The 230,686-nt window shown below is 38.1% G+C and carries 250 protein-coding genes, 5 pseudogenes, 3 riboswitches and 1 other annotated feature (2 of these 259 running past the window's edge); of the genes and pseudogenes, 48 read left to right on the top strand and 207 right to left on the bottom strand.

Going from position 1 to position 230,686, the window contains the following annotated elements; all coding sequences use genetic code 11:
- From aroC to QF028_RS05570, 14 genes and pseudogenes are all read right to left on the bottom strand, one after another.
- A protein-coding gene (aroC, locus tag QF028_RS05635) for a chorismate synthase (RefSeq protein ID WP_429472192.1) crosses the window boundary here: on the bottom strand, nt 1-985 show its 5' portion. 188 nt of this gene lie to the left of the window's left edge; only the first 985 of its 1,173 coding nucleotides appear in the window; it begins with the start codon at nt 983-985; the stop codon falls past the left edge of the window.
- A 165-nt stretch (nt 986-1,150) separates the two neighbouring features.
- The gene (gene ndk / locus QF028_RS05630; protein WP_214997565.1) at nt 1,151-1,597 is read right to left on the bottom strand and encodes a nucleoside-diphosphate kinase; all 447 of its coding nucleotides are present in this window, start codon (nt 1,595-1,597) and stop codon (nt 1,151-1,153) included.
- 99 nt (nt 1,598-1,696) lie between these two features.
- A pseudogene (hepT, locus tag QF028_RS05625) lies at nt 1,697-2,660 on the bottom strand (heptaprenyl diphosphate synthase component II).
- 42 nt (nt 2,661-2,702) lie between these two features.
- Entirely contained in the window at nt 2,703-3,407 is a 705-nt protein-coding gene (locus QF028_RS05620; RefSeq protein WP_168244923.1) for a demethylmenaquinone methyltransferase, read from the bottom strand.
- 7 nt (nt 3,408-3,414) lie between these two features.
- Nucleotides 3,415-4,236: a heptaprenyl diphosphate synthase component 1 gene (locus QF028_RS05615; protein ID WP_429464465.1), complete on the bottom strand. Its 822-nt coding sequence runs from the start codon at nt 4,234-4,236 to the stop codon at nt 3,415-3,417.
- Between the two features lie 213 nt (nt 4,237-4,449).
- Entirely contained in the window at nt 4,450-4,686 is a 237-nt protein-coding gene (gene mtrB, locus QF028_RS05610) for a trp RNA-binding attenuation protein MtrB (RefSeq protein ID WP_168244924.1), read from the bottom strand.
- Between the two features lie 32 nt (nt 4,687-4,718).
- Nucleotides 4,719-5,285, bottom strand: a complete 567-nt coding sequence (gene folE, locus QF028_RS05605) for a GTP cyclohydrolase I FolE (protein WP_429464464.1) — start codon at nt 5,283-5,285, stop codon at nt 4,719-4,721.
- A gap of 152 nt (nt 5,286-5,437) precedes the next feature.
- The gene (gene hbs / locus QF028_RS05600; RefSeq protein ID WP_024030636.1) at nt 5,438-5,710 is read right to left on the bottom strand and encodes a non-specific DNA-binding protein Hbs; all 273 of its coding nucleotides are present in this window, start codon (nt 5,708-5,710) and stop codon (nt 5,438-5,440) included.
- Between the two features lie 394 nt (nt 5,711-6,104).
- Nucleotides 6,105-7,583 (bottom strand): stage IV sporulation protein A, encoded by a 1,479-nt coding sequence (spoIVA, locus tag QF028_RS05595; protein WP_098931601.1) that lies wholly within the window; start codon nt 7,581-7,583, stop codon nt 6,105-6,107.
- 286 nt (nt 7,584-7,869) lie between these two features.
- On the bottom strand, nt 7,870-8,580 hold the full coding sequence (locus QF028_RS05590) for a hypothetical protein (protein ID WP_214997562.1): 711 nt from the start codon (nt 8,578-8,580) through the stop codon (nt 7,870-7,872).
- A gap of 34 nt (nt 8,581-8,614) precedes the next feature.
- Complete coding sequence (locus QF028_RS05585; RefSeq protein WP_088088805.1) at nt 8,615-8,800, bottom strand: DUF2768 domain-containing protein; 186 nt, start codon at nt 8,798-8,800, stop codon at nt 8,615-8,617.
- A gap of 305 nt (nt 8,801-9,105) precedes the next feature.
- On the bottom strand, nt 9,106-10,161 hold the full coding sequence (locus QF028_RS05580) for an NAD(P)H-dependent glycerol-3-phosphate dehydrogenase (RefSeq protein WP_429464463.1): 1,056 nt from the start codon (nt 10,159-10,161) through the stop codon (nt 9,106-9,108).
- A 24-nt stretch (nt 10,162-10,185) separates the two neighbouring features.
- Nucleotides 10,186-11,496: a ribosome biogenesis GTPase Der gene (gene der, locus QF028_RS05575; RefSeq protein WP_088088807.1), complete on the bottom strand. Its 1,311-nt coding sequence runs from the start codon at nt 11,494-11,496 to the stop codon at nt 10,186-10,188.
- Between the two features lie 222 nt (nt 11,497-11,718).
- Entirely contained in the window at nt 11,719-12,327 is a 609-nt protein-coding gene (locus tag QF028_RS05570) for a YphA family membrane protein (protein WP_429464462.1), read from the bottom strand.
- 108 nt (nt 12,328-12,435) lie between these two features.
- On the opposite strand from QF028_RS05570, the gene QF028_RS05565 reads away from it, so the two are divergent.
- Complete coding sequence (locus QF028_RS05565) at nt 12,436-12,582, top strand: YpzI family protein (RefSeq protein ID WP_214997559.1); 147 nt, start codon at nt 12,436-12,438, stop codon at nt 12,580-12,582.
- A gap of 28 nt (nt 12,583-12,610) precedes the next feature.
- Here the strand turns inward: QF028_RS05565 and fni are convergent, their stop codons facing one another.
- The 14 genes from fni to QF028_RS05495 form a co-directional block, all read right to left on the bottom strand.
- A complete protein-coding gene (gene fni / locus QF028_RS05560; RefSeq protein ID WP_429464461.1) occupies nt 12,611-13,669 on the bottom strand; it encodes a type 2 isopentenyl-diphosphate Delta-isomerase in 1,059 nt (352 codons plus the stop codon).
- Nucleotides 13,670-13,680: 11 nt separating this feature from the next.
- Nucleotides 13,681-14,820 (bottom strand): 30S ribosomal protein S1, encoded by a 1,140-nt coding sequence (rpsA, locus tag QF028_RS05555; RefSeq protein ID WP_429464460.1) that lies wholly within the window; start codon nt 14,818-14,820, stop codon nt 13,681-13,683.
- Nucleotides 14,821-14,983: 163 nt separating this feature from the next.
- The gene (locus tag QF028_RS05550; protein ID WP_214997556.1) at nt 14,984-15,565 is read right to left on the bottom strand and encodes a lysophospholipid acyltransferase family protein; all 582 of its coding nucleotides are present in this window, start codon (nt 15,563-15,565) and stop codon (nt 14,984-14,986) included.
- Between the two features lie 2 nt (nt 15,566-15,567).
- The gene (gene cmk / locus QF028_RS05545; RefSeq protein WP_429464459.1) at nt 15,568-16,242 is read right to left on the bottom strand and encodes a (d)CMP kinase; all 675 of its coding nucleotides are present in this window, start codon (nt 16,240-16,242) and stop codon (nt 15,568-15,570) included.
- 158 nt (nt 16,243-16,400) lie between these two features.
- Complete coding sequence (locus tag QF028_RS05540) at nt 16,401-16,580, bottom strand: YpfB family protein (RefSeq protein WP_429464458.1); 180 nt, start codon at nt 16,578-16,580, stop codon at nt 16,401-16,403.
- A 79-nt stretch (nt 16,581-16,659) separates the two neighbouring features.
- Nucleotides 16,660-18,009, bottom strand: coding sequence for a germination protein YpeB (ypeB, locus tag QF028_RS05535; RefSeq protein WP_429464457.1), 1,350 nt, complete (start codon nt 18,007-18,009; stop codon nt 16,660-16,662).
- 14 nt (nt 18,010-18,023) lie between these two features.
- Nucleotides 18,024-18,863: a spore cortex-lytic enzyme gene (gene sleB, locus QF028_RS05530; protein WP_429472190.1), complete on the bottom strand. Its 840-nt coding sequence runs from the start codon at nt 18,861-18,863 to the stop codon at nt 18,024-18,026.
- A 147-nt stretch (nt 18,864-19,010) separates the two neighbouring features.
- Nucleotides 19,011-19,700, bottom strand: coding sequence for a glutamic-type intramembrane protease PrsW (gene prsW, locus QF028_RS05525; protein WP_098931580.1), 690 nt, complete (start codon nt 19,698-19,700; stop codon nt 19,011-19,013).
- Between the two features lie 114 nt (nt 19,701-19,814).
- Nucleotides 19,815-20,771: an asparaginase gene (locus tag QF028_RS05520; RefSeq protein ID WP_429472188.1), complete on the bottom strand. Its 957-nt coding sequence runs from the start codon at nt 20,769-20,771 to the stop codon at nt 19,815-19,817.
- Entirely contained in the window at nt 20,771-21,751 is a 981-nt protein-coding gene (locus tag QF028_RS05515; protein ID WP_429464456.1) for a YpdA family putative bacillithiol disulfide reductase, read from the bottom strand. The genes QF028_RS05520 and QF028_RS05515 overlap by 1 nt, the downstream gene beginning before the upstream one ends.
- 94 nt (nt 21,752-21,845) lie before the next feature.
- Complete coding sequence (locus tag QF028_RS05510) at nt 21,846-23,123, bottom strand: Glu/Leu/Phe/Val family dehydrogenase (RefSeq protein ID WP_429464455.1); 1,278 nt, start codon at nt 23,121-23,123, stop codon at nt 21,846-21,848.
- A 242-nt stretch (nt 23,124-23,365) separates the two neighbouring features.
- Nucleotides 23,366-23,947: a genetic competence negative regulator gene (locus QF028_RS05505; RefSeq protein WP_214718979.1), complete on the bottom strand. Its 582-nt coding sequence runs from the start codon at nt 23,945-23,947 to the stop codon at nt 23,366-23,368.
- Nucleotides 23,948-24,022: 75 nt separating this feature from the next.
- Nucleotides 24,023-24,805, bottom strand: coding sequence for a metallophosphoesterase (locus tag QF028_RS05500; protein WP_429464454.1), 783 nt, complete (start codon nt 24,803-24,805; stop codon nt 24,023-24,025).
- A gap of 24 nt (nt 24,806-24,829) precedes the next feature.
- Nucleotides 24,830-25,198, bottom strand: a complete 369-nt coding sequence (locus tag QF028_RS05495) for a hypothetical protein (RefSeq protein ID WP_429464453.1) — start codon at nt 25,196-25,198, stop codon at nt 24,830-24,832.
- A gap of 322 nt (nt 25,199-25,520) precedes the next feature.
- Here QF028_RS05495 and QF028_RS05490 point away from each other — a divergent pair, with 322 nt between their 5' ends.
- Genes QF028_RS05490 through QF028_RS05480 form a run of 3 tightly spaced genes read left to right on the top strand, consistent with a single transcriptional unit; the run spans nt 25,521 to nt 26,599 of the window.
- On the top strand, nt 25,521-25,751 hold the full coding sequence (locus QF028_RS05490; protein ID WP_429464452.1) for a spore coat associated protein CotJA: 231 nt from the start codon (nt 25,521-25,523) through the stop codon (nt 25,749-25,751).
- On the top strand, nt 25,748-26,008 hold the full coding sequence (locus tag QF028_RS05485) for a spore coat protein CotJB (protein WP_214718971.1): 261 nt from the start codon (nt 25,748-25,750) through the stop codon (nt 26,006-26,008). The genes QF028_RS05490 and QF028_RS05485 overlap by 4 nt, the downstream gene beginning before the upstream one ends.
- A gap of 21 nt (nt 26,009-26,029) precedes the next feature.
- A complete protein-coding gene (locus QF028_RS05480) occupies nt 26,030-26,599 on the top strand; it encodes a manganese catalase family protein (protein ID WP_214718968.1) in 570 nt (189 codons plus the stop codon).
- A 27-nt stretch (nt 26,600-26,626) separates the two neighbouring features.
- On the opposite strand, the gene QF028_RS05475 is transcribed toward QF028_RS05480, so the two are convergent.
- Nucleotides 26,627-27,082: a YpbF family protein gene (locus tag QF028_RS05475; RefSeq protein ID WP_214997546.1), complete on the bottom strand. Its 456-nt coding sequence runs from the start codon at nt 27,080-27,082 to the stop codon at nt 26,627-26,629.
- A 398-nt stretch (nt 27,083-27,480) separates the two neighbouring features.
- Here QF028_RS05475 and QF028_RS05470 point away from each other — a divergent pair.
- Nucleotides 27,481-28,367, top strand: a pseudogene (locus tag QF028_RS05470) (transposase).
- Nucleotides 28,368-28,607: 240 nt separating this feature from the next.
- On the opposite strand, the gene QF028_RS05465 reads toward QF028_RS05470, so the two are convergent.
- The 4 genes from QF028_RS05465 to QF028_RS05450 are packed head-to-tail and all read right to left on the bottom strand — an operon-like array spanning nt 28,608 to nt 32,471.
- Nucleotides 28,608-29,321, bottom strand: coding sequence for a LysM peptidoglycan-binding domain-containing protein (locus tag QF028_RS05465; protein ID WP_429464451.1), 714 nt, complete (start codon nt 29,319-29,321; stop codon nt 28,608-28,610).
- A complete protein-coding gene (locus QF028_RS05460; protein WP_429464450.1) occupies nt 29,318-29,923 on the bottom strand; it encodes a CPBP family intramembrane glutamic endopeptidase in 606 nt (201 codons plus the stop codon). Before QF028_RS05460 ends, QF028_RS05465 begins: the two co-directional genes overlap by 4 nt.
- Entirely contained in the window at nt 29,920-31,434 is a 1,515-nt protein-coding gene (locus QF028_RS05455) for a RecQ family ATP-dependent DNA helicase (RefSeq protein WP_429464449.1), read from the bottom strand. Before QF028_RS05455 ends, QF028_RS05460 begins: the two co-directional genes overlap by 4 nt.
- Complete coding sequence (locus QF028_RS05450) at nt 31,434-32,471, bottom strand: helix-turn-helix domain-containing protein (RefSeq protein ID WP_429464448.1); 1,038 nt, start codon at nt 32,469-32,471, stop codon at nt 31,434-31,436. Before QF028_RS05450 ends, QF028_RS05455 begins: the two co-directional genes overlap by 1 nt.
- Before the next feature lie 260 nt (nt 32,472-32,731).
- Between QF028_RS05450 and QF028_RS05445 the strand changes: the two genes are divergently transcribed.
- Nucleotides 32,732-32,980, top strand: coding sequence for a ferredoxin (locus QF028_RS05445; RefSeq protein ID WP_024030326.1), 249 nt, complete (start codon nt 32,732-32,734; stop codon nt 32,978-32,980).
- A 114-nt stretch (nt 32,981-33,094) separates the two neighbouring features.
- On the opposite strand, the gene QF028_RS05440 is transcribed toward QF028_RS05445, so the two are convergent.
- The 18 genes from QF028_RS05440 to QF028_RS05355 form a co-directional block, all read right to left on the bottom strand.
- Nucleotides 33,095-33,679: an ECF transporter S component gene (locus QF028_RS05440; protein WP_214718958.1), complete on the bottom strand. Its 585-nt coding sequence runs from the start codon at nt 33,677-33,679 to the stop codon at nt 33,095-33,097.
- Nucleotides 33,680-33,845: 166 nt separating this feature from the next.
- Nucleotides 33,846-33,977: riboswitch (FMN riboswitch) on the bottom strand.
- Between the two features lie 143 nt (nt 33,978-34,120).
- Complete coding sequence (locus tag QF028_RS05435; RefSeq protein ID WP_251033132.1) at nt 34,121-34,876, bottom strand: peptidoglycan DD-metalloendopeptidase family protein; 756 nt, start codon at nt 34,874-34,876, stop codon at nt 34,121-34,123.
- A 168-nt stretch (nt 34,877-35,044) separates the two neighbouring features.
- Nucleotides 35,045-36,220 (bottom strand): negative regulator of sigma-X activity, encoded by a 1,176-nt coding sequence (locus QF028_RS05430; protein WP_429464447.1) that lies wholly within the window; start codon nt 36,218-36,220, stop codon nt 35,045-35,047.
- Nucleotides 36,195-36,746 (bottom strand): RNA polymerase sigma factor SigX, encoded by a 552-nt coding sequence (sigX, locus tag QF028_RS05425; RefSeq protein ID WP_429464446.1) that lies wholly within the window; start codon nt 36,744-36,746, stop codon nt 36,195-36,197. The genes QF028_RS05430 and sigX overlap by 26 nt, the downstream gene beginning before the upstream one ends.
- A gap of 222 nt (nt 36,747-36,968) precedes the next feature.
- Entirely contained in the window at nt 36,969-38,747 is a 1,779-nt protein-coding gene (locus QF028_RS05420) for an ATP-binding protein (protein ID WP_215005025.1), read from the bottom strand.
- The gene (locus QF028_RS05415; RefSeq protein WP_168244951.1) at nt 38,744-39,460 is read right to left on the bottom strand and encodes a response regulator transcription factor; all 717 of its coding nucleotides are present in this window, start codon (nt 39,458-39,460) and stop codon (nt 38,744-38,746) included. Before QF028_RS05415 ends, QF028_RS05420 begins: the two co-directional genes overlap by 4 nt.
- 187 nt (nt 39,461-39,647) lie before the next feature.
- Nucleotides 39,648-40,832, bottom strand: coding sequence for a c-type cytochrome biogenesis protein CcsB (gene ccsB, locus QF028_RS05410; protein ID WP_429464445.1), 1,185 nt, complete (start codon nt 40,830-40,832; stop codon nt 39,648-39,650).
- Nucleotides 40,833-42,467 (bottom strand): cytochrome c biogenesis protein ResB, encoded by a 1,635-nt coding sequence (resB, locus tag QF028_RS05405; protein ID WP_429464444.1) that lies wholly within the window; start codon nt 42,465-42,467, stop codon nt 40,833-40,835.
- Between the two features lie 19 nt (nt 42,468-42,486).
- On the bottom strand, nt 42,487-43,011 hold the full coding sequence (gene resA, locus QF028_RS05400; RefSeq protein WP_214718946.1) for a thiol-disulfide oxidoreductase ResA: 525 nt from the start codon (nt 43,009-43,011) through the stop codon (nt 42,487-42,489).
- A gap of 97 nt (nt 43,012-43,108) precedes the next feature.
- Complete coding sequence (rluB, locus tag QF028_RS05395) at nt 43,109-43,846, bottom strand: 23S rRNA pseudouridine(2605) synthase RluB (RefSeq protein ID WP_088088839.1); 738 nt, start codon at nt 43,844-43,846, stop codon at nt 43,109-43,111.
- A gap of 221 nt (nt 43,847-44,067) precedes the next feature.
- A complete protein-coding gene (locus QF028_RS05390; RefSeq protein WP_429464443.1) occupies nt 44,068-44,604 on the bottom strand; it encodes a spore maturation protein in 537 nt (178 codons plus the stop codon).
- Between the two features lie 6 nt (nt 44,605-44,610).
- Nucleotides 44,611-45,198, bottom strand: coding sequence for a nucleoside recognition domain-containing protein (locus QF028_RS05385; RefSeq protein ID WP_168244956.1), 588 nt, complete (start codon nt 45,196-45,198; stop codon nt 44,611-44,613).
- The gene (locus tag QF028_RS05380) at nt 45,191-46,336 is read right to left on the bottom strand and encodes a D-alanyl-D-alanine carboxypeptidase family protein (RefSeq protein ID WP_429464442.1); all 1,146 of its coding nucleotides are present in this window, start codon (nt 46,334-46,336) and stop codon (nt 45,191-45,193) included. Before QF028_RS05380 ends, QF028_RS05385 begins: the two co-directional genes overlap by 8 nt.
- A 173-nt stretch (nt 46,337-46,509) precedes the next feature.
- Nucleotides 46,510-47,400, bottom strand: coding sequence for a superoxide dismutase (locus tag QF028_RS05375; RefSeq protein ID WP_214718941.1), 891 nt, complete (start codon nt 47,398-47,400; stop codon nt 46,510-46,512).
- 127 nt (nt 47,401-47,527) lie between these two features.
- Nucleotides 47,528-48,016 (bottom strand): YpuI family protein, encoded by a 489-nt coding sequence (locus QF028_RS05370; RefSeq protein ID WP_429464441.1) that lies wholly within the window; start codon nt 48,014-48,016, stop codon nt 47,528-47,530.
- Nucleotides 48,017-48,052: 36 nt separating this feature from the next.
- Entirely contained in the window at nt 48,053-48,472 is a 420-nt protein-coding gene (locus QF028_RS05365) for a hypothetical protein (RefSeq protein WP_215010529.1), read from the bottom strand.
- Nucleotides 48,473-48,593: 121 nt separating this feature from the next.
- Nucleotides 48,594-49,181, bottom strand: coding sequence for an SMC-Scp complex subunit ScpB (scpB, locus tag QF028_RS05360; protein WP_088088847.1), 588 nt, complete (start codon nt 49,179-49,181; stop codon nt 48,594-48,596).
- Entirely contained in the window at nt 49,168-49,938 is a 771-nt protein-coding gene (locus QF028_RS05355; protein WP_088088848.1) for a segregation/condensation protein A, read from the bottom strand. Before QF028_RS05355 ends, scpB begins: the two co-directional genes overlap by 14 nt.
- A gap of 208 nt (nt 49,939-50,146) precedes the next feature.
- Between QF028_RS05355 and QF028_RS05350 the strand changes: the two genes are divergently transcribed.
- Both QF028_RS05350 and QF028_RS05345 read left to right on the top strand, forming a co-directional pair.
- The gene (locus QF028_RS05350; RefSeq protein ID WP_168246239.1) at nt 50,147-50,233 is read left to right on the top strand and encodes a YjcZ family sporulation protein; all 87 of its coding nucleotides are present in this window, start codon (nt 50,147-50,149) and stop codon (nt 50,231-50,233) included.
- Nucleotides 50,234-50,422: 189 nt separating this feature from the next.
- A complete protein-coding gene (locus QF028_RS05345) occupies nt 50,423-50,944 on the top strand; it encodes a DUF309 domain-containing protein (RefSeq protein WP_429464440.1) in 522 nt (173 codons plus the stop codon).
- 31 nt (nt 50,945-50,975) lie between these two features.
- Here QF028_RS05345 and QF028_RS05340 read toward each other — a convergent pair whose 3' ends face one another.
- On the bottom strand, nt 50,976-51,326 hold the full coding sequence (locus tag QF028_RS05340) for a GNAT family N-acetyltransferase (protein WP_168244964.1): 351 nt from the start codon (nt 51,324-51,326) through the stop codon (nt 50,976-50,978).
- Nucleotides 51,327-51,833: 507 nt separating this feature from the next.
- Here QF028_RS05340 and QF028_RS05335 point away from each other — a divergent pair.
- The gene (locus QF028_RS05335) at nt 51,834-52,697 is read left to right on the top strand and encodes a DUF1002 domain-containing protein (RefSeq protein ID WP_429464439.1); all 864 of its coding nucleotides are present in this window, start codon (nt 51,834-51,836) and stop codon (nt 52,695-52,697) included.
- Between the two features lie 45 nt (nt 52,698-52,742).
- Here the strand turns inward: QF028_RS05335 and lysA are convergent, their stop codons facing one another.
- The 18 genes and pseudogenes from lysA to QF028_RS05245 form a co-directional block, all read right to left on the bottom strand.
- Nucleotides 52,743-54,047, bottom strand: coding sequence for a diaminopimelate decarboxylase (lysA, locus tag QF028_RS05330; RefSeq protein WP_410889823.1), 1,305 nt, complete (start codon nt 54,045-54,047; stop codon nt 52,743-52,745).
- A gap of 157 nt (nt 54,048-54,204) precedes the next feature.
- A complete protein-coding gene (locus QF028_RS05325) occupies nt 54,205-55,695 on the bottom strand; it encodes a spore germination protein (RefSeq protein WP_429464438.1) in 1,491 nt (496 codons plus the stop codon).
- A complete protein-coding gene (locus QF028_RS05320) occupies nt 55,682-56,251 on the bottom strand; it encodes a stage V sporulation protein AE (protein WP_308162587.1) in 570 nt (189 codons plus the stop codon). The genes QF028_RS05325 and QF028_RS05320 overlap by 14 nt, the downstream gene beginning before the upstream one ends.
- Nucleotides 56,252-56,328: 77 nt before the next feature.
- On the bottom strand, nt 56,329-56,751 hold the full coding sequence (locus QF028_RS05315) for a stage V sporulation protein AB (RefSeq protein ID WP_215005070.1): 423 nt from the start codon (nt 56,749-56,751) through the stop codon (nt 56,329-56,331).
- Entirely contained in the window at nt 56,741-57,361 is a 621-nt protein-coding gene (locus tag QF028_RS05310) for a stage V sporulation protein AA (RefSeq protein ID WP_429464437.1), read from the bottom strand. Before QF028_RS05310 ends, QF028_RS05315 begins: the two co-directional genes overlap by 11 nt.
- A gap of 113 nt (nt 57,362-57,474) precedes the next feature.
- Nucleotides 57,475-58,233, bottom strand: a complete 759-nt coding sequence (sigF, locus tag QF028_RS05305; protein WP_215005076.1) for an RNA polymerase sporulation sigma factor SigF — start codon at nt 58,231-58,233, stop codon at nt 57,475-57,477.
- A 12-nt stretch (nt 58,234-58,245) separates the two neighbouring features.
- On the bottom strand, nt 58,246-58,686 hold the full coding sequence (gene spoIIAB, locus QF028_RS05300; RefSeq protein WP_088088858.1) for an anti-sigma F factor: 441 nt from the start codon (nt 58,684-58,686) through the stop codon (nt 58,246-58,248).
- Nucleotides 58,687-59,037 carry an anti-sigma F factor antagonist gene (gene spoIIAA / locus QF028_RS05295; protein WP_168244969.1) on the bottom strand — a complete coding sequence of 117 codons (351 nt, stop codon included), beginning with the start codon at nt 59,035-59,037 and terminating at the stop codon, nt 58,687-58,689.
- A gap of 143 nt (nt 59,038-59,180) precedes the next feature.
- A pseudogene (locus QF028_RS05290) lies at nt 59,181-60,372 on the bottom strand (D-alanyl-D-alanine carboxypeptidase family protein).
- Between the two features lie 144 nt (nt 60,373-60,516).
- On the bottom strand, nt 60,517-61,821 hold the full coding sequence (locus tag QF028_RS05285) for a pyrimidine-nucleoside phosphorylase (protein WP_429464436.1): 1,305 nt from the start codon (nt 61,819-61,821) through the stop codon (nt 60,517-60,519).
- A 76-nt stretch (nt 61,822-61,897) separates the two neighbouring features.
- Nucleotides 61,898-62,716 carry a purine-nucleoside phosphorylase gene (locus QF028_RS05280; protein ID WP_429464435.1) on the bottom strand — a complete coding sequence of 273 codons (819 nt, stop codon included), beginning with the start codon at nt 62,714-62,716 and terminating at the stop codon, nt 61,898-61,900.
- A 2-nt stretch (nt 62,717-62,718) separates the two neighbouring features.
- The gene (deoB, locus tag QF028_RS05275; protein ID WP_429464434.1) at nt 62,719-63,915 is read right to left on the bottom strand and encodes a phosphopentomutase; all 1,197 of its coding nucleotides are present in this window, start codon (nt 63,913-63,915) and stop codon (nt 62,719-62,721) included.
- Between the two features lie 223 nt (nt 63,916-64,138).
- Nucleotides 64,139-65,026 carry a site-specific tyrosine recombinase XerD gene (gene xerD, locus QF028_RS05270; RefSeq protein ID WP_429464433.1) on the bottom strand — a complete coding sequence of 296 codons (888 nt, stop codon included), beginning with the start codon at nt 65,024-65,026 and terminating at the stop codon, nt 64,139-64,141.
- Nucleotides 65,027-65,031: 5 nt separating this feature from the next.
- Complete coding sequence (locus QF028_RS05265) at nt 65,032-65,259, bottom strand: YqzK family protein (protein ID WP_088088865.1); 228 nt, start codon at nt 65,257-65,259, stop codon at nt 65,032-65,034.
- Between the two features lie 217 nt (nt 65,260-65,476).
- Complete coding sequence (locus tag QF028_RS05260) at nt 65,477-65,941, bottom strand: Fur family transcriptional regulator (protein WP_429464432.1); 465 nt, start codon at nt 65,939-65,941, stop codon at nt 65,477-65,479.
- Between the two features lie 118 nt (nt 65,942-66,059).
- A complete protein-coding gene (gene spoIIM / locus QF028_RS05255) occupies nt 66,060-66,707 on the bottom strand; it encodes a stage II sporulation protein M (RefSeq protein ID WP_214718897.1) in 648 nt (215 codons plus the stop codon).
- Between the two features lie 128 nt (nt 66,708-66,835).
- Nucleotides 66,836-67,999 (bottom strand): endonuclease Q family protein, encoded by a 1,164-nt coding sequence (locus tag QF028_RS05250; RefSeq protein WP_429464431.1) that lies wholly within the window; start codon nt 67,997-67,999, stop codon nt 66,836-66,838.
- A complete protein-coding gene (locus QF028_RS05245) occupies nt 67,996-68,550 on the bottom strand; it encodes an NUDIX hydrolase (RefSeq protein ID WP_215018677.1) in 555 nt (184 codons plus the stop codon). Before QF028_RS05245 ends, QF028_RS05250 begins: the two co-directional genes overlap by 4 nt.
- 71 nt (nt 68,551-68,621) lie before the next feature.
- Between QF028_RS05245 and mciZ the strand changes: the two genes are divergently transcribed.
- Together mciZ and QF028_RS05235 are read left to right on the top strand one after the other, a co-directional pair.
- Nucleotides 68,622-68,753: a Z-ring formation inhibitor MciZ gene (gene mciZ, locus QF028_RS05240; protein ID WP_088088870.1), complete on the top strand. Its 132-nt coding sequence runs from the start codon at nt 68,622-68,624 to the stop codon at nt 68,751-68,753.
- Nucleotides 68,754-68,818: 65 nt separating this feature from the next.
- Nucleotides 68,819-69,730: an aldo/keto reductase gene (locus tag QF028_RS05235; RefSeq protein WP_429464430.1), complete on the top strand. Its 912-nt coding sequence runs from the start codon at nt 68,819-68,821 to the stop codon at nt 69,728-69,730.
- Between the two features lie 38 nt (nt 69,731-69,768).
- On the opposite strand, the gene QF028_RS05230 is transcribed toward QF028_RS05235, so the two are convergent.
- The 3 genes from QF028_RS05230 to QF028_RS05220 all read right to left on the bottom strand — a co-directional run bounded on the left by QF028_RS05230 (nt 69,769) and on the right by QF028_RS05220 (nt 71,521).
- Nucleotides 69,769-70,023: a YqkE family protein gene (locus QF028_RS05230; RefSeq protein WP_168244981.1), complete on the bottom strand. Its 255-nt coding sequence runs from the start codon at nt 70,021-70,023 to the stop codon at nt 69,769-69,771.
- Nucleotides 70,024-70,138: 115 nt separating this feature from the next.
- Complete coding sequence (locus tag QF028_RS05225) at nt 70,139-70,807, bottom strand: 3-oxoacid CoA-transferase subunit B (protein WP_215005112.1); 669 nt, start codon at nt 70,805-70,807, stop codon at nt 70,139-70,141.
- 24 nt (nt 70,808-70,831) lie between these two features.
- Nucleotides 70,832-71,521: a CoA transferase subunit A gene (locus tag QF028_RS05220; RefSeq protein ID WP_429464429.1), complete on the bottom strand. Its 690-nt coding sequence runs from the start codon at nt 71,519-71,521 to the stop codon at nt 70,832-70,834.
- A gap of 245 nt (nt 71,522-71,766) precedes the next feature.
- Between QF028_RS05220 and QF028_RS05215 the strand changes: the two genes are divergently transcribed.
- Together QF028_RS05215 and QF028_RS05210 are read left to right on the top strand one after the other, a co-directional pair.
- Complete coding sequence (locus QF028_RS05215) at nt 71,767-71,907, top strand: hypothetical protein (protein ID WP_168244984.1); 141 nt, start codon at nt 71,767-71,769, stop codon at nt 71,905-71,907.
- Between the two features lie 133 nt (nt 71,908-72,040).
- A complete protein-coding gene (locus QF028_RS05210) occupies nt 72,041-72,961 on the top strand; it encodes an alpha/beta hydrolase (protein WP_088090535.1) in 921 nt (306 codons plus the stop codon).
- 21 nt (nt 72,962-72,982) lie between these two features.
- Here QF028_RS05210 and QF028_RS05205 read toward each other — a convergent pair whose 3' ends face one another.
- The 3 genes from QF028_RS05205 to QF028_RS05195 all read right to left on the bottom strand — a co-directional run bounded on the left by QF028_RS05205 (nt 72,983) and on the right by QF028_RS05195 (nt 75,072).
- On the bottom strand, nt 72,983-73,315 hold the full coding sequence (locus QF028_RS05205) for an iron-sulfur cluster biosynthesis family protein (protein ID WP_429464428.1): 333 nt from the start codon (nt 73,313-73,315) through the stop codon (nt 72,983-72,985).
- Between the two features lie 77 nt (nt 73,316-73,392).
- Nucleotides 73,393-73,728, bottom strand: coding sequence for a YolD-like family protein (locus QF028_RS05200; protein WP_215005118.1), 336 nt, complete (start codon nt 73,726-73,728; stop codon nt 73,393-73,395).
- A gap of 84 nt (nt 73,729-73,812) precedes the next feature.
- Complete coding sequence (locus QF028_RS05195; protein WP_410888563.1) at nt 73,813-75,072, bottom strand: DNA polymerase thumb domain-containing protein; 1,260 nt, start codon at nt 75,070-75,072, stop codon at nt 73,813-73,815.
- A 158-nt stretch (nt 75,073-75,230) separates the two neighbouring features.
- Between QF028_RS05195 and QF028_RS05190 the strand changes: the two genes are divergently transcribed.
- Nucleotides 75,231-75,422, top strand: coding sequence for a YqzH family protein (locus QF028_RS05190; RefSeq protein ID WP_168244987.1), 192 nt, complete (start codon nt 75,231-75,233; stop codon nt 75,420-75,422).
- A 225-nt stretch (nt 75,423-75,647) separates the two neighbouring features.
- On the opposite strand, the gene QF028_RS05185 is transcribed toward QF028_RS05190, so the two are convergent.
- Nucleotides 75,648-76,445 carry an SDR family NAD(P)-dependent oxidoreductase gene (locus QF028_RS05185; protein ID WP_429464427.1) on the bottom strand — a complete coding sequence of 266 codons (798 nt, stop codon included), beginning with the start codon at nt 76,443-76,445 and terminating at the stop codon, nt 75,648-75,650.
- Between the two features lie 33 nt (nt 76,446-76,478).
- On the bottom strand, nt 76,479-77,438 hold the full coding sequence (locus QF028_RS05180) for an MBL fold metallo-hydrolase (RefSeq protein WP_429464426.1): 960 nt from the start codon (nt 77,436-77,438) through the stop codon (nt 76,479-76,481).
- Nucleotides 77,439-77,921: 483 nt separating this feature from the next.
- Between QF028_RS05180 and proC the strand changes: the two genes are divergently transcribed.
- The 3 genes from proC to namA all read left to right on the top strand — a co-directional run bounded on the left by proC (nt 77,922) and on the right by namA (nt 81,063).
- Nucleotides 77,922-78,767 (top strand): pyrroline-5-carboxylate reductase, encoded by an 846-nt coding sequence (proC, locus tag QF028_RS05175; protein ID WP_429464425.1) that lies wholly within the window; start codon nt 77,922-77,924, stop codon nt 78,765-78,767.
- 59 nt (nt 78,768-78,826) lie between these two features.
- Complete coding sequence (locus tag QF028_RS05170) at nt 78,827-79,966, top strand: glycosyltransferase (RefSeq protein WP_429464424.1); 1,140 nt, start codon at nt 78,827-78,829, stop codon at nt 79,964-79,966.
- Between the two features lie 80 nt (nt 79,967-80,046).
- Nucleotides 80,047-81,063 (top strand): NADPH dehydrogenase NamA, encoded by a 1,017-nt coding sequence (gene namA, locus QF028_RS05165; protein ID WP_429464423.1) that lies wholly within the window; start codon nt 80,047-80,049, stop codon nt 81,061-81,063.
- Between the two features lie 125 nt (nt 81,064-81,188).
- Here namA and rnz read toward each other — a convergent pair whose 3' ends face one another.
- Complete coding sequence (gene rnz, locus QF028_RS05160) at nt 81,189-82,115, bottom strand: ribonuclease Z (RefSeq protein ID WP_429464422.1); 927 nt, start codon at nt 82,113-82,115, stop codon at nt 81,189-81,191.
- A gap of 271 nt (nt 82,116-82,386) precedes the next feature.
- Between rnz and zwf the strand changes: the two genes are divergently transcribed.
- Complete coding sequence (gene zwf / locus QF028_RS05155; RefSeq protein ID WP_429472184.1) at nt 82,387-83,856, top strand: glucose-6-phosphate dehydrogenase; 1,470 nt, start codon at nt 82,387-82,389, stop codon at nt 83,854-83,856.
- Nucleotides 83,857-83,900: 44 nt separating this feature from the next.
- Here zwf and QF028_RS05150 read toward each other — a convergent pair whose 3' ends face one another.
- From QF028_RS05150 to mce, 4 genes are all read right to left on the bottom strand, one after another.
- A complete protein-coding gene (locus tag QF028_RS05150) occupies nt 83,901-85,178 on the bottom strand; it encodes a DNA polymerase IV (RefSeq protein ID WP_215005145.1) in 1,278 nt (425 codons plus the stop codon).
- Nucleotides 85,179-85,258: 80 nt separating this feature from the next.
- Nucleotides 85,259-86,380 (bottom strand): tripeptidase T, encoded by a 1,122-nt coding sequence (locus QF028_RS05145; RefSeq protein WP_215005148.1) that lies wholly within the window; start codon nt 86,378-86,380, stop codon nt 85,259-85,261.
- 97 nt (nt 86,381-86,477) lie between these two features.
- Nucleotides 86,478-88,028, bottom strand: coding sequence for an acyl-CoA carboxylase subunit beta (locus tag QF028_RS05140; RefSeq protein WP_429464421.1), 1,551 nt, complete (start codon nt 88,026-88,028; stop codon nt 86,478-86,480).
- Nucleotides 88,029-88,442: a methylmalonyl-CoA epimerase gene (gene mce, locus QF028_RS05135; RefSeq protein WP_429464420.1), complete on the bottom strand. Its 414-nt coding sequence runs from the start codon at nt 88,440-88,442 to the stop codon at nt 88,029-88,031.
- Between the two features lie 161 nt (nt 88,443-88,603).
- On the opposite strand from mce, the gene prli42 reads away from it, so the two are divergent.
- Nucleotides 88,604-88,702, top strand: a complete 99-nt coding sequence (gene prli42 / locus QF028_RS05130) for a stressosome-associated protein Prli42 (protein WP_179195915.1) — start codon at nt 88,604-88,606, stop codon at nt 88,700-88,702.
- A gap of 44 nt (nt 88,703-88,746) precedes the next feature.
- On the opposite strand, the gene QF028_RS05125 is transcribed toward prli42, so the two are convergent.
- The 18 genes from QF028_RS05125 to QF028_RS05040 all read right to left on the bottom strand — a co-directional run bounded on the left by QF028_RS05125 (nt 88,747) and on the right by QF028_RS05040 (nt 110,369).
- Nucleotides 88,747-89,259: a L,D-transpeptidase gene (locus tag QF028_RS05125; RefSeq protein ID WP_429464419.1), complete on the bottom strand. Its 513-nt coding sequence runs from the start codon at nt 89,257-89,259 to the stop codon at nt 88,747-88,749.
- Between the two features lie 22 nt (nt 89,260-89,281).
- A complete protein-coding gene (locus QF028_RS05120) occupies nt 89,282-90,277 on the bottom strand; it encodes an aromatic acid exporter family protein (protein ID WP_410888573.1) in 996 nt (331 codons plus the stop codon).
- A gap of 112 nt (nt 90,278-90,389) precedes the next feature.
- A complete protein-coding gene (locus QF028_RS05115) occupies nt 90,390-91,112 on the bottom strand; it encodes an amino acid ABC transporter ATP-binding protein (protein WP_215005159.1) in 723 nt (240 codons plus the stop codon).
- On the bottom strand, nt 91,105-91,764 hold the full coding sequence (locus QF028_RS05110; RefSeq protein WP_168245002.1) for an amino acid ABC transporter permease: 660 nt from the start codon (nt 91,762-91,764) through the stop codon (nt 91,105-91,107). Before QF028_RS05110 ends, QF028_RS05115 begins: the two co-directional genes overlap by 8 nt.
- Before the next feature lie 62 nt (nt 91,765-91,826).
- Nucleotides 91,827-92,603 carry an ABC transporter substrate-binding protein gene (locus QF028_RS05105; RefSeq protein ID WP_429464418.1) on the bottom strand — a complete coding sequence of 259 codons (777 nt, stop codon included), beginning with the start codon at nt 92,601-92,603 and terminating at the stop codon, nt 91,827-91,829.
- 214 nt (nt 92,604-92,817) lie between these two features.
- Complete coding sequence (locus tag QF028_RS05100; RefSeq protein WP_429464417.1) at nt 92,818-93,990, bottom strand: M20 family metallopeptidase; 1,173 nt, start codon at nt 93,988-93,990, stop codon at nt 92,818-92,820.
- Between the two features lie 132 nt (nt 93,991-94,122).
- Nucleotides 94,123-94,560 carry a BrxA/BrxB family bacilliredoxin gene (locus tag QF028_RS05095; protein ID WP_410888577.1) on the bottom strand — a complete coding sequence of 146 codons (438 nt, stop codon included), beginning with the start codon at nt 94,558-94,560 and terminating at the stop codon, nt 94,123-94,125.
- Nucleotides 94,561-94,644: 84 nt separating this feature from the next.
- Nucleotides 94,645-95,769 (bottom strand): methylmalonyl Co-A mutase-associated GTPase MeaB, encoded by a 1,125-nt coding sequence (gene meaB / locus QF028_RS05090; protein ID WP_429464416.1) that lies wholly within the window; start codon nt 95,767-95,769, stop codon nt 94,645-94,647.
- Complete coding sequence (gene scpA / locus QF028_RS05085; protein ID WP_429464415.1) at nt 95,769-97,967, bottom strand: methylmalonyl-CoA mutase; 2,199 nt, start codon at nt 97,965-97,967, stop codon at nt 95,769-95,771. Before scpA ends, meaB begins: the two co-directional genes overlap by 1 nt.
- Complete coding sequence (locus tag QF028_RS05080; RefSeq protein ID WP_429464414.1) at nt 97,948-99,846, bottom strand: methylmalonyl-CoA mutase family protein; 1,899 nt, start codon at nt 99,844-99,846, stop codon at nt 97,948-97,950. Before QF028_RS05080 ends, scpA begins: the two co-directional genes overlap by 20 nt.
- 127 nt (nt 99,847-99,973) lie before the next feature.
- Entirely contained in the window at nt 99,974-101,272 is a 1,299-nt protein-coding gene (locus tag QF028_RS05075) for a dihydrolipoamide acetyltransferase family protein (protein ID WP_429464413.1), read from the bottom strand.
- Between the two features lie 138 nt (nt 101,273-101,410).
- Entirely contained in the window at nt 101,411-102,394 is a 984-nt protein-coding gene (locus tag QF028_RS05070; RefSeq protein WP_168245010.1) for an alpha-ketoacid dehydrogenase subunit beta, read from the bottom strand.
- Nucleotides 102,395-102,406: 12 nt separating this feature from the next.
- Complete coding sequence (locus QF028_RS05065; protein WP_410888582.1) at nt 102,407-103,402, bottom strand: thiamine pyrophosphate-dependent dehydrogenase E1 component subunit alpha; 996 nt, start codon at nt 103,400-103,402, stop codon at nt 102,407-102,409.
- Between the two features lie 35 nt (nt 103,403-103,437).
- Nucleotides 103,438-104,859, bottom strand: a complete 1,422-nt coding sequence (gene lpdA / locus QF028_RS05060; protein ID WP_429464412.1) for a dihydrolipoyl dehydrogenase — start codon at nt 104,857-104,859, stop codon at nt 103,438-103,440.
- A gap of 21 nt (nt 104,860-104,880) precedes the next feature.
- Nucleotides 104,881-105,984, bottom strand: coding sequence for a butyrate kinase (gene buk / locus QF028_RS05055; protein WP_429464411.1), 1,104 nt, complete (start codon nt 105,982-105,984; stop codon nt 104,881-104,883).
- A 138-nt stretch (nt 105,985-106,122) separates the two neighbouring features.
- Entirely contained in the window at nt 106,123-107,226 is a 1,104-nt protein-coding gene (bcd, locus tag QF028_RS05050; protein WP_215005185.1) for a Leu/Phe/Val dehydrogenase, read from the bottom strand.
- 24 nt (nt 107,227-107,250) lie between these two features.
- Nucleotides 107,251-108,162 (bottom strand): phosphate butyryltransferase, encoded by a 912-nt coding sequence (yqiS, locus tag QF028_RS05045; RefSeq protein ID WP_429472182.1) that lies wholly within the window; start codon nt 108,160-108,162, stop codon nt 107,251-107,253.
- 131 nt (nt 108,163-108,293) lie between these two features.
- Nucleotides 108,294-110,369, bottom strand: a complete 2,076-nt coding sequence (locus tag QF028_RS05040) for a sigma 54-interacting transcriptional regulator (protein ID WP_429464410.1) — start codon at nt 110,367-110,369, stop codon at nt 108,294-108,296.
- 185 nt (nt 110,370-110,554) lie between these two features.
- On the opposite strand from QF028_RS05040, the gene QF028_RS05035 reads away from it, so the two are divergent.
- The gene (locus tag QF028_RS05035) at nt 110,555-110,794 is read left to right on the top strand and encodes a DUF2627 domain-containing protein (protein ID WP_214717215.1); all 240 of its coding nucleotides are present in this window, start codon (nt 110,555-110,557) and stop codon (nt 110,792-110,794) included.
- 10 nt (nt 110,795-110,804) lie between these two features.
- Here QF028_RS05035 and QF028_RS05030 read toward each other — a convergent pair whose 3' ends face one another.
- Nucleotides 110,805-111,530, bottom strand: a complete 726-nt coding sequence (locus QF028_RS05030; protein WP_410888586.1) for a glycerophosphodiester phosphodiesterase — start codon at nt 111,528-111,530, stop codon at nt 110,805-110,807.
- A gap of 38 nt (nt 111,531-111,568) precedes the next feature.
- Here QF028_RS05030 and QF028_RS05025 point away from each other — a divergent pair, with 38 nt between their 5' ends.
- Nucleotides 111,569-111,709, top strand: coding sequence for a YycC family protein (locus QF028_RS05025; RefSeq protein WP_215005197.1), 141 nt, complete (start codon nt 111,569-111,571; stop codon nt 111,707-111,709).
- A 79-nt stretch (nt 111,710-111,788) separates the two neighbouring features.
- Here the strand turns inward: QF028_RS05025 and spo0A are convergent, their stop codons facing one another.
- The 22 genes from spo0A to spoIIIAA all read right to left on the bottom strand — a co-directional run bounded on the left by spo0A (nt 111,789) and on the right by spoIIIAA (nt 132,008).
- A complete protein-coding gene (spo0A, locus tag QF028_RS05020; protein WP_214713105.1) occupies nt 111,789-112,580 on the bottom strand; it encodes a sporulation transcription factor Spo0A in 792 nt (263 codons plus the stop codon).
- Between the two features lie 283 nt (nt 112,581-112,863).
- Nucleotides 112,864-114,153 (bottom strand): SpoIVB peptidase, encoded by a 1,290-nt coding sequence (gene spoIVB, locus QF028_RS05015; RefSeq protein WP_410888587.1) that lies wholly within the window; start codon nt 114,151-114,153, stop codon nt 112,864-112,866.
- Nucleotides 114,154-114,329: 176 nt separating this feature from the next.
- Entirely contained in the window at nt 114,330-116,039 is a 1,710-nt protein-coding gene (recN, locus tag QF028_RS05010; protein ID WP_429464409.1) for a DNA repair protein RecN, read from the bottom strand.
- A 15-nt stretch (nt 116,040-116,054) separates the two neighbouring features.
- Entirely contained in the window at nt 116,055-116,504 is a 450-nt protein-coding gene (ahrC, locus tag QF028_RS05005) for a transcriptional regulator AhrC/ArgR (protein ID WP_088088912.1), read from the bottom strand.
- Nucleotides 116,505-116,653: 149 nt separating this feature from the next.
- Nucleotides 116,654-117,493: a TlyA family RNA methyltransferase gene (locus QF028_RS05000; protein WP_215005206.1), complete on the bottom strand. Its 840-nt coding sequence runs from the start codon at nt 117,491-117,493 to the stop codon at nt 116,654-116,656.
- A 3-nt stretch (nt 117,494-117,496) separates the two neighbouring features.
- Entirely contained in the window at nt 117,497-119,392 is a 1,896-nt protein-coding gene (gene dxs, locus QF028_RS04995) for a 1-deoxy-D-xylulose-5-phosphate synthase (protein WP_429464408.1), read from the bottom strand.
- Between the two features lie 187 nt (nt 119,393-119,579).
- Nucleotides 119,580-120,473 carry a polyprenyl synthetase family protein gene (locus tag QF028_RS04990; protein ID WP_215005212.1) on the bottom strand — a complete coding sequence of 298 codons (894 nt, stop codon included), beginning with the start codon at nt 120,471-120,473 and terminating at the stop codon, nt 119,580-119,582.
- Between the two features lie 3 nt (nt 120,474-120,476).
- A complete protein-coding gene (locus QF028_RS04985) occupies nt 120,477-120,710 on the bottom strand; it encodes an exodeoxyribonuclease VII small subunit (RefSeq protein WP_308162586.1) in 234 nt (77 codons plus the stop codon).
- Entirely contained in the window at nt 120,700-122,058 is a 1,359-nt protein-coding gene (gene xseA, locus QF028_RS04980) for an exodeoxyribonuclease VII large subunit (RefSeq protein WP_429464407.1), read from the bottom strand. Before xseA ends, QF028_RS04985 begins: the two co-directional genes overlap by 11 nt.
- Before the next feature lie 106 nt (nt 122,059-122,164).
- A complete protein-coding gene (gene folD, locus QF028_RS04975; protein WP_215005221.1) occupies nt 122,165-123,022 on the bottom strand; it encodes a bifunctional methylenetetrahydrofolate dehydrogenase/methenyltetrahydrofolate cyclohydrolase FolD in 858 nt (285 codons plus the stop codon).
- Nucleotides 123,023-123,060: 38 nt separating this feature from the next.
- Entirely contained in the window at nt 123,061-123,459 is a 399-nt protein-coding gene (gene nusB, locus QF028_RS04970) for a transcription antitermination factor NusB (protein WP_088088919.1), read from the bottom strand.
- Nucleotides 123,460-123,681: 222 nt separating this feature from the next.
- Nucleotides 123,682-124,092, bottom strand: coding sequence for an Asp23/Gls24 family envelope stress response protein (locus tag QF028_RS04965; RefSeq protein WP_088088920.1), 411 nt, complete (start codon nt 124,090-124,092; stop codon nt 123,682-123,684).
- Between the two features lie 18 nt (nt 124,093-124,110).
- On the bottom strand, nt 124,111-125,466 hold the full coding sequence (accC, locus tag QF028_RS04960; RefSeq protein ID WP_215005224.1) for an acetyl-CoA carboxylase biotin carboxylase subunit: 1,356 nt from the start codon (nt 125,464-125,466) through the stop codon (nt 124,111-124,113).
- A 14-nt stretch (nt 125,467-125,480) separates the two neighbouring features.
- Nucleotides 125,481-125,993, bottom strand: coding sequence for an acetyl-CoA carboxylase biotin carboxyl carrier protein (accB, locus tag QF028_RS04955; RefSeq protein WP_429464406.1), 513 nt, complete (start codon nt 125,991-125,993; stop codon nt 125,481-125,483).
- A gap of 875 nt (nt 125,994-126,868) precedes the next feature.
- Nucleotides 126,869-127,420, bottom strand: a complete 552-nt coding sequence (locus tag QF028_RS04950; protein WP_168245031.1) for a SpoIIIAH-like family protein — start codon at nt 127,418-127,420, stop codon at nt 126,869-126,871.
- A gap of 15 nt (nt 127,421-127,435) precedes the next feature.
- On the bottom strand, nt 127,436-128,086 hold the full coding sequence (gene spoIIIAG, locus QF028_RS04945; protein WP_214998549.1) for a stage III sporulation protein AG: 651 nt from the start codon (nt 128,084-128,086) through the stop codon (nt 127,436-127,438).
- Nucleotides 128,079-128,708 (bottom strand): stage III sporulation protein AF, encoded by a 630-nt coding sequence (gene spoIIIAF, locus QF028_RS04940; RefSeq protein ID WP_214713119.1) that lies wholly within the window; start codon nt 128,706-128,708, stop codon nt 128,079-128,081. Before spoIIIAF ends, spoIIIAG begins: the two co-directional genes overlap by 8 nt.
- An 11-nt stretch (nt 128,709-128,719) precedes the next feature.
- Nucleotides 128,720-129,916, bottom strand: coding sequence for a stage III sporulation protein AE (spoIIIAE, locus tag QF028_RS04935; RefSeq protein WP_214713120.1), 1,197 nt, complete (start codon nt 129,914-129,916; stop codon nt 128,720-128,722).
- A 31-nt stretch (nt 129,917-129,947) separates the two neighbouring features.
- Nucleotides 129,948-130,397 carry a stage III sporulation protein AD gene (spoIIIAD, locus tag QF028_RS04930; RefSeq protein ID WP_098931474.1) on the bottom strand — a complete coding sequence of 150 codons (450 nt, stop codon included), beginning with the start codon at nt 130,395-130,397 and terminating at the stop codon, nt 129,948-129,950.
- On the bottom strand, nt 130,354-130,557 hold the full coding sequence (gene spoIIIAC / locus QF028_RS04925) for a stage III sporulation protein AC (protein ID WP_066060661.1): 204 nt from the start codon (nt 130,555-130,557) through the stop codon (nt 130,354-130,356). Before spoIIIAC ends, spoIIIAD begins: the two co-directional genes overlap by 44 nt.
- Before the next feature lie 11 nt (nt 130,558-130,568).
- Nucleotides 130,569-131,084: a stage III sporulation protein SpoIIIAB gene (gene spoIIIAB / locus QF028_RS04920; protein WP_429464405.1), complete on the bottom strand. Its 516-nt coding sequence runs from the start codon at nt 131,082-131,084 to the stop codon at nt 130,569-130,571.
- A complete protein-coding gene (gene spoIIIAA / locus QF028_RS04915; RefSeq protein ID WP_429464404.1) occupies nt 131,085-132,008 on the bottom strand; it encodes a stage III sporulation protein AA in 924 nt (307 codons plus the stop codon).
- 215 nt (nt 132,009-132,223) lie between these two features.
- On the opposite strand from spoIIIAA, the gene QF028_RS04910 reads away from it, so the two are divergent.
- Nucleotides 132,224-132,892 carry an SIMPL domain-containing protein gene (locus QF028_RS04910; RefSeq protein ID WP_429464403.1) on the top strand — a complete coding sequence of 223 codons (669 nt, stop codon included), beginning with the start codon at nt 132,224-132,226 and terminating at the stop codon, nt 132,890-132,892.
- A gap of 134 nt (nt 132,893-133,026) precedes the next feature.
- Here the strand turns inward: QF028_RS04910 and QF028_RS04905 are convergent, their stop codons facing one another.
- The 16 genes from QF028_RS04905 to QF028_RS04830 form a co-directional block, all read right to left on the bottom strand.
- On the bottom strand, nt 133,027-133,536 hold the full coding sequence (locus tag QF028_RS04905; RefSeq protein WP_429464402.1) for a TlpA family protein disulfide reductase: 510 nt from the start codon (nt 133,534-133,536) through the stop codon (nt 133,027-133,029).
- Nucleotides 133,537-133,613: 77 nt separating this feature from the next.
- Complete coding sequence (locus QF028_RS04900; protein WP_168245039.1) at nt 133,614-133,745, bottom strand: CcmD family protein; 132 nt, start codon at nt 133,743-133,745, stop codon at nt 133,614-133,616.
- Between the two features lie 12 nt (nt 133,746-133,757).
- Complete coding sequence (locus QF028_RS04895) at nt 133,758-134,519, bottom strand: cytochrome c biogenesis protein (RefSeq protein WP_429464401.1); 762 nt, start codon at nt 134,517-134,519, stop codon at nt 133,758-133,760.
- 3 nt (nt 134,520-134,522) lie between these two features.
- A complete protein-coding gene (locus tag QF028_RS04890) occupies nt 134,523-135,203 on the bottom strand; it encodes a heme exporter protein CcmB (protein WP_410889416.1) in 681 nt (226 codons plus the stop codon).
- Nucleotides 135,200-135,904: an ABC transporter ATP-binding protein gene (locus QF028_RS04885; protein ID WP_429464400.1), complete on the bottom strand. Its 705-nt coding sequence runs from the start codon at nt 135,902-135,904 to the stop codon at nt 135,200-135,202. Before QF028_RS04885 ends, QF028_RS04890 begins: the two co-directional genes overlap by 4 nt.
- 24 nt (nt 135,905-135,928) lie before the next feature.
- On the bottom strand, nt 135,929-136,918 hold the full coding sequence (locus tag QF028_RS04880) for a hypothetical protein (RefSeq protein ID WP_429464399.1): 990 nt from the start codon (nt 136,916-136,918) through the stop codon (nt 135,929-135,931).
- On the bottom strand, nt 136,915-137,289 hold the full coding sequence (locus tag QF028_RS04875) for a hypothetical protein (protein WP_429464398.1): 375 nt from the start codon (nt 137,287-137,289) through the stop codon (nt 136,915-136,917). Before QF028_RS04875 ends, QF028_RS04880 begins: the two co-directional genes overlap by 4 nt.
- A gap of 12 nt (nt 137,290-137,301) precedes the next feature.
- Entirely contained in the window at nt 137,302-137,808 is a 507-nt protein-coding gene (locus tag QF028_RS04870) for a cytochrome c-type biogenesis protein CcmH (protein ID WP_429464397.1), read from the bottom strand.
- 1 nt (nt 137,809) lies between these two features.
- Nucleotides 137,810-139,792 (bottom strand): heme lyase CcmF/NrfE family subunit, encoded by a 1,983-nt coding sequence (locus QF028_RS04865; RefSeq protein ID WP_429464396.1) that lies wholly within the window; start codon nt 139,790-139,792, stop codon nt 137,810-137,812.
- A 25-nt stretch (nt 139,793-139,817) separates the two neighbouring features.
- Nucleotides 139,818-140,270 (bottom strand): cytochrome c maturation protein CcmE, encoded by a 453-nt coding sequence (locus tag QF028_RS04860; protein WP_088088940.1) that lies wholly within the window; start codon nt 140,268-140,270, stop codon nt 139,818-139,820.
- A gap of 13 nt (nt 140,271-140,283) precedes the next feature.
- Entirely contained in the window at nt 140,284-141,336 is a 1,053-nt protein-coding gene (locus QF028_RS04855; RefSeq protein ID WP_429464395.1) for a hypothetical protein, read from the bottom strand.
- A gap of 245 nt (nt 141,337-141,581) precedes the next feature.
- Complete coding sequence (locus QF028_RS04850; protein ID WP_429464394.1) at nt 141,582-142,235, bottom strand: cytochrome c; 654 nt, start codon at nt 142,233-142,235, stop codon at nt 141,582-141,584.
- A gap of 10 nt (nt 142,236-142,245) precedes the next feature.
- The gene (locus QF028_RS04845; protein ID WP_410889405.1) at nt 142,246-142,695 is read right to left on the bottom strand and encodes a PCYCGC motif-containing (lipo)protein; all 450 of its coding nucleotides are present in this window, start codon (nt 142,693-142,695) and stop codon (nt 142,246-142,248) included.
- Between the two features lie 194 nt (nt 142,696-142,889).
- The gene (efp, locus tag QF028_RS04840) at nt 142,890-143,447 is read right to left on the bottom strand and encodes an elongation factor P (protein WP_088088945.1); all 558 of its coding nucleotides are present in this window, start codon (nt 143,445-143,447) and stop codon (nt 142,890-142,892) included.
- Between the two features lie 22 nt (nt 143,448-143,469).
- Nucleotides 143,470-144,531 carry a M24 family metallopeptidase gene (locus QF028_RS04835; protein WP_429464393.1) on the bottom strand — a complete coding sequence of 354 codons (1,062 nt, stop codon included), beginning with the start codon at nt 144,529-144,531 and terminating at the stop codon, nt 143,470-143,472.
- Nucleotides 144,532-144,610: 79 nt separating this feature from the next.
- The gene (locus tag QF028_RS04830; RefSeq protein WP_214998531.1) at nt 144,611-145,108 is read right to left on the bottom strand and encodes a YqhR family membrane protein; all 498 of its coding nucleotides are present in this window, start codon (nt 145,106-145,108) and stop codon (nt 144,611-144,613) included.
- Between the two features lie 285 nt (nt 145,109-145,393).
- On the opposite strand from QF028_RS04830, the gene QF028_RS04825 reads away from it, so the two are divergent.
- Nucleotides 145,394-146,338 (top strand): DUF1385 domain-containing protein, encoded by a 945-nt coding sequence (locus tag QF028_RS04825; protein WP_429464392.1) that lies wholly within the window; start codon nt 145,394-145,396, stop codon nt 146,336-146,338.
- A 57-nt stretch (nt 146,339-146,395) separates the two neighbouring features.
- On the top strand, nt 146,396-146,791 hold the full coding sequence (locus QF028_RS04820) for an SA1362 family protein (protein WP_410889399.1): 396 nt from the start codon (nt 146,396-146,398) through the stop codon (nt 146,789-146,791).
- A gap of 36 nt (nt 146,792-146,827) precedes the next feature.
- On the opposite strand, the gene QF028_RS04815 is transcribed toward QF028_RS04820, so the two are convergent.
- The 4 genes from QF028_RS04815 to QF028_RS04800 form a co-directional block, all read right to left on the bottom strand.
- Complete coding sequence (locus tag QF028_RS04815) at nt 146,828-147,712, bottom strand: patatin-like phospholipase family protein (protein WP_214733183.1); 885 nt, start codon at nt 147,710-147,712, stop codon at nt 146,828-146,830.
- A gap of 161 nt (nt 147,713-147,873) precedes the next feature.
- Nucleotides 147,874-148,323: a C40 family peptidase gene (locus tag QF028_RS04810; protein WP_429464391.1), complete on the bottom strand. Its 450-nt coding sequence runs from the start codon at nt 148,321-148,323 to the stop codon at nt 147,874-147,876.
- Between the two features lie 220 nt (nt 148,324-148,543).
- Nucleotides 148,544-151,102 (bottom strand): vitamin B12-dependent ribonucleotide reductase, encoded by a 2,559-nt coding sequence (locus tag QF028_RS04805; protein ID WP_429464390.1) that lies wholly within the window; start codon nt 151,100-151,102, stop codon nt 148,544-148,546.
- A gap of 342 nt (nt 151,103-151,444) precedes the next feature.
- Complete coding sequence (locus QF028_RS04800) at nt 151,445-152,281, bottom strand: lipoate--protein ligase family protein (RefSeq protein ID WP_429464389.1); 837 nt, start codon at nt 152,279-152,281, stop codon at nt 151,445-151,447.
- Between the two features lie 193 nt (nt 152,282-152,474).
- On the opposite strand from QF028_RS04800, the gene QF028_RS04795 reads away from it, so the two are divergent.
- Nucleotides 152,475-152,858, top strand: a complete 384-nt coding sequence (locus tag QF028_RS04795) for a rhodanese-like domain-containing protein (protein ID WP_214998523.1) — start codon at nt 152,475-152,477, stop codon at nt 152,856-152,858.
- A 101-nt stretch (nt 152,859-152,959) separates the two neighbouring features.
- Here QF028_RS04795 and gcvPB read toward each other — a convergent pair whose 3' ends face one another.
- Genes gcvPB through gcvT form a run of 3 tightly spaced genes read right to left on the bottom strand, consistent with a single transcriptional unit; the run spans nt 152,960 to nt 156,884 of the window.
- Complete coding sequence (gene gcvPB, locus QF028_RS04790) at nt 152,960-154,420, bottom strand: aminomethyl-transferring glycine dehydrogenase subunit GcvPB (protein ID WP_429464388.1); 1,461 nt, start codon at nt 154,418-154,420, stop codon at nt 152,960-152,962.
- Nucleotides 154,413-155,759: an aminomethyl-transferring glycine dehydrogenase subunit GcvPA gene (gcvPA, locus tag QF028_RS04785; protein WP_214998521.1), complete on the bottom strand. Its 1,347-nt coding sequence runs from the start codon at nt 155,757-155,759 to the stop codon at nt 154,413-154,415. The genes gcvPB and gcvPA overlap by 8 nt, the downstream gene beginning before the upstream one ends.
- Nucleotides 155,760-155,777: 18 nt before the next feature.
- A complete protein-coding gene (gene gcvT, locus QF028_RS04780; protein WP_429464387.1) occupies nt 155,778-156,884 on the bottom strand; it encodes a glycine cleavage system aminomethyltransferase GcvT in 1,107 nt (368 codons plus the stop codon).
- A gap of 85 nt (nt 156,885-156,969) precedes the next feature.
- A riboswitch (glycine riboswitch) is annotated at nt 156,970-157,049 on the bottom strand.
- Between the two features lie 3 nt (nt 157,050-157,052).
- Nucleotides 157,053-157,140, bottom strand: a riboswitch (glycine riboswitch).
- A gap of 177 nt (nt 157,141-157,317) precedes the next feature.
- On the opposite strand from gcvT, the gene QF028_RS04775 reads away from it, so the two are divergent.
- From QF028_RS04775 to QF028_RS04720, 12 genes are all read left to right on the top strand, one after another.
- A complete protein-coding gene (locus tag QF028_RS04775) occupies nt 157,318-159,006 on the top strand; it encodes a DEAD/DEAH box helicase (RefSeq protein ID WP_214998519.1) in 1,689 nt (562 codons plus the stop codon).
- Nucleotides 158,984-159,775 carry a YqhG family protein gene (locus tag QF028_RS04770; protein ID WP_429464386.1) on the top strand — a complete coding sequence of 264 codons (792 nt, stop codon included), beginning with the start codon at nt 158,984-158,986 and terminating at the stop codon, nt 159,773-159,775. The genes QF028_RS04775 and QF028_RS04770 overlap by 23 nt, the downstream gene beginning before the upstream one ends.
- 127 nt (nt 159,776-159,902) lie before the next feature.
- Nucleotides 159,903-160,985 (top strand): competence type IV pilus ATPase ComGA, encoded by a 1,083-nt coding sequence (gene comGA, locus QF028_RS04765; protein WP_282599549.1) that lies wholly within the window; start codon nt 159,903-159,905, stop codon nt 160,983-160,985.
- Nucleotides 160,951-162,003, top strand: a complete 1,053-nt coding sequence (comGB, locus tag QF028_RS04760; RefSeq protein WP_429464385.1) for a competence type IV pilus assembly protein ComGB — start codon at nt 160,951-160,953, stop codon at nt 162,001-162,003. Before comGA ends, comGB begins: the two co-directional genes overlap by 35 nt.
- 20 nt (nt 162,004-162,023) lie before the next feature.
- The gene (gene comGC, locus QF028_RS04755) at nt 162,024-162,344 is read left to right on the top strand and encodes a competence type IV pilus major pilin ComGC (RefSeq protein ID WP_282599550.1); all 321 of its coding nucleotides are present in this window, start codon (nt 162,024-162,026) and stop codon (nt 162,342-162,344) included.
- On the top strand, nt 162,344-162,784 hold the full coding sequence (gene comGD / locus QF028_RS04750) for a competence type IV pilus minor pilin ComGD (RefSeq protein WP_214998516.1): 441 nt from the start codon (nt 162,344-162,346) through the stop codon (nt 162,782-162,784). Before comGC ends, comGD begins: the two co-directional genes overlap by 1 nt.
- Before the next feature lie 10 nt (nt 162,785-162,794).
- Nucleotides 162,795-163,106, top strand: a complete 312-nt coding sequence (locus QF028_RS04745; protein WP_410888271.1) for a hypothetical protein — start codon at nt 162,795-162,797, stop codon at nt 163,104-163,106.
- Nucleotides 163,054-163,530: a competence type IV pilus minor pilin ComGF gene (comGF, locus tag QF028_RS04740; RefSeq protein ID WP_410888269.1), complete on the top strand. Its 477-nt coding sequence runs from the start codon at nt 163,054-163,056 to the stop codon at nt 163,528-163,530. Before QF028_RS04745 ends, comGF begins: the two co-directional genes overlap by 53 nt.
- Nucleotides 163,527-163,913: a competence type IV pilus minor pilin ComGG gene (comGG, locus tag QF028_RS04735; RefSeq protein WP_410888267.1), complete on the top strand. Its 387-nt coding sequence runs from the start codon at nt 163,527-163,529 to the stop codon at nt 163,911-163,913. Before comGF ends, comGG begins: the two co-directional genes overlap by 4 nt.
- A 47-nt stretch (nt 163,914-163,960) precedes the next feature.
- Nucleotides 163,961-164,146, top strand: coding sequence for a YqzE family protein (locus QF028_RS04730; RefSeq protein ID WP_088088967.1), 186 nt, complete (start codon nt 163,961-163,963; stop codon nt 164,144-164,146).
- Nucleotides 164,147-164,374: 228 nt separating this feature from the next.
- Nucleotides 164,375-165,073: a helix-turn-helix transcriptional regulator gene (locus QF028_RS04725; RefSeq protein ID WP_429464384.1), complete on the top strand. Its 699-nt coding sequence runs from the start codon at nt 164,375-164,377 to the stop codon at nt 165,071-165,073.
- Between the two features lie 84 nt (nt 165,074-165,157).
- Entirely contained in the window at nt 165,158-165,400 is a 243-nt protein-coding gene (locus QF028_RS04720) for a DUF2626 domain-containing protein (protein ID WP_214998512.1), read from the top strand.
- 43 nt (nt 165,401-165,443) lie between these two features.
- Here the strand turns inward: QF028_RS04720 and QF028_RS04715 are convergent, their stop codons facing one another.
- Both QF028_RS04715 and QF028_RS04710 read right to left on the bottom strand, forming a co-directional pair.
- Nucleotides 165,444-166,532 (bottom strand): class I SAM-dependent methyltransferase, encoded by a 1,089-nt coding sequence (locus QF028_RS04715; RefSeq protein WP_429464383.1) that lies wholly within the window; start codon nt 166,530-166,532, stop codon nt 165,444-165,446.
- Between the two features lie 166 nt (nt 166,533-166,698).
- Nucleotides 166,699-167,334 (bottom strand): MBL fold metallo-hydrolase, encoded by a 636-nt coding sequence (locus QF028_RS04710; protein WP_429464382.1) that lies wholly within the window; start codon nt 167,332-167,334, stop codon nt 166,699-166,701.
- A 214-nt stretch (nt 167,335-167,548) separates the two neighbouring features.
- Here QF028_RS04710 and QF028_RS04705 point away from each other — a divergent pair, with 214 nt between their 5' ends.
- Nucleotides 167,549-167,725 (top strand): DUF2759 domain-containing protein, encoded by a 177-nt coding sequence (locus QF028_RS04705; protein ID WP_088088972.1) that lies wholly within the window; start codon nt 167,549-167,551, stop codon nt 167,723-167,725.
- A gap of 36 nt (nt 167,726-167,761) precedes the next feature.
- Here QF028_RS04705 and QF028_RS04700 read toward each other — a convergent pair whose 3' ends face one another.
- From QF028_RS04700 to QF028_RS04595, 22 genes are all read right to left on the bottom strand, one after another.
- Complete coding sequence (locus QF028_RS04700) at nt 167,762-168,079, bottom strand: MTH1187 family thiamine-binding protein (RefSeq protein WP_088088973.1); 318 nt, start codon at nt 168,077-168,079, stop codon at nt 167,762-167,764.
- A 341-nt stretch (nt 168,080-168,420) separates the two neighbouring features.
- Nucleotides 168,421-169,578, bottom strand: coding sequence for a hypothetical protein (locus QF028_RS04695; protein ID WP_429464381.1), 1,158 nt, complete (start codon nt 169,576-169,578; stop codon nt 168,421-168,423).
- Between the two features lie 109 nt (nt 169,579-169,687).
- Entirely contained in the window at nt 169,688-170,659 is a 972-nt protein-coding gene (locus tag QF028_RS04690; RefSeq protein WP_429464380.1) for an ROK family glucokinase, read from the bottom strand.
- Nucleotides 170,660-170,664: 5 nt separating this feature from the next.
- Nucleotides 170,665-170,877: a YqgQ family protein gene (locus QF028_RS04685; RefSeq protein ID WP_088088976.1), complete on the bottom strand. Its 213-nt coding sequence runs from the start codon at nt 170,875-170,877 to the stop codon at nt 170,665-170,667.
- 78 nt (nt 170,878-170,955) lie between these two features.
- The gene (locus QF028_RS04680) at nt 170,956-172,518 is read right to left on the bottom strand and encodes a rhomboid family intramembrane serine protease (protein WP_429464379.1); all 1,563 of its coding nucleotides are present in this window, start codon (nt 172,516-172,518) and stop codon (nt 170,956-170,958) included.
- Nucleotides 172,519-172,682: 164 nt separating this feature from the next.
- Nucleotides 172,683-172,877, bottom strand: a complete 195-nt coding sequence (locus tag QF028_RS04675) for a hypothetical protein (protein ID WP_088088978.1) — start codon at nt 172,875-172,877, stop codon at nt 172,683-172,685.
- A gap of 94 nt (nt 172,878-172,971) precedes the next feature.
- Nucleotides 172,972-173,925, bottom strand: a complete 954-nt coding sequence (locus QF028_RS04670; protein WP_429464378.1) for an L-lactate dehydrogenase — start codon at nt 173,923-173,925, stop codon at nt 172,972-172,974.
- A gap of 57 nt (nt 173,926-173,982) precedes the next feature.
- Entirely contained in the window at nt 173,983-174,771 is a 789-nt protein-coding gene (locus QF028_RS04665; protein ID WP_429464377.1) for a DUF92 domain-containing protein, read from the bottom strand.
- Complete coding sequence (locus QF028_RS04660; RefSeq protein ID WP_214713388.1) at nt 174,768-175,334, bottom strand: 5-formyltetrahydrofolate cyclo-ligase; 567 nt, start codon at nt 175,332-175,334, stop codon at nt 174,768-174,770. Before QF028_RS04660 ends, QF028_RS04665 begins: the two co-directional genes overlap by 4 nt.
- Nucleotides 175,335-175,390: 56 nt before the next feature.
- A complete protein-coding gene (gene rpmG / locus QF028_RS04655; protein ID WP_066064234.1) occupies nt 175,391-175,540 on the bottom strand; it encodes a 50S ribosomal protein L33 in 150 nt (49 codons plus the stop codon).
- Between the two features lie 110 nt (nt 175,541-175,650).
- Nucleotides 175,651-175,890, bottom strand: coding sequence for a hypothetical protein (locus QF028_RS04650; RefSeq protein ID WP_429464376.1), 240 nt, complete (start codon nt 175,888-175,890; stop codon nt 175,651-175,653).
- Nucleotides 175,891-175,902: 12 nt separating this feature from the next.
- The gene (locus QF028_RS04645; RefSeq protein ID WP_429464375.1) at nt 175,903-177,162 is read right to left on the bottom strand and encodes a glycosyltransferase family 4 protein; all 1,260 of its coding nucleotides are present in this window, start codon (nt 177,160-177,162) and stop codon (nt 175,903-175,905) included.
- On the bottom strand, nt 177,155-177,706 hold the full coding sequence (locus tag QF028_RS04640; RefSeq protein WP_429464374.1) for a DUF4912 domain-containing protein: 552 nt from the start codon (nt 177,704-177,706) through the stop codon (nt 177,155-177,157). The genes QF028_RS04645 and QF028_RS04640 overlap by 8 nt, the downstream gene beginning before the upstream one ends.
- Before the next feature lie 413 nt (nt 177,707-178,119).
- Nucleotides 178,120-178,779 carry a phosphate signaling complex protein PhoU gene (gene phoU, locus QF028_RS04635; RefSeq protein ID WP_429464373.1) on the bottom strand — a complete coding sequence of 220 codons (660 nt, stop codon included), beginning with the start codon at nt 178,777-178,779 and terminating at the stop codon, nt 178,120-178,122.
- A gap of 13 nt (nt 178,780-178,792) precedes the next feature.
- Nucleotides 178,793-179,566: a phosphate ABC transporter ATP-binding protein PstB gene (gene pstB, locus QF028_RS04630; RefSeq protein ID WP_214713383.1), complete on the bottom strand. Its 774-nt coding sequence runs from the start codon at nt 179,564-179,566 to the stop codon at nt 178,793-178,795.
- A gap of 12 nt (nt 179,567-179,578) precedes the next feature.
- On the bottom strand, nt 179,579-180,400 hold the full coding sequence (pstB, locus tag QF028_RS04625) for a phosphate ABC transporter ATP-binding protein PstB (protein ID WP_410888242.1): 822 nt from the start codon (nt 180,398-180,400) through the stop codon (nt 179,579-179,581).
- 16 nt (nt 180,401-180,416) lie between these two features.
- Complete coding sequence (gene pstA, locus QF028_RS04620; protein WP_214713381.1) at nt 180,417-181,304, bottom strand: phosphate ABC transporter permease PstA; 888 nt, start codon at nt 181,302-181,304, stop codon at nt 180,417-180,419.
- Nucleotides 181,304-182,224 carry a phosphate ABC transporter permease subunit PstC gene (gene pstC, locus QF028_RS04615; RefSeq protein ID WP_429464372.1) on the bottom strand — a complete coding sequence of 307 codons (921 nt, stop codon included), beginning with the start codon at nt 182,222-182,224 and terminating at the stop codon, nt 181,304-181,306. The genes pstA and pstC overlap by 1 nt, the downstream gene beginning before the upstream one ends.
- 80 nt (nt 182,225-182,304) lie before the next feature.
- Nucleotides 182,305-183,219 (bottom strand): phosphate ABC transporter substrate-binding protein, encoded by a 915-nt coding sequence (locus QF028_RS04610; protein WP_429464371.1) that lies wholly within the window; start codon nt 183,217-183,219, stop codon nt 182,305-182,307.
- A 281-nt stretch (nt 183,220-183,500) separates the two neighbouring features.
- Entirely contained in the window at nt 183,501-185,561 is a 2,061-nt protein-coding gene (locus tag QF028_RS04605; RefSeq protein ID WP_429472180.1) for a peptidoglycan D,D-transpeptidase FtsI family protein, read from the bottom strand.
- Between the two features lie 206 nt (nt 185,562-185,767).
- Nucleotides 185,768-186,985, bottom strand: coding sequence for an MFS transporter (locus QF028_RS04600; RefSeq protein ID WP_429464370.1), 1,218 nt, complete (start codon nt 186,983-186,985; stop codon nt 185,768-185,770).
- Nucleotides 186,986-187,096: 111 nt separating this feature from the next.
- Entirely contained in the window at nt 187,097-187,705 is a 609-nt protein-coding gene (locus QF028_RS04595; RefSeq protein WP_088088992.1) for a superoxide dismutase, read from the bottom strand.
- Between the two features lie 353 nt (nt 187,706-188,058).
- Between QF028_RS04595 and QF028_RS04590 the strand changes: the two genes are divergently transcribed.
- Nucleotides 188,059-188,754 carry a Crp/Fnr family transcriptional regulator gene (locus QF028_RS04590; RefSeq protein ID WP_429464369.1) on the top strand — a complete coding sequence of 232 codons (696 nt, stop codon included), beginning with the start codon at nt 188,059-188,061 and terminating at the stop codon, nt 188,752-188,754.
- Nucleotides 188,755-188,785: 31 nt separating this feature from the next.
- On the opposite strand, the gene QF028_RS04585 is transcribed toward QF028_RS04590, so the two are convergent.
- On the bottom strand, nt 188,786-189,268 hold the full coding sequence (locus QF028_RS04585) for a DUF456 domain-containing protein (RefSeq protein WP_088088995.1): 483 nt from the start codon (nt 189,266-189,268) through the stop codon (nt 188,786-188,788).
- Nucleotides 189,269-189,456: 188 nt separating this feature from the next.
- Between QF028_RS04585 and QF028_RS04580 the strand changes: the two genes are divergently transcribed.
- The 3 genes from QF028_RS04580 to ispG all read left to right on the top strand — a co-directional run bounded on the left by QF028_RS04580 (nt 189,457) and on the right by ispG (nt 191,882).
- Complete coding sequence (locus tag QF028_RS04580; protein WP_429464368.1) at nt 189,457-190,230, top strand: DUF1189 domain-containing protein; 774 nt, start codon at nt 189,457-189,459, stop codon at nt 190,228-190,230.
- Between the two features lie 96 nt (nt 190,231-190,326).
- Nucleotides 190,327-190,665 carry a hypothetical protein gene (locus QF028_RS04575; RefSeq protein ID WP_214998493.1) on the top strand — a complete coding sequence of 113 codons (339 nt, stop codon included), beginning with the start codon at nt 190,327-190,329 and terminating at the stop codon, nt 190,663-190,665.
- Between the two features lie 116 nt (nt 190,666-190,781).
- A complete protein-coding gene (gene ispG, locus QF028_RS04570) occupies nt 190,782-191,882 on the top strand; it encodes a flavodoxin-dependent (E)-4-hydroxy-3-methylbut-2-enyl-diphosphate synthase (protein WP_214731935.1) in 1,101 nt (366 codons plus the stop codon).
- A gap of 55 nt (nt 191,883-191,937) precedes the next feature.
- On the opposite strand, the gene QF028_RS04565 is transcribed toward ispG, so the two are convergent.
- Nucleotides 191,938-192,420, bottom strand: a complete 483-nt coding sequence (locus QF028_RS04565) for a hypothetical protein (RefSeq protein WP_429464367.1) — start codon at nt 192,418-192,420, stop codon at nt 191,938-191,940.
- A gap of 172 nt (nt 192,421-192,592) precedes the next feature.
- Between QF028_RS04565 and QF028_RS04560 the strand changes: the two genes are divergently transcribed.
- A complete protein-coding gene (locus QF028_RS04560; RefSeq protein WP_429464366.1) occupies nt 192,593-193,195 on the top strand; it encodes a 5' nucleotidase, NT5C type in 603 nt (200 codons plus the stop codon).
- 44 nt (nt 193,196-193,239) lie between these two features.
- Here QF028_RS04560 and QF028_RS04555 read toward each other — a convergent pair whose 3' ends face one another.
- From QF028_RS04555 to QF028_RS04545, 3 genes are read right to left on the bottom strand one after another with little or no spacing between them, the layout of a single operon-like run.
- Complete coding sequence (locus QF028_RS04555; RefSeq protein WP_429464365.1) at nt 193,240-193,650, bottom strand: Fur family transcriptional regulator; 411 nt, start codon at nt 193,648-193,650, stop codon at nt 193,240-193,242.
- The gene (locus tag QF028_RS04550) at nt 193,640-194,497 is read right to left on the bottom strand and encodes a metal ABC transporter permease (RefSeq protein ID WP_088089002.1); all 858 of its coding nucleotides are present in this window, start codon (nt 194,495-194,497) and stop codon (nt 193,640-193,642) included. The genes QF028_RS04555 and QF028_RS04550 overlap by 11 nt, the downstream gene beginning before the upstream one ends.
- Complete coding sequence (locus QF028_RS04545) at nt 194,494-195,267, bottom strand: metal ABC transporter ATP-binding protein (protein WP_214998490.1); 774 nt, start codon at nt 195,265-195,267, stop codon at nt 194,494-194,496. The genes QF028_RS04550 and QF028_RS04545 overlap by 4 nt, the downstream gene beginning before the upstream one ends.
- A gap of 173 nt (nt 195,268-195,440) precedes the next feature.
- Here QF028_RS04545 and QF028_RS04540 point away from each other — a divergent pair, with 173 nt between their 5' ends.
- Both QF028_RS04540 and QF028_RS04535 read left to right on the top strand, forming a co-directional pair.
- Nucleotides 195,441-195,698: a DUF2624 domain-containing protein gene (locus tag QF028_RS04540; RefSeq protein WP_168245097.1), complete on the top strand. Its 258-nt coding sequence runs from the start codon at nt 195,441-195,443 to the stop codon at nt 195,696-195,698.
- 331 nt (nt 195,699-196,029) lie between these two features.
- A pseudogene (locus QF028_RS04535) lies at nt 196,030-196,928 on the top strand (transposase).
- A gap of 245 nt (nt 196,929-197,173) precedes the next feature.
- Here QF028_RS04535 and QF028_RS04530 read toward each other — a convergent pair.
- Both QF028_RS04530 and QF028_RS04525 read right to left on the bottom strand, forming a co-directional pair.
- Nucleotides 197,174-198,067 carry a deoxyribonuclease IV gene (locus QF028_RS04530; protein WP_214731493.1) on the bottom strand — a complete coding sequence of 298 codons (894 nt, stop codon included), beginning with the start codon at nt 198,065-198,067 and terminating at the stop codon, nt 197,174-197,176.
- Nucleotides 198,068-198,088: 21 nt separating this feature from the next.
- Nucleotides 198,089-199,405 (bottom strand): DEAD/DEAH box helicase, encoded by a 1,317-nt coding sequence (locus QF028_RS04525; RefSeq protein ID WP_429464364.1) that lies wholly within the window; start codon nt 199,403-199,405, stop codon nt 198,089-198,091.
- A gap of 259 nt (nt 199,406-199,664) precedes the next feature.
- On the opposite strand from QF028_RS04525, the gene vrrA reads away from it, so the two are divergent.
- Both vrrA and QF028_RS04515 read left to right on the top strand, forming a co-directional pair.
- A complete protein-coding gene (gene vrrA, locus QF028_RS04520) occupies nt 199,665-200,324 on the top strand; it encodes a VrrA/YqfQ family protein (protein ID WP_429464363.1) in 660 nt (219 codons plus the stop codon).
- Between the two features lie 141 nt (nt 200,325-200,465).
- Complete coding sequence (locus tag QF028_RS04515) at nt 200,466-201,413, top strand: 4-hydroxy-3-methylbut-2-enyl diphosphate reductase (protein ID WP_429464362.1); 948 nt, start codon at nt 200,466-200,468, stop codon at nt 201,411-201,413.
- A 40-nt stretch (nt 201,414-201,453) separates the two neighbouring features.
- Here QF028_RS04515 and QF028_RS04510 read toward each other — a convergent pair whose 3' ends face one another.
- From QF028_RS04510 to rpsU, 22 genes and pseudogenes are all read right to left on the bottom strand, one after another.
- Complete coding sequence (locus tag QF028_RS04510) at nt 201,454-202,569, bottom strand: Nif3-like dinuclear metal center hexameric protein (RefSeq protein ID WP_429464361.1); 1,116 nt, start codon at nt 202,567-202,569, stop codon at nt 201,454-201,456.
- Nucleotides 202,556-203,275, bottom strand: coding sequence for a tRNA (adenine(22)-N(1))-methyltransferase (locus QF028_RS04505; protein ID WP_429464360.1), 720 nt, complete (start codon nt 203,273-203,275; stop codon nt 202,556-202,558). Before QF028_RS04505 ends, QF028_RS04510 begins: the two co-directional genes overlap by 14 nt.
- 75 nt (nt 203,276-203,350) lie before the next feature.
- Complete coding sequence (gene cccA, locus QF028_RS04500; protein ID WP_215015318.1) at nt 203,351-203,716, bottom strand: cytochrome c550; 366 nt, start codon at nt 203,714-203,716, stop codon at nt 203,351-203,353.
- A gap of 575 nt (nt 203,717-204,291) precedes the next feature.
- Nucleotides 204,292-205,419, bottom strand: a complete 1,128-nt coding sequence (rpoD, locus tag QF028_RS04495) for an RNA polymerase sigma factor RpoD (RefSeq protein ID WP_168245105.1) — start codon at nt 205,417-205,419, stop codon at nt 204,292-204,294.
- A gap of 41 nt (nt 205,420-205,460) precedes the next feature.
- On the bottom strand, nt 205,461-207,269 hold the full coding sequence (gene dnaG / locus QF028_RS04490; protein ID WP_429464359.1) for a DNA primase: 1,809 nt from the start codon (nt 207,267-207,269) through the stop codon (nt 205,461-205,463).
- 567 nt (nt 207,270-207,836) lie between these two features.
- The gene (locus tag QF028_RS04485) at nt 207,837-208,646 is read right to left on the bottom strand and encodes a pyruvate, water dikinase regulatory protein (RefSeq protein WP_214998481.1); all 810 of its coding nucleotides are present in this window, start codon (nt 208,644-208,646) and stop codon (nt 207,837-207,839) included.
- A 37-nt stretch (nt 208,647-208,683) separates the two neighbouring features.
- Nucleotides 208,684-209,316: a helix-turn-helix transcriptional regulator gene (locus QF028_RS04480; protein ID WP_088089014.1), complete on the bottom strand. Its 633-nt coding sequence runs from the start codon at nt 209,314-209,316 to the stop codon at nt 208,684-208,686.
- Between the two features lie 113 nt (nt 209,317-209,429).
- A complete protein-coding gene (locus QF028_RS04475; RefSeq protein WP_168245108.1) occupies nt 209,430-210,812 on the bottom strand; it encodes a glycine--tRNA ligase in 1,383 nt (460 codons plus the stop codon).
- A gap of 64 nt (nt 210,813-210,876) precedes the next feature.
- Nucleotides 210,877-211,060 (bottom strand) — a binding site (T-box leader).
- A 50-nt stretch (nt 211,061-211,110) separates the two neighbouring features.
- A complete protein-coding gene (recO, locus tag QF028_RS04470; protein ID WP_214731515.1) occupies nt 211,111-211,863 on the bottom strand; it encodes a DNA repair protein RecO in 753 nt (250 codons plus the stop codon).
- Nucleotides 211,864-211,897: 34 nt separating this feature from the next.
- Nucleotides 211,898-212,041 carry a YqzL family protein gene (locus QF028_RS04465; RefSeq protein WP_066257674.1) on the bottom strand — a complete coding sequence of 48 codons (144 nt, stop codon included), beginning with the start codon at nt 212,039-212,041 and terminating at the stop codon, nt 211,898-211,900.
- Nucleotides 212,042-212,232: 191 nt separating this feature from the next.
- Complete coding sequence (gene era / locus QF028_RS04460) at nt 212,233-213,156, bottom strand: GTPase Era (RefSeq protein WP_214731518.1); 924 nt, start codon at nt 213,154-213,156, stop codon at nt 212,233-212,235.
- A 273-nt stretch (nt 213,157-213,429) separates the two neighbouring features.
- Nucleotides 213,430-213,807 carry a diacylglycerol kinase family protein gene (locus QF028_RS04455; RefSeq protein WP_429464358.1) on the bottom strand — a complete coding sequence of 126 codons (378 nt, stop codon included), beginning with the start codon at nt 213,805-213,807 and terminating at the stop codon, nt 213,430-213,432.
- The gene (gene ybeY / locus QF028_RS04450) at nt 213,791-214,261 is read right to left on the bottom strand and encodes an rRNA maturation RNase YbeY (RefSeq protein ID WP_088089019.1); all 471 of its coding nucleotides are present in this window, start codon (nt 214,259-214,261) and stop codon (nt 213,791-213,793) included. The genes QF028_RS04455 and ybeY overlap by 17 nt, the downstream gene beginning before the upstream one ends.
- Entirely contained in the window at nt 214,258-216,429 is a 2,172-nt protein-coding gene (locus QF028_RS04445) for an HD family phosphohydrolase (protein ID WP_429464357.1), read from the bottom strand. The genes ybeY and QF028_RS04445 overlap by 4 nt, the downstream gene beginning before the upstream one ends.
- Nucleotides 216,430-216,623: 194 nt before the next feature.
- On the bottom strand, nt 216,624-217,595 hold the full coding sequence (locus QF028_RS04440; RefSeq protein ID WP_168245114.1) for a PhoH family protein: 972 nt from the start codon (nt 217,593-217,595) through the stop codon (nt 216,624-216,626).
- Nucleotides 217,592-218,785 (bottom strand): sporulation protein YqfD, encoded by a 1,194-nt coding sequence (yqfD, locus tag QF028_RS04435; protein ID WP_429464356.1) that lies wholly within the window; start codon nt 218,783-218,785, stop codon nt 217,592-217,594. The genes QF028_RS04440 and yqfD overlap by 4 nt, the downstream gene beginning before the upstream one ends.
- Nucleotides 218,782-219,084: a sporulation protein YqfC gene (gene yqfC, locus QF028_RS04430; RefSeq protein ID WP_168245116.1), complete on the bottom strand. Its 303-nt coding sequence runs from the start codon at nt 219,082-219,084 to the stop codon at nt 218,782-218,784. Before yqfC ends, yqfD begins: the two co-directional genes overlap by 4 nt.
- Before the next feature lie 87 nt (nt 219,085-219,171).
- Nucleotides 219,172-219,621 carry a hypothetical protein gene (locus tag QF028_RS04425; RefSeq protein WP_429464355.1) on the bottom strand — a complete coding sequence of 150 codons (450 nt, stop codon included), beginning with the start codon at nt 219,619-219,621 and terminating at the stop codon, nt 219,172-219,174.
- A gap of 34 nt (nt 219,622-219,655) precedes the next feature.
- A pseudogene (gene floA / locus QF028_RS04420) lies at nt 219,656-220,649 on the bottom strand (flotillin-like protein FloA).
- Between the two features lie 17 nt (nt 220,650-220,666).
- Nucleotides 220,667-221,302, bottom strand: a complete 636-nt coding sequence (locus tag QF028_RS04415) for an NfeD family protein (RefSeq protein ID WP_088089025.1) — start codon at nt 221,300-221,302, stop codon at nt 220,667-220,669.
- A 121-nt stretch (nt 221,303-221,423) separates the two neighbouring features.
- Nucleotides 221,424-221,870, bottom strand: a complete 447-nt coding sequence (locus QF028_RS04410) for a GatB/YqeY domain-containing protein (RefSeq protein ID WP_088089026.1) — start codon at nt 221,868-221,870, stop codon at nt 221,424-221,426.
- A gap of 15 nt (nt 221,871-221,885) precedes the next feature.
- Entirely contained in the window at nt 221,886-222,059 is a 174-nt protein-coding gene (gene rpsU, locus QF028_RS04405; protein ID WP_007087607.1) for a 30S ribosomal protein S21, read from the bottom strand.
- 216 nt (nt 222,060-222,275) lie between these two features.
- Here rpsU and QF028_RS04400 point away from each other — a divergent pair, with 216 nt between their 5' ends.
- Nucleotides 222,276-223,217, top strand: coding sequence for a Na/Pi symporter (locus QF028_RS04400; protein WP_214998472.1), 942 nt, complete (start codon nt 222,276-222,278; stop codon nt 223,215-223,217).
- 66 nt (nt 223,218-223,283) lie between these two features.
- Here QF028_RS04400 and deoC read toward each other — a convergent pair whose 3' ends face one another.
- The 7 genes from deoC to grpE all read right to left on the bottom strand — a co-directional run.
- Nucleotides 223,284-223,958, bottom strand: a complete 675-nt coding sequence (deoC, locus tag QF028_RS04395) for a deoxyribose-phosphate aldolase (protein ID WP_429464354.1) — start codon at nt 223,956-223,958, stop codon at nt 223,284-223,286.
- A 121-nt stretch (nt 223,959-224,079) separates the two neighbouring features.
- The gene (mtaB, locus tag QF028_RS04390; protein WP_429464353.1) at nt 224,080-225,447 is read right to left on the bottom strand and encodes a tRNA (N(6)-L-threonylcarbamoyladenosine(37)-C(2))-methylthiotransferase MtaB; all 1,368 of its coding nucleotides are present in this window, start codon (nt 225,445-225,447) and stop codon (nt 224,080-224,082) included.
- 5 nt (nt 225,448-225,452) lie between these two features.
- The gene (locus QF028_RS04385; protein WP_429464351.1) at nt 225,453-226,202 is read right to left on the bottom strand and encodes a 16S rRNA (uracil(1498)-N(3))-methyltransferase; all 750 of its coding nucleotides are present in this window, start codon (nt 226,200-226,202) and stop codon (nt 225,453-225,455) included.
- A gap of 108 nt (nt 226,203-226,310) precedes the next feature.
- A complete protein-coding gene (prmA, locus tag QF028_RS04380; RefSeq protein ID WP_168245124.1) occupies nt 226,311-227,252 on the bottom strand; it encodes a 50S ribosomal protein L11 methyltransferase in 942 nt (313 codons plus the stop codon).
- Nucleotides 227,253-227,270: 18 nt separating this feature from the next.
- Nucleotides 227,271-228,401, bottom strand: a complete 1,131-nt coding sequence (dnaJ, locus tag QF028_RS04375; RefSeq protein WP_214998468.1) for a molecular chaperone DnaJ — start codon at nt 228,399-228,401, stop codon at nt 227,271-227,273.
- 122 nt (nt 228,402-228,523) lie between these two features.
- Nucleotides 228,524-230,356, bottom strand: coding sequence for a molecular chaperone DnaK (gene dnaK, locus QF028_RS04370; RefSeq protein ID WP_088089033.1), 1,833 nt, complete (start codon nt 230,354-230,356; stop codon nt 228,524-228,526).
- 30 nt (nt 230,357-230,386) lie between these two features.
- A protein-coding gene (gene grpE, locus QF028_RS04365) for a nucleotide exchange factor GrpE (RefSeq protein ID WP_429464348.1) crosses the window boundary here: on the bottom strand, nt 230,387-230,686 show its final stretch. 300 nt of this gene lie beyond the right edge of the window; 300 of the gene's 600 nt are visible here — the last part of the coding sequence; its start codon lies off the right edge, out of view — the gene reads right to left on this strand; it ends in the stop codon at nt 230,387-230,389.

Below are 230,686 nucleotides of genomic sequence, written 5' to 3'. Positions count from 1 at the left end.
TATCAATATCTACGCTCATCAGTGGTTTATATAATGTGGGGATTGGTTTCATCACTCCTCTGACAACAATTGGCATGCCAGTCGTCATTCCACCTTCAAAGCCACCCAGTCTGTTGGTCTTGCGGTAATACCCTTTTTCTTGATCCCAAGCTATCTCATCATGGACTTCGCTTCCTGGTTTGCTAGCGGCCTCAAAACCAATGCCAATTTCTACACCCTTAAACGCATTTATACTCATAATGGCAGCGGCTAATTTCCCATCCAATTTACGATCATAGTGAACGTAGCTCCCAACTCCAGCTGGCATACCCTTAGCAATCACTTCCACGACTCCGCCGATTGAATCACCATTTTTCTTCGCTTCATCAATAGCAGCCATCATATCCTTTTCCACATTAGAGTCAGCACATCGAACAGGAGAATTTTCTGTCTTGTCCTTTAATGCCTCAAAAGAAAGAGAATTATCAGCATTAGCTTTTATTCCACCTATTTCAACGACATGTGAAACTAGTTCAACTCCTACCAATGATAAAAGTTTCTTGGCAACAGCACCTGCAGCGACTCTAACAGTTGTCTCACGGGCAGAAGAGCGTTCAAGGACATTTCTCATATCCCTATGTCCATATTTAATCGCACCATTTAAATCCGCATGACCAGGACGGGCACGAGTTACTTTACGTTTAACTTCATCCTCCTGGCCTTCATCTAGGGGCTCCGCTCCCATAATCTTCGTCCAATGCTTCCAGTCATTGTTTTGAACTACTAATGCTATTGGAGAGCCAAGAGTGTAGCCGTGACGGACTCCCGAAACGATTTGGGCTGTATCCTTTTCAATTTGCATTCTTCTTCCACGGCCATATCCTTTTTGGCGCCTGGATAATTCCTCATTTATATCTTCTAATAATAATGGCATTCCAGCAGGGAGGCCTTCTAATATTGTTGTTAATTGCGGCCCATGGGATTCTCCTGCTGTTAAGTATCTCAGTCCCATACTCTTTCCCCCTTCAACTCATTAAAGAATTTTTTTATCAATATACCATATAGCGCCCAATAAACATAGTATAACAATTCAGAAAATAAGGATTAAATTAATATAGAGAAATAAAAAGACACTTGTATAATAGCTATACAAGTGTCTCAATTTATTTAATTAGTATATCCATTCGTTAACTAGTTTATTGTATTCTACAACACCAGAATCTTTAAAAAACAAGCCAATTTCACGCTCTGCACTCACAGGTGAATCTGAGCCATGAATAACATTTTTACCAACAGTTAAACCAAAATCACCGCGAATAGTACCTGGTGCAGCATCTTTTGGATTGGTAGCACCCATCATTTGGCGGGCAGTAGCGATGACATTTTCACCTTGCCAGACCATTGCAAAAACAGGACCAGAAGTAATGAAATCTACTAATTCACCGAAGAAAGGACGCTCCTTGTGCTCACCATAATGTTCTTCAGCTAGTTCATTGGGAATGCTCATTAACTTTGCTCCAACCAATTGAAAGCCCTTTCTTTCAAAACGTGCGACGATTTCTCCAATTAAGTTACGCTGTACACCATCGGGCTTTACCATTAAAAATGTTTTTTCCATGAATTCCACTCCTAAAAATTAATTATTATGTATATTGATTGTATTTAAGAAACAATCCATGAAAAATATTATCATTTTTTCGAAAATTTAACAAGTTATTTAGAATTTTCGTTTCCCAATAACCTTTGCAATATCGTTTAGGGTTTTTTTTGCTTTATTCGCAGGTATCCCCTCTAATTCTGCTAAAGCTTTTTGTAAGTAAAGATCGCTTAGTGCGAATGATTTTTCGATTGCTCCTGATTGCTTAATTAACGAAATAATCTTTGTTATTTCATGAGCATCCATTTCCTCATTGACCTTTTCTATTTCATTACGGATTTCGTCATTTTCCATTGCGTAAAGAGCTGGGGCAGTAACATTCCCCTGCACTAGGTCTCCTCCAGCAGGCTTCCCAAGTTCCTTCTCAGTTGAGGTAAAGTCTAAAATATCATCAATTATTTGATAAGACATTCCGACGTAATACCCGAACCGATAAAGTTTTTTATGGATGGTTTCTTCCACCTCTGCAGCTATAGCTCCTAATTGGCAGCTAACTGCAATTAACAGGGCAGTTTTCCTCTTAATTCTGCGGAGATAATCTCGCAGATTTTGATTAAAGCGATATTTATCTTTAATTTGTTGAATTTCACCCTAATGACACTTCAACAATCGTATTGGCTAAAATTTTATGGGCTTCGGGATTTTCGATATTAGTCATCAATTCAATCGCAAGAGCAAAAACAAAGTCACCGGTATACATAGCAATTTTGTTATCCCATTTGGATTTCACCGTAGGCTGGCCACGGCGAAGATCAGCATCGTCTATCACATCATCATGGACAAGTGAAGCCATATGAATTAATTCAAGCGCAACAGCAACATTCTTCATCACATGGATATCATATTTACCAAATTTTCCTGCAAGCAAAACAAAAACAGGACGAATTCTTTTCCCGCCGGCTTGTAATGTATGCATAGAAGCCTGTCTAAGCAGAAGGGAATCTGCCTTTATAGTCTCTTCTAACTTTTTTTCAATCAAGTTAATATCCGAATTCAAAAATGAATACATCATTTTTAATTTCATTTGAATTCACCAGCTTTTCATCCTGTCTTCGAGTTCAATAAATTAATTTTTTTTACCAATATGTACAGCTGCAGCACCGCCGCTATATGGTTTGTATTTCACTTCTTTGAAGCCAGCTTGCTCAAACATTTTAGCTAGCTCCCTCATCCCTGGAAAATTACGTGCTGACTCATGAAGCCAAGCATATTCTCGATAGCTTTTTGCAAGCAATTTACCAAACATCGGCATAATAAAGCGAAAATAAAAATAATAGAGCTGTTTATAGCCAATTAGTGTAGGTTGTGATGTTTCTAGACAGACAGCGATTCCACCTGGCTTTACTACACGGTGCATTTCTTTTAAAACTTGCAGGTAATCAGGGACATTCCTTAAACCAAAGCCAATCGTTACATAATCAAAACTATTATCAGGAAAAGGGAGCTCCATTGCGTTTCCATGTACTAACTCAACCTGTTTTAACCCAAGCTCTTTAACCTTTTCAATACCCACATTAAGCATATTTTGGCTAAAATCCAATCCTGTAACTCCACCTGTTGGACCAACCGCTTCTGCTAAGGCTATTGTCCAATCAGCAGTACCACAGCAAACATCGAGAGCTTTTGAACCAGGCTGTACATTCATTTTTTTCATCGTGTCTTTCCGCCACTTGATGTGCTGTTGAAAACTGATAACAGAATTCATTTTATCGTAGTTATCAGATATCTTTTCAAACACATTGTGAACTCGCTGTTCTTTCGATTCCTGCATGATTTTATTACCCTTCTTCCACAAAAGTTTTTGCATTTGGCTGGTATTGGCTTAAGATTGATACAACCCTTTTCTCAAGTAATTCATTTAAGTATGGCAACTGTTCTAATCCCTTTTCAATAACTTCTTTTGACCTTGCAAGATGATGGTCGCAACACAGAAATAAGTGATTTTGCTGTTCCCTAGACAACTCTTTCGCCTTATTATTATTGATTGGGAAAACAATTGATTTTAAGGCTTCGAACAATACCGAACTTCCTGTTTGTAAAAATTGACGTTTTTCATGAAGTAAACGTTTAAATAAAAGCAGGTTTTTTAGAAAATCATTCCATAAATCCACTTTAAAATACTCGGAAAGATGGGCAAGTAAGGAACTTTCAATCAGCCCAATACTTGTCATTAGCTCTTCTATGTCTAAAATTTCATTTTGATATACAGAAATTTTATTTTCATTGACTTCTTTAATTCCTCTAGAAAGTGCCTTGATCATCATTATATCTTCCGAATCTGCTAGAAGCTTATAATATAAACCACTAAAATAATCGCCTGCTAGAACGGTTAATTGACGATTTTTTTCTTCTACAGATGCATCTGTAATATGTTCATGGGTATCAAGGGCAATTTGAATTAACATTGTTGACAAGGCGTAGTTCTGCATATCACTGTATGACAATTCGAGGCGATCCATTATTGAGACTAGAAGAAGCAGTTTATCTTCGTCAATAATCGGAATTTCAATATAATTAAGCAAGTATGTGTCACAAACTCTTTTTTCGACCTGCTCTCTAATATTTGTGAATTTTTGTCGAATGTCCAGCAATTTAATCACCCTTGCTTCCCCGAAGTAATGTCTTTATGTATTCTTATTTCCTATTTGCATAGTAAAATTCATGCCGTTTAATAAAGAAAAGCCTAACCATTCTCTAAAAACAAGGCAGACACCATTATATCATAAAAGGTTTTCTTTAGGCAGAAATTCACAAAATAATCATTTACGCTCATATGAAATAAGATGAAAACAATGTGATTCGAACTGATTATCTTATTTTTTCAATTCACTTTCTACTTCACCCAGATGAGTAAGAATTTTCGCATTTCCCCTGATTTTTATAGCAGAAGTATGCTCAGTAAATTGAGCTATAAGCACTTCTCCTTTATCCAGCTTCTCAGAATGATGAAATTTTGTATCTGTGCCCCTTGTTAAGCCGATAACACTGACACCATCATCAATCGCTTTAATAACTACATACTCACCATTTTGTGGATAGCGTTTCTCCATTTGATCACCTCAAATACTTTAGGTAAATTAGACTAATATTTTATTAAAGATAGCACTTCAGCCCGAGCAATCGCATCGTCAGCAAGAACACCGCGGACTGCAGTGGTTACTGTTTTAGACCCTGGCTTTTTTACACCGCGCATGGTCATACACATATGTTCCGCTTCGACAACCACCATCACTCCGTGCGGTTCTAATTTTTCCATCATGCTATCAGCAATCGTGGAAGTAATCCGTTCTTGGAGTTGAGGTCTTTTTGCTACGGCTTCTACAGCTCTTGCCAATTTACTCAATCCAGTAACATGACCATTTTTCGGGATGTAGGCTACATGTGCTTTACCAAAGAAAGGAACGAGATGGTGTTCACACATAGAATAAAAAGGGATATCTTTAACCAATACCAATTCTTCGTGATCTTCACTAAAGATGGTTTCAAAATGCTTCTTCGGATCCTCATTTAATCCACTAAAAACTTCTTCATACATTTTTGCTACACGTTTAGGTGTATCAAGCAGTCCTTCGCGGTTTGGGTCTTCACCGATTGCTTCTAATATTAAACGTACCGCTTCTTCAATTTGGGCACGATTCACTTGTGACATATTAAAATTCCCCCTATTGTTCAGTCAAGTATATATGACAAATACATATTAGCACAATCTTTTTAGTTCAAGCAAAAAAGTAGAAAAAAGGCCATGGACTTTACCATGACCTTTTTACTTAAGCATTCGCCTCTTGCAATAAATTTATGTAATTATTTTACTGCGTCTTTAAGCGCTTTACCTGGTTTAAAAGCTGGAACTTTGCTAGCAGCGATTTCGATTTCCTCACCTGTTTGAGGGTTACGACCTTTACGAGCTGCACGCTCACGTACTTCAAAGTTTCCAAAACCGATTAATTGTACTTTATCACCATTTTTTAAAGCATCTAAAATCGCATCAAAAACAGCATCAACTGCTTTAGTAGCGTCCTTTTTTGAAAGCTCGCTTGCTTCAGCAACTGCATTAATAAGTTCTGTCTTGTTCATGCCATTCACCTCCTCCCAAAGAAATTATCAAGATTCGTAAATAAGATTACTTATCTACATTTCTAAACAATTTTTCTGATTTCTATACGTCATAGCTCGGTTTTATTACCAAAGTAACCTTAAATAACTAAATTGGTAACTCAAATCTATTTTTTCAAGGAAAACCCTTATGAAATAAGGGTTCAAACACTATAACGTAATTCAGTTTAAAGATTATCATAATCAATTCAGCATATCAAGAAGATTTCATTAAATAATGGTAATCTTTTCTTTTGTTCAACAAAATTCTACTTATTTTGCCCATTTTGGTAGATTTTTCCAACTATTGTCCGTGAAAACAAAAATACGACACCCTCATTTCCACAAAAAAAAGACCCCGATTAGGAGTCAGAGCCTATAGAATAATGGCAATTAAGCCGCCTGAGCCTTCGTTGATAATTCTCTCTAACGTTTCTTTAAGTTTATATCTTGCATTTTCTGGCATTAAGCTCAGCTTTGCTTGGATACCCTCACGAACAATGGAGCTTAAGCTGCGGCCAAAGATGTCTGAATTCCAAATGGATAACGGGTCATCTTCGAAATCCTGCATTAAGTATCTTACAAGCTCCTCACTTTGTTTTTCCGTACCAATAATTGGGGCGAATTCAGATTCCACATCCACTTTGATCATATGAATCGATGGTGCTACAGCACGAAGCCTTACGCCAAACCGGGCACCTTGACGAATAATTTCCGGCTCTTCAAGACTCATATCAGAAAGTGTTGGTGAGGCAATTCCGTAACCCGTTTGTTTCACCATTTTTAAGGCATCAGCAATGTGATCATACTCTGCTTTAGCATGGGCAAAATCCTGCATTAATTCGAGCAGATGATCTTTCCCGCGGATTTCTACCCCAACGATTTCTTTTAATATATCATCATACAATTCATCTGGGGCAATTAAATCAATTTCAGCAACCCCTGAGCCCATTTCAATTCCTGCTAATCCAGCTCTTTCAATAAATTCAAACTCACTAAAATGTTGGACAACTCGATCAACATCTCTTAATCTCTTGATATCTTTTACAGTTTCCTTGACAGCATCTTGATAGCTTTCACGAAGCCAATGATTTTCTCTTAGAACCATAACCCAGCTTGGCAAATTCACATTGACTTCAAGGACAGGGAACTCGTAAAGTGCTTCACGGAGGACATTCAGAACATCACTGTCGCGCATACTTTCAACACTCATGGCAATTACCGGGATATCATATTTTTCTGCTAAACTCGATCTTAGCGTTTCAGTGCTTGGATGGTAGGGCTGAGCACTGTTAACAACCATGATGAACGGTTTGCCAACTTCCTTCAGTTCGTTAATAACTCTTTCTTCTGCCTCAATATAGTTACTTCTTGGAATCTCACCTATTGTCCCATCCGTTGTAACAACCACACCAATAGTGGAATGCTCCTGAATGACTTTCCTAGTGCCAATTTCAGCAGCTTCATGGAAAGGAATTGGTTCCTCATACCATGGGGTAGTAATCATTCTTGGTCCATTTTCATCCTCATAGCCTTTAGCACCTGGCACTGTATAACCAACACAATCAACTAGCCTAATATTGACATTTAATCCATCATCAACATGAACAGTTGCTGCTTGATTAGGCACGAATTTCGGTTCAGTTGTCATAATTGTTTTTCCTGCAGCGCTTTGAGGCAGTTCATCCAGTGCCCGTGACCTCTCAGCTTCACTGTTTATATTCGGTAACACGACCAGCTCCATAAATTTTTTAATAAATGTAGATTTTCCAGTCCGTACTGCTCCTACTACCCCTAAATAAATATCACCGCCTGTTCTTTCGGCAATATCTTTAAAAATATCAACCTTTTCCAAGTGATCCCCTCCCGATCATAGAGTAAAGTGGGATTAAACATCCATTTTAGGTATTTTTGGACAGTATATGTTTATGACGTTGTCCTATAATGTTATGACACTTTTCGAAAACTTTTTTACCCCCTTATTAAAAATTCACTAAGTTCTCTTGTATCTGTAGTGTCTGAACATTTGATTTAATGGAGGGTTTCAATATATTTTTTTCTTTGGCATTAGCAAAAAAAACCCTTCTCCTACAATATATTTCATAGGAAAAGGGTTATGACTAAATATAAGAATAAGCACATTATTCTTCTAAAAATACTGGTTCTTTCGTCTTAGAATCCCATGTATATGGCAAGGAATAGGCAGGCACAAACATTGAATCATTCACTAAAATTGAGCGAATATCCTCCCCTGATTTTACCTTCTCGTCCGTTTTTTTCATTGCTTGGTATAAATCCGGGCGATAATCTACATATACTTCTGCACTACCAGTTATGACAAAAGATAAATTTTGATTAGTAAACGGACTGACAATGAAAGGATCCTTTTTATATCCTAGCTGTTTAAAATCAAGGGAAAAAACATTTTTAGCAATTTGCTTTTTATATGGTGGATACCCTTTTGTTTTAATTCGTAATTTAATATCTCGTATCACATCTGTTATTCTTAAATCAAATAATTTTACAGTCGGCTTGGTCTCCACATCTACGAGTACATATTGGAAGACCCCCCCATTTTCATAAGCATTTCCTGGCGGCTCCGCGATATATTTTGGAGTGATTTTTTTAAATTCAATTGGATACTTCTGATAAATCGGCGTTTCCGCTTCTTTTGTTTTTATTGGAAGGATTCCGCTATTTTCCTCTCTAAAGGCATCCACAGCGGTTTGAACAGCTTGAATTTGATCTCGATAAGGGATTTGATTCTTCGCTAATTCCTCTTGAGGATACATGCATCCTGCCAGTAAAAAAGCGGTTAAAGCTAGAAAACAACCGAGCACATTCCATTTCATTTGATCACCACTTTATTTATGTATTTAACCCTGATTATGTTAAGAAAACTATAAGAAGCGTTAGGCCAGAAACAATCATTAATAAGTAAGCGATAATTGCAGTAATAATTCGAAATACTCCTTTTAACTTATATCTGCTGAAATAAATTGTCATAATCGCAAGGAACATAAACCCCATTCCAGCAATTGACACCCACATTTTAAACATTGCTGGTGACACACTAAACTCCCCCTTTTTCGAAAATTAATTATATCACAAGCTATAACTTTTCTAGAAAAATTTTAAACTAAAACCTTTCATGTTCTCTTCCTCACCAAAAAAAAACCGAAGTAAAGAGGGGCGAATTCTTTACTTCAGCTTTAAAGACTAAATAACCCATACTCCAGCGTCAAACTACCAGGTTGCTTCGTTGCATTGTATGCAATCTAGACACAAAGCGCCTCTTTAGAACGCCTATTTATTAATAAAAATATTCATGAGCAGTAACACTGCCCGCCCCCATTTAATGACATTTGGGACATTTTTTAGTCTTCAATATTCCTTTCATCTAAAACATTAACCAAATCTTCCATTTCGTGGGTCTTTCCACGTGCCATTAATACATCTACAGCGTCTATTGCGTTCTTCCCGTTAAATAAGACATCATATAGCGCAAAGGTTATTGGCATATTTACATCATACTTTTTCGCTAACTGATAAGCCGCTTTGGTGGTTCTCACACCCTCTACAACCATCCCCATGTTATCCAAAACCTCATTAAGGGTTTTCCCTTTACCTAATAGGTTTCCCGCTCTCCAGTTCCTTGAATGGACGCTTGTACATGTAACAATTAAATCACCTATTCCTGCTAGGCCTGAAAAAGTTAATGGATTGGCTCCCATTTTGGTACCTAGACGAGCAATTTCAGCTAATCCTCGTGTCATTAAGGCTGCTTTTGCATTATCACCATAACCAAGTCCATCTGTAATACCCGCTGCAAGTGCAATAATATTTTTTAATGCACCACCTATTTCAACACCGATGATATCTGAATTCGTGTACACTCGAAAATTGTTGTTGATGAATAAATCCTGTACTTTTTCTGCGGCAGCCATATTTTCTGAAGTAACGGTTACCGTTGTTGGGTGACGAAGGCTTACTTCTTCAGCATGACTAGGACCAGACAGAACAACGACACCTTTTAGCAATTCTTTGGGCATTTCTTCTCTTATTATTTCTGATATACGCATTAATGAATCAGGTTCGATTCCTTTACTTACGTGTGCGATCAAAACCGGACCAGCTTGCACGGTACGGATTTTTCCAATTACCTCACGGATTGCTTTCGTGGGAACAGCTAATATAATTGTATCCACTCCCGCTAATGTATCACTTAATGAAGCATACCCCACAATTAATTCTGAAAGAACGATCTCAGGCAAATATTTCTTATTTGTGTGCTCTTCATTAATTTCTTTCACCTGAACCTCGTTATGGCTCCAAAGACGGACTTCATGTCCATTGTCCGCAAGGACCATTGCCAATGCGGTTCCCCAGCTTCCAGCTCCGATAACAGCTATTGCAGTTTTAGTAGCATTCAATTTAAATCACACCCACCTTATCTTTTATTTTCTTTCTCTTGCAAAAATTTTGATAGGAGTTCCTTCAAATCCAAAAGCATCTCTAATTCTGTTCTCTAGGAAGCGTTCATAGGAAAAGTGCAATAATTCAGGTTCGTTTACAAACACAACAAAGGTCGGCGGTTTAACAGCCACTTGGGTTGTATAATATAATTTTAAGCGTCTGCCATTGTCTGTTGGGGTCGGATTCATTGCTACTGCGTCCATGATGACATCATTAAGGACACTTGTTTCAACCCTCATCGAGTGGTTTTCACTAGCAGTGTTGATCATTGGCAGAAGTGTATGGATTCGTTTTTTTGTTTTTGCGGATAAAAACACAATTGGAGCATAACTAAGAAATAAGAAATGTTCCCTGATCTTGTGTTCAAGTTCCTTCATGGTCTTCTCATCTTTTTCAATAGCGTCCCACTTATTTACAACAATAACGATAGCCCTGCCGGCTTCATGTGCATACCCAGCTATCTTTTTGTCCTGTTCAATGATTCCTTCTTCGGCGTTAATTACAACAAGAACAACGTCAGAACGTTCAATTGCCCTTAGTGCACGGAGGACACTATATTTTTCCGTACTCTCATATACCTTACCTTTTTTCCTAATTCCTGCTGTATCAATTATGACATATTTTCCCCCATTAAATGTATATGGAGAATCGACTGCATCACGAGTTGTACCGGCAATATCACTTACGATTACACGTTCTTCGCCTAATATAGCATTTACCAATGAGGATTTCCCTACATTTGGCCGCCCAATTAAGGAAAATTTGACTACATCTTCACCATATTCAATAGGTTTGTTTTTTGGAAAATGTCTTGCTGCTTCATCCAATAAGTCACCTAACCCTAGTCCATGTGCCCCTGAAATTGGAATAGGCTCACCAAACCCTAATGAATAAAAATCATAGATATCTTCACGCATTTCAGGATTATCTATTTTATTTACAGCTAATACAACCGGTTTTTTAGACTTATATAATATTTTTGCCACTTCTTCATCGGCTGCTGTTACCCCTTCTCGTCCATTTGTTAAGAAGATAATAACATCAGCCTCATCAATCGCAACTTCCGCTTGTTGGCGGATTTGCTCTAAAAAAGGTTCGTCACCAATATCTATACCACCAGTATCAATCACGTTAAAGTCATGTGTTAACCACTCACCTGAACTATAAATACGATCTCTTGTAACTCCTGGAATGTCCTCAACAATGGAAATACGTTCACCGACAATTCGATTAAAAATAGTTGATTTTCCTACGTTGGGCCGTCCTACAATGGCAATAACAGGTTTAACCAATTACAATCGCCATCCTTTCTTTTCTATAATCAAATACAATTTAGTATGTTAGCATAGAGTGAAACTTCCTTCAGTGGGGGTCTTACTTCCCGTTAATGCGGGATAATTCCCTATAGTTCTTATTAAGTAAAGAAACCCTTCTGTCATCTAGAAGGGCCTAACTATATTATATTATCAATGAAACTCCTTTCCCGCAATGGGGAAGCTTGACAAGATTCTAAATTACGAGGATTTTTGCTTTCCTTTTTCAAAGAAATGAAAATGATTTTGCAATATTGTACCAGCGTTTTCCAATGTACTCCATCCTGCAAGCAAAAGTGCCGTTAACGAACAAACATCTAAATAGGCAAATTCCCCAATCAAATAGGGAAATTGGAATTTATTTAATATATATGCATATAAAATCTCTCCCTGCATTCCACCTGCAAAAATTATGATCAATCTCCCTTTTAAAGTTTTTTGCAATAGTATGGCTAAATACCACAATGCTATACCCATCATCCATTCCTTCTTAAAAACGATCCAAATTGGATCAAATATCTCAAATAAATGGAAGGTTACATATGCGATTGTTATTATGAATGAACAAATAAAAAAGTAAATTATTCCTCCTCGTTTTTCCTGGCTAATGAATAAATAACAGATACCTAAAATAAATAATCCACTTGCTTGTATTTCAAATTCACCTACCATAAATTGAATATTTGATAATATTAGTGCAATTAAAACGATAGCAGCAAGTTTAACTCGAAATGGGTTTTGTTTTTCTAAAATAAATGTTAAGTAAATCCAAAAGGCCCAACAGCTCCAATAAAAGAGTAACCCTTCCAACTCATACACCTCCTATTATTTTCATTATTGGTAATCTTTATGTAGTTTCATACTTCCTTGAATAATATTTCCTGTGTGAATCATCTTATTAAGAGGAGGTGTGTAGGAATGGGAAAAGACCGACAAGAACAAAAGTTACGCGAAAGTAGAAGAGTGGAGTCAGATCGTGATCAGGCATTACATTATCCTGGCTCGACAAAATTATCAAGTCCTGAGGAAGCAAGAGATTTAAATGATGGAAAATATGATAAATAAAAAAGAGCTCTCGCGAAAGCGGGAGCTTTTATTTATTGGTGCGCTGGGCAAATTGTTTTGTATCTATGCCTCTTTGATTTAACCAATGATAGGTTTCGCCAGATATTATTAGTGGTGCATTTTTTAAATCTGAAACTGTCTTTGTACCTAAAGCAGTCATAATCATTTTTAATTCCTCATGAAGGATTTCGATTTCTTTCTGTAACGTTTCTATCCCATCTTTAACAAGAATTTTCAAGAAATAACCTGCCATGCCAACCGCATCTGCTCCAATCGCTATTCCTTTTGCAATATCATGCGCTGACATAAATCCCCCCGAGCCAATGATGGATAGATGATTAGAAACTGACGTTGCTTCAAGAATAGATACACCCGTCGGGATTCCCCATTGATTAAAAAAAGACAGAGATTTTTCCCTGCGCTTATTTTCAATTTCAGCAAAATTTGTTCCCCCAGAGCCGCCCACATCAACCACTTTAACACCAATTGACGAAAGTGAATGAACAGTTTCCTTTGCCATACCGAAACCAACTTCTTTCACAATAACAGGGACTGTTAGCTCTTTAACAATGGATTCAATTCTTTTAAGTGCACCAGAAAAATTCCGATCTCCCTCTGGCATAGTTAATTCTTGAATTACATTTAAGTGTATTTGCAGGGCATTTGCTTCAACCATCTCGATAGCAGCTTTTGCGTCGTCTGGTGAGGCTTCACTCCCTAAATTTGCAATAATAACACCTTTGGGATTCTCTTTACGGACAATTTCATAGGTGTATTTTTGAGTTTTATCTTTTAATGCAGCCATTTGTGACCCAACAGCCATTGTTAAACCGGTATTTTTAGCTACTATTGCCAGCTCTTTATTGATACGATAAGTTTTTTCACCACCACCACCGGTCATGGCATTGATAAAAATTGGCGAACTTAAATAAAGTCCGCCAATTTCATGGTCTAATCCAACATCGAACACACCGATATTCGGTAATCCCTGGTGAATAAATTTTATATCATCGAAAGCTGAAGCATGATGTTTCCTATTATCAAGGGCATAACGAATGTGGTCCCATTTTCGTTCAGATCTAGACACTTAAATCACCATTATTTTCCTAGATTCTTTAATTTATCTCCAATAACTTCTCCAAGCTGAAAGCCTTTTGACTCTTCAGGAAGTTCATAGTCATGGTTTTCCTCATACTCTTTTTCAAGAAGTTCTTTAATGCTTAAGGATAAACGTTGATCTGACTCATTTGCCTCAAGAACTTTGACATCTACTTCCTGTCCTTCTTTTAATACTTCATGTGGTGTACCGATGTGTTTATGGGCAATTTGAGAGATATGAACCAGCCCTTCAACACCTGGAAATACTTCGACAAATGCACCATATGAAACCAATCTTTTCACTTTTCCTTTTAAAACGGTACCTTTTGGTGCTTTTTCGGAAATATTTGACCAAGGTCCAGGAAGTGTTTCTTTAATCGATAAAGAAATCCTTTCATTATCACGATCAACACTCAATACCTTAACCTGTACTTGTTGCCCTTCTTGAACTACATCAGATGGCTTATCGATGTGCTCATAAGATAATTGGGAAATATGAACAAGACCATCAATGCCGCCAATGTCTACAAATGCCCCAAAATCAGTGATTCTTTGAACTGTACCATCGATAATTTGGCCAACTTGAACAGCACTTAGGCGATTTTGTTTTTGTTTGCCTTTTTCTTGTTCTACAACAGCTCGATGAGAAAGAATTAATCGATTCTTTTCCTTATCAAGTTCTACAATTTTAAAGGTTAGGATACGGCCTTTATAATCGCTGAAATCTTCTACAAAATGAGCTTCAACGAGGGATGCTGGTACAAAACCACGAACTCCGAGATCAACAACAAGGCCGCCTTTTACGACGTCTTTAACCTCGGCTTCAAAAACTTCTCCACTTTGGAATTGTTTTTCTAAACTCTCCCATGCTTTTTCTGCATCTACTTTCCTTTTGGATAGGATGATCGCTTCTTCCTCTACTTTTAAAACTTCTAATTCTAATTCATCACCATCTGCGACTGCATCTGATGCTTTTTCAATATGCAGGCTTGAAAGTTCACTGATTGGGATGATTCCATCAAGTTTGCTGCCTTGGATATCCACGAGCACCTGCTTTTCTTCTACTTTAGTAACTTGTCCTGTCACTTTATCCCCGATTTCAAAGTTTCTCACTTCTACTTGATTTAATTCTTCCGACATATGTATTCCTCCTTAATCCATTTACTCCTAAAAATTCTATATATGAACTGGTGAATGCCACGCAGCATACAACATATATAAAACAAACCTAAAAGCAGTGAATTTTCAAAAAAAAACTCTTTCCATTAACTTCTTACAAATAGTCTTTTTTGTCAAGCAGAACCTATTGATGTTCTTTTTTAAGTTTTTCAATCTTTGACATAATTAATTCAGTAACTTGTTCTGCTGAAGCTTTCTCTTTTCTCATTTCTTCCAGGTCAATGGGTTGTCCATAGACGACCTTTAATTTTCGGAAACTTCTATACGGTCCAATAATAGCACAAGGTACAACTGCTGCTGTTGATCTTAGAGCAAAAAATCCCGCCCCGGAAAGTCCTTTTCCTAGTTCCCCATTCTTACTCCTTGTTCCCTCTGGAAAAAGACCGAAAACATGACCATCCTTTAAAATCTTTAAACCTGTTCTAAGTGCTTCACGATCGTTAAATCCCCTTTTAACCGGAAATGCATTGCATTTCCTAACAATATTACCTAAAACAGGAACGGAAAAAATCTCTTCTTTTGCCATATAGTGAATAGGGCGTGGTGCCATGATTCCTACAACCATAGGATCGAAATTATGGATATGATTAGAACAAAGAAGAACCCCACCCTCTTTCGGGAAATCTTCACGTCCGATGGCTTCAATCCTGTACCATGGCTTAAAAACTCCATATATAACTGACCTTGCAAACGCATAAAACGTCACACTTATCCAATCCTTTCGTGCACCAACGTCATTATTTTTTCAACAACATCAGGAATTGTCAAAGAGGTTGTATCAATTTCAATTGCATCATCGGCTTTTTTCAGTGGTGCTATTTCTCTCTCTGAGTCGATTTTATCTCTACGAGCAATTTCTTCTTTCAACTTTTCTAAGTCGGATGGAAATCCTTTTTGGACATTTTCAATATGACGCCTCTCAGCTCTTTCCTCGACACTAGCAAGTAAGAATACCTTTACCTCTGCACCTGGCAATACATGTGTCCCGATGTCCCTACCATCCATTACAACTCCGCCTTCAGAGGCAAAAGCTTGTTGTCTTCTGACCATTTCTTCACGGACCTTCTGATGTTTAGCAACATATGAAGTAGAATTAGTTACTTCAGCAAAACGAATCTCATCTGTCACATCCCGATCGTCTAGATATACTAATTGTCCACTCTCAGAAGGCTGCAATTTAATATCCGTAGATAATAATGTCTCTAATAATGAATCTTCATCTTCTATATTTAGCTGATTAACTATTGCCTTATATGTTAATGCCCGGTACATAGCACCAGTATCGATATATATATAAGAAAGTTTTTCTGCTACAATTTTTGCAACTGTACTCTTACCGGCTGCAGCAGGGCCGTCTATTGCGATTGATATTTTTTTTTCCATAAATCCTCCTATTTGCCATCATGATTATCTCAGATGTTGTCTACTATTTATTTTACCACAAGATATGTCAATGCCTCTTTTATTTACGACTATAAAAATGAAATTTAATGACAATTATAATTATGTTCAATCAAAAGAAAGCAGGCAGGCCTGCTTTCTCATTTTCCTTGGAAGGTTTCAAGAATATCAGTATATGTATTTTCATTTACCCCTTCGTATTTTGTCAATTGTTTTACTTGAGGAAAGACATTCAACTGATGAAAAAATAACTGTGCAAAAAATAGAAAAATAAACTGTATGATGACAACTTTAATTAAAACACTTTCTACCTTTTTCATAACATCCACTCCACCAATCAATATATATTTATTATTGGAGTTATTTGAAAAAAATATAAGGAAAAGCAATTGCTCTTCCTTATATCACGTCTTCATATACCGTCTCAGCATTCTTCATTTTTTCAACATCTTCTTCTACACCGCTTTTTGCATTAATAAAAATACGATAGGTATCATCATCGATGGTCCCAAGGAACTCATAACAAAGCACCTCTTTGTTAAGGTCATTTATTATAATTGCCTGCCGGTCTTCCATTACTTTAAAGTTAGGATTCACCTTTGCTCGGGCTTGTTCTAAAGAAATAGCAGGCTTTTCTATTTTCCTTGTCTGAAAAGATTTTAAATACTCCTCAGCGGATACACCAATAATATCGCCATTGTCCAAAGCAACTTTAACTTTAATCGATTCAGGGTAAATTCTAATACCATTTATTTTTGAAACAAAATTGAAAACACCGATATTGTCATATTGTGTGCTTTCAAATATCTCTAAATCTTTAAAACCTGTTTCTTTTAGAAAAGTCGCCGCCTTATTATCAGCATCATTTAAACTGAGAACTTGTTTTTTTACATCTCGATGGTTAATAAACCAAATTGGGTGTCCCGCTTTTTTGGTAATGTCCATACTGCCTTCATCACCGGTTTTCTTATTTTTTATGGAAACACTATAAAAACCATAATCGGAACCTTTTCCATTTTCAGTAACTTTCACTTCGGAATTCCCATCAATTTTCATATACTTTTTAGCGATCTTAATGGCTTCTTGCTTGGAAATCGTTTTTCCTTTTATTTTTTTAAAATTTTCATCCTTTTTTTGCATATTTACAAAAGTTGGGCCCAAGTCCGATCCTTCATAGCCTGTCACTGTCTTTTCTACAGATTTAAAGCCGTCAATTATTGTATTATCCGTAGATTCCTTGCCAGAAGCCAGGGCAAGTTCAACATCCATCCAGCGAAGGTTATTTTTGAGTACCATATGCTGTACTTTTCGAAGGTCATCCTGAATATCACCAGACTGCTTATAAAGTACCTTTAAAGTGTTGTATTCATCCTTTGACAATGGTTCCTTGTCTAAATCTCTAACAGCGGTTCGATAGCTGAAGTTTCCAATTTTGGCCAAGAATTCCTCCGTCTTGTTAAAAGGTAGTAATGTTAACGGCAGTTGCCCTACATCACTATGTGCTTCTGAAGTAATCCTCCATACCTCAATTAACGATGGAGACAAGGATTGCCTTGAATTCATTGCAAGGGTTGTTCCAATCTTATCGTGTAATAAATCCACTTGATAGGAAAGATCATGGAATGCTCGTTGATAAGTATTTTCTGCATTTATTAATATTGCATTTTTTTCCTGATGTTCTTGGTAGCCCCAATAGGCTGTTCCCGCGACACCTACAGCGAGAACACCTATTAATATTCCTCTAATCAATTCTATTCACCTCTCTACTTGCAAAAAATATGTTTCCCGATTTGTTTTATTTGAGGTCGTCCCCATATCCAGCCGCTAGTAGCAGTATCTGGGTTAAAATAGTATAATGCCTCTCCAGTTGGATCCCAACCATTGATTGCATCTATTACGGCTTTCTTAGCATTTTCATTTGGTGTTAGCCAAATTTGCCCATCAGCAACAGCCGTGAAAGCACCAGGCTCAAAAATTACTCCTGCAACTGTATTAGGAAATGTTGAACTATTTACCCTATTGAGAATAACAGCTGCAACAGCAACTTGACCTGTATAAGGTTCGCCCCTTGATTCTCCATAAACGGCATTAGCCATCAATTGGATATCATTTTGTGAATAACCATTTGGTATGTTAGCAGCTGTTGGCTTTTTGGGTGTCCCATTTTTTGGTGCTGTGTTTTTTTGAGCTGTATTTTCTGGTGGAGCTGTTTTTTTGGGTGTTTGTTTTGCTGGTGCTTTGTTTGTTGGATTAGGGGCACTTTGTTTACTTTCATCTACCCCACCGTAATGTGTAAATTTGTTACCTGAGTTTATTTGTTTTTTTACAAACTGTTCATTGTATTTGCTTGCATTGGCTAGTTTTAATTTTGTTGGCCACCCCGCCAATCCATCAATTGGCAGCCCAAATTCATATTGAAAATTTCTTAACGCCCAATACGTACTCCATCCGAATACCCCATCAATCTCCCCATGGTAAAATCCAATATACTGGAGCCTGGATTGCAGTTCAATGACATCATCACCAACTGCACCTTTTTGGATAATCTGATTAGAGAAAGCTCTGACCTCCTTGCTCTCAATAAAAGAAGATGTCCCAAACATAAGAAAGATTAGTATGAAAAATTTTAGCAGGATTTTTTTCTTTATCATGGAATATTAACCCCCATTGTAAATCTTTTATCAGTAACCCTATTTTTTGTTTAAATGGTGTTTTTATTCCATTTTAATGAGAATAAATAAAAAAACCCTTTACAAGTGAAGGGTTTTTTGGACAGCATATTGTTTTTTCATATGATTGGCACTTAATATTTTAGCTTTTTTCACTTTCCTAAGTCCAAACCACCAAAGAAAAATCATAAAAGGAAAAATAATAAAGAGCCAATTTTCTTGGGAAATTAAGATAAAATCGTATGCACCGTGCAGAAGAAATGGTAAGAGAAGGGAAAATATAACCCATTTAGCTTTATTCCCTTCTGTAAACTTTGCTTTTCCAATATAAAAGCCCATAATTACACCAAATAGAGCGTGACTTGAAACAGGTAATAATGCACGTGTTACCGCATGTTCGATTCCATTAGCTATTAAATAGAAGACATTCTCTATTGTAGCAAAACCAAGTGAAACAGCTACTCCATAGACAATTCCATCAAAGGGTTCATCAAACTCTACATGCTGATAGACAACATAAAAGAGGATAAACCATTTGAAAAACTCTTCAAATAGACCTGAGCTAAGAAACGCATTGAAAAGATCAGATTTAATTATATGTTCTGTTTCAAGTACATGCTGGATAAACATGATTGGAAACACAAGAAGAGCTCCGTACATAAATGTCCTTAGAACGAAGGAAATTGGCTCTGAGTCATATTCATCTTTTAAATAAAAATAACTAAGTAAGGCCAGTCCGGGGGCAATTCCGGCGGATAATATTCCCAGCATGATGAACCTCTTTTCCAATCCATTTTCTTAATCGTATCATGTATTCTCTATAAAGAAAATGAAAGATTCATTCCATTTATTAAGCTGACTTCAACCGTTTGACCTTTGGTTAGCTTAAAATTTAATTTCCTTCAAATTGCTAGCAAGGGCAACAGCCAATTTAATTCTTGCTTTTTTAGAGTCGTTGTCACTCCCTAGAATAACTCCCTTATTAAAAAGATCAAAGGCACTTCCTTCATAATCATAGGTTGTGTATACTGAACCCTCTTCTGCGCTAGTAGTGACAACCAGTTTAATTCCCGCTGCAATAGCTTTTTCAATTTCTTCCATCATTTTAGGGGCAACCTGACCACGTCCCACTCCTTCTAGGACAATTCCAGCAATCCCCGCCTCTCGAGCTGCCTTAATAAATTTCCCATCAGCTCCAATATAGCATTTAATGATTTCGACTTGAGGAATAGATGATTCTATTTGAAAATACTCTCTTTTAATTGGTTTTTGAAAAACATGAACTTGATCGTTATCAATAATGCCAAGATAGCCAAATCCAAATGCATTGAAACCCTGGATATTGGATGCATGTTCTTTTTTTACATATCTTGCAGCAAATATTCGTTCATTAAAAACGACAACGGTGCCAGCATCCCTTAAATCATGAGAACAAGCACAATAAATGGCATGACGCAAATTAATATACACATCGCTGCCTAAATCCTCTGGCGAGCGCTGGGAACCTGTAACGACAACAGTTCTTGGGTCTTTAATTGTTAAATCAAGAAAATAGGATGTTTCTTCCATTGTATCCGTTCCATGTGTGACAACCACGCCTGAAACATCTTCATCCTTAAAATAGTCCTCAATTTTGTTTTTTAATAAAATTAAATCATCAAATGTGATATGAATACTAGCTTTTTGAAAAACAGATTCAATAACGACTTCAATGTCCTTTGGCAAATTACACATACTAGCGAGCTCTTCACCAGTTAACGCACCTGAGGCTAATTTTCCTGAATCTTTATTTGGCTTGCTTGCTATTGTTCCACCTGTTGTTAATAAGACAACTTTTTTCATCATTTTGTCACCCTTTTTGCATCTTTTTCTAGGATTGAGCAAGCAATTTCCCCACCGTGGAACCTGCCATTTTCAATGAATATTTCATTTGCGTTATTTCCTGCCGCAATTACACCTGCTATATATATCCCCTCAATATTTGTCTCCATTGTATCTGCATTAAAGAAGGGGCGCCCTGATTCCCCATCTATTTTTACACCCATGTTCCGTAAAAATTGATGATCTGGATGGTAGCCTGTCATTGCAAAAACAAAATCATTGCTTATCACATTTTCGTTATGGTCTTTTATATATACAACTTGATTTTCCGTTATTTCTTTTAGGGTAGCGTTAAATTCCATCAAAATGGTTCCCGCCCGGACCAACGCTTCAAATTCAGGAAGAATCCATGGCTTTATACTTGGAGAGTATTTTTCACCACGATATAAAACGGTCACTCTCGCTCCAGCCTTCACAAGTTCTATTGCAGCGTCAACACTAGAATTTTTCCCACCAATCACACAAACATCTTTATCATAAAAGGGATGGGCTTCTTTAAAATAGTGAAATACCTTTGATAAATTTTCACCAGGTACCTCCATATAATTGGGATGATCATAATAACCGGTTGCGATGATTACATAGCGGGCACAATAAGTATTTTTATTGGTAAAAACATGAAACAGCTCACCTTGTTTTGATACACTGGTAACTTTTTCAAACGCATTTATTCGTAACTGTTTCCGTTTGGCAACTTCTCGATAATAAACAAGCGCCTGATTTCTTTTAGGCTTATAATGTTCTGTAATAAAGGGTACTTCGCCAATTTCTAATTTTTCTGCTGTACTAAAAAATGTTTGATGTGTAGGGTAGTGATAAATTGAATTCACCACATTTCCTTTTTCAATAATAAGTGGTTTTTTCCCTATATCCTGAACTGCAATCGCCGCTGCTAAACCACATGGGCCACCGCCAACAATAATGATATCTTCTATTTGCATAATAAGTACACCCCTTAAAACAATCATACAGAATAACAAAAAACTCCTATCGTCTATGATAGGAGTTTTTTCACTATGTTTCAATGGATAAGTTTTAAATCCAGCCTCTAAAACGGCTTGCCTCTGCCATTTTTCTAACTCCAACCATATATGCAGCAAGTCGCATATCGACACGGCGTGTTTGGGCAGTGTCATAAATATTGTTAAAGGATTTTATCATTACCTTTTCCAGTTTTTCTTCTACTTCTTCCTCAGACCAATAGTAACCTTGGTTATTTTGAACCCATTCGAAATAAGAAACGGTTACACCACCGGCAGATGCTAATACATCCGGGACAAGGAGAATTCCTCGTTCTGTTAAAATCTCTGTCGCCTCTAGTGTAGTAGGACCATTTGCCGCCTCTACCACAATGCTTGCACGAATATTATGAGCGTTTTCTTCAGTAATTTGATTTTCTATTGCAGCAGGAACAAGAATATCGCATTCAAGTTCTAGCAATTCCTTATTTGTTATCGTGTTATTAAATAATTTTGTAACCGTTCCAAAGCTATCTCGTCTATCCAATAGATAATCAATATCCAAACCATTTGGATCATGCAAAGCTCCGTATGCATCAGAAATTCCAATTACTTTTGCACCTGCATCGTGCATGAATTTAGATAAAAAGCTTCCAGCATTACCAAAACCTTGAATAACAACCCTTGCTCCCTCAATTTGAATACCTTTCTTTTTAGCAGCCTCTTGGATACAGATTGTTACTCCTTTTGCCGTTGCAGACTCACGTCCATGTGACCCTCCAAGAACCAGTGGTTTACCTGTAATAAAACCTGGTGAATTAAATTCATCAATTCGGCTATATTCATCCATCATCCAAGCCATGATTTGCGAATTGGTAAACACATCAGGAGCTGGAATGTCTTTAGTTGGTCCAACAATTTGACTGATTGCTCTTACGTATCCCCGGCTTAATCTTTCAAGCTCTCTAAAGGACATATCACGAGGGTCGCAGACAATACCGCCTTTACCACCGCCATACGGAAGATCGACAATTCCACATTTTAAGCTCATCCAAATTGAAAGGGCTTTCACTTCCGTTTCTGTCACACCTGGATGGAAACGAATCCCACCCTTTGTTGGCCCCACAGCATCATTATGCTGGGCACGGTAACCAGTAAATATTTTTATGGAACCGTCATCCATTCTAATTGGAATTTTAACTGTCATTAAACGTAATGGCTCTTTTAAGAGCTCGTATACCTCTTCAGGATAACCTAACTTTTCAAGGGCTTTATGTATAACGGTTTGTGTCGATTTCAACACATCATGCCTTTCCTCTTGATTAGTCTTTTCATTATCTTTATCGGCTACCATTTGTAATCCTCCCTAAAAAAATGCTACGAATGTTGTCAGCTTTCAGACACAAGTATACACCTTTAATTGATTTATGCAAGAGGAAAAAACAACTACCTGAACCATTATGTAAACGTTGCCAATTGCATTTTTAAAGGATTTCTAAAAATTGCAATGGCTACAAATTATATCTTAAAAGCTTTTAATGATTGAAAGGGCGGTGGTTGCCCTCTTCTAACTTACTTTCTTAAAAAGAAGCTAAATTACTTGAAATATTGAAGAATAGTTTCCACCGCATTATTTTCGATTATTCGTTTCCCATACTCAGCTAAAACGTACGGACTTAGAATAGAAGCATTACCAAATTCAGATAAAACACAAGCTGCCTTAATATTATTTTCAGTTTCTAAATTATTCATTACTAAATAATAGCGGTTATGCATTGCATATAGGCTTCCACCAAAAATATTGACAGTGGACAGTCTTTTTGAAAGACCAATTATATCCTCAAAATCATCAAACTCATACAATAGGTCCTCAAAACCTTCCATCCTTACTTGCATTTCAATAAATCCATCATATAGAATTTCCTCATCTTCAATTGCTTCATCAACGGTAATGATCAATATCATCCCTTGAGCCTGGAGGGAGAACACCTCTACCGCCACAGAACCTTGGATATCAACGTCAAATTCCTCACTTGCCTCTTCCACCAAATCATGAAAAAGCTGATTCCATTTTATGGAGTCTTTCCAAATATCTTCTTTGGAGAGTCCCCTGTCAAATAAATCATCAGAGGTTAGAAAAATTTTTATTTTATTGGCCGTTAAGCGTTCTAAGCGCATGATTTTGCCCCCTGCCGTGACATAACTCTTGTTTTCAGTGTATGCCCTGGGGTCCTGTTGGTGAATTGTCTATATTTATCCTTCCATATCAGAATTCCACTTTAGTGTAATCAAGTGACATTCAGCAGGTGCCCCCAACCTTAAAGGGATGGTAGTGGTACCATAACCATTACTAATAAGAAGAATGGTATTATCTAATCTTTTTATTTTCCCTCTTTCATGTGGACTATATCCTAAAATATGAATTTGCCCCCCGTGGGTATGACCACATAACACTAAGCGAATTTCATGTTCAGTAAGAATCTTATTTGTAATATCAGGATAATGGCTTGCTAGAATTTTAAAACTTTTCTCTTCTGCATCTAGTAAGGCTAAATCCAGACGATCTCGGTCTTGCTTTAAATCATCTACACCAAGTAAACAAAATTTTTCACCCTCTGCTGATTCAAAAGTCACAGCGGTGTTATCTAATATTTTAATACCTAACTCCAGGAGGATGGCATCTAATTTATGATAATCTACTTCATAATCATTGTTTCCCCATACAAAGTAGACAGGACCAATTTGCTTTAGTTTCAACAAGTTTGCTTTAACTTTCTCAAAAGGAACCCCTTTTTCTGTTAAATCTCCCCCGATTACAACTATATTTGCCTTCCCCTTAACAGGGTTAATAATTTTATCAGATATCTTTCTCCTATGAATATCCGATATAAAAAAGATCGAAACACTGCCAAGAGATTTAGGAAAGTCAGAAAAAGATAATTCATGTTCTATTACTTTATTTAAAAATGCTTCACGTAACATATATATAAGAAGACATACACCACCGATAAACAGGACAACTAAACTAATAACCATATTTCCTTTTCCCCATTTCTTAACTTAAAGTTCAATGGAAATCATACCATAAAAAAGACTTAAACTAAAAAAGACAAGGGTTTGCTCCCATCCCATTTTAAAAAGAAGGAAAAAAATAAAAAAAAGGAAGAGATATTCCAAGAAAAGATTCATACCTAATTTTTCTCGTTTCTGCCCCATTTTTCTTGTCCTATGTAACAGCTCACGAATAACTTTTCCGGTAACGAGAAATCCAATAAAAAAAACCACTGAAGCTATAAAAAATTTTAATGGATTTATTACAAGCCCTATAAAGAACTCAGAAAGGACAAATGGATGAGGAATCGTAATCCATTTAATGAGCAGATATCCACTTAGAAAAATAACCAAATCCGTCAATACTTTTTTATACATAAAAATCCCTCCCATACAATGTATGAGAAGGATTGAAAATATTACCTAATTCAGTTATTGGTCCTCTTCGATACTTAAAATTCTGAACCCATGTTCTTCCAGCCTCTTTGTAAATTTGTCCATATTGTTCTTCTTTTCAACCTTCATAACAATTCTTCGGACAAGTTTATCAGTTTCATCAAAAGTTCACCTCAAAATTGATTGTCTGCATTATCTATTATACTTCGATAATCCTTAGATAAATCCCATTTATTAAGATAAATGTCATAGTAAAACGAAAAATTCATATTATTAAATGATGTTGAATAAAGGGAGGGCTAAAATGAATACACACTTTAAAACCTATCATCCTTATGCGAGTCCGTTTGACCCTTGCAAGCCAATTCCTGAAAAAACTTACTCTATCCCGCCACATTTATATATGGGCTTTCAACCACCTAATCTTCCACAATTTTCACCGCAAGAAGCATTGAGAGCTGGCACGCTCTGGAAGGACTTCTATGATCCTTGGTACAATTCCTTGGAGAAAGCAAAAGGGGGCCTGCCAACATGAAACAGGTCCCTGCCGAATATTATCAAATAATGGAGCAGCTTCAAACGGTTGACTTTGTTTTAGTAGAACTCACATTATATTTAGATACCCATCCTGATGACCTAGAGGCAATCAATCAATTCAATCATTACGCAAAAGAACGAAAACGTATCAAAAAGGCATTTGAAAGCCAATTTGGTCCATTGCTTCAATTTGGAAATAGCTACTCCGGATATCCATGGAACTGGAAAGATACCCCATGGCCGTGGCAAGTTTAATTAAAGGGAGGGAAGAGCTCAATGTGGGTTTATGAGAAAAAATTACAATACCCTGTTCGAGTCAGTACTTGTAATCCAACCTTAGCAAAATATTTAATTGAGCAATATGGGGGTGCCGACGGCGAACTTGCTGCTGCACTCCGATACTTAAACCAACGATACACGATTCCGGATAAGGTAATTGGCCTTCTAACAGATATCGGTACAGAAGAGTTCGCTCACCTCGAAATGATTGCTACAATGGTCTACAAATTAACGAAAGACGCCACGCCTGAGCAAATGAAAGCAGCTGGATTGGGAGCACATTATGCTGACCATGATAGTGCATTATACTACCATAATGCCGCAGGAGTTCCATTTACAGCAACTTATATAACCGCTAAGGGTGACCCAATTGCAGATTTATATGAAGATATTGCAGCAGAAGAAAAGGCAAGGGCTACCTACCAGTGGTTGATTAACATAAGTGATGATCCTGATATCAATGATAGTCTGCGCTTCTTACGTGAACGGGAAATCATTCATTCGCAACGTTTCCGGGAAGCAGTAGAAATTTTAAAAGACCAACAGGGTAAAAAGACGATTTTCTAATCAAATAAGAAGCAGTTAGTCTGCTTCTTATTTTTTTTCATGATATAAGTTTATGTCATATTTTGTTTTCATCATTTCAAAAACAATGTGACGTGATTTCCATTCTTCTTCTTTTTTCCAATAATCCTTACTGCGGTCGACAATTTCACATCTTAATTCATGATATTCCTTTTCTGCTTTGTCTTTTTTTTCTTTCAGTAAATTCATTGTACCGTACATTCCGACACAAAAAACCAACAATGTTAAATTATTGGAGTCATTTACAAACGCAGAAAACATTGCAGCAAAGGAGTAGGAATAAATACTGGCAACTGTGATATACAAATAGATTAAGAAACTAGCTGCTAAAATAATTGTGGCCCAAATTGAAAGAATATGCCGCTTTTTAAAACGGTCAAATTTTTCTTTTCGTTTTCTTACATTTTCAAGAGCCTGCTTGGTTGCCTGATCAGTATTTTCAAGTAATTGGATTGGAGAATCCATTTTTATCACCCTCCATTTCTCTGTATATACATATGAACTTGTCCCTTCTATTATGTTTTTCTATAAAAAAAAACCGATCACTTTTGGATCGGTTCAGGCTGTCGAGAAACTTTCGACAGCCTCTTATTTTCTACAATAACTTTAACCATTCACCGCGTTAATTTATTATAATATTATTAATATATAGGCTTTGCAACATGTCTGTTGATTTGCGCTCCAGGCACTTCGCTTTCCGCGGGCGTGCCGGGGAGCCTCCTCGGCGCTGAAGCGCCTGCGGGGTCTCTCCTGCCCCGTACTCCCGCAGGAGTCTGCGTGCCTTCCGCGCAAATCAACAGAGCTGTAAAATCAATAATACACTGCTCTTAACACAACCAAACAATAAAAAATTAAGTGGTGAAATCTTTTTTAAACCAAGAGTATCTACCCAAAGTGAATATGAATTTGTTTCTATTGATGAATTGGTTCCTGACAATCACCTTCTTCGTTTAATCGATAAATATATTGATCTTTCATTCCTTCTTGAAAAGGTACGTCCTTATTATAGTGATGATAACGGACGCCCTTCCGATCCCACTATTCTATTTAAAATGATGTTTATTGGTTATATTTATGGCATCCGATCCGAGCGACAATTACAAAGAGAAATTGAAATGAATGTTGCCTACCGCTGGTTTTTAGGCCTGAAATTTAAGGATCCTGTTCCACACGACTCAACGATTAGTTGGAATCGCCAACATCGTTTTAAAGGTACCGATATCTTTCAGGAAATATTTGATGAGATTGTTCTCCAGGCAATGAATCACAAAATGGAAGGTGGTCGTGTCTTATTTTCGGATTCTACTCATTTAAAGGCTAACGCTAATAAACGAGATCTATACGTTTGTCCTAATAATCAAGAATTACCCTACAGTACAACAAACCGTGAGGGTATAAAGAATATAAGTCTGATTCGAAGAAATGTGAAAACTGCCCACTTCTTTCCCAATGTACACGCTCCAAAAATAAGGGAAAAGTAGTGACACGTCATGTTTGGGAAGAGCACAAGGAAAAGGTAAGGGAAAATCGCTTATCTAAATCTGGAACAATGCTTTATAAATTTAGAAAGGAAAAAATTGAGCGAAGCTTCGCAGACTCAAAAGAGCTGCACGGGCTTCGCTATTCCCGGTTAAGGGGATTGAAGAAAGCAAGGGAACAGGCTCTCCTTACGGCAGCCTGCCAAAATATGAAAAAGATTGCAACACAATTAGCAAGGCTAGAAAAAGTGTGTTGCAATTCTTTAGGTTGATTACCTCCCTGTTGATTTCCGCGGAAGGCACGCAGACTCCTGCGGGAGGACGGGGCTGGGGAGACCCCGCAGGCGCTAGCGCCGAGGAGGCTCCCCGGACCGCCCGCGGAAAGCGAAGTGCCTAGAGCGGAAATCAACAGGCCCATTAGCAGGTACAATGAATAATTAAATGCTGAGAATAAAAAATTGCCGAGAAAAATACCCTTTCTCGACAATCTGAACCGTTCACTTTTGGATCGGTTAATGGTTTATTGGTATTTTCAAAACCTGACCTGCATTTAGTTGGTTACTCGTTAGATGGTTTGCCTCCATAATAATTTCCATTCCCTTTGGGGACTGATAATACGTCATTGCTATCCTATAAAGGTTTTCATTTGGTTTAACCGTATGAGAAATGATTTTACTAGCTTCTGGTTCCGTCGATACTACGCTAGTTTCTGATTCTTTTTCTTTTTCACTATTAATATCTGATACCTGAGAATCCGTTTTGTTTTCATTTGTACTCTCGGGTTGAACAGATGTATCCACAGCCGTTTCAGTTTGTTCTACTCCGGCGTTAGGTTCTTGGCTAGTTTCTTCTGAATCATTAGCTTCAGAAATTGCTTCCTTCGATTCATCAGGATTTTCTAGTGTTTCCTCGTCATCTTTAGAATTTTCCAAATTAATCGTTTCATACCCTACTGATTCAACTGATAGTTTTTCAACACCATTTATTTTTTTAGCACCGTTACTGTAAGAGATTACACTAAATATGATTATAGGCAGGAGGATAAAGAACAAAACTAATAGACGAATAAGTGGATATTTTAGCTTCCATTTTGTTTTTTTCTTCTTTGGGCGATGTATCTGCTCCCGTGGCGGCAAAACTTCCATGTCTTCGACTTTTTCATTAATTTTTTCTATTCGCTGTTTTAATCTTTCCGCTTGGTCCCTGAATGGTTCTTCATTATTCATGGAGCTACTCCTCCCTGTTCATCTTCTCTGATTGGTCGTTTAAATTTTATATATACTCCTAATAAACAATCAATGACAAAATGCATAACAATTGTGACTGCTAAATTGTCTGTCCACTGAAATATTAAACCAATAAAAAAGCTTAATATAACAATATTTACAAACAAAAACCAATTAAAAAGGTATCGATAGTGGATGATTGCAAAAATAATACTTGCTAAAATGAGGCCTACTTTTGTTTGAATGATCCCTCTAAACAATAATTCTTCACTAAAAGCTACTAAAAGGGCAATGATAAGGATGTGAAACAAATTTCTATTTTTAAATATTCTTTCATTCAAACCGCCATCATCATAAAAGGACGAGGGCAGCGATTTCATTAAAAGTATATCGACCATTACCACTGTAATACCAGCAGGGAGTCCGATTGATATAATATGAAAGTCATTCAAAGAAATATTATTTAAATAGGAGAAATGGTCAAAAAATATAAAACCTAATATCAATGAGATCACACAGAGAATTCCCTGTGTCATGTACAGGTGAAAAAGCAAATCTTTATCCGTTAATTCATTAATTAATTCAAAATACTTTTTTTTCATTCCCTCAACTCACAATTGATTAGAATTTTAGCAAGATAGTCGTTCCAGTTTTTTTCATTTGTTTTTACTGAAGGAAAATGATTAGAATTAATATTTTGATAATCATTTATTTGAAGCCCGCAAATGTCGCAGCATGGATTTAGCTTGTTAGAAAATATTTCATCAAAATAATGTAAAATATATTCACGTCTGCAAGAATTGGTTTCAATCCATTTTTTCATGCAATAAATATTATTTTTCTTAATGGATAATCTTTCCTTAACAAAATCATTAATAGTGCATTGTAATTTTTCAAGGCTAGCCATTTCTAGAAATGAATTATTTACAAAGTCCTCAACAATCCTCCATTGAATCTCGGTAAAACCGCCAAGCTCCATTAGTTTCGTATTTAGATTGATCTTTCCATCCTTCAGAAGATGGTCATGTTCTACCTTTTTAAACAACCAGTCTATTTGCTGTTCAGATGGCAATTCATTCTCTGCAAGCTGGATTGGAAGCTGTTCATCCCCTGGCGAATATAAAAGGATGGCAATACTCGGTTCGCCATCACGACCTGCCCTTCCGATTTCCTGTAGAAAAGATTCTATTTGCATTGGCATGTGATAGTGAATAATAAAACGGATATTTTCTTTATTAATACCCATGCCAAAAGCACTCGTAGCACATATTACATCTAATTGCCCATAGATAAACTGTTGTTGAATCAGTATTCTTGTATTTTGATCCAATCCGCCATGATAGGCCATTGACTGACAGATACCTTTTTCTGTTAGTAATGTCGCCATCTGTTCAGCTGCTTTTTTACTTGAAAAATAAATAATTCCCGGTTTTTTCAATTTGGCAACAAACTCGAGGACACTGGCTTGTTTATCGCGGTAATCAAATAGTTCTTTTACATAAAAGCCGATATTGGGTCGGTCGATGGTCGATTCTATTTTTACTATTTCCTCTAAATCAAGTGAAGCAACAATGTCCTGTCGTACCTTTATTGTAGCTGTCGCTGTCAGTGCAAGCGTTAGTGGATTACCGAATTTCTTTCGAATCTCACCTAGTTTTGAATAATCCGGGCGAAAATCAAAGCCCCATTGGGAAATACAATGGGCTTCATCTACAACAAACAATGCAATCGTAAGCTCTTGAAGTTTACGAAGGATATAGGGAACTCTCAACATTTCAGGTGATATGAAGATAAATTTATATTGACTTAAATGATGAAGGGCCCTATTTCTTTCCTCTCCCGAAAGAAAAGAGTTTAAAGCAATGACTCTTTTTTCACCAAATCTTTTAAATTGTTCCACTTGATCCTGCATTAATGATAGAAGAGGAGAAATAATTAAAATGTGCCCATCTAAAATAATCCCAGGAAGTTGGTAACACAGGGATTTTCCAGTTCCAGTTGGGAGCATTGCCAGTGTATGCTGCCCAGCAAGAATGGAGGTGATTACCTCTTTTTGTCCAGTCTTAAACGTTTGATAACCAAAATGTTTTTTTAAAACCTTTTCTAATTCCATTATCTATCACCATATTTCGCTAAAACTAACCTTATTTGAAAATAAGTAGCAGCACCTACTTTTTCTTTTATCACTTTTAGCTGTTTGGTTACTTTTTGCCGCGAAACTTCCAAAATCATATTTTGTAACTCACTATCGACGTATGTATCAATGGAAAAATCCTTTACATTTAAGGCTAATTCAACAAGATGATCTTCTATTGTACTTAACTTTAAGTGTCTAAGATTTGCAATCATATCAAGGCTATATCCTTGTAATAATAATGCCTGTGTTTTCCTTGAGGAAAGGGTTAATTCATCATCTTGCATTAGATCATGGATAAGATAAGGTAAAATTTTAAACTGATTACCGTCTTCCATTATTTTTTGAATCAAGTAATGAAGGGTATTAGTAAAACCAATCTGATAATCATGAAAATCTAACTTCAGCTTTTTTGCTACTTGAAGAGGGGTTAATCCAATCTGCTGAAAACCAGTTAACCGAAACACTAAAAGTGATGGGTCCATGTCTTTCACTGTATTAAAACATTCATTTAACTCTGAATAGACAGCAGTCCCCATCTCCATCCTAGGTACGGTGATATCCTTTAGAGCAGCTTTTAACCAGATATGGACGTCTTTGTTTTTTTGAATGGGTATATATCTTGATTCCCTAAAAGCAAGATTGGATACTACCTGAATTAGTAGGGACAATCTTTCCCAAAATAGAGAGGATAATTGATGAAAGGTCCAGCCATTTATATATTTGGGCAATGGTTTGTTTTCTAGAAGTGTCATTCCAGAGGTCGTTACATCGTATCGTTGTTCCCCTATATTTATTAACCAATTTTTTTCTACCATTGATTGATGTATTTCATCAAAGGAGTCCCTTGTTAATTGCTCATAAATCCCAAAAAATTTTTTTAATGAAAATAGGTGGGCGTCTTGGATAGTTTGTGATGATTTTTTTCCATTCAACAGGTGATAGACGGAGTAAATCGTCCGTTCCCTGTTTAATTGTTTGACACTATAAAGAATAATGGATTCAAGTTGCATCATACTAAGTCCCCCGCCGTTTTTCGTACATTATCGACAAAATATCCATTTTTCTTCTTTATTCTACCATGAAATAATGTAGATTGTTGCCCAAAAATGTGGAAGAATTAGAAATTCAACTATATAATCTACAGGTATATGGGTATTTTTCTATTGAAAAGTTATCGATACAGTTTTACAATAGATATGAGTTATCCGTTTTCAATTTGATAATGGAAAATGTGTAAGAATAATTTTGTTTATATTACTGGGAGGTTTTTTTCATGGCAAAGTACACAATTGTGGATAAGGAAACTTGCATTGCATGTGGGGCTTGCGGCGCAGCAGCACCAGATATTTATGATTATGATGATGAAGGCATTGCATTTGTAACTCTTGATGATAATGAAGGAATTGTTGAAATTCCAGATGTATTAATCGATGATATGATGGATGCTTTTGAAGGCTGTCCTACTGATTCCATTAAGGTAGCTGATGAAGCTTTTGATGGTAATCCAACTAAATTTGAATAATATTTAGGTAAAACAAATGTTAAGCTACTACCTCTCTCCTTTTTAAGGTGAGAGGTTTTAATTTTTTACAAAAAAACAACAGGAGGAATGAGTCCATCCTGTTGTTTTTATTTATTAGACGCTTTTAATTGTTGTGTTCTTATTAATCCATGCCTGCATCCGAATGAACAGAAGCATAAAGATGGATGACATCATAACACCTTTTATTAAGTTAAAAGGTAAGATAGCAGGGACTACCAGATTACGCATATCAGGGAATCCCATAAGAGCAGTATAAGCCGGTAAAATGAAGAAGTAATTTAACAAACTCATCATTACCGCCATTATAGCTGTCCCGGCGATTAACGCTAATGTCATACCTTTTCTAGTTTTGAGTCTATTATATACGAAATATGTTGGCAGGATAAACACTATGCCAGCAGCAAAATTGGCTATATGGCCAACAGGAATTCCTGTAAAACTTCCTGTCTGAATATAATTAAGGACATTTTTAAAAAACTCAACTAATATTCCTGCAATTGGTCCAAAAATCAATGTGGCAATTAATGCTGGGATGTCGCTGAAATCGACAAACAAGAAATTTGGGAATAAAGGCAATGGAAATTGTATTAGCATTAACAGAAATGCAATACTGCTCAACATTCCAATTGACACATAAGCCCTTACATTCATTTTCCTCTGTTTCTTCATCTTCTTCATCTTCCTCTCTCCTTTTTTGATCCATCGCGTTTAGGAAGAGAGGTTCAGCAAACAGTCGAGACCTAAGTAAATAAAAACTCCCTCAAGAAAATATACTTGAGGGAGTTTACAAAGGCACGCTTAATAAACGTTCATTAAACATTAATTTTTTGAACGTCTGCAGAACCTCCATCTTCTCCCATCCAGACTATACTGTCGGCTTTGGAATCACACCAAATCCTGCCAAAACGGCTCGCGGGCTTATGAGTTTCACTCAAATACCGCCGATCGGGAATTTCACCCTGCCCCGAAGATAGATCGATATTTAATTACAATTATAATTATACTGCTTTCTGCATTTTTTGTTAAGTAAATGGTTTACGTTTTAACGCATTTGTAACTTTTAAAGTTGATTCTACAAAAAAAGCCGCAGACACTTGAGTCCACGGGTTGTTTATTATCTCAATTCACATTTAATACTTGCTTAGGTTTAATAAGATCCGAGGACAGATGGTTAAGCTGTTTAATACGTGTTACCGTCATATTTCTTTTCCTCGAAATGGAGTACAATGTGTCGCCTTGTTTGACGATATATTGCTTTTTTCCTTTCTCTGTTTTGTCTTCCTTTTGAAGTTTTACATGGGAGCTTGCTTCTAATACATCGTCATTGATTCCAGCTATTCCACCCTGTACATTCTCTCCTGTGTCCGCTTTTCCTAAGAACTTTTCTGGATCCAATGCATATTTCTTATCATATCTCCACTCATGCTGGTGGGTTTCAAAATGAAGATGGGTCCCAGTAGCTTGTCCCGTTCTCCCCATTTTCCCTATTACGGTTCCCTGCTTAATACTTTGACCTTCTAATACAGTTCGCTTGTTTAAATGGGCATAGACCGTAACAAAATGACTTGGATGTTTTATAAATACTACATTTCCGTATGTATTCGAATAATAGGATTTAACTACTTGACCATCATCGACGGCAAGAACAGGGGTGTTCAATTTTCCAGCAATATCAATTCCCTTATGTTTACCCATTCTCGTTCCATATGTATCAGAAATAATACCGTCTGCAGGCCATATCCACCCATCCTTTATCTCTTTCTCATCCTTCATACTTGCTTCGGAATGTATTCCACCTAAAAATAACAAACTGACACATAGCGCCATAATTAGGGCAATAAGAACCCTTTTTATGTAGTCTCGCATTTTCTTCATTCAACCTCCTTAGTTCTTTTCCTCCTCCACACCATATGTTAGTTGTTTCACCTTTAGAACATATACCTTGGTGGAGGGGCGATTAGACATACTTGTTATAATTTGGAGATTATAGTTATTTTATTCATGATAAAAAAAATCAACCACTAGGGGTTGATTGAAAAATAATTATTGAAGCGTCTGTAGGTTTGGAGCACGAGGGACTTTGTTTTCCTTTGATAGGTCAAATGTTCCGATTTTTTTTATAGGCGAATTTTTTATAATGACCTTTTCTAAACCAAATTCTTTAGCTGTTAATAACAAGGACTCATAAGCGTTAATCGTAACTTGGTCTTCTCGTAGACTCGAATTTTCATCTATTGTAACAAGTAAAGTTTTTTCTTTAATGGATACATCCTTAATCGGCAGAGCTGGAAAAAGTGAACTTTTTAACCCTAATAGGGGCTGATCATTCTTCATTGCCTCCAAAGCCCTATTAATATCAGTATACGTCTCTATTGATGGAACTAAGTAGGGGATTTCACTATCTTTGGAAAAATAAAAAAAGAAGGCATGATTCTTCTTTTGGACGACTTCAATTTCCTCTTTCCTGCCAAGATTCCCTAGTTCAATTCCAGGCTCACCATTTGTTGAAAATCGGATTTTTTTTATGTTACTGTTCGAAGAAATATCTTTTTGTAATACATTCATAAAATTTGTTTCTGTTGTTGATCCTTGGCCGTACTGATGGGTTGACGGCACATCAACCAAAACAGTTTTATCTTTATTATCAAGCCTCAGCGTAGCATTAAGTGGATAAAATTCGCTTAAACCCCATTCTTCTTCCTTTAAACTCACCATGTTTTCATTAAATATAGTTAGCCATGATTTATCATTTGAATCATTTACTATAGTGGAAACTGGAACAAGTATTTGCGCTTGTGGATCTGGAATCCAATATGTTAAGACCCTTCCATTGTCTACTTCATCATCATAGACTGCTGTTTTCAAAAGTTCATTATTCTCAGCTGCTGAAAAGGTCTTTGCTTTTAAATTGTCATCTTCTTTTTTCAAAGCACTGGTGGAATCTTCATCCGCTGTTTGCATTTCCTGCCCAGATGAAGCATTTTTTTGACTTGATTTATCCTCTGAGTATTGGGTTCCGACCATTAATTTAGGAACTAAGATGAAAAAAATGAGCAATGCACATGCAGTAGCGAGTCCAGGCAGGAGCCATTGTTTTATTTTTGTCTTTTTTATAGAAAGATTCTGATAAATGTCACGAGGATTGCGATCATCTTGTATTTTGGGCATTTGCCTTAATAGTTCTTCGAGCTGCTTATCGCTCCACTCTGACTTTTTCACTAGCCGCTCCCTCCTTCTGATAAGACATTTCCATATGTTTCTTCAATACCTTTAACGAACGGTGCTGTGTCGTTTTCACCTTGCTTTCTGTCCAGCCTAATGCTTGGGCTGTTTCAACAATCGATAAATCTTGAATATATCGCAGAATAATAACAGCTCTTTGATCCATTGTGCAATATTCTAGACAATTGTAAACCCACCTGATTTCTTCCTTTAGTACCATGATTTCTTCTGGTATAGGATATCCATCTTTCAGCTGATCGGTGGACCAATCAAATTTTTCGAGTAAACGTACTTTCCATCCCTTTTGTTTTCGGAAGAAGTCAATGGCTACATTTCTTGCAATCGAAAACAACCAGGTTTTCTCACTGCTTTTCCCTTCAAAACGGCGATAAGATTTAAAGACTCTTATATAGACTTCTTGGACAAGATCCTCGGCATGTTCTTTGTTCCTGACCATATAAAATAGAAATTGAAAAACGTCATGATGATATTTTTGGTAAAGTTCATCGAAAACGGAGTCCATCAATTCCCCTCCCCGTTCATAATATTAGTCGAATTATATGTATAAAAAGTTTCATCTTATAAATATAGACTTTTTTGTGACAAAAAGGAAGGTATAAATTGGAATTCATTTCCTAAAAAATTGATACAAAAAACTCATCCTATTAAAGGATGAGCACATAGCTTTCAATTTTTATTGTTCCTCGTGAATCAAGAACAATCGGCAAAATACTTGTTCATTTTACTATTTTCGAGGCACTAAAAAGGAAAATGTCGTTCCTTGACCGAGTTTACTCTGAACAGAAATATGACCTCGATGTGCATCCATAATATTTTTAGCTATGGCTAGTCCAAGTCCTGTTCCTGCTCTTCCTCTCGTTCGAGCTTTATCAGCCTTATAAAACCGTTCAAACACAAAAGGTAAATCTTCTTCAGGAATACCCGACCCAGAATCTTTAACTCTAATCATTACGCCCTTATCTTCTGAAGTCACACTTAATTTAACAGAACCGCCTTTAGGTGTATGTCTTATGGCATTACCAATTAAATTTGTGAGAACCTGTTCGATTCGATCAGGATCAAAAGAAATGGAGGTGATTTCATTATCTATCTCTGCAAATAATTGAATTTCATTTTCTTTAGCTAATCCCTGGAACTTGTGGATAATTCGATTGATAAATGAAGAGATATTAGTTTCCTCCATTGTTAATTGAAGATGTCCGGCTTCCATTCGGGCTAAATCTAGCAATTCATTGACAAGCCGGCCCATACGCAAGGATTCATCATAAATGACCTTTGCCATTTCCTTTTTCTCTTCTTGGGATTCAGCAATATCATCAACGATTGCCTCACTATAGCCCTGCAACATCGATATTGGCGTTCTAAGCTCATGAGAAACGTTTGCAATAAAGTCTTGTCTCATTTTATCTAACTGTCTTTCCTCAGTCATATCCCTCAGAACGGCTACTGCACCGCGAATAAAACGGTTACTATATAATGGACTAACTAGGATGACCCAATGTCTGCCTTGGAATGAAATTTCACCCATTTGTTCTGTTTCAGTATCGACCGCTTTCTGAAATAGATCCATTACCTCTGGTGGAATGGCCTCGGAATCCGTACTAATTCCACCCATTTCATAATACCAATATTGAAGAAAGCGGTCTGCTGGAGGATTGGTGATTAGAATCGCCCCATCCCGATTAAAGGTAATAACACCATCTGCCATACTGCTTAGGATACTCGATAATTGCTCTTTTTCTTGGCTAAGTGCACTCATATTGAATTTTAATTGTCTTCCCATTTGATTAAATGCAGTTGCTAGTTCCCCAATTTCATCATGTGTAAGGATGGGTACTTTTGTATCGAATTTCCCTCTGGCCACTTCAAAGGCTGCTTCTCTCATCTTTCTTAAGGGAGCTGCAATTCTTGTGGACAAAAAGAAGGCAAAAATAGTTGTAAGGATAATAGCTACACCCGCAACAAGTAAAATAAATTTAGTTGTTTCATGGGTTGTTTCTTGCATTACTTCTAATGATTGATAAATAAAAACGGCACTTTTTTCTTCCCCGGGCAAATGCAAAGGTACACCAATAATTGAATACTTAGCATCCTTTTTATCTTCCTTAAAGGAAAGCGTGGAAATCTTTTCAACAGTCCTATCTTTTTTTAATACTTGTGATAATTTCGGGTCATTTTTAATATCAGTAAAGGATAACCTATTTGAAAGATTCGTGTTTGGAGAGTAATAGACTTCACTCTCATTTTTAACAATTACTACATTGTTGACATTATCAATAATTTCCCAAGATATCTCTAATCCAAGTGGTAATTTTTCATTAGGATGTTTTTCTAAAACATTCGCAATTTTCTCAGCTGTATTGGTCAAATCCTTTTTCATCTCAAGAGTATTGTAGTTTTGGAAAAATTCGAGAAGCATGATTGTTAAGATGAATAGCACAAAAGATACTAATAAAAGGATCGTTAACCATAGCTTTCCTACAACACTTCTTAATAATGTCATTCATTAATAACCTCAAATTTATAGCCTACGCCCCAAACTGTAACAATCATTCTTGCAGCTTGTTCAGAAACCTTGTTTAATTTTTCACGGAGACGCTTTACGTGCGTATCAACTGTACGTAGATCGCCAAAAAATTCATAATGCCAAACTTCTTTTAGTAACTGCTCACGGTCAAAAACCTTATCTGGTGCCTTCGCTAAGAAATAGAGCAATTCATATTCTTTTGGCGTTAAACTTACTTCTTTACCATCTGCTGCTACCCTATGTGCATCATTATCAATGGTTAAGTGTGGGAATACAATGACGTCTTTCGTTGTCGTTTCCGTTTGCAGGTAACTTGTTTGTGAAGACCTTCTTAACAAGGCCTTGACACGCAGGACTACTTCCCTTGGACTAAATGGTTTGACTATATAGTCATCAGTGCCCACTTCAAAGCCTTGGACGCGATTAATTTCTTCCCCTTTTGCAGTAAGCATGATTACCGGTGTTGCCTTCTTTTCTCTTAATTCACGACAAACTTCAATTCCGTCTTTCCCTGGCATCATTAGGTCAAGAAGAATGACATCATAGTCATTAGCAAACGCTTTTTCTAATGCCTCGGTTCCATCTTCTGCTTCATCAATTGTATAGTCTTCACGCTCTAAATACATTTTTAATAAACGGCGAATCCTTTCCTCATCATCTACAACTAAAATTTTCACGTCTTTTTCCATTATTAATCCCCCCATGGAGTTTATTTTACAAAACGCTATTGTTTTATGCCATATTTTCGTGCTAATTACTCCTATAAAAAGTGTCAATAATTTGACAACGCTAACTACACTTAAAAATTTTATAAAAAGCCTTCACTTTTTATAAGTGAAGGCTATAATATTTTACCCAAGTCCTAATTGTGAATGCTCAACCCGCATAGGAATGTAAGCCAGCAATAACGAGATTGACTGCAACAAGGTTAAACATAATTATTACAAAGCCGATTACTGCTAACCATGCAGATTTTTCGCCATGCCACCCTTTGGAGAGACGAAGATGTAAAAATGCTGCATAGAATAGAAATGTTATTAATGCCCAAACTTCTTTTGGATCCCATCCCCAAAATCGTGACCAAGCCATTTGTGCCCATATCATTGCAAAAATGAGTGCACCTAGTGTAAACACTGGGAAACCGATTAATACAGAGCGATAGCTAATTTCATCAACAAAGTCTAGTTTAATATTTTTAACAAGCGGTTTTAGTGCTGCAGCAATTCGTTTTCGTAATATTAATCTAATTAAGCCATAAATAACGAGTCCCGCCATTAATGACCAAATGACTGTATTTAATTTTTTGGCATTAATAAAAGCTGGTACCTCGAACAAAGGCTTAAATCCGTCTTTTGTTAATATGTCTCCTTCATAAGGACCGGAAATGGCAGGCATCGTATATTCAACAATAGCCTGGTTATCATGTTTATCAACCCAATTAAATTTCTCATGGTAACCCAACCCTGAAAATACTGAAGATACGGCTACGAAACCAAGTACCGTAACTAATGAAAACATGACCATTTCAAGCCAAAAGGTTTGTTTGTTGGATTTTGTTTGATCAATTGCCTTTACGAGATAAATAAGCCCTGCCGCAAAGCTAATCGATAGAATAGCTTCTCCCATCGCCGCAGTAGTTACGTGAATATGCAGCCAATAACTTTGTAATGCGGGTATTAATGGCGTAATATCCTTTGGAAACATACTTGCATAAGCGATTACCAATATGGCGACAGGCATTGTAAATAATCCTAGTAAGGTCGTTCGATAAATAAAATAAATGACAATAAATGCACCTACAAGCGCCATTCCGAAGAATGTCGTGAACTCAAACATGTTACTAACTGGAGCGTGACCCGCAGCAATCCATCTAGTGATAAAGTAACCAAGTTGCGAAACAAAACCAACAATTGTTAATAGTACAGCAATCTTCCCCCATCTGTTGGTTCCTTCCTTTTCATTCGATTGTTTCTTTGATTTAATAGACCCTCCGAAGAACAGGGTAGCAATTAAATATAGTATAAAAGAAATAAATAATAAATTACTACTTATTGTAGCCAACTAGACACTCTCCTTATCCTTAGGTTTATCAGTATCTTCCCTTTGAACTTGATCATCTGGCATTTCAAGTTTCGTATCTGTTAAAACTGTTTCAATTTCTTTTTTTAGTCCATACCAATTTTTGTTTGTATGCGCTGCAATCCAAATTTGTCCATTTTTGTTTTGAATCCAAATTCGACGGTGGTTCCAATAAGCTCCTTGTATGACGCCAATCATAAATATGATTCCACCTAATATAATCGCCCATAATGTTGAATCTTTCCGAACAATAAATCCTGAAACATTCTTTGTTTCGATTCCTTTAAATGCCATTTTATATTGATTAGCCCCAAATGGCTCGATGGTTTGCTTGATGGCAACGAAACTTGTTTCCCCTTTTGGCTTTTCAGGGGATACCATCCGGAAGACAAAGGCAGGGTTGTTTGGAACTCGTGATTTTGTTGTTGGCTCCCCATTTTCCGCAAATTCGAAATCTGGAAAGTAGTTTAGAATTTCAACAGAATACCCATTACCAAGATCATACTTCATCTTCGGATCTGTAAGATCAATTTTAAGATCGTTAATGGCTTTTTTTGTATTTTTATTTGTTAACGAAAATGACATCGTATTGAGTTCATTTCGGAATGAAGCTTGGAAGACAGAATAACCTTCAAAGGTGAGAGGGAGATTTACTCTTACCTTATATTCTGTTACTTTCTTGAGCTTTGGTTTCTCGCCAGGTAGATTATTTCCAACACGCTTATAAAGAACAACATTCGATTGATAATTTTTCACAACATCTCCAGCCATATTAATAGCCTTTTCAAATGTTTTGTCTTTATTTTTATCATAGTGTTCTAAAATGAATTTGTTATTTTGGAGATAGAACTGTCCTTCTGTCTCAGGAACAAGAGCTGTTTCTCCCTCCCTGACCCAAAGGTTCTCATTTACATACATTCCAGGAATAAAGCGCAGCATCCCGCCGAGTAAGAAAATTATTAATCCAACATGGTTTACATACGGACCCCAGCGAGAAAAACGCCCTTTTTCAGCTAAGATATCTCCATTTTCTTCGCGGACATGGTAACGTCTTGCCTTTAAATGCTTCTTAATTATCGTAAGATCATTTTCATCTGCACTTTCATTCACACCAAAAATGCGCTGACGTTTTAAAAAACCTTCGTGTCTTGTAACCCTTTGGGCCTTAAGGGCCTTATATAATGGCACCACCCGATCGAGACTACAAATGACCAAGGATATACCGATCATCGCAATTAATAATAAATACCACCAGGAACCATATAAATTATTAAAACCTAATTGGTAATATAATTTACCAACCCAACCATATTCTTGCTCGTAATAAACATCTGCAGGCAAGTCTATATACATTTCCTGCGGCAAAATCGTACCAAGTGATGAAGCTATTAAGGTAATAATAATCAGCCAAACGCCAACCTTTACTGATGAAAAAAAGTTCCATATTTTATCAATAAATGTTTTATTATATGTTTGTGAACGTCTTGCACTTCCTTCATAGCGCATATCGAGAAGTTCTGCAGGGTTAATTTTCTCATCCAGCACTTTTCCGCATGCTTCACATAAAACAGTTCCATGTGGATTTACATGCCCGCATTCACATTTAACATCTTTCATTGAAAAAACTCCCAACAACCTAAGGTTTTATTTTCTCCATAAATTCCCTAATTTTCTCTTCTGTTAACTCACCCGTGTAATATTTAACGACCTTGCCATTCTTATCAATCAAAAATGTAGCTGGCAGCGGATCAATTCCATAAGTATTCATTACTTCCTTATCTGTATCAATCATAATCGGAAAATCCAGCTTAAGACGGTCAGCAAATTGATTAACTGCAAGTTTAGATTCTTGAATATCTACTGTTAAAACTTGTACCCCTTTGTCCTTATACTGATGATACTGATTATTAATATACGGCATTTCCTTTTTACAAGGCGGGCACCATGTTCCCCAGAAATTTAAGAAAACCCCTTGGCCGCGATAATCTGAAAGCCGATGTTTATTTCCTTGCATATCAACTAATGCAAAATCAGGAGCTAAGCTATCAACCGCCACTTTTTGTTTATTATCTTGTGTAAAATTAGCATATAGCGTATAAACAACGGCAGCCCCTAGTAAAAGTAGTATGATAGTTCTTACAACTAATCGCCGCTTTTTCAATTAATTCCCCTCCAGTAAATCACATGAACAGTTTGTCTAATTATAGCATTTTACAACACAAATACCGTGTAAATGAAGAATAGCATTTGTGACGGTTTTATGAATTTTTTTTGGTTGAGCCTAACCCCAGTGCCCTTAGCTGCTTTACTTCATGTGGGGTTAGCTCTCTTGCATCGCCCGTTTTTAAACCATTTAGTGTTAAGAAGGCATATCGTTCACGCTTTAATTTCAATACATCATGACCAATTGCTTCAAACATCCTTCTAACTTGACGATTTCTACCTTCATGGATGGTTATTTCAACAATGGCCGATTGTTTTTTATTATCTGCTGAAAGCAATTTCACTCTAGCTGGAGCTGTTTTTCCATCTTCTAGACGGATTCCTTTTTCAAGCTTCCTTAGATTTTCCTTTGAGGGAATGCCTTTTATTTTTGCAACATAAACTTTGTCTATTTCACTTTTCGGATGCATGAGTAAATTAGCAAATTCTCCATCATTCGTTAAAACTAATAATCCTGATGTATCATAATCAAGGCGGCCAACGGGATAAATCCTTTCTTTTAAATGCGGAAAGAAATCCGTCACTACCTTTCTACCCTTCTCGTCGTTCACACTTGAAATAACTCCTCTTGGTTTATATAAAAGGAAATAAACAGGTTCTTCTTTCTCAATCTGTATTTCATTTACCTCTACCTTATCAGATGAAGATACCTTCAGACCAAGCTCTGTAACAACCTTTCCGTTAACCTTTACACGCCCTTCTTTAATTAAATCCTCAGATTTCCTTCTTGAAGCAATGCCCGCTCGAGCAATTACCTTTTGCAATCTTTCCATTCATTCCACCTCGAATTTATCTGTATAAAAAATAAGATGGCTCCATAGAGCCATTGGTTTCCTTTTCAGAAATAGTAATTTCCTTATTACTAGGGTAACGAACACAGAAACCTATCCTAATGAATTATGACATAATTTCTTCACTTTTCAAAGTCACGGGTATTATTACAGAAAAATATTAAAATAGCATGTTCAAATTGAACATGCTCATTCATTTTATATTATTTTGTTCCAAAAAACATCGATACTACTACAATTGCAGCGATAATTCCGACTACGTCGGCAAGTAGACCCACTTTTAGGGCATCCCCCATTTTTTTTATACCAACTGCGCCGAAATAGACAGTTAAAACATAAAAGGTTGTGTCTGTACTCCCTTGCAAAACAGAAGCCAGGCGGCCAATAAATGAGTCTGGCCCATAAACGCCAATTAAATCACTTGTCATTCCCAGTGCAGCATTTCCAGAAATAGGCCTGATAATCAATAATGGCACTATTTCCGCGGGTACTCCAATTGATTTCATCATCGGTCGAATCCAATTCATTAAAGCGTCTAATGCACCGGACGCTCGAAAAATTGAAATGGCCACAAGCATACCAACAAGGAAGGGGATAATTGAAAAGGCAATCTTAATGCCCTCTTTTCCACCTTCAACAAAACTTTCATAGGTTGGGACGCGTTTGAAGGTACCATATAATAGAATAAACCCAATTAGTAAGGGGATAAATGTTAACGAAATAATCGATATCATCTCCATGTTTTTTCATCCTTTTCTGCTTCTGCGATAATAGAAATAACGGTCAATTAAGATTGCACCTAACGCAGAGATAATGGTTGCTATAATCGTTGGAACGACTATCTCAGTAGGAGATGCAGAATGATAATTCATTCTAATCGCAATGACAGTTGTTGGAATAATGGTAATACTTGCAGTATTAATTGCTAAAAAGGTAACCATGGATCTGCTCGCTGAATCCTTTCCCCCATTTAACTTTTTTAGTTCTTCCATCGCTTTAATACCAAGAGGAGTGGCTGCATTTCCCAAACCGAACATATTAGAAATCATATTTGATAAAATATAGCCCATTGCTGGATGGCTTACAGGTACGTCAGGAAATAATCGTTTGACAAGCGGTCGAAACAGTTTAGATAGACGTTCTAAAAGGCCGGACTCCTCCGCGATCCGCATCATTCCAAGCCAAAAGACGAGAACGCTGATAAGTCCAATACAAAGGGTCACCGCTTCTTTCGCCCCATCAAATATTGCTTTATTCACTTCAGCCATCGTCCCATTGATTAGCGCGAAAATAAACCCAACAACAGTCATAAACACCCAGATATAATTAACCATTGGACTTTACACCAATAAAGATCAGAAAAATTTCCTTTACAAAATCTAACAACCCTTTTTTCTGCTCGGGCACATTCTGATAGTAAATCGGAGTTTCTTGAACAACTCTACCATCTAAGTAAACTGCTGCCTTTCCAACAATTTCTTCATTCTTCTTGTCATTTTCAAATTTTTTGACAGGCTTATTCAACTTATATTTAATAGAAAATAAGTCCATTTCCTCCTTCGTTACAGGATAAACAATTGTTTTCTTTACGTATAAATGATTCTTATAATACTTATTTTTTACATCCTCAATTTTACCCTCAGGTAATACTTCAGCCATATCAAACCCTTTAAATCCACTCTCATACATGGAAATATGATCATTCCAATCGTCTGGTCCGTTCAAGGTTACTGCAATTAGGCTCATATCTCCTTTTGTTGCAGATGTTACCAATGTCCTTTTGGCTCGTTTGGTATAACCTGTTTTCCCACCTGTTGTATATTTATACTTTGTTAGCAAGCGGTTTTTATTTTTCCAGACACGGTCCCAATCTTCTGTGGGGTTTGGTGCTCTATATACCTTTGTACCAGAGATTTTCTTAAAAGTTTTATCCTGCATGGCATAGCGCATTAACACGGCCATGTCATAGGCTGTTGAGTAATGGTCCTCACGGTCATCAAGTCCATGTGGATTGGCAAAATGGGTATTTAACATCCCGATTTCCTTTGCCTTTAGATTCATTAAATAGGAAAATCCCTCTACACTTCCCCCAACATACTCGGCGATTGCTACAGCCGTGTCATTTCCGGACCTTAGCATCAACCCATATACTAGGTCCTTAAGTTTAATTTTTTCGCCTGGCTTTAAATAGACTGACGATCCTTCTGCACGAGTCGCTTGTTCGCTAACTTTTACATATTGATTCATTTTCCCCGATTCGATTGCTAGTTTCGCAGTCATTATCTTCGTTATACTTGCGATTCTTCTTTTTGTGTAGGCGTCTTTCTCATAAAGGATACGACCTGATTTCTGCTCTATCAAAACCGCACTTGCTGCACTTACGGAAACTGAAGCATCCACCTTTTGAGGAATGTTAGCAATGAATATTGAGACTATGAGGGAAAACATAACTAGCTTCCAAATCATTCTCATTAGATTAACCTCGTCCCCTTGTAAAGTTATCTAGCTTCAGTGCCAAGGAAGGCACTGAAGCATTTCATTTTTCTTGTACAAGTTTATGCAGGACGAGGCTTATTATGACAATTTGCAGAAGAAAAACACAAGCAGACGACAATTTGCCGTCTGCTTATTGATTTTTTGATACCCTAAAATGCTGGCCATTTGATGTCCGCTGCTTTTTCAAACCGCATTTCTACATCATGCCAATTGACTAAGTTCCACCAATTGTCGACATAATCCGGCCTTTTGTTTTTATACTGAAGATAATAAGCATGCTCCCAAACATCTAATACTAAGAGTGGTATGGTATCCCACTGGGTCAATAGCATATGTCGTTCAGATTGCAGTATCTCTAAATGCCTTGCTCGTGGGGACCAAACTAATATGGCCCAGCCTACTCCTTCTACTTGCTTAGCCGCTTCAGAAAATTGCTTTTTAAACGCAGCAAAACTTCCAAAGTATTTCTCAATTTCACCTTTTAACAGTCCTTTTGGATGATCCCCGCCATTGGGGCTCATGTTTTTCCAAAAAATTGTATGAAGATAATGTCCAGACCCATGAAAGGCAAGCTCTCGTGACCAATGTTTAATTAATGAAAAATCGTTAGTTTCCCTTGCTTTTTTAAGATTAATTTCTGCTTTATTTAATCCATCAACATATGCTCGGTGATGCTTATCGTGATGAAGCTTCATGATTTCCTCTGAAATATATGGTTCCAGTGCATTATATGGGTAGGGAAGGTCAGGGAGTGTATGGCCCCCAGCGGGTACAACTTTTTCTGCAACCCAAATGACTCCGCCTTCTTGTTTTCTTTTAAAATAATTTTCCATTTGCTCATGGATATGCTCAGCCTTCGCTTGAAGGGTTAGTAGCTCTTCATTTGATAATTGTCTGCCTGTGTTTTCAATTAATTCAGTGAAATTATCAAGATGTTCCCATAAATCAGAATTTCCTCCCTCCTTTTCTGATTGAAGAAACTGTTTCATTTGCTCATTCCACTCAAACAGTTCATTTACATAACGACTAAAACGATCCATTCTATCCCTTCTTCCTGACAATAGGATGCTTTATAAGTAGCCTACCTAGATGGTATGAGGGTGAGAGCAAAAAAAGAACATGATAAAAGGCCGCCCTAATAATAGGACCGCCCTTTCAATGATAATCTTATTTTGATTGGATCATTTTTGTTCGATAATCTGTTTCATAATACTCAAGTTCTTCCCTAATCCTTTGAAACTCACCTTCTAAACTTTTGACCAACTGTACAATACTGTCAGAAATGTTTCGATAAAACTTGATAGAGTTTCTTCCCGTGTAAGCTGACCTGCTGTCTTCGAACCAGGCATCATTCTTCGGTGAGAAAAACTCTTCAATACATTGATGATAAATTTTATAAAGAGTTTTTTCTGCTGCTGCTTTTTGAAAAGGACTGCCTTGCAAAATTACGGAGCACGCATCTAAACCTTCTTCACTATAAACAATTAATTTCCGTAAATTTGCAAAGATCAATTTATTATAATTACGATCTTCTTCATTTTCCAAGTTTAATTGCGAAATCGTTGCTTCATTTAAAAAATCCTCTAATGTTAAAATTGACTTCCCTAAAAAATTCTTTACATCATTTAATTGTGTTTTTACCAATGTATTACCCATTGTTAACCCCCTAAATTTTTACTTCGTAAACATTGCTTATTTTGGCTGCATAATGAACTCTAGCGGAGAACGAAGTTCATATTCTTTCTTTTGGTTAAGAGAAAGAAAAATTTCAGGTAATTTATTATAATTGATATCTTGAAAATAAGAAGCAAATTCCTGTTTTGAATTAATATAAAGTCGTTTTCGGCTGCGCAGGCCAGGATTTTTCAAGAGACATACAAGCGCTACGATATCTTTAAACGAAACCTCATTGTTATCCTGAACCATAATCGGGTCTTGCTTGTACGGAGTGAATTCATGGATGAATTCATCGAAATACCTAACATATAAAACGTGCAGCGTTTTTTCCTCACCATCTTCAGAAAAAGTAACGATGCTTCTGTTAAAAAAGTCCTCAGAAGTATTTGATTGTTCCTTTTCCAATTCAAAGCCTTTACACTCTTTAATTAACAAATTAATCCCACTCCTTGGCCAATGACAATATCACATGTAAAAATCTTTTTAACATGTCGTGAAAGAATTGAATAATTAACCTACATTTATTTTATCATAAAATTAAGTAAGTATTGGAAAATTAAGAATTAATCGTCTCCTGAAATTTTTCAAAAAATAGATCTGCCTCTTCCTGAATAAATTCATCTTCTGCCTTTTCGGGAAGCTGGGGTAGTTCTTCAATACTTTTCAGACCAAAGTAGTCCAGAAACTCTTTCGTTGTTCCATATAAGTAGGCTCTTCCAGTACCTTCTGCACGGCCAACTTCTTTTATTAACGCTTTTGCCATTAGTGTATGCAACGGTCTTTCTGTTTTCACACCACGAATTTCCTCAATTTCAGCTCGAGTGATTGGCTGTTTATAGGCAATGATGGCCAATGTTTCTAGCGCTGCCTGTGACAATGTGGAAGTATGGGGGGAATCAACAAGTTTCTTTAGATAAGTTGCATTTTCTTTCTTTGTTGCAAGTTGATAGGTACCAGCAAGCTGGACCATCATAATTCCCCTTTTGTTGTCCCGCTCATATTCTTTTTTCAGATCCTCAATGATTTCACTTGCCTTAAGTTCATTCACTTCTAGAACCTCTGCTAGCTGTTTCAGTGAAAGCCCTTCATCCCCTGCAGCAAACAAAAGGCTTTCTAGGATACTGTTCCAGTTAATGATTTCCAATCATTTCTGCCCCTTCCTTTACGGCTTTAACATAAATATCTCCAAAGTTCTCTTGTTGCTGGGCGTCAATCTCTTTTCGTTTAATAAGTTCCAAGACGGCCAAAAAGGTTACGACGATATGATCCTTAGCCGGATAGGGAAATAATTCATTAAAGTTTTTTTGTCCTTTAAGCTGCTTAAGTTCCACCATAATTTCTGTCATTCTGGTTTCAATAGATATTTCCTGACGAGTAATCTTCGTTGCCATTGGGCGCTGAAGTTTCTTTCGGCGCATTAATTTTTGAAGTGCAGCCAGCATATCATACAGAGAAACATTTAACTCTTCTTTTTCCGGCTGTTTCTCTTTCGCAAACTCAGAAAGATCACTTGGCGGCTTTGTATACATGAGCCCTCGTTCCACTTCCATGGATTTTAAGTCATGGGCTGCTTCTTTATATTTTCGATACTCTATTAGACGCTCAACAAGTTCGTCTCTTGGATCTTCTTCGAATAACAAGTCAGGATCCTCTACATCGAGAACTTCCTCATGCTTTGGTAAAAGCATTTTACTCTTAATTACGAGCAACGTCGCTGCCATAACTAAAAACTCGCTTGCAACATCGAGCTTGAGCTCATTCATTGTCTTTATATACATTAAGTATTGCTCGGTTATTTCGGCAACCGGAATATCATATATATCAATTTCTAAACCATTAATTAAATGGAGCAGCAAATCTAATGGTCCTTCAAATGCATCAATTTTCACCTGGTATGGCATTATAACTCACCAAAATTCTTTAAAATAAGTTCGTTGATCATTCACTTCGACTATTAATAGTATAGAGGATTAAATAAGGTTATCCAATAGAAAAATCAACTTGGCGAGGGAATATTATCAAAACATGATGATTGCCCATAACAATGGACAAATATCCTACATATGATGACAAGGAAAAGAACAAAACATTTTTTAGGAGGTAATGAATATGGCTGACGGATTCGGATCCGGATTTGCGTTAATTGTAGTTCTATTTATCTTGTTAATTATCGTTGGTGCTTCCTGGGTCTATTAATTAAACATTTGGAAGTGTACAGGATTAAACATATTACTGTGCACTCCGGCTGGCTACCAATATTAGTTAGAACTACTTGCCCGTCAATATTGACGGGCTTTTTTTATTGAAAAGTAAAATTCTAATATTTTAAAGGAACCATTTAACTGTGATAAACTATACTAAACATTTTGTAAGGGGGAGAATTGCTTGTACCCGAGCGAGTATATACTTTTTTTAGCCCATTTTCATGGCGATCGTGATTATTTCGAGTGCCATGAACTACTTGAAGATTACTGGAAAAAGACCGATCCGAGAAACAAGGATTCCGTCTGGGTCGGTTTTATTTTATTGTCAGTATCTGCTTATCATCATCGTCGAAGTAATTTTAGCGGTGCTGAACGAACATTAAGAAAAGCAATAATGATACTTAAATTACAATCGGATTCGTTGACAAAACTCGGAATAAATAAAGTGGATTTTTACCACTTGTTAAATAGACAGATTTCCGCATTGCAAAAAGGAGAATCATATAGAAGCATTTCCTTACCCATTTGTGACCCCAACTTATTAGAAATTGCGAAAAAAGCATGTGAACAAAAGGGGTTTATTTGGGGAAATGAAAGTGATCTTACCAATAACTCCCTTGTCCACCGTCATAAATTACGTGACAGATCCAGTATAATAGATGAAAGAAATCGGTCATTAAAGACGCGGAAAAGCAGCGAATAAATTTATTATTCGCTGCTTTTTTGAATGTAATCTAGCAAAAATCACATTTTTCGATAAAAGCTGCTGTATTTTCATTTGCAGTAATTTCTTTTTCTGCATACATTTCTTTCAGTGCTTTAACCATTTTTTTACCGATTCCCTGAAAACGATGCGAAGGATTCACGGAGATATGAAGGATTTCTATAGAATTGGTATCATCGTGGTTCAAGACACCCAAAAGCCCTATTATATCTTCTTCTTTCCAAAGAAAAAGCTGCAAATGCTCTTCTGTTTCATATTCCTTCATGGTTTGTTGGAGCTTTTTTAAGTCTTTTTCGCTGGGCATAAAGGATAATAAACCCATTGCAATCTTTTCGAATGTTCTTTTATAACGAATTAACATTTAGATCCCTCATTATATCAAATAAACCGATAAAATATTTGGTTTAACAATAGTATATTTTTACCAAGAAAATCAATATTAAACATTATTCATTATATGTAGTCGCAGATATTATGTTTCATTAATCACCATGATACATAATAAATGGTCAATCATCAATAAAATTATTCTTAGTGTCTAGGTCCAATAAAAATCCAATAAATAATTCCCCATAGAACGGACAAGCCAATAAGAATACTAAATAAAACCCAGTTAGTTCTCTTCATGAAAAAGCTTCCTCCAAAATAAGTTTTGAAGATGTTGTACATGACTTCCATTCTACACTAAATTACAAAAATAATCTAATCTGCTTATATCTGCTTACAAATTTGCATTTTTTATTAAGATTAACTATCTATGAAACTTCCGCGTGGATATTTACGTTATTATTATTGGATTCGGTTATATTAATTAATAAATGAGTCTCACCAATTCTTTACTACCTTTTAGAGTTACGAGGAGGAAACTATGAAGAAAATTCTTATTTACTTATTGTTAAGTTTGCTACTTATCAATCCAGTCCGCACTTTTGCTGATATAGCTGCAGGGGACATGATTGTTACATTAGGTGAAGATTTAACAAATGAGCAAAAAAATATTCTTTTAACGGAAATGGGTGCTCCAAATGATGTACAAATTGTAACTGTATCGAATCAGGAGGAACATCAATATTTAGGGAAATACGTATCAAAATCATTCATCGGCACAAAGGCCATATCATCATCTGCTATAACCATTCAACCTAAGGGGTCTGGGATTACCGTTGAAACCAAAAATATTAACTGGGTTACGGACGAGATGTATGTCAATGCCCTTATCACTGCGGGTGTTAAGGATGCAAAAATTTATATAACATCCCCGGTTACGGTTTCTGGAACAGCCGCGCTTACTGGTATTATAAAAGCCTATGAAATATCAGCTGATAAAACGATTCCTGAAGAAGTAAAACAAGCGGCAAACCAGGAAATGGTCGAAACCGCTAAACTAGGAGAATCCATTGGTAATAAGAACGCTGCTGCATTAATTGCGAAAGTGAAAGAAGAAATTGCTAAGAATAAACCAAAAAATGATGAAGAATTACAAAATATTATTGAACAAGCTGCAAATGAATTAAATGTTAAACTTACTGATGAAGAAATGAAACGATTAATGGACTTTTTTAATAAGCTCAAAGATTTAAACATTGATTGGAACCAAGTTAGCGACCAACTTAATAAAGCTAAAGATCGTATTTCTAAATTTCTTCAATCAGAAGAAGGACAAGGTTTCTTAGAAAAAATTAAACAATTTTTCATTTGGCTCATTGATGCCATTAAATCCATATTCTCCTAACTGAATCAGAAAAAGCTGCCACTTCAAACGAAGTGGCAGCTTTTTTTATTTCAGCGGCAAATCATGGCGTAGTAAATCTTCGTAGGTCTCTCTTTTTACTACAAGTGTTGCTGTACCATTTTCTACAAAAACGACAGCCGGACGTGGGATTCGATTATAGTTATTTGACATTGAATAGCCGTAGGCACCCGTGCAAAAAACTGCGAGTATATCCTCTTCTCCAGTTTCTGGAAGCGGCAAATCCCAAATCAACATATCTCCAGATTCACAGCATTTCCCAGCGATTGAAACAGTTTTATTCGCTTTCTTTAATGGCTTATTTGCAAGAACAGCTTCATATTTGGCCTGATAGAGTGCAGGTCGAATATTGTCACTCATTCCGCCATCAACCGCTAAATACTTTCTAACACCAGGTACTTCTTTGGACGAACCCACTTTATAAAGGGTAATTCCTGCATCGCCAACAAGTGAACGACCTGGCTCTATCCAAATTTCTGGCATTTTTAAAGAGTAGCCCTCCGTTAACTTTTTTACTTCCCGTATAATTTCACTCACATATTGGAATGGTTGTAATGGTTCATCTTCTTTTGTATAGCGGATCCCGAAGCCCCCGCCCAAATTTAAAACCTTTGCTTCAAAGGAAAGTTCCTTTTTCCACGCTTCCATTTTTTGGACAATCTTTTTTGCAGCTAATAAAAAGCCAGTTGTTTCAAAAATTTGTGATCCAATATGGCAATGGAGTCCAAGTACCTCAAAGTTTTCAATTTCAAGCGCCATTTTTAATGCGTCTTCCGCTTGTCCATTTTGAAGATCAAACCCAAACTTCGAATCTTCCTGCCCAGTTAAAATGTAATCATGGGTATGGGCTTCAATTCCCGGAGTTACCCTTAGCAGGATATTTACATGGGCATTTTTTTCGATCGAAATTGCTTTCAATAGCGCAAGTTCCGAAAAATTATCCACAACAATACAGCCGATTTCCTGATCCAATGCCATTTCTAATTCTTCTCTGCTTTTATTATTTCCATGAAAATGAATTCTCTCGACTGGGAATCCTGCAGCCAAAGCAGTATACAATTCACCACCAGACACTACATCAAGTGATAAACCTTCTTCCTCGGCGAGCTGAATCATGGCAATGGTTGAAAAAGCTTTACTGGCATAGGCCACTTGTGCCTTAATATTTTGTTCTTCAAATGCCCGCTTAAAGGACCGTGCCCTCTCGCGCATTAATGCGACGTCATATACATAAAGGGGAGTTCCAAATTCTTTAGTCAACTCAACAGAATCAACTCCGCCAATTTCTAAATTTCCATTTTTATTTACCCCTGTTGTCCCGTAAAAATACATTCCCTTCCCTCTCTCTCAATCACTCACTATAGTTTATGCGGACAATCATAAAAGATAATAATAAATAGACAGAATCTGCAAAAGATACTGCCTATTTTCATACTTTATCCCTTTATTTAATTAAAAATACTTTAGCATAACTGCTAGAAAAGTGCAATTATTTCTCGTTCGCTTTAGGCGGCTGCCTGTATCGGTTTCTAGGATGAACAATACTAGGTCTGAGAACGGACCCTGGTATTGCTCGGCGCACAATTATTTGCAAAAATCCTTTCGGTTCAAAAGGAAGGAACGGCCATAAATAAGGTGTATTAAGGGCACGTATTTTAACAAGAAAGAGAAAGAATACTGTCGTCCCAATGACAAATCCAGGCAGATGAAAGATTGACACAAGAATCAACAGTGTTAATCGACCGATTTTGTTTGCGACGCTTAATTCATAACTTGGAGTTGTAAAAGAGCCTATCCCTGCAACGGCGACATACAAGATTACCTCAGGAACAAATAAACCAACACTAATCGCAATCTGGCCAATTAATACTGCAGCAATTAAACCCATTGCAGTTGAAAGTGGAGTAGGTGTATGAATGGCCGCCAATCGTAAAAATTCAATCCCAAAATCCGCTAAAAATATTTGAACGATAATTGGAATATTGGTTTGTTCATTTGGTCCAATAAACGAGAACTTTTCAGGTAATAATGAAGGTTCCAATACAAACAACATCCATAATGGAAGTAGTAAAATAGATGTCAATATCCCTAAAAAACGCGTCCAACGCAGGAAAGTTCCCATTGCAGGTGATTCACGGAATTCCTCTGCATGCTGCACATGATGGAAAAATGTAGCAGGTGCAATAATAACACTAGGGGAAGTGTCGACATAAATAACAACATGCCCTTCGAGAATATGTGTAGCAGCAATATCAGCACGCTCCGTATATCTTACGAGCGGATATGGATTCCATCCCTGTTTCAAGATAAATTCTTCTATCGTTTTATCAGCCATTGGAATTCCATCTGTTTCAATTGCTTTTATTTCTTTACGAATAATATTTAACAAATCTGGATCTGCAACATCTTCTAAGTAACCTAAAGCCACATCTGACTTTGACCGTTCGCCTACCTTTAGCATTTCGAAGCGCAGTCGTTCATCTCGAATTCTTCGTCTTGTTAAAGCTGTATTCAAAATAATGTTTTCAACAAATCCATCACGTGATCCTCTAACTACCTTTTCTGTATCGGGCTCTTGAGGCTGCCTGCCTGGATAGCTTCTAACATCAATGGCAAAAGCAGTATTTTCCCCTTCCATTACAACAACAATCAATCCAGATAAAACCTTGTCGACAATGATATCCAGCTGGTTAATCTGTTCAACAGATTGATTAACTAGTCTATTTTCAACAATCTTAAAGAGGTCTGTCGATAATTTTTCATGATAATTGATTTCTACTAATTCTTTAATCAATTGAATAATGTAAATGGTATCACATAACCCATTAACATAGTAAATATGGACGTCTTTTTTAAGGACTTTTAATTTCCTTACTCCAAAATCAAAGCTTATCCCAAGGCCCACCCGCTGTTTCATATAATTTTCTATTTCATTTACCGATTCCGGGATTGGCCATTTTTGTTCGTTACTTCTTGACATGAAAGCCACTCCTTTCAAGTATAAGCTCCACTGCTTTTTTCGTTATCGGGGAACCCTGCTTGTAGGAGTCACGTCTTGCCATTTTGCCAATATCCCCAACGCCTACGATGATAGGTACCTTCAATTCATCGAGGCAGTAAACAGTGTCACCATTTATTCTCCCTATTTCAAACTCTGGTATACCAAATTTATCTACCCCATATGGTGTTAAATTCCCATCTCGATCGATACTAATGTCCACCCTGGCCCATTCTTCATGTCTTGATTTTGCTGCGACAGCAATGATGCCCAGAACTTCAATTTCTTTATGTTGAGCAACAAATTTCAATGCATTTTCACCTGCGCCTTCTCCAACTATGCCACTATCATCAAACATCACTAATACAGGATCGTGAGGAGTTTTTTTTATTAACTTGACTATTTCAAGTCCAGTTAATGTTGACGGATTTCCTTGGGAACTGGATATACACCTGCCGCCAATTTCTCTAGCAACATGTTCTACAGCCCTCTTAGCATATTCATCACCATCAGTTATTAAAATAACACGCCTCCGAATGCTCATTCTGTGATGTCCTTTCATCAGAAAAGCGTAAGCGCCTGTTAAGCACTAGTGCTAGACTGTTTTCAAAAGTTTTAATGATGAACAAAATAAACCCATTGGAAGATAGATCCAAAAATCTTTCCTAATACGATGGCCATAATTAATATGGTAATTTCTCCATCTAATCGGATTCTTTTGGCGAGAATGGGGAAGACATTTAATACCTCTGTAAGAGCGGCAGCCAACATTCCATAAAAAGTCCCACCGGTCAATCCTAGAAAAATTAATGGGAAGGAAGGAATGTTTAAAACGGGGTCCCTTAGGCTCGCTCCTACCCCCGTGAGTGCTCCTAAGAATACTGCCCATTCATAGTGTTGAATCATTTTAATTGTTTTACTAAGTTGTGTTAGTCTCGGGATAACTCCGAGCACCGTAAGAAAAGCTACAAAACCAGAACCTACCGCCAGTCCGCTTGCTACACCTAAAAAGATAATCGCTAAAATACTAATCATCATTAATTTTTTTTATACTTTCTTTATTTTCATGGATAATTACGTAATTATCTAAATCCATTTGGTAATTAAACATTTCTACTTCTAGAGGACTGGGTTCTTCATTAATACGTTTCTTAAAAAAATGGTTAAAAAATAGTATCATTCCTAAGCCTAAACCAATAGAATAGGGGATTTGAAACAGTAATGGTTTTGTTTCTTTTTTTCCAGTAATGATGGTATATATTTTTTCTTGGACACTCTTCATACTTACATCATCATGAAAATTCATGATCGCCATGGCTGAACCAAAAAATAAGAGAAACCATATTAAAAGAAAATAGGGAATGGAAACTCCCTTTTTCTTATACGTGACTTCAATGATGGTTTGCGCAGGACCAATGGTTTGAACTTCCACTTCTCCAAATTCTCTTTTTAATAGGTGGATTACTTTCATGACATCTATGATGACTATATTCTGGTCTGCATCTGTTAATTGATGGATCATCATAGTTTGTAAATGTGAAAGAACTTCATCCGAGGCAATGACTTGGGCAATATCCTTTAACAATACTTTTTCTTCAGGCGGTGTTTGGACACGATTCCGCATGCGGATGTATATTGTTTCTTCCAAAACATTCACTTCCCACACAATGATTTCCTCGTATAAATAGTATGAGTAAAAAGCATTTTTTTCATGAAATCCAAAAACTTCCAAAGTTATTCAACAAATAAAAACCGTATGAATCAGAGATCCATACGGCCTTTCATTTGCTGCAATATTTTTTTTTCAAGTCGCGATACTTGTACCTGAGAAATCCCGAGCCGAATGGCAACTTCAGATTGTGTTTGATCCTTATAATATCTTAAATAGACAATAAGTCTTTCCCGTTCATCCAATTCACGGATAGCTTCCTTTAAGGCAATTTTATCAAACCATTTTCCATCATTACCGTCATCAATTTGGTCAAGTAATGTAATCGGGTCCCCGTCATTTTCATAAACGGTTTCATGAATGGAAGAAGGTGTCCTGCTTGCTTCTTGAGCAAGGATTACATCCTCCGGTGTCAGCTCAAGATGGGCTGATATCTCGTTAACGGTCGGAATTCTTCCCAGCGTTTTCGATAAATCATCCTTCGCTTTTCTGATTTTGTTTCCCATTTCTTTCAGTGAGCGGCTAACCTTAACGGTTCCATCGTCACGGATAAATCGCTGGATTTCACCAATAATCATTGGAACTGCATATGTCGAAAACTTTACATCATATGAAAGGTCAAATTTATCAACTGATTTTAATAATCCGATACAACCAATCTGGAATAGGTCATCAGGGTCATAGCCCCGATTAAGAAACCGTTGGACAACAGACCAGACCAGACGCATATTCTTTTCAACAATTAAATCCCTTGATACTTGGTCTCCGTCTTGGCTCTTTTTGATGAGCTCTTTTACTTCATGGTCCTTTAAATATGTTTGACCTTTATTGTTCTTAACCTCCACATCCATTGGCAAGTCTCCTTAATTGCAAAGCATTTTGCGGTTTTGTAAATGCTTTCGTAATCTAACCTCGGTTCCTCGACCTGGCTGTGAATGAACCTCTACCTCATCCATGAAATTCTCCATGATAGTAAAACCCATACCGGAACGTTCTAAGTCCGGCTTTGTTGTAAATAATGGCTGACGAGCTTCTTCCACATCTACAATTCCCATTCCAACATCTTTTATTGTCAGATCAATTAAACTATCTTCAATGATTACTTGAATATAGACAATTCCATTTGGATCATTTTCATAACCATGTATAATTGCATTAGTCACGGCTTCTGAAACGACTGTTTTAATTTCTGTCAACTCATCCATATTAGGATCTAGTTGTGCTATAAAAGCTGCAACAGTTACACGGGCAAAGGACTCATTTTGACTTAATGCACTGAATTGAAGATTCATTTCATTCTTCACTCAGGCCACCCCCAATCTTTGCAATGCAAATTCTTCTGTCGGTTCCATTTTTATGATTTTGAATAAACCAGACATATCGAATAATCTTTGTATTGCAGGGGAAATTGCACAAACCACCATTTCACCGTGCACCTGTTTAATTTGTTTGTATCTGCCTAATATAACTCCTAAGCCTGAACTGTCCATAAATGCAAGATGTTCCAGATTTAAGACAATATGACGAATATCATTTTTTTCAATAACTGCTATCGCTTTTTCGCGAAGTTCATCCGCGGTGTGGTGATCTAATTCACCGCTTAAACGAATACATAGAACGTCATGTTTTGTTTCCATATTAATATTAAGACTCACTATCCACGTCCTCCTTAATCTGGTATAGTGAGTCAATTCTCTTTACGGGTGTTAATATCCTTCTCCAAATACAAAACAAGTTGTTTTTCGCTAAAAGAAGTGACATATCTAGTTATTTCGACATCGAAAACCCGGAAGTGTCTTTATTTACCCGCCTTTGTAAACATACCGAAGGAACGTTTATATAGGGGTCCACCATCCAGCTTCTTTTACATTTTTATTTGCTAATAAAGGACTTTCTAGAAACACTTCTCCGTCCTTAATCAACTTTATGGTCCCTACTTTATCACCTTTATGAATTGGGGCATTAAGATTTTTATTGATAATCACCTTACGTTTTACATCCGCTGTTTTTTCGCCCTTTTTAGTCAGCAAGGAAATTGGCTCACTTGTTACAGCCTCCACAGACTTTTCCTGTCCTTTGCTTATTCTCACTTGGGCAATTGTCTGGTTACGTTTATACATAGGATGTGTTTGATATTGGTTGAAAGCATAGTTAAGCATTTTAGTTACTTGGGCATTTCTTTCCTTGGATGTGGGCGCGCCAAACACCACTGCAATTACGCGCATGCCGTTCTTTTGAGCTGTTGCCGTTAAGCAGTACTTCGCTTCTGCAGTAAAGCCGGTTTTGAGTCCATCCACACCAGGATAAAAGCGCACCAATTTATTGGTATTAACAAGCCAGAATTTTTTGTCTGTATTTTCACGAAGATATGCTTCATACATCCCGGTGAATTTCGTAATGTCTTCATATTTTAATAGTTCCTTCGCCATAATAGCCATATCACTTGCAGTGCTGAAATGACCACTGACCGGTAGTCCCGTCGTATTTTTAAAGTAAGTATGTTTTAAGCCAAGTTCTTTGGCCTTATCATTCATCATATCAACAAATGCTTCTTCTGACCCTGCAATTCTCTCAGCCATAGCAACAGAAGCATCATTTCCAGAACCAATAGCAATTCCTCTTAACATTTCCTTGGTGGTCATTTCTTCGCCAGCTTCAAGAAAAATTTGTGAACCGCCCATCGAGGCAGCATACTCACTTGCTCTGACTTTTTCATTCCAAGTAAGTTTTCCTTGATCGATTGACTCCATAATTAAAAGCATCGTCATAATTTTGGTCATACTTGCAGGTGGAAGCTCTTCATTACTGTTTTTCTCATAAAGCACTTTACCTGTATCACGTTCAATTAAAATAGCGGATTTTACATTGTTGACGATATCAGCATTCTTCTTTTCTTCAGCATTCTTTTTTTCTTCAGCTGCAAAAGCAGATGTACTCATTAAACTTGTAAGTAAAAAAAATGTCACTATCGCAGAGACAAATCGTTTCATTCGCATAACCCTCCATTCTTTATAGCATCCATTTTTTCCAAAATTAATAACTTTATACAATTATTCCCTACTGAAGAAAATAAAAATAGGGTGTCAGGCACCATGTGAATTTTTCACATGGTGCCTGACACCCTTTAACCTGTTTTATTCTGTTATTTCTTCATGGACAAGGATTGGTGCGTTTATTTTTGTTGCTGAAATTTTAATATTATGATATAGCCTAGTTTTTACTTCTTCTACATTTTCGAAGTTGCTGTAAATCGTTACTAATGACTCGCCTTTTTTGACTTGGTCACCAATTTTCTTTCTTAAGACAAGGCCCACTGCTAAATCAATAACAGATTCCTTCGTTGCTCGTCCAGCTCCAAGGATCATCGCCGCTGTACCAACTTCATCTGCAACAATTTCGGATACATTGCCCTCTTCTTTGGCTTCAAGTTCAAAGGTATACTTTGCTTGAGGCATTTTTGAAGGGTCATCAACAATTGATGCATCCCCACCTTGTGAGCTTAAAAATACTTTTAATTTTTCAAGTGCTGATCCGTCCTTTATGACACCTTCAAGCAGGGTGCGTGCTTCTGCTAATGAGCCAGCCTTTTCTGCTAAGTAAACCATGTGACTGCCTAGGGTTAAACAAAGCTCTGTTAAGTCTTCAGGACCTTCCCCCTTTAAAGTATCAATCGCTTCTTTTACTTCAAGGGCGTTACCAATCGCAAAACCAAGTGGTTGACTCATGTCAGAAATAACAGCCATTGTTCTTCTTCCAACATTGTTCCCAATTCGCACCATTGCTTTTGCCAATTCCCGAGAATCATCAAGTGTCTTCATAAATGCACCCGCGCCGGTTTTGACATCAAGAACTATGGCATCTGCACCCGCTGCTATCTTTTTACTCATGATAGAACTTGCGATTAGTGGAATGCTATCAACAGTTGCTGTAACATCACGTAAAGCATAAAGTTTCTTATCTGCAGGAGTTAAATTTCCACTTTGACCAATGACAGCAATTTTATTTTTATTAACAAGGTCGATAAATTCTTCATTTTCAATTTCAACATGGAAGCCTTTTACTGCTTCTAATTTATCAATTGTTCCTCCGGTATGGCCTAAGCCCCGCCCCGACATTTTTGCCACAGGTACCCCAAGTGCAGCAACCAGAGGTCCAAGAACTAGGGTAGTTGTGTCGCCTACACCGCCAGTAGAATGTTTATCAACTTTAATTCCCTCAATTTGTGATAAATCAATTTGATCTCCTGATTCAACCATGGCCATGGTCAAATCGGCTCTTTCCTGTTCCGTCATCCCTTTGAAAAAGATAGCCATCGTTAAGGCGCTAACTTGGTAATCTGGAATCGAACCATCGGTATATCCTTTAATAATAAAATTTATTTCTTCAGTTGATAGTTCCTGTCCATCTCTTTTCTTCTCTATTAAGTCAACCATTCTCATTATAATCACCACTTTACGAAATTTTCCTATAACAGAATTTATCTCACACCGCTAACCGGGCGCTTCCGCTTTGTTATTAAGCGATCGTTTTTACAATTTCTTTTATATATTGAAGAAAGTCAGCTTTCACTCTTTCTGTTGTTTCAATAACTTCATCATGGGTAAGTGGTTGATCAAGAATTCCTGCTGCCATGTTCGAAATACAAGAAATTCCAAGAACCTTCATACCACTGTGACGGGCAACGATTACTTCTGGTACAGTCGACATTCCGACTGCATCTCCGCCCAAAGTGCGCACCATTCGTATTTCAGCAGGCGTTTCATAAACAGGCCCAGGGTTTCCGAAATAGACGCCCTCTTTTACCTTGATATTTAAGCGGTCGGCAATTTCCCTTGCTACAGCACGTAATTCTTTCGTATATGCCTCAGACATATCAGGGAAGCGGACACCAAACTTGGAATCATTCGGTCCGATTAATGGATTTGTTCCCATATAATTAATGTGATCGGATATTATCATTAAATCCCCTGCAGAGAAGGTTTCATTCACTCCGCCCGCTGCATTGGTTACGATTAACATTTCAACTCCAAGTTCTTTCATGACGCGCACGGGAAAGGTTACTTTTTCCATACTATATCCTTCATAGAAATGGAATCTTCCTTGCATGGCAACAACCTCTACTCCACTTAATAAACCAAACACTAATTGTCCAGCGTGACCTTCAACAGTAGAAATTGGGAAGTCAGGTATCTGATTATATGGAATTTTTACAGGGTTCTCAATTTCATCCGCTAGGACACCGAGGCCAGATCCTAAAATAAGACCAATTCTGGGCGTATTCTCATATTTTTGTTTTAAAAATCCTGCAGCATTTTGAATTTTATCAGCATTCATTTTTATACCCCTTTTGAATTTAATTCGTTTAAAAAACTTTTTCCGAAGTTAGGTAGTTTCACATTGAAGTTTTCAGCAACAGTTGCCCCAAGGTCCGCAAAGGTCTCTCTGATTGGGAGCTCTTTCCCTTCGTTCATACGCTTTGAATAAACAAGTAAAGGTACGTATTCACGAGTATGGTCAGTTCCTGGTGCAACAGGGTCATTTCCATGGTCTGCAGTAATCATTAATAGGTCGTCTTCTTTCATTTTTGCAAACACTTCTGGCAGGCGTGCATCATATTCTTCCAGTGCTTTTCCATAGCCTTCTGGGTCACGGCGGTGTCCGTATAATGCATCAAAGTCAACTAAATTTAAGAAACTAATACCTGTAAAATCCATATCCAATGTTTCTACTAGTTTATCCATTCCATCCATATTAGAGACTGTTCTAAGTGATTGAGTTACGCCTTCTCCATCATATATATCGGAAATTTTTCCGATCGCAATAACATCAAGACCAGCATCTTTTAATTCACTCATTACTGTACGGTCAAAAGGTTTTAATGCATAGTCATGACGGTTAGAAGTACGTTTAAAATTTCCAGGTTCCCCCAAGAAAGGTCTAGCAATGACACGGCCAACCATATACTTCTCATCAAGAGTCAATTCACGAGCGATTTTACAGATTTTATATTGCTCTTCAATTGGGATAATTTCTTCATGGGCAGCAATCTGAAGGACAGAATCTGCAGAAGTATAGACGATCAATGCTCCTGTTTTCAAATGCTCTTCGCCCAACTCAACGAGGATTTCAGTTCCGCTAGCGGGCTTATTGCCAATAATTTTTCTGCCTGTGCGTTTTTCTAACTCTGAAAGAAGCTCATCCGGAAAACCCTCTGGGAATACACGAAAAGGGGTTTGAATATTCAGGCCCATAATTTCCCAGTGACCTGTCATGGTATCTTTTCCGTTAGAGGCCTCCATCATTTTTGTATAATATGCTAATGGTTTTTCTGCTTTTTCAATTCCTTTAATTTCACGGATATTGCTTAAACCCAACTTGCCCATATTTGGCATGTTCAGACCATTCATTCTTTCCGCTATATGACCAAAAGTATCTGCACCCTTATCACCAAACTTTTCCGCATCCGGGGCTTCGCCAATACCAACCGAGTCCATTACGATAATAAAAATACGTTTATATGTATTTGCAGCCATTCAATTCTTCCTCCTTTTTCCGTAGAAAACGTTTGCAAATATTAACATTACACAAGAATAAGTTGCCCTCTTTAGTTTAGTATTATTAAATCTAATCTAAATCTATTCGTCAGAAGTCTGACATCTCTATTGTACTAAATGTTTTAAAAATTACAAGGAAAAAGCCACCGAATTTCAGGCAGCTTTTTGACAATTATATGATTTTTATAGAACTCTCATTCTATTAAGCTCGAGGATGAAATTTACTATAGACGTCTTTTAACTTTGTTTTTGAAACATGTGTATATATTTGTGTGGTTGAGATATCTGCATGACCTAACATTTCTTGGACTGCTCGTAAATCAGCACCATTTTCTAACAAATGCGTTGCAAAAGAATGGCGAAGGGTATGTGGTGTTAGTTCTTTATCTATTCCGGCTTCTCTAGCAAGCTTTTTCAATATTTTCCAAAACCCTTGGCGTGTTAGCTGCTTCCCTTGATGGTTTAAAAACAAAGCATGATCTTGTTGCTTTGCTGATGTAAACCGAGGTCTTCCATCTTCCAGGTAATGTTTTATGGCATCAGCTGCAGCACGTCCAATGGGAATAATTCGTTCTTTATTCCCGTTACAACGAACAAACCCCATCGTTAACTGAATATTATCAATCTCAAGACCTATTAGTTCACTAACACGGATACCTGTAGCATATAGCAGTTCAAGCATCGCCTTGTCCCTTATTCCAAAATGATCTTGTGTATTAGGTGTGTCCAGCAGGATTTCTACTTCTTGTAAACTCAATACATTGGGCAGTGATCTTTCCAGTCTAGGTGTTTCTATTTGAACAGATGGGTCTTGATCTGTTGCCTTGGCCCTTAATAAAAATTGATGAAATGCACGGACAGAGGCGATGTGCCGTGCCAAGGTTTTCGAGGATTTCCCCTGTTCTTTTAGAAATCTTAAAAAGTGGACAATATGTACACGTTGTACATCATTTAAAGAATGGACGGATTCGACATTTATCAAATAATGAAGATAGCTTTTTAAATCTCGCTCATACGCCATAATTGTGTTTTGGGCTGAACCTTTTTCAACGATTAAATAATCCATAAAATCCTTTAATTGCTCGTCCATCGTATTTACTCCCCATTTAAATAAAACAACATCAGCCGATCTAACAAGGAAGAATCCTCCTCATACACTGCGTTCGAAACTTTTAGCGCAGCTCCTTCCGGTTCATCATAGCGATGATAATTTTGATATTCTTCATTCACCAACATGATACCATAATAGAAAAGAATCGTGCACCCTGTGAATATGATAAAGACCTTTAAGGTTTTTAATGCTGCTTTTAAAAATAAGATCATCCCGCTTCCCCCCAATTTCCAATCATCTAGTAAAATGTATGCCAAAATAGATAAATTTTATACCTAGTCATTGGTAATATAGGGGAAGTTCTTTTTTAATCTGTTAAACTTGGATGTTGATTTCCGCTCCAATCAACATGGCTCTAAAATCAACAATGACCTTTAACATAGCCTTTTACTAAAAAGAAAAAAGCCCTTTTCAAGGAGCTTTCATTGGTTAATCAGCTTTTTCTTCCTCTTTATCTTTATCCTGGCATCGGTAACAGATCCCATGAAAAGTGAGGCGATGATCTTTTATTTTAAAATTCCATTTGCGTTCCACAATTGCTTCTACATCTTCAAGTAAATCCTCTTGAATTTCATCAACGGCACCACATTCAATACAAACAAGATGATGATGAAAATGGGCTGCACCTTCCTGGCGAAGGTCATAGCGAGAAACCCCATCCCCAAAATTTATTTTATCAACAATTTTTAATTCCGTTAATAATTCCAACGTCCGATAAACAGTTGCTAAACCAATTTCAGGCGATTTTTCTTTCACGAGGAGGTATACATCTTCCGCACTTAAATGATCCTCTTCATTTTCCAATAAAACTCGAACGGTTGCCTCACGCTGAGGTGTTAGTTTATAGCTTGCTGAATGCAACTGTTTCTTAATTCTTTCAATTCTAGTTTCCATCCTGCAGTCCCTCCCTCGCCACTGTTAATTCTCATTATAACAGATGACAATTGAGAATCAAAATAAAATTATTATAAACTACAATAAACAATATTCTATATTAAGTATTATATAATAATTACTTTAAAATGGTTGAACTAATGATGGTTTTCATTAACCAAGGCGAAAGATAGGCCTCTATCCCAGATGCTGCAGCTATAAATATTACCGCTACAATCAAGGTTAAAATATAACTTTTAAAAAAAGGAAGGATTGGCTGGGCATATTTTTTCATAAACTGCTTTTTGATCATTCGAAGTGAGAAAATCACTGATAATGCTGCCATCATTATGAATACAGGAATAATAATCAGATTCTGAGGCAAAATCGAAACAAAGGCGAGCATAAAGCCCTGCCAGCCCATTTGACTGACTAGAAAACCCACGGTAAACCCAACTACCATTCCTTTAATAAATAATAGAATAAGTATCACTGGAAGACCGATGATTGAAATTCCTAGTATCCACATGAGCCCAATAAACTTACTATTATGGAAAAGGCTTTGCAGGAATAAATCATTATCTTCTGCTTCTTTTCCGCTCGAGACTTGACCAAAAAATTGTGATAAATAATAGAATAAATCTTCCTTCTGAGTAATGCTCATACTGTTTACAACAATTGCCCCAAAGATTACTCCCATTAAAAATAAGACAACAATAAACAAAAAAATTGAGGAATGCTCACGGAAATAACTAGCGGCATCGGACTGGTACAATCGTTTTTTCATTTGCGTATCCTCCTACTATTCTCAGTTCAGTTAATACATTGTATGCCAGTCTAGTATATCTATTCCCACATTTTAATAGATTACATAATAAAACCCGATAGCTTTATGCTACCGGGGTTCATCTTTTTTTAGTCTGAAATTTTTCCGTATTTCCCACCGCCGCCGGCTGCTAGATTTACTTTACCCGCTCTTGCTTTTAGGATAAGGTCAGCGATCCTTTCCGGGACAACCTCTTTCAATCCTTCATAGGGTACATCATGCAAAATCGCCATTTCACTCCCAAAATGATCAACCAGCTTCTCAAGTAAGCGAGGTCCTAAGCCAGGGATAAATTCCAGCGGGACTTGATGGATATAGGGCGGACGGTCTTCTGGACCTTGTTCAGCCGTTTTCAGTTCAAGGATTCTGTCAGCTACACCTTTAACAATTTTCTTATTTCCACATTGTGTACATATTTGATCCTCTTCAGCAGCAGGATGATGGCATTCTGCACAAACTGTTTTATGGTATTTACCGAGCAATGGATCAAGACCATAATTTGCGATAATTTTACGTCCATCTTCCTTCTTTAATGCTTTCTGCAACTCTAAAAATGTTGGTTCCTTCATGGCAATGACTTGGTATTCACGGGCTATTTTTGCAAGCGAATGGGCATCAGAATTCGTAACAAATGTATAGTCATGTAATTCCTTTATTTGATCCGCCATAGTCGTATCAGAACTTAATCCAAGCTCAATTGCGTCAATCAATTCCGGGTCCAATACCTCAGTAAGTGACTGATTGACTCCTTTTCCATACAAACTTTTAAAAGGCGTGAAAACATGAGCAGGAATGAAGATTCCACCTAACTCTTTTACCTTCTTTTGTAAAACAAGACCCGTTGCATAGATCCGTTGTGAGCTCAGTTGAATATTTTTCAAGTGACCTGACAGCCACGAGGAGAACTCTCTCATGATGGAAAGACTTGAAAAAAACATAAGCAGGTGGATTGGGCCGTTAGATTGTTCGTCATAAATCTCCAATTCAGAACCGGGAATAACCGTTAAATCACCAAACACTAACCCACCGTCCGGATGTTCCACTACATCTCCACTTTGGATAAGACTTTCCATTTCAAGGATGACTTCAGGCGAATGGCTATCGATGATCCCAACCATATTAAGTCCCTTTTCGTGTCGTGCATGCTCAATGATATTCGTAAACGTTAGAGACTTGGCACCGGTGATTTTTACCGGCTTCCCTGTCCAGGTACGTCCAATGTGTATATGTAAATCTACATAGTAGCGATTCATTTATTTTTCAACGCCTCTTGCAATTGTAAGTATTGAACAGCAAAAATCGTTTTGGCATCATATATTTTTTGTTCTTTTACATATTGAGCTGCTTCTTCCAGAGTTAATTCCTCTAGATTAACAAACTCATCCTCATCAAGTGCTGCTGCATTTTCTTTTTTGCTTAGTCCTGTCGCAACATAGACATGAACGATTTCATCGGCAAATCCTGGCGAGGTGTAAAAAGAAGTAAGCCATTCAAGGCTCTCGCACTCATAGCCTGTCTCTTCCTCCAGTTCACGGCGAGCACAAAGCTCAGGCTCTTCCCCTTTTTCCAGCTTTCCGGCGGGAATTTCAACAATGGTTCGTTCCAGTGCTTTCCGATATTGTTCAACCATTACTACTTTCTTGTTGTCGGTAATGGCTAAAATAGCGACAGCCCCGGGATGTTTAATGATCTCCCGTTTCGATTGTTTCCCGTTCGGAAGCTCTACATCCTGTAAATGAAGACTGATTACTTTTCCTGAGAAAATTTCTTCACTATGAAGTGTTTTTTCTTCGAGATTGCTCATATGGGTCACTCCTGTTCTATTCCTTTAATCTGCTCATACATCTTACCATACTTTATTTGGAGGGGGATGGAATGAAGGTGTACGTTCATGATAAAGGAATCATTCTTGTTGGAAAAGGATGGGAAATACTTCAGAAACTAAAAGAATACAACAAAGATTATTTCACCGTTTCCGAATGGATTGAAAAGGTGAATCAAAAATAAAGTCTTTCGATTGTAGTCTGTCCTTTTCTTTTATAAAATTGTAGAAAAAAGGACGGGGTGAGTTTTTGAAAAAGAGAAGACTAGGAAATTCGGATTTGTATGTATCGGAACTAGGACTTGGTTGTATGTCGATTGGAACCGAGGAGAAAACCGCTAGAAAGATTATTGAAGCCTCACTTGAGGAAGGGATCAATTATTTTGATACGGCTGATTTATATGATTTTGGTGAAAATGAAAAAATAGTTGGGACAGCATTGAAGGAAGTCCGTGAAAATGTCATTATTGCAACAAAGGTTGGGAATCGCTGGAGTCAAGATCAGAAGGGATGGTCATGGGATCCCTCGAAGTCCTATATAAAGGAAGAAGTCAAACAAAGTCTTAACCGACTGGGTACCGACTATATCGATCTTTATCAGCTGCACGGCGGGACCATCAATGATCCAATTGAGGAAACAATAGAAGCGTTCGAAGAATTAAAAGCAGAAGGCTATATTCGCTACTATGGCATTTCCTCTATTCGCCCAAATGTAATACGGGAATATGTTAACAAGTCTAGTATCGTATCTGTGATGATGCAATACAGTATCTTAGACCGCCGCCCTGAGGAAGAAGCCTTGCCACTTCTTCAGGAACATGGGCTTAGCGTTGTGACCCGCGGACCGCTCGCAAAAGGTCTTTTAAGTGATAAAATGATTGAGAAGGTAACTGAGAAGGGGTATCAAGACTACAGCTTAACCGAGTTGAATGACGTCTTGCCGTTGTTAAAGGAAAAGGTAGCAGCCACACGCTCTTTTACAGAGATAGCCCTTCAGTATAATCTGGCCCATCCTGTTGTAGCCTCTGTTGTTGCCGGGGCCAGTAGTCCTGAACAAATTAGGAGTAATGCGAAAGCAGTCAGAAGTCAGCCGCTTTCTGAGGAGGAAGTTTCAGTAATTAGAGAGTTAACGAAGGCTGGCATTTATAAAGAACATCGTTAAAAGGAGAGCGTTCGTACGCCCTCCTTTTTATATTATTTTTATTTAAACTCCTTCCAGTTCATGCCGCTCTCATTTAATAGTTCTGCAAAAGATTTGTTTTTTTCTTTTAATCGTCTTTCTTCTCTCTTTCTTAGCTCTTCGTCTTCTTTTCTTTTTTCTTCTGCTGCTTTAAGCTGTTCTTGTTGTTCTTTTAGTTGCTTGAATAAATTAGGGTTGATCATATCGCCAAGCGTTACCGCTGAATCATCTTTTTTGGGTTTCGATTGATTTTTTTGTTTAGATTGCTTTTTCATTCAGAACGCCTCCATCATCAAAATTTCATTTATATTATACCATGTCACCAAGCATCGCCCATATAAAAAAGCAGGCTATGCTTAATCATAGTCAGCCTGCTCTTACTTGTTATTTTTAATAAGCTTCAAGTACCACGTTTTCGTCCACAAACAATGTGGCTTCAGTAGAATTGACAACATCCTCAATCGTATACCCTTTAGCAACTTCTACAAGCCTCAGCCCTGAATCTTTTACATCCATAACAGCGCGCTCAGTGATAATTCGGTTGACTACCCCTTTACCCGTTAAAGGAAGCGTGCACTGTTTCAATATTTTGGATTCACCCTTTTTATTCACATGCTCCATAATAACAATTATTTTTTGGGCACCATGAACGAGATCCATTGCGCCACCCATTCCTTTTATCATCTTTCCAGGGATCATCCAGTTAGCTAAGTCACCGGTTTCAGATACTTCCATTCCACCGAGTATCGCTAAGTTGACATGCCCGCCGCGAATCATCGCAAACGATTCGGCGCTATCGAAATAGGCTGCACCACTAATTGCCGTAACGGTCTCTTTACCGGCATTGATTAAATCGGGGTCCACATCATCCGCATCTGGGTAGGGTCCGATGCCAAGAAGACCATTTTCAGACTGCAAGACAACCTGTTTATTTGCTGACATAAAATTAGCAACAAGGGTTGGCATACCTATGCCTAGATTTACATAAAATCCGTTTTCTATTTCCTTCTCAGCCCTTATCGCAATTCTCTCTCTAACGGAGACAATTTCATTCACCATTACGCTCTCTCCCTTCTCCCAACACTATTTTCTCACTGTCAATCTCTCAATTCGTTTTTCCTGTGTTCCTTCGATAATTGTTTGTACATAGATACTAGGGGTATGAATAAAATTAGCATCTAATTCGCCAATTTCACAAAGTGCTTCCACTTCAGCAATCGTTACTTTTCCAGCAGCTGCAATCATCGGATTGAAGTTTCGCGCTGTTTTGTGGTAAACGAGATTTCCCATTTTGTCGCCCTTCCATGCCCTAACAAGACTAAAGTCGGCAGTTAGCGCCTCTTCCAAAAGGTATTCTCTCCCGTTAAAAACCTTCGTTTCCTTCCCTTCAGCAATCGGTGTTCCAACTCCGGCTGGTGTATAAAATGCTGGGATTCCGGCCCCGCCTGCCCTGATTTTTTCAGCCAATGTACCTTGTGGCGTTAATTCTACTTCGAGTTCTCCAGTTAAAACCTGTCTCTCAAACTCTTTATTTTCACCAACATAGGATCCAATCATTTTTTTGATTTGTTTATTATTTAATAGAAGTCCTAAACCCCACTCATCAATCCCGCAGTTATTTGAAATAACTGTTAAATCCTTTACGCCTTTTTTTGCCAATGCAAGTATCAGGTTTTCCGGTATGCCGCACAAACCAAACCCACCAACCATTAATGTAGCCCCATCATGAATTCCGGCAACTGCATCCTGGAAGGATGTACATATTTTTTTCATCCTGATTTCTCCCCCTAATCCCCATTTTCCCTTTACTATTTCTAGTAAAAATACAGAAAATCCTCTTATTTTGTCAAAATTTCTATTATTCCCGCTTTTTTGAAATTACACCACTACAATGAAAGTATGATTATCAGAGGGGGAAAATGAATGCCAAACTGTCTAAATTAAGTTTTTCATGAATAATCAGTCTTCGACTAATGCATCTTATTAATTGAGACTAGCTTGAAGGGGGACAGATTATTTTGAGCCAAAAACGTGATAAAGGTTCCAGTCAAAAAGGAAAAAACTATGCTGACACAGCAGGTGGAGGCAAGCGGGTGATTGCCGCTGAAGAAATCGAAAAAGCCATCCATCCTACCAAACGACAAAACGCAGAGCAGTAAATCATTCTGTAAACTCGGAAACCGCTTATTGGTGTCAGCGGTTTTCTTTGTGTTAAAATTAAAACGGCTAATTTATGGGCGCTTGGTACTTATTTTACATATGTTATATTAATTCCTACAGGAGGTGCCAATGGTGAGGAAGGCATTTCGAACTTTGTTTGTTTTGTTGTTTTTCTGGTTATCTCTTGGTTTGTATTTTACAAACCGTCTCATGTATATGAAAAAGAAGGATGAGGAATTAATTTTAAGGCGTGAAAAAGAAGCTGGCCGGTATAATCCCGATGAATTTGATTCTCTCCCAAAACGGGAGGTTGATATTTCTTCGCCTTTTGGATACACAATTAAAGCCCAGCTCGTGGAACCGCACCAGACCAATCGTTATATCATTATTTCTCATGGTGTGACCGAAACGAAAATTAATTCCATTAAATATGCAAATATGTTCTTAGAGCGTGGGTTTAATACGTTAATTTATGACCATCGTCGTCACGGGGAATCTGGCGGTAAAACAACTAGTTTTGGTCATTATGAAAAATTTGATTTGAAGACAGTCGTCGATTGGCTCAAAAAAGAAAAAGGACCTCAACTTGAACTAGGGATTCACGGCGAATCGATGGGCGCAGCTACCATGCTGTTATATGCTGGACTCCTTGAGGATGGGGCAGATTTTTATATTGCCGATTGCCCATTTTCTGATTTTAAGGAGCAGTTGGCTTATTTGATTAAAAAGGATTTCAAGCTCATCCCTGGTCTTTTGCTACCGCTTGGGGATGCCCTTTTACGCCTTCGGGACAAATATTCGATCCGAAATGTTTCCCCGATTTCGGTTATTGAAAATATCAAACATCCGATTTTGTTTATTCACAGCCAAAAGGATGATTTTATCCTTCCTACCATGACAAAGGATTTATTTGAGCATAAAAAGGGTCCTAAAATGCTTTTTTTAGCCGCTAACGGCCGCCATGCCCAGTCCTTTAATGAAAACCGGGCTGATTACGAACGGGTGATTGATGAATTTTTACAAAAATATGTTGATCATCCATTGCCAAGCTAAAAACAGACTATCCATTATGGATCAGTCTGTTTTTTCTTTAATTATAAGGCTCATACGGCCATTTAGGATTTGTTGCGGACTCTTTAGTTGAAAGCAATTGCACGCTTTAGAAAAGTCAATTTTCATTTGCTCATCGAAAAAGACCATTTTTGATTTTTCTGCATAAACCGTCCGGTCATTTGTTTCAATAGCCATGTCATCATTATCTAATTCTGGTATAAACCACAAAGCCACTACCCCGTTTACGGCACAGCCACAGCCGTCTGTATCGTATTTTAGCTTTAAGTAGCCTTCTCGACCGTCAATTCGCTCATTTATTTTGTTAGCTGCCTCTGCAGTAATAGTTATCTCCAAGTTTATTGCCCCTCTCATTTAGCATATGGTGATTGTACCACATGTTACGAGAGGTTGATTCATCTTTGCTCATAGATTTAGATCTCCGTCATCCGAATGTCAGCAATAGCATCCATCGGAATCCGGTGCACCTCATCAAAGCAATCTATCACATGAAGCCTTTGCGTCAGTTCATCCCAGTAATGGATTTTGCCAATCACGATTTCATAGTTCCGATTCCGGTAATGGGTAATCGTCACGTACTGATCATATTCAATCGCTTCGGACAAGATCCCGTTCATGAGCTCCAGATGCTGTTCATCCATTTCTCGTTTCTGTTCGTACCGATCTTCTTTCACCCAATCCCTGAGCAATTTCACATGCTCAGGAAGCATCATCGACGTCCATTTGATCCTTCCACGGTCGCGAATCATCCGCCTCTCCTTCTTTCTCAGTATTCAGTCTTAATTATTTGACTACTGTCTAGCTTTAACGCCGCTAAACGGGCGCTTCTACATTTATCTTTTATGTCCACCAACAAGTGTAGCCCGATGCTTAGCCGTTCCAGCAGCTGTATAGGAAACCGCACGCAACAAGGAACCTGAACCAAAGCGTCTGCGAACCGTATCCACCACATAGCCGAGCTCTCGCCTCTTATAGGCACCCATGTCGAACAGATCAAGCTGCAGCTCACGGTCATCAACAATATTGCTGATGGCAATCGAGATCTGCCGTACCGTCTTTCCAGTGTAATGCTCATGAAATAATTCCAGACACACACGGTACAGTTCCATCGTCACATTCGTTGGCTGGCCGATGCTTCTAGAGCGATGAAAACCGCCGCCAAATTCATCCTGGCTGTAGCCGACTCCGAGACTTATCGTTCTCCCTGCTTTTCGATGCGTCCTTGCCCGCCTTGCTACTTCCTCACACATTTCTAAAATGACCGTCTTAATTTCCGCTTCCTCTTTATAGTCCCTTAACAGAATTTGACTTTTTCCAAAGCTGATTTGTCCTTGGATAAGCGGTGCACCCAAATCAGAAAGGTCAACTCCCCAGGCATGATGATAAAGCTGGTTTCCCATGATACCAAATTTCTTTTCTAGCTTTTCTAAATCATAACGGGCTAGCTGACCGACAGTGAAAATCCCCATCCCATTTAATGTTTTTTCGACACGTCTGCCGATCCCCCACATTTCCCTGAGCGGTGACACATTCCAAAGCTTTGTCTGAACATCTTCATATGTCCACTCGGCCACTCCGCTTTTCTTGGCATCAAGATCAAGACATAGCTTTGCCAGTAACATGTTAGGGCCAATTCCAACGGCACACGGCAATTGAAACTCCCGCTCAATATCATCCTTTATTTTTTTGGCAATCGTGTGGGCATCCCCCCACAAATGAATGGCACCATCCACTTTAATAAAACTTTCATCGACGCTATAGACATGAATCGCTTCTTTTGGAACATAGCGGTTAAAGACACGAGAAATTTCGGTAGCAATCCGCAAATACGTTGCCATTTTTGGCTCAACAATTTGAATCCTGGGGTCTTGTGGAATCTCAAACATCCGGGAACCCGTTTTGATGCCAAATTCTTTTTTCATACGCGGCGAAGCAGCAAGGACAATACTTCCCTGCCGCTCTTTTTGACCAACCACCGCTAAATAACACTCCATAGGGTCAAGGCCCCACATAACAGCTGAACAGCTGGCATAAAAGCTCTTCATGTCCACACATAAAATTTTATTTTGCGGCAGTGCGCTGTAGTCCACCATGGCATTCCCTCACAATCAGAATATCGAACATTCGTTCCTTTTTATTATATTCATTATCATAAGCGAATATGCGTTCGTATTCAATGGAAATTTTTGAACACCGTTCTTTTATGGAAGTCGAGGAAAACATAGTATAATGGATAGTGAGGTGCATGTTTATGGATAAAAAATTGGTGGCAAAGATGATCAAAAATTGTTTTAAACAGTATTATGAAACGGGGACAATGCCTATTGGAGACAACGATTTGGAGAAGCTAAGCAAACAGATCCTTCAAACGAAAGCAGAGGAACCAACTGCAGATTTATACGAGATTGTGAATGATACGGTATATGAGTATTTAGCAGAGTGAAAAGAAAAGCGTAAGCGCCCTGTTCAGAGGCGTATGGCCTGGAGCGCTCCAACTGAGATAAAGGAAACACGAAGAGCCGAAGGCGCATTCGTGCTTGACTTATCGTAGGGCGGAGAGCGAAGGACACTAGCCGCTAGGGTGCTGGAGCTGGACAATTTTCAAAGTCGAAACAGGATGACAGCAAAACAAAAAGCCTCTAAAAATGAGGCCTAATTTACTTATAAACTATTTCCGATTAAAAGCACGTCTGCCAATCCGCTCAAACAGCCGTGGGAAGAGCACGTACACAACGCTCCCCATGTTCATCCAGCGCGGTAAATTAATCTCCCTTGTTTTCGACAGCATGCTGTCAACGACCTTCTGAGCGACGTACTCGGGCTTGAGCATAAATCTCTGCACATTTTTAACATACGTGCCTTTTTCATCGGCTATATTAAAAAAATTAGTGGCAATTGGCCCAGGGTTCACTGAAGTCACTTGTACATTATAATCGGAAAGCTCCATCCGCAGTGAGTTTGTGTATCCAAGTACGGCATGCTTTGAAGCAGAATAGACACTTGATTTGGGCGTGGCAATCTTACCAGCCTGCGAAGCAATATTGATAATATGACCAAAACGCCGTTCCCGCATTTTCGGCAGCACCATGCTTGTGCAGGCCATAAGCCCGACGACATTGACATCAAACATTCCCTTGATTTCGTCCAATGTCGCCAAATGAGCTTCACGGAAAATTCCAAAGCCGGCATTATTGACAAGGATATCAATCTCTCCGATTTTATCGAAAATCCGTTGAAAAACCTCCTGCACCTGAGCTGTATCCGAGACATCCAGCTTGAAAACATCCACTTTTACTTGATACTTTTGCTGTAGTTCCGTTTGCAGCTGCTCGAGTTTACCAATGCTTCTTGCAAGCAGAACAAGATTGGCACCGCTTGCCGCACATAGCTTGGCGATTTCCGCTCCGATTCCTCCGGAGGCACCCGTAATCACGATATTTTTACCTTTTAAATGTTCCCTAACCATTTCTACACCTCATCTGAGTTGACCCAATGCATATTACTTAGCTTGATAAAGCACGGGCTTAGTATTCTTACTAATAATCTCCCCGATAGATGATAAATAGTCAAGTTGTGCGACGGTTTCCGAAAGGGTCAGCATCAGTTCGCGCTGATAAACAGATGGAAACAGGCGTTTACAGATTTCAAAAACGGTGAGCTGTTCTTCTTTTAACCAGCTATGAACCGTCATTGCCCGCTCGTGTTGGCGTATCAATCGTTTTTCAATCAACTCTGCTAACTGGTAGACTTCCTCGCCGTGACCAGTGTAGACACATTGAACCGGATACAATAGCAGCTTCTTCATGGAGTCATTATGTTGCAGCAGTGGCTTCGCTCTTTTTGTTTCACCTGGGGCAGGCGGCTCGAGCAATGGATTTGGCGAAATGTGCGCTAAGATTAAATCTCCACCAATCAAAATTCCATCCTTTTCCCGGAAAAGCGCAATTTGACTTTGGGCATGACCCGGTGTTTCAATGACCTGCCACTCACTTAGCCCAGGAGGTCTCATTCCCTCAGCAAGATGTCCAGTTAGTGATCGGTTACATGAATATTTCAATGTTTTTCTTAACTTAGAAAGTAACGAAAAATATTCCTCGGGCAGCCCGAATTCTAGAAAATGCACACGGAAGAATTCCTCTTGTTCTTGAAAAAAGGCTTCTGTTTGGTGAATCCATCGTTCATTCAAATAATGACCATATACTTCTAACGAATCCGGAAAAAAATCTAGCATTCCAACATGATCGGGGTGATGATGTGTTAGAATCACCTGCTCAATATCAGCAGGACTTAAGCCTAAATCCCCCATTTGCTCCTTAAGTGACATCCAGGACTGTTCCGTTTTTACGCCCGCGTCTACAAGCGTTAATCGCTCGCCTTTAATCAAATAGACATTGACATCTCCGACCGCAAAAGGAGTCGGCACCGTAATTTTCGCTATTCCGTCTTTCCATTTTGTCATTACTAAATCCCCTTAACATTATTGTCGAATAAAGAACCCAACGATATAGATATGAACATTATGTGACATTTATTGTATATACTAAAGTGTAGCGACTTTTTAACCAATTGTCATTATTTCTGCATAATTTTTTAGAAAAAATAAAAAATTCAATAAACTTATCTATTGACAGATGGGTTGTTTATCTTGCATAATCTAGTAAAATTTAATTCGTTAAAGCGATGAATAAGGCCAGTAAATGAGAAATGGCGAAAGAGAGTGAAGTTCGACGGCTGAAAGACTTCACCGCCCTCTTAATCATTGAACCTACCTTAGGAGCACTTAGGAAAACCTAACGCATTTCCGGCGTTATCGGAGTCGAGTGAACCCTTCTTGCAATTTAAGCAAGGGTAAATGAAGGTGGTACCACGGAAGCTAGACCTTTCGTCCTTTACGGATGAGGGGTCTTTTTGTTTTCTTAAGAATCGAAATGGAGGAATATTAATGGAAAAAATAGCAATTATTGGTGCAGGTTCGATGGCTGAGGCATTCATTTCAGGAATTCTTGAAAATGGGCTAATTAATAAAAAAAATATCTGGATTACAAACAATTCCAATCAAGAAAGATTAACTAATTTAGAAACTCGTTATGGAATTCGAACGACTTATAATTTGAATGAACTGTTTGATCAAGCGGACATTGTGATGTTAGCAATGAAACCAAAGGATGTCGCGACAGCCGTCCAATCCATTCGGGAACACTTAACGGAACAAATGCTCGTCGTCTCAGTCTTAGCTGGTGTTTCCATGATGACAATTGAAACATTGGCAAAATTACCACTTGCGATTGTAAGGTCGATGCCAAACACTTCGGCTGCTGTTGGAAAATCGGCCACCGCTGTTGCCGTGAATCAACGTGTTACCGAGCAGCAGTTAGAAACAACCAAGAACTTGTTTGGAACAGTTGGCTTGGCTTCTTTAGTAGAAGAAGAGCAGTTAGATGCCGTTACGGGGCTATCAGGAAGTGGGCCAGCCTATATTTATTATCTTATCGAAGCCATGGAAAAAAGTGCAGTAGAAGTAGGACTAGACAAAGAAATGGCCAGTGAACTGATTGTTCAAACACTACTTGGGGCAGCAGAGATGGTGAAAAAATCAAGCAAATCATCTACTCAACTGCGTATGGAAGTAACAAGCCCTGGCGGAACAACAGAAGCTGGCATTAGAGTTCTTGAAGAACACGGCGTCCAGCAAGCATTTATTTCATGTATTAAAGCAGCAACTGCGCAATCCAAAAAAATGGGGGAAGAATTAAGTTCTAGGCTTCAGACTGCAGACCAAACTTCCTAAATTGGACTTTTGCCTAGTTTACATTACACTAGTGAAAAAAGGCTAGGGAAGTGTCGTGGATGCTAACGATCTTATTTTCTTTAGGTATGCTAGTCTGGACTATTTTTCTTTTAGACGGACTGATTGGTTTACGAAAAATAGATCCGCTGGAAAAAGAAGCAGGCATGGAGCTTGGACCGCTATTATCTGTAGTAGTTGCCGCTCGTAATGAGGAAAAACAAATCGAAGCAAGTATCCTTAGTCAGCTGGAGCAAACCTACAAAAATGTGGAATGGATACTTGTCAATGATCGGTCAACTGACATGACTGGAACCATTATGGAAGAATTAACAAAAATAGACCCGCGCCTAAAAGTCATCCATGTTGATCAATTGCCTGAGGGCTGGCTTGGGAAGAATAACGCTTTGTACACGGGCGCACTTCAAGCTTCAGGGAAATGGCTATTGTTTACCGATGCTGACGTAAAATTTGAAAAACAAGCCTTCGCAAAAGCGCTCCACTATTTTGAAAGACACAAGCTTGACCATCTAACCGCTGCTCCAAACTTAAGCGCTAACCGATTTTGGTTAAAATCATTTGTTGCCTTTTTCCTGTTTGGTTTTTCTTATTTTAAACGTCCTTGGTTGGCAAATAACCCAAAATCAAAAATCGGAACAGGGATTGGTGCGTTTATTCTTGTTTTAAAAAAATCTTATGAATCGTTTGGAACACATGAGAAGATAAAAATGCGGCCGGACGATGACCTGCAACTTGGGATGAAAATGAAAAAAGCAGGCTACCGACAAAGAATTGTGACTGCACTTCATCTAATCGAAGTGGAATGGTATGGAAGTTTAAAAGAAGCATTAGTTGGACTAGAGAAAAATACATTTGCCGGATTGCACTATCGTATCAGCATGGTGATCTTTGCAATCCTCGGAGTTTTTATCACCAACGTTCTGCCTTTTGTGATGATTTTTTCAGGGAATACAACAGTTGCTCTATTAAGCTTTGGAAATATTGTTCTTTGCGGAATTCTTTATGTGGTTGTCATAAAAAAATTAACCTTATTCTCCCCTATGATGTTTTTGGTCTTTCCAATCACTGCCTTACTGTTTATTTATTCGATTATTCGGGCGAGCCTTCTTACCTTTAAGCGCGGCGGTATTGTTTGGAGAGGAACCACCTATCGGTTAAGTGAACTGCGAGAAAAAGATTAGAAGCTTGATTTTTTCATTAAAAAGATCCTTTTGCTATACTAGAAAAGGATAATTCAGATTGAATTCAGGAGGCTTCTGAAATGGCAGTAAAACTATTTTCACCCTATACAATAAAGGGTGTTACACTTAAAAATCGAATAGTGATGTCACCGATGTGCATGTATTCCAGTCATGAAGATGGCCATGTTCAAAACTGGCATCGAACCCACTACACAAGCAGGGCGGTCGGTCAGGTTGGTCTAATTATTGTTGAAGCAACATCAGTAACACCTCAAGGCAGGATATCCCCTAGAGATTTAGGAATCTGGAGCGATGAGCATATAGAGGGCTTTTCTGAGCTTGTTGGTCTTATGAAGGAGCATGGTGCCAAGACTGGGATTCAACTCGCTCATGCCGGCAGAAAAGCCGTATTAGAAGGTGAAATTCTTGCCCCTTCTGCACTTGCTTTTAAAGAAAACATGAAAACACCAAAGGAAATGTCCAAAACGGATATTGAAGAAACAGTAGAAGCATTTAAAAAAGGCGCGGAGCGTGCAGCAAAAGCCGGTTTCGATGTGATTGAAATCCATGGTGCTCATGGGTATCTTATCAATGAATTCCTTTCACCACTTTCCAATAAAAGAACCGATGAATACGGCGGTTCGGCTGAAAACCGCTACCGAATCCTCCGAGAAGTGATTGATGCAGTGAAAACCGTTTGGGAAGGTCCATTATTTGTGAGAGTATCTGCTCATGATTACCACGCAGAAGGATTAACCGCTGAAGATTACATAACGTTCGCCCAATGGATGAAAGAACAAGGTATTGATTTAATTGATGTTAGCTCAGGTGCCGTTGTACCTGCCCATATTCACGTTTATCCTGGATATCAAGTGAAATTCTCAGAGACCATAAAGACTGGCGCCGATATCTCAACAGGTGCGGTGGGATTAATCACTTCTGGGATCCAGGGCGAGGAAATTTTACAAAATGACAGAGCTGATTTAGTCTTCCTAGCTCGTGAATTACTTCGCGACCCATATTGGGCCCGGACAGCAGCAAAAGAATTAGGGGTTCCAATTGAGGGACCTAAACAATACGAGCGCGGCTGGTTATAAATCAAAAAGAGGGTGTCTTCTAAATGGACATCCTCTTCTTATGTCTATCATCAGCAGGCAATTTATTTTATTTGCGAAAAACCCGGTTTTATTTGCGAATCAAAAAAATTAGCGAATGTCCCTATTTAATTTCGAAGGGGAATATTTATTTCTTTAAAATCCTCAGCTATATCTGTATTCGGAAAAACTTCCTTTGCCTCATCCACCAATTCCCGCCAAGCATTTCGATCATAACGGGAGCTTATATGGGTTAGACACAGTTGCTTACAACCGGCCTTCTTAGCAACTTCTGCTGCCTGATGTGTGGTTGAATGAAAATAGTCGTGGGCAAGTTTTTCTTCATCCGCTGAAAAAGTCGCTTCATGCACCAAAAGATCTGCATTTTCAGCCAATGAAATCGCATTTTCGCAGTACCGTGTGTCCCCTAGAACCGTGACAATTCTCCCCTTCTGTTCAGGGCCTAGAAACTTACTCGGATCAATTGTCCTGCCGTCTTCAAGGGTAACTGTTTCACCATTTTTAATTTGTCTAAAAATGGGCCCTGGCTGTACTCCCGCTTCCTTTAGCTTATCAGCAAGTAATGTTCTAGGCCGATTCTTTTCGACAATTCGATACCCATATGAAGGGATGCCATGATCTAACCTGAGGGCTTCCACTGTAAACTGCTCATCTTCAAAAAGAATCCCCTCGTCAATTTCAATAACAGTTAGCGGGTATTTCAAATAGGTCTGGCTTAATGAAAGGCTGACATGAATATAGTCCTTAATCCCTTTTGGTCCATAAACCGTTACCTCGGATTCTCCGCCTTGAAAAGAGCGGCTTGATAATAATCCAGGCAGACCATAGATATGATCACCATGAAGGTGAGTAATAAAGATTTTTTCAATTCTACGAGGTTTTAACGATGTATGTAAAATTTGATGCTGGGTCGCCTCACCGGCATCAAATAACCAAACGGCCCCCCGCTCTTCTAACAATTTCAGTGCAATTGACGTCACATTGCGGAGTTTTGCCGGCATCCCCGCCCCTGTTCCTAAGAAAAATATATCCACTAATAATAGCTCCTCTCAATCCGTTCCTTTTATCCAATATTGTTAATATAGCACAAAAAGAAATCAATTTCTCCCTAGGGGACCTTTAATTAATAAGTGAATAGCACGGACTATTATGTGAAAAATAATTGAGACTTGAATGTTTTATTTTTGCGAAGTCTAACGGAATGCTATAAAATCAAGAAATGTGATATTTGTTGATTTTACAATTTACATAAATAGAAAAGAGGTTTTTATTTTGACGCAAACTGGAAACGTGACTTCATTAATTATGATTTTTGGTGCGACTGGTGATTTAGCAAAACGGAAGTTGTTTCCTTCCCTTTACCGGTTATTTGAGAAAGGCAAATTAAATAAATTTGCGGTTATTGGGGTGGCCAGAAGGTCCCTTTCTAACGATGAGTTTCAACATTCCGTTAAAGACTCCGTATTATCTGCATTAGGAAACAAAGACAAGATTGATGAATTTATCTCCCATTTTTACTATCAATCACATGATGTCGCTGATTCCAATTCATATGCAATATTAAAAAATTTAGCAGATGAGATTGATGGAAATTATCATTTAGAAGGGAATCGCATTTTTTATCTCGCCATGGCTCCAGAATTTTTCGGAACCATCGCCTTGCATTTAAAATCAGATAAACTGACGGACGTAAAAGGCTACAAACGACTTGTGATTGAGAAGCCATTCGGACATGACTTAGCCTCTGCAATCGAGCTTAATAAACAAATCAGAAGTGCGTTTAAGGAAAAAGAAGTTTATCGTATCGACCACTATTTAGGCAAAGAAATGGTCCGGAACATCGAAGTAATACGTTTCGCCAATGCTATTTTTGAACCGCTTTGGAATAACCGCTATATCTCAAATATTCAAATCACCTCAAGTGAAATACTCGGTGTCGAAGAGCGCGGCCGTTATTATGAAACAAGCGGGGCCCTTAGAGATATGCTTCAAAACCATATGATGCAAATGGTAGCCTTGCTTGCGATGGAACCACCTATTAACCTTACAACCGACGAAATCCGTTCCGAAAAGGTTCGTGTATTTCGAGCACTTCGAACCGTTGAGGGCGAACAAGTAAATAATTATTTTGTTCGCGGACAATACGGTGAGGGCACGGTTGAGGATGTCCAGGTTCCTGCCTATCGTGATGAACCAATGGTGGACAAAGAATCGAATACAGAAACCTTTGTCGCAGGGAAAATTATGATCGATAATTTCCGCTGGGCTGGTGTTCCTTTTTACATCCGTACTGGGAAAAGAATGTCGACAAAATCAACAAAAATTGTCGTTCAATTTAAAGATATTCCAATGAATTTATATTACCAAACTGACAAAATGTTAAATCCGAACCTCCTTGTGATTCATATTCAACCAGAGGAGGGAATTACCCTGCACCTAAACGCCAAGAAAGCGGGCGGACATTTGGATGCGCAAGAAGTAAAACTTAGCTTTGCCAATACTGGAATCCATGCGATGAACACTCCTGAAGGCTATGAAAAACTTCTTTTGGATTGTATGCGAGGGGATGCTACAAATTTCACGCATTGGGATGAAGTCGCTTATTCCTGGAGCTTTGTTGATAAAATTTCGGCGGTTTGGGAAAACACGAAGGCTGATTACTTCCCCAATTATCAGTCAGGGACAATGGGGCCCAAAGAGGTGGATGAACTCTTAGAAAAAGATGGCTACTTCTGGTGGCCTGTAACAGGTCTAGACGTCGATATTTGTAAGTAAATAATCAAAAGCACCACTTTGTTATAACAGCAAAGTGGTGCTTTTTAGTCTAGATCATTATTTTTATTAGGAAAGGTCCGCAGAAAATCTTTATTAAAGCTTGTTCCAGTCCCGATATTGTGAGAACCATCCATTTGGTGCGACCCCGCATTTTCAATGATACTTTTCCCGTACTTTTCACGAAGACTAGATAAGGTATTAAGTAACGGCTCTTTTTTCGCATCCTTTTCATAGGAAAATAAATCTAACTGTTTATAGGCATGATCATGATCCACTAAATCATTGCCTGTGATCCCTAACAATCGAATAGCATCTCCATTCCAAGCTTTTAGAAAAATCTGCTGCGCAAAGGAAGAAATGTCATCTTTATGACTGATGGGGTTGGGAAGCTTTTTACTTCTGGTAATTGTCTTCCGATCCTTATAGCGAATTGTAATTCCAAGAGTTCCGGCAAGGACATTCTTTCTCTTCAGCCTGATAGAGACCGTTTCCGCTAATGATGTTAACACACGAAAAAGTTCATGCTGATTACTAACATCCTTAGGCAGTGTTGTTGAATTGCCGATACTCTTAAATTCTTCAATCGATTCCGGGTCAACAAGGCGATGATCAATCCCATTGGCTCTTTCTTTTAATCGAAGGCCATTAATGCCTAGAAGCGTTTTAAGTTGAATCTCATTGCCTTTTGCTAATTCACCAATGGTGTGAATCCCAATTGTCTGTAACTTTTCCGCTGTCTTCTTCCCGACACCATGCATTTCGTTCGTGTTCAAGGGCCAAAGAACGTTTGGTATATCACGCTTACGAAGAATCGTAATTCCCATTGGCTTTTTCATATCTGAAGCCGTTTTTGCTAAAAATTTATTTGGAGCTATACCTATGCTGCAAGGTATATCTAGTTGTTCCAGAATCCTTTTTTGAATGCTTTCAGCGATTTCTATCGGGCTGCCGTATTCAAAGCTTTCCGTTATATCTAAGTATCCCTCGTCAATCGAAACGGGCTCTACAAGCTCTGTATAGTGCCTGAGAATTTCAAACATACCGATGGAAACGGCCCGATAACGCTCAAAATTAGGTTTCATGACGATTAACTGCGGACAAAGTTTTCTCGCTTCCCAAAGCGGCATCGTCGTTTTCACACCAAATTTTCTTGCATCGTAATTGCAGGTTACAATGATCCCTCTGCGCTCCTCGACATTTCCAGCAATTGCGAGCGGTTTACCCTTCAGTTTGGGATCATAGGCCATTTCAACCGACGCATAAAAGCTATTCATATCAACATGTAAAATGACTTTTCCGTTTTTCGGATACATTTCCTTCATGCTGGCACTTCCTTACCACATTTTCTTCCCTAATTATATCAAAAAGGAGAACCATCAGTTAGGTTCTCCTTACAACTACATTATTGATTTGCCACTTCATCGATAATCGCAAGTGTCATTTCTGCAAGCTTATACAATTCTTCAACCGGCATGCGTTCGTTTGTTGTATGGATTTCTTCATAGCCGACTGCAAGATTGACCGTTGGAATATTAAACCCAGCAAAAACGTTGGCATCACTGCCTCCGCCGCTATGCTGCAGTTCACAACTGCGGCCAATTTTTGCCGCTGCCTTGCGTGCAACTTCTACAACATGATCGCCTTCGCCAAATTTAAAGCCTGGATACATGATTTCCACATCTACCTCTGCTCTGCCACCCATTTGTGCTGCAACTGTTTCAAATGCATCCTTCATTTTGCTTACCTGAGCCTGCATTTTTTCAGGGATAAGCGAACGTGCCTCTGCTAAAATATCAACACGGTCACAAACGATGTTAGTTGCCTGACCGCCTTCAAACCGGCCAATGTTTGCTGTGGTTTCGTGATCTATTCTTCCTAATGGCATCTTCGCAATCGATTTTGCGGCAATTGTAATCGCTGAAACTCCTTTTTCAGGTGCCACACCGGCATGAGCCGTTTTACCGTAAATAACTGTTTTTACCTTTGCTTGTGTCGGAGCAGCAACAACTATGTTACCAACTAAGCCATCACTATCCAGTGCGTAGCCAAATTTTGCTTTCATCAATGAAGAATCAAGTGCTTTTGCACCTACAAGACCTGATTCTTCTCCGACAGTGATGACAAATTGAATCAAACCATGAGGTAGATTTTGTTCTTTTAATTGACGAATGGTTTCAAGCATGACAGAAATACCTGTTTTATCATCTGCCCCTAAGATCGTGGTGCCATCTGTAACCACATAACCCTCTTTAATCGATGGTTTCACACCTTTAGCCGGTGTAACAGTATCCATATGACAGGTAAAATAAATCGGGTCAACACCCTCTTTAGTTGCCGCAAGCGTGCAAACTAGATTCCCTGCACCATGGCCTGTTACAGCGGTGGTATCATCTTCAAATACATCGAGTCCTAACTCAGTAAATTTTTGTTTTAATACCTTTGCAATTTCAGCCTCGAATTTTGTTTCTGAGTCAATTTGCACAAGTTCTAAAAATTCATTCAACAGACGTTCCTGATTAACCATTATATTGACCCTCCATGTTATGTAATCACTATTTCAGTATACCTCTTTCTTATTCATATCATCAAATGAAAGAGGAGGAAGTCAATTTCAAATTATACTATAGTGGAATATTCCCATGTTTTTTGTAAGGTCTTGACTCTTTTTTATTTCTAAGCATTTCTAGTCCCTGCACTATTTTCAATCTTGTTTCTCTTGGATCAATGACATCATCGACCATGCCTCTGCTCGCCGCCACATAAGGATTGGCAAACTTTTCACGGTATTCATCGATTTTTTGCTGCCTGGTCTGTTCAGGATCTTCGCTATTATTAATTTCCTTGGCAAAAATGATATTGGCTGCCCCTTGTGGACCCATAACAGCAATTTCCGCATTGGGCCAAGCAAATACCAAGTCAGCACCAATTGACTTACTATTTAACGCCACATAGGCACCGCCATAGGCTTTTCTTAAAATAACCGTCAATTTCGGAACTGTCGCCTCGGAATAGGCAAATAATATTTTGGCTCCATGGCGAATGATTCCCCCGTGTTCTTGTTTAACTCCCGGGAAGAAGCCTGTAACATCTTCAAACGTTATGATAGGGATATTAAAAGAATCACAGGTCCGGATAAACCGAGCCGCCTTATCAGAGGAATCAATATCCAAGCCGCCAGCCATGACCCTAGGCTGATTACAGACAAGCCCTACTGATTCACCTTTGATACGTGCAAAGCCAACGACAATATTTCTAGCAAAATCCTTATGAATTTCCATGAACGAGTCCTCGTCAACAACTTGCTCAATGACTTTTCGGACATCGTATGGACGAACGGCATCGAAAGGAATAACATCCATTAATTCAGGACGGTAGTCTTCTTCCACCTGAACCTCAAATCTTGGAGGCTTCTCTTGATTATTTTGCGGCAGATAACTCAAAAGCCTGCGGACGTTCTGTAACACCTCTACTTCCGAATCGGAATGAAAATGGGCATTCCCGCTAATGGAGCTATGTACATTGGCACCGCCCAGTTCTTCAGCTGATATTTTCTCCCCTGTCACTGTTTCGATGACTTTAGGTCCCGTAATAAACATTTGACTCGTTTTTTCGACCATAAACACAAAATCAGTAATTGCCGGTGAATAGACGGCACCACCTGCACACGGGCCCAAGATTACTGAGATTTGCGGAATCACACCGGAATAAATGGCATTTCGGTAAAAAATATGTCCGTATCCATCTAAGGAAACAACACCTTCTTGAATGCGCGCCCCGCCAGAATCATTTAGGCCGATAAAGGGTGCCCCATTTTTCGCTGCTAAATCCATCACATTCGCAATTTTCTTGGCATGCATTTCCCCTAATGCACCGCCAAAGACCGTAAAATCCTGCGAAAAAAGATAAATGGGCCGACCATTAACTTTCCCGTAACCAGTCACTACCCCGTCCCCTGGGCCCTTTTGTTCATCGAGACCAAAATCATTGGTACGGTGTTCAATAAAGGGATTTAATTCAAAAAACGTCCCTTTGTCTACCAACAGATCGATTCTTTCTCTCGCCGTCAATTTTCCTTTTTCATGCTGCTTCTCAATTCGCTCGTCACCGCCTCCAAGTTCAACCTCGCGACGTTTATCATACAACTCATTTATTTTTTCATAGATGTCTATCATTTACCCCTTCATCCCCTTCTTCTCACAGAGTTCAAATAAAACCCCAGATGTGGATTTTGGATGCAGAAAAGCAATGTTTGCTCCTCCAGCACCAGGTCTTGGCTGATCGTCTATCATTCGAATCCCTTTTTCTTTCATTTCGCTAATTCTTTCTTTAATCGATACAACACCAAGTGCAACATGGTGGATGCCCTCACCGCGTTTTTCGATAAATTTAGCAATGGTACTTTCTTCCGAAGTAGGCTCAAGCAGTTCGAGTTTTGTACCTCCTGCCTCTAAAAAAGCCACTCTTACTAGTTGAGTTTCAACCTCTTCAATTCCTAGCAATGGTAAATTCAATACATCGGTATAGAAAGGAAGCGTATGTTCAAGTGATCTAACGGCAATCCCAATATGGTCGACCTTTTTAATCATTATTACCCCTCTGTTCTAAAAATTAAATTTAATTCGACAATTATCTTATTCGTGAAAAAGTTCATAAATCCTTCCTAAATTACTTAGTTGTTCCGTTGTTCATTTTTGATTTTCCTTGTACAATAGATATAAAGCGCCAAAATGTTAAGGAGGTACCCATAATGAAAAGTAAGAAAACGAGAAAAATCATTGTTTATTTAATGTTATTCGCTATGCTTGCCTCAACTCTCCTAATCGGAATTGGTACATTTCTATCATAAATATACAAAAGGAAGGGACTGTTCAAATTGAACAGTCCCTTTCCCTATTGTATTGCCCCATTATCTTTGGCAAGTGCCTCAAATGATTTTTTGGAAGAGATAACTAATACCTTTGTTCCTAATGGAATTAACGGAAAAAGCGAAGTAACAACCTCATTCTGTGTGCGGATACAGCCCTGAGAGACATATTTACCGATAGAAGCCGGCTGATTCGTCCCATGAATGCCATAGGTTCTGCCATCTGTTCCTTTTGCATCAAAGCCAATCCATCTGGCCCCTAGTGGATTCTTTGGATCCCCTCCAGAAATATTCCCTTTCCGAAAATAAGGCTCTTTTGCCTTTACCGTAATAGTGAAAAGACCTTCCGGAGTTAATTCTTGGGTTTTACCCGTCCCGACACTTACAACAGTTTGGACTTTGTTTTCATCAATAAACGCCATTTCATTGTTACTTTTGTTAACAATAACAAATGGATCGCCTGGCATAGGGTTTGGCCCCAACGGCCAAAATGGTGAAATGAAAAAAGTAATCAGGATTGGCGATAAGATTTTTATCAAAGCAGCCACCTGCCTTTTTTTCCTAGTTTGCTTCAATCTTTTTCTGTTCATTCACTTTTGAAGAAGTTTTTATTCCTTTAAACGAACTTTTTATAATCAGATAGTCATTCATTTCATTTACTAGTTGAAGTAAGGCTGCTCTGGTTTCAAATTCTTCTCTTGTCTTCGGGAGCTCCATTTCCTCAAATTCCTTTTTCATTTCTCTTAATTTTTCAATATAAATATGAGCTGTATTTCCAGGATGAACATTCTCAGAAAGTTCTTCCAGAAACTCAGCTACCATATGCCCTTGCTTTACTGTACGTGTAATGGAGGTGACAATCGGTAAGATACGTTCGATAATTTCAAATTGCTTCCCTCGCATTTTAAAATAATGAAAATATAAATTGTCATCTCGTAAAAAATGGTTTTCAACATCCTGAAGAGCTAGCGTTATAGCTTCATCTAGTAAACGAGCACTAACCGTAATCTCTTTTCCATCCCAATTACTATCTCCCGTCCGTAAATAACATACCATTTCACCGAAAATGATTTTAAAATTCTCCTCAATTTCGTTTTGATAGTCCTTTAATTTTTTATCAACGCTCGGCATATAAAGATTAATCAGTAGTGCCACGCCAATTCCAATCGTGATCACACCAAGTTCATTAAAAAAAATTGCCAGGGAGATTTTCTCTGCCATATAAATATGTAAAATAATGACACTGCTGGTCACAATACCATCAGGTGCCTTCAGCATCACAATCGTCGGTATAAAGAAAAATAACATGATCCCAATAACAATTGGGTGATAGGAGATTCCCTCAAAAAATATAGCCGAAAATGGCATCGCTAATACACAAGCTAAAAATCGATCGCCTGCTGTTCGGAGCGATCTCCGCTTCGTCACCTGAATACATAAAATGGTTAATATGCCAGCGGAAGCAAAATTATCCAGTCCAAGCTGCTGCGCAATTAAAATCGAAATAGCAGTACCAACAGCTGTTTTAATTGTTCGGTAGCCAATGCGAAATTTCATAGTAATCTCCCCAAAATAGAAAAAATAAAAAAGATGATCGATTAGACCATCTTTAGCATATCCCTATTAAAGTATTTTTTGCAAGAAATCCTGATAGTAAAGATTGATTCTACTACAATACTTTCTCTAAAAAGTCCTTTGCTCTGCTTGTACGAGGGTTATTAAAAAATTCATCAGGAGAGCCTTCTTCTAGTAATACCCCTTCATCAAGGAAGATAATACGGTCAGAAACCTCACGAGCAAATCCCATTTCATGTGTAACAATAGCCATAGTCATACCGGATTGAGCAAGATCCTTCATAACATTAAGTACTTCCTTGACCATTTCTGGATCTAGCGCTGATGTTGGCTCATCAAATAACATTAACTTCGGTTCCATGGCAAGTGCACGAGCTATGGCAACACGCTGCTTCTGTCCACCTGATAAATTATTCGGATAGGCTTTTTCTTTTTCGGTAAGCCCCACACGAGCTAACAATTCGCGTGCTTTTTTTTCAGCAAGTTCTCGCGATTCGCCTTTTACTTTCATCGGAGCATAGGTTAAGTTTTCCAAAACCGACAGATGTGGAAATAAATAAAAGTGTTGAAAAACCATACCAATTTGTTCACGAACTTTCATTATATTCGTTTTGCTATCAGTAATCTCTTGATTATTAATCCAAACTTTCCCTTGCGTTGGTGTCTCTAATAAATTTAAACAGCGTAAAAAGGTGGATTTACCAGATCCAGATGGTCCAATAATCGAAACTACTTCCCCACTATCAATATTGGTTGAGATATTTTTTAACACTTCGTTATTGCCAAATTGTTTATAGAGGTTTTCTACTTTAATCACTGTACTTCAGCCTCCGTTCAAACCGTTTCCCTGCCAAAGTCAGCACCATTACTAAGATCCAATAGATTAATCCAACAAAGATTAATGGTTCAAAATTACGATAAGTATCCGCTCCGACAACTTGCGCACGACGCATCAAATCTAGATAACCAATCGTAGAAACGATGGCTGACTCTTTTGTTAAGGTAATAAATTCATTCATCAATGCAGGTAAGATATTTTTTAGTGCTTGAGGTAAGATTAGGTCCTTCATCATGAGACGATAAGGAACACCTAGTGCTTGAGCTGCTTCGGTTTGACCTTTATCAACCGCTTGAATTCCGGCTCTGATGATCTCCGAAACATAGGCGGAAGAATTTAAGCCAAAAGCTAAGATTGATGATAAAAATGGTGAGATGTCATAACCCGTTAATTGCGGGATCGCAAAATAGATTAGCATTAATTGTAAAATTAATGGTGTACCACGAAAAATAGATGTATATGCATCTCCAAACCAATTTAATGCTTTGATTCGTGAAATTTTACACAAAGCTAAAATTGTGCCGAGGATAAAACCTAAAATAATCGAAATAATAACAAATTTTAATGTAACCCATATTCCCTCTAAAATAAAAGGAATATAAGGCACAATTTGGCTAAAGTCCAAATTCATGCCTTACACCTCACTTTATAATTTTCTTTGCGCCATTAGTCTAGTTGCCATTCATTTTATGCTTATTGCTGGTCTTTTAACCACTTGTCCTTTAATTCTTGGAGTTTTCCGTTCTCCTCCATGTCTTTAAGGACCTTATTTACATCATCAGTTAAGTCACTGCCTTTTGGAAATGCAACTGCCATTCCAGGAGAACTTGTTGTTGGATCATCAAATCCAGCTAAACCTTGTTCCTTTACATATCCTATTGCAACTGATTTATCCATATAAGCAACCTGGATACGATTTGATAATAGTTCTTGAATTAAAGTTGTTGCATTGTCTAGCGGCTTAATCGTAAAATCAACCTTTTTTTGAAGTGTTTTGGCACCCTCTTCTTGAATGGTTCCTAACTGTACTCCAACCGTTTTTCCTTTAAGATCATCGATAGTTTTAATTTTAGAATCTTTAAGCGTGATAAACATTTCACCTGAATGATTATAAGCCGTTGAAAAATCAACATTTTGTTTGCGTTTTTCTGTTGCTGACATACCAGCAAGTACCATATCCACACGTTTAGCCTGTATTGCACCGATTAAACCATCAAACTTCATGTCTTTAATCTCTAGTTTATAACCTAATTCTTTTGCAATAGCATTGGCTAAGTCAATATCAAATCCCTCGACCTTACCTGATGGATCTCTTGATTCAAATGGAGCAAAATCAGCTGATGTAGCCATTGTTAAAACTTTGTTATCTCCTGTTTTTTCTCCATCTGCTCCGTCCTTATTACCTTGTCCGCAAGCAGCCAACACTACTAATGTTAAAATCATGGTAAAAAATAAAAATGTTTTTTTCATGATGTCTCCTCCTATGATTAATAATATCTGCTTATTCTAATTTGAATTTGAATTTTTATTCAACAAAACGAATATTAACACATGAGATTTGTTTTGAAAAGATATTATCCTAATATAAAAATATTCCAAAAATTCTGCACTTTGATATATTGAACTAATATTAAAAGCAAATAAAAAGCACCTCCTTGAGAAGAGATGCCTTTTTGAGATTATGTTAATGATTGCCTACTACTGTTTGCCTAAATTCATTTTTCATTTTTTCCAATGCTTCCTTATTGATTATTAAATCAAATCCTGTTAAGGCAAGGGCCAAGGCACCTCTAGAAAGAATTTGATGGGAATTGTCAGTGATGGTTAAGTCGGCAAATTCCCTTGTATGTGCAATTAGTCCAGGCGAATCAAGACCAATATAAGGATGTATCGCAGGAACAACATGACTTACATTTCCCATATCAATGGAACCATATGAATCCTTCGCTTTCTTAACTTGCTTTACACCTGCCGCTAAGAGATTGTCTGTGAATAATTGGGATAATGCTTGATTGGTAACCATATTATCATAGCTCAATTCGTAGTTTTCAATATGAACCTCTGCGCCTGTCATTAGAGATGCACCTTTTGCTATATTAATTACCTTTTGAACAACCTCGTTTAAATAGGTACGATCCTTTGCTCGAACATAAAACTGAGCTACTGCTTTATCTGGGACAATATTGGCTGCTACTCCGCCTTCTTTAATAATCCCATGGATTCTAACATCAGAAGTCACATGTTGACGAAGTGCATTGATGCCATTAAATAATTGTATAACAGCATCCAGTGCATTAATTCCCATCTCTGGAGAAGCTGCTGCATGACTTGTTCTGCCACGGAAGTCAAATTGAATCGCATCCATCGCTAATGAATCACCACTCTCATAAGATTCATCAGCCGGGTGTAAAATCATAGCTGCATCGATACCATCAAAAATACCTTGTTCAGCCATTGGAACTTTTGCACCGTTTGTTTCTTCAGCAGGTGTTCCTAATACAACTACACGTCCGCCAATTTCATCTACCACTTTACTTAAGAGAGCTCCAGCCCCGGCACTCATCGTTCCAATCAGATTATGACCGCACCCATGTCCAACCTCAGGCAATGCATCATATTCCGATAAATAGGCAATGGTTGGTCCCTCCTTCTTAGAGTTGTATACCGCTTTAAAAGCAGTAGCTCGGCCAACAATTCCTTTTTCAACTACAAATTTATGTTCCTCAAGGAATTCTATTAACTGTTTGCTAGATTCAAATTCTTGATCCCCTAATTCAGGATGATGATACAAAGAATCACTTATCTCCCATAATCTATGTTTAATAATTTCTAAATAATTTTTTAATAAATCCTTCATGCTAAAATCTCCCCTTTAGTATGATTAAAATTGCAAAATAATTAATAAATATACATTAAAAATATCATTTTGACAAGAACAAAAGGCCAAATCAATTGATGATTTGGCCTTTCCTTCATTCGGATTCTTATATTAAACTTCTTCGCAATATTCATCAAATTCTTTTTGGAGTTTTGACACGACTGTTGCTGGATCAAAACCTTCGATTTGATGTCTTTCAACCATTGTAATAATCTTGCCGTCCTTTAAAAGGGCAAATGATGGGGAGGATGGCGGATAGCCAGTGAAATAACTTCTTGCTTTTTCGGTTGCTTCTTTATCCTGTCCAGCAAAAACAGTGACAAAGTGATCCGGGCGCTTATCATAATGTAAGGCATGTGCTGCTGCAGGACGTGCAACACCACCCGCACAACCACATACTGAATTAATCATTACTAAAGTGGTCCCTTTTTGTTCAAGTGCTTCCTCTACATCTGCAGGTGTTTTCAACTCTTTATATCCGGCAGACACGATTTCTTGACGTGCCTGGCTAACAACATCATTCATAAAAAAATTAAAATCCATGCTCATTAGATTCACTCCTTAGATTTATGACTATATCTACATATTAACAGTAAAAATGTTTGATTATCAAATATCAATACTTGTGGCAGCTTATTCTTTTTTTTGAAAAAAAGTCTTAAAAAGACTTTCCACAGCAGAAGCGACTGTCTTTCCACCGGTAATTACTTCATTCTCTAATTTTGGCAGCTGGTTCATGATCTCAGGATGGTGATAAAAATGATAGTGCAACTGATCCGTAATCATTGCATGGAGCCATTCTCTTGATTGGGCATTCCTTCTATCTTCCAATACTCCAGTGAACTTTCCTCTCGATTCAAAAGCTTGAATAACTTCCCATATCTTATCAATTCCTTCTTGAGTCAAAGATGAACAGGTATGGGCTTTTGAAATCCAACCTTTTGTCGATGGCTGCAGAAAGTGAAGGATTCGATTATAATCTTTCCTTGTCAATTCTGCCTTTTGTTTATTATCCCCGTCTGCTTTATGGACAATTATCGCATCAGCAAGCTCCAGGATCCCTTTCTTCATGCCTTGCAGTTCATCACCTGCCCCAGTCAGCACCAGAAGCATAAAAAAGTCGACCATATCCCTGATGATAAATTCACTTTGTCCGACGCCGACCGTTTCTATTAATATCACATTAAATCCCGCTGCCTCACATAGCAGCATCGATTCTCTTGTTTTTCGATGAACACCACCGAGCTTTCCTGCCGATGGTGACGGACGGATAAACGCACGTGGATTCCTTGCTAACTGTTCCATACGCGTTTTATCTCCCAAAATACTACCACCCGAGATACTCGAAGTTGGATCAATTGCTAATACAGCCACCTTTAGACCCAAACTGCAGAGATACATTCCAAACTCTTCGATAAAAGTACTTTTCCCAGCACCAGGCACCCCAGTAATTCCAACCCTTATCGAGTTTCCGCTGTAAGGCAGCAATCTTTGCAGTAACTCTTGTGATTTTTGGAAATGATGCTCTGCATTACTTTCTACAAGAGTAATAGCACGAGCAAGCAAGCCTCTGTTTCCTTTTAGCACCCCGTCAAATAATTCTTCAACTTCTAGTTCTGAAGAGTTACGTTTTTTAAATCGAATATTTTTTTGCAAAGAAGTTGCTTGACCTTCAAGTTCCTCCCCTTTTCTTACCACACTTGAGCAAAGTTCGTGCTTTCTTGGATCGCTCCATTCGGGTTTTTGATCTGCAGCCATTACTCTGCCACTTCCTCATAACCGAGTTGAAGGTAAATTGCCTTGATTACTTTTTGCGCTGCTATCGGAATCACTGTCCCAGGTCCAAAAATAGCCACTGCTCCGTTATCGTATAAAAATTGGTAATCCTGTGCTGGAATAACACCACCAATAACAACTAAGATATCTTCACGTCCTAGTTTTTTCAGTTCAGCCACTAATTGTGGCAATAGCGTCTTGTGCCCAGCAGCAAGCGAGCTCATACCTATAACATGGACATCGTTCTCAATTGCCTGCAAGGCCGTTTCTTCTGGTGTTTGGAATAATGGACCAATATCAACATCAAACCCCAAATCAGCAAATGCAGTGGCGATGACCTTTGCCCCGCGGTCATGTCCGTCCTGACCCATTTTTGCAATCAGAATTCTGGGTCTTCTACCTTCATTCTTCAGGAATTCGTCGGACATTTCTTTTACTATCAAAATTTCTTCTTCATTACTAAAAGCTTTACTATATACTCCGCTAATTGCATGGATGACCGCTTTATGTCGATTTGCTACTTTTTCGATGGCATCGGAAATCTCCCCAAGAGTTGCCCTCGCTCTTGCCGCCTTGACAGCAAGCTCCAAGAGGTTGTACTTACCTGTTTCCGCTGCTTTCGTTAAAGCGGTTATCGTTTCTTCCACTTTTTTGTCATCACGATTAGCTTTTAATACATTTAATTTTTCAATTTGTTTCAATCGAACTGCTGTATTATCGATATCTAAAATATCAATTGCTTCTTCCTTCTCAAGGCGATAACGGTTGACACCAATGATGACTTCTTTTCCAGAATCAATTTGCGCTTGCCTTCTAGCGGCTGCCTCTTCAATTCTCATTTTTGGAAGCCCAGTCTCAATGGCTTTAGCCATGCCACCTAGACCTTCAATCTCCTCAATATGTGTCCATGCTCTATTAACCAATTCATCTGTCAATTTTTCAACGTAATAGGATCCTGCCCACGGATCAATAACATTTGTAATCCCCGTTTCTTCTTGCAAAAACAATTGCGTGTTACGAGCAATCCGAGCAGAAAAATCAGTTGGCAGTGCAATCGCTTCATCCAAGGCGTTTGTATGCAGGGATTGGGTATGCCCCATTGCCGCAGCATGTGCTTCGATTAATGTACGTGTAACATTATTAAAAGGATCTTGCTCTGTCAAACTCCAGCCAGATGTTTGCGAATGGGTGCGTAACGCTAATGATTTTTCATTTTTCGGATGAAAAGATTTCATCATTTTTGCCCAAATCAATCGAGCGGCACGCATTTTAGCTACTTCCATGAAATAATTCATCCCAATTGCCCAAAAAAAGGATAATCTTGGTGCAAATGAATCTATTTCAATTCCTGCCTTGAGACCCGTACGTACATATTCCAGACCATCCGCTAGTGTATAAGCTAGTTCTAAATCAGCTGGTGCACCAGCCTCCTGCATATGATAGCCCGAAATACTAATACTATTAAACTTTGGCATGTATTTTGACGTATATTCAAAAATATCAGCTATTATTTTCATTGACATTTCCGGAGGGTAAATATAAGTATTACGAACCATATATTCCTTTAAAATGTCATTTTGGATGGTTCCAGCCAGCTTCTCCTGACTTACACCTTGTTCTTCAGCCGTCACGATGAAAAAAGCAAGAATGGGCAGAACGGCCCCGTTCATGGTCATTGAAACGGACATTTGGTCTAAAGGTATCCCCTCAAATAACGTCTTCATATCAAGGATAGAATCAATGGCCACCCCTGCTTTACCGACATCTCCGACAACACGTGGATGATCAGAGTCATAGCCGCGGTGAGTGGCTAAATCAAAGGCAACCGATAATCCCTTTTGCCCCATCGCTAAATTTCTGCGATAAAAGGCATTGCTTTCCTCTGCAGTTGAAAAGCCTGCATATTGTCTCACTGTCCACGGCCGATTAACATACATCGTTGGATAAGGCCCTCTTGTATAAGGAGGGAGTCCCGGCAGATTGTCTATATGCTCAAGGTCTTCACGATCTTCTTTTGTATAGAGCGGTTTTAAACTGATTTGTTCATTTGTCTCGAACAGTAAATCATCAATCGAGGTATTTATCTCTTGGTGTACTTTTTGCTGCCACTCTTCTTTGGTCATAAAACTTTGATCGTCAAATAAAGAAATATTTTGAAAATCAGGCTTTTGTTTCTTCAACCTTGCTCACCTCCAGGTCGTTAAGGATTGACGTTAGCGTTTCGTAGCAATTGCTTTTCATATGGATAAACTGCTTAATACCAGCATCCTTCCATTGGTCCAGTTCCTCTTTTTCTGGAAGGCCTGCTAAGTAAAAAATCAACTCAGGGAATTCAGTTTTTAGAGCAGGCAGGATTTCATAACCGATTATTTCATATTGTTCATTCGTACCGCATAAGCAATAATACTTGGCAGGAGTTTCTAAAATAAATTGTCTAGCTTCCTCTAAAGATAATATCGGCTTACTTTCGGCTGCTCTCAAACCGCCTGCTGCAAGAAAGCCCTTCATAAAATCAAGTCTTGCTTTATGCTGCTTTAATCCACCAAGACAAATCATCCCTACAGTCGGCTTTGAGCCTAATTTTTCTTCGAGATCCTTTGCCTTTTTTCGCAATTCTTCAAATGGTTCTGCCAATCTCAGATCCGGAATGGCCTCCATTTTTATTAACGATTTTTCCATAGTAGTAAAATATGAATTTCTCGTTTGAGTTTTTTTATGCGTAACAATTTCATCCAGATTAGCGTAGACATTTGTTCCAACAATGCTTTTCTTTCTTGTTTGAACATCTTGATTCTTTTTTTCATAGACAACAGCAATCTCCTGCTGCAGCCAATTTGATTTTAAAGTTTCTAGAATGCCACCATTTGCTTCAATTTGTTGAAAAAATCCCCAAGCTTTTTCAGCTAAATCATTGGTTAGTTCTTCTATATACCAAGAACCTCCAGCAGGATCTATCACTTTTGTTAGATGTGCTTCTTCCTTCAAAAGAAGTTGAGTATTTCTAGCAATTCTTTCCGAAAACGAAGTCGCACCTGTGAGATCATCGAAGGGTCGCACATGCAAGTATTGAATGCCACCAACCACGGCCGCAAATGCTTCATTTCCAGCGCGCAGAAGGTTAACATACGGGTCATTTACTGTTTTTGTGAAAGAAGAAGTTTCAGCAGCTATATGCATCCTGCCCATATCATCAGAAGATCCGTAAACATTACTTATTCGATTCCACAGTACTCGAGCGGCGCGAAGTTTTGCGATTTCCATAAAAAAATTGCTGCCAATCGAAAATTGGAAGATCATTTTTGTAAAGATTTCATCCAGTTCCATGCCTTCATTCTGAAAGTTTTCAAGATAAAATATCCCTTCAGCCATTGCGATCCCTAGTTCTTGAACAGCGCTCGCCCCACCATTATGATATGGAGCAGTATCTATTAGAATTGTACGCACATTAGGTAATTTCTCATTTGAGTGGACAATGTTTTTTACCCAATCATTGAAAAATTCCTCAGAAATACACCCCTCTTCAGCGAAAATGGCGACGGGATCAGCCCCAATATATCCTCGGAGATTGTCGATAGCCCCTTCTTGATCCGCCATTCTTTCTAATTCCGAAAGAAAAGTAATTTGTAAACTTTTTGCGTTAATTGAGAATGGATATTGACAATAGAATTCTCCTAATAATTTTGCTAGGTTTGTTTCGACATCTAGTAAAGCTTTTGAGACTTTAAATGAAATAGCCGTTTGGCCTTTATTAAATGATTGTCTGAGTTTCTGCTCCAACTCTTCTGCGGTTTGATAGGATAGTTGTTGGGCGACCACCCAGTCATTCGTCAAGTAACCTAACGGATAGGTCCCTCTTCTAAAATCTGAACCTCCTGGAAAATCAGGTACTGGTCGCTCATCTTGATGGGTATAAAGCGGTTTCAAAATAATGTTTTCATATGTAGTAGTTTGTAAGGATTCAACCGTTTTTCCTTTTAAAGATTGCTCTGCTTTAGTTTTCCATTCATGTGTGGACCCTGAAGGAAAAGACTGATTCTTTATTTTTTCCAAACTTTTCATCCCCCCCATTATACATAATTGAATTAAAATTCAATTAATTCTACTAAGTACTATTTTATGGTACAAACACTATTCAAGCAATTAAAAACAAGATAACCGCTGCCAAGCATGGTAGCGGTTGTTTTGTTTAATAAATCGAAGTTGTTGATTTTGATGTATTTTCAAGTATTTCTTTTACGCGTTGTAGGAATCGGCCGCAAACAAGTCCGTCCAACACTCTATGATCAAGTGACATACATAAATTCACCATGTCACGGACAGCAATCATTCCATTATTCATGACAACTGGACGCTTGACGATGGACTCCACTTGCAAAATGGCTGCTTGCGGATAATTGATGATACCCATTGATTGAACAGAGCCGAATGAACCGGTGTTGTTTACTGTGAAGGTTCCGCCTTGCATATCTTCTGATCTTAGCTTGCCTGTTCTCACTTTGACTGCAAGTTCAGAGATTTCACGCGCAATCCCCTTAACTGTTTTTTCATCTGCCTGTTTAATGACGGGAACATAGAGAGCATCATCCGTTGCCACTGCTATCGAAATATTGATATCTTTCTTTTGGATGATTTTATCTCCCGCCCACATAGAATTGATTTGCGGGAATTCTTTCAGTGCTTGCGCAACGGCTTTGACAAAGAAAGCGAAGAAAGTTAAATTGAAGCCTTCTTTTTTCTTAAATTCATCTTTGAGGGAGTTGCGGTACTCCACCAAATTAGTTGCATCCACTTCAATCATTGTCCAGGCATGCGGTGCTTCGTGTTTACTGCGCAGCATATTAGCGGCAATCGCTTTGCGGATGCCTGTCACAGGGATTTCAATATCACCAACTGCAACCGGAATATTGACAGATTGTGCAGATGCTGTAGGCGTAGAAACTGACTGAGATGCTGCTTGTGTTGGTGCTTCCACAACTGCTGTCTCTTGGTTAGCTTCAACATTTTGTTCTGCAACTGGAATTTTTCCTGATTCAATTAATTTTAATAGATCTTTTCTAGTAATTCGCCCGCCAGCACCGGTGCCTGACACCTTTGTTAAATCGATCCCATGCTCTTGAGAAATTTTTAGAACTGCAGGTGAATAACGGGCCTTGTTTCCTTGGTCCACTGGTTCTACACTTACTGCAGCGCTTTGTGCAGTGGCATCGCTTGTTACTAAAGCAGCAGTTTCCTGGGGAGTTCCACCTTCCATTTCAATTGTGCAAATCATTTCACCAACTGCTAATGTTTCACCTTCTTCAGCGATTAACTCCTTAACCACACCTGTAAAGGAGGATGGAACTTCTGCATTTACCTTATCTGTCATAACCTCTGCTAGGGGGTCGTATTTATTTACTTTATCGCCAACGGATACGAGCCATTTACTAATCGTACCTTCGGTTACACTTTCCCCTAACTGAGGCATTTTGATTTGTTCAATTACCACTTTTTACAACCTCCTATTGTCCAGCTCCGGCGCCTAGCCCCTCGAGTCGCTTCGGTCCTGCCAATGAAGTCAAAAACGACTTCACCGTCAGGACCTCCATCGCTTGTCGGGGCTGAACAAGTCGCCTCCGCTTTTCGTTTAATACTCAGCAAGCTCGCGCATGGCTTTTTCGACTTTATCCGGATTTACCATAAAGAATTTTTCCATTGTTGGAGAATACGGCATTGCCGGTACATCCGGTCCAGCTAAGCGCATAATTGGTGCATCTAATTCAAATAAGCAATTTTCAGCTATGATCGCAGAGACTTCGCTAATGATGCTGCCTTCTTTGTTATCCTCTGTAACAAGAAGGACCTTACCCGTTTTCGATGCAGCTTCAATGATTGCTTCTTTATCAAGTGGATACACGGTCCTCAAATCAAGAATATGTGTTGAGATTCCATCCTTCGCTAATTTTTCAGCGGCTTGAAGGGCAAAATGAACACATAGACCATAAGTAATAACAGTAATATCTTCTCCCTGGCGCTTTACATCCGCTTTTCCGATTGGAAGAGTGTAATCATCAGTCGGGACCTCACCTTTAATTAATCGATAGGCCCGTTTATGTTCGAAGAATAATACCGGATCATTGTCACGGACGGCAGCTTTTAATAGTCCCTTCGCATCGTAAGGTGTGGAGGGCATCACAATTTTCAATCCAGGCTGATTAGCAAAAACAGCTTCAACTGACTGGGAATGATAAAGTGCACCATGAACACCCCCGCCGTATGGCGCACGAATAACCATCGGACAGTTCCAGTCGTTATTGGAGCGATAGCGGATTTTTGCTGCTTCCGAGATAATTTGATTAACTGCTGGCATAATAAAGTCGGCAAATTGCATTTCGGCAATCGGCCGCATGCCGTACATCGCTGCACCGATTCCTACCCCAGCAATTGCTGATTCGGCAAGTGGTGTATCAATGACACGCTCTTCCCCAAATTGCTCATACAATCCTTGCGTCGCCTTAAACACACCGCCTTTTACGCCAACATCTTCACCAAGGACAAATACCCTTGGATCTCGTTCCATTTCTTCTCGCATTGCCATTGTGATTGAATCTATATATGAAATTATCGCCATGTTACATCCCCCTTACAAGTCCGCATAAACATATTTCAGTGCTTCTTCAGGTGCAGAATAAGGAGCATTTTCTGCATAGTCAGTCGCTTCATTCACTTGCTTCATCACGCGGTCATTTATTTCCTTTTCCATCTCATCATCCATGACACCAGTTTCCTTTAAATAGGCCCCAAAAGTTATAATTGGGTCTTGTGTTTTGGCTTTTGCAACCTCATCTGGAGCACGGTAGGAACGGTCGTCATCATCAGAAGAGTGTGGAGTTAGACGATACGATATGGTTTCAATCAATGAAGGGCCTTCCCCACGACGGCCACGCTCCGCTGCTTCCTTTACGACTTTATAAACTTCTAATGGGTCGTTCCCATTAACAGTAAAGCCAGGCATACCATATCCAATTGCACGATCTGAAACCTTTTCACATGCTAATTGTTTTTCGATTGGGACAGAGATCGCGTACTTGTTATTTTCACACATAAAGATAACTGGAAGTTTATGTACACCTGCAAAGTTTGCCCCCTCATGGAAATCCCCTTGGTTAGAGGAACCCTCTCCAAATGTTACAAACGTTACCAAGTCTTTCCTTTCCATCTTCCCGGCAAGGGCAATTCCAACTGCATGTGGAACTTGAGTTGTAACTGGCGAAGAACCTGTGACAATCCGATTTTTCTTTTGGCCAAAATGGCCAGGCATTTGCCGACTACCAGAGTTAGGGTCTTCTGCTTTTGCAAAACCGGATAGCATCAGTTCCCTTGGGGTCATACCAAAAGCCAATACTACCCCCATATCACGATAATACGGAAGAACATAATCTTTTTCACGATCTAGTGCAAATGCTGCTCCCACCTGTGCTGCTTCTTGACCTTGACAAGAAATAACAAATGGTATTTTACCAGCACGGTTCAATAACCACATCCGTTCATCAATTCGGCGGGCTAAAAGCATAGTTTCATACATTTCCAATACTTTTCCGTCGCTTAAACCTAAAGCATCATGACGCTTTTCTGTCATTTATTTCATACCTCCCTATTGTTCGTTACATACATTTAAGAATGGATTGCTTTCCCATCAACTGCGAGTGCAGCCTCACCAATTGCCTCTGACAAAGTTGGGTGTGGATGAATTGTATGTGCAATTTCCCAAGGTGTCGCATCTAATACCATCGCAAGTCCTGCCTCGGTAATCATATCCGTTACATGTGGACCAATCATATGCACCCCAAGAATATCATTGGACTCCTCATCAGCAACAATTTTTACAAAGCCATCAGATTCTCCAAAAACAAGTGCCTTCCCAATAGCACGGAAAGAAAACTTTCCAATTTTCACTTTATGACCTTTTTCTATTGCTTGATCTTCTGTTATCCCGACGCTTGAAACTTCCGGATTACTATAAATACATCTAGAGACCAAATTATAGTCAAATCGAGAAGGATCTTTCCCAGCGATATGTTCAACAGCTACAATCCCTTCATGTGAAGCAACATGGGCCAGTTGTAATCCACCAATCACATCACCAATCGCATAAATATGTGATTCTTTTGTTTGAAAAAATTCATTTGTTAAAATAAAACCCTTCTCCACTTGTATTTCTGTATTATCAAGCCCAATTCCTTCTGTATTTGCTTGACGTCCAACCGAAACTAGAATTTTTTCTGCTTTAAACTCTTTCAATGCACCTTTAACTTCTGCAGAAATCGCCACGCCATTATCCTTAACCAACGTTTCTGGGAGCACTTTTGCACTTGTGACAAGTTTAATTCCCTTTTTCTTCATTAAGCGCTGCATTTCTTTTGATATTTCCTTGTCTTCTGTCGGAATAATGCGGTCAGCATACTCAATAACCGTTACTGACACACCAAAATCCGATAACATAGACGCCCATTCAATTCCAATTACACCCCCACCAACAATTATGATGGAACTTGGAAGTGTTTCTAACTGCAATGCTTCATCAGAGGACATTATATATTCGCCATCAAAATCAAGACCCGGAAGTGTCCTCGGTCTAGAACCTGTTGCGACAATTACATTTTTCGGAAGCAGCATTTCGTTTTCTTTCCCGTTATTCATTTCAACAGAAATGGTTCCCGGCATCGGTGAAAAGATGGATGGCCCCAGGATTCTGCCTAATCCTTCATAGACATCGATTTTGCCTTGCTTCATTAAATGCTGAACTCCTTTGTGAAGTTGATCAATTATTTTATTTTTCCGGTCCTGTACTAAACTAAAATCAACCGTTACATCACTAGTGATAACTCCAAAATCTTTACTATGTTTGGTTGTTGCATAAACTTCCGCACTTCTAAGAAGCGCTTTACTTGGAATACATCCTTTATGTAAACATGTCCCGCCAAGTTTTCCTTTTTCTACAATAGCTGTTTTCAATCCAAGCTGAGAGGCCCTAATGGCAGCTACATAGCCACCAGTTCCCCCGCCAAGAACGACCAAATCATATTCTTGTGCCATTTTCTTTCCTCCCCAAGTACCTTAAATTTTAGCTGTTTTAAATTTACCCGGATAAACTTTTTCCACTTCTTCACCGCGTAAGACTCGTAGTGCTCCTTCAGCTAGAGCTTGAAGTTCGTTTTCCCCTGGCTGAACAATAACATCAGCAATCCAATTAATTCGGTCGGTGATAGATTTCACAAATCCTTTTCCGTAAGCAAGACCGCCAGTCAATATAATTGCATCCACTTTTCCTGATAATACAGCACTGGCAGCCCCAATTTCCTTTGCTACTTGATAGGCCATTGCATCATATACAAGCTTTGCCTCATCATCACCAGCTGCTATTCTTTGTTCTACCTTTACAGCATCATTAGTTCCTAGGTAGCCAACAAGGCCACCTTGGCCCACAAGCATCTTCATTATTTCATCACGGTAATATTCCCCCGAATAACAAAGTGCTACTAAATCCCCAACTGGAACGGTTCCAGCACGTTCGGGGCTAAATGGCCCATCTCCATGAAGACCATTATTAACATCAATTACCTTACCATGTTTATGGATACCAACGGTAATCCCACCACCCATATGGGTAACAATTAAATTCAAGTCATTGTATTTTTCCCCTAATTCCTTTGCTACCCTTCTTGCGACTGCTTTTTGATTCAAGGCATGAAAGATACTTTTCCGTTCAATTAAGGAAAATCCAGAAATTCTCGCTAGTGGTTCAAGCTCATCAACAACAACAGGATCAACGATGAAGGAGGGAATATTTCGTCCAGAAGCAATTTCGTATGCAATGATTCCGCCAAGATTTGATGCATGCTGTCCGGCATAACCAGACCGAAGATCAGCTAACATCACATCATTAACGGCATAAGTTCCACCTTCAATTGGTCTAAGCAAACCTCCACGGCCACATACAGCAGACAGTTTGGAAATATTTATACCTTCATTATCCAGTATTTCCAAAATTGTTGTTTTTCTAAATTCGTATTGATCAATTATATTTGCAAAAGAGTTTATATCCTCTGAATCATGACGAATTGTTTTTTCTAAAATGGAAATATCATTATCGAAAACCCCAATTTTCGTGGATGTCGAGCCTGGGTTGATGACGAGAATCCGATATTCATTATCTTGCAACGTATTTGACCTCCATTTTGGATTTCTTATGGTTGAAGTCGTATGGTAATTTAATATAACTATAAGTGCCCTATGAAAGGCAAAGACGCTGAATTCCCATTCAGCGCTCTGCGAATATATTTTTTAAAAAAGTAGTGCCTATCTAGATATTCTATGACTTAAGATATGGTGGCCATTTTGCAGGAATTGGCTTCTTGAATTACGAATCCTTGCAATTCTTTCTTCTGCCATCCGGTCCGCTGCTACATATGTTGGAATACCATCACGTTTTGAAATTTCAATTACTTTTTCAATCGTTGCATAAAGCTGTTCAACCTTTTTCATTGCCCGTTCTTGGTTGTAGCCATAGAGTTCATCAGCAACATTGATTACCCCGCCAGCATTAATAACATAATCGGGAGCATAGACAATTCCCATTTCGTGGATGATATCACCGTGACGGGTATCTTTTAATTGATTGTTAGCTGAACCAGCAATAACTTTTGCTTTTAGCTGTGGAATCGTTTCATCATTAATTGTTGCCCCTAAAGCACACGGAGCATAGATATCACATTCTACACCATAAATTTCATCAGGGTCGACCGCTAGTGCACCAAATGCTTCAACAGCACGGTTAACCGCCTCTTTATTAATGTCCGTTACAATAAGTTGAGCCCCTTCTTCATGCAAATATTCACAAAGTGTATAGGCTACATTTCCAACACCCTGAACAGCAACTACTTTTCCTTCAAGTGAATCTGTTCCAAACGCCTCTTTTGCCGCTGCTTTCATACCGCGGTAAACACCGAAAGCAGTTACTGGGGAAGGATTACCTGATGAGCCAAATGCCGGTGAAATTCCAGTTACAAAATCTGTCTCTTCATGAATTAAATCCATATCAGCGACTGTTGTACCAACATCTTCTGCTGTAATATATCTGCCGTTTAGTCCTTGGATGTAACGGCCAAATGCACGAAACATGGCCTCATTCTTATCTTTTCTTGGATCGCCAATGATAACCGTTTTACCTCCACCAAGATTTAATCCTGCGGCAGCATTCTTATAAGTCATTCCTTTTGCTAAGCGTAGGGCATCTTCAATTGCAGCTTCTTCAGATGCATAAGTCCACATACGTGTTCCACCCAATGCTGGCCCTAAAGTTGTATCATGAATAGCAATAATTGCTTTTAATCCTGATTGTTTATCCTGGCAGAATACTACTTGCTCATAATCGTATTGTTCTAAGTACTTGAAAATTTCCATGTAAAATTCCTCCTCGATTATTGACTATCTATTTGTTGTTGCACAGCATAATGCCAGTGCAAGAGAATAAAGCTTACTTTCAGCAGAATCAGCTCTGGACGTTAACACAATTGGTGCCTTTGCCCCGGCTATTACCGCACCGACTTTTGCATTTGCGAAATATATTAATGATTTATATAATACATTACCTACTTCGATAGTGGGTACTAATAAAATATCTGCATTTCCCGCCACTTCACTATGAATTCCTTTGTGTTCGGCAGCCAGTGTTGACACGGCATTATCTAAAGCTAACGGGCCATCTACTATACAATCAGATATTTGTCCTCGTTTATTCATCACAGTTAATAATGCTGCATCTAATGTAGCCTGCATTGCCGGATTAACTACTTCCACGGCAGCAATAGGGGCCACTTTAGGTATTTCTATTCCAATCGACCTCGCAAGGGAAACAGCATTCTTAATAATTTGTGCTTTCTCTTCTAAATCGGGAGCAATATTCATTGCAGCATCTGTTACAATCGTAAAACGATTGAAACCTGGAACCTCAAATGCAGCTATATGTGATAAAACATTTCCAGTCCTAAGTCCGTGTTCCTTATTCAAGACTGCTTTTAAGAAAATATTGGTTGGAATATTACCTTTCATTAAGACATTTGCTTCTTTGTTAAAAACGGCCTTTACAGCTAATTCTGCAGCAGCAGCATTAGAATTTGCATTGATAACTTTTAGATAATTATTTCTAATGTTTTTCTGTTTTTTTAATTCAATAATTGAATTTATTTTTTCTTCATCACCAAATAGAATAAAATTGGCAAGATTCCGGTCTAATGCAGCTATAACCGCTTCAATGACTTCTAGATCTTCTGCAGCAGCAACTGCAACAGTGTTTGAACTTACTTGGGCTGCTTTGTTAATTAGTGAATCCAGCAACAAGTTGTCATCAACCCTTTCTCCTCTTACTACAACTCCCATAATGTAATATGCAATTTCCGTGCCAAACAAATCCCCATGAAAACGCTTTATTATTCATCCTAAAGTATGAAACATTTTTCATAATACGAAATTTATTGCATGCTATTCTTTTCAATGTTGTATTTTTCAAGCTTATAATATAAATTCCTCACAGACAATCCCAGCGTTTTCGCTGTCAATGTCTTATTTCCATTTAAGCGAAGAAGTGTCTGCTTAATAATTTTCGTCTCATATTCATCCATCATATCTGATAAGGAACGGTCTATCACAAAGGAATCGTTACTGTAGCTTAAAGAGGGTTCATTTGTGCTTTTTTTATTTTTTAACTCTGGTAGGTGATGAACATCAATAAGGAGCTCATAATAATTCATAAAAATAATCGCTCTGCCAAGAATATTTTCTAATTCTCGAACATTTCCTGGCCATTCATAATCCATTAACTGGTGTAACGCTGCCGGTGTGATTCCTTCAACGTTTCGTCCATAGTCCTGGCTTATTTTTTGAATAAGCCGCTCATTTAAAAGAGGAATTTCCTCTTTTCGCTTCCTTAATGGAGGGATATGGATTGGCATTCGATTTAAACGATAATATAAGTCTTCCCGAAAGGAGCCTTTAGCAATACCCTTTTCTAAATTGACATTAGTTGCCGCAATAACTCTTACATTAATGGAAATTGGCTTTGTCCCACCGACTCGGATAATTTCTTTTTCTTGAAGTACTCTCAGTAATTTTGCTTGTGTATTCACTGGAAGTTCACCAATTTCATCGAGAAAAATACTCCCATTATTAGCTTCTTCGAAAAAGCCTCTTTTTCCTCCTCTCATGGCACCAGAAAAAGCACCTTCCTCATAGCCGAATAGTTCACTTTCTAACAATGTTTCCGAAATTGCAGCGCAATTGACCCTGATAAATTTGTTATATTTACGGTCGCTTGCATTATGTATAGCATGGGCAAACAATTCTTTCCCGGTTCCTGATTCACCCCTAAGGAGAACGGTTGCAGGTGTTTTCGCTCCTAGTTTAGCTTGTTCAATCGCAAGCATCATTTCATCAGATTGAGCAATTATATCCTCAAAGGTGTATTTCGCTTCAAGCTTGCGGATCAGTTGTCGTGCGCGGTTCAATTCTCTATTCAGTGATTTTATTTCGGACATATCATGAATAACGCCAACACTGCCTTTTAATTTCCCTTTTACGATAATCGGGGCCACATTTACTATTACTTCTCGTTTGTTTGGCCCCACTCTCATCGGAACGCCGCGTACAGCTCTTCTGGTTTGCAACACCTTCATGTGCATACTCTCCCCTTCAGAAATATCCGCTGTAGCTGGTTGACCAATAATCTGATCATGGGTCAGTCCAGTAATACGGGAGTATGCTGGATTAATAAGAATGCCTCTGCCATTTTCATCCACAACAGAAATTGCATCATCACTAGAATGGATAATGGCTTGCAACATGGTTTGAATTTCCTTTAAATCCGTAAGTTCTTCAGCAAGATTAACAACCTCAGTAATATCTTTAAAAACAGCAAACGCACCTATTAAGGTCCCATTTTCCTCGATAATTGGAATACGGGTCGTAATGATTTTTCTATCATTACTCAGAACCATTTCTTGGTTTGCTTCAATTCTTCTTGTTTCTACAATTTGAGGCAGCCTTGTTGTTGGAATAACATCAACAACAAATTTCCCAATTGCCTGTACACTCTTTACACCCATGATTTCTTGTGCCCGTTTGTTGAATAAAATGACCTTTCCGTACTTATCAATAACAATCATTCCATCATTTGCAGCATTAAAGATTAGTTCCTGCTGGTAGGATTCATTTTTATGCTTTTCAATTAGCTCCTCTTTTTCTTGCATAATTTTTGCGACCAGAAATGCAACGCTTCCTGGAATCAGAATGGTATTTTGACTTTTAGCTTTTCTAAGTTCTTGGAAAACAGTATCGTTTCCTGTTACTTCAATGATAATATCAATAGAACCTGCTAAAAATGGGCGCCAGTCTTCCCCTGTTTTTATTCCCTCTTCTTGTGCGAATAAAATTCCCGGTGCATCCAAGTTCCGATCAATTACCACACTGACTTTTAATACTTCAGATTCTTTTAAAATTTTTAAGATTGCCGTACCACCTTTACCAGCACCAACAATCATGACATTTTGCATTTTTTCTACCCCTTTAAGAAATTTTTTTCATATCATCTTAAGAAAAATATGCAACTTTTTTCATATCTATTTTATAACCAAACACAATCCTTGACAAATTTTATCTATATAATAATATTTTGATGAGATATAATCTTAATATGACATGATATTACAGTAAAATTTGAAACTGGAAGGATTTATTTATGAAGCGAATAATTGCCCTCATCATAGTATTGATTCCTGGAATTTTGGCTGCTGTTGGTATTAAATTAATGCGTGATATGTTATTCGGGATTTTACAAGCTCCATTCCCTAATTTATTGTTGCAATTTCTAGCTGGGTTTATCTTTTTTGTCGGCGGTCTAGGGTTTGTGGCAGGATTTATCTTTCATCGAGACCGAAAAAGAAGCAAGGTTCAAAAAAGGTTTAAAAATACAAAATAAAAAGAGGCCTCTACGGTCTCTTTTCATATTGTTTTCGTATTTTTAACGCTTTTACTGGATCATCCGTAATAAACGCCGTGCAATTAATCTTAAAAAGGCGATGCATATCTATCTCTTTATTAACAGTATATGGCCGTACGGCAATCCCGTTATTTATTGTATTTATGATAACATCATCAGACATGACTGAGTATTTTGGATGGATCCCCTTAGCTCGGATCGCTTGGGAATAAATCCATGGCATGTAGATGCCTTCAAGAAAAAGAGGGGCTATTTCAATTTCAGGTGCTAGGCTGTAACTATAGACAATACTATAGTGATTGAAAGAGGAAATAATAATCCGATCGATTAAATTAAATTTTCGAACAAGTTGAATGACTTTTTCTTCCATCCCCTTATAGGGAAATAGCCCGTTCTTTAATTCAATATTACATAATAATCTATTGGATGTGAGCCACTCAAGAACTTCAGTTAATGCAGGTATAGGTTCTTTTTTGCTTTTTAGATTGGCGTTCAATTTCCGAAGATCTTTAAATAAGAAATCTTTTACAAACCCGTTCCCGTTCGTTGTTCGGTCTACTTTTTCATCATGAATGACAACTAATTCGCCGTCTTTTGTTAACTGAACATCCAATTCCAACCCATCTGCACCTGCTTTTTCTGCTTCACGAAAGGCTCCTAATGTATTTTCTGCAAAAGAAGCCGAATAGCCACGGTGCGCAAAAATCTGAGTCATATTTTCACTTCCCAACTTTCTAATTGGAGGAATTTCAAATGAAACCTTTACAGTTATCACCAGAAACAGCAATCAAGCTATCCCAAAAGTTAAATGTGCCTATAGAACAGATTATGCATATGCCCCAACATATTCTCATCCAAAAATTAATGGAATTGGAGAAAGAGGAGAAAAAATAACATAAATAAAAACACCAACTTTAAGTGTTAAAAAAAAGCCTTCATTTCTTTCGATGAAGGCTTACAATTAATTATTATTTCAAGATGCCTTGTGTTCCAGCCTCAATTTATCCGCAACCATGGCAATAAATTCAGAATTCGTCGGTTTTGCCTTAGACATGCTGACAGTGTATCCGAATAGCGAAGAAATGGAATCAATGTTTCCCCGGCTCCAAGCCACTTCAATGGCATGACGGATTGCTCGTTCCACACGGCTCGCTGTTGTGTTATATTTTTTGGCGATATCTGGATACAACACTTTCGTAATTGACCCTAAAAGTTCGATATCGTTATATACCATTGAAATGGCCTCGCGTAAGTACAGATATCCTTTAATATGTGCTGGGACACCAATTTCATGAATGATGCTTGTAATACTAGCATCCAAATTTTTAGGTTTTTGCTCAGTTTGAGAACGATAAGTTGTTGATGTTGATTTTCGTGTAAATGAATTGTTATTTCCGCTAACTTGTCGAATATGGCTTCCTAAATTCTCCATATCAAATGGTTTCAAAATAAAGTAGGAAGCACCAAGTTCAACTGCTTTTTTTGTCACATCTTCCTGACCAAAGGCAGTGAGCATAATAACGTTGGGAAGTACTCCCTTTTTAAGATCACGGAGGCGCTCAAGTACAGCCAAACCATCAAGATGCGGCATAATAATATCCAAAACTAGAACGTCAGGATCCGTTGTCGATAACATTTCTAGACACTCTTGTCCATTATGAGCAATTCCTACAACTTCCATATCATCTTGGGACGAAATAAAGTCCTCTAATAGTCCAACTAGCTCCCTATTGTCATCAACGACACAAACTTTAATTTTCTTCACTTCTAGTTCCTCCTCGGGTTTAAATCATAAGATCTATTTCATCTAACATTTCTAATCAGTTGTATTCTCCTAATTCTATTCTAAATTAGAAATTCGACAATGCAACAAAAATTCCTCTCATTTTTTTAATATTTCTTAAAATAGTGATAAAATCTAATCTTTTCTTTGTTTTTCTCGCCTTTTCGACGTAAACCGCGTTATTTCCAAAATATGGATGTTTTTTGTCGAAAAATGTTTATGTAAAAAGCAAAATAGGGGGATTTTCCTATTTTGCTCCAATGTCCTAACTCGCTTTATTTTTTGGCATTTCATATATGTTAATTCCAGCTTCATTTAACATCCATTCAATGTGTACCCCGTATCCTGAGGTTGGATCATTAACAAAAACATGTGTAACTGCTCCAATTAGTTTTCCATCTTGAATAATCGGGCTGCCGCTCATCCCTTGAACAATACCTCCTGTTTTTTTAAGGAGCTTAGGGTCGGTTACTTTTATTACCATGCCTTTGGTTGCTGGAAACTTTTGCGGGATTGTGCTGACAATTTCGATATCAAATTCTTCTACTTGGTCATCATTAACGACCGTTAATATCTTTGCGGGTCCTTCTTTTACTTGATGTGATAATGCGATAGGCAGTGGTTTATCCATAACACCATTTTTTAATTCTTTTACCATTTCACCAAAAATACCAAATGGGCTGTTCTTTTGGATATTACCAACGATTTCTCGGTCCGAAGAAAAGCGGGCAAGTTTTTCACCAGGGTCTCCGTTACTTCCCTTTTCAATGGAAGTTACAGTAGACCGGACAATTTGTCCATCTTCAACAACAATTGGCTGTTTTGTATCCATGTCTGATATTACATGACCAAGGGCACCATATTTCTTAGATTGTGGATGAACAAAGGTCATTGTTCCAATTCCTGCAGCGGAATCTCTAATATATAAACCAAGCTTATAAATATTTTCCCCTTTGTCTTTTAATGGGGTTAATTGTGTAGTAAATTTTCCACTTTCCCGACTAATAACCATATCGAGAGGTTTTCCTTCTTGTCCTGCGGTTTGTACAAATGGTGCTACATCTGACATTTTTTCAATTTTATTACCGTTAATTTCAGTAATGATATCCCCAATTTTTATACCTGCAATTTCACCTGGAGACTTTTTTCCAGATATAGTATTGATTAAATGGTGGCCCACAACCAAAACGCCGACTGTGTTTAATTTTACGCCGATTGACTGCCCGCCTGGAATGACTCTAAAATCCTTTAAGACGCGTACGTCAACCTTTTTTATAGGAATCCCTGCAAACTCTAACAGCATTTCATTTTTTCCATTTTCAGTTGCCTTCATTGAAACCGTATGTTTTCCTTGATCAAGTGTAATATTCGAATTGCGAGAAACCAAAGCGGCTGATACCGGGGCAGCCTTCTGAAAATTATAGTCTTGTCCTTCAAAAACTGTAATTGTTTTAGGTATCGCAAGGTATTGCTGTATAGGCTGAAAAAAAATAAGGCTAATTAATGAAACAAGGAGAATTCCACCAATAATCTTTCTAATTATTTCTAACTTCAAATTCTTCACTCTCCTCGCTTCTTTTCATTACATTGAAATGGCTACATCTTTAATTTTGCCTCCTTGACAATCATTTATAACTTGGTTCTACATAAAAAAGCTACCCGAAATGGATAGCATTACAATTTTTATTAAAAATATAGAAATTTTAGCCTTTTTACGGCAAATGTTTCAGTTTAGTGACTTGTCAAAGCACTACCACTTTTTTTGTTTTCTGCAGCTAAATATAATAATTCTTCTGCATGTTTTTTAGTGAGGTCAGTTATTTCTGTTCCAGATATCATCCGGCCAATTTCATTAATTTTTTCATTAATCTCTAACGGGGTAACAGAAGTTTTCGTTCTACCCCCTTTTATGATCTTTGAAATGAACAAGTGAGTATCAGCCATGGCTGCTACCTGAGGCAGATGCGAAATACACAAAACCTGTGATTCGGCAGCCACCTTATAGATTTTCTCCGCAATTGATTGGGCAACCCTGCCGCTTACACCAGTATCAACCTCATCGAAAATTATGGATGTTACTCCTTGATGCTTGGAAAAAATACTTTTTAATGCCAACATAATTCTAGATAATTCCCCTCCAGAAGCAACCTTTGATAAGGGCTTCAATGGTTCTCCGGGGTTAGTTGAGATAAAAAATTCTATATGGTCCACACCGTTTTTTGTAAATTGAATGGTATTTGTTTCAAAACGAATTTCAAAAACAGTTTTCGCCATATACAATTCTTTTAATTCTTTATGTATTAACCTTGTCAGTTTATCTGCCCATTTAAGACGAATTTCAGTTAACTGCTTCGCTTCAAGGATTAAGTCTTTTTTTACAGAAGTTAATTCTTTTTCTAATTCGCTTATATGTGTTTCTTTATTTTGCAATGTTTCAATTTCTTCTTCAATATTTGCAGCATACTCTAATATTTCATGAATTGTTTTTCCGTATTTGCGTTTGAGCTGATTAATTTCATTCAACCGGTCTTCGATTTCATGTAACCGTTGCGGGTCGAACTCTAATATATCTAACTCATTTCTTAGTGCACGCGCCGCATCTTCTAATTGGTAGTAGCTATTCGAGACAGATTCGTAGATGTCTTTATACGCCGTATCAAGTGCCGCAGCGTCTTCTAGGTGCCCCATAACCATACTAATCCAATCCAGCCCTTTTTGTTCTCCCTGCAAGGCTGTATGGCTGGACTGAATGGCTCCAAATACTCTTTCGAAATTAGTTAGTTTTCTTTTTTCCTCAAAAAGATCTTCATCTTCATTAAGCTTTAAATTTGCCTTTTGAATTTCATCCAATTGAAACTGTATTAAATCTAGCCGATGGGCAGTTTGTTGATCATTTTCACTTAATGCTTTTAACTTTTGGAAGGTTTGCTCATAACGACGAAATACTTGCTGGTATTCACCTTGTGAAGGTAGTATATCATCTGCTCCAAATTGATCTAGCAGTGTTAGGTGTCTTGAGTCATCCATTAACTCTTGATGCTCATGCTGACCATGGATATCAACGAGTGTTCCTCCGATTTCCCTGAGAATGGAGATTGTCACAAGCTTTCCATTCACTCGGCAAACACTTTTACCGGTTTGGGCAATATCTCGTCGTAAGATTACCGTTCCTTCGTCAATGTCAATCCCAAATTCTAAAGCTTTAGCAATTACCGGATGTTTGTTATCATCAATCTGAAAAAGCCCTTCGATTTCCGCCTTATCCTCACCATGACGAACAAATTCTGCAGACCCTCTGCCACCAACTAATAAATGAATAGCATCAATGATGATTGATTTACCTGCACCCGTTTCACCTGTTAAAACCGTTAATCCCTTTGTAAATGTTACAGATAAGGCTTCGATAATAGCGAAATTTTTAATTGATAATTCTGCTAACAAGGAACATTCCCCCAATTAAAGCATATCTAGGAACCGGTTTGTGATAACTTCAGTATCTTCCGGAGTTCGACAAATGATTAACATTGTGTCATCCCCACAGATGGTCCCTAATATTTCATCCCAATCGAGATTATCGATTAGTGCGCCAATTGCCATTGCATTACCTGGCAGGCACTTCATGACAAGCAAATGACCTGCCGCATCAATCCGTACAAACGCATCGATTAATGATCTTTTCAACTTTTGTAATGGATTAAATCTTTGGTCAGCAGGTAAGCTGTACTTATATCGTCCATCGCTTAATGGAACCTTAACAAGATGTAATTCTTTAATATCCCTAGAAACGGTTGCTTGTGTTACATTATAGCCAGCACTTTTTAGTTCATCCACTAACTCGTCCTGTGTTTCGATATCATTAGTTGCAATGATTTCTCTTATTTTTATATGGCGTTGGCCTTTGTTCATTGTTTCACCCCATAATAGTTAAAACATCTAAGTAATATGTACTAACACGCTCTTATACACATGTTAGCCGATTTTTACAAGCTTGTACATTTTTTCTTGTGAAAAGGGGGGAATTTTCATTCCAAAAGAAGAAAAGGATAAGCATCAGCCTACCCTTCTGAATTTTGTTTTGTTTTAAGTTCCACGTGTGATTCCTTTACAATTTCAATAGGGGTGACAAGTAATTGATTAACTCCAATTTCCCGTTCCCCTTCCCATTTGAGATGGAGCAGGTACTCAATGTTTCCATCCCCGCCAGTGATGGGTGAAAAGGATAAGTTTTTTATTGTGTATCCTTGCTGAAAGGCAAAATTAATGATTTTATCAATTACTTGTAAATGTACTTTTTCATCACGAATGATCCCTTTTTTACCAACCTGTTCACGTCCAGCCTCAAATTGCGGTTTTACTAGTGCTATGACGTCACTTTCAGGGACTAAGAGTGTTTTTAAGACAGGTAATATCAACGTTAAGGAGATAAACGATACATCGATTGTGGCGAAATTTGGCATCTCTCCAATTAAATCGACAGGTGTAACATAGCGGAAATTTGTCCTCTCCATTACTACGACACGTTCATCCTGTCTAAGTTTCCAAGCAAGCTGATTATAGCCTACATCCAAAGCATAGGACATTTTTGCACCGTTCTGTAATGCACAATCGGTAAAGCCGCCAGTAGAAGATCCAATGTCGAGCAATACTTTGTTCGTAACACTCACATCAAATACCTTCAAAGCCTTTTCAAGCTTTAATCCACCACGGCTTACATACGGAAGGATCTTCCCTTTGATACTAAGTGGAATATCCGTTTTCACCTTTTCTCCTGGTTTATCCAATCGCTCTTCGTTTGAATAAACTAGCCCTGCCATAATCGTTCGTTTTGCCTTTTCTCTGGTTTCAATTAAACCTCTTTCTACAAGTAAAACGTCTAACCGTTCTTTATTTTTCATATCTTAAGCCCTTTGTTGTTTTTTTCTAGCTAGTATAGAAACCCGTTTGATTACTTCTTCCGTTGTTAAACCAATTTCTTTAAGAAGTGAGTCAACATCTCCATGTTCAATAAATTGGTCCGGGATTCCGATTCTGTCGATGTGCGCGTGATAAAATCCTTGGGTTTGTGCGTACTCCAGAACTGCACTCCCAACCCCCCCTTGTAAAACTGCTTCCTCAATGGTAAGAATCGGCATATTTTTCACAAGTAGATGAGTCAGCATTTTTCCATCCAAAGGCTTGATAAACCGGGCATTGACAACTTTGACGGAGATCCCCTTCTTTTCAAGCACCTCAGCTGCTTCTAAGGCCATTTGAATGGTGGTTCCAAAGGTTAGGATAGCCGCATCATCACCCTCTTTTAGAACCTCCCACGTCCCAATTGGAATGGCTTGAAAATCCTTATCCAATGGGACACCAAGTCCATTCCCACGCGGGAATCTCATGGCAATAGGACCGTCATCATAATTCAGTGCGGTGTAAACCATATGCTGACCCTCATTTTCATCCTTTGGCATCATTAACACCATATTAGGGATATGCCTTAAAAAAGCAATATCAAAAACTCCTTGATGGGTTTCACCATCGGCACCCACCAATCCAGCCCGGTCGATTCCAATAAAGACATTTAAGTTTTGACGGCAAATATCATGAACCACCTGATCATAAGCCCGCTGTAAAAAGGTTGAGTAAATCGCCAGAAAAGGCTTCATATTTTGTGTAGCTAATCCCGCAGCGACTGTTGCTGCATGTTGCTCTGCAATCCCTACATCATACATTCGCTCAGGGAACTCACCTGCAAAGCCTTCGAGTTTAGAACCAACAGGCATAGCTGGTGTAATCGCCACAATCCTTTCATCCGTCCTGGCAAGCTTTCGAACCGTTTCACTGACAAGGCTGCTCCATGCAGGGGGCGGTGTTTTTACCGGCTTTACGAATGCACCAGTGTCCATTTTATATGGTCCAGTTCCATGCCATGTACCTGTTTTATCACTTTCTGCAGGCTGGTAGCCTTTTCCCTTTTTAGTGATGACATGGAGAAGAATCGGACCTTCTGTCTTTTTAGCATAGCTGAAGTTCTCAAATAATGCTTCAAAATTATGACCATCAATTGGGCCGAGATAAGTAAATCCTAGTTCTTCAAAAAACATACCGGAAACAAATAAATATTTAAGGCTGTCTTTCACTCTTTCAGCGGTTGCAGCTAATTTCCCGCCCACTGCAGGTACTTTTTTCAACAGTACTTCAAGCTCATCTTTCACCCATTGATATTTTCCAGCCGTCCGCAATTGACCAAGAATATTATGAAGTGCACCAACATTAGGAGCGATTGACATTTCATTGTCATTTAAAATGACAATCATATCTTTTTTCTCATGACCAATATGATTTAAGGCTTCTAACGCCATTCCACCTGTTAGAGCCCCGTCACCTATAACTGGAATAACAAATGATTTTTCCTTTTTTAAATCTCTAGCGATTGCCATTCCCATAGCAGCAGAAAGAGATGTAGAACTGTGACCTGTTTCCCAAACATCATGCTCGCTTTCAATCCGTTTAGGAAAGCCGCATAATCCTTTATATTGCCGTAATGTATCAAACTCACTTGCTCTGCCCGTTAAAATTTTATGAACATAAGATTGATGTCCCACATCCCAGATAATCTTATCTTTGGGACTGTTAAAACATTTATGTAAGGCTATGGTTAATTCGACTACTCCTAAATTCGGTCCAATATGGCCTCCAGTTACAGACAGCTTTTCAATCAAAAATGTGCGAATTTCTTGACTTAAAGCCTCTAATTCGATATTTGACATGCCTTTTAAAAAGGCTGGGTCTTTTATTGATAACAGATCCATGTTTGGACCACTCACTTTCATACTTTTATGCATTCTTCTTTTTGTCATTGTGTTATATTACACATTTAAATAATTAAGTTTTGATTAAAAAATAGCCGCTAACACGAGAGTGATAACGGCATTGACAACGTTTTCTACAATGAAAACAATTATAACACACTTATTTCAATGCCTCAAATACCGTTTTCTAATGGTCTCTTGAAGCAACTAATTCCGTTATTTCCATCAGAAGGGTCGTATCCAAGCCTGTCATACCGAGATATTGCTTCGATAGATTTATTTGTTGATTCAAGGCTGCAATTGCCCCTTCTAATGATAACAACTGCGGATACGTACTTTTATGATTGGAGGTATCACTACCAACTGGTTTCCCGATTAATTGCTGATTCCCCACCAAATCAAGAATATCATCTTGGATTTGAAAAGCGAGACCTAGATGATGGGCGAAAGAGGAAAGATTTTTTAATTGTTCCTGATTTGCACCCGCCATTATCGCTCCTGCCAGAACACTAAATCCGAGCAGCTTACCGGTTTTATGGATGTGTATATACTCAAGTTCTTCTAGAGTTAAGGATTTCCCTTCTCCTTCCATATCGGCAACTTGGCCGCCAACCATTCCTTCCGTTCCAGATGCCTTTGCCAACTCAATCACTAATTTTAGTTTTGTATCTGCTGAAGCGAATTCAGATGGAATATTCCCAATTACCTCAAAGCTATATGTTAATAAAGCATCTCCTGCTAAAATCGCAATAGCATCACCAAAAACTTTATGATTTGTGGGTTTTCCTCTTCTAAGGTCATCATTATCCATGCTTGGCAAATCGTCGTGAATTAGGGAATATGTATGAACCATCTCAATGGCCGAAGCAGCAAGAAGCCCATTTTTTGGGTCTACCCCAAATGCTTCTAGAGTAGCGAATAATAAAAGGGGGCGAATTCGTTTACCTCCTGCTTCAAGTGAATAGATCATTGATTCCTTAATAATAGGAGGGGCGTCAAGCTTATTAACCAGAGTCCGAAGCTCCGAATCAAGCTGAAGTTTATATTCTCGTGCAAATACATCTAGTAACCCGGTTCCCAAGTCTTATTCCTCCTCATCAATCGTAAAACTCTCCGTCCGACCGTCCTCCGTAATAATTTGTGTTAATTGTTCTTCGACACTTTTTAATTTATCATGGCAAAGTTTGGACAGCTCCATACCTTCTTTATAGAAAATGATTGCTTCTTCTAACGGTACATCTCCTTCTTCAAGCTTATCCACAATTCGTTCCAAGTTAGTCATTGCCTCTTCAAAGGAAATTTTCTTTTCATTCGTCACGTTTTTCGCTCTCCTTCCTATTCTCAACTCTACAGAAAAGACTGCCATCCGTTAATTGAATCTGAACTCGCTCATTCATTTTAACTTGATTAATGCTTTTAATTAGTCTGTTTTCTTCTGAATAAGCTAAACTATATCCACGTTCCATGATTTTCAAGGGGCTCAACGCACCTAAGGTCGAAAGGATCCTTTCAAATTCTGTTTGCTTTTTTGAAAGTACTTGCTGCATGGCACGTTTCATCTCTTTATTGGTTAGTTCTAAACGTTTTTGTGCTTCTCGTAATGCCTCGCTTGGATGATTCCTCTGCAAGCGTTTATAAAGAATTTCGTGCTGCCCTTTTTTTATTAAGGACAACCTGGATGTCCCGCGGACCAGCATTTCCGTTAGTTTATCAACCTGCTCAAGCTTTTGTTCATATAATCGATGGGGATAGCGAAAGGCATAGGATTTCTGAACACGAGCTAATCGTTCTTTTTCAAACTGGAATTTTCCCTTCATCGTCCGAAGAAGGCGAGTTTGCCGCTGTAAAACCCTGTCCAATAACTCATCTATATGTGGGACAGCAAGTTCTGCAGCACCAGTTGGGGTCGGAGCGCGTAAATCCGCTACAAAATCAGCAATGGTAAAGTCGGTTTCATGTCCGACGGCTGATATGATCGGGATGTCTGAAGAAAATATCGCTCGGGCAACGAGTTCCTCATTAAAAGCCCACAATTCCTCTATTGACCCCCCGCCGCGTCCAACGATTAGCACATCAATTTCATTCATGCTATTTGCTTTAGCAATAGCCTTAGCAATAGAGGGAGCCGCTTGATCCCCCTGTACAAGGGCAGGAAAAACAAGAATATTAGCGATGGGATACCGTCTTTTAATTGTAGTAATAACATCCCTTATCGCCGCTCCAGTGGGTGAGGTAATCACCCCAACGGTTCTAGGATATAAAGGAATCGCCTTTTTATTTTCTATCGCAAATAATCCTTCTAATTCTAGTCTTTGTTTAAGCTGTTCATAGGCTAAAAACAATTCTCCTATACCATCTGGCCGCATTTCTTTTATATATATTTGATATTGACCACTTGGTTCATAAACGGAAATTTCGCCTCTGACAATTACTTTCATGCCATTTTCTGGTGTGAATTTCATTGATCTTGACTGACTCGAAAACATAACCGCAAGAATGCGGGCTTTTTCATCCTTTAAGGTAAAATACATATGACCGCTCGAATGCTGTTTGAAATTTGAAATTTCACCTCTAACATGAACATCCCGTAAATGTGGATCCGCATCAAATTTTCTTTTTATGTATTTGGTTAAAGCATTCACAGATAAATATCTTTGTTCCTGCATAGGTAACTCCTTTTTATTCGACCAATAGTCAAATGAAAACTCTTCGATTAGCGAAAAACTGTCCTTATCTTATATATATTTATAAAAGATAAGGACAATTTCCTACTTAATTGCGGTCTAGGCTTTCTGCAGCTGATTTTAAGGTATTATACATAAGCATGGTAATGGTCATCGGTCCTACTCCCTTTGGAACAGGCGTGATATATCCAGCTTTTTCGCTTACCTCAGCAAAAGCTACATCACCGCAAAGCTTTCCGGCTTCATTACGGTTAATTCCAACATCAATGACGACAGCACCGTCTTTTACATGCTCCGCTGTAATAAAATTCGGAATTCCAACAGCAGCAATAAGGATATCCGCTTGGTTTGTATGGAACTTTAGGTCATTAGTTTTAGAATGACAATAGGTTACAGTTGCATGTTGATTTAAAAATAATTGACCGACCGGCTTTCCGACAATATTACTTCTCCCAACCACGACAACATGCTTCCCTGCTATTGAGATACCTGTTTCTTCAAGTAACACCATAATTCCGTACGGCGTACATGGTAAGAAGGCATTTTGCCCTGTCATCATCCTGCCGATATTAATCGGATGAAACCCATCAACATCCTTATTAGGAGAGATCGATTCAATTACTTTTTTTTCGTCAATGTGTTTGGGGATTGGCAGCTGAACCAAAATGCCATGAATATGATCGTCCTGATTTAATTCTTCAATTTTTGAGAGTAATTCCTCTTCGGAAACTTCCTCTGGCATTTCAATTAAAACTGAGTTCATCCCAAGTTCTTGGCAGGCTTTTTCTTTATTTGTTACATATGTCCGAGAAGCATGGTTATTTCCGACAAGAATAACTGCTAATCCAGGAGTTACCCCAAGGTTTTTTATTCTGCTAACCTCTTCTGCGATTTCCATTCTTTTTTTTGCTGCAATTTCTTTTCCATCAATAATAGTAGCTGTCATTTTCTCTTCTCCTTTTTTTCTTAAGTGCGTCCAATCAATTAATCGTTAAGAAGTTTTTGTTTCACCTTTGATAGAACACCATTAATAAACTTACTTGATTGGTCATCTCCGTATATTTTTGCTATTTCGATGGCTTCATCTAAAATAACATTTTCCGGAACTTCATTTCGGAAAAACTTCATTTCATATGTAGCTATTCTTAATAAATTTCGATCGACCGTTGCCAATCGTTCTATGGACCATTTTTCTAGATTTTCACTGATTAAATTGTCAATTAAGGTTTTTTGTTCGACTACCCCTAGAACAAGTTTAGATAGGTACTCGTCACCCGCCTCTCCTTCCAATACATGCTCAATCGCTGCTGATGGCTCAGTGTTGCTTATATCGATTTGAAAAAGTGCCTGTAATGCCTTTTCCCTTGCTGTTCTTCTTTTCATTATACAATTAACTCCTTTAGAGATATTAATTAATTTTTGTCTATTTTTCATACATAAATAGTAAATAAGTATTCGAATAGGTTGCACATAAACGATAATAGCATAACTAAAAATGATTCGCACTCTAAGGTTGTTATTTTTCCAATATGTAAGCACTTTTATTTAGGACTTAATTGCAAATAAAGAAAAACCAAAGGAATTTTCTCCTTTGGTTTCCAAGTTTTAGATCTCTGTGTCAATGCTCTCTGGTTCATTCTTATGGTTTTCAAATTGTATCCCAACCACATGAATATTTACTTCTTCAGCATCTAAGGCAGTCATATTCAACAATGCTTGACGAATATTATCCTGCACTTTTCCTGCAACGGAAGGAATGGATACTCCAAACTTCATCATACAATAGACATCTACTTTTATTCCTGACTCTGTTAATTCGACTTTTACGCCCTTACCATGGTTTTTCTTCCCTAAACGCTCAACCACACCTGTTGCAAAATTACCACGCATCGAGGCTACACCTTCCACCTCAGAAGCAGCAATGCCTGCAATAACCTCAATCACTTCAGGAGCAATTTCAATTTTCCCATGTCCGTTATTGCCTTGTTCCATTTCCAAGACACTAAACTCGCTCATTAATAACACCTCCAGATATTAAATAGACTTCATCACATCATGTAATTCCAAGAATTTGGTATTAAATCCGCCTTCGACGAACTTTTCATGATCTAGCAGTTTTAAATGGAACGGAATCGTTGTATGGATTCCTTCAACAACGAATTCACTCAATGCACGTTTCATTCTTGAAATGGCCTCTTCCCTGCTGTTCCCATATGCGATAACCTTCGCAATCATAGAATCATAATAAGGCGGAATCGTATACCCTGGATAAGCTGCTGAATCAATACGTATGCCAAACCCGCCAGGTGGAAGGTACATGTTGATTTTCCCTGCAGATGGAAGAAAATTCTTTTCTGGGTTTTCGGCATTAATCCGACATTCGATTGCCCATCCTGTAAATGTGACATCCTGTTGTTTTAACTTTAACTTTTCTCCAGAAGCCACCCGGATTTGTTCTTTAATTAAATCGATTCCAGTGACCATTTCTGTAACAGGATGCTCCACCTGAATTCTGGTGTTCATTTCCATAAAATAAAACTTTCGATTGCGGTAGTCATATATAAATTCTACCGTTCCCGCACCTGAATAATCAACTGCTTTTGCAGCTTTTACGGCTGCATTACCCATTTCTGCTCGGATTTCCCCATCTAATGCTGGTGATGGAGATTCTTCAAGAAGCTTTTGCAGCCTGCGCTGGATTGTACAATCTCTTTCTCCTAAATGAATTGTGTTACCAAAGGAGTCAGCAAGGACCTGAATTTCAACATGACGGAAATCCTCAATATATTTTTCAATGTAAACACCAGGATTTCCAAAGGCTGTCATGGCTTCCTGCTGTGTAATATTAATGCCTTTAATTAATTCCTGCTCGTTCTTGGCAACACGAATCCCTTTGCCACCTCCACCAGCAGTTGCTTTTATGATAACTGGATATTGGATTTTTTTTACAAGTTCAAGTGCCTCATCGATATCATTTATAATCCCAGTTGAACCTGGGACAATTGGGACCCCGGCTTCACGCATAGTCTCCCTTGCGATATCCTTAGTACCCATTCTTGTAATGGCCTCTGGGCTTGGACCCACAAATGTTATATTGCATTCGCGGCAAAGCTCTGCGAAATCTGCGTTTTCGGCTAAAAAGCCATACCCCGGGTGAATGGCATCACAAGCTGTAAGCTTAGCCACACTAATTAGATTTGTTACATTTAAATAACTGTCTTTTGATGAAGTAGGGCCAATGCAATAGGCTTCATCTGCGAGCTGTACATGTAATGCTTCACGATCCGCTTCCGAGTAAACGGCAACAGATTCAATTCCCATTTCCCTGCACGCTCGAATAATTCTAACTGCAATTTCTCCTCTGTTTGCAATTAACAGTTTTTTAATCATCCTGTTATCGCTCCTTATTCAGGCTTTACTAAAAATAAAGGCTGTCCGTATTCTACTAATTGTCCATTTTTAGCAAGTATTTCAACAATTTCGCCGTTAATTTCAGCTTCAATTTCATTAAATAATTTCATAGCTTCCACAATACATACAATCGAATCTGTTGTTACATTAGAACCCAGTTTAACATATGCGTCAGTGTCTGGAGTCGGTGACGCATAAAAAGTCCCTACCATTGGAGAAACAATTTTATGAAGATTGGATGTATCAGCTTCCTTTACAGTCTCCTCTTTTTGAACTTCCTGGTTTACTTCCTGAACAGGAACGGAAGGTGTTGCTGTAGATAAGACTGGTTGTGCTGGTGATACAAATTGAGTTTCTTGTGGAGCCGGACTTACTTGTGAAACATATGTAACTGCACCATTTTTTTTCATTTTAATTTTTGAACCATCGTTTTCATATACAAATTCATCAATACTTGATTGGTCCACTAATTTAATCAATTCGCGAATTTCTTGTACTTTTAACATTGAGTTACACTCCTCGTACTACAAAATTATGACTAACTACTATAACTATACGATAATACCTAGTGAAAGTTCAATGATGGAAATTGTCACCATTAAAATTCACCCTCACATACTTCCTCTCTTATCATAATATTTTTATTAACAAAAGGGAACTTTTACAGTTGGCTGTCATTCAACATATTATTTTAACCTATTTCATGGTTATTAAAACAAAAAAGGAAAGTCTAATATAGGGTTTTTAACTAGTTTGTTGATTTGCGCTCCAGGCGCTTCGCTTTCCGCGGGCGTGCCGGGGAGCCTCCTCGTCGCTTCGCTCCTGCGGGGTCTCCCCTGCCCCGTACTCCCGCAGGAGTCTTCGCGCCTTCCGCTCCAATCAACGGTGTAATAATCAATTAAGACCCTCAAATCATTTAAAAAATATTAAGAATAAGTGGTGAAGTCAATGTTTAAGGCAAAAGAGTTTAGCCAAAATGAATTAAGGATTTGTGTCTATTAAAATGGAAATGAACAAGCCCTCCTTACCGTAGCCTGCCAAAATATAAAAAAGATTTCAACACACTTAGTAGGGCATAGAAAAAGTATGTTGCAATGCTTTAAGTTCATTTGCCTCCCTGGTGATTGGAGCGGAGGGCACTCGACTCCTGCGGGATAGAGAGGTCACTGGAGACCCCGCAGGCGCTAAAGCGCCGAGGAGGCTCCAGGACCTCCCCGCGGAAAGCGAGTGCCTGGAGCGGAAATCAACAGGCCATTTAGCAGGGGCAATCAATTAATAAAAATCGGGATTTTAGATTCAGACAAAATAAAAAATTGCCGAGAAAATGACCCTTTCTCGACAATCTGAAGGAAAGTCGTTGACTTTCCTTTTTTACATTCATTTATTTCATTGGTTGGAATTCTACTGCTACATAATTGGTTTCTCCAATTTCTTTTTTCACCTGTAAGATGATTTTGTTGGCCTCAGTTGCTGAAGGTTTCTTCTTAGATTTAACTGTGACTCTTACTTTTTCACCATCTGCTCTTACTAATGCATCTTCATAGCCCATTGTTTTAATTAACGTTTCAAGAATTTCTTCTTTTTTGGCCGTTTGATTCAATTTGTCCATTTGATCTTTAACTTTACTTCGCTCAACCGCAGGAATATCTGTGGAGGCAAGCTCCGTCGTTAGATCCTCTCGCTGTTCGCTCCTTAGGTCATCGAGCTTCATACGTAATTCTTCAAACGCTTCATCACCCGCAACAGTTGATACAATTGTTTTATCATCCTTAGCTTCCGTTTTTGTTTTACCCTGATTTTGATCTTTCGCTTTTTGCGAAACAGCAGCTAGATCATTACTCTTCTGTTCCGGAGAGGTAATGTAATAAACAGATAATACAACTACTAAACTTAACATCGTTAATAACCAAACTGTTTGTTTTTTCAATAGCATAGGAAAACACCCCTTTTATTTTTTAGGCATGACAGCAACTCGGTGACTTGGTACATCTAAAGCGCGTGTAACTGCCTCTACAATCCACTTTTTCACTTGTATATTCTCTGCGCCTTTTGCAACCACTAAGACACCGCGAATTACAGGTTTTTTCGTTTCTACTACAATCGGAACCTCTTTTTCACCCTCACGGATAATCACTAGTTGTTCATCAATTGAGGCTTCCTCAACTTTCCGTTCCCCACCTTCTCGATCTGTTTCTTCAGTCGTTTGTGATTTGGAAACCCTATTTTTTTCAAGCACTTTCTTATCAGTGGAATCAATATTGACAACAACTGTAACATCGTTAACCCCTAGCATTTCCTGAAGGGCTTTCTTAAGCTGATTTTCATATTTTTCTTCATATTTATCCAATGCCTTATTGCTTGAGCCCTTATTTAGACCAAATGCCGGTACATCTTCGGAATTTACTTTTTCACTCGTCGCAACAGGTGTATCCGCTGAGTTCGAATCTGTTTTAAATACAATATTGCCAACAAGCATAAAGGCTGCACCGATACATAGAACAACAAGCATATACTGGTATTTCCCTGGTTTCTTGTCAGATTTACCTTCTATTTTGAGCACCTTTTTAAGCCATGAAAATGGTCCTTGGTTGTTATTCATTTTGGTTATTAATCCCCCCTTCAATCGAAACTTCAACTGTTTTTTCGGTCACATTCCATTTTTGCGAAAGAAAAGCGGCAATTTTTTCAGCTTCTTCTGTTGAGCTTTTAGATGGAAGAGGTGTTTCTGTGTTAATTTCGACTTGTTTGATCGCTTCGACTGTCTTCACTTCATTTTCTGGTTGCTTCAGAAGAACCATAACCTTTTGGAGGTTGTCTGGGAATGCTTGGTCGCTTTCTTCATTTGTAGCTAGATCAATTTTTGCAATCTCCAATCCGTATTGTTCCATCAACTCCTCTTTCACGTCCTTTTTCAGTTGGACAGCCATTTCTTCTAAAATATATGCATGTTGTTGGGCTTGTATTTCTTTTTTCTTTAAATCTATTGAATTTTTCATATTTTTTTCTCCAGGGGCTTGATATGAAGGGATCGAACCCATTGCTGATTCAAAATCCTTGGAAATCAATTTAAAAATTGGGGTAAGAATAATGGCAATTAAAAGGAGTCCTGTAACCATTTTTGTGTACTTTTGCATACTTGAATTGGGGAGGAGCATATCAATTACCGTGGCTAACAAGATAAAGAGAATAATATTCGTTACCCACTCTATTAAAAATTCCATATGAATCCCCCCTATCTCATCATCATCGTCAGGTTTCCTGCCGCAACTATAACTGTTATACATAAAAAGAACATCAGTGAAACGATTCCTAAAGCTGCAAACACATAAATGACACTCTTGCTAATAATATCCAAGCAGGTAATGATTGGCCCGCCGCCTAATGGCTGCAAGATTGCGGCAGCGAATTTATAGATAAAGGCAATCATTAAGATTTTAATAGCTGGGAAGGCTACAATGATAAGCAGGATACCAACACCAGCAATGCCTACTGTATTTTTTAATAGGACAGATGCACTAACCACCGTATCTGTAGCATCTGTAAACATCCGGCCGATAACAGGTATAAAGTTCCCCGTTACAAATTTCGCTGTCCTAATCGTAACACCATCTGTTACAGCTGCTGATGCTCCTTGTACTGATATAACACCTAGAAACACCGTCAAGAAGATTCCCATTAACCCAATGCTCCAGTTTCTTAGCAGGGCAGCTAATTGTGACACTTTATACTGTTCTGACATCGTGCTTACAATACTCAACAAGGTGGCTAGAAACAGGAGAGGCAGGATAATATACTGCATGAATAAACCGCTTATATTCATTAAAAACAAGATCACCGGATGAAAGAAAGCTGCTGATATAAGACCGCCAGAGGCTGCAATTAATGCAAGTAACAGTGGAACAAGTGCTAGCACAAAAGAGATCATCGATCCGATTGCTTCATTTGTATAACTTATGGCGATATGGAAACTATTCAGGGCAATTATGACTAAGACCATATAAACGATTGAATATGCAACCTTGCTAATCGCGCTTTTCTCGAAGGCATTCTGCATCGATTGAAGGAACATACTAAAGATGGTTAGCATGATCAATGACCCCAGTAATTTCCCGTTAGAAACAAACTCTTGAAAGGCAAACTTTACTATTCCCAACCCCCATTGTTTAAATGAGAATTTCTTCTCGCCGCTTACGAAGTCATACAAGCTCCCCTTTTGACTTTCTGGAAGAAATCCCCCGTATTTATAGGTAATGTCCTCCCAAAATTGTTTGAGTTCTGTAATATCAAGGGATTTAAGCTGGGCATCAACTAACTCCTGCGGAGAAAGAGGGTTGGGGTCTTTAGTCTCTTCGGCAGCTTGTACACCTGTAAAGGATAAAAAAAAGAATACAAGAACTATAATAGGAATAAACTGCAATCGCTGCTTCAATTCTATCTACACCTCTTTTTCAGGTTTGTCATCAACTAGGAATAAGTTTGATTATCGTTTCAATCAAAACAGTTAAAATCGGGATCGCCATAGCAAGGATAATAATTTTTCCAGCTAATTCAATTTTAGAAGAGAGTGCTCCCTGACCAGCATCCTTTGTAATCTGGGCGGCAAATTCAGCAATATAAGCAATTCCAATGATTTTTAAAATCGTTTCGATATAAACCATATTCACTTTTGCATTCACTGCAAGTTTCTCAAGCATATGAATGATTTCATAAATTTTATCCACCAAAAAAAGGAAAATGACACAGCCTACAAAGACTACTAAGAGGAATGCAAAATTTGGCTTTTGTTCTTTCACAATTAAAGCTAGAAAGGTTGCTACAAGAGCTATGCCAACTATTTTTATGATTTCAATCTTAGGGACCCCCCTTCTATTGATATAAAAATACAGATTTAATTTTTTGGAAGAGATCATCCACAATGGATGCTACCTGAAATAATATATAGATAAACCCAAACAACGTTACCCACTGTGCGTATTCTTTTTTCCCCACCTGGTCAAGAACGGTATGCAAAAAGGCAACAACTATTCCCACACCAGCAATTTTAAAAATAATATCCACTTCTAACCCCATTGCATTTCCCCCTAAAATAATAAAATAATCAGTAATAATCCTGATAAGAATCCGAGACTCTTGATCATTTTTTCGTATGTTGCTTGGGCTTGAATTGCATCCGCCTCTTCTCTTTCAAGATGTGTTAGTGTCAGCATGATATGTTTTTGCTGGGACATACGATCATGTCGACCCAGGGTTTCCCCAAATTGCTTCATAATTTCAAATTCTCCCTGCTTTAATGCTGTAGCATTCCATATTTCTCTTAAACTTGTTTCCCAAGCGTCTCTTACCGTTGTTTCGGTGTCCGTTAATTTCTTGGAAAAGGACTCAAAAAAGGTTGAAAGCGGCTTTGAAAGCTGTTCTGCTAACCTTCTGGCAGCTTCATGTAATGGCGTATGACCGTACATTATTTCTGCTTCAAGTGATTGTAGTGCAGTCCTTAATGCCCTGAGCTGCCTTGGTCGTTCACTAAAACGTCTGGAAATCTCAAATCCGATCCATGTTGTTGCGACAATTATGAAAACAGCACCTATAAGCTTAATCATTTATGTCACTCTCACTTTTTGATTCATTTCTTTACCATTTCCATCTAAAATATGAGTAATAGTTCCCGGTCCTGATGTCCTACTAAGGACAACAAAACGTTGAAAAATTTTTTGATCAAGAATCGTCCGTAAAGATGGTCTATTTCTAACTTCTTCAATGCTCGTCCCATGAGTGGTCATCATTAACTTTATTCCCGCATGAACAGCCTCTTGGATGGCTTCAGCATCTTCTTTCCGGCCTATTTCATCAACAACTAGAATATCTGGACTCATCGAGCGAATCATCATCATCATTCCTTCAGCTTTCGGACAGGCATCTAGCACATCCAAACGGTCACCAAAGGTCAATTGCGGTATCCCATTAACACATCCAGCAATTTCACTTCGTTCATCGACAATTCCTACCTTATTTGCCTGTATACCCCTTGCTAAGTAACCTGAGGATGCAATTCTTGCAATATCACGCAGTAATGTTGTTTTTCCAGTTTGGGGCGGACCAATCACCATCGTATGCATCCAATTTCCTTGATAGATATAAGGGATAATTGGTTCAGCTATCCCTACCTTTTCCCTAGCTATCCGAATATTAAAAGAGGAAATGTCCCTGATCGCTTTGACCTTTCCACCCTCAAGGATCACCTTACCAGCCAGCCCAATCCGATGGCCCCCGGAAACAGTTATAAATCCTTGCTTAAGTTCCTCTTCGAGGGTATAGATGGAGAAATGACTTATTTTATTCATTAGGTGAAAAGCATCATCAGGCTGGACAATATACGGTAAAAACCTGGGTGCGCCTTTCATTGTCATTTCAATCGGTCGGTTAATTCGTATGCGGATTTCTTCCAGTTCTTCTTTTTGGTTAGGAGGGATTTTGCTGATTAGGTCGGCTATATTTTTTGGTAAAAAGTTTAGGATCGTTTCCACGTGTGCAACCTCCTCATATTTGCCTTTCTCATTATTTAAAATGTATGCCTGCTTGGTCACATTATGACTTTCAAAACTGTCATTTCTTTTCTATTTTCTGAGATGAATGCTAGAACAAAAATAAGAAAAGTAGAAAGGGATAATTTTAATATCGGAACATTTTTGGAAGTCAGTCGTATTTTAAAGAAAGAATAAACATAAAGGGGGAGAGGGAAGTGTACAATTACCATCCGTTAAATCGAAATGGATTACCTCCCAAGGACTATTTAATTAAAGTGTCTGGTGAAGGAGAAATGGCAATCCAACCTGACTCCGCTTCGGTAAACCTAGGAATTATAACGGAAAGCAAGCAGGTAATAACCGCCCAGCAGCAGAATTCTCATGAAGTAACAAAGGTAATTGACTCTCTTATTTCACTGGGAATTACCAAAAATAATATACAGACCTTCGATTATCGAATTGAATCCGATTACGATTATGACCAAGGGAAACAAATATTTCGTGGTTATAAAATAACCCATATCCTTCAGGTAAAAATAGAGGACTTATCAATCGTTGGCAAGGTCGTGGATACCGCTGTTCAAAATGGTGTGAACTATGTTTCTAACGTCCAATTTACAGTGAAAGACAAAGAGTCTTTTTATAAACAGGTCTTAGTTATGGCAGTAAATAATGCAATTGAAAGGGCTAAAACCATTGCAGGGACATTAAATGTATCGTTAATCCCCACACCGAGGTTAATTATCGAAGGAGGCAGAACGGTCCAGCCTGTTTTTAATCAGACTGGGGCTTTCGTGAAAGGAGCTGCCTCCACACAAATTGAACCAGGACAAATAACAGTCAAGGCTGATGTGATCGCAGAATTTCACTTTAAACCATTTTAGAAAAAAAGCTGTGTTAAAGGACATTGTTGATTTAAAGCCTACGTTGATTGGAGCGGAAATCAACAGCCAAGTTAAACAAAGCCTAGAAAAAAGGATTGAACCCAATTTATCGGTTCAATCCTTTTTTTGTGAATTTAATTGTCATATTTCTTTGACCAATTATATAACTGCATTTCTGTAACTGGACCGTTAAAATGTTCTCTAATTATTCCTTGTTTATCAATCACAAAGGTTTCAGGCTGCCCTGTCACATTATACATTTTAGAAACCTTTGCATTATAATCAAATAAATAGTTCATTCCGGCTTTATTTTTCTCCGTTACTTTATTAATCTTATCCATTGTCTCGCCGCGATTAATCATAAGAAAATGATACTGATCACCATATTCTTTTTGGAAGGATTCTAGCTCTGGCAGCTCCTCTTTACATGGAGCACACCAACTGGCAAAATAGTTCAGAATAACCACTTCCCCCTTAAAATCGGAGAGCTTGGTTGTACTTCCATCCAAATTTGGCAACGAAAAATTATATGCCTTATCACCAACATCTGTATGTTCACCTTTTGTAACTAAACTATAACCAAAGAAACCAAACATACCAACAATAAGAATCAATACGAGTAATTTGATGACCCGCTTGTTCATCGTATTTCCTCCTGACACCAGTAAGGTTCTATGCAAAAGGCCTGTTTATGCTTCACAGGCCTAATTATTACTACTAGTTATTTTTCTAGTTGTTTTAAGAATTCAATTTCTTTCTTAAGCTTTGAGTGTCTTTTACCGAGTATTAACATATATCCAAAAATAACAACCCATGCAACAGAATAGGCACCATACATAAATTCAAAACCCATGATAAATTCCTCCTATTTTTCCAATTCTTCTCTTAATTTTTCTTTATAGTGCTCTACTTTAATTTTCATATTTTCAAATGAAACACCTTTATGAAGAAGGTATGAATAAAGAATGGTAAATGCTGCAAGTGAAACAAACAACGCCACTAGCATAGAACTCTCAATACCTCCACCTTTTTGGGAAGGTCCCTCACCAAACACGATTGGGTGAAACTTTGTTTGCCACCAGCGAATCGCGAAAAATACGATTGGAACATCAGCAAACCCGATGATTCCAAATACAGCAGCAAGCCTGGCTTTTTTATCCCATACTCCATCCATTTGACGAATCATAATGTAGGCTATATAGATAAAGAAAAGAATTAACGTTGTAATTAACCGCGGCTCCCAAACCCACCAAGTATTCCATGATGATTTTGCCCAAATTGGGCCAGTTGTTAAGACAATAATCGTAAAGACCACACCAATTTCTGCAGAAATATAAGCATAGGTGTCAAATATTCTTTTCCGTTTGACTAAGAATAAAATACTGAAGACAAATGTCACAAAAAATGCCATGAACGCCAGCCATGCTGAGCTAACATGAAAATAAAAGATTTTTTGGGCTGCTCCCATCGTTACTTCTTCAGCAGAAAAGATAAAGATAAAATAAAGGGCGACCAACATGGAAATAACTGTAGCACCAAACAAAATCTTTGATAGATCTGGGCTCTTCTTAACAGTTAATTGAGATCCAGTAAGTACCGCTTTCTCTCGTTCGAGATTCATACTCATCACTTAAACCTCCAGCACATAATCAATTAATAAGAAACAAACAACAAAGAAGATAACATCATACGCAGTGACTAACTGAATCCAAGCGACTGCACTTGAAAATTTCTCCATATTCGTTAAGATGATTCGAGTGGCTTGAACAACACCGATTAGGATTGGCGTTGTAATTGGAAACAGCAATAGTGGAAGCAGCATCTCACTGCTTTTGGAATTGGCTGCCAATGCCGCCAAGAATGTTCCAATGGCGATAAATCCAAAACTGCCTAAGAATACAACTAAGATAAAATAAGGAATGCTGCCAAAAAATTTGAAATCAAATAACAAAAATAAAAACGGGATGGAAACCAGTTCTACGATCAGCATCATCGAAAAATTGGCTAAGAACTTTCCTAAATAAATGCTCGCTGCCTCCATTGGTGCAACCAATAATCCTTGCATCGTATCATTTCTCTGCTCGGATATAAATGATCTGTTAAGCCCTAAAATTCCAGCAAAGACGATAATGACCCAAATGACTCCAGGTATAACTGCTTTTGTTGTATTATTGGCAGGGTCAAAGGCGAAGCTGAAAACAACAATCACCAGACCAGCGAAAATAATTTGGGTCACCATAATTTGTTTTGTTTTTAATTCGGAATATAAATCCTTTTTTGCTAGTAAGAGGGCTGTTCGAAAAAGGTTCATGATACTCCCTCCACTAATTGCTCATATTTTTCAGAAACAAAACCTAAGTTTTGATTTTCAATCCTAAAATCATCGACGATCTTGCCATTTTTCACAATGATAATTCTGTCACAGATTTCAGCTGCTTGTTTGAAATCATGTGTAACCATTAAAGTAGTCGTGCCTTTTGCTTTCATGGAAAGAATAACGTTATTAAGTATGGTAATTGCTCCTTGGTCTAATCCTGTGTGCGGTTCGTCCAAAAGGAGAATTTCCGGTTCATGAACAATCGCTCGTGCAATCGCAATCCGTTGAATCATTCCACGGGAGAAATTCTTTACCGGTTCATTTAAAAAGAATGACAAACCTACTTCTTTGACAAGTGCAATCGCTCGTTGTTCAACATTTTTAACACCATAGATATTCCCAAAGAACACAATATTTTCTAATGGAGAGTAATGATCATAAAGCAAACTGGAATGGGGTAAATAACCCATTATTTTTTTTATTTCGATATGATTTTTTTTCAAATCCATATTATTAACCAATATAGACCCATATGTAGGTTTTATTAAGGTTGCGAGTACTTTTAGAAGCGTACTTTTTCCGGCACCATTTGGTCCAAGGATGGCAACCGTTTCTCCTTTTTTGATTGAGAGGTCTACACCACGAAGGATAAGCTTATTATCCGCTTGCTTTGTTAGCTTTTTTATTTCTATCATTTGCAGTCTCTCCCATCCCAGCTACTACTCTACAAAATTACGTAAGTTTAATTTTACTTGGACAAGATGCTGTTTATAAGCTTCTAGCTTTGCATGATATTCATCCTCTGAAAGCTTTCCATCTCCGAAGGATTCTTCCAATTCAATGATCTTATCCATTATGGCTTTTTGCTTTGCCATTAAAAGTTTAAATGCCTTCTCTTCTTTATCTGCTCCAAGTCTTTCCTCTTCCAGCTTTGCTTTCCTTCTGAAATAGATATAATAGGAGATTCCAGCAAATACAATAGCTCCTATAATGATTAAAAAGACGTGTGGATCAAAGCGGTGTAGCGGGGACTGTGCCCATATTCTTAGATGGCCTGGATTATGAAAGGCAGGCGCCGTGTGTGTAACCGAACTATTACTTTTATTAGTTGTTTCTGACTTTTTTGTCTCATTCGCTACAGGCTGTACATCTGGCTTATAAACAAGTGTAAACGATTGGTTAGCTTTAATCCCTTCGATACTGTATCCAAAATAATTTTCGTCATCGAATTTAAAACTGCCTTGACTGGTTGCAACAGCCCCCTTAACTTCAATACTCCCTCTTCCTTCTGGAACGAGAATTTGCATCATTTGTACGTTGTAGTCAGCTTTTAAATTAATTTCTTTTCCCTTCGCTATCCGATAACTGTAAGGCAACACCATCGTTTGATTTCCTGGAATTGCCGTGGTTGTAATGAATCCTTTGTCAACCTCTTTAAAGGCAATTTTATTGTCTAAAAAGTTGAGATCCTCTGCGCCTTCGGAAAGGGTTACATTTAAGACCGCTTCACTTTTACCGTCACCTTTATATTCTTCAGCTGAGGTATTAGTATAATTAACCATATTCATCATATTCGTTGAGCCATCTTCTGCAGGGCTGACAACGATATAATGCATATCAATCGAAACCTTTGAATCAGAAGCTGCTAATCCATGAAATGGAATGAATAGCATCAGTCCGAGGAAGAAAACCGTGATTTTTTTGATCACTTTCCTTCCCCCTTTTTATTCTTATAAGTTTTCATTCGAGCTTCAATTTCTTTTTCAACTTCATCCATTAAATCTTTATCAATGTTTGTATCCATCAATTGTTCTTCTTCCTTCATAAGGCTGGCAACTTCTGTTTCGTATTGCTTCTTTAAAACTTTATAATCAGCGTTTGAGATTTTATCCATCTTGTACTCAAATTCTATTTCATTAAGTGTTGTTAATAGTGCTTCTTTCGTGGCGCCGATATCCTGACCCGTTGAACTAACATGTAAATAAGCATCCCACTTAAATAACGGTGATAATATTAGAAACAGACAAGCTAGCGCAAATATGGTGGTAAAAATAATTGATATGACTGTGATATCTTGCATTTTGTTCACATCCTAAAGATACTTTTTGCGTTCTTCATCAATCATGGAAGATAGTATTTCTCCTTCTACTTCATCCTCGGTGTTCTGGTACTCAGCAACAGGTTCATCTGAGGCTTTTTTCTTAACCCATTTACGAATAACGAAATACAATGATATTCCCGCTGCGGCCAATACTACAAACGGGAGAACCCACGCTGTTAAACTAAAACCGCTTTTTTCAGGTGAAGTCAATATTTCTTCACCATAGATATTGACATAATAGGCACGAATTTTATCCTTATCCCACCCCTTGTTCATCATGTCAACCAGGTCTGCTTTAAATTCTGTGGTAAGATTGCACGTATTCGGATCACATTCATAATGATCCTGACCACAGCCACATGTGCAGGCGAATTGCTGAGCAACGGCTTTGAATTCAGCTGATTTATAGTCAATCTGTTTTGCTGCTTCAACGCGCAGGAATGATCCTTGAAAAATGAACGCTATTATGAGAAGGCCAATAAAAATTTTGTTTTTCATATTAAGACACCTCTCTGCGTACTCCTGTGTACCTCGGAGTGACATTTCCATATTTTCCATTCCAAACGGCGAACAGAGCGCCAATAACAATCATGAATGAACCAATCCATAACCAGTTCATCATTGGATTAATCTTTACAACAAATGTAGCTTTTCCATCATCTTCCCAGGCACTTAACACGATGTATAAGTCTTCCTTAAGCGAAGATATAATCGCCACTTCGGAAGAAGGCTGTTCCCAGTTACCGTAAAATACTTTTTCTGGCTGGTAAGTGCCTAGCTTTTTACCATTTCTAAAAACGGTTACATCGGCATAGACGATATCATTAATGCCTTCTTTCTTCTGATCAAGTCGGTCGTAGTTGATACGATAATCCTTTAATTCAATTGACTGCCCTAAATCGACTGTTTTCATTGTTTGTAAATCATAATTCTGTGAACCAATAATCCCCATCGTGATGAAGGCAATACCAAGGTGAACGATGTATCCACCATACCTGCGGCGATTTCGAATCATCAAGCGGTACAGCGCCAATAGTGGTGTTTCTTTAGTCATTTTTCTTCTAGCTTTTACACCTCTATAAAACTCTAAGAAGTGGGTGATTAATAATAGAGTGATTACTCCATAACCAATGACTGCCCATGCTTTTTGAATTCCTAACACTACCATCAAAATCATGCCAAGAACAGCGAGGATGGCTGGAATCATGAAGTTTTTCTTAAGATTTTTCACGGTAGATTTTTGCCAAGCAAGCATTGGACAAACTGCCATGACAAACATCATTGATAATAGGATTGGTGCTTCAACTTTATTAAAAAATGGCAGACCAACCGTTACTTTTGTACCACGTACTGCTTCCGATACTAACGGGAAAATCGTCCCCCAGAATACGGCAAAGGCTGCTCCGACAAGTAATAAATTATTTACTAAGAAGCTGCTCTCTTTAGAAACAAAGGAATTAAATTCCCCTGCACTGCGTTTCAGCAGGTTATAACGGCTCATTAACACATATAGTGCTCCGATGACTGCCACACCCATGAAGATTAAGAAGTATAATCCCAGGTTTGAATTAGCAAAGGCATGGACAGATGTCAGTACGCCGCTTCGCACTAAGAATGTACCAAATAGGGTAAGTGCATAGGAGACAATGATTAAGCTGATATTCCAAATTTTTAACATGTTTTTCCGTTCTTGAATCATAACGGAATGTAAGAAGGCAGTTGCTGTTAACCATGGCATAAAGGAGGCATTTTCAACTGGATCCCATGCCCAGTAACCGCCCCAGCCAAGTTCAACATATGCCCATTGACCACCAAAGATATTTCCAAGACTTAAAAATAACCAGGCAATAATTGTCCAACGTCTAGTCATTTTAATCCAGAAATCATCGACATTTTTCAAGATCAATGCCGCCATCGCAAAAGCAAATGGAATGGCAAGACCTACATAGCCAAGGTAAAGTGTGACAGGATGAATGATCATTCCTGGATTTTGAAGCATTGGATTTAATCCTTTTCCTTCTATAGGAATCTCATTTAATAGAAGGAAGGGTTTTGCAACAAAACCTAAAATAAAAAAGAAGAAAACCGCATTTGCAAGTAAGATGGACGATATGTATGGAATCATCGGGTTTCCTTTTAACTTCCGTGAGAAAGCAATCATACAAGTATAAAGAGTCAAGAAGAATGTCCACAATAACAACGAGCCTGCATTACCCGCCCATAGTGCGGTAAGTTTATAGATAATCGGTAGTTCACTGCTTGTGTAATCATGAACATATTCGTATTGAAATTGAGAGGTTGCTAATAGGTAGAACAATGAAAGCATTGCAAGTGATGAACATACTAATAATGCAATCAATCCACCTTTACCACTGTTAATAAACTTTTGATTTTTCGTGCTAATCCCCAACGTGATAATGAGGAGTGAATAAATTGCGATGGCTAAGCCTATATAAATCGTTGCGTTGGCAAATAAATACATTTTGTCACCTTCTTAAGTTAGCCTGTTATTTTTCATTCGGTGTTTTATTTAACTTATCTTTATGTGTCTCTGGATTATAATTTTTGATATCTTTTCCTTCATACTTAGAAGGACATCTAGTTTTAACTGTCTCTGCTACAAATGTATTCTTTTTGGTCGGAGCCCCTTGGAGAATAGTAATGACACCTTCTGCAAAGTTATCTGGTTTGGTACCATTATGAATAACATGCATAACATTTCCGTCGTTATCTTTAACATCAAACTTCAACTCAATTTTGTCTGGATTCCATTTAATTGAATCTTCAATAAGTAATCCTTCTACAGTTACAAAATCATCTTTATGTTGATCTTGAGTTGCCAAGAGCTCTTTCATCGTTAACTCAACACCACTTGAACCAGGAGTTGCTGCCATCAGAAGGAATACAATAGCTCCTGCAATAATAAACCCACCAAGCATGATAATCGTATTTTTTTTCATTCTTCTCACCTCATTAGATTAATTTTTTCATTTCTTCTTCGTACATTTCTTGGTCTATCTTTCCAGTTAAAAGTTTTTTGCGCAGTACCTTCTTTTCTTCAGAATTCGCTGTTTTGTTGTCTTTTTTAACCGTTGGAGACGGCTTCTTCGGTTGTTTTTTATTTTGACTGGCTGCATTAGATGCTGATTGTTTATTTCCTTTTAAGCCAATGAAAACAAAGAGTCCGGCAATGATGATTGCAATACCGATGATCGATGCACCACCCAGCCCGATAATTGGACGTTTTGATGAATTAGTGGTTCCCCCGTTTTTAACAACTTGGTCTGTTGCAGTTACACCACTATGGTTTTCATCATTTGGTGGCTGCTTTTTATTAATCGCCTCCATTGTTGATTCGGTACCATCTTTCTTATATGAGAAAGAGTATTTCAAGCCAGCATCTGCCTTTACATTTTTGTATTGATAGTAATAGAGCTCTTCTCCATATTCATTTTTCGAATTGTTTGCTGCTTTTGGCTCAATGTTTATTTCCTTTGCATCCATTGGAGCATAAAAGATAACATCTAACAGCTCGATATCAGCTTTATTTTTAAGTTCATATGTAAAGCTCTTGTTGTCCTTCACGTCAATTGACTTTGTATAGTACTCAATGACAAATTCATAGGTTTCGTTAGTCTTAATTGCTTTAGCTGGTTTCCAAGTAATGATCCCATTTTCTTTATCGACATCATAGGGACGCTGTTCTTCAGGCTTATTTTTTTCTGGGAATTCTGCTACCAAGAAGGCTTCAAAGCCTTTTTCCATTGCTGGAACGGGAATCTCAATCTTCCCATCGAAATCTTGACCACTTTTATTGGTAATTGTTCCGTACTGTCCCACTAGTAAAGATGGAATATCTCGCGACCAACCTTCGGGATAATCAAACTCTGGCATTACCTGAATCTGCATTTCCTTAAAAGGAAATTTTTCTGCCTGAAAGGCTGTTTCAGCACTAGCCTTCGGGATGATGAAATTCGTTAAAAATGATGAGATTACGAATAATGCCAACAACTTATTTTTAAGCATCTTAATCCTCCTTGACTTAAAAAACTTATCACTAGAAAGTACTATTTTTCACTATAGTCCTCTTTGAAATAAATATAATCTTTATCAATCCTTATTTGTTGATTCACTCTTGAACATTTTGTTAAAGGATAAAAATCGTTGCGGTTTCGACAATAAACCACCACAAAATGTTCACAAATTAAAAATGGGCAAAAAAAACCTGTATCCTTTTGTAATGGATTCAGGTCTTTTATGCTGTATTCAGTTTATTTTTTCTCCAAAGATCGGATATAGGTAACAATATCGGTAATATCTTTTTTCTTGAGCTGGCGTGCGCCTTCAAGCCCCTTTAATGAAGGACCCATTCTAGTTTCTTCACGACCGTAGGCTGCATTAATCCATATTTGCTTATCAGTTGTATATTTCAGGTATTGTGGATTAGAGAGAGCGGTTCCCATTTTATCCTTACCTGTCCCTGCTTCACCATGACAATTGAGACAATATAAATTATATTGTGCTTTTCCATTTTCAGGATTACCTGAAATCGTTTTTGGCACATCAAACTCGATTTCTTCTGTCCGCCAGTCTCTTATATAAGCAACAAGGTTTTTTAAATCCTTATCTGACATTCGAGGACCGTAAGCAGGCATGACTGTGCCTTCTCTTCCATATTTCACATAATTATACAAGTCTTTATCGGATACGGAGCTTAAAAAATTCTGGCTATTTAAAGCCGTCCCCGTTTTTGAGCCTTCTCCTTTTCCTGTTTCGCCGTGACAAAATATACAATTTTTGTTATATATCTTTTCACCAGCAGCAATTGCTTCTGATTTCTTGCTATCAAAAATATGGCTATTACTTAAACAGACAATAATTCCAATAATAATCAAAATGTAAAATCCGATTAGTATTTTCTTCATGGGTTTCCCCTTACTTAGGTTCAGGTGTTGGGGTTGGCTCCCCAATATCTTCATATTTTCTTGTTAATAAATCATAAATTTTCGCTGGGCTTTTTCCGTCAAGATGCATTTCTACCGCCTCCCGGGCGATATTGACACATGTATCTCAGGCTATACCATGTGAATCCCATTCTTCAACTGCATTTTCTGGTCCCATTCCTTTGATAAAACAATCAAGGTTACTTTTATGACCGTCATTAACACAACCACAATAGCATGGAACCTGCGCAACTACCTCTGGATAAGTTGCTGCCATAACATACGTTTCTTGAATTTTTTCTGATGTATTTAGAACAAAATCAGGTAATGGCGAATGTTTTTTATCAAGTTTCCAACTTTGATCATTAAGTTTAGAACTGCAGCCAGCGGCTATAATTGCAAACAAAATCCCAAGGAACAAGAGAGATGTAATTCGTTTCATTTTCTGTAGCACCCCTTCCTTTTTATTTTTTTACTATTTCAGTTTAGCAAAAATAAATTAGTCAATAAGTAACTAATTCTTACTATTTAGTGAAGTTTTTAATCATACCGTTAGGGGGATATAAGCAGTTTTCATTAAGAATTGTTAAAAAAAAGCCTTAATCCGACAATTTTCGGACTAAGGCTTTGAACTGATTATGCACGTGACACGTATGATCCATCAGTCGTATTGATAATTAACTTATCCCCTTGATTGATGAAGAAAGGAACCTGAACAGAAAGACCTGTTTCAAGGGTAGCTGATTTGGTACCGCCAGAAGACGTATCCCCTTTAATACCCGGTTCTGTTTCAGCAACCTCTAAAATTACATTGTTTGGTAATTCTACTCCAAGAGTTTCATAATTAAACATCATAATTTGTACTTCCATATTTTCTTTCAAAAACTTTAATTCATACTCAATGCTTGAAGCAGGAAGTTCTACCTGCTCGTAAGATTCCATATCCATAAATACATGATTATCACCGCTTGCATAAAGATATTGCATTTTACGGTTATCGATTTGAGCTTTCTCTACTTTCTCACCTGCACGGAATGTTTTTTCTTGAATTGCTCCATTACGAAGGTTACGAAGCTTGGAACGAACAAAGGCTGCTCCTTTACCTGGCTTTACGTGTTGGAAATCAAGGACACGCCATAGGCCGCCATCCACTTCAATTGTTAATCCTGTTTTAAAATCATTTACAGATATCATATTAAGATCCTCCTAAAAATCATTACAGTATAATTAGTTCTTTTGTAGAATGTGTGAGTGCTTCGTTATGGTCCTTTGTAATCAATGTATCATCTTCAATCCGAACGCCGCCGAGACCTGGGATATAGATACCCGGCTCACATGTTACTACCATTCCAGGTTCTAATTTTACATCAGACTTCATCGATAGACCAGGGCCTTCATGGATCTCAAGTCCGATACCGTGCCCTGTTGAATGACCAAAGTATTCACCATAACCTTTTTCTTTTATGTAGTCTCGTGTTATTGCATCTGCTTGCTTCCCTGTCAAACCTGGTTTGATTCCCGCCATTCCAAGTAATTGAGCTTCAAGTACCACTTCATAAATTTCTTTAAGCTGTGCGTCTGGCTCTCCAATCGCAATAGTCCGCGTAATATCAGAAACATATCCATTGTAGTAACAGCCGTAGTCCATTGTTACAATATCCCCTGCTTCAATTACCTTATCGCTAGCAACACCATGTGGAAGTGCTGAGCGATGACCAGAAGCAACGATTGTATCAAATGAAGAGGAAGTGGCACCAGCTCTCCTCATAAAGAACTCTAACTCATTAGATACTTCTAATTCAGTTTTTCCTGGACCAATGAAGTCTAAAATATGTTTAAATGCAGCATCAGCAATATCAGCTGCTACCTTTAATATCTTAATCTCTGCATCAGTCTTTATCAAGCGTAACTTTTCGATTACACCAGAAAACGGAACAAGTTCAGCGTCAACTTCTTTATCATATAATCTAAAGGAGGAGTAGCTTAGAAAATCCTCTTCAAATCCCAGCTTTTGAATTCCAAGGTTCTTCACTTGTTGTGCAACTTCTTCAGGAATCGTTTCGGTTATTTTTATAATCTCGAAACCTTGGCATTGTTTAGTCGCTTGTTCAATATAGCGGAAATCCGTAAGAAACAAAGTTTTTTCCGCACTAATTAAAACTACACCGGCAGAGCCAGTAAAGTTTGAAATATAGCGACGATTATATGGGCTAGTGATCAAAATTCCATCAATTCCAAGTGTTGAAAAATTAGATCTTAGTTTTTCTATTTTTTCCATTGCTCTCCACTCTCCTTTTCAAATCCATATGAGGACAAAAATATTTTATCACACCCTACTTCATCCGACTAATCGTAACTTAGGAGGACTCCTCGTTCACTTGCTCGTTAGTATTTTGATACTCATAATTTATGGAATATCCAATAAAGATTCCATATACGATATAAATACAAACGGATGTAATGATCGTATCTCTTTTTAGATCAAAAAATGGTTTAATACCTGGAAATAGTGGATTTAGAATAAAGAACACCACCAAAAACAATACAATTCCATAGCCAAGTCCAAACCAAAACCCTGTGAATTTCCTCAGCACTGCATAGTAAATAAATGCTGCTATCACGGAACATATTCCAATTAAAATAATGGAAATGACGGTCCCCAGCCATTCGTATTTCCAATGCCCTAGTGCCCATGGCTCTAGAATGACATTGGGACGAATTTCTGTAAAACTTAAGTAGGACGCAATACAGCCAATCAATCCCCAAAACAGACCTCCAAATAAACCCGTCCAAAATACCATTACCGAAAAGGACATGGGCTTAGGATAATTTCCTAGTTTCTTCTCAATCGCCATTGTAACAACCTCCGTTTACTTTCTGTTTATTCGGGAAGTGCCCTTTTTGCTGTTATATATACTTGATATGCTGTCCTATAATTGGGACAACGAAAGGCCATAATAAATTCCATTTCTTATTATGTCCTTTGGTATTCAATCCCTTACATATAAAAAAACTTTTTAATTGGAAATATTATGTCATTCCTAGAGGTTTTTTTGTTTTTCTAGTAGAATAGAATTAAGTACATACAGATTTTATCTTTCAGCTGTTGTGCAACTATAGATTAGGTTGGTGTAAAGTATATGTCCAATTCTCAAAAACCCGTTTATGGCGGCCAAGCGGTTGTCGAAGGTGTTATGTTTGGCGGAAAACATCATTATGTTACCGCGGTACGCAGGAAGGATCAATCTGTTGAATATTTTCATTTGCCTCGTAAAGCAAATCCTTATTTTACAATCCTAAAGAAAATCCCATTTCTGCGAGGGATTATCGCAATTATTGAGTCAAGTGCAAATGGATCGAAACATTTAAACTTCTCGACGGAAAGATTTGATGTGGATCCAAAAGAAGATGAAATTATAAAAGAAAAAGAAGTCTCTAAATTGACCATGTACCTTGGTGTTGCTGCAATTGGTGTGATTTCATTTTTATTTGGTAAATTTGCTTTTACGCTGATCCCTGTGTTCCTTGCAGTTTTGACAAAACCAATTTTTCCATCGCATTTTGCTCAAGTGTTAGTGGAAGGTTTTTTTAAACTAATTTTATTAATTTCCTATATTTATTTTGTTTCACTTACTCCATTGATAAAAAGGGTGTTTCAATATCATGGCGCCGAGCATAAAGTAATAAATACCTATGAAGCTGGGGTTGAGTTAACCGTTGAAAATGTTCAGGCTCATTCCCGTCTGCATTACCGCTGTGGCAGTAGTTTCATCCTGTTTACAGTCTTTGTTGGTGTTTTTGTCTATATGCTGGTACCTTCAACTCCGCTTTGGTTACGGGTGGCCGACCGTCTCCTCTTAATTCCTGTGGTTTTGGGTATTGCTTTTGAAATCCTTCAATTAACTAATAAACTTAAAGATATTCCAGTTTTAAAGTATCTAGGTTATCCTGGTCTTTGGCTGCAACTAATAACAACGAAGGAACCACAAAATGATCAAGTCGAAGTGGCAATACTTTCTTTTAACGAATTATTAAGAAGAGAAAAGGAATCTGAGTACTTGGTTAAAAGCGAAGAAATTGTCTAAATTCTTGTTTTATCGTGTTTAAAAGAATAAAAAAATGCTTAAGATGCTCTTAGGGAGGTGGCTTTCTTGAAAAATCGGACATTTGTTAATGTTGTTGTTGGGGGACTTATCATTCTTGCTTTACTTGGCCTTGTTGGTTCATTTACAGCTAATCCGGCCGGTTTCATTCAGAGAATAGTTGTCATCGCATTGATTGTTTTAGCCGTTTATTTCCTAGTACGGAAGTTTTCCAAATCAAACCCTCAGAAAAAAGAGCAGCGTGCATTTCTTAAAGCCGCCAAAAAATCAAAAAAACGATTACTGCAAAAGGGTGGAGACGGGGCTGTAAAAACCTCCTCTCTTGGGACGCTAGCATCATTAAAGAAGAGCAACAAGACAAAAAAGAAATCTCCTGCTCACTTAACTGTTATCGACGGTAAAAAGGGTAAAAAGAAAAATCGAGCGTCTCTATAGGCGCTCGATTTTCTTTTTACCCTAGTCTAATCCCTATTAATAACCCCATGTCTTCAAAAATTGTTTTGCTCTCTCTTTTCCTAGATCGAACAACTCATGTTTCTTTTCCTCTGTTAAATGAAATTCTGTTGATAACACACCCTCAGTCGGTATAAAGATAATGTTCTTTACATGTTTTTTAGAAATGTACCTAGAATCGTGTGCATCCTTCATCGTCTCAAATAGGGCTCCAAATAGTTGAATCGCATTTTTTATTTTATGTTTTTCAGTTTCATATTCACTTGGGCTTAATTTAATACCGAGGACAGGTCTTACCTTTTGTGCATTTTCCTTATCAAAAAGCCACATAGGAAAATTGCTTAGGACCCCGCCATCAACTAAAATGTTCATTCCATCCATTGTACGCATTTTAACAGGTTCAAAGAAATATGGGATACTGCAGCTGATTCTAATCGCTTTTGCGATTGGAAATGAACCAGGTGAAATGCCGTATCTTTGTAAGTCATCAGGTAAAACAATCATTTGCCCATTTGATAGGTCTGATGCAATTACTCGAAGTGCCTTCGGGGGCAAATCAGCGAATGTTCTTAACCCTTTGGCTTCAAGTTTCTTACAAATCCATTTTTCAAGTTCATTGCCTTTATAAAGTCCTAGCTTCCAATAGACAAACAGCCATTTTGCAAAAGGGAAAGGGATAATTGATTTGCGGGCATCCATTATTTTTGAGAGATCCAACTCGTCGACCAATTGGAAGATTTCTTTACTTGTGTAGCCAGCGGCAATCAATGCTGCAACAATCGATCCTGCACTCGTTCCCGCCACTCTGACAAATCGCAAACCTTTACTTTCTATTTCTTCGCAGGCTCCAATAAGTGCAAACCCTTTTATTCCTCCTCCAGAAAAAACGCCGTCTATATACATGGCAGCCACTCCCAAAGATGTACTCGTTTTTACATCTTTAAGCGGTTATTTTAATAAATAGTACCAAGGACAAGTAGAAAATTTATTATATATAAAAAAGAACATCGCCCTTGCTCGATGTTCTTGGTCACTAAACTATATTGAAACCGCCTAACTTTCCATTAAAATCGTTTTGCTCCAATGTATCTTGGTTTCCAATAACTATTGCTTGTATAAGCGATTGAAACTCCTTTTGAAGATGCAGCCTGAATCATTTTTCCGCCACCAATGTAAATCGCAACGTGAGTAGGTCTGCTTGCCTTATTTGGTGCAAAGAACATCAAGTCTCCTGTTTGTAAAGAACTAACACGATATCCTTGCTTGTAGTACATATCAGCTGCCGTCCGTGGCAATACTTTTCCAGCCTTACCGTAAGAATACTTAACCAAACCAGAGCAGTCGAAACCTTTAGGTGTTAATCCACCCCATCTATATGGAACGCCAAGATTTGATTTTGCTACTGAGATTGCTTTTGTATGGTAATAGGCCGCTTCCGCTTTATCACCCATAGCGGTAAACAATGAACTTAGAATAATTGTCATAGCCATGGTTGCAATGATTTTTTTCAACATATTGTTTAATCCCCCTGTGTGCTCGTTACTCATAATATACAAAAAAAGAGTAACATGGTCGTAACAGGTAGATTACAGTTATATTACAAATTCCGACTTCGTTCTACTTCAATTAGCAAAATATGCTATATATGATGCAGTATAATGTAACTTTCAGGGACGGATATTGACCTTGATAACACAAAAAAAGGGGGATTTTCTCCCCCTCTAAAAATACGTATTATAAACCACATTTTAATTGAGCGCCGCAGTTTGCACAGGTATTGCAACCACCCATTTCTTTTACTTTTCCAGTCCGGCAGACTGGGCAAGTGTTACCGACTTCAGAGCCGATCGTTACACTTGTTGAGCGGAGTTCACTGATTGTATCAACAAGGACAACATGCTGCTTCGGTTTTTCATTAAAAATTGATAATTGTTCATTGGTGTTTTCTTCAGCTTTTAGTGTTAGTACCTGAGAATCGCGGGAACCATCAACATAAACAGTTCCACCTTTTGCCCCGCCGCGGTACAAACGCTGATAAACTTTTTCGACCTGCTCTACACTATAACCTTTTGGTGCGTTGACAGTTTTACTGATAGAACTATCTATCCAGCGCTGGATGACACATTGAACATCCGCATGGGCTTCAGTTGAAAGCTCCATTGATGTAACAAACCAGTGCGGAAGATTGTTTTCATCTGCTTCTGGGTGCTGATCCAAGTATTCTTTCACAATATCCGCTTTTACTTCGATAAATTTACCGAGGCGTCCGCTACGGAAATAAGAGAATGAGAAATAAGGCTCAAGTCCGGTGGAAACTCCAACCATGGTCCCTGTGGATCCAGTAGGTGCCACAGTTAGTAAATGGGAATTTCTAATTCCGTTTTCTAAAATAGATTGGCGGACATCTTCAGGCATTTTTTTCATAAACCCTGTATTTATGAAGGCCTGTCTTAATCGATTGGTTTCTGATGTTGTTTCACCAGTTAAGAATGGGAAACTTCCCTTCTCTTTTGCCAATTCAATTGATGTTCTGTATGCAGTAGTTGCAATTATTTCAAATACTTGATCAACGAGTTCGTTTCCTTCTGGTGATCCATACTTCGTTTCACAATAAATCAGCATGTCATGTAAGCCCATGACTCCAAGCCCTACACGTCGTTCACCAAGCGCCTGTTTTTTATTTTCTTCCAGGAAGTACGGGGTTGCGTTGATGACATTATCCTGCATCCGTACGCCCACAGCTACTGTTTTCTTAAGCTTTTCAAAATCAACAGTTTTTGTGTCCTTATCAGCCATCTCAGCGAGATTGACAGCTGCAAGATTACAGACGGAAAATGGTGCGAGAGGCTGCTCTCCACACGGATTTGTTGCAACGACTTGTTGTCCATATGCTTTTGCATTAGTCATGTCGTTTGCGTTATCGATAAAAAATATTCCCGGTTCAGCTGAGTAGGTCGCGCAAATATTGATTAGGTTCCAAAGTTCTTTTGCTTTGAACCTTTTGTACACTCGTACTTTATGACCTTGTTTTTCCCACTCGCGAACGTCACCAACTTTATGCCATTCTTGGTTGTAAATCTCCATTTCCTCTTGATCATATTGTTCAACGTACGGGAAGCGGAGTTCATAGTCACTATCGGTTTCTACAGCATCCATAAATTCCTTTGTTAAACAGACAGAGATGTTCGCACCTGTAAGGAATTCTGAATTGTGGACAGTGTAATTACCGCCAGTTAATAATTTCTCTTCTGCATCTGCGATGATGTTTTCATCAAATCCACCGAACCCAGGAATGTTTTTATAATTTACAATTCCCTGGTACATTGCAGTTTCCCTTAAAGTTAGAGGGGTGAACTTTAGCTTGTCTTTAGCAAGTTTTTTAATCGTTTCATCATTTGTATTTTCAATCAAGAATCGTAAAATTCTAGGATTTTGCATCTTAGAAATAATAAATTCAATAATGTCTGGATGCCAGTCGGCCAACATGATCATCTGAGCTCCGCGTCTTGATCCGCCTTGCTCAACCAAATGAGTCAATTTCGCAATATCATCCAGCCATGAAACCGATCCAGATGATTTACCATTTACGCCTCTAGCCAGTGTATTTCTCGGTCTCAGCGTCGAGCCATTTGTTCCAACACCGCCGCCTCGGCTCATAATCTCCATTACCTGCTTACGATGATCAGAGATACCTTCACGAGAGTCAGGAACAAACGGCATTACATAGCAATTAAAGTATGTTACATCAGTATCTGCCCCAGCTCCGTAAAGAACACGTCCTGCAGGAATGAAGTTCATGTTAACAAGCTCTTGATAAAACCTCTCAGTCCATTCTCTTCGCTTCTCTTCCGTCTTTTCTACAGAAGCAAGACCAGTAGCATTACGCTTCGCAATTTGCTCATAGAAGAGCTCCAAAGGCTTCTCAATTACATCTAAGGATCTGACTATCACACCCGTACTAGCTTCCTCAGGATCATCGAGTACTCCCCTGAATTCCTCTTCGACTAAAACTTTCGCTTTTTTCTTTTCCCAGTCTATTTCCATAATGTAACCAAGACCACGAGCTGGAAATTTCGGATCTTCTTTAATAGTTAAAACAACAAAGTCGCCGTTTGTAAGAGTAATTTTTGCAGTATCTTTAAAGGTATAGCGGTCCAACATGACCAAACGAGAAACACCCTTGTGAGTTATTTTCATATCTGGGGTAACTGGATGCACCTGGGGGAATAATTGAATATCCTCATTCAACCTTTCAAAATCGATATTCATTGTTTGTCTAAAAACTACAGACATTAGAACAACTCCTTCTTAAATAAAAATCCACCTATTGTGCTAAATCTAGCAGGTTTACGCTATATCTAGTTGGTTTGTATTTTTAGGTTATCATAGCCCACCTGAATAAATCAACTAAATATCAATATATAGTACCGAAAATATTTTCGACACCACTATATATTGTATGTCAAGCAAACTATAATTATTTTGTCAAACTTAAAAAATAATAGAATTAAAAGTAATCAATAGCTTTTAATAGATTTTCGTCAGAAAACAGGAAAATTCAACAAATTTCGCAGTTTGCTTCTTTACATTAATCGTTAAGGCAACAAAAAAAGACGGCGAATTCGCCGTTTCTAATTATCTTTTATAATTCCATTCATCACTTTCATAGCGATCTTTTGCAATCTTTTCAACATAAGCTAGTTCTTCCTCGGTTAATTGATAAGTTTCAAGCTCAATATTTAGACCCTCAGCAAAGCCTTTATAAAAAGCTTCCTTTGCTTCCTCAAGTGAAATCCTTCTTGGACTAATGTTGTTGATAGCAACCGCTTTATCCTTAAATGCCTTTCTCATACGTTCCTTAACTCTCTCACTTGGATATTTAAATAAACTAAATAGCTTATCTTCATCTAAATCTAACAGAATGGAGCCGTGCTGTAGAATTACACCCTTTTGTCTCGTTTGTGCACTGCCGGCAACCTTCCTGCCTTCCACCACAAGCTCATACCAGCTTGGAGCATCAAAGCATACTGCAGAGCGAGGGTTTTTCAATGCATCCCGTTCTTCTGCTGTTTTTGGGACAGCAAAATATGCCTCAAGTCCTAAATGGTGAAAACCTTTTAAAATTCCTTCAGAAATTACTCGGTATGCCTCTGTAACAGAATTAGGCATTTCTGGATGTTCTTCAGAAACGATGACACTATAGGTAAGTTCATGCTCGTGCAGAACGCCACGTCCTCCTGTAGGTCTTCTTACGAAACCTAATTGGTGAGCATTAACTGCTTCCATATCAATTTCTTTCTCTACCTTTTGAAAATATCCTACTGATAGCGTTGCCGGATCCCAGCCATAGAAACGAATCACTGGAGGAAATTTCCCTTCACTATGCCAATCGAGTAACGCTTCATCTAAAGCCATATTAAAAGATGGTGAACTATTTCCAGTATCAATAAAACGCCAAACTTCTTTTTTCATTCTAAAACCTCATTTTTTTATAATTATATCGTAATTAAGTCTACCAAAATCTGATATAGATTCAAAATAAGATGTTTCTGCTATAATTATTTAGGCAATATCAAAAGATTTTTTTGCATTCATCTTTATCTTTATCGGATTGACTTATATAATAAATACTAGTGCAGGAAAGCTTGAAAGGAGCAAAAAGAAATTGAGTTCACTTTATCCATTATTAATCATCATTGTAGCAGTTATCATTTATTCCGTTTTTACATTTTTCTATCAGAAAAGAATTGTTAAAACGGTAACAGAAGAAGACTTCCGTGCGGGGTACAGAAAGGCACAACTAATAGATGTTCGTGAAGCAAACGAATTCGAAGGCGGCCATATTTTAGGAGCACGTAATATCCCAATGTCGCAAATGAAAATGCGTATGAAAGAAATCCGTTCTGATATGCCAGTATATTTGTATTGCCAGAGTGGAATGCGCAGTGCACGTGCAGCCCAATTCTTACACCGAAAAGGCTATCGAGACCTTACTCAGCTACAAGGCGGGTTTAAAAAATGGTCAGGTAAAGTAAAAACTAAGAAATAAGATATCATTAAAGGTTCCGGATTCGGAGCCTTTTTAAATTTCAAAAACTGCTACACAAGATAAAAGGTCAGATTATTTTTCGAATCTGACCTTTCCTTTTATTAAGCTTCTTGGTATTTCAAAATTGGTTTACGTGCTGCTTTTGTTTCGTCCATCCGGCCTACCACTGTTGTATGTGGTGCTTCTTGAACGATTTCTGGATTTTCTTCCACTTCTTTAGCAATTTGGATCATAATATCGATGAACGAATCCAGTGTCTCTTTTGATTCGGTCTCTGTCGGTTCGATCATAATACACTCTTCCACATTTAATGGGAAGTAAATGGTTGGTGGGTGGTAGCCAAAATCAAGCAGACGTTTCGCAATATCCAATGTACGAACGCCTAATTTTTTCTGACGTCTTCCACTGAGTACAAATTCATGCTTACAATGTCTATCAAATGGTAGATCATAATATTCAGCAAGCCTTCTCATCATGTAGTTCGCATTTAATACAGCGTACTCTGTTACCGCTTTTAAGCCATCTGGTCCCATCGAGCGGATATATGTGTAAGCACGAACATTGATACCGAAGTTTCCGTAATATGGCTTCACACGGCCAATTGATTGCGGGCGGTCATAATCAAGGACATATTCTTCGCCTTGCTTTGTGATAATCGGTTTCGGTAAGAACGGGATAAGGTCTGCCTTCACCCCGACAGGACCGGAACCAGGGCCACCGCCGCCATGTGGGCCAGTGAATGTTTTATGAAGATTTAAGTGAACAACATCAAATCCCATATCTCCAGGTCTTGCTTTTGAAAGAACTGCATTTAAGTTTGCTCCATCATAATAAAGCTTACCACCGGCTTCATGGACAATTTCAGCCAATTCAAGAATGTTTTCTTCAAATAGTCCAAGCGTATTCGGGTTGGTTAACATTAATGCAGCAGTATCTTCACCAACAACCCTTCTTAAATCTTCAAGGTCGACAAGACCATGTTTATTTGATTTAACGGTAATTGTTTCTAGACCAGCAATCGTAGCGGAAGCTGGGTTCGTACCATGAGCAGAATCAGGGACGATTACTTTTGTACGGTTCATATCACCGTTAGCCTCATGATAAGCACGGATCATCATTAAACCTGTCCATTCCCCATGAGCCCCTGCCGCAGGTTGCAAGGTCACTTCATCCATACCTGTTATTTCAATTAAATGCTCCTGCAAATCGTATAAAAGTTCAAGAGCACCTTGAACAGAGCTTTCACCTTGCAGCGGATGTACATGTGCAAATCCGTTAAAACGCGCTACATTTTCGTTGATTTTCGGATTATATTTCATCGTACACGATCCTAGTGGATAGAATCCTGAATCGACGCCATGATTTCTCCTCGAAAGGGCAGTGTAGTGGCGCATAATATCAAGCTCCGAAACTTCAGGAAGTTCAGGCTCTTCTGTACGAAGGTAACCATCAGGAAGGAGACCGCTGAGATCTAGTTCCGGTACATCCATTTCCGGCAGGCTGTAGCCGATGCGTCCTGGTGTGCTAAGTTCAAAAATGAGTGCCTGGTCTTGATTATGCATGGAAATCCCCCAATTCTTTCACTAGAGTATCAATTTCTTCCTTCGATCTTTGTTCTGTTACAGCAATCAGCATATGGTTAGCCAGTTCTGAATAATCACGCCCTAGATCATAGCCCCCGATTATTCCTTTTTGTAAAAGGTTTTGATTGATTTCTTTTACAGGCTTAGTTAATTTCACAACGAATTCATTGAAGGAATGGCCATCATAACCAACTTCAAAGCCAGCTTCCTTGAAAGCATTTTTCGCATAATGAGCTTTTTGCAAGTTGGCCGCAGCCATTTCCCTGACACCCTTTTTACCAAGTGCGGTCATCGCTACAGATGCAGCGAGGGCATTTAATGCCTGATTGGAGCAAATATTTGATGTAGCCTTATCACGTCGGATATGCTGTTCACGTGCTTGCAGTGTTAAGACAAAACCACGGCGCCCTTGGTCATCCGTTGTCTGTCCAACAAGACGGCCTGGAACTTTCCGCATTAACTTAGTAGTGACAGCAAAATATCCGCAGTGCGGTCCGCCAAAGGCAGTTGGGATCCCAAACGGCTGCGCATCACCAATAACGATGTCAGCACCAAATTTACCTGGAGGTGTTAATACCCCAAGGGACAGTGGGTTACTTGAAACAACAAACATGGACTTATTTGCATGAATGATTTCCTCAAGCTCTTTTAACGGCTCGACTCGCCCAAAGAAGTTTGGATATTGGACGATAACGGCTGCAACATCTTCATTAACAAGTCCTTTTAATGCGTCTAGATCTGTTACACCATCTTTGACTGGTACTTCAATCACATTAAGGTACTGACCCTTTGCATAAGTTTTAAGAACATCACGTGATTCTGGATGTACAGCACTGGATACAACTATTGTTTTTCGTTTGGTATGGCCTGCACTAAGCATCGCTGCTTCAGCAAGTGCAGTTCCGCCATCATACATCGATGAGTTGGCAACATCCATTCCAGTTAACTCACAAATCATTGTTTGGAATTCAAAGATAGCTTGAAGTTCACCTTGTGAAATTTCTGGCTGATAAGGTGTATAAGCTGTGTAAAATTCTGATCTAGAAATAACATGGTCGACAATTACAGGCATGTAATGGTCATAAACACCTGCACCTATAAAAGATACGTTTCTTTTCAGGTCAGCGTTCCGACTAGCCATCTTAAAAAGTTCTTTCATTAAGTCCGTTTCAGACTTTGCCGCTTTTATATTGTACTCACCCTTAAATCTTACTTTCTCAGGGATATCGCTAAACAGTTCATCAATAGAGGAAACACCAATTGCCTCAAGCATAGTCTTCTTATCTTGTTCAGTCATAGGTAAATAGCGATGTTTCATAAACCTAACTCCCTTCTCTTATTTCTTTTCTTTTTTATAAAAAGGTGTTGGAACTACAGTAGCTTTTAAACGTTTGCCGCGAATTTCAACCTCAACTTCGGATTCAAGACCCGCAAATTCTGTATTGATTAGGGCAAGACCAATATTTCTCTTTAACGTGGGTGATTGCGTTCCAGTTGTAACCTCACCAATTAACTGATCACCTTTATAAACAGGGTAGCCATGACGTGGAATCCCACGATCAATCATTTCGATTCCAACCAATTTTCTTGTTAAGCCCTTTTCTTTTTGTTGGATCAACGCTTGTTTCCCGATAAAGTCATCTTCTTTGTTTAATTTCACAGCGAAGCCAATTCCAGCTTCAAGTGGTGAAATTTCTGGAGATAGTTCTTGACCATAAAGCGCTAAAACTGCTTCAAAGCGAAGTGTGTCGCGTGAACCTAATCCACAGGGGATTACTCCATCTTCTTTACCTGCAGTTAAAATGTCTCTCCAAAGGTCAACAACATCTTCTGCATCGCAATATACTTCAAAGCCATCTTCACCAGTATAACCAGTTCTTGATACAAGTGCCTTTTTCCCATTTAGGATTACATCTTGTTGGAATTTGAAAAAGCCAATTTGGCTTAAATCATTATCTCCCGCAAGCTTTTGCAATACTTTTTCCGCAAGTGGTCCCTGGACAGCCAGCTGTGCTGTTTTTTCCGATAAATTTTCTAAAGAGACATCACCAGATAAATGGTCTTCAAGCCATTTGTAATCTTTTTCAATATTTGATGCGTTTACTACTAAAAGGTAATGATTGTCTTCAATCTTATATACAAGCAGGTCATCAACAGTACCGCCATTTTCATAACACATGGCGGTGTACTGGGCACCTCCATTCTTTACTTTTGAAATGTCATTAGTCATCATTTTTTGTAAAAATGCTAAGCTATTAGTGCCTTTTACTTCTACTTCACCCATATGGGAAACATCAAATAATCCTGCATTAGAGCGAACAGCTTCATGCTCTTCTTTAATGCTAGAGAATTGGACCGGCAGTGCCCAGCCTCCAAAATCAATAGTTTTTCCACCCCATTCTTTATACACATCAAAAAGTGGAGTTCGTTTTAATTCAGACATCTTAATCCCCCTTCAATCTTTGGCGCAAATTATTCATTAGATAATATAAAAAAGGACAGAGACCTCCTATGAAACGTAAGAAGGTCTCTGTCCTTGCACCTGAAAGTTTACCTAAAAAGGCTTTCCCCTTTGGTGGCTGCTTAAAGCTAGCAGCGCTCTCCAGAGCTGCGTCCTACAAGAGTTCTTTTGCCTGAGAGATTCACATTTCTGCTTGCTCCTTCGGCGCTACATAAGTAGTCTCTCCCCTTGTTATCATTCGCATTATAATATTATCTAAACTGGTCATACTAATTATACTTATAAAATAAATTACCTTATTAAAATATTTAAAACATTCAAAGCTATTATCATCCTACCATTAAAATAATACATTGAGCAATAACTTTATTAGAAAAGCAAAAAGCTGGAAATTGAACAAAAAGGAGTTGGAACCATGTCGATCGAAATTGAATTTGATTCCTCCTGGAAGGATGATTTTTTACATAGAATTGAAAACGATGGTCCATGGGGGAATTGGGAACTTTTTAAACTAGCAATTGGAGTTGAAAAACATCTCGTCATTCCAGATTTCATGGGTTTATTAGCACCTAGCCATTTACCCAATCTAACCCCACTTCCTCACCAGCTTGAAACAGCAAAACAAGTAATTGAAAACATGAATGGGAAAGCCATCCTTGCCGATGAAGTAGGACTCGGAAAAACGATTGAGGCCGGGCTCATTCTAAAAGAATATATGATTCGTGGATTGGTGAAAAAGGTATTGATTCTTGTCCCTGCATCCTTAGTTACTCAATGGTCGATGGAGTTGAATAGCAAATTTTTCATTCCAGCCATTTCACAAAGGAAAAGCTATGTGTGGGAACAGTGTGATGTTGTCGTTTCGTCAATTGATACGGCCAAACGAAATCCTCATCGAGACATCATTTTCAAGCAGGACTATGACCTTATTATCATTGATGAAGCCCATAAACTTAAAAATAACAAAACAAAAAATTACGAATTTGTCCAAAATCTGAAAAAGAAATTTTGTTTACTATTGACGGCAACGCCCATTCAAAACCGTATCGAGGAAATTTTTAATCTGGTTTCATTATTAAAACCAGGACATTTAGGCAGCGAAACGACATTCTTTGAAAAATACAAACGAGATGCACGTTCATTAAATGATGATGAGCATTTAAAAGAATTAGTAAACAAGGTTATGATTCGGAACCGGCGGGCAGATACAGGCATTGAGTGGACGAAAAGGCATGTGGAAACCATTCCGATTGAATGCACTCAAGAGGAGAAAGATCTTTATGAGTCAATTACTGAATTAAAAAATGAGGGGAATTGGGCACAGGCAAGTTCATTCTCTGTAATGACATTACAGCGTGAGGCATGCAGCAGTAGAGAAGCAGTTTTTTATACATTAAAAAATATGCTGCAAAAAAAGGAAAATCCAACCCCAGCTTTCGAAGAACAAATTCAGTATTTAATAACAAAAGTCGAAGCTGTCCAGAAGAATTCAAAAGCAGAAAAAGCGTTAGAATTAATTCAAAAAGTAAATGATAAAGTGATTATTTTTACAGAATACCGAGCAACACAAATGTACCTCCAATGGTATTTAAAACAGCATGGAATTTCATCTGTCCCTTTTCGGGGCGGCTTTAAGCGTGGAAAAAAGGACTGGATGAGAGAATTATTCCAAAAGCACGCTCAAGTCCTTATTGCAACTGAAGCAGGCGGTGAAGGAATTAACCTTCAGTTTTGTAATCATATAATTAACTTTGATTTGCCATGGAATCCAATGAGGCTCGAACAACGAATTGGTCGTATCCATCGTCTGGGCCAGGAAAAGGATGTCATGATTTATAATTTTGCGATAAAAAATACTGTCGAAGAACATATTTTGAAGCTTCTTTATGAGAAAATACATTTATTTGAAAAAGTAATTGGTGAACTTGACGATATATTAACAAAGTTGGAATTTGGCAATATAGAAGACCATTTAATCGATATTTTTGGACAATCCTCCTCCGAAGGCGAAATGCGAATTAAAATGGAAAATTTATCATCAATGATTGAATTTGCTCAGGACATGAAGAAGGGAGATTCCCATGCAGCAGCAGGAAATTCATAACTTTTTATTGAACTATTTTCAGGCTAATGATTGTGCAATTGTGGCGAATAGCCCAGGCTATTTGACTGTTCAGTTAACAGTTGAACTTGATAAGGAATTAATGAATCGGCCTTTTTACTGGCACTATTTAGAAAAGACGGGCGGAATTCCAAACCCGATGAAGTTAACATTTATTACGAACCAAGATGCCGCTCCTGAAAATATAAAGGGGGAAATCATTCATTTTGGTTCACCTCGGCTTCATCAAATTTTTACTTCGACGAAAAATTTAGCCAGCTATATCCGACTTTATGAAAATCATCGGAATCAAAACAAGCAAACTCCTTTATTACCATGGCTTTGTATGAATGTTAAAATCTCCTATCAATGTGACCGTAAGCGGGATATTTTCAAATCAATCGGCTTACAACTCATTAATGGAAAAATGGTTGAAGATTTCCATGACAGGCTGCTTGAAATATCGTTAACACCAAAAATACCTGATTACTCCTTTACTTTGTCACCTTTAGTGAAACCTCAAAGCGGGATGATGAGAGTTGAAACCTATCTTACATCCATCATTGAGAAGGATGACCACTCTTGGGCAATAGATGCGCGAGAACGTTGGGATAAAGATTTACGTCTCTTGAATCATTTTTACGAAGATGTTGAAGATGAAAATGAAAACTTTGAAACCGAAAAAATGGCTCTAAAGGAACAGTACGAACCAAAAATCTCAATATCCTTCATCAATGGCGGCCTCTTTTATCTCACTGAAAAAGCAATATAAGGGACAGGGTGTCAGGCACCATGTGAAATTTTCACATGGTGCCTGACACCCTAAAAATATTTTTTGAAAATAAAGAAGGATAAGGAGGAACCTTGTCGAATATTATCCAAAGAAAAATAAAAAGGCGGTGGTACTTATTGTTAGCGAGATAGAAATTTTAGCAAATCGAATCATTACAGATGCTGCACGAAACCAGGCAACAGATATTCACATTATCCCAAGGAAGAGGGACACACTCGTCCAAATCCGATTAACCAACAAGTTAATTCCTCGACTATCCCTTCCAAAAGATGAATGCGACAGATTAATCTCACATTTTAAATTCACAGCCAATATGGATATCGGAGAAAGAAGACGACCACAAAGTGGTTCCATTTTTTGTGAAGTTGACGGAAATTTAATGGGGCTCAGGCTTTCCACACTCCCGTCTAATAACAGAGAGAGCCTTGTCATCCGGCTATTACCACAGCAAGAACAAATTCCTTTTCACCAACTTTCACTCTTCCCAGCAATGACCCGAAAACTTCTTGCCCTTCTCAAACACGCTCATGGATTAATAATTTTTACCGGGCCGACGGGCAGCGGAAAAACGACTACTCTCTATTCCCTTTTAAATGAAACCGCCCACTTATTTCATCGTAATGTCATTACACTCGAAGATCCCATTGAAAAAAACTATGACTCAGTCCTGCAGATCCAAGTCAATGAAAAAGCAGGCGTCACCTATGCAGCCGGACTAAAGGCAATTCTTCGTCATGATCCTGACATAATAATGGTCGGTGAAATTAGAGATGCTGAGACCGCAAAGATTGCGGTAAGGGCTGCATTAACAGGCCATCTAGTGCTTTCCACGATGCATACCCGTGATGCGAAGGGAGCGGTTTATCGCCTGCGTGAGTTTGGAGTGAATTGGTTAGAGGTCGAGCAGACACTTATTGCCATTACTGCCCAAAGGTTGGTTGAACTTACCTGCCCTTTTTGCGAAGGAGAGTGTTCACCTATTTGTTATTCCTATGGCAGATGGAAACGCGCCAGTGTATTTGAACTTTTATCCGGACGAAATTTACACGCAGTAATGAAAGCTGCTCAAGGAGAAAAAATAGAAATTCGTTACCGAATGATAAAAGATGTAATTAATAAGGGCATTGCACTTGGATATATTCAAGAATCTGAATATGAACGATTGGTATATAACGATGAAACGGTCTAAATGGTCAGTGAATGAACAAGCAAATTTCCTGAGAAGAACCGGTGAATTATTGGCAAGGGGGTATCCAATTGCTCTAGCAATTGAATCCATATCATTACAATTACCGTCAAAACGAAAGGAGGATTTAAATGGATGCTTAGAAGAGTTGAAAAAGGGTTTACCGTTTCATGATGCATTAAATAATCTTGGTTTCAACAAAGACTTAGTCGGTTATGTCTATTTCGCGGAGCAGCATGGCAGCTTTGCTGATGCTCTGTTAGAAGGAAGTGATCTTGCCCTATTAAAAGATAAAGACGTACACAAGTTGCTCAAGTTGCTTCAGTATCCAATGGTGCTTTTAGTTATTACAGGATTTCTATTTATATTTATAGAAAATACATTGCTGCCAAGGTTCACCACTCTTTTTTCATCGCTTGGTCTGGAAGCAAATTTTTTCACAAATGTCATTTATGCTTTTGATCAATACTTCCCAACTGTTATCGGTACCCTGCTTCTGATCCTAATTATGGGAGCCGCTTATTATCTTCTCTTTTTTAGAAAACTCTCCGTCCTCAAACAAAGGTCACAACTTGTTCGAATACCTTTTGTTGGCAGGATCCTCAAATTGCTGTTTACCCACTACTTTTCCATTCAACTTAGCTTTCTCTTATCCGGTGGATTATCAGTTTCCGAAGCCTTACAACTATTTGAACAGAATCTCAGGCATCCTTTTTACAGTCACTTAGCTAAAACAATTAAAACTAAGCTAATTACCGGAGAAAAGTTGGAGACAATTTTAGCGTCTCTGTCGTTTTTCGAAAAAGAATTTCCGATGATTGTAAAACACGGCCAAGAAAATGGAAAATTGGAGCAGGAGTTATTATTTTTCAGTAAGCATTGTGTCACTAACATGGAGGAAATGATAGAAAAACGGTTAACAACCATTCAGCCAGTTCTTTACATTTTCATTGGATTCATGGTGGTTTCGATGTATTTAGCAATTCTGTTACCTATGTTTCATCTACTGGACGGCATTTAAAAAAATGGAGGTTATTAAAAATGATGAAAAATGAAAAAGGCTTTACTTTAATTGAAATGATGATCGTCATGCTCGTAATTTCGGTCTTGTTAATTATCACAATTCCAAACGTTGCCAAACATAATTCTAACATCAACAATAAAGGCTGTGATGCCTATGTTAAAATGGTTCAGGCACAAGTTCAGGCTTATGAAATGGATAAGAATAAAGTACCAACTATCGCGGAACTAAAAGCAGAAGGATATATAAAGGGGGACGCTAAAGGTTGTCCAAACGGAAAGACAGTTGAAATAGACTCTGAAGGTACTGTAACAGCTGTTGCATCAGTAACCACTCCATAATGAATACGCATCAAAAAGGCTTTACTTTAATTGAGTCCTTGTTAGTTCTCTCCATCTTCATGATTATCTCCTCAATTACAGTTTTCTCCTTAAAACCACAGCACTCAGTAATGGAGGATGAGGCCTTTTTAATCCAATTAAAAGCGGACCTATATTATGCTCAACAATATGCTATCTCCCATCAGGATGAAGTATCCATTGTTTTTGTTCCAGATCAATATAGGTATTATCTATGCTTGTGGCCGGAACCAACGCCGATCGTCAATCGAAATTACAGTACAAATATTTATCTCAAAGAAGGTTCTCTCCCCTTATATTTGAAATTCCTAAGCGACGGAAATGTAAATCAGTTTGGAAACTTTTTTATCCAAACAAAAAATAAAACATATGTTATTACCTTTTTAATTGGAAAGGGTCGGTTCTATGTTAAGGAGTACTAGAGGATATTTTTTGCTTGAACTGCTTCTTTCTTTATCTGCCTGGTTAATGCTTAGTTTATTTTTACTGCCTTTATTGATTGAACTAAGAGAACAATCACGACAATTAGAATGGGAGAGCAAGGCGAGACAGCTAATGTATGAGGAACTACAGACCAAATTAATCAGTAATAAAACATTTTCAAATTACACTACCATTTTGAATGGAGTTGAATACCAAATCACATGGAAAGACACCGGTGCAGCTGACCAAAAGGAGGTGTGTGTAAGAATTGAAAAAAACTCATTACAGCCTGAAACCGAAATTTGTAGGCCCCTTGAATGAAAAAGCATTTACGCTCATCGAGGTACTAATTGCTTTTTCAATTTTTACGACGATTATTTTCTTTATGACACCTGTTTTTCAAATTATCCTGACTAATAAGGACACTGAGGCATCGTTACAGGCAATGGAATGGGAAGTTTTTTCGAGCCAAATCAAAAAAGAAATAAGGCTGTCCACTCGTGCCGAAGTGATTTCCGGAAGGTTAGTTCTAACTAAGGATACTGAAACCATTCAATATGAAAAGTACGGTACTAATCTTAGGAGACGTGTGAATTCAACTGGACATGAAATAATCCTCCAAAATGTTTCACAATATTCGTTCACCATTTTAAACAATGCAGTCAAAACCATCGTAACGGATCTATGGGGAAAAGAATACTCAGTTACAGCTTTTCCATTAGTAAATTCGGGGCCAGTCCCATGAAAAATAATGAAAAAGGCTTCACTTACCCACTTACCTTGTGCCTGATCATCCTTTTTTTATTATTTTTCTCGGTACGTATTGAACAATTGTTATCCGAAAGAAAAATGGCACATGAAACGGCTATCATCCTCCAAGAGGAGTACTATTTTCTATCGTCGGTAAAAAAAGTTGAAGTAATATTTCAAAAGAGTGCGATCTTACCTGTCAAGGGAACAATTAGTTTTGTTAACGGCACCATGGATTACCAAGCTGAAACTCCTACTGGATATGTCCAAAAAGTCAATTTTACTCTTCACCTTCATGCTGTTGACAAAACAGTCATTGGACGGGGATATTTTGATACAAGGACAAAAAGATTAAGTAAATGGGTCGAATTAAAATGAAGAAATATGGACATACTTGTTTATGAAAATTAAAGGCAGGTGTGTCCATGAAAACAAACGACTATGTAAAATATATGACCCAAACCATCGTGAAATACGCAGACCAACCGAAGGATGAACGAAAACGAATTCGTACAGCTCGAAAAGAAACAAAAGCTTCATTTTGGTATCGCTGGTTCGGAATTCTACCCTACATCGTTTATTTTGAAGTCAAAAAAAGACGAAAATTGTAACGAGCGGATGCTGGGTCTGCTTCGTTATTTTTCCAAAATAACTATATTCCTGCTATTGACAAGAGATTATAAATGAATTTAGGCTATTTTTTATTATATTGTTACAATATAAAGTCGCAAATTGTGAACATTTTCTAAACTTATAGTGTTAACATTGTTAACCTCATTCCTTTGTTTTTATAGCTGTATTATAATGGAATAAATTATGGGGGTTCGAGGTGAACAGTGATGGAACAAACATTAAAAATAACAAACGTTTTGTCAGATCCAACACGGTACTATATTTATCAATACATTACAAAACGTCATCAAGAAGTAACCGTTCAAGAGGTGGCGGAAAATTTTAATATTCATCCGAATGTAGCAAGATTGCATTTATCAAAGCTTGAAGATGTAAATATGTTAGCATCCGAAACCAAAAAAACAGGTAAGGGCGGCAGACCAAGTAGATTATATCGTTTATCTAACGATGTAATCCAGCTGCATTTCCCGTTTCGCGACTACATGCTTTTATCCAAAGTCGCACTCCAAACAATGATTTCGCTAGGAGAAGCAGGAAAGGAAGCCCTTTATCTAACCGGAAAACGTTTTGGTACAGAAGTGATTGAACAAGAAAAGGCAAAAAGGGCATTTGGTGAGGAATTAGAATTTGAGCAAAAGCTAATAATATTAAAAAGCGCAGCAACACTTGCAGGTTTTTATCCAGAATTTGAAGTAAACGGTGAGAAAACAAAAATCTATTTCCAAATTTTCAATTGTCCATTTAAAGAAGTGGCAGAAGAACATTCGGAAACAGTTTGCAGTATGCACCATGAATTTCTAAAGGGAATGTTTGGTGCACTATTTGAATCCGTTGAGTTGATTGAAAAAGATAATATTATTTCTGGCTGCGAAACTTGTTCATATCAAGCGCTGGTTACAAACTAATTCGAAACCATTATTTACATTATGCCTCCTTTTCCTTATAATATTGTAATGATGGTATCGTAGGGAAAAAGGAGGGGGATACATATGGATCGCATGTTCAGAGTTTGTGGTTTCTGGACGGGCATTTTTACAGTTATGTTTTATCTAGGTGATATGGATAAAACGGCAATGCTATTCTTAGCCCAAACAGGTTTTTTCGTTCTGCTTAGCTATCTTAAATTATCCGAGCGCATGTATTTGTGGGTATTCGGAGCATATTTAACAGTTTTCTTCGCAGGTTTCACTTATTGGTCTACGTTCATGATGGTGCCTGGTGCAGGTCATTGAGAAACATTTAGAAAAAACGTCGGAATACTCCGGCGTTTTTTCTTTATTCTACGAAAACGTCATTTTCATTTAACTTAAACCCTTTTTGCTGGATAACCACATGAAAATAGGTGCTTATCCCGGATGGCATGATCAAACTACGAATCGCTCGATTCCGTTTGCTGACTTCTGAAAATGGATTGGGGTCATAATGGTTCGCTAATTCTTTTAGAATTCCGGACTTTAATAAAAATTCATCCTGTCTGAGTTTGGTAATTAATTCTAATTCTACCTGCTCACCCTTTTGAATGAGATAATCAAAATGAATATGCGTGGTAATATCCATTTCACCTGGGTGCTGCAAAACATCATCAATCATCTGATGCTGATAATACCCTCTTAGACTCCCCTTTGCCCTCCTTGGGTCCATCCACTCCTCAAGTGTATAGCCATAATCAGCTGTCACAACCATTCCTTTTCTGAGGGACTGAGCAATTTCCCGCATCATCTTTTCCATTGCTAACGGGATCTCTATCCGCTGTTTTTCCTTTAGTTTAAGCTTGCTTTCCTGTAAAAAAAACAGGATATCTGAATCCGTTAACAATACTTTTTGCTCATACAGTTCGTTCCTTCGAATCCCTATCATAACCTCAAAAAGCTGCCCATCGACTTTTTCGATCACACGAACTGGCAGGGCATCGAATAGTTCATTGGAATAAACCATTCCCTCAAAAGCCTCAACATTACTGATACTTTCCACTTGGACAACCGAAAAATTAGTTAGCAATTGCCTTTGCAGTTTCTGATGATAGGGACTGCTTTCTACAATTATATATTTTAATGGGGTTTTAATCGTTTCATGCCATTCCTGTAAAAATGCCTCCGCAAAACGTCCATTCCCAGCTCCAATTTCACAAAATACTGGAGCTAATTGTGTCCATTCACATAAGTGAGAAAACCATTTTGCCATCATTCTTCCGTATATATCAGATATATTGCTTGTTGTTATGAAATCTCCTTGTCGGCCAATTTTCTGTTTATCTTTCATATAATAACCGAAATCAGGATGATATAAGGCTGCCCCCATGAAATCCGCATAGGTAATTAACTCATTGGGTGAATTTGAAATTAAACTCTTTAAAAATATATTCATATATGCTCCTTTTTAAATAAACACTATTGACACAGTGTAAACTTTATAATATTGTAAGGATAGTAGCTTAACTTTTATCCCCTCCCATATTAGAATATAATATCCCCCAGAAAAACCCTTCTCAAATTGGAGAAGGGTTTTTCTATTTTTGTCTTCTCTCTATCCTCTAAAATCCATTCAAGAACGGATTACTATCCATTTCATCAGCGATGGTTGTTACAGGGCCGTGGCCTGATAAGACATACGTTTCCTCAGGCAAAACAAGCAGCTTATCATGAATGCTTTTTAATAGCTGTGCCTCGTTTCCTCCTGGGAGGTCTGTACGGCCAATGCTGCCTTGAAACAGGGCATCACCTGAAAGAACAAACCCATTCTTTTTGAAGTAAAATGAGACACTTCCAGGTGAATGTCCTGGTGTATGAAAAATGTCAAACTCAAAACCACCTATTTTCATTTCTCCTTCATTTTTTAAAATAAAATCAGCTGGCTTTACTGTTATTGAATCCTGAATCATAAAAAATTGTGAACCATTTAATGAAGAGTCACCCAGCCATTTTTCCTCTTGTTTGTGAAGATAAACTGGAATTTTATAAAAATCCCTTACTTCATCAACACCCCCAATATGATCGAAGTGCGCATGGGTTAGAAAAATTGCGATAGGTTTTAATTTCCTATTGTTCAACAAATGAATGAGTTTTTTCCCTTCACTGCCTGGGTCAATAATTAAACACGAACGATCTGAATTTTCTACAATATAACAGTTAGTTTGAAGTGCCCCTAATGGGATTTGTTGCCATTTCATAAATTTAGTACCTCCAATTGAAATTGCGATATCATTATTTTACACTAAGTAAACAGTTGAGAGAAAGAATACTAATTCAATGATCTCTTATTTGCACTCGACAAATGAAAGAAAAAAATATAAAATAAGAGTCGAATGAATATAATATAGGTACATAATTTTCTTTGGAATGTTTGAGGCATTGCCTGCTTATGATGAAAAAGGGGGATTTACCATGGGTTTAGTAATTATTTTTGCTATCGTAACCATCCTTGCAGCTTTCGGTGGATTTTCATCACTAAAGAATAAAAATTTCTTAGGTGCATTTTGGGGTGTAGCGTCATTTGTGACTTTTGGTTGGTTTACAGTTATGACCATTGTTCATTCTGGATTTCCAACAGGACATCACTAATAATCTTAAAAAGACTGCCATCAGGCAGTCTTTTTTCTATCCCTCGTTTAACAGTGTGGTTACCCGCTCTACTTTATATTCCATACTACGCTTAACATCCCTTCGGTCATCAATACGAATCGTTGTAGCGACCCGCTGGATTCCTTCAGAGAAGGGTACCTCATGCATTTCTTGAATTACTTCAAAAAGGATAGGTAATTCACCTTCAATTATGGTATTCATCGGTGTTAATTGGAAACGAATCTTCCCTTCTTCTTGATATTTCCTCAAAACTTTTTGAACACTTGCCACATATTTACTGACACTTGGTGTTTCCGTACCAATTGGAATGACTGCTACATCTACAATGGCCATGCAATATTACCTTCCTTTACTATATTTTCATCACAACGTGATTTTATCATATTGGGAGATCAAATAAAAAAATGATAACCATATTGTCATCAGATTGTCGAGAAAGGGTAATTTTCTCGGCAATTTTTTATTCTCAGCATTTAAGTATTCATTGTACCTGCTAATGGGCCTGTTGATTTCCGCGGGCGGTCCGGGGAAAGCGAAGTGCCTGGAGCGCAAATCAACAGACATGTTGCAAAGCCTATAATATTATAATAAATTAACGCGGTGAATGGTTAAAGTTATTGTAGAAAATAAGAGGCTGTCGAAAGTTTCTCGACAGCCTGATGACAACCATATTGTCATTCTTTTATCAGTTCATATATTTTCTTTGCCTTAATATCGATAATTTTTTCAAACTGATTCCCATACAAGAGTGCATCACCAGAAGGAGATAAATGAATGGGCTCATTTTCTAACCCATCCATGATTAAGCTGCTACTTCCGTTCTTAGGATTGTAAGCTAGGAGTTGGAAGCCCTCTGTATAGGAATCCGCTTCACCACTTGTGACAGGACTTAAGGTAAAAAATTGTCCCTTCTGCTCATTATAGTCATAGAAAGGAACTAACCAATCTGAATAATTTGTAAGTTGTGGAATAGAAAACGTGAATAGCTTTTCCATTTCTTTGTCAAAAAATGAATAATTGGCCATCGATTGATCTTGTTCATTAACAGAGACAGTCACGAGCAAATCGCGAAATTCAGAAAAATCGATCACTGAAGAAAACAGTGTCTTTTCCATCCCATTTTCTAAACTTCTATCCATAAGTGGTGCAAATAGGGAAGGATTATTTTCATCCCAATTAATGAAGGCAACCTCATTCTCACCCTTCCATTTTATAAACGGTTGGGGCAAGGTAAGTTCGGTAATGTTTGACTTATTTAGATCTAGTAATAATACTTGAAAGCTCCAATCCTCATTAAATTTCGTGACCAGAATCTCTGATTCCTTATAAGGATTCCACTCAAAAGCTAATTCATAGGAAGCAAAAGATTTTTTCAATTGTTCCTTCCCTTTTATATCTATAATTGTAACTACTCCTTCGTATGATGACGGCGAGGTATGAATTAACATTCTCTTTTTTGAAGGGCTAATTTGGACGTTGACTATGGGATATTCACTTTTATAAATTAGTTCACTTTTACCTGTTAAAAGATTGTACTGATAGACACTTGAAGTTTGTTCTAGATTTGTAATGTAGAGGACTTGGGTTCCAGAAAGCCAGCCGACAAATTTATAAAATTCACCTTCAGGGATGGAAATAGGTAATTTCCATTCGTTTCCTAGAACAGTAGCAGGTGATTTAGGCTTTTCACTTTTAGCGGTAACTTTTTGTTTCAACTGCTCTTTTTGAGCACATGCAGTTAAAATGAGAATTAAAAAAATTAAACGGAGGATCAGAAAAATAGGATAATTTCTTTTTTGCCGGCTCAATTTATCAATATTTCCTCCTCTCATTTTCGCTCTCATAGGTTAGTACGTTTTTTTGACAAAAATGTTTCAACTTTTTAGAAAATATTACTAAATAGGAAAAAAGCCGCATGACTGCGGATTTTCCCTTTGGAGATTATTGATTTAATTTATTCTTTATTAGCCATGCTGCACCAAGGACACCTGCATCATTTCCTAATGTAGCCAAAGCAAGTTTCGTGGAATCTTTTACGGATGAAAAAGCAAACTTTTCAAAATTATTTTTTACTGGATCAACTAATATATCGCCTGCTTTTGAAACACCGCCGCCAAGAACAATTTTTTCCGGATTTAGGGTGTTGGCAATACTAGCTAATACGAATCCTAAATGAAAGGAAACATCATCCAATACTGATTGGGCCAATTCATCACTATTACGGGCTGCATCAAAGACATCTTTTGCTGTAATGCTGCCATTCTCAGCAAGCTTTTCAGATAATTCACCTTTTAACCCCTTAGCTAGTTCAATCTTAGCTAATCGAACAATGCCTGTTGCAGAAGCGACCGTTTCCAAACAGCCGGTCTTCCCGCAATTGCATGGTGCACCACCCGATGTGATGGCTGTAATATGACCTATTTCTCCCGCAGCACCATTAATGCCTTGAACAACTTTGCCGCCAACAATTACGCCGCCACCGACACCTGTTCCGAGTGTGACACAAACAAGGTCCTTCGCTCCAGCGCCCGCTCCCATCCACATCTCACCCAATGCCGCAGAGTTTGCGTCATTTTCAATCGCTGCTGGTAGGGAGGTCGCTGCTTCAAGATGGTCCTTTAGGGGATAGTTATCTGGCCAGCCTAAATTTACGACATTTAAAACAATTCCCTTTTCATAGTTAACTGGTCCAGGTGCCCCCATACCAATTCCTAGTAAATTACTTTTTAATTGATCATGTTCAGCAAGTTTTTCATCAATTGCCTTAGCAATATTACCTGTAATGTTTTGTCCTTCATTTGTGTTATCCGTTGGTATTTCCCATTTGTGAACGATTTCACCTTCAGTTGTTACGAAGGCTAATTTAGTAGTTGTCCCACCGAGGTCAACACCCACAATCCATTTTCTTGACAATAGAATCACCTATCTTTTTTGACTTTTTCTTTTTGAAATTGTATCTCATGCCTCAAAATTAACAGAGCTGTTTGGAACTCCATTGGCTCTATCAGCTGTGATTGATATAGTTCCTTTAGCTCCATTTCCATTAATTCAAGGTCCGCGACTCTTTCACCAATATAAATAATGGTTCCAAAGCGCTTTAAAAATTGCTGAATATCATAAATAGTTTTCATTTATATCTCCTTGTATTTTAATTGAGAGAAACATATTAGTACAAGCAATATTTTTTTCAGAAATATAATTTGGTTATTCTATTCTCCTTCGTCAGAGGATTGAAGCTGGCGATTAATTTCGTGTAGTAATTCAGAATACTCCTGTTGATTCGGTTTAAGCTTAATTGCCTGTTCTATATTTCCTTTAGCCTCTTCTAGATCTTTTTGCTCAAGATTAATAAGAGCTAAATTAAAGAAAGCCTCATCAAAACTAGGGTCTAGTTTTATTGCTTTTTGTAGGTGTGTTTTGGCTTCAGGAAGCATCTCCTTCTTAATTTCTACGAAAGATAGAAGAAAGTAGGTTTTCTCTGATAGATTGACGGCATTTTCTTCCGATTCCTTTAAAACGTTGTAGGCCTTATCGTAGTTGTTTTGCTTTATATATTCCTGGGCCATCAACAAATTAGAATTTTCATCATGTGATTTTCCTAAAGAGCTAAAACCATAAGATAACGAACCATATAGCAGTGCGACAGACGCAATAAAAAACAACATTTGCAGCCATAGTTTGTTCTTCTTTGGAAAGTGGACAGTGCCTGCTGCTAGGAATCCCCCTGCCAACCCGCCTAGATGACCTGCATTATCAATTCCCGATGCAGAGAACCCAACCATAAGGTTGATTCCAAGAACGACAAGCAAATTCAATCCCATTGTTCGGAAAAATAACTTCGGATAAATAACTCCAAAATAAAGTAATGCACCAAAACAGCCAAAAATAGCACCGCTTGCCCCTGCTGACAAGTTAGCACTGAAGATGAAACTGGCAATAAAACCTGTAACTCCAGCAAACAAGTAAATCCAAAGAAAACGAAGATTGCCAAAAATTCTTTCCACTTCAGTTCCGAGAAAGTACAATGCCAGAGTGTTCATTGCCAGATGGATAAAACCAATATGAAGAAAAACGGGTGTAATAAATCTCCACCATTCTCCTTCAACGATTAATTGGTTGACCTTGGCCCCGTATTTAATCAAGGTAGAAGTATTGGTGCTTCCACCATGAAGCTGAAGCCAGAAAAAAACAGCAACCTGAATGGCAATGAAAACATACGTAAATATTGGTTTGCCGTTCAACAGAATTGCTCTTTCCGTCTTAACTTTCTTAATCGCATAATCCAATGCCGCTTTCTTAACGGACTCAACATCCTCTTCTAAGTGATCATCATTGATTGAAAAATGAAGTTCAGCCCCAAGCCTCTCTGAAATACGATGAAAACCTGCTTCGTATACCCCTTGTGCAAAAAGAATCGAGCTTACCATCGTTTTATTTCCTTCAGAATGTACAAAAGGTTTCGCGAGACGAAATTCATATTCATCAACTGGTGGGAATTGACTAACATAAATATTGACCACATTTAACTCATGTCGACCAATTTGCTTGCGGACTCTCTCTCCATTTGCTGCAGTAAACTCAATATCACGCTGCATAGCATTACTCCAATCCAAATTGTGGAGCAGCAGACGAATGATCGGTGCTTTTTTATTTTCTATTTTTTCTAGCCATAATTCTTTTTGATTTTCAAATAATTGAATAATACGGTAACCATGATCTGAAATAAATGAATACGCTAATTTCCAAAATATGTAACGTTCTCTATTATTCATTTCCCCCCTGCTTCCTATGTAAAAATAAACGGCCATATCAAGCTGCGATAACTCTTTTTCTTATATCTTTCATTATAAACGATTCTCGAGTAACAATAATCAATCAAGCTTTTTATTTTTATTAAGATACGTCTTCTCCATAAAAAAAAAACCATCTGTGGTTTTCACCATTCAGATGGTCTTCCAAAAACCGATTGCATCATTTTTTGTTTTACACCTGGGAAGCTCATAACTGAGCCTACAGCAAGCCTGCGCATCCAACTAGACCCTAGTAGCACATTGATAAGACGGTACCTGTATCGGAAACCAAAATAACCAATAGAACCAATCATCAATATGGATGTTAACATACGAGACATTCTCATCCCTCCTACTAGTATTTTGCGATTATGACCATCATTTTATCCATAAAAAAAGGACTGAATTCACAGTATAAGAATTCAATCCTTTTGATTAATAGTTCTTAAAGACCGGTTCCATCGTTTGCTTTAATACATTCACAGAATTAACGAATTTCCCCTGCTCTTCGTCATTCAATTTAAGCTCCACAACTTGCCTAACTCCATCTCGATTAACTACAGCTGGTACACCTATATAGATATCATTCTGTCCATATTCCCCATCTAGATAGGCAGAAACAGTTAACACAGAATTTTCATTTTGAAGAATCGCTTTTGTCAATCTTACGAGACCCATAGCAATTCCATAATACGTTGCACCTTTTCTTTCAATGATATGGTAAGCAGCATCACGAACATTTAAAAAAATTCGATCAAGGTCCGTTTGATTAAACCCTGTTTTGTTTTTTGACCACTCACTAATAGATGTACCAGCAATATCCGCATGACTCCATACGGGGAGCTCTGTATCACCATGCTCTCCAATAATATAGGCATGAACATTACGCGTATCTACATCAAAATAATCGCCAAGCAAAAAGCGGAAACGTGCTGTATCTAAAATTGTACCAGAACCAATTACCCGCTCTTTTGGCAGCCCTGAAAACTTCCAAACGGCATACGTTAATATATCGACCGGATTTGTAGCAACGAGGAAAATACCATCAAACCCACTTGCCATAATTTCTTCGACAATTCCCTTAAAGATCCTTGTATTTTTTTCAACTAAGTCAAGTCGTGTTTCCCCTGGCTTTTGGTTTGCACCCGCTGTGATAACAATTAGGTCTGCTTCACCACAATCCTGATAACTTCCGTACCAGATTTTCGTCCGGGATGGAGAAAATGGTAGGCCGTGATTCAAATCCATTGCGTCTCCTTCTGCCTTTTCCTTATTTAAATCAAACAAGATAAGCTCCTCTGTTATCCCTTGATTTAATAGGGCAAAAGCATAGCTTGAACCCACAAATCCCGTTCCAATGAGAGCCACTCTATTCACGCGATTAAACATGACCATTCCTCCATGTAAAAGATATTGCTATATCAATATCATTCATCCCAAAAAAAATTAGTTATTCAAATAAATGACTCCTATCGCTGACATAGCAGCAACACAACCTGAAAGGAAATTCACCATATCATTATCTACAAAGACAGACCCTTTTATTCTATTTGCCGGCAAATCACAATGCCTCTTTTTTTCAGTCTCTATCCCGCATTTCACACAAACATATACCTGTTGGTAAAAGGCACCAATCAACGTATCAATAACATTTCCGAAAAAACCAAAAAGGAAAACAAGAGCTGTTAAGAAATAACTTAAATCAAAAAGCCAAAATCCTATGATTGAAATTAAGAAGGAACCTGCAAGGGATGCCAAGCTTCCCAATAAACTGATTGCTCCCGATGTCCCCTTTTCAACCCGTTTAAAGGAACGTATGTATAATGGTTCTTTTTTGCTTAAACTACCGATTTCCGAGGCCCAGGTATCAGAATTTGCACTAGCCAGACATACTATAAAGCCAACTAACCAGATCATATCATTGTTGAAATACTGAATGATACTGAAAAGCCCGGCCGCTCCTCCATTCGCAGCGACCTGACGCCAATCTCTTGTAGCCCCTTTTGCAAGCTTTTCTTCTATTATGCTCTTATCACTACTTTTGTATTTTGACCAAAAACTTGAAGAGGCAAAAAATACCCCAAGCAGGAAAAGACCATTTACACCGAAGCCTAAATACACTGCAAGTCCAACTAAAATGGCAGCAAAGGCCCCTGATCTAGTCAAGGATTTGGATTTATAACCTGCCGCACCTGTCAATAGAATTCCAACGAAAATCAAAATCGCTATGATCATTTTATTTTGATAACTCCATGGTTTGTAATAATTTGGGATACCGGTACATCATGCTCCTCAACAAGAAACTGTGGGACCAATTGATCAGTAAAGGCAAGTGAAATCGTCATACCGTGGTAATTTTGTAAATAACGATCATAATAGCCTCCACCAAAACCCAAACGGTACCCTTCTTTTGTATAGGCTAAACCTGGAACAATCATTAGGTCAATCCTATCTGCATCAACTTCCTTAGTTACTTCCTCAATCGGCTCAAATAGACCATAAAATACTGATTCCAGCTGAGAAAATTCATTTAAAGTTCTAAATGATAGCCGTCTTTCATTTGGATCACATTTTGGCACAACAACTTGTTTTCCTGATTCCCAGGCTTTCCGAATCAATTGATATGTATCCACTTCTGGTTGTTTTGAAACCGTTAATCCAATAACTTTTGCTTGTTTCCATGCTTCATCCTCATAAAGTGTACAAGCAATTTTATACGAATAATCTTCGTATTGAGGTTTTGTAAGCTTTGAAAGTGTCTCTCTCATTTGCTTACGAATAGAGTTTTTATTATTCATTTTAGTAAGCTCCTAACTTTTAGACAACAAAAAAAACAGCAGGAAGCCCCCACTGTTTATTTTGTTTCGCGATGTGCTGTTGAACGTTTTTCTCTTGGGCAATATTTCTTAAGCTCAAGACGATCTGGATTATTACGTTTATTTTTTGTTGAAATATAGTTACGATCTCCACACTCAGTGCAAGCCAATGTAATATTCACACGCATGTTTATTTCCCTCCAAACAATTAAGCATTTCTTTCATACGACTTTTCCATAATATCATTTTTTAAAAGGAAATGCTAGTATGTTTTTTTGTTAATAAACTTTCATTCATTTCAGTAAATTTTCTTTAAAAGTGCTTCCTCCATTGAAATCAATTCACTTTTGTTGGAACCTGTCATGGTCCATGTGTTCATTTTAGCAATTCCATGCGACTCTATCGTCATTTTCATTGCAAAAATACTGCCCGCTGGACCTTTGGCTATCGAAAGATAATTCAAGTTCCCCTTTTGAAGTGAACTCCAAATTTGATCTGTAAAAACCTTCCACTGCGGCATGGCAGTATATTCTTTCATACCCACTTCATTTTATAAATTATTTGGTGTTTCTTTTTGTGCATCAGTATGAACGCGTTTGTTCAATACAGTATCTTCCATTACCCTGCTTGTTTCGGATGCAATACGTTTCCATCCATACAGGCTTATTACAATTTGTCTTCCTTTTTTGCCAATTTCTTCTGCTTTAAGTGGATTATTTATTAGAAAGTCGATTTGTTCGAGCATGCTCTCTGCATCCCCAGGGGTCATTAGTAATCCTGTATGTAGATGCTTCACAATACCCTTCATCCCACCTGTATTGGATACAATCGTTGGTTTACCTAAGATCATCGTTTCAAGTACCACTATTCCGAAAGGTTCATATAAACTAGGAATGACTGCTAGTTCACTTCCAGCAATGAGTGAATTCCTTTGCTCATCAGTAACATATCCCACAAATGTAATATGGCTTTCTAAATTCCGCACGTTAATTTGTCTTCGATACGTTTCGAGCATCGGTCCTTTTCCCGCTATCACAAAAAAGCAGTCTATTTCCCTCTCTTTTGCGATCGAAGCTGCCTCTATTATGGTTTCAAATCCTTTTTCTTTTACGATTCTACCAATTGAAAAAATGTATTTCTGATCCTTAAGTTCCGGAAATATTTCCTCTGTATCTAGTTCATTCAAGACAGGTTCAATACCATTTGGAATAATGGCTATCTTTTCATTTTTCGCCTTAAAGACGGAGTTGAGAACATCTTTCATGTAATCGCTGCAAACAATAATTTGATCGGATTCGCCAATTAATTGCTGTTCCTTTTTATGAATAAACTGTTGCATTTGAGTATGAATACCGTTGTTCCTTCCATACTCTGTCGCATGAATGGTCGCTAGTAGTGGAATTTTCAGTGATTCTTTCAATACAATCGAGGCTGAACCAACAAGCCAATCATGTGCATGGATGATATCAAAATGGATTTCCTCAGCTAATTTTTCTGCCTTGAAAGCCATAGCTAAATTAAGTCCACCTATCCACGAAAGAAAATTATCATCGTATTGGTTTATTGGTTTGACGCGATGAACATTTACGCCATCCATATTTTCAAATGATGGAAGATTACCATTTAACGCCGTTAAAACATGAACTTCATGTCCTTTTTCTGCCAAATGATCGGATAATCCAAATACATGCCTTGAAAGACCGCCAACAATATTAGGAGGATATTCCCAGCAAAGCATCAGTATTTTTAATGTCCGATAATTGGATGGGGTTTTATGCAAATCATCGTGTTGGGAGAATATATTATCCATTCATATTCTCCATGTTTTTTGATTCCACGTAATAACTATACGTACTAACATGATCAATCCACTTTGGCGGCTGCTCTTCATGTTGCTTAAGTTGGATTAGATCATGATTCATCTCATTTCCATTCGGTATTTCCATCATCGGAGTTTGAATGGAATTGGAACGGAATAGGGGGAAAAATTCCTGATTGGAAATAGTAATCCCTAATTCTGATATATAGCTGCGATTTGCAACCAATCCTTTTATGAACCAATGTCCTTTCTGATAAGGAACTGCGATCTCAAAAAAATGGTGAGCATTTTTTCCGGTAAAAACCAAATCAGTGACATCATAGATCCGAACAACAGGGATAAGACTCTCAAAGCTAAGATTAAAAAATAGTTCTATCATTTTTTTGGGTATATCGGAAACTTCCCAGTAGAGAAGCAATTTGCGGGGGGTAACAAGCTTTGCGGCCAACTCACCTTTAATTGGAATAAAATCTGTAGATGGATTGTTAGTTTTATTTCTTCCATCTCCTTTTAGGTTACTAATCTCATTAATCATGTCTTCCTCCATTTCTGCAAACAATCAATATATGCACCAAATTCCAAATTATGCTTAATACATGATAATTTAATCGTACCACCAGATTCAACCGCGCACAATAAACGCAAATTGTCGTTTCTTGAAAGACTTTAGTATTAAATGCCAATCCCCTTCCCTTGTAAAATAAGGCTGTGATAAAGGTCATTGTTGATATTACAGCCAAGTTAATTGGAGCGGAAGGCGCGAAGACTCCTGCGGGAGGACGGGGCAGGGGAGACCCCGCAGGCGCGCTTAGCGCCGAGGAGGCTCCCCGGACCGCCCGCGGAAAGCGAAGCGCCTGGAGCGTAAATCAACATCTAAGATTAACAGAGCCTAAAATAAAAAAAGATAAGGCATAAAAAATCCTCATCTTTAATAAACACTATTTATCATTAGGCATTTAAATTAACACGGTTACCTGTCACAAGGTAAATAACATGCTCTGCGATATTGGTTGAATGGTCTGCGATTCTTTCAATAAATCTACATACAAACGCTAATTGAATAATTTGATTCGTAGAGTTTGGATTTTGTGGGATATAGCTCAATAACTCTTGGATTAAGCTTCCAAACATTTTGTCTACAGCATCATCTTTTTCCGCGCAATTTTTTGCCAACGTAACATCTTCTGAATAATAGGCTTTTATGGAATCAGAAACCATCTCTAAGGCCATCTCCATCATTTTTGGTATATCTATTATTTCTTTAAAATGCTCTTCCTTGCCAATATGGATGGTAGATTTTGCTATATTTACTGCTATATCTGCAAAACGTTCAACCTCAGATGAAACCTTTAATGCCACATTAATTTTCCTAAGATCGGTGGCTACAGGTGATTGTCTTGCAATTAATAATAATGCTTTATCATTAATTTCATATTCTAACTCATCGATTTCATTATCACCATCAATGACCTGTTTCGCCTTTTCCATATCCTGATTTATTAGGGCAACCATCGATTCTTGGATTGCGTGCTCCGATTTTTCAGCCATTTTTAATAGAAGATCTTTTAATTCTTTTAAATTATTATCAAAATTTGTCCTCGTACTCATAGTAGACACCTCATCATCCGAATCTTCCTGTAATATATCCTTCAGTCCGTGAGTCTTTTGGATTAGAAAAAATTGTCGAAGTTGAATCTAGCTCGATTAATTCACCCATTAAAAAGAAAGCTGTTTTGTCTGAAACCCTTGATGCCTGCTGCATATTATGGGTAACAATTACAATCGTATATTTTTCTTTTAATTCTAAGATCATTTCCTCAATTTTTAACGTAGAAATTGGGTCTAATGCTGAAGTAGGTTCATCCATTAACAACACTTCAGGTTTCGTTGCAAGTGCTCTTGCAATACATAGCCTTTGCTGTTGTCCCCCAGAAAGGCCTAAAGCAGGAGCATTTAAACGATCCTTTACTTCCTCCCATAATGCTACATCCATCAGTGATTTAATGACAATCTCATCTAGATGCTTCTTTTTAGTGATACCATGGACTCTTGGGCCATAGGCAACATTATCAAAGATAGATTGTGGAAAAGGATTTCCCTTCTGAAAAACCATTCCAACATGTTTTCGCAGTTCGACGAGATCCATTTTCTTGTCTAATATATTTTGCCCATTTAGATTAATTTCGCCCGTCATTTTTACATTTGGGACCATATTAATCATTAAGTTTAAAGTTTTGATAAATGTAGATTTTCCACAGCCCGAGGGACCGATGATAGCGGTAACCTCTTTTTTGTCAATTGGAAAGTTGATGTTTTTTAACGCATGATGCTCTCCATACCATAAATTCAGGTCTTTGACATCAAATACTTGTCTGGTTAATGTTGGTATTGCCACAACTTTTCCCCCTTATCCAAACCTTCCAGAGATATATTCCTCTGTCTTTTTAACAGATGGATTGGTAAAGATTTTTTCCGTATGATCATATTCAATTATATCACCGCTCAAGAAGAAGGCTGTTTTATCAGAAATACGTGATGCCTGCTGCATATTATGGGTGACAATAATAATGGAATACTCTTTTTTTAACTCAACAATTAAATCCTCAACTTTAGCATTGGATATTGGGTCTAGTGCCGAGGATGGTTCATCAAGGAGCATGACTGTCGGTTTCATCGCAATCGTCCTTGCAATACAAAGTCGTTGCTGCTGCCCGCCAGAAAGTGACAAAGCCGATTTATGAAGCCTGTCCTTTACTTCCTCCCATAATGCTGCTTTTTTCAGACTCACTTCCACCATTTCATCAAGTTTGCTTTTCTTTTTGATTCCAGCAAATTTAAGGGCGTGTGTAATATTCTCATAAATTGATTTTGGAAATGGGTTGGGCTTTTGAAAAACCATGCCGATTTCCTTACGGAGAGCAACGACATTTATTTGTTCCGACAGAATATTGAGATCTTCATATATGATTTCTCCCTCTGCCCTTGCTCCAGGGATCAGGTCATTCATTCGATTAATACTTCTTAAAAAAGTGGATTTACCACAGCCAGAAGGGCCTATGAGTGCTGTAACGGAATGTTTTTCAATATCAAGTGAAATCCCATTGACAGCTCGTTTTTCTCCATAAAATATTTCTAGATTATTTACCTTTAAGATATGTTCCTTTTGGAACTGGCTGTTAGACTGAACAGCTTGATTTTCGGTCGATTCTTCTTTAAATGCTGTAACCATCCTATCTCCCCGCCCCTTATTTTGATGCTGTTACCTTTTTATGAATCATGCTTCCTATCCACCTAGCTAATAAGTTAAATATTAATACCGATATTACTAAAACAGCAGCTGAACCATTAGAAACCTCTTCCACATCTGGAATTAACCCTTGTGTATTTACAGACCAAATGTGAACTGCAAGCGTTTCTGCTGGACGAAATATATTCAACGGTGATTGAGGTGAAAATGGATTCCAGTTTGCGTAATCGAGTCTTGGTGTTGAAAGACCGGCTGTAAATAATAATGCAGCAGCTTCACCAAATACACGACCTGCAGCAAGAATCGCACCAGTTAATATCGTCGGAAACGCACTTGGTAATAAAATGGTTTTTATCGTATGCCATTTGGTAATCCCTAAGGCAAGACTAGCCTCTTTCAAATCACTTGGGACAGCACGGATCGCATCTTCACTCACCCTTACAATTACAGGCAGGTTAAAAACCGTTAAGGCTAAGGCTCCTCCTAAAATGGTGTAGCCCCAGCCTGTTAAATTAACGAACATTAATAAACCAAACATCCCAATGACTATGGATGGTAAAGAGGCTAGAACTTCTATACAAGAACGGACAATGTCTGTAATTTTCCCCGGCTTAGCATACTCAGCCATATATATTCCCCCGCCAATACCTAACGGAAGAGCAATTAACATCGTAATAAATAATATATAAAATGAATTGAACAATTGGTCACGAATTCCCCCGCCCGCACGTACATTGCTTGACGGAGAGGTTAAAAAGTCAAGCGAAATATGTTTAAATCCATTAATCAAAATATATGAAAATAAACCAACTAATATAGAAATGATTATGATTGCAATGGCTATAAATACTCCTGTGGCAATCCGATCTGCAGTTTTACTGTTCATCACATTTTCCTCCTTGACGAAAGGTAGCGAATGAGGAGAATAAACGCAAACGACATGATTAATAAAATTAAGCCCATTGACCAAAGAGTATTATTTTCTACACTACCGTAAGTTGTATGGCCCATGTTAAGAGTAATAATTGTCGTTAAGGTTGCTGATGCGTCTAATAAGCTTGTTGGTAAGTCTCTTACGTTACCGATCACCATCTGTACCGCAAGAGCTTCTCCAAATGCTCTTGCCATCCCAAGAACGATAGCAGTCAAGAGGGTAGGTAATGCAGCAGGTATTAAAACTTTTCTTATAGTTTGCCAGCGAGTAGCACCTAAAGCATACGAACCTTCACGAAGATTTTTAGGCAGTGAACTCATCGCATCGGTTGCAATTGTAGTTACTGTCGGCAAAATCATGATGGATAATACAATAGTACCTGAGAGTAAGCTAAAACCAAGTCCGCCCACATATTCCCTGATAAATGGAACTAACACTGTAAGCCCGATGAAGCCATAAACTACAGATGGAATTCCGACCAAAAGCTCTATCACTGGCTGTAAAATTTTCCTTCCCCATGAGGGTGCAATTTCGGTCATAAAAATCGCTCCGCCAATACCTAATGGTGCTGCCACTATTGCTGCAAGAAAGGTTACCGCAAAGGAACCAAAAATAAACGGTAAAGCCCCATATTCAGGTTTCGCTTGATTTGTAGGATTCCAGTGGGTACTGGTTATGAACTCAATAAGACTTACACCATTTTTTATAAAAGATTGTAAACCCTTTGAACCAAGGAAAATAGTTATCGAGATGGTTGCTGAGATCATGATGACAGCACACAAGATCACGAGAATTTTCCCGCGCAATTCCCCATCGAGCCAATTTTTCTTAGATTTTAACAATCTATCTTTTGCAGGAACTAATTTTTCCATAATGCACCAAACACCCCTAAAATACGTCATAATAGGGTAAATGCAAACATGCATTTACCCTTTCATTATTCAACCTGTTTTTATAGGTTTTTTTGATTTCCTTTAGCATCGCGTTCAACTTTCATTTTTGTTACTGGTAGATATCCTTGTTCTTTTAATAGTGTGTTTTGGATATCGTCAGACATTAAATAGTCAAGGAACGCTTTAGCAAGATCTGTTGCTTCACCTTTTGTATAAGAGTGTTGGTATGCCCAAACTGGGAATTTACCAGATTGCACATTTTCTTCAGTTGGTTCTACTCCATCGATTGCAAGTGGAGTCACAGATTTGTCAGTGAAGTATGAGAATGCAAGGTAACCTACTGCACCATCAGTTTCATTGATAATCTTTTTAACGGTGTTTGAAGAATCTTCCGTAATCCCTTCAGCAGGTGTTGCTCCATCAAGGGCGAACTTATTGAATACTGCACGTGTACCTGAAGAGTCCGGACGGTTTACAAGAACAATCTTTTGATCTGCTCCGCCAAGTTCTTTCCAGTTCGTAATTTTTCCTGTGAAAACTTTAATTAAATCTTCTTTTTTAATATCTTTAATACCAATTTTAGGGTTAACTGCTGCTGTCATACCTACAACAGCTACTTTATGGTCAACAAGCTGATCAGCTGGAATACCTTCTTTTTCTTCAGCGAATACGTCTGAGTTACCAATCTGCACAGATCCTTCGGCAACTTGTGATAAGCCTGTACCAGATCCACCAGCGTTTACTTGAACATCAACATTTGGATTTTCTGCCATAAACTCTTCAGCAGCAGCGGCAACTAAAGGTTGCATTGCAGAGGAACCTGAAACGGTTAACGAGCCAGAAAGTTCTGTAGTTTTATTATCTTTATTAGCAGCTTCATCTTTTTTATCAGTAGAGGCTCCTCCACAAGCAGCAACAAATACCATTAATGCTGCTAGAGTAAGTAATAGGCCAAATTTTTTAAAGCTTTTCATTTGTTTAATTCCCCCTGTGTATTTTGGTTTGTTTGTTATTTGTTCTGCCTTACATGTCTAAGAATAAAACTAAACTATTAACCGAGTTTTAATTGAATGTAAAGGTTTTGTAAAGATATGTTGAGTTTGTGTAAATCGATAACATTCTCTAGATATATATTGTCCATAAAAAAATTTAATAGATGCAGAGTAGATGATCTTTAAATAATAAAAAACACCCGCCTCAAATTGAGACAGGTGTTTCAGTAATATTAATGATCAGCTTGACTACTGTTTTTGGTTTATTCGTTATTTACTTCCTGTTGATCAGAGGTGGCATTTTTATCTGTATTTTGACGTTCTTTCTTTAATTCAAAATAAGCATCCAATACTCTTTTGCCGATTTTGTTATTAACACTTGGTCCGCTATTTCCTTGATATGCCCACGGTACGACAACAGCCATGGCTACCTCGGGATCATAAGATGGCGCATAGCTCACGAGACTTAGGTTCATTACTTCTGTGCCACGCTTTGATTTATCAGATCCATCATAAAACGACTGTGCTGTTCCTGTTTTTCCTGCAGGGGAATAATCTGCACCCTTAAAGGAACTTACAGCTGTACCGTCACCCACCTGCATGACCATCCGAAAACCTTCTTGAACCCGCTTAATCCAAGATTGCTTCATATCTAAACGATTTAATACTTTCGGCTGAATTTCCTCGACAATAGGACCCAATTCATTATTTTCCATTTCTGGTTCGCGAATTTCCTTAACCAGATGTGGCTGGATACGATTCCCACCATTTGCGATTGTGGAGACGTACTGCGCGAGTTGGATTGGTGTATACGTATCATACTGACCAATCGAAAGGAAAAGAAGTAAACCAGGAGTCCTTTCAGGACCTGGAAAGCCGCTCATTTCATTAGGTAAGTCAATCCCTGTACGCGTACCTAAACCAAACTGACTAAATGACTGCCGCATAGTATCAAAGGCAGAATAATCTAATGGCAGCGGTTGATTTGGTCTATACTGTCCACCAGCCATTGCTATAACGGTTTTCCACATATATACGTTTGAGGAAACCTGTAGTGCTCTTAAATCATTTATCCGGCCAAATGTCCTCCATGAAGACATTACTGGTGAGCTAGCAATTCTCAAAGGCTCATCGAGTTGTGTAGAACCTGGTTGAATTGCCCCTGTTTTATAACCAGTTAAAATTGTTGCCCCTTTTACCGCTGACCCAACGTTATACGAAGTGGTAATATTTCCTCCAGCAAAGTCATTCATAACTGTCTTTCCTTGTTTATCTTTACCAATTTGTTTTCCAGCTAGGGATAAGACTTCACCAGTGTGAGGATCCATCAAAACGACGAAGGCTCGATCTAGAAGGGAGGTATTTGGTTTTTGCTTTGCACTCCACATTTCTTCTTCGATGATATTTTCTACTTTCTTCTGAAGGTCCATATCAATGGTTAAAACGAGGTCCTTGCCCCTTTTTCCCTCCGAAACCACTTCTGTAGAAAGAATTTTTCCCGACTTATCTGTTACATTTTTGACTTTTGCCTTTTGACCATGGAGTACATCTTCGTATTGCAATTCAAGATAACTTTTTCCAACACGATCATTTCGGCTGTAATCACGGGCCATATACTTTTCTAATTGATCCTTCGGGATCCCCGCTTCGGAAGAAGTTACTCCACCTAATATTGATTTTAATGTGTCACCATAAATTCTCTTTCGTTCCCAATCTGTAGTTGTATCAACACCAGGTAAACTTTCTAAATTTTCACTAACAATGGCGAACTCTTTGTCAGTAACATTAACTTTAACAATTTGTGGGGTTAAAGCATAACCACTATTAAATTGCCTGTAGATGGCAAGAGTTCTCAGTGTTTCACCTTTAATGCTGTTAATTTCTTTTTCAGTAATTCTATCTAATTGAAGTTTATATATTTGCTTATCGTCCAATTTTTTTTGTTCATATAATGCCCATTCTTTTTCGGTAACTTTTGCTTCGGCTTCTTTAGGATGTTTTAATATCCAAAAATCCTTTTTATCGCGAATCTGAACTTTTTTCGTATCAATATTGATTATTTTTGCTAATCGTTCTGCAGTTTGCAACATTTCCTTTTGATCCGTTTGTTGATATTTTGTATAAGTAATCGCGTTCAATGGTTTATTATCCATAATGATTTTCCCATTGCGGTCAAACATTTTCCCCCTCGGTACAGGATTATTAACAGTAATAGCTTCCGTACGTTCAATTTCACGTTTAAAATCATCACCAAATACGATTTGCAATTCACCAAGTCTAAGTATAAGGATAGAAAATAGCAAAAACACGACAAAGAATAACATGTTTAAACGAAAGGGCACATGTTGCTTCTTTTTTTTCTTTTTATTATTCAAGGTATATAAACACTTCCTTTTTTCACGGCTTAAAGTCACTTTCTCTATTTTAAAGGATAATTCCGCTTTTATCTATGAAAAACCCTTACCATTTTCAGCATAAAAGCCTCAGTGAAAAATGAAAAATGCGGTGAGTAAATAAAATACTCATCGCATTACGATGCTGGTAAATGTACTCTTTTAATAAAAAGATAGATGCATGTGTGCCCTGCACCCAAAGCAAGAAGTAGGATTGGTATACTGATTTCTGCATTAAACCAAGTGATAGCAGCTAAAAAGGATAATATGGAAACAATCCTTCCCAAATTCAAGAATATTTCCCGAACTACAATGTACTCAATCCTCATTTCTGCCGCTTTCCAACCTGTTCCAATCACATCATATGTAGTGGACATATATGGGACGAGCAAAAGCGGATAGGCAATTGCAATCATCCCGCCATAGATTAACAATTTGACAAAATTCACGTCCCATACAATTAGCAGGACAGACGCATATAGGATAAGTCCACCAATAAGAATCGCTTTTTTTCGAAACTTTTGTTTAATTAACCTAGACGCAAGATAATACGCTATAAATGATATTCCTGAATTAAGGAGACCAAATGTACCTAAAGACAATTCACTTCCCGTCGAAATATAAACAAGCACTGATATGACAAATGCAAAGGTCCCTTCCCTTAGTCCCTGGAAAAAGTTAGCGTTTGTAATCAAACGCCAATTTTCATTTTGTTTTCTTTCATTAAGAATCTGTTTAAAACAATAGCTTCCTGCCGATGGTCGTGGTTTCAAGGAAAAACTCATAAAAACCGCAAGTGCAAATAAAGCCAGCGACATCCCAAAAACAATGGTATATCCAGTGAATTTGTCAAATCTAGTTATGATGATTCCAGCAGCGATTGGTCCAATCATTCCACCCGCAGACGATAATATCCCTAAAAAACCATTAAAAAAATCTCTCGTATCTGGTTCGGTGATTTCAAATGTTAGCACATTATATGCAAGCCAATAAAAACCATATCCTACTCCTAACAGACTTCCCAATAAAAGTAAATAAGTAGAAGCCTTTGTGCCAGCGATTAAAACCATGACATAAAATAGCGCTAAAAAAATCACACCGATTCTAAGCACGATTACTCTGTCAATTTTCTTGGCCCATCGGCCAGCTAAAATGAAGGTGAGCAGTTGTAAAACAACAATCGATAAATTAAAAAGGGCGATATCTGAATACTTACCCGTTTGTTTCCAAAGATAAATATTTACAAACGTATTGGATAAAGCAACACTTAATGAATATAACCCACCAATAATAAGCAAAAGTAATAAATCTTTTGTTAGTTTAACATCACCTAGAATCTTAAATTTTTTTGCCATAAAAAACTCCCCTTTATCTTATGGGTAGTCTTTAACAAGCAAGTTTTTCTTATTCACTTATTCAAATCCAAAAAAAAGAAGACAGCCAAAGCTGCCTTCTTACTATTGCTATTATTTTGCTTGGCTGTAACGTTTTGAAACTTCATCCCAATTTACTACATTCCAGAAAGAGGAAATATAATCTGGGCGTTTGTTTTGATATTTCAAGTAGTAAGCATGCTCCCATACATCAAGACCAAGAATTGGAGTTTTACCTTCCATTAATGGAGAGTCTTGGTTAGGTGTACTTGATACTTCTAATTCTCCGCCAGACACAGATAGCCATGCCCAACCAGAACCGAAACGAGTAGTTGCTGCTTTAGCAAACTCTTCTTTAAAGCTTTCGAAACTGCCAAATTTGCTGCTGATTGCGTCAGCTAATTCACCAGTAGGTGCGCCGCCGCCATTTGGAGAAAGGATTTGCCAGAATAAAGAATGGTTAGCATGACCGCCGCCGTTGTTACGAACTGCAGTACGTGCAGCTTCTGGAACCGCATCCAAATTAGCAATAACTTCTTCAACTGATTTAGAAAGTAATTCTTCATTACCAGCTAAAGCGTTATTTAAATTGGTTACATATGTGTTGTGATGTCTAGTGTGGTGAATGTTCATTGTTTCTTTGTCAATATGTGGTTCAAGTGCGTTTTCTGCATACGGTAATTGTGGTAATTCAAATGCCATGATTATTCCTCCTATGTATATGGTGATTTTTCAGCCTTAGAATTTAGAATATTTCTAAAGCTTTCCTTTTTAAGATACCAAAGTCAGTGCTCAGTTTCAAATATAATGCTTAGGCTCTTAACATAAATACCATGCCCGTAATGAAGGATTTTATTCTAAATTTTACTAAAACGTAATCCACTACCGCTCCTAATAATTATTCGATAATTTGTCACCTTTCATCCAAGGGGCAATCTGTCAACGATTTTTGTCATATCCGACTTTTGTCACTACCAATTCATGTAAAGGCTCTATTGACACCTTGTTAATAATTTATTTTAATCAAAGAGAAGGGTGCTAAGGAGTGATTTTCCATGCAGAAAAGTAGTTATTCCATATATAATTTACTAGTTTACTTTTACGAAAAAAAAGAACCAATTCAAAAGATTAAAGCCGGTTCCGTTCTTTTTCAAGAGAAGGACCCTGCCCAGTATGTTTTCTTATTGCTTAAAGGAAGTATTTCACTTGGAAGAGTTCATTTACGCGGCAAGGATTTTATCTTAAAAATCTTAAATGACCAGGAATTAATTGTAGAGTATCAACTTTTCAAACCATCTTCTCATTATCAATTTTACGCAAAAACGATGACAGATTGTGAAATGATCTTTATCAAGAAGGAACAATTTGAAGAATTTATTAAAAATGATCCAGAAGCAATGAGCGCTCTTGTTGCATGGCTAAGTACAGGTTATTTAAAGGCACAAATGAAATGCCAAGACCTAATTATGAATGGTAAAAAAGGCGGTTTATATTCTATCCTCATCCGCTTATCTAATTCTTATGGAATTAAGACAGAGGATGGAATTCTTATTGATCTGCCCCTAACACATCAGGAATTAGCTAATTTAACCTATGGGACGCGTGAAGTTATTCAACGAGCCTTAAAAGATCTTCGCGAGAAAGAGATCATTACCTATGATTATCAAAAGCTTACCATAAAAAAGCTCAACTATTTAAAAGAAGAAGTTGACTGTCAAAATTGTTCCTTTGAAATTTGCGGCTTAAATTAATCAAACAAAAGCCACCCGGAAAGGTGGCTTTTTACAAGACTAAAATAAAAAAATAAACTATCATAAGAATTTGAATAATTGTTTTTGTAATAACACTGCTTATAAATCCAATGACCGAGCCAAAACCAATTTTAATACTATCAGTGAAATTTCTTTTGTTGAAGATTAATTCAGCTCCTATTGCCCCGATAAATGGACCAATAAGGATTCCTAAAAAAGGGATAACAAATGGTCCAACGATAATCCCTATCGTACTTCCCCAGATTCCGGCCTTGGAACCTCCATATTTTTTAATTCCAATCATATTAGCAATATAGTCGGCAACAAATAAAAGTACAATAAACAAACCTTGAATCAACCAAAAGTACCATCGAAAGGGTTGAAAATTAAAAAAGACTCCATACAATAAAAAGCCTGCCAGTATAAATAACACACTTGGAACAATCGGATACACCAAACCAACAAATGCAACAATAAATAACAAAATGATGATACTCCAATAGACCAATTCCATTTTATCCATCCCTCATAAAACTTTTTCTAGATATTTTATACAGTGTACACTTTCCTTCATACGATTAAAACTTGGAATAGGTTTCAAAAATAAAATTGAGTTGCTGTCATTCTTGTATATAACCTTTACTAAAGATACAATAGATGCTGGAGCAATCATTTGTGATTTAATGTATAAAGGTGGTCATTATGAATATTTTCAAGCAATTGTATAAAAGTATCTACTCTCCTAAAGATATTGCCTTATTTCGATTCCAAGGGATAGGAAAAACAATATTATATGTTTTCTTTTTAACATTAATTTCGATTCTGCCGTCAGTAATTTACTTAAGTACGGCACTTACCACGGGTGTCGATACGGCTAGAACCATTATTACTGACGAATTACCTGATTTTTCAATTCAAGACGGGCATCTAACAGCTGATACTAAAGTGCCCATTACATTAAATAAGGATAATTTTTCTATTATTTTAGACCCAACTGGAGCTATTTCTGCAGATGATATCCAAGATGAGGGAAATTCTTTTGCCATGTTAGAAGATCAGTTTGTTTTAGCTGCAGGCGGCCGATTTGATACATATCCCTATTCCATGTTAGAAGGGCTAAACATTGCAAAGGGAGACATTGTGGATTTTATTAACACAATTGGCGGAATAAAATGGATAATAATCCCTGTGGTTTCTGTGTTTATCTACTTGTTTGCATGTGCTGGCAGTTTTATCGAGGTATCGGTTTTGGCTCTAATTGGTTTATTATTAAAGAACCTTTTAGGTAGGAAACTAATTTACAGGCAGTTGTGGCGAATGGCTGCATACAGCGAAACATTACCAACATTGTTTTTTACCATTATGGCGGCAATTAAAACAACCGTTCCTAACAGCTTCTTGATTAATTGGTTTGTTGTGATCATCGTTTTATACCTAGCCATAATTGAAATTCCAAAACCCAAAAAAGTGAACTAAGAGGCGCCCAAAGCGGGCGTTTTTTTTATTAACTCGTTCTTTTTACATTCGGACAAGCATACCAATGTACAAACTGTCTATTTGGAGGCTTGTCCGATGAAAAAGTTATTTGGTTTCTTATTAGCCGTTTTAATCATATATGTAATTTATATTGATTTAACTGTTGGCACCCTGCCTTCCTCATTCACACAGCAGGTGGATGCTAAAATCGAAACACAAAATACGGAGTTGAAAACAGAAACAAATATACCTTCTTTCGAAGCACAAGTTGAACCAGGTGAAACAGTGCTATCTATCGTGGAACATCAACTGGATAAATCACTTCCCGTATCGATTTCTGACTTAATCGAGGACTTTCGAAAATTAAATCCTGGGGAGACTCCAGAAAAAATTCAAATCGGGTCTACATATCATTTCCCTGATTACTCAAAATAAAGAGGATAGTGCTTATTCTTGTCAAAAATAGTGAAAGGCTGATAGAATAGAGTCGGATTGTTTTTATATACCTTATTCGAATCCCATTTTGAAGGAGCGAATTACTCGTGAGTGAAATATTACACCGCACAAAAACTCGACCAATTAAAGTTGGTAACTTAACGATTGGCGGGAGTAACGAATTATTTATACAAAGTATGACCACAACAAAAACACATGATGTTGAAGCAACCGTTGCTGAAATAAAGCGTCTTGAGGAAGCTGGCTGTCAGATTGTTCGGGTGGCTTGTCCGGATGAACGGGCTGCGAATGCCATTCCTGAAATCAAAAAAAGAATCAACATTCCACTTGTTGTCGATATTCATTTCGATTATAAATTGGCTCTTAAAGCAATTGAAGGCGGAGCAGATAAAATCAGAATCAATCCCGGTAATATCGGAAAACGAGAAAAAGTCGAGGCTGTCGTAAAAGCCGCGAAGGAGAAAGGTATTCCCATTAGAATCGGTGTAAATGCTGGCTCGCTCGAAAAGAGAATTTTAGAGAAATACGGATATCCAACAGCAGATGGTATGGTCGAAAGCGCGCTGCACCATATTAAAATTCTTGAGGATTTAGATTTCCATGATATTATCGTTTCCATGAAGGCCTCTGATGTAAATCTTGCCATTGAAGCTTATGAAAAGGCATCGAGAGCATTCGATTATCCCCTTCATCTTGGGATCACTGAGTCTGGAACCCTTTTTGCAGGCAGCATAAAAAGTGCGGCAGGTTTAGGCACTATTTTACACATGGGAATCGGTAACACACTACGTGTTTCCTTAAGTGCAGACCCAGTTCAGGAAGTAAAGGTTGCTAGAGAACTTTTAAAGGTATTCGGTCTCTCTTCTAACGCGGCCACATTGATCTCTTGCCCAACATGCGGCCGGATTGAAATTGACCTTATTAGTATTGCAAATGAAGTCGAAGAATACATTGAAAAAATTAAAGCTCCGATTAAAGTAGCTGTTTTAGGCTGTGCCGTTAACGGACCTGGAGAGGCCCGTGAAGCCGATATTGGCATTGCCGGTGCTCGAGGTGAAGGGTTATTATTCAGGAAGGGTGAGATCGTCCGCAAGGTTCCTGAAGCGCAATTAGTTGAAGAATTGAAAAAAGAAATCGACCAAATTGCCGAAGAATATTTTCAGAAAAAAGCAGTCGAAGATAAAATTACGAATTAACATCAAGAAACCCGGTATTTTCACCGGGTTTCTTTTTGCTCCTATGCAGGTTTTGTTAAAAGAACGGAAGAATAAAGATACCAATAACAATCGATATTGCACCGATACCAATGGCCCAGGCACCAAGTCCTGTGGCCCCTCTTCTTCTGGCAACAAAACCTAACACAATACCTGCAGCTCCAAAAAGAATAGGTAATACAAACAGTGATAAAATCGAAAGCACTAAAGCAAGCGTTCCTAGACCTGTACCACCTGCAGCATTTTCCTTTTGCCCGGTCTGTTCCTTTCTTCGAATAAGTGGAACAGGAGCAGCTATTTCCGCTGCTGTTTCTTCCCTATATTCTGAAGATCGTATCGGAACAGAAGCACCAATGTTAGGGGTATTGTCATCTTTTTTCAATGTGTAATGGGCCTTAATAGGTGCGGCAATTTCTGATGCTGTTTCCTCCCGATATGATGTAGGAGAATTGGGAATATCTTGGCCAATATTTGCACTTTGAAGAGCTTCCTGCACTTTCGTGTCTCTTTCATCTGCCATCCTAATCCCTCACTTTCAGTAATAGGAGCATTAATTATTGTTTGCCTCTGTCTGCTTTTTAGTATGTTAATGTTTGCCTAAATTAGTTTTTTGTTTCTTTTCCCCCGTTGACCACTCAATTTTGGTAAACTAAAAGGAGAATCCTAAAAGCTATATGAAGGTGAGAGCAAAAATGAGAAAAAGGTTTGGAATCGATATTGATGGAACGGTTACATGCCCCAAATCCATCATCCCTTTTATTAATAAAGCATTTGACTTGAATATTTTATATGAGGACGTTAATCAATATGAATTAACTCCATTCGTAAATGTTTCAGAAAAAGAGTTCGCCACATGGTTTTCTGAAAATGAACCCATGATTTATAAAGGCTCTCCTCTCGCAGAAGGAGCGGGAAAAGTATTAAATAAATGGGAAAAAGAGCATGAGTTGTTTTTCATTAGTGCACGCGGCTCCCATTTACTCGATGTAACCATCCAATGGTTCCTTGATAAAGGCTTAACCTTTGACCACATTGAATTAATTGGATCACATGACAAAGTAGCCACAGTGAAAAAGCATTCGGTTGATATCTTTTTTGAGGATAAACACGATAATGCTGTGATGATCCATGAAGAGTGTCAGATTCCTGTCATATTATTTGATACACCATATAATCAGGATCCTCTTCCAAAAGGTGTCATCCGGGTTAATAACTGGAAAGAAGCTTATATTTGGGTAGAAAACTGGGAAAAGCAGCAGCAGGTCCACAGGGAAATGGCTAGTTCCAGCATTTAATTTTAGATACAAAAAAAACAGCTTGTATGCAGACAAGCTGTTTTTTAATGACATTCAGGACAAAGACCGTAAATCTCAAACTTATGACCTGAAATATCGTATCCTTTTAAATTTTCACTTAAGTCGTTCATTGGGCAAGTTTCAATTTCTTTCGTTTTTCCGCAGGTCATACAGATAAAATGATGATGATGGTGATGTCTTGAACATGTAAAACGGAAATGTTTCTCTCCTGATAATTCTGTCATCTCAAGAATCCCCATATTCACAAACAAGGAAAGATTACGATAGATAGTATCAAAGCTCAGACCTGGATAATAATCTTTAAGCTGATCCAAGACGTCCTTAGCCGTTAAATATTTATCACTGTCAGCAAACAATTGAAGCATATCTTCTCTTTTACCAGTTTGTTTAAACCCTTTTTCTTTTAAGTATTGGATTGCCTCATTAACGTTCACCTGACGGCACCCCCTTACGAATTAAGAATTTTTTATAAAAAATAGAAAAAATTAAGATAAGAACAGCAATCATCACGATTGTTCCACCGGGAGCTAAATCTAAGTAATACGCAGTAAACAAGCCGCCAAGTACTGACACTTCACCAAATAGGACAGATAAAAAAATAGTTTGCTTAAATCCTTTGGCTAGCCTTATACTGGCTGCTACAGGTAACGTCATTAAAGATGAAACCAACAAAATTCCGACAATTCTCATAGAAGCTGCAATTACCAAGGCCACCATGACAATAAAAATAAAATGAATACTTTTGGCCGCTATCCCTGAGGCTTTTGCGTGTTCTTCATCAAAGGATAATAAAAAAAGCTCTTTATACAATAAAATAATCACTAAAATTACCAAGATACCGATAATAAATACGACCCATAAATCGGTTCTGCTAACTGCCGAAACACTGCCAAATAAATAACTAAACAAATCAGTATTAAAACCATTGGCAAGCGAAATAAATATAACCCCTAAGCCAATACCACTAGAGAGAATAATTGGAATCGCAAGTTCTTGGTAGTGCTTATAAACGCCTCTAAGTTTTTCGATGAACAGTGATCCCCCAACAGAAAAAACCATTCCTAAGTATAGTGGATTTACTCCTGCCATCATCGCAACATTTCTTTCAAGAAGCAGGCTCGCTGCTATGCCCGCAAGAGTAACATGACTGAGTGCATCCGCAATTAACGATAGTCTTCTTACAACAACAAACACTCCTAGTAACGGGGCAATAATTCCAATCATAAGCCCCGTTAAAAAAGCATTTTGTAAAAATTCATAGTGAAAAATTCCTTGAATCATTTTACAACGCCTCCGTGCTCATGATGATGGTCTAGCATGTGAACATCATGGCCATAAATTTTAGAAATACCATCAGCCCGGAGCTGTTCAAATTCCATTGTTTCCCCATGAAAATGCAAATGTTTATTCAAGCACGCAACATGTGAGACTTTATCCGAAATCGTCCCAATATCATGAGTAACCAATAAAAGGGTAATATCATGACTTTTATTTAAATCACCCAGCATTTGATAAAAATTATTAACATTCTCGGCATCAACGCCTACGGTAGGTTCATCCAGAATGAGGAGACTTGGTTCACTAACGAGGGCTCGTGCAATGAAAACTCTTTGTTGCTGGCCTCCTGAGAGCTCACCAATATTTCTGTTGCTAAACCCTTCCATACCGACTGCCTCCAAGGCTTCGATTACTTTTTGCGCATGTTCTTTTTTAAAAAACTTAAACATCCCAAGCTTTTTGGTTAGACCACTCTCGACAACTTCAAATACAGTAGCAGGAAAACCTGTGTTGAAGGAATTAGCCTTTTGAGAAACATAGCCAATTTTTTGCCAATCTTTAAACTTATTAATTTCCTTACCGAATAAAAAGATGTCCCCTTTTTGCGGCTTTAATAACCCTAATATCAACTTCAATAGTGTTGATTTTCCGGACCCATTAGGACCGACAATCGCTAAAAAAGAACCACTTGGAATAGTAATGTTAATGTCCTCTAGAACAACATCTTTTTCATAACGATACGAAAGTTTTTTTACTTCTATAATTGATTGCATAGTCAGCGCATCACCTTTAATTATAAGAATCATTCCGATTTAACCTAAAGTAGTATACAATAGGTATTCTTGAATGTAAAGTCTGCCACTCCGGCATTCGTCAATTTGATTCACAAAAATCTCTAATCACACTCCCGGAACTTCTTCATACATTAAGGTGAGGAGTGGTGAGGGTGACAATTTTTCAGAGCATCATTAATCATAAAATTAACACGATAACAGCTGAAGAACTGGTAAAATATGCGGATCAATTTAATATATCAGTGACTAGGCAGCAGGCAGTGAAAATTGCCGAATACTTAAGAGGGAAAAATGTGAATATATTTGATGATTCACAGCGGGCTCAATTAGTGAAAGAAATTGCTAAAACTGCGGGTCCAGCAACGGCCCGAGAAGTAAATAAATTATTTATACAGTTAACTAAAAAGTAAAAACCTGTGCACTTTGCACAGCTCAGGCTGTCGAGAAACTTTCGACAGCCTCTTATTTTCTACAATAACTTTAACCATTCACCGCGTTAATTTATTATAATATTATTAATATATAGGCTTTGCAACATGTCTGTTGATTTTCGCTCCAGGCACTTCGCTTTCCACGGGCGTGCCGGGGAGCCTCCTCGGCGCTGAAGCGCCTGCGGGGTCTCCCCTGCCCCGTACTCCCGCAGGAGTCTGCGTGCCTTCCGCGCAAATCAACAGAGCTGTAAAATCAATAATACACTGCTCTTAACACAACCAAACAATAAAAAATTAAGTGGTGAAATCTATGTTTAAACCAAGAGTATCTACCCAAAGTGAATATGAATTTGTTTCTATTGATGAATTGGTTCCTGACAATCACCTTCTTCGTTTAATCGATAAATATATTGATCTTTCATTCCTTCTTGAAAAGGTACGTCCTTATTATAGTGATGATAACGGACGCCCTTCCGATCCCACTATTCTATTTAAAATGATGTTTATTGGTTATATTTATGGCATCCGATCCGAGCGACAATTACAAAGAGAAATTGAAATGAATGTTGCCTACCGCTGGTTTTTAGGCCTGAAATTTAAGGATCCTGTTCCACACCACTCAACGATTAGTTGGAATCGCCAACATCGTTTTAAAGGTACCGATATCTTTCAGGAAATATTTGATGAGATCGTTCTCCAGGCAATGAATCACAAAATGGTAGGTGGTCGTGTCTTATTTTCGGATTCTACTCATTTAAAGGCTAACGCTAATGAACATAAATTCACAAAACAAGAAATTGAAGTAGAGACTCGTGAATATTTTGATGAATTGAATAAAGCCGTAGAAGAGGACAGATTAGCTTACGGAAAAAAGCAGTTAAAGGAAAGGGAAGAAGTGAAGGAAACTAATGTACACGCTCCAAAAATAAGGTAAAAGTAGTGACACGTCATGTTTGGGAAGAGCACAAGGAAAAGGTAAGGGAAAATCGCTTATCTAAATCTGGAAAAATGCTTTATAAATTTAGAAAGGAAAAAATTGAGCGAAGCTTCGCAGACTCAAAAGCGCTGCACGGGCTTCGCTATTGCCGGTTACGGGGATTGAAGAAAGCAAGCGAACAGGCTCTCCTTACGGCAGCCTGCCAAAATATGAAAAAGATTGCAACACAATTAGCAAGGCTAGAAAAAGTGTGTTGCAATTCTTTAGGTTGATTACCTCCCTGTTGATTTCCGCGGAAGGCACGCAGACTCCTGCGGGAGGACGGGGCTGGGGAGACCCCGCAGGCGCTAGCGCCGAGGAGGCTCCCCGGACCGCCCGCGGAAAGCGAAGTGCCTAGAGCGGAAATCAACAGGCCCATTAGCAGGTACAATGAATAATTAAATGGTGAGAATAAAAAATTGCCGAGAAAAATACACTTTCTCGACAATCTGAGCTGTGCACTTTGCACAGCTCTTTTTTATGATTGCATGATAAGGTCAAGCAAGTTCTCATTGAACTTTTGTTCCCGAAGCATATGAATCTCAAATTTATATGGGGCTTTTTTATTATTCTTATCCTCACCCACATATGGAGTTTCTAAAATCTTTGGAACATCGGTAAGCTGTGGATGGTGGACAATATAATTTAGGGCCTTAAAACCGATATGGCCAAACCCGATATTTTCGTGTCTATCCTTTCGCATCCCGACCGCATTTTTACTATCATTAATATGCAGTACTTTCAATTTGTTCAAGCCAACGATTTTGTCAAACTCATTTAATACACCATCAAAATCCTCAACAATATTATAGCCTGCATCATGAGTATGGCAGGTATCAAAGCAAACGGATAACTTATCACTATAGTTAACTCCATCCATTATCATCGCTATTTCTTCGAAGGATTTTCCACACTCGGAGCCTTTTCCAGCCATCGTTTCCAAGGCAATTTGTACTTGCTCTTTGCCAGTCAGTACTTCATTTAATCCTTCGATAATTTTTTTAATTCCAGCCTCGGTACCAGCACTTACATGTGCTCCAGGATGCAGGACGATTTGCTTTGCTCCAATTGCCTCTGTTCTTTCAATTTCTGTTCGAAGAAATCTAACACCCAATTCAAAAGTATCTGGATTGGTTGTATTTCCAATATTGATAATATAAGGAGCATGAACGACAATTTCGGAGATACCGTTCTGTTCCATATGCCTCCGCCCTGCTTCAATATTGAGATCTTCGATTTTTTTTCTTCTTGTATTTTGCGGTGCCCCTGTATAGACCATAAACGTGTTTGCACCATAGGAAACTGCTTCTTCACTTGCGGCAAGCAGCATATCTTTCCCACTCATCGAAACATGTGATCCTAATTTAAGCATACCTTTTTCTCCCTGGTTTGATTATTTTTTTCTTTGCTCAATCCTTCGTTCACGCTTTTTAATTTTATCCATTTCCCATTGCATTTTCTTTTTATAACCCGGTTTTACTTTGTTTGGCTTCTTAACCAACGATTTAGCTTTTTGATCGGCCTTATCCTCTTGCCTTACCCGCGTCTTCCTTTTATTTCGTTCATCGACGATAACAAATTCGTTATTTTTAAGATCGACATTCTTAAATTGAATCCCCATTTTTTCTAACCGGTTTAACGCATCTTCATCCGATGACTCATAAATTGTGAGGGCAATGCCCGAATTTCCGGCACGTGCTGTTCTCCCGACTCTATGGATATAAAAATCTAAGTCTGATGGGAGTTCATAGTTGATGATATGGCTGACCCCTTCTATATCAATTCCTCTAGAAGCAAGGTCTGTTGCGACAATATATTGATAATCCAAATCCTGAATTTGCTTCATCATTTGTTTCCGTTCACGAGGACTTAAATCACCATGAACTCGGCCAACTTTTAAACCTTTTTCATTTAAAAAGTAAGCCACTTCTTCAGCCATTTTTTTTGTATTCGTAAATACAATCGCTAGATAAGGATTGTAGGCAAGAAGGGCATCATGAACGAGCTGCTTTTTACTCCGGTGTCTTGATGGCAAAAGATAATGCTCTAAATTTTCTGCTGCCCTTCTTTTCGGTTCTATCTGAACAGTTTTTGGATTTTCCATATATTTTTTAAGAAAGGGTTTTAATTTTTCCGGGATCGTTGCTGAAAAAACGAGCATTTGCAAGTTTTCCGGCATTTTAGCTGCTACCCGATCCAAATCCTCAATAAATCCCATATCTAACATCATATCAGCTTCATCCACGACCAGGATTCCCGCAGTATGAACAAATAAAGCTTTTTCACTCATCAGGTCCTTGATTCTACCCGGAGTTCCAACAACTATATGTGGCTGAACCTTTAATTTTTCAATCGACCGCTGCTTATCCGTCCCCCCAATATAGCATCTAGTCATAATGGATTGCTCTGGGCTGCAATGTGACGTTATTTTTAATATTTGGTGATAAATTTGAGAGGCAAGCTCTCTTGTAGGTGCAGTAATGACAGCTTGAACTTCCTGTCGTGACGGGTCAATTTTTTCGAGGATTGGAAGAACATAGGCAAGCGTTTTACCCGTCCCTGTTTGTGACTGACCAATAGCACTCTCTCCCTTTAAAACGACAGGAATCATCCGTTCCTGAATTTCAGTCGGCTCAGTAAAACCGAACTCCTTAACTGTTTCTATAATAAATGGTTGAAACGTAAAACGATCAAAACGATTTTCTTTCATATATTTGCTCCTTATAGTTAAAATCTCATGATTTTGGAGTAGTTTTCTTACTTTAGCAAGTGCAACACTTTCTATTCCATCATGCAATTATAGTCAATATTTCATCAAAACTCCAGTTATCTTTCGTTTTAATATCATTTTCTACTTTTTACTGACTTTTAAACAATTAAATTTGGTCTTTGTCCTGTGTATAATACCTAAACCAAATTAGGGTAAATGCATAATTTAAAGCATGAGGCAATTGAAAGGAGGCAACGAGATGCAACCAAGACCAAGAATGCCTATGCAGGGGCGAATGGGGCCAGGACCTTTTGGACCACATAATCAGATGATGAACCCTGGTTTTAACCCTTTTGGCGGCAGGAATCCAATGATGGGAGCCCCTTCCAATCCGTTTGGAGGAAGAAATAACCCCATGATGGGGCAAATGATGGGAAGGTCTAATCCTATGAACAAAGGCGGAGGGGGATTACTTTCGAAAATTCTCGGAGGAAGAAGCCAAACTGGCGGCTTTATGGGAATGCAAGGAGCAGGAAAAGCAGCATCAGGAGGCGGAGGACTGCTCCAATCTTTAAGTAACCCTGGCGGACTAACTAGCATGTTGAACAATACGCAGCAGGTGCTAAAGACAGCCCAGTCGATTGGACCGATGATTCAACAATATAGCCCAATGATAAAAAATCTTCCTGCAATGTGGAAAATTTATAAAGGATTCAAAAATGCTTCAAAATCTACGGATGAAGCAACAGTAGAAAATAACCAATCAACTGATACCGCCGTCGATGAATCATCAAATCATGAAGAGCCTGTAAATAGTACGTCCAATAAAAAAGGGCAACGTAAAAATAAGCAACAGCAAATGCCTTCAAAGAAAAGTCCATATCAAAAAGGAAGTTCTGTTCCGAAAATGTATATATAAATGAAGAATGCTGGAGACGGCATTCTTTCTTTTCTTCCTAAAACTGCTAAGGAAAATTGTATCTTTGTATTATTTCTATTAGTTTTATATAATAAACACGTAAAACTATTAAACACTGTCTTTTTTAGGAGGACTTTTTATATGCAAATTATCAAAATTTCACCACGCGGTTACTGCTATGGTGTCGTCGATGCCATGGTTATTGCACGAAACGCTGCTTTAGATAAAACATTACCACGCCCAATCTACATTTTAGGGATGATTGTTCATAATAAACATGTTACAGATGCTTTCGAAGAAGAAGGGATTATTACCCTAGACGGAAAAAACCGTAAAGATATTCTCGATAAAGTGGAAACAGGTACTGTTATCTTTACTGCTCATGGAATATCGCCAGAAGTTAGAGAACTCGCAAAACAGAAAGGGCTAGTAACGATAGATGCGACATGTCCTGATGTAACGAGAACCCATGATTTGATTGAAGAAAAAACAAAAGAAGGCTACCAAGTAATTTATATTGGAAAAAAAGGACATCCAGAACCGGAGGGTGCAGTTGGTGTGGCCCCTGATATGGTCCATCTGGTTGAAACTCCAAATGATGTAGAAGCATTAACGATTGACTGTGACAAGTTACTTGTCACAAATCAAACAACGATGAGTCAATGGGATGTGGCTGATACAATGAAAAAAGTTCAGGAAAAATATCCAAATGTGGAAGTCTTTAATGAAATTTGCCATGCAACGCAAATTCGCCAAGAAGCAGTTGCAGAACAAGCAACAGAAGCTGATGTGACGATTGTAGTTGGTGATCCAAAAAGTAATAATTCCAATCGCCTTGCACAGGTCTCTGAGGAAATTGCTGGAACAAAAGCGTATCGCATTGCTGATATAACTGAGTTAGAAATTGAGTGGATTAAGGATGCCAAAAATGTCGCGGTAACATCCGGAGCCTCTACTCCAACACCGATAACAAAGGAAGTAATCACATTCCTTGAACAATTTAACCCAAATAATGAAGCTACATGGGAACGACGAAAAAAGGTCCAATTAAGCAGAATATTACCAAAGGTAAAAAAAACTGAAGTGTAGTAAATAAAAAGAACCGAGTCTGTGGACCGGTTCTTTGCTTTTATACAAATTGGAATGGATCTGTATTTACTTCAGAAGGAAAAATCTCCACGGTATAACCCGTTTCTTGACACATCTTTTGTAATGTTGCAGTCAGGCCTTTTTTCATCACCTTTTCCACATTATGGCCTGGATCAATCATATTCAAGCCCTGCATTGCTGCATCATGGGCCGTGTGATAATAAATATCCCCTGTAACATACACATCTGCCCCTTGAAATTTGGCATTCATGAAGTATTTATTTCCATCCCCGCCTAAAACAGCTGCCTTTTTAATTTTAGTGCTTAAATCGCCAACCACACGGACAGTTGAAACTTCAAGTGCTAATTTCACTTTTTCCGCAAATTCTCCTAATGTCATTTCACGGACTTTCCCGATTCGGCCAAGACCGAGTACTTCTCCTTTGTTCTCCAGCGGGTAGACATCATAGGCCACCTCTTCATATGGATGCGCTTTGATCATAGCAGTAATCGTTTTCTTTAGAAGTGGTTCAGGAATAATGGTCTCGATTCTTACTTCCTCCACTTCTTCTAACCTGCCTGCCTCACCAACAAATGGATTGGTATTTTCACCAGGTACAAATCTTCCCGTCCCATTTGCGGAAAATGAACAATGGCTGTAATTTCCAATAAATCCTGCGCCTGCATTTCCAAGGACTTTCCTAATTACTTCTGCATGGCTTACTGGAACAAAAACAACTAATTTCTTTAGCTTTGTATCAAAAGTCGGCACGAGTACCTCTGCATCTTCCAACTCTAAAGCAGTTGCAAGCAGGTCATTTACCCCGCCTTTTGCGACATCAAGGTTCGTATGGGCTGCGTAAACAGCAATATCATGTTTTAATATTTTTTCGATCATTTTCCCTTGAACCGTGTCAGTTAGCAAATTCTTAAGCGGTCGATAAATAATCGGATGGTGGGCAATAATGAGCTGAACATTTTTTTCAATTGCCTCATCGATTACATTTTCCAGTACATCAAGGGCAATCATTATTCGTTCAACTTTTTTATTTAAGCGTCCTATTTGTAAGCCAATCTTATCCCCTTCCATCGCTAACCCTTTCGGGGAAAACTGTTCAAATAGTTGTATGACTTCGTGACCGTTAGGAATTTTCATTCTTTAAAGCCTCCTCTACCAGCTTAATTTTGGCGATCATCTCTAGTTTTTTTTCATTCGTTTCAGGAGATTGGCTGGCACCCTCAAGTGCTTCATAAATACGCTGCCAATTGTTTATTTCTGCTGTCCATTTTTTCTTAAAGGTTTTATCTTGTTTTTGTAGAAGGAATGGACCAACTAAAAGCCCCATATCAAGATTTTTTTTATAAGGCTTATTCGGATCGCCCTTTTCACCTATTAAAATCTCGTATATTTTCCCATCTTCCTCAAGTATTTCTTCGTCAATTAGTTCCCAGTTATTTTCAATAAACCATTTTCTGATAGAAATCGCGCTAATATTTGGTTGTAACACCAGGCGCTTGACAGAAGTCAGCTTATCTTTACCATTTTCTAGAATGTTTGCAATTAGGGCACCCCCCATTCCAGCAATTGTAATACAATCCACTTCACCCGGTTGAATAACTTCCAGACCATCACCTAATCGCACGGAAATAACCCCCGCTAACCCTTCTGCTAATACATTCCTCTCAGCCAACTGGAAGGGTCCCTTAGCAACCTCACCAGCAATGGCAAATGGTAATCCTTCATTTTTTGCTAAGTAGCAAGGTAAATAAGCATGGTCTGAGCCAATATCTGCGAGCCTCGCTCCTTTTGGAACATAGTTAGAAACCGAAGCCAATCTTGCTGACAATTTATCTGTATTCAATCATACCACCACTTTTTATATGTAATTTATATAGTATAAAAAAAGTCCTTTACAGATGCAAAGGACCTTTTCTAGTTATTTAATGTTTGCTAACCAATCTGCCATTGCAGCAGCCTGTTCTGGTTTAACAAGACCTGCTGGCATGCCTGTACCCTTACCTTTTGTAACAAAAGTCATAAGTTCTTCCTTAGAATACTTGCTGCCCACACCTTTTAATGTAGGTCCTACTACCCCTTGATACTGATCGCCATGACAGCCAATACAAGATTGCTTGTAAATGTCTTCTGGCTTTGATGCGGCAACCTCTGTTTTCTCATTACCTTCCCCATTTTCCTTAGCAACTTCTTTCATATCACCAAGGCCTTTGAAAGACAAAATTAGAATTAACACAATTCCAAATGCCATGATGAGAACGAAAGGAATAACCGGATTTCGCTTCATGATATAACCTCCCTTATGTACGAACGTCTGTTAAATATTGAATAAAGTCTACAAACAACTACTATTTTACTTGAAAATGAACAGAAGGAAAAGCCCTAAACTTATTTTATCACTATAATCTTAATAAAAAAAAGAAAACAAGCCAAATTAGTGAAAATATCTAGTTTAGCCTGTTTATAAATTTGCTATTTTATTTTAATAATCATAGGCTCCCTGAGCAATCCCTACGGCCATTGCAGCAATCCCTATACGTGTCCGGCCATCGACCCATAATTAAAAACTGTTTAAGGCCTCTCTAAGCTTACCTAAAAGGTTCTTAACAGGTACTCAGGCATCTTCTAACAAACGTTCGGTTGTATTTGATAAATTCAAGCCCATCTCCTAAAATAAAAGAATAAAAAGCGGACCATGAATTTTCTTAAGTCTATTTGCAAAATGAGAGACAATTCAGTAAAATGGATTCAAATAGAGAAAGTGCTTACATTTACTTAAGTGTTTCATCTGTGTATTCATTAATTGATGCATAAGAAAAAAGCCTACTTCAGTTATGAAGTAGACTATTCATTAGAAATATTTTATTCTAAGAAATCTTTTAATCGTTTGCTGCGACTAGGATGGCGTAATTTCCGCAATGCCTTTGCTTCAATTTGACGGATACGCTCACGGGTAACACCGAAGACCTTTCCTACCTCTTCGAGTGTACGAGTACGTCCATCATCCAGTCCAAAACGCAGGCGAAGGACATTTTCTTCCCTGTCTGTTAAAGTATCTAAGACATCTTCAAGTTGCTCTTTTAATAATTCATAGGCAGCATGCTCTGAAGGTGAGGTTGCATCCTGGTCTTCAATAAAATCACCAAGGTGGGAATCATCTTCTTCACCAATAGGTGTTTCCAGTGATACAGGCTCTTGGGCAATTTTCAAAATTTCCCTAACCTTATCAGGTGTTAGATCCATATCTTCACCAATTTCTTCTGGTGTTGGTTCACGGCCAAGATCCTGAAGTAATTGACGCTGAACACGAATTAATTTATTAATGGTTTCAACCATATGCACAGGTATCCGAATGGTCCTTGCTTGGTCTGCAATCGCGCGTGTAATGGCTTGACGAATCCACCAAGTTGCATAGGTACTAAATTTAAAGCCTTTTCGATAATCAAACTTTTCAACAGCTTTGATTAGACCCATATTACCTTCCTGAATAAGATCAAGAAAGAGCATTCCACGACCGACGTAGCGTTTTGCAATACTTACTACAAGACGGAGGTTTGCTTCAGCTAGACGTCGTTTTGCTTCTTCGTCGCCTGCTTCAATTCGGTTAGCCAGCTTAATTTCCTCTTCAGCAGAAAGCAAATCAACACGGCCGATTTCTTTTAAGTACATACGAACTGGATCATTAATCTTAACCCCTGGAGGGACGCTAAGATCATTTAGATCAAATTCATCATCATCACCTTTAGCTAATTGCTTAGGATTTGGATCTTCCTCACTTTCACCAACTAATTCAATACCTTGATCACCGAGGAACTCGTAAAATTCGTCCATTTGGTGTGAATCTAGTTCAAAATTAGCCAATTTCTCAGCAATATCATCATAGGCAAGGACGCCGGTTTTTTTACCCAGCACCGTTAACTGGTCTTTCACTTGTTCAAAAGTGAATTCATTCTCAACTTCTTTTGAACGGGCTGATTTTTCAGCAGCCATATGTCCCCCTCCTTCCAGAATCAAAGACAGTAAAATGGAATCTATAGAGATTTACGCAATTGAATAATTTCCATTGCAATTGCAGCAGCTTTACCAAGATCACTTTGTCGCTCTGCTTCTTTTTGTTCCACTTCTTTTTCTTTTATCTTTAACAATTTTTGATAATTCAACACCTGTTTGATATAATCAGTTAATTCTTGATTGCTTAATTCGTCATTTATGGACATCATTTCAATATTAGCAACCATTCTTCTAAGATTGTCATCATGAATATAGGATAAAAATGCACTTGAATCAGGTTGGAAATGATCCTCATAAAATCCTAACAGATAGGTTATTATTGCCTGATGTTCATCAATATTAAACGTGTTTCCTTGTAATAAATCCTGAACTTTATAAGCAACATCTCGATCTTTTAGCATGTGTGCGATTAATCGCCTTTCTGCTGTGTAATGCGCTGGCTTGAGTTCACTTACTTTCTTAGGAATTAAAATAGGTTTATCAACAGGTTGGTTTTTTCCGGTTGTTTTTCTTTTATCAGCGAAGAAAATTTGCTTTTGCTGCTGTTTCAATGCATCTAATGAGAGTGAAAATTCTGCTGCAAGTTGCCGCAAATAATGATCTCTTTCAACCGCTTTATTCAAATTGCTGATTTCTTTAATTATCACTTCGATATATGCAAGCCTATCTCCTTCTAGCTGAAGATTTTTACCTCTGCGAAAGTAAAGAAATTTAAACGCCATCCATGTTAAGCCGGCTGCGATAACCTCATTTCGGAATTTCTCAGGACCGTTCTTTTTAATGTATTCATCGGGGTCCATGCCGTCTGGCATCATCGCTACCTTTATTTGAAAGCCAGCATTGTTAAGATGGTTCCCCGCTCGAAAAGCAGCTTCAATTCCTGCCTTATCTGAATCGTAACAGATGGTTACGGATTGGACACTTTGCCTTAAAAGGGCTATATGTTCATCTGTCAAGGATGTCCCCATTGTGGCAATGCCATTTTCCACACCCGAGCGATCTGCGGAAATTACATCGGCAAATCCCTCAAATAAAACAGCATATTGCAATTTTTTTAAACTTGGCTTCGCATTATGATAATTATATAAAATTTTACTTTTATTAAAGATTGGCGTTTCAGGACTATTTAGATATTTGGGCTCTTCGGCCCCGAGTGATCTGCCTGAAAAAGCAATCGTATTACCATTTCGGTCAAAAATCGGAAACATTATTCGATCCCTAAATCGATCGAAATAAGTCCCATCCCTTTCACGTTTGATAATTAATCCGGCTTTCTCCATCCATTCAGGTAGGAAATCTCTTTTAGATAGAAATTTATAAACAAAATCCCATGAATTTAGGGAATACCCAATTTGAAACTTATCAATCGATTCGCGAGTAAATCCCCTGCTCAGCAGATACTCTAAAGCCTGCCCGCCTTCTTTTGTATTTACAAGCAAGTGATGGTAAAATTTCTGTAACAGCTCATGAGCCCCTAAAAAAGCTTGGTGCTCTTGAGAAACCTTTTTCTCGCCTTGTCCCCCAGATAAATTAATTTCAAGGTCGATATTTACCTTCGAAGCTAGTTTAATGGCAGCTTCCTGAAATGAAATCCCTTCAAGTTCCATTAAAAAAGAAAAAACATTACCGCCAGCGCCACAGCCAAAACAATGGAAAATTTGTTTATCAATTGATACTGAAAATGATGGGGTACTTTCTCCATGGAATGGACATAATCCGAAGTAATTTCGCCCCTGTTTTTTCAGTTGAACATAATCGCTGATTACTTCGACAATATCAACAGCCTGACGAATTTGATTAATCTTTTCTTCGGCAATACGCTCTGCCATGAAAACAACTCCATTTGTACTATCAGGTATTCGGCAGGCAATCTTTAAATTCCTGCAAATTTCGACAAAATTTTTGTTAATTTTGTCATAAATTTTGAACGATCTTCAGTTTGGAAGGATTTAGGGCCTCTCCCTTCCCAGCGTCAACTTATTTCCTCTTCCTATGTAGATTTTTCTTCATTCATATGGAGACGGAGGAAGCATCAAAAAGATCACGGACGCTAAACTTGGATCCTATTTCGACAATCTCTGCCCAGTGGGCATGAATCTGCATCGACATAAATAGTCGGATTGCCTTCTACATTAGTATTAATTCTACATCTCTCCGCATATTCCTTCTTTAACAAATAACTTTTGTAAAAGGATTTATGTCGAATTCTTTTTAGGGGGTCCCCTTGACATCTAACAATAAATAGTTTATTCGTTCACAAGCAAGTCTAAACCTAAAAAGATATATTTTTATCACAATTTTTTATTATAGTACATTTATTATCATTTTACCATAACTTTTTATCATTATTATTCCACTTTCTATCAGAAGAAAACACATAATCAAATGATTATGTGTTAAGGTCTCCCTTTATGAATATAATTTAGGATAACATTTGCTGTTTCTTCAACTGCTTTATTGGTTACATCAATAACGGGACAACTTATTTTCTCCACTACTTTTTCAAAAAAGATTAACTCCGCTTTAATCCGTTCAATATTGGCATAACTTGCCTTATCATTTAATCCTAAGGAAATTAATCGTTCTCGTCTGATATTGTTTAACTTTTCAGGACTTATTTTTAAACCGAAGCATTTCTCGATCGGAACCCTATATAGTTCTTCTGGCGGATCCACTTCAGGTACCAGCGGGACATTAGCAACCTTTAAACGTTTATGGGCTAAGTACTGGGAAAGTGGTGTCTTTGAAGTTCTTGAAACGCCAATTAGGACAATATCTGCTTTTAGGATTCCTCTTGGGTCACGGCCATCATCATATTTTACGGCAAATTCAATCGCTTCTACTTTTTTAAAATAATCCTCATCAAGTTTTCGAACAAGTCCTGGTTCACATAAAGGTGTCTTCCCACTGAAAGCTTGAATCTTGTCCATTATTGGACCAATTAAATCGACTGCCAGAATCCCTTCTTGTTCCGCTCTTTCCTTGATATAGGTACGCATTTCAGGTTTGACAAGCGTAAATGCAATCATAGCTTTATCCAGTAAAACAAGTGAAAGAACTTCATCAATATGTTCCTGGTCCTCTACATAGGGAAATCTTTTTAAATTCATTCCAGAGCCATTAAACTGGCTTATTGCTGCTTTGGTAACTAATTCAGCCGTTTCCCCCACTGAATCAGATACAACATAAATAATTGGTACACCCATTCTCCCTACACAACCCCTCTACAAGTTAACTTGTGACTTACTCATCACCCAGTCCAACAAACGCTTTTGTAATGTTTGTTTTCGTTAATCTACCGATAACCTCATATCCATTTTCTGATTTTCGAACCACTGGCAGGGCATCAATTTGTTTTTCAATTAATTTTTTGGCGATATCGATTAATAAATCGTCCCGTTCACACATAGTTATATTCGGCATTCTAGTCATAATAATATTGACAGGAATGGTGGAAAGCTCTTGTTTGCCTATACTTGCTCTGAGCAAATCTTTTCTGGACAACACCCCAACAAGGATGGTATTTTGATCCACTACAAATAATGTTCCCACATCTTCAAGGAACATGGTACAGATCGCATCATATACAGAAATATTTTCATTCACCACAATAGGGATGGATTGATAATCTTTCACATATATTTTTTGTAAATTTTCAGTTAACAGCTGTGTCCCAGATTTACCCGTATAAAAATAACCCACACGCGGTCTTGCATCTAAAAAGCCAGCCATTGTTAAAATTGCCAGATCTGGCCTTAATGTTGCTCTAGTCAAACTTAATTGATCGGCAATATGCTCTCCGGTAATCGGCCCATTTTCTTTTACAATTTGTAAAATATGTTCTTGCCGTTTGGTCAGTTCGATTGTACACACCACCTTTGTATGACATCATGAAGGGTTACCCACAACCTTCTAAAAGTCATACTTTATTAGGAATATTATATACTATGGAATGTATTAAGAAAACTCGCCAATTGGCGAGTTTTCCATTAAAACGTCATCTTTTCTTGCAAAAAGCTAACAAGTTCACTTACTGGGATCCGTTTTTGTTCCATTGTATCCCGGTCTCGAACAGTAACCATATTGTCTTCTTTAGAGTCAAAATCATAAGTGATACAAAAAGGTGTACCAATTTCATCATGACGACGATAGCGTTTCCCAATGGAACCTGATTCGTCATAATCCACTGAAAAGTGCTTCGCTAAAGCAGCAAAAACTTCTCGTGCTTCTTCAGACAGCTTCTTCGATAATGGAAGGACTGCCGCCTTAAATGGGGCTAGAGCAGGGTGGAAATGCATGACCGTTCTAGATGTACCATCTTCAAGCTGTTCTTCATCATAGGCATCAATCAAGAATGCTAACGTAACCCGATCCGCTCCTAAGGAAGGTTCAATACAGAATGGGACATACTTTTCATTTGTTTCAGGGTCAAGATAATGGAAATCTTCACCGGAATACTCCATATGCTGCTTCAAGTCATAATCTGTTCTTGAAGCGACACCCCAAAGTTCCCCCCAACCAAACGGGAACTTAAATTCAAAATCAGTAGTCGCATTACTATAATGGGATAGTTCATCTTCAGAGTGATCTCGTAGCCTTAGATTTTCTTTGGTAAGACCTAAGGACATTAACCAGTCTTCAGCAAATTGTTTCCAATAATCAAACCATTTAAGTTCTTCACCAGGCTTACAGAAAAATTCAAGTTCCATTTGTTCAAACTCTCTTGTCCTGAATGTAAAATTCCCCGGAGTAATTTCATTTCGGAAACTCTTTCCTATTTGAGCAATTCCAAACGGCATTTTCTTTCTCATCGTACGCTGAACATTTTTAAAGTTAACAAAAATACCTTGGGCCGTTTCAGGACGAAGGAAAATTTCATTCGTACTTGATTCTGTTACCCCTTGGAAGGTTTTAAACATTAAGTTGAACTGACGGATACCAGTAAAATCATGACTGCCACAGTCCGGGCATGCGATATTGTGTTCTTTAACCAGTTCTTCCATTTTTTCAAATGGTAAGCCGTCGACAATCATTTCAATGCCTTTTTCATCTAGTGCATTTTCAATTAATTTATCCGCGCGATGGCGTGCTTTACAATTTTTACAATCAATCATTGGGTCATTAAAGTTCCCAATATGCCCTGATGCTTCCCAAGTACGAGGATTCATCAGAATACTTGCATCTAAGCCAACATTATAAGGCGACTCTTGAACAAACTTTTTCCACCATGCCTGTTTAATATTGTTTTTAAATTCAACGCCTAGCGGGCCGTAATCCCAAGTATTTGCAAGTCCTCCGTAAATCTCTGAACCTGGAAAAATAAATCCTCTGTGTTTTGCATGTGAGACGATTTGTTCCATTGTTACATTCATTGAAATTGCTCCTTTTAATAAATTTTATTCAAACAAAAAAACTCTCGTTCCTATGCTTGTTAAGCATAGGGACGAGAGTTACCCGCGGTTCCACCCTATTTGCTGCAAAAAACAGCCTCTTTAATCGTGTTAATAAACACAAAGTTTGCTCAGGAACGCCTTCCTTAGTGCCCTATACCCTAGCTTCCACCACCCTAGGTTCGCTTTTATAGAGATGACTAAGTACTCTTCTCCGTCAATGCAAATATTTTATTAATGAAAATAATAACGAAAACTCCAAACATTGTCAACAGTGTGCTTATAAGAGATTTCTGAATTTATCCATGGAATTAAGAAACTTTTTTGTTTTGAGATGAAGTCCCGAATACTCTTCATAGTAAGAAGTAATAACATTCTTAAGTTCAGCCTTAGTCTCTTCTTTAACAGAAATATTTCCTAACCTTGAAAGATCAAAATAATAAAATAGCCTTAATAATTTAATCGTACTCGGTGTTAATTTGAAATGGTACGGATCTTTATCCAGACAACGATGACAGATAAGCCCACCTTCACGAATGGAAAAAGAAAAATGTCCGTCTGTACTGCCGCAAACGGAACATTGATTTAAGATTGGGTTTAATCCCAATACATTTAACATTTTCATCTCATAAATATTCATGAGAATATCCGGGTCATAGCCCTCATTCAAATAATTCAATGTTTGATAGAGCAATTCAAAATGAAAAGGGTTTGGTTTTTTTTCTTCCGTGCATTTATCGGTTAACTCGACAATATAACTAGCATAGGCAGTTAAAAAAATGTCTTCACCAATCGATCTTAAGGATGTAGCCGTTTCACCCTGTTGCATGCTTCCTAAACCAGATCCTCTAGTAATTAGAAAATAACCATGTGTAAAAAGTTGTGTAATGGAGGAAAGGCGGCTGTTTGGCTTTTTTGCACCACGCGCCATCACACCAATCTTTCCCCATTCCCTTGTATATATTGTCACTATTTTATTTGTTTCACCATAATCTGTTGTTCTAATAACGATGCCTTCACACTTCTGAAGCATTATTGTCACCTTCTAAAGTAGCACGAAGACAAACTTATGAAACGGGAAAATCGATTTGTGCTAGCTCATCATTCAGATTTCCGGGTATTTCTTGGTTTTCCTTCTCAAGTTCTTTAATGAGAAGATATGTGTCAATATTACCTGTTTGGAGGAATACTTTCCACGTAAAATCCATCATCGAAAACCCCACCTTTCATATTTAGACTAGCTTTCATTCGGTCCCAAACCTTACAATTATCATAGCCTGCCAGCGCAAAAATCATAAGACGAAATATTTGTTAATGTTGTCCATGCATAATTTGAAATAATCGGTAATATTTTAGTTAGGGTTATTAGAAAAGCTGAAACGCCTTGGTCGGCCATTATTAATCAATATTCATCCTCATTGAAGCCATAATCTCGCAGCTGGGACATCTTATTGCGCCAATCTTTTTGAACTTTTACCCATAGCTCTAAATATACTTTTGACCCTAGTAGATTTTCAATATCAACTCGTGCACGTTTGCCTATTTCTTTTAACATGCTGCCTTGCTTACCAATAATAATTCCTTTTTGTGAATCACGTTCGACAATGACGGTTGCCATGACATCAATAATTTCTTTACCCTCTCTCCGCTCCATTTTGTCAAGAACCACAGCTAAAGAGTGGGGAATTTCCTCCCGTGTTAAGTGGAGTGCTTTTTCCCTTATTAACTCGGTAATAATAAACCGTTCTGGGTGATCTGTGACCTGGTCTGCTGGATAGTATTGTGGTCCCTCCGGCAAGAAGGACTTAATCTGTCCTAACAATGGCTCCACATTGTTTCCTTCAAGCGCAGATATTGGGACAATTTCTTTAAAAGGGTATTTTTCTTTATAGGATTCAATAATCGGCAATAATTTATCAGGATGAACTTGATCAATTTTATTAATTACAAGAAAGATTGGCGTATTAACTGTTTGGAATTTTTCAAGAATAAATTCTTCACCACGTCCAAATCCTTCTTCAGCATTTACCATAAATAAAATCAAATCAACTTCTTTTAGCGTATTTACAGCAACCTTCATCATAAAATCGCCTAATTTGTGCTTGGGTTTATGGATACCTGGTGTATCTATAAAAATCATCTGGGCATCATTTACTGTTAACACACCTTGGATTTTGTTACGAGTTGTTTGTGCTTTATCACTCATTATGGCAATTTTTTGGCCAATCACGCGATTAAGAAACGTGGATTTACCTACATTTGGCCGGCCAATAATCGAAATAAAACCTGACTTGTATCCTTTGCTTCCGTTGTCATTATTCAGCATATAGATCCTCCTGTTATGAAGGAACTTGCCTTTTTTGTTTCTTTAATTAGTTGATCGATGTTCACTAGTGTTCTTCCCTTCCAGCAGGAATCTGCTGTTTCTTTATTTTACCTCAAAATTGATTGAAAATCATTAGGTTGAAGCAAAAAATTTATAAAAATTAGAATTTTCTCACAAATCAGCAAGTCTTAATTATTTTGCTGATAAGTTATTTTACCTAATCCAGTATCCCATTTCAAATGATGGTAAATAAACTCTATTCAGCTTAATTTTTTAAAGCTTTTGTATGTAGGGTAAAAATATTAATAGGCCAATTACAACCGATAGAACGGTATAAACTAACACCGCTCCTGCTGCCATATCCTTCGCTTGTTTTGCTAATGGATGATACTCTTGTGTAACTAGATCGACAACTCGTTCGATTGCGGTATTGACTAATTCCAATGCAAACATTCCCGCAATAGCAAACAGGATGATTATCCATTCAGTCTTTGTAATGGAAATATAATAAGAGACGAGTACAACAAGAATGGAGCAAAAGAAATGGAACCGCATATTTTTCTCTGACTTCAGGGCCACTAAAATCCCGGCGATTGCATTTGAAAATGTACCCAACCATGACTGCTGTGATCGTTTATCGTTTGAGTCCATACTCGTCTAATATTTCCTTTTGCAATGTGAACATTTCTTTTTCCTCTTCATCGGTCATATGATCATAACCAAGGAGATGAAGGAAACCATGTACAGCTAGAAATCCAAGCTCACGTATAAAAGAATGTCCATATTCTTCTGCTTGCTCGATTGCTTTTGGTATAGAGATAATAATATCCCCCAAGACACGAGGCATATCAACCCCTACCAGCTCCACCTCACCTTCCCCAAGCTCTTCCATTGCAAACGAAATAACATCCGTAGGCTTGTCTTTATCGCGGTATTCCCTGTTGATCTCCTGTATTCTATCATTTGAAACAAATGTTACTGAAACTTCGCTATGCTCTTCAACATCCTGTTTTCTAGCCGCAAAGGTAAGGATCCTTTCGATTTCAAGCATTTGTTCTTCTGTCAGTTTTTCCGTTTCGTCGATACAATCAATTAGTAATGTCATGCTTGCTTCACCTTCTTTATCATTTCTGGATATTCAATTCTGGAGTGAAAAATCCCCTTTAAAGTCTCACATAAAGCTTCAGATACGGTTTCAATTTCTCTCATTGTGATATCACATTCATTTAATTGTCCATCTTGAAGACGATCAGCAACGATTTTTTTAACCAGTGATTCTATTAATTCTGGCGTAGGCTGGGATAATGAGCGGACTGCCGCCTCGACACTATCTGCTATACCAACCACCGCAGACTCTTTTGTTTTTGCCTTTGGACCAGGATAACGATAATCCTCTTCCTTTACTTCAGTTTCACCTTGGGTTGCCTTATGATAAAAGAATTTTAGCAAGGTTGTCCCGTGATGCTGTTCAGCGATATCGATAATTTCTTTTGGCATATGGTACTTCTTTAAAATATTAGAGCCATCTGTTACATGGGCAATAATAATGTTTGCACTTTTATCTGGCGGCAGACGATCATGAGGATTTTCTAGATGCATCTGATTCTCGATATAAAAATTCGGACGTCGTGTTTTACCAATATCATGGTAATAGCTGCCCACTCTTGCTAAAAGTCCATTTGCACCGATTGCTTCACATGCAGATTCCGCTAAATTAGCAACCATCACACTATGGTGATATGTACCAGGTGCTTCCATCAATATTTTTCTTAATAGTGGATGGTTTGGATTGGATAGTTCAATCAGCCTCATCGTCGACAGAATGCCAAAACTCGCCTCAAAAAAAGGCAGTAATCCAATCGTTAGCACAGCAGAACCTATACCTGAAACAAGAGCAGTGGTTATATAATATCCATACTCCATACCAGAAAATTGGCCATTTGGAAGAAACATTAACGCCAAAATAGACAAAATATTTACGATTGCCGCAAACGAGCCAGCCTGCAAGATTTTTGAACGCTGGTTTTGGTTACTAAGAAACAAAATTCCTGCTAAGGCACTGAATAGGATGTAAATCCCCTCTGAAAAATTTAGTGTTCCTGTAATTCCCTCGTTAAATAAAATACTTCCGCATACCGCCATAATAATCGACATAAGAATGGCAAGCTTTTCATCAATCAAGATCTTAATTAACATTCCCCCTAAAGCTGCAGGGAAAAGATAGCCAATTCCGGCAAAATTAAAAATTTGCAGCATGCTGATTATTTTCATAATAAAGATTGAAAGTATGAAAACAATCCCATACAACAACAAGTCTGTCTGTCTCTTTCCTGGAATTGATTTTATTTGGTAAAAATAAAAATAGATTGAAGACAGAATAATGGTAATCAAAACCATTAATCCAATAAAAGGCTTAAAGGATCTCTCATTATCAAGAAGGCCGACTAATTTTAACTGTCTATAAATATCCTGGTTGATTAATTCTCCTTCTTCAACAATAATTTGACCCTGAAGAATTTTGGCAGGCTCCACACTTTCTACCGCTTGCTGTCGCAGCTCTTCTGTTGCATTGGGATCATAAAATTCATTTTGAATAACAGCATACCTGCCGAGTTCAATGACACCATTTCTTAAATTATCATTTAGAGTTGTATATTTTAATTCTTCCTCCACTCTTTTTTTGGCATTCTCTACTTCATCAGCAGAAATCCGTTGGGCCATAACATTGTTAATCGCAGTAACAGTTAAATCCTTCGCGATCGATAATTCATCATTACTAGCTTGGACTAAGGCCGTAAAAACCTGGTCAGAAAGCCCCTTTGACACATTCGATGTTAATTTTGCCTTTAACCTGATCACTTTTTCAGAATCACTAGGTTCCGTTTTTGCTGGTTTTTCTTCTGGGGCCAGTTCTTCAAACTTCTTGATTTCTGCATTTATTTCATCATTCACTTCTGTAACTGCTTGAAAAATGGAGCTAATTAAATCGACCCGATTTTGCGTATACTCTTTTTTCAAGGCATACACATCCTGTACTTGGTCAAGAGCATCCCTACGCTTATTTTCAGTACTTTTCTTATCCTCCACTGTTCCAGGGGAACGGATAGTTTTTTCTGCTACTGAAAACAGGCTTAAATCCAACTTTTCAGGTTTTACATTACTATACATCGCTGCAAATAATACGGTACCTAACATGATAAAAAAGAGAACTAGAAAAAAAGTGATATCTAGCAGTTTGCGTATCCGTATGAAGTATTGCTGTAGTTTACCCAACTAAATCCCTCCAACCACGGCCCATGAAAATGATTTTATATTAAAAAAATCATTTCTCAAAAATTGTCATATTTTCACTGTTCCTGCTTTATGTAAAATGATAACAGTTTTTCGAAGAAGTTTCACCTTCTTTGGAAGAAGATTGGTTTGAAGTTCACTTTTCCATACCAAAAAGAGGTAAACCACAAATAGGTTTACCCCTCTTGATTCGCTTTGTTCTCGTATGCCTCAATAATTCTGCCAACAAGCGGATGACGAACCACGTCAGTTGTTTCTAAAAAGACAAAGGAAATGCCCTTTACATTTTTTAAAATTCCTTCGGCTGCAATTAAGCCTGATTTTGCACCTTTTGGCAAATCGATCTGTGTTTGATCACCCGTAATGACCATTTTTGACCCAAAGCCAAGTCTTGTCAAAAACATTTTCATTTGTGCATGGGTTGTGTTTTGGGCCTCATCCAGTATAACAAAAGCATCATCTAATGTTCGACCTCTCATATAGGCGAGCGGAGCAATTTCAATGGTTCCTCGTTCAATTAACCTTTGCGTATGTTCAGCCCCAAGCACATCATGGAGAGCATCATATAGAGGTCGCAGATATGGGTCTACCTTTTCTTTTAAATCACCTGGAAGAAACCCAAGACTTTCGCCTGCCTCAACAGCAGGCCTTGTTAAAAGTATTTTATTCACTTGCCCATTTTTGAGTGCGCCCACGGCCATGACAACAGCAAGATATGTTTTCCCGGTTCCGGCAGGGCCAATCCCAAATACTAGATCTGTTTTTTTAATTGCTGTTACATATTCTCTTTGTCCAAGCGTCTTGATCCGAATGGTTTTACCTTTAACATTTTTGCCAATTTCTTCTTCATATAAATTCACAAAATATTCAAGTGTCCCTGCGTTCGCCATTTGAACCGCGTATAGGACGTCTCTTTGACTAATATTAATTCCCTTTCGAATCACAATCATTAATTTATTTAATATTTGTCCGGCCAGATTTACATTTTCCTCATCACCGGATAAACTGACACCTTCACCCCGAGTAATGATGGTAACATCAAGCTCTTGTTCAATAATTTTTAAATTGGTATCAGAATTCCCTAGCAAACTAATTGCTTCTGCAGGATTTTCAAGTTGTACATTTATGGTAGTTAACTTTTCTGTCATTCACTAGTCTCCTTGGAAATCGGTTGTCCGACTGCAATATTTTCAATTACCTTAAAATGAATATCCAGTATAACTTTACCATTTTTAATTGCTTTGTGTAAAATTTTTTCATCTTTTATCATAGCATCTTCATCTAACCGACCTTTTATTTGTTTTTTTGCCAGCTCAATTGCAATTTGTTGGGCCTCTTTATTTGAATAGGTACGCTGAACTTCTTCCCGCTCGCGAAGGGTTTTGTTGAGATAAGAAATTGGCAATTCCCACTTTAGGAAATGAATTTTATGAACATTCATTTCGGTTTCATATTTCAAGAATTCAGGCTTACCAAAGCCCCAAACAGGGAGTTCGAAATCCCCCAGTAAAATAAAATGTTTTTCCTTTTCTTTGCCATTATATACTTTAAAGTTGGTTACTAACGGGAGCTCCACATGACTTTTATACCAAGTTTCTCCCCAAACCTCTCCTTTGGCCGCAACCAATTCCGGAGTACCTTCTTGCCCAAATTCACCTGAAACGAGTAATTGCCCCGGCACCACATGATCATTAATTTCTACCATTTTTTGGCCATTTTCAATATACATATTTACGATTATCGCTTTCTTTTTTGCGATAAGGTTCCTCGGTGATAATTGCTCTGGCTTTTTTGGCTCATTTTTCTCGACAACTTGAAGGTGGAAGGTTGTCCCTTTTAATTCCACTCCTACCCATGTTAGATCCCCAACATTATTTGTCAGTTGCCTTTGAATACCTTCCACATTATCTACAAATAATTGCAACTTTCCAATCTTAACACCCATCTTGTCCAATTCTTTACGAATTTGATATTCTGTCGCTGGTTTTGCCCCTTTTATTTCAATCCCCCAAATAACATTGGATAAAACCATTAAGATAAGCAAGAAAATTCCTGCCCCCGCTAAAAAGCCACTATTTTTAAGCACTCTCTTAATTAAAAAAGGCACTCCGCTCCTTCGCAGGAAGGAAATGGAGCATTCACTTTTCCTTGCATAGTGTCTGATGTTCTTGGCATCTCTAAGTCTCATCTTAAAAGTAATTGTTTCTGTTCCATGCCGTTTGACATGCCAAATATGAAGTCCATTCCTGGTAAGGACATTTAAAAAGCGTTCAATACCCTTTCCTGATACTTTAACAGTAACCCTGCCATATAAAAATTCGACCCACTGGTTATTCATTTTGTTCCTCCCGGATTATCAGTTATATAAATGACCTGTTCAATTTTCCCTTCGAGCAAAATTTCTTCAGGTAAAATCGTTTTAATTACAAAATATTTACCTTTTATTAACAACTGCCCTTGCTTTAATAGCAGACGGAGTTCTTTATCAGTAAACACAAGCAAGCCGCGATGGTTCTCAATATATATATGAATTTGCCCAACCATCGTAATGCGGGGTAAATCCATCATGACATCTTGAGGAAGATCCATTTTTTCAGCCATCCAGTTACGGACCCGTTGGCCCCATTTTTTCGCCATAAAAAAAGAACCCCCTTTCATCTCATATTTATGAAATGAAAGGAGGTTCTAGCACACCTTTTTCTATTTAGCTATGTTGATTTACAACTAACCTTTTCTTGGGAAAAAGGGCTTTTTGGAACGCGGCTCACCAAGAATTTCTGACCAAACCATACCATTAATGAGCGTTTTTTCATCTGGATAAAGAGAAATGATGCTACCTTCCTCTTGCCCGGATTTAACTTCTACTTTCTCGACCTTTGGCTGGGCTACTGACATTCCAATCCGTTTAACCTCAGACTCTTGTTTCAACTGCTGGTATTTATTTTCGAGCTTTTCGAGTTGATCCAGTGGAATTTCCGATTGTATATTCTTTGATTTTAAAGTGCTGGTTGTTGGAATTTCATCATAATTGAGTTGCTTTTTAACTAGTGACCGAATTTCTTCAAAAGTATCCCTTGAAAATGTTCTATTGCGAGATTGACCTGTCTTACCTTTTGCCTTACGGAAAACAACAGAGACAATACCCATGACAATCAAAAATACTAAGGTTTCCAAAAATCACCACCCCTTTATTATCCCAACGCGGGCTTTATTGTCCGTCTTTTTTGTCTCCCGTTATCTTACCGATTGAACCTCTCATTTCAGTATCTGCTGAAATATTTTTTAAAGTTCATATAGTCCATTACACCAATATTTCCTGATTTGAGCGCTTGAGCCATTGCAAGAGGAACCTCCGCTTCCGCTTCCACGACCTTTGCCCTCATTTCCTGGACCTTAGCTTTCATTTCTTGTTCTAACGCCACAGCCATTGCCCTGCGCTCTTCAGCTTTCGCTTGGGCAATTTTCTTATCCGCTTCAGCTTGTTCGGTTTGTAATTCAGCCCCAATGTTTTTACCGATATCCACATCAGCGATATCAATCGATAGGATTTCAAAAGCTGTTCCGGCATCTAGTCCCTTTGAAAGAACCGTTTGCGAGATTAAATCTGGATTCTCGAGCACCTTGCTATGACTATCCGATGAACCGATAGTGGAAACAACCCCTTCACCGACACGAGCAACCACGGTTTCTTCCCCAGCACCACCGACAAGACGCTCAATGTTAGCTCGAACGGTAATTCTCGCTTTAGCCTTTACTTCGATACCATTCATAGCAACCCCGGCAATAAATGGAGTTTCAATTACTTTCGGATTAACACTCATTTGAACCGCCTCTAAAACATCACGCCCTGCTAGGTCAATGGCAGCGCAGCGTTCAAACGATAATTCAATATTTGCCCGATGTGCAGCAATTAGAGCATTGACTACCCTGTCAACATTCCCGCCGGCAAGATAATGGCTTTCCAGTTGATTGGTGGTAACGTTTAAACCAGCTTTATGGGCCTTTATGAGTGGATTAACCACTCTGCTTGGCGTTACCCTTCTAAGCCTCATCCCAACTAACGTAAAGATACTAATACGGACTCCTGCCGCAAGCGCAGAGATCCAGAGCATGACTGGTACAAAGGATAATAAGATCCCAAATAAGATTAAAGCAACAACGACAACTGCAATGATAAAAATCGTTCCACTGCCTACAATCATTTTTTAACCCCCTTCTTTTATTCTAATTCTCTTACAACAATACGCGCTCCTTCAACCTTAATGACTTTAACGATTGCATTCTGCTCGATAAAGCCGCCTTCGGTTACCGCATCAATTCTTTCGTTGTTAATAATAACGGTTCCTGCTGGGCGTAATATGGTTAATGCAATCCCTTCCATTCCCAACAGATCGGTACGATTAATATTAGAAACATATCCATCTTCTTTTCTGGCTGAATCAAAAAGAACCATTTTATTAAATAAAACAAGCTTTTTATCAAAAATCTTAATCATCATAAAGAAAACTAGGACAGATAAGAAAATCGCAATTAAGATGGATACCCCGATTTGAATGGTGTCCGCTCCTGCTAAAAAAAGACTTAAAATTAAAGCGGCAACACCAAGTGTGCCAGAAATAGCTCCAGGTAAAAAGAACTCCAAGAAAATCAGCAATAATCCTGCCACAAATAATAGTAAAGTACCATAACCTGCAAGTCCTGCTTGAAAATGCCCATAAAAGAATAAAATGAGCGCAAACACACCAATAAATCCTGCCACACCAAACTTGGATGAAAAAAGCTCTAATACAATTCCGATTCCCGCAATCGATAATAGAACGGTTACAACAATCGGGTCAGTAAGAAATTCAATCATTCGAAGGCCCCCTTTCTTTCTTTAGCTTCGACAATTAATATTACGTTTGAAAGTCAATTAAGTTTCATTAAAAATAATAAAAGACCGCAGGCTAAAAGCCTACAGTCTTCCTGTCAGAATACTATGAAAGGTGTTGTTGTACAAGTTTATTTACAAGTGCCCCATCTGCTTTACCCTTTACTTTAGGCATAATCGCAGACATCACTTTTCCCATTTCTGCTTTTGATTTTGCGCCGACTTCAGAAATTGTTTCTTTAACAATTTCCACCAGTTCCTCTTCAGAAAGCTGTTTTGGCATATACAATTCAACGATAGCCAACTCTGTACGCAACTTATCAACTAGGTCATCACGACCAGCTTTACCAAATTCATGGAGGGAGTCTTTGCGTTGTTTTACTTCGCGAGAAAGGACTGTTAACTCTACATCTTCTGCAAGCTCTTTTGTGCCGAGCTTGATAGCTTCATTTTGCAATGAAGCTTTTACCATCCGAATTACTGAGAGTTTGTCTTTTTCCTTGTTTCTCATCGCTTGTTTCATATCATTATTCAAACGCTCGAGAAGACTCATGTATTACACCCTCTCTTAAAACTTACGTTTTCTAGCTGCTTCAGACTTTTTCTTGCGTTTTACACTTGGCTTTTCATAGAATTCGCGCTTTCTTGCCTCTTGCAAAGTACCAGTTTTTGATACTGTACGTTTGAAGCGACGAAGAGCATCTTCAAGCGATTCGTTTTTACGAACGACGGTTTTAGACATTCTCTTTCCCTCCCTCCGAAACACAACACACTAACATTCAATCCATGTACCTTGCAATTATAATATAACCTTGATACAAGGTCAACTGAAATTCACAGTGATAATACATGCTTTTTATTTTTTATTCAATTAAATAAAGACTTGTCTTAATTTCCCTTAAAAAGTGGCATGTCCCTCCTTCCCCCACCATACAATGAAGCGAGGGGGGCCATACAAATGTTATACATATTATTATTTGTTCTTTGCATTTTATTATTTGTCTTTGGAATGACCATTATTAGATTTGCGCTGTTTAATTTATCAGCAAATAAATTAAAGGGCTGGCTGATTAAACTTACTAGTACTCCCTTAAAAGGGATGCTAACAGGGACATTTATTACGGCACTATTACAAAGCAGCACTGCCGTAATGGTGATTACAATTGGATTAATTTCAGCAAGGATCATGACGTTCCCTCAGTCGATTGGGATTATTCTAGGAACAAATATTGGAACTACCTTTAAAACAGAATTAATTACATTTAATATTGATAAAGTCCTCGTTCCACTCGCTATTTGTGGAGCCCTTCTTATATTATTTAAAAATAAAAAAGCGAGAAGTATCGGGATGCTGCTATTTGGAATATCCTCTGTTTTTGCAGCTATGAAAGGCTTCGAAATGCTAGCTGTCCCATTAACATCGATGAATATGATCAATAATTTCATCCTTTCCATTAATGATCAGATCCTTTTAAGCCTGTTAACCGGTACCATAATGACAGCTATTATTCAATCGAGTACGGCGATGACTGGAATTGCAATGAGCTTCCTAACAGCTGGGCTCTTGCAGCTTGATGCAGGTATTGCTATTGTCCTCGGGGCGAATATTGGGACATGTATTACCGCCCTTGTTGCTTCGATTGGCGGGGGAAAGGAATCGAGATTAGCTGCATTTGCCCACGTTTGGCTCAATGTATTTGGGGTATTGCTTTTTATCCCGCTCATCCCATCACTTACTGACAATGCCCCACTTCTTGCAGATACAAAAAATGTCCAATTAGCCCATATAAGTGTCATCTTTAATGTTGCCACTTCTTTATTGGTCTTACCTTTTGCAACGAGGTTTGGGAAAATGATTTTATTTTTACATGATAAAACACCTAAAAATCCAAGTACATGAAAATAAGACGGCTTTTTAGCCGTCTCATACTGGATTTACTGGATATTTATTGGAATTTACATCATCTTAATAATCTGAAGTAGCAGTTTTTCCGTTGACAATGGCGATACTTGAACTGGCTCCAATCCTTGTCGCTCCAGCCTCAATCATTTTTTGGACATCTTCCGTACTTCTAACTCCACCTGAGGCTTTAACACCCAAATCTGGACCGACAGTTTTCCTCATTAAGGCGATGTCTTCCGCTGTCGCTCCTCCAGTTGAAAATCCGGTGGAAGTTTTCACAAAATCTGCTCCTGCTTTAACAGCAAGTTCACAGGCGCGAATCTTTTCTTCATTTGTTAACAGACTTGTTTCTATAATAACCTTTGTATGTGCTTTGCCCTTCGCAGCCTCAACCACCGCCCGAATATCTTTTTCCACCAACTCATCGTTATGATCCTTTAATGCCCCTATATTTATGACCATATCCACTTCTTCTGCACCATTTTCTATAGCGTTTTTTGTTTCAAACGCTTTAGTTTCAGAAGTAGTCGCTCCTAACGGGAATCCAATTACGGTACAAACCATTACACCACTGCCTTGTAGCAGTTCTTTAGCTGTGCCTACCCATGTTGGATTTACACACACCGAAGCAAATTTATATTCCTTCGCCTCTTGGCATAAAGATACAATTTGCTGTCTCGTTGCTTCCGGCTTCAGTAGGGTGTGGTCAATCATTGCAGCAATATTTGTAGTAGCCATTACCATGCTCCCTTCGATGTCCATTCGAATAAATAAAACGCTCCAAAGTAGATTAGAATGAAATTTGCGGCTGAAAATAGTTTAACCTAAATACCACAAAAAAAAAGGACCTAAATGGTCCTTATATGGCAGCTTCTTCTTCTATTAACAAATCTGTTTTTGAAACGGAATCCTCAATAACTTTCACAAATTGTCCCTGATTGTATGGGTAGCCTGCTTTGGTAATCTTTACTTTAACAATTTTACCAATCATATCTTCTGTCCCTGAGAAAACAACTTTCATGTAATTATCAGTATATCCGATTAGGAAACCAGAATTAGCTTCATCCTTAGATACCTCTTCAGGGATCACTTCTACCACTTCATCCTCAAATTGTGAGGCATATTCCTTTGCCAGCTGATCTGAAAGGGAAATTAAGCGGTGAACTCGTTCATTTTTTACTTCTTCATCGACTTGATCTTCCATGCGGGCTGCTGGTGTTCCTGTACGTTTAGAGTACGGGAATACGTGAAGTTCAGAAAATTTATGGTCATTAATAAAATTAAAAGTTTCCATAAACTCTTCTTCTGTTTCACCTGGGAAACCTACAATTACATCGGAGGTTACTGCTAATCTAGGAAGAACTTCCTTAAGCCGATCCAATCTTTCTCCAAAGAACTCCATCGTATATTTGCGTCGCATTCTTTTTAGAACAGAATTGGAACCAGATTGCAACGGAATATGCAAATGACTGACAACAATAGTTGAATGTTTAATTACTTCAATCACTTCATCCGTAATCTGACTTGCTTCAATGGATGAAATACGTAATCGTTTTAGCCCTATGACTGTTTCCAAGTCACGAAGTAATTGTGCCAGATTGTAATCCTTCATGTCTTCTCCATAACCGCCAGTGTGAATACCAGTCAGAACAATCTCTTGGTAACCAGCATCAACTAATTGTTGGGCTTGACGGATAACTTCCTTGGGATCACGAGATCTCATTAAGCCGCGTGCCCATGGAATAATACAGAAGGTACAGAAATTGTTACAACCTTCTTGGATTTTTAAAGAGGCACGTGTCCGGTCGGTAAAGGACGGGACATCAAGTTCTTCATAGATACGACTTTTCATGATATTGCCTACACCATTAATCGGCTGGCGTTCAAGCTTATATTGCTCAATATAATCCAGCATTTTAATCCGGTCCTGCGTTCCGACCACAACATCCACACCAGGAATTGCCATAATTTCTGCAGGTGATGTTTGCGCATAACAACCTGTTACACAAATTACCGCATCCGGGTTTTTCCTGACTGCGCGACGAATGACCTGTCGGCTTTTTTTGTCGCCGGTATTTGTGACGGTACATGTATTAATAATATAAACGTCCGAAATTGATTCAAAATCAACTCGCTCGTAGCCTTCTTGTTTAAATAATTGCCAAATAGCTTCAGTTTCATAGTGATTAACTTTGCATCCTAATGTATGAAACGCAACTGTTGCCATTATTTTCACCTCATTAATTCAAAATGATAGGAAATAGCCGCTAATGCATATAATGGAGCGGTTTCCGTTCGTAGTATTCTTGGGCCTAACCCACAAACTGCAAAATCGTTATTCTTTAATTGCTGTACTTCTGTATCAGATAAGCCGCCTTCTGGTCCAAAAACCAAAAGAAGAGAATTACCTTTGCTCATTTTATTGAGGGTAGACGCAAAAACGGATGTTTCGCCATTTCTACTCTCTTCTTCAAAAGCAACCAATTTATAATCAAAGTCTTTGCTTTTTGAAAGCAATTCTTTAAAGCTAATCGCACTACTAACTTCCGGTAAAAAGGCACGGTGGGATTGCTCCGCAGCTTCTTTTGCTATTTTTTTCCATCTATCTATTTTTTTCGCTGCTTTTTTTTCGTCCCATTTTACAACTGAACGAGCCGCTGAGAATGGGAGAAACTGATGTGCACCCAGTTCTGTTCCTTTTTGAATGATCCATTCCAGCTTGTCTCCCTTGGGTAGTCCGCTAGCAATCGTTATTGAAATCGGAAGCTCGGAGCCGATATCCTTCCATTGTACAACGTCTGCAACAACACTTGTATCGGTAATTTCTGCAAGGGCACATACAGCTTGCTTCCCCTCTGGGTCAACACAAATAATCTGATCACCGAGCTGCATGCGCATAACCTTGACGATATGATGGCGGTCCTCTTTATCAATCAAAAAACGATCACCATTTGCTCGTTGTTTAACAAAGTATCGTTGCAAACTTCCTGCACCCTCTCTAAACATTTACAATTTATTTTACTAAAGAAAATCTTGATTTAAAAGTATAGCATGAAAAAAAGGGGTAAGTATCACCCCTTTTTTCAACCATTATAACCTTTTGGCAATGATTGCAACCCAATCTTCCATCAAAATCGTTTCGATAATTTCAAAACCAGCCGCTACCAATGAATCTTTAACCTGATCTTTTTTCTGATTGATAATTCCCGAGGTAATAAAAGATCCGCCAGGTTTGACAACCTTCGCAGCATCCTCAGTAAACCGCAGAATTACTTCAGCTAGTATATTAGCCACCACTACATCAGCAGAATTTTCTTCCACGCCATCGAGCAGATTATTTTGTGCTGTTGTTGCACGATCACTCACTTTATTGAGTTTAATGTTCACTCTCGCAGTTGTTACCGCTACCTCATCAAGGTCAAAGGCACGGACATCTTCGGCACCAAGCATTGCTGCTGCAATACTTAATACGCCCGAACCTGTTCCCACATCAATAACCCGGTCACCAGGACGAACCGTTCTTTCAAGTGCTTGAATACACAAGACAGTTGTCGGATGTGTACCTGTTCCAAATGCCATTCCTGGATCTAATTCAATAATTAATTCATCACTGCTGACCGGAGTATAAATCTCCCAAGTCGGAACAATTGTAAACTTTTCAGAAATTTTCACAGGATGATAATATTTTTTCCATGCTGTTGCCCATTCTTCTTCATTTACTTCACTTATGGTTACTTTATTTTTACCGATATCGATATTGTGAATAATTAAATTATTAATTGATTCTTTAATCGCATCCACCGTTTCGCCTAAAAAGCTGTTAACCGGAAGATAAGCCTTTAATATTACGCCTTCTTCTGGATAATCATCGGGATTGAGTTGATAGATTTCACCAAATTGATCTTCTCTTTCTTTCGTCAGTTCAAATGGATCTTCAATGACTACACCGCTCGCCCCAGCTTCATGCAAAATATGAGAAATAGGTTCAATCGCCTCATTTGTTGTGTGAATACTGATTTCGGACCATTTCACATCTACCAACTCCAATCCTTACTCGCTTTTAAAGGCTCGTTTTACTTTTGAGAAAAAACTTTCTTCGTGTTCACCAATGGGAGAAGAGCCACTAAGATCTGCGAATTCTTTTAAAAGTTGCTTTTGTTTATCTGTTAGTTTTGTTGGAGTAATGATTCGAACTAGAATATATTGATCTCCAACACCGTATCCGCGGACGTTAGGAACACCTTTTCCTTTTAATCGGAATTTTTTTCCCGTTTGCGTCCCAGCAGGAATTTTCAACTTTACTTTCCCGTGCAATGTAGGTACTTCAATCTCATCACCCAAGGATGCTTGAACAAAAGTGATTGGCATTTCACAATATATATCATCGCCATCTCTTTCAAAAAACTCATGCTGTCTCACATGGAAAACAACATAAAGATCTCCAGCTGGCCCACCGTTAATCCCGGCTTCTCCTTGACCTGACATGCGAAGCTGCTGTCCATCATCAATACCCGCAGGTATTTTAACATGAATTTTCTTGCGCTTTTGTACTTTTCCTTTACCACCGCATGTAGAGCACTTATGTTTAATTTCTTTCCCGGTACCATTACAGTGATTACATGTACGACGATTTACAATTCTGCCGAATGGAGTGTTTTGCTCCACATTTAACTGCCCGGTTCCATGACAGTGCTGGCAAGTTTCTGGTTTGGTTCCAGGCTTTGCCCCAGACCCACTGCATGTACCACAAGTTTCTTCACGTGGAATTTCAATATCTGTTTCTTTTCCAAAGGCCGCTTCTTCAAAAGTGACGGTCATCGTGTACTGAAGGTCAGCACCTTGTCTTGGTGCGTTCGGATCACGTCTTCTTCCGCCTCCACCACCGCCAAAAAAGGTATTAAAGATATCTTCAAACCCGCCAAAGCCTCCGCCGAAATCTCCACCGCCGCCAAAGCCTTGGTTTGGATCCGTATGACCAAATTGATCATAATGTGCTTTTTTCTGATCATCGCTTAATATTTCATAAGCTTCAGTTATTTCCTTGAATTTATCCGCCGCATCTGCTTCTTTATTAATATCTGGATGATATTTTTTTGAAAGCTTTCGATAGGCCTTTTTTATTTCATCCTTTGAAGCACTTTTACTAATCCCAAGTACTTCATAGTAATCCCGTTTACTCATGATTACCCACTCCCGAATCTGTCACATAAAGATTATTCTATCATTTATACCAATGGTATTGCAATAAAAAAGCCAAAGCCCATAGTTCTGACTTTGACTTTTTTCTGAGCTGTAAAAAACTCTTATTTGTCCTCTTTTACTTCTTCAAATTCTGCATCGACAACATCATCTTTACCGGCAGTATTTCCAGCCTCAGGGCCGCCTTGTTGTGCTTGCTGCGCAGCTGCTGCTTGCTCATAAAGCTTAACTGTCAAAGCTTGAACGATTTCTTGTAATGCATCCTTTTTCGCACGGATTTCAGTAAGATCGTTTTTCTCAATTGCTTCTTTTAATGCATCCTTCGCTTCATTTGCTTTCGCAACTTCACCTGCATCTACCTTACCTTCAAGGTCTTTTAAGGTTTTTTCTGTTGTAAAGACAAGTTGGTCTGCTTCATTACGAAGTTCCACTTCTTCTTTGCGAAGCTTATCTGCATCTGCGTTTTCTTCTGCTTCACGGACCATTTTTTGGATTTCTTCGTCTGACAGTCCTGTTGAAGACTTAATGGTAATTTGTTGTTCTTTATTTGTACCAAGATCTTTCGCACGAACATTTACAATACCATTCTTATCAATATCAAAGTTTACTTCAATTTGTGGAATTCCACGTGGTGCTGGTGGAATATCTGATAATTGGAATCGTCCTAGAGTCTTGTTATTGGCCGCCATTGGACGTTCCCCTTGTAGAACATGGATGTCAACAGCTGTTTGGTTATCTGCAGCAGTTGAGAAAACCTGCGATTTAGATGTAGGGATTGTTGTATTACGATCAATTAACTTCGTAAAAACGCCGCCCATTGTTTCAATACCAAGGGATAATGGTGTAACGTCAAGCAATACAACGTCTTTTACATCACCAGTAATTACACCGCCTTGAATAGCAGCACCCATTGCTACAACTTCATCTGGGTTAACACCACGATGAGGCTCTTGTCCAGTTGCTTGTTTAATTGCTTCTTGAACAGCCGGAATACGTGTTGAACCACCAACTAGGATCACTTTATCAATTTCTGAAGGAGTTAAACCAGCATCGCTTAATGCTTGACGTGTTGGACCCATTGTCCGCTCTACAAGATGCGCAGATAATTCGTCAAATTTTGCTCTAGTCATCGTTACTTCTAGGTGAAGCGGGCCAGCTGGACCAGCAGTGATAAATGGTAGTGAAATTTGAGTAGAAGTCACACCAGATAAATCTTTTTTCGCCTTTTCAGCTGCATCTTTTAGGCGCTGTAACGCCATTTTATCTTGAGCTAGGTCAATCCCATTTTCTTTCTTGAATTGATCAACGAGGTAATCAATAACGACTTGGTCAAAGTCGTCCCCTCCAAGTCGATTATCACCGGCAGTTGACTTAACTTGGAATACACCATCGCCTAATTCAAGGATTGAAACGTCAAATGTTCCACCGCCAAGGTCATAAACAAGGATTGTTTGATCTTGATCCGTTTTGTCTAATCCATAGGCAAGAGCTGCTGCAGTTGGCTCGTTGATAATACGCTCTACTTCAAGACCAGCAATTTTCCCAGCATCCTTTGTTGCTTGGCGTTCTGCATCATTAAAGTACGCAGGAACTGTAATAACGGCCTTTGTAACTGGTTCGCCTAGATAATCTTCTGCATAAGATTTTAAATATTGAAGAATAATGGCAGACAGTTCTTGTGGTGTGTACTCTTTGCCTTCAATCTCCACTTTATAATTTGTGCCCATATGGCGTTTAATCGACATAATTGTATTTGGGTTTGTAATTGCTTGGCGTTTTGCTACTTCCCCAACTTGGCGTTCCCCATTTTTAAAAGCAATAACTGAAGGAGCCGTACGATTGCCTTCTGGATTTGGAATAACCTTAGGTTCGCCACCTTCAAGGACAGCCACACAAGAGTTGGTTGTACCAAGGTCAATACCGATAATTTTACTCATTTCCTTTTCCTCCTAAAAAAAATATGTAGTTTATTGATTTACTTTCACCATTGCTGGGCGAATGACACGATCCTTTAACATATAACCTTTTTGAAATTCATCCGTCACAATGTTAGAGCCATAGTTCTCGTCCTCACCCTGCATTACAGCCTGATGCTGATGCGGATCAAACTCTTTGCCTACCGATTCAATAGGTTCAACACCTTCAATTTTCAAGGCATCCAGCAAACTACGGTAAACCATGTCCATCCCTTGCAGAAGTGTCTTTGTTTGTTCATTATCTGCTTCAACTTTCATTGCTCTTTCAAAGTTGTCTATTGCAGGCAGTAA

The organism is Neobacillus sp. B4I6 (assembly GCF_050434045.1).
GTDB lineage: Bacteria > Bacillota > Bacilli > Bacillales > Cytobacillaceae > Neobacillus.
Note: the sequence above shows the minus strand (reverse complement) of the source record. Positions and strands in the feature narration are given on the sequence as shown.

Coding starts and splice junctions, on each gene's coding strand:
- ndk (WP_214997565.1), bottom strand. CDS start 1,597: ATGGAAAAAACATTTTTAATGGTAAAGCCCGATGGTGTACAGCGTAAC.
- QF028_RS05620 (WP_168244923.1), bottom strand. CDS start 3,407: ATGCAGGAATCGAAAGAACAGCGAGTTCACAATGTGTTTGAAAAGATA.
- mtrB (WP_168244924.1), bottom strand. CDS start 4,686: ATGGAGAAACGCTATCCACAAAATGGTGAGTATGTAGTTATTAAAGCG.
- folE (WP_429464464.1), bottom strand. CDS start 5,285: ATGTCACAAGTGAATCGTGCCCAAATTGAAGAAGCGGTACGTTTAATA.
- hbs (WP_024030636.1), bottom strand. CDS start 5,710: ATGAACAAGACAGAACTTATTAATGCAGTTGCTGAAGCAAGCGAGCTT.
- QF028_RS05590 (WP_214997562.1), bottom strand. CDS start 8,580: ATGAAATGGAATGTGCTCGGTTGTTTTCTAGCTTTAACCGCTTTTTTA.
- QF028_RS05565 (WP_214997559.1), top strand. CDS start 12,436: ATGGGAAAAGACCGACAAGAACAAAAGTTACGCGAAAGTAGAAGAGTG.
- rpsA (WP_429464460.1), bottom strand. CDS start 14,820: ATGTCGGAAGAATTAAATCAAGTAGAAGTGAGAAACTTTGAAATCGGG.
- cmk (WP_429464459.1), bottom strand. CDS start 16,242: ATGGAAAAAAAAATATCAATCGCAATAGACGGCCCTGCTGCAGCCGGT.
- QF028_RS05540 (WP_429464458.1), bottom strand. CDS start 16,580: ATGAAAAAGGTAGAAAGTGTTTTAATTAAAGTTGTCATCATACAGTTT.
- sleB (WP_429472190.1), bottom strand. CDS start 18,863: ATGTTTGGGACATCTTCTTTTATTGAGAGCAAGGAGGTCAGAGCTTTC.
- prsW (WP_098931580.1), bottom strand. CDS start 19,700: ATGCTGGGAATATTATCCGCCGGAATTGCCCCCGGACTGGCCTTACTT.
- QF028_RS05520 (WP_429472188.1), bottom strand. CDS start 20,771: ATGAAAAAAGTTGTCTTATTAACAACAGGTGGAACAATAGCAAGCAAG.
- QF028_RS05515 (WP_429464456.1), bottom strand. CDS start 21,751: ATGCAAATAGAAGATATCATTATTGTTGGCGGTGGCCCATGTGGTTTA.
- QF028_RS05510 (WP_429464455.1), bottom strand. CDS start 23,123: ATGGTAGCCGATAAAGATAATGAAAAGACTAATCAAGAGGAAAGGCAT.
- QF028_RS05505 (WP_214718979.1), bottom strand. CDS start 23,947: ATGCGCTTAGAACGCTTAACGGCCAATAAAATAAAAATTTTTCTAACC.
- QF028_RS05500 (WP_429464454.1), bottom strand. CDS start 24,805: ATGGTTATTAGTTTAGTTGTCCTGTTTATCGGTGGTGTATGTCTTCTT.
- QF028_RS05495 (WP_429464453.1), bottom strand. CDS start 25,198: ATGTATAAAAAAGTATTGACGGATTTGGTTATTTTTCTAAGTGGATAT.
- QF028_RS05490 (WP_429464452.1), top strand. CDS start 25,521: ATGAATACACACTTTAAAACCTATCATCCTTATGCGAGTCCGTTTGAC.
- QF028_RS05485 (WP_214718971.1), top strand. CDS start 25,748: ATGAAACAGGTCCCTGCCGAATATTATCAAATAATGGAGCAGCTTCAA.
- QF028_RS05480 (WP_214718968.1), top strand. CDS start 26,030: ATGTGGGTTTATGAGAAAAAATTACAATACCCTGTTCGAGTCAGTACT.
- QF028_RS05475 (WP_214997546.1), bottom strand. CDS start 27,082: ATGGATTCTCCAATCCAATTACTTGAAAATACTGATCAGGCAACCAAG.
- QF028_RS05465 (WP_429464451.1), bottom strand. CDS start 29,321: ATGAATAATGAAGAACCATTCAGGGACCAAGCGGAAAGATTAAAACAG.
- QF028_RS05460 (WP_429464450.1), bottom strand. CDS start 29,923: ATGAAAAAAAAGTATTTTGAATTAATTAATGAATTAACGGATAAAGAT.
- QF028_RS05455 (WP_429464449.1), bottom strand. CDS start 31,434: ATGGAATTAGAAAAGGTTTTAAAAAAACATTTTGGTTATCAAACGTTT.
- QF028_RS05450 (WP_429464448.1), bottom strand. CDS start 32,471: ATGATGCAACTTGAATCCATTATTCTTTATAGTGTCAAACAATTAAAC.
- QF028_RS05445 (WP_024030326.1), top strand. CDS start 32,732: ATGGCAAAGTACACAATTGTGGATAAGGAAACTTGCATTGCATGTGGG.
- QF028_RS05440 (WP_214718958.1), bottom strand. CDS start 33,679: ATGAAGAAGATGAAGAAACAGAGGAAAATGAATGTAAGGGCTTATGTG.
- QF028_RS05435 (WP_251033132.1), bottom strand. CDS start 34,876: ATGAAGAAAATGCGAGACTACATAAAAAGGGTTCTTATTGCCCTAATT.
- sigX (WP_429464446.1), bottom strand. CDS start 36,746: ATGGACTCCGTTTTCGATGAACTTTACCAAAAATATCATCATGACGTT.
- QF028_RS05420 (WP_215005025.1), bottom strand. CDS start 38,747: ATGACATTATTAAGAAGTGTTGTAGGAAAGCTATGGTTAACGATCCTT.
- QF028_RS05415 (WP_168244951.1), bottom strand. CDS start 39,460: ATGGAAAAAGACGTGAAAATTTTAGTTGTAGATGATGAGGAAAGGATT.
- resB (WP_429464444.1), bottom strand. CDS start 42,467: ATGAAAGATGTTAAATGTGAATGCGGGCATGTAAATCCACATGGAACT.
- rluB (WP_088088839.1), bottom strand. CDS start 43,846: ATGGAAAGATTGCAAAAGGTAATTGCTCGAGCGGGCATTGCTTCAAGA.
- QF028_RS05390 (WP_429464443.1), bottom strand. CDS start 44,604: ATGGAGATGATATCGATTATTTCGTTAACATTTATCCCCTTACTAATT.
- QF028_RS05385 (WP_168244956.1), bottom strand. CDS start 45,198: ATGGTTAATTATATCTGGGTGTTTATGACTGTTGTTGGGTTTATTTTC.
- QF028_RS05380 (WP_429464442.1), bottom strand. CDS start 46,336: ATGAGAATGATTTGGAAGCTAGTTATGTTTTCCCTCATAGTCTCAATA.
- QF028_RS05375 (WP_214718941.1), bottom strand. CDS start 47,400: ATGGATCGTTTTAGTCGTTATGTAAATGAACTGTTTGAGTGGAATGAG.
- QF028_RS05370 (WP_429464441.1), bottom strand. CDS start 48,016: ATGGGTAATACATTGGTAAAAACACAATTAAATGATGTAAAGAATTTT.
- QF028_RS05355 (WP_088088848.1), bottom strand. CDS start 49,938: ATGCCATACCAGGTGAAAATTGATGCATTTGAAGGACCATTAGATTTG.
- QF028_RS05350 (WP_168246239.1), top strand. CDS start 50,147: ATGGCTGACGGATTCGGATCCGGATTTGCGTTAATTGTAGTTCTATTT.
- QF028_RS05340 (WP_168244964.1), bottom strand. CDS start 51,326: ATGTTAATTCGTTATAAAAGAACATTCGAAAAGATTGCAATGGGTTTA.
- QF028_RS05335 (WP_429464439.1), top strand. CDS start 51,834: ATGAAGAAAATTCTTATTTACTTATTGTTAAGTTTGCTACTTATCAAT.
- lysA (WP_410889823.1), bottom strand. CDS start 54,047: ATGTATTTTTACGGGACAACAGGGGTAAATAAAAATGGAAATTTAGAA.
- QF028_RS05325 (WP_429464438.1), bottom strand. CDS start 55,695: ATGTCAAGAAGTAACGAACAAAAATGGCCAATCCCGGAATCGGTAAAT.
- QF028_RS05315 (WP_215005070.1), bottom strand. CDS start 56,751: ATGATGATTAGTATTTTAGCGATTATCTTTTTAGGTGTAGCAAGCGGA.
- sigF (WP_215005076.1), bottom strand. CDS start 58,233: ATGGATGTGGAGGTTAAGAACAATAAAGGTCAAACATATTTAAAGGAC.
- QF028_RS05285 (WP_429464436.1), bottom strand. CDS start 61,821: ATGAGAATGGTTGACTTAATAGAGAAGAAAAGAGATGGACAGGAACTA.
- QF028_RS05280 (WP_429464435.1), bottom strand. CDS start 62,716: ATGAATGCTGATAAAATTCAAAATGCTGCAGGATTTTTAAAACAAAAA.
- deoB (WP_429464434.1), bottom strand. CDS start 63,915: ATGGCTGCAAATACATATAAACGTATTTTTATTATCGTAATGGACTCG.
- xerD (WP_429464433.1), bottom strand. CDS start 65,026: ATGGACGAGCAATTAAAGGATTTTATGGATTATTTAATCGTTGAAAAA.
- QF028_RS05265 (WP_088088865.1), bottom strand. CDS start 65,259: ATGATCTTATTTTTAAAAGCAGCATTAAAAACCTTAAAGGTCTTTATC.
- QF028_RS05260 (WP_429464432.1), bottom strand. CDS start 65,941: ATGGAAACTAGAATTGAAAGAATTAAGAAACAGTTGCATTCAGCAAGC.
- spoIIM (WP_214718897.1), bottom strand. CDS start 66,707: ATGAAAAAACGATTGTACCAGTCCGATGCCGCTAGTTATTTCCGTGAG.
- QF028_RS05250 (WP_429464431.1), bottom strand. CDS start 67,999: ATGAATCGCTACTATGTAGATTTACATATACACATTGGACGTACCTGG.
- QF028_RS05245 (WP_215018677.1), bottom strand. CDS start 68,550: ATGAGCAATCTCGAAGAAAAAACACTTCATAGTGAAGAAATTTTCTCA.
- mciZ (WP_088088870.1), top strand. CDS start 68,622: ATGAAGGTGTACGTTCATGATAAAGGAATCATTCTTGTTGGAAAAGGA.
- QF028_RS05230 (WP_168244981.1), bottom strand. CDS start 70,023: ATGAAAAAGCAATCTAAACAAAAAAATCAATCGAAACCCAAAAAAGAT.
- QF028_RS05225 (WP_215005112.1), bottom strand. CDS start 70,807: ATGGTGAATGAAATTGTCTCCGTTAGAGAGAGAATTGCGATAAGGGCT.
- QF028_RS05220 (WP_429464429.1), bottom strand. CDS start 71,521: ATGAAAAAAATATGTACATCCTTCCAGGATGCAGTTGCCGGAATTCAT.
- QF028_RS05200 (WP_215005118.1), bottom strand. CDS start 73,728: ATGATTCGCGACCGTGGAAGGATCAAATGGACGTCGATGATGCTTCCT.
- QF028_RS05195 (WP_410888563.1), bottom strand. CDS start 75,072: ATGGTGGACTACAGCGCACTGCCGCAAAATAAAATTTTATGTGTGGAC.
- QF028_RS05190 (WP_168244987.1), top strand. CDS start 75,231: ATGGATAAAAAATTGGTGGCAAAGATGATCAAAAATTGTTTTAAACAG.
- QF028_RS05185 (WP_429464427.1), bottom strand. CDS start 76,445: ATGGTTAGGGAACATTTAAAAGGTAAAAATATCGTGATTACGGGTGCC.
- QF028_RS05180 (WP_429464426.1), bottom strand. CDS start 77,438: ATGACAAAATGGAAAGACGGAATAGCGAAAATTACGGTGCCGACTCCT.
- proC (WP_429464425.1), top strand. CDS start 77,922: ATGGAAAAAATAGCAATTATTGGTGCAGGTTCGATGGCTGAGGCATTC.
- QF028_RS05170 (WP_429464424.1), top strand. CDS start 78,827: ATGCTAACGATCTTATTTTCTTTAGGTATGCTAGTCTGGACTATTTTT.
- namA (WP_429464423.1), top strand. CDS start 80,047: ATGGCAGTAAAACTATTTTCACCCTATACAATAAAGGGTGTTACACTT.
- zwf (WP_429472184.1), top strand. CDS start 82,387: ATGATTTTTGGTGCGACTGGTGATTTAGCAAAACGGAAGTTGTTTCCT.
- QF028_RS05150 (WP_215005145.1), bottom strand. CDS start 85,178: ATGAAGGAAATGTATCCGAAAAACGGAAAAGTCATTTTACATGTTGAT.
- QF028_RS05145 (WP_215005148.1), bottom strand. CDS start 86,380: ATGGTTAATCAGGAACGTCTGTTGAATGAATTTTTAGAACTTGTGCAA.
- QF028_RS05140 (WP_429464421.1), bottom strand. CDS start 88,028: ATGATAGACATCTATGAAAAAATAAATGAGTTGTATGATAAACGTCGC.
- mce (WP_429464420.1), bottom strand. CDS start 88,442: ATGATTAAAAAGGTCGACCATATTGGGATTGCCGTTAGATCACTTGAA.
- prli42 (WP_179195915.1), top strand. CDS start 88,604: ATGAAAAGTAAGAAAACGAGAAAAATCATTGTTTATTTAATGTTATTC.
- QF028_RS05120 (WP_410888573.1), bottom strand. CDS start 90,277: ATGAAATTTCGCATTGGCTACCGAACAATTAAAACAGCTGTTGGTACT.
- QF028_RS05110 (WP_168245002.1), bottom strand. CDS start 91,764: ATGAATTTGGACTTTAGCCAAATTGTGCCTTATATTCCTTTTATTTTA.
- QF028_RS05105 (WP_429464418.1), bottom strand. CDS start 92,603: ATGAAAAAAACATTTTTATTTTTTACCATGATTTTAACATTAGTAGTG.
- QF028_RS05100 (WP_429464417.1), bottom strand. CDS start 93,990: ATGAAGGATTTATTAAAAAATTATTTAGAAATTATTAAACATAGATTA.
- QF028_RS05095 (WP_410888577.1), bottom strand. CDS start 94,560: ATGAGCATGGATTTTAATTTTTTTATGAATGATGTTGTTAGCCAGGCA.
- meaB (WP_429464416.1), bottom strand. CDS start 95,769: ATGGCTGCAGATCAAAAACCCGAATGGAGCGATCCAAGAAAGCACGAA.
- QF028_RS05080 (WP_429464414.1), bottom strand. CDS start 99,846: ATGAAAAGTTTGGAAAAAATAAAGAATCAGTCTTTTCCTTCAGGGTCC.
- QF028_RS05070 (WP_168245010.1), bottom strand. CDS start 102,394: ATGGCGATAATTTCATATATAGATTCAATCACAATGGCAATGCGAGAA.
- QF028_RS05065 (WP_410888582.1), bottom strand. CDS start 103,402: ATGACAGAAAAGCGTCATGATGCTTTAGGTTTAAGCGACGGAAAAGTA.
- lpdA (WP_429464412.1), bottom strand. CDS start 104,859: ATGGCACAAGAATATGATTTGGTCGTTCTTGGCGGGGGAACTGGTGGC.
- bcd (WP_215005185.1), bottom strand. CDS start 107,226: ATGGAAATTTTCAAGTACTTAGAACAATACGATTATGAGCAAGTAGTA.
- QF028_RS05040 (WP_429464410.1), bottom strand. CDS start 110,369: ATGCAAAATGTCATGATTGTTGGTGCTGGTAAAGGTGGTACGGCAATC.
- QF028_RS05035 (WP_214717215.1), top strand. CDS start 110,555: ATGAAGCGAATAATTGCCCTCATCATAGTATTGATTCCTGGAATTTTG.
- QF028_RS05030 (WP_410888586.1), bottom strand. CDS start 111,530: ATGACTCAGATTTTTGCGCACCGTGGCTATTCGGCTTCTTTTGCAGAA.
- QF028_RS05025 (WP_215005197.1), top strand. CDS start 111,569: ATGAAACCTTTACAGTTATCACCAGAAACAGCAATCAAGCTATCCCAA.
- ahrC (WP_088088912.1), bottom strand. CDS start 116,504: ATGAACAAAGGCCAACGCCATATAAAAATAAGAGAAATCATTGCAACT.
- QF028_RS05000 (WP_215005206.1), bottom strand. CDS start 117,493: ATGAAAAATAAAGAACGGTTAGACGTTTTACTTGTAGAAAGAGGTTTA.
- dxs (WP_429464408.1), bottom strand. CDS start 119,392: ATGGATCTGTTATCAATAAAAGACCCAGCCTTTTTAAAAGGCATGTCA.
- xseA (WP_429464407.1), bottom strand. CDS start 122,058: ATGCAGGAACAAAGATATTTATCTGTGAATGCTTTAACCAAATACATA.
- folD (WP_215005221.1), bottom strand. CDS start 123,022: ATGACAGCTACTATTATTGATGGAAAAGAAATTGCAGCAAAAAAAAGA.
- nusB (WP_088088919.1), bottom strand. CDS start 123,459: ATGAAAAGAAGAACAGCAAGGGAAAAGGCATTACAGGCACTTTTTCAA.
- QF028_RS04965 (WP_088088920.1), bottom strand. CDS start 124,092: ATGAGCGAGTTTAGTGTCTTGGAAATGGAACAAGGCAATAACGGACAT.
- accC (WP_215005224.1), bottom strand. CDS start 125,466: ATGATTAAAAAACTGTTAATTGCAAACAGAGGAGAAATTGCAGTTAGA.
- accB (WP_429464406.1), bottom strand. CDS start 125,993: ATGTTAAAAGTACAAGAAATTCGCGAATTGATTAAATTAGTGGACCAA.
- QF028_RS04950 (WP_168245031.1), bottom strand. CDS start 127,420: ATGCTATTGAAAAAACAAACAGTTTGGTTATTAACGATGTTAAGTTTA.
- spoIIIAG (WP_214998549.1), bottom strand. CDS start 128,086: ATGAATAACAACCAAGGACCATTTTCATGGCTTAAAAAGGTGCTCAAA.
- spoIIIAF (WP_214713119.1), bottom strand. CDS start 128,708: ATGGAATTTTTAATAGAGTGGGTAACGAATATTATTCTCTTTATCTTG.
- spoIIIAD (WP_098931474.1), bottom strand. CDS start 130,397: ATGATCTCTTCCAAAAAATTAAATCTGTATTTTTATATCAATAGAAGG.
- spoIIIAC (WP_066060661.1), bottom strand. CDS start 130,557: ATGGGGTTAGAAGTGGATATTATTTTTAAAATTGCTGGTGTGGGAATA.
- spoIIIAB (WP_429464405.1), bottom strand. CDS start 131,084: ATGATTAAGCTTATAGGTGCTGTTTTCATAATTGTCGCAACAACATGG.
- QF028_RS04905 (WP_429464402.1), bottom strand. CDS start 133,536: ATGAACAAGCGGGTCATCAAATTACTCGTATTGATTCTTATTGTTGGT.
- QF028_RS04900 (WP_168245039.1), bottom strand. CDS start 133,745: ATGGGTTTTGAATTTATGTATGGTGCCTATTCTGTTGCATGGGTTGTT.
- QF028_RS04895 (WP_429464401.1), bottom strand. CDS start 134,519: ATGAGTATGAATCTCGAACGAGAGAAAGCGGTACTTACTGGATCTCAA.
- QF028_RS04890 (WP_410889416.1), bottom strand. CDS start 135,203: ATGAACCTTTTTCGAACAGCCCTCTTACTAGCAAAAAAGGATTTATAT.
- QF028_RS04885 (WP_429464400.1), bottom strand. CDS start 135,904: ATGATAGAAATAAAAAAGCTAACAAAGCAAGCGGATAATAAGCTTATC.
- QF028_RS04875 (WP_429464398.1), bottom strand. CDS start 137,289: ATGCAAGATATCACAGTCATATCAATTATTTTTACCACCATATTTGCG.
- QF028_RS04870 (WP_429464397.1), bottom strand. CDS start 137,808: ATGAAAAACAAAATTTTTATTGGCCTTCTCATAATAGCGTTCATTTTT.
- QF028_RS04865 (WP_429464396.1), bottom strand. CDS start 139,792: ATGTATTTATTTGCCAACGCAACGATTTATATAGGCTTAGCCATCGCA.
- QF028_RS04860 (WP_088088940.1), bottom strand. CDS start 140,270: ATGAAAAAAAATACGATTATCATGCTTGGTGGGTTTATTATTGCAGGA.
- QF028_RS04855 (WP_429464395.1), bottom strand. CDS start 141,336: ATGCTTAAAAATAAGTTGTTGGCATTATTCGTAATCTCATCATTTTTA.
- QF028_RS04850 (WP_429464394.1), bottom strand. CDS start 142,235: ATGAAGAAAATACTAATCGGATTTTACATTTTGATTATTATTGGAATT.
- efp (WP_088088945.1), bottom strand. CDS start 143,447: ATGATATCTGTAAATGATTTTAAAACAGGATTAACAATTGAAGTGGAT.
- QF028_RS04835 (WP_429464393.1), bottom strand. CDS start 144,531: ATGGAAAAAATAGAAAAACTAAGATCTAATTTTTCAACACTTGGAATT.
- QF028_RS04830 (WP_214998531.1), bottom strand. CDS start 145,108: ATGGCGATTGAGAAGAAACTAGGAAATTATCCTAAGCCCATGTCCTTT.
- QF028_RS04825 (WP_429464392.1), top strand. CDS start 145,394: ATGTCCAATTCTCAAAAACCCGTTTATGGCGGCCAAGCGGTTGTCGAA.
- QF028_RS04815 (WP_214733183.1), bottom strand. CDS start 147,712: ATGTATATAGACGGCGTTTTTTCTGGAGGAGGAATAAAAGGGTTTGCA.
- QF028_RS04810 (WP_429464391.1), bottom strand. CDS start 148,323: ATGTTGAAAAAAATCATTGCAACCATGGCTATGACAATTATTCTAAGT.
- QF028_RS04805 (WP_429464390.1), bottom strand. CDS start 151,102: ATGTCTGTAGTTTTTAGACAAACAATGAATATCGATTTTGAAAGGTTG.
- QF028_RS04800 (WP_429464389.1), bottom strand. CDS start 152,281: ATGAAAAAAGAAGTTTGGCGTTTTATTGATACTGGAAATAGTTCACCA.
- gcvPB (WP_429464388.1), bottom strand. CDS start 154,420: ATGCATAATCAAGACCAGGCACTCATTTTTGAACTTAGCACACCAGGA.
- gcvPA (WP_214998521.1), bottom strand. CDS start 155,759: ATGAAACATCGCTATTTACCTATGACTGAACAAGATAAGAAGACTATG.
- gcvT (WP_429464387.1), bottom strand. CDS start 156,884: ATGTCTGAATTAAAACGAACTCCACTTTTTGATGTGTATAAAGAATGG.
- QF028_RS04775 (WP_214998519.1), top strand. CDS start 157,318: ATGTCGATCGAAATTGAATTTGATTCCTCCTGGAAGGATGATTTTTTA.
- QF028_RS04770 (WP_429464386.1), top strand. CDS start 158,984: ATGCAGCAGCAGGAAATTCATAACTTTTTATTGAACTATTTTCAGGCT.
- comGB (WP_429464385.1), top strand. CDS start 160,951: ATGAACGATTGGTATATAACGATGAAACGGTCTAAATGGTCAGTGAAT.
- comGC (WP_282599550.1), top strand. CDS start 162,024: ATGATGAAAAATGAAAAAGGCTTTACTTTAATTGAAATGATGATCGTC.
- comGD (WP_214998516.1), top strand. CDS start 162,344: ATGAATACGCATCAAAAAGGCTTTACTTTAATTGAGTCCTTGTTAGTT.
- comGG (WP_410888267.1), top strand. CDS start 163,527: ATGAAAAATAATGAAAAAGGCTTCACTTACCCACTTACCTTGTGCCTG.
- QF028_RS04730 (WP_088088967.1), top strand. CDS start 163,961: ATGAAAACAAACGACTATGTAAAATATATGACCCAAACCATCGTGAAA.
- QF028_RS04725 (WP_429464384.1), top strand. CDS start 164,375: ATGGAACAAACATTAAAAATAACAAACGTTTTGTCAGATCCAACACGG.
- QF028_RS04720 (WP_214998512.1), top strand. CDS start 165,158: ATGGATCGCATGTTCAGAGTTTGTGGTTTCTGGACGGGCATTTTTACA.
- QF028_RS04715 (WP_429464383.1), bottom strand. CDS start 166,532: ATGAATATATTTTTAAAGAGTTTAATTTCAAATTCACCCAATGAGTTA.
- QF028_RS04710 (WP_429464382.1), bottom strand. CDS start 167,334: ATGAAATGGCAACAAATCCCATTAGGGGCACTTCAAACTAACTGTTAT.
- QF028_RS04705 (WP_088088972.1), top strand. CDS start 167,549: ATGGGTTTAGTAATTATTTTTGCTATCGTAACCATCCTTGCAGCTTTC.
- QF028_RS04700 (WP_088088973.1), bottom strand. CDS start 168,079: ATGGCCATTGTAGATGTAGCAGTCATTCCAATTGGTACGGAAACACCA.
- QF028_RS04695 (WP_429464381.1), bottom strand. CDS start 169,578: ATGAGAGGAGGAAATATTGATAAATTGAGCCGGCAAAAAAGAAATTAT.
- QF028_RS04685 (WP_088088976.1), bottom strand. CDS start 170,877: ATGAAAACTATTTATGATATTCAGCAATTTTTAAAGCGCTTTGGAACC.
- QF028_RS04680 (WP_429464379.1), bottom strand. CDS start 172,518: ATGAATAATAGAGAACGTTACATATTTTGGAAATTAGCGTATTCATTT.
- QF028_RS04675 (WP_088088978.1), bottom strand. CDS start 172,877: ATGTCTCGTATGTTAACATCCATATTGATGATTGGTTCTATTGGTTAT.
- QF028_RS04670 (WP_429464378.1), bottom strand. CDS start 173,925: ATGTTTAATCGCGTGAATAGAGTGGCTCTCATTGGAACGGGATTTGTG.
- QF028_RS04665 (WP_429464377.1), bottom strand. CDS start 174,771: ATGATCATAGCGATTTTGATTTTCGTTGGAATTCTATTGACAGGTGCG.
- QF028_RS04660 (WP_214713388.1), bottom strand. CDS start 175,334: ATGAATAATAAAAACTCTATTCGTAAGCAAATGAGAGAGACACTTTCA.
- rpmG (WP_066064234.1), bottom strand. CDS start 175,540: ATGCGTGTGAATATTACATTGGCTTGCACTGAGTGTGGAGATCGTAAC.
- QF028_RS04650 (WP_429464376.1), bottom strand. CDS start 175,890: ATGAAAGAATATACTGCCATGCCGCAGTGGAAGGTTTTTACAGATCAA.
- QF028_RS04645 (WP_429464375.1), bottom strand. CDS start 177,162: ATGGATAATATATTCTCCCAACACGATGATTTGCATAAAACCCCATCC.
- QF028_RS04640 (WP_429464374.1), bottom strand. CDS start 177,706: ATGATTAATGAGATTAGTAACCTAAAAGGAGATGGAAGAAATAAAACT.
- phoU (WP_429464373.1), bottom strand. CDS start 178,779: ATGAGTACGAGGACAAATTTTGATAATAATTTAAAAGAATTAAAAGAT.
- pstB (WP_410888242.1), bottom strand. CDS start 180,400: ATGGTTACAGCATTTAAAGAAGAATCGACCGAAAATCAAGCTGTTCAG.
- pstA (WP_214713381.1), bottom strand. CDS start 181,304: ATGAACAGTAAAACTGCAGATCGGATTGCCACAGGAGTATTTATAGCC.
- pstC (WP_429464372.1), bottom strand. CDS start 182,224: ATGGAAAAATTAGTTCCTGCAAAAGATAGATTGTTAAAATCTAAGAAA.
- QF028_RS04610 (WP_429464371.1), bottom strand. CDS start 183,219: ATGAAAAGCTTTAAAAAATTTGGCCTATTACTTACTCTAGCAGCATTA.
- QF028_RS04605 (WP_429472180.1), bottom strand. CDS start 185,561: ATGTTATTCTTTGTCGTGTTTTTGCTATTTTCTATCCTTATACTTAGA.
- QF028_RS04600 (WP_429464370.1), bottom strand. CDS start 186,985: ATGGCAAAAAAATTTAAGATTCTAGGTGATGTTAAACTAACAAAAGAT.
- QF028_RS04595 (WP_088088992.1), bottom strand. CDS start 187,705: ATGGCATTTGAATTACCACAATTACCGTATGCAGAAAACGCACTTGAA.
- QF028_RS04590 (WP_429464369.1), top strand. CDS start 188,059: ATGCAGAAAAGTAGTTATTCCATATATAATTTACTAGTTTACTTTTAC.
- QF028_RS04585 (WP_088088995.1), bottom strand. CDS start 189,268: ATGGAATTGGTCTATTGGAGTATCATCATTTTGTTATTTATTGTTGCA.
- QF028_RS04580 (WP_429464368.1), top strand. CDS start 189,457: ATGAATATTTTCAAGCAATTGTATAAAAGTATCTACTCTCCTAAAGAT.
- QF028_RS04575 (WP_214998493.1), top strand. CDS start 190,327: ATGAAAAAGTTATTTGGTTTCTTATTAGCCGTTTTAATCATATATGTA.
- QF028_RS04565 (WP_429464367.1), bottom strand. CDS start 192,420: ATGGCAGATGAAAGAGACACGAAAGTGCAGGAAGCTCTTCAAAGTGCA.
- QF028_RS04560 (WP_429464366.1), top strand. CDS start 192,593: ATGAGAAAAAGGTTTGGAATCGATATTGATGGAACGGTTACATGCCCC.
- QF028_RS04550 (WP_088089002.1), bottom strand. CDS start 194,497: ATGATTCAAGGAATTTTTCACTATGAATTTTTACAAAATGCTTTTTTA.
- QF028_RS04545 (WP_214998490.1), bottom strand. CDS start 195,267: ATGCAATCAATTATAGAAGTAAAAAAACTTTCGTATCGTTATGAAAAA.
- QF028_RS04530 (WP_214731493.1), bottom strand. CDS start 198,067: ATGCTTAAATTAGGATCACATGTTTCGATGAGTGGGAAAGATATGCTG.
- QF028_RS04525 (WP_429464364.1), bottom strand. CDS start 199,405: ATGAAAGAAAATCGTTTTGATCGTTTTACGTTTCAACCATTTATTATA.
- vrrA (WP_429464363.1), top strand. CDS start 199,665: ATGCAACCAAGACCAAGAATGCCTATGCAGGGGCGAATGGGGCCAGGA.
- QF028_RS04515 (WP_429464362.1), top strand. CDS start 200,466: ATGCAAATTATCAAAATTTCACCACGCGGTTACTGCTATGGTGTCGTC.
- QF028_RS04510 (WP_429464361.1), bottom strand. CDS start 202,569: ATGAAAATTCCTAACGGTCACGAAGTCATACAACTATTTGAACAGTTT.
- cccA (WP_215015318.1), bottom strand. CDS start 203,716: ATGAAGCGAAATCCGGTTATTCCTTTCGTTCTCATCATGGCATTTGGA.
- rpoD (WP_168245105.1), bottom strand. CDS start 205,419: ATGGCTGCTGAAAAATCAGCCCGTTCAAAAGAAGTTGAGAATGAATTC.
- dnaG (WP_429464359.1), bottom strand. CDS start 207,269: ATGGCAGAGCGTATTGCCGAAGAAAAGATTAATCAAATTCGTCAGGCT.
- QF028_RS04485 (WP_214998481.1), bottom strand. CDS start 208,646: ATGGGTGTACCAATTATTTATGTTGTATCTGATTCAGTGGGGGAAACG.
- QF028_RS04475 (WP_168245108.1), bottom strand. CDS start 210,812: ATGAATGTAACAATGGAACAAATCGTCTCACATGCAAAACACAGAGGA.
- recO (WP_214731515.1), bottom strand. CDS start 211,863: ATGCTTCAGAAGTGTGAAGGCATCGTTATTAGAACAACAGATTATGGT.
- QF028_RS04465 (WP_066257674.1), bottom strand. CDS start 212,041: ATGATGGATTTTACGTGGAAAGTATTCCTCCAAACAGGTAATATTGAC.
- era (WP_214731518.1), bottom strand. CDS start 213,156: ATGCTGAATAATGACAACGGAAGCAAAGGATACAAGTCAGGTTTTATT.
- QF028_RS04455 (WP_429464358.1), bottom strand. CDS start 213,807: ATGGACTCAAACGATAAACGATCACAGCAGTCATGGTTGGGTACATTT.
- ybeY (WP_088089019.1), bottom strand. CDS start 214,261: ATGACATTACTAATTGATTGTATCGACGAAACGGAAAAACTGACAGAA.
- QF028_RS04440 (WP_168245114.1), bottom strand. CDS start 217,595: ATGACAGAAAAGTTAACTACCATAAATGTACAACTTGAAAATCCTGCA.
- yqfD (WP_429464356.1), bottom strand. CDS start 218,785: ATGAATAACCAGTGGGTCGAATTTTTATATGGCAGGGTTACTGTTAAA.
- yqfC (WP_168245116.1), bottom strand. CDS start 219,084: ATGGCGAAAAAATGGGGCCAACGGGTCCGTAACTGGATGGCTGAAAAA.
- QF028_RS04415 (WP_088089025.1), bottom strand. CDS start 221,302: ATGATTGAATTTCTTACTGACCCGATTGTTGTAACCGTTCTATTATCG.
- QF028_RS04410 (WP_088089026.1), bottom strand. CDS start 221,870: ATGAGTCTTCTCGAGCGTTTGAATAATGATATGAAACAAGCGATGAGA.
- rpsU (WP_007087607.1), bottom strand. CDS start 222,059: ATGTCTAAAACCGTCGTTCGTAAAAACGAATCGCTTGAAGATGCTCTT.
- QF028_RS04400 (WP_214998472.1), top strand. CDS start 222,276: ATGTTATACATATTATTATTTGTTCTTTGCATTTTATTATTTGTCTTT.
- deoC (WP_429464354.1), bottom strand. CDS start 223,958: ATGGCTACTACAAATATTGCTGCAATGATTGACCACACCCTACTGAAG.
- mtaB (WP_429464353.1), bottom strand. CDS start 225,447: ATGGCAACAGTTGCGTTTCATACATTAGGATGCAAAGTTAATCACTAT.
- dnaJ (WP_214998468.1), bottom strand. CDS start 228,401: ATGAGTAAACGGGATTACTATGAAGTACTTGGGATTAGTAAAAGTGCT.
- dnaK (WP_088089033.1), bottom strand. CDS start 230,356: ATGAGTAAAATTATCGGTATTGACCTTGGTACAACCAACTCTTGTGTG.